We start from the raw sequence: 230,686 nt of genomic DNA, 5'->3' as shown, positions 1-230,686 counted from the left end.
TTGCTGGCTGATTGTACCGCCCGAATAGGCTTTCCAATCCCAGATTTTGTTGATAAACGCCTCACGACCATAATCGTGACGGGTTTTGCCCTCTTCAGCAGCGATTTTACGCTCCACCACCATTTGGGTCGCAATCCCTGCATGGTCAGTCCCCGCCTGCCAAAGGGTGTTGTTGCCCTCCATACGGTTGAAACGGATTAAGGTATCCATCAACGTCTGTTGGAAAGCATGCCCCATATGCAACGAACCGGTCACATTCGGCGGCGGAATGGCGATACAGTAGCTTGGTGCATTAATATCTTCGCTCGGCTTAAAATAGCCTTGCGATTCCCAGTGTTGGTAGAGAGCTTGCTCTACGGCGGAAGGATTAAAACGGTCTTCCATTTTGAATTTTTGGGTCATTTGGTTTTTCTCTTTTTAATTAAATAGATTATATTCTTCTGACGACTCTATGATTTGCTTTTCTAACAAAGATAGCTTTTGAGAAAGAGGATACTTATTTTCCTCTTCATCATAATTTGTTATAAATAATGTACTCTGCTCTTCTTGAATAAGTTCTAAATATTTCTTCATAATGCCATTAGCTTTACTACAGTTTTCATCCCAAAATATAACATCACATTCTTGGTTCCAATTTGTATTTTGGGATGAAAATGCTCCAGCACTCAGATTACTACTGCCGATAATTGCTAATGTGGGTTCATATTTCTTATTTTTTAATGTTTTTGCTACAAAAATTTTTGCATGTGATTTCTTATTTTTAAATTTAAAAAACTTAAATGTGCAACAGCAAGATAATCTATTATTTAAACTTTGACAGGTTAGCATATATTGTGTAGGCCAATTATTAGATGCATACAGTCCATAAATACTAATTTCTTTTTTATGGCAATTGCATTTATTTAATGATGACAATATCTCTTGGCTAGTACTAAATTTTCCTATGGTTTTATTTTTCTTATTTTTATATGGATGTTGAAAAAAAGCACTACATATTGTGTATTTATTAAATTCAGATGCTAAAGAATCTAAAATAACCTCCCGAAATATATTTGGTGATTTTTTATTTCTAAAAAATATTGCAACTTTTTTCATTTATCCCCCCGATGGTATTTGTCTCCGACCACAACTGTTCGAAGCCTTTAACTTGGTACCCAAACTGAGTCAACTTTGTTTGGGTCTCCACCACAAATTTCAACAATTTCCTTAATTAAAAGGCTCTCCAACTCGAGTGCTAATTTTAATTTTGTTATTTTAAACCCCGATGGCGCTCGTCTCTGACGAGTGCCTATTTATTTAAGCACCCGTCAGAGACGAGCGCTATCGTTTGGTATTTTACAAGCGGTCTGTTTTAAGAAGTTTTTTGCAAAATTTTTCTTAAATCCAACCGTTTTGTCACCCCACACGAGCCGTGTGGGGTTAGGCATAGCCGAGCCACTCTGTGGCTCTTTGTTCTTTTCTAGCTTCCAGCTCCGGAGGAGCTGGAATTATCAAGCCTAGTACGGCTCGTACTAGGTAATTTCAAACCCTAATTTCACCAATTCATCACAAAGCAGATTACACCAATTCGGTATTTTTTCTGAAATTTTTATCACTTTCTTATCTGCAATCTGCAAAATCAAATTCGGCTTTGTTTCTGAATTATCATAAATCAGAGTTTCATCATTGATAAAAATCGCCTCAATTAAATTTTCACGGCTGATGTGGTAACGTTTTCTAATCGTTTCTTCGTCAATAAAATGCCCGCCGGCTTTCACTCGTGCCTTTACCCGTTCAATGTTAATATCAGGGTCATCAACACCAATATAATTTAATCGAGTTCTGAAATTCCTTGCTTTGGCATTTTCCATTCGTTTCAGAATAGATTTACCCGAAAGTGTTGATTCCATTGAAAACGCAATCTGATTTGTTACGGCAAACTGAAATAGCTCAATTGCTTTTCTGCCTGCTTCAATATCAGCTAATCTTGGATTAGTCGGGTTAATCTGCATTGCGATGTTATCCGAATCAATCACAATTTCGACTTTATCTTGGTTGAAAGATCGCAGAGTAGATTTACCGGCTCCGTTTGTGCCACAGTAAAAAATCGCTAGATTATTGAGCATATTTGATCACTTTCTCTGTACCGTCTGGGTAATGCTGAATTAAATCCCCATTTTCACGGCGATAAGTTAGCACTTCGTGCTTTTTCTTTTCTTCAAACCACGCAGTAAAGAGAATATCCAGCTCTCGTTGTTTTTTGAGTAATTCTTCACGACTTGTCATTTTACTTCTCCCAAACCATATCCAAATGCGGTATCCCATCTTCCAAATACACCCCCGACACTGCTTTGAACCCAAAACTTTCATAAAACTCTTGCAGGTAACTTTGAGCTTGGGCGTGAATTGGTTGAGCGGGGAAATGCTCACGGCAGTAATCCATCGCTTTTTGCACTAACTCCCTTGCCAAACCTGCCCCACGATATTCTTTTACCACCAGCACTCTGCCAATATGTACACCGTCTTCGGCTGGAATTAAACGGCAGTAAGCGGTCAGATTTTTTGCATTTTTTGCAAAGAAATGCACCGCTTGTAGGTCTTTGTCGTCCACTTCTTGGTAAGGGCAATTTTGCTCAACCACAAACACGGCGGTGCGAGCCTTATAGATTTCAAATAGCTCAGCCGTAGTTAGTTGCTCAAAAGTGTTGGCTTGCCAGAGCATTAGGCGTTTTCCCCTACACATTTTCCGTAGAAAGCTGCCAGCCCATTTGGCGATATTGCTTGTAACGCTCGCGGGCAATTGCTTTTTCCGCCTCATCCACCGGCACGAAGTCGATCACTTGGTTGAAGCTCGCCACGAAATCGGGGATTTCTTGTTGTAGTGAAATCAACAAATCTCGGCGTTGGGCGTTGCGTTTGCCTTTCCACGAAATTTCAATCGGGGTTGGGTAAGTGGTGATTTCGCCCGATAAATTGTGCGGTACGAAGTCGTCCGGATTTCTTGCCCAGAGCAGTTCGTCAATATTTAGGGCTTGTTGTTCCGTTTCACAGGCAATCAGCACTCGCTTGCCCTCTCGCCAAGCGGAGGCGGCAAGTTCGCAAGCCTGCATTTCAGTGGCGGAAACGCCGTCTGAGTTGGCTTGGTTTAAGAGATAAAATTTCACCTGTTTCACAGAAATTCCCTAAATTATCAAAAAAATCTATTTAAACGGTGAATTTTAGCTGAAAATCGGGGAAATATAAAATCTAAGCGGCAGTTTTTGCAAAAAATATCGAAAAAACTACCGCTTGTATTTGTTTGAGTGGCGGAACTAATTCCATTTTGTCGCCTCTAAAGAGGCAATGCACTATTTCAGTGGTTGGAAATTGTGTAGAATATCTCTCCCATTTGGCTATTTTATAAGGAACTTACTATGGGTTTATTTGATTTTGTAGGCGACATCGGTCGCAAATTATTTAACAAAGAAGAAGATGCATCAAAAGCAGTCACCGAGCATTTAGCGGAAGACAATCCGGGCGTTGAAAATGTGAACGTAACGGTTGAAAACGGTGTAGCAAAAATTTCTGGCGTTGCAGCAACGGCAGCTGCGGTAGAAAAAGCGGTATTAATGGCGGGTAACGTAGCCGGCATTACCGAGGTGAACATTGATGAAGTGACTCTGCCAGACGATGTTCAGCTTGCAAGCGATGATGAGCTTTATGTTATCCAAAAAGGTGATACTTTATGGGAAATTGCAACCAAAGCTTACGGCAACGGTGCGAAATATAAAGCTATCGTTGAGGCGAATAAAGAAGTGATCAAGGATGAAAATAAAATTTTCCCTGGTCAAAAAATCCGTATTCCAAAAGGTTTATAATTTGGTAAATAAAAAAGAGCTAAACTTGAAAGGGTTTAGCTCTTTTGCTTTATACCGAGAATGGATATTGAATAGCAGGGTGGTATTCATAGCCTTCCACTTTAAAATCATCTAACGTTACCCAAGTTTCTAAATCTTCGAGTGATTTAATCTTAGGATTAATGATTAATTTAGGAGCATTTAACGGTTCACGTTTTAGCTGTACATCACGCATTAGCTCAAGTTGATCTTCATAAATATGGGCATTCACAATTTTATGATAGGCTTTACCTGCTTTATATCCGGTAATTTGAGCCATTAATGCTAGGAAAGTATAACATTGGATCATATTCCAGTTTAAGCCAAGAGGTACGTCTGCTGAACGCTGAGTACTATTAAGATAAAGTGTACCATCTAGCAATGAAAAATGGTGGCTATGCAAACAAGGGCGTAAACATCCCATATGAAATGCACCAGGGTGATAGAAAGTATAAATTTCGCCACGATTATCAACGCCTGTTTTCAAATCATCAACAATTTGGCGAAGTAAATCTACCGAGCCGCCATCAGGTTTTGGGAAATTACGCCCAACAGCCCCATAAACTAAGCCCATATCATCTTCGCCTTTACGGTAAGGATTCGCTAACCACGCGGCATTTTCATTAGCGTTAGCATCCCATGATTTAGTTCCCAGATTACGAAAATCAGCGGCATTATCATAGCCCCGAATATAGCCAAGAAGCTCTGCAATTGCCGCTTTCCAATAACTGCGACGAGTGGTAACTAATGGAAATTCTCCTTTCTCAACATCATAGATTAAATCTGCATTAATCACAGTAAGACAGCTCTTACCTGTACGTTCATTCGCTACCCATTTGCCTTCATTTACGATACGATGGCATAAATCTAAATACTGTTTCATATTGACCTCATAAAATTTTAAGTAATTTTGCCATTTATTCGGTAAAATAGCTAAAACTTTATGACAAACACAATTAAGGAGTTATAAATATGAAAAAAACAATTAAATCTATGTTAATGGTTACCATAGTGGCATTTTTAGCAGCTTGTTCATCAAATAAAGGTGGCTGGACACGCTTAAATGATTCAGAAGTAGATCAAAAATCGTATGCAATTGCTTATGGTGCAACCGCTCAAACCTATAAAGACAGAGTAAACGAAACGTATGATATCAATTCATTTATGAATGGCGTAAATGATTGGTACACTAAAAAAGTTGCTTTGCCCATTGAGCAGATTCGTGCAATAACAATAAATAGAATGTTAGATCATAATGTATATGCTTACTATAGTGGTGTACTTTATGCAGCGGATTTACAAGCTAACTTTAACCACTTAGATCCAAACTGTTGGAACTTAGTACAACCAACGAGCATGACACAAGGTATTCACGATGCAATGTTAGATTTGCAAAAAAATAAAGTACGTGGTGATGACTATATTAAAAACGGTGTTGAGCAAATTTTGCATCTTTGTGTAAAAACGATTGCAGAAGATGAAAATAAAGAGAAAGCTCACAGTAAGAAAAAGAAAAAATAATATTTAAGCTACAAGCGGTAAAATTTTCTAAAAATTTTACCGCTTTATTTATAACCGTATGAAATGTTTAATATTTATTCTATAAAACTTAAAAAATCATCGTTTTGCTTATTACATAGGCAAACACGCAAGAATTTAATATTTTCGGGAAAAAGAATTTGACATCTTTTTAAATTCTAGTAATATGTCGCCCACAGACACAGTGAGTGGTGAGATGGCCGAGCAGGCTGAAGGCGCTCCCCTGCTAAGGGAGTATAGGGTTAAAAAGCTCTATCGAGGGTTCGAATCCCTCTCTCACCGCCATTTACTTTATCACGCACCCGTAGCTCAGCTGGATAGAGTACTCGGCTACGAACCGAGCGGTCAGAGGTTCGAATCCTCTCGGGTGCGCCATTTTATTTATTACTCTAAAAATAAAATGGTTGCTGATAAACTAAATTCTCACAATCTTCAAATACGCACCCGTAGCTCAGCTGGATAGAGTACTCGGCTACGAACCGAGCGGTCAGAGGTTCGAATCCTCTCGGGTGCGCCATTTCTCAAAAATTCTACTTTCTAATCCTAAATCTTATATTCAATAAACTGTTATTTCATTAATGGGTAATTTCGGCTAGACTTACCACTTAATTGAATTAATGAGGATTTCAACTTGAAAGGATTAATTGCACGCCTTTTTATCGCAATAGCTCTATTACTTTGGGCATGGGATATGATTTTTCCTTGGCAAAAAATCATCCATTCTGAAGCAAATCACTATACCCAAATTCAACAAAGTAAAAATCTCAAAGTGGGAATGATTAACCATCCGCTCTCTTATTTTGTAGGAGCAGAAGGAAAAAGTGGCATAGAATATGATTTAGCGACTGCATTTGCACAGTATCTGAATGTAAACCTGGAAATTAAAACCTATGAAAGTAGTGAAAAATTATTTGAAGCGCTAAAAACGAATGAGGTTGATATTGCTGCTGCAGGGCTGATTTATCGCCCTGAGTTAAATGAGGTATTTCAAATAGGTCCATCGTATTATTCTGCATCATGGCAAGTTGCCTATAAAAAAGGAACGAGTAGACCATATAGACTCTCAGATTTGCAAGATCAAATCATAGTTCCTGCCGGCTCTGCTGTATTGCCGATATTAAGTCAACTTAAATTAGAAAATCCTGATTTAAAATGGCAAGTTTCGGATAAATTCACACAAGAAGAATTGTTACTGAAAGTCGCTCGAGGGGAGATTCCTTATACGGTTGCAATGTCAGTCGATATTTCATCTGCTCAGCATATTAACCCTAACTTAGCTGTTGGCTTTGATTTAACAGATGAAAGCCCTGTTTTATGGTATTTAGCGAACAGTTCTTACAGTGAATTACAATCGACTTTATTGGATTTCATGTCTGATGCCGTAGAGACAGGGATGATTTCTCGTATAGAGGAGAAATATTTCAACCATCTCGCAAAATTTGATTATGTGGATATTCAAAGTTACTTAAGAGCAATTCAAACCACATTACCGAAATATGAGCCCCTTTTCCGTGTCCATAAAGGCGATTTAGAGTGGCAAATGTTAGCGGCTATTGCTTATCAAGAGTCCCATTGGGATCCGAATGCAACCTCTCCAACAGGCGTGCGTGGCATTATGATGCTGACAAAAGATACCGCTGATAGAATGAAAATCTCAGATAGAACTAATCCAGCCCAAAGTATAAAGGCCGGTTCTGAATATTTGCATATGTTAATAAGGCAAATGCCAGAAACTATTCCACAGGAAGATAGAATTTGGTATAGCTTGGCAGCTTATAATATGGGCTTAGGACATTTACTAGACGTACGTCGATTAACGAAACAGCTGGGCGGCGATCCTGATAATTGGTTAGATGTGAAAAAGAATCTCCCACTACTTGCCGAAAAACGCTATTATACAAACCTGAAATATGGTTATGCTAGAGGCTATGAAGCATTGCAATACGTTGAAAATATCCGTCGTTATTATGGCAGTATCATCAATTATCAGCGAATTGAAGAGCAGAAAAAGCTTGAGCAAGAACAAAAAAATTTATCTGATAATCATATAAAACAGGAGGATAGGACTGATGAGAAAATTGAAGAAAAAGAAAACGTTACCAACGAGGAAGCTACGCCCACGCCAAATCAAACAAATTAAAGATAGAAAAAGGCTCATTGCTTCACGCAGAAAAGCGTTTATGCAAATGCAACAAGAAGTGTAATATACTTCCCTTTTGAGTTAAAGCTTGAAAGGGATTTTTTTATTTATAAAATTGATTAATAAGAAAATTGGTGGGCGATACCGGTCTCGAACCAGTGACCCCCTCCTTGTAAGGGAGGTGCTCTCCCAACTGAGCTAATCGCCCTTCAGATACGAACAATCATCGTAGTTTGAAGTTTATGATTTTAGTCTTAAGTGGTGGGCGATACCGGTCTCGAACCAGTGACCCCCTCCTTGTAAGGGAGGTGCTCTCCCAACTGAGCTAATCGCCCACTTGAGACTTAAAATCAAAGGGAATTTGAAAACAGAACACTTAAAGTTGAAGTGGTGGGCGATACCGGTCTCGAACCAGTGACCCCCTCCTTGTAAGGGAGGTGCTCTCCCAACTGAGCTAATCGCCCGTTTTCAAAATTAGATTGTCACAACAAACGGCACATCAAAAGTTGAAGTGGTGGGCGATACCGGTCTCGAACCAGTGACCCCCTCCTTGTAAGGGAGGTGCTCTCCCAACTGAGCTAATCGCCCGCTGTTGTGGAAGTGAATTATAGAGATTTTTACTCTTTCGTCAAACGCTTTTTGCTCTTTTTACCCTGTTTGCTGCTTTTTTACCCCAGAAAGCCAATTTTTTACTATTATTCCCCCTCAAGCGTAGTAAAATAGACAAGTTATTCCTTAAAAATAATGAATTAGGCACTATAAAATGAAAATTGAAACTCTTTTCCCATTAGATCCGAACGTGAAAGTTCGTACCCGTTTTGCACCAAGCCCGACAGGCTACCTACACGTTGGCGGTGCTCGTACTGCACTTTATTCTTGGTTATATGCAAAACACAATCAGGGCGAGTTTGTACTTCGTATTGAAGATACCGATTTAGAACGCTCTACCCCTGAAGCCACAGCGGCGATTCTTGAAGGTATGGAATGGTTGAATTTAGCGTGGGAGCACGGTCCGTATTTCCAAACCAAACGTTTTGAACGCTATAACCAAGTAATCGACCAAATGATCGAAGCCGGCACGGCTTACCGTTGTTACTGCTCAAAAGAGCGTTTGGAAGAGTTACGCAACAACCAAGAAGCGAATAAAGAAAAACCTCGCTATGACCGCCACTGTTTAGGCGAACATTCACACGCTGCGGATGCTCCACACGTTGTTCGTTTCAAAAATCCACAAGAAGGTTCGGTGATCTTCGATGATGCCGTGCGTGGTCGTATTGAAATCAGCAATAGCGAATTAGACGATTTGATTATCCGCCGTACCGATGGTTCGCCAACCTACAACTTCTGCGTGGTGGTGGACGACTGGGATATGGGCATTACTCACGTTGTGAGAGGCGAAGATCACATCAACAACACCCCTCGCCAAATCAATATCTTAAAAGCGTTAGGGGCTCCGGTGCCGACCTATGCTCACGTTTCAATGATCAACGGGGATGACGGTCAAAAACTATCCAAACGCCACGGTGCGGTGAGCGTAATGCAATATCGTGATGACGGCTATTTGCCGGAAGCTCTCGTAAACTATTTAGTGCGTCTAGGCTGGGGACACGGCGACCAAGAGATTTTCTCTCGTGAAGAGATGATTGAATTATTTGATATTCACTCAGTGAGCAAATCTGCCAGTGCGTTCAATACTGAAAAATTACAATGGTTAAATCATCACTATATCCGCTCATTAGAGCCAAGCTATGTGGCAAAACACCTTGAATGGCATATGCAAAATCAAGGGATTGATTACCAAAATGGTGTGGCGTTAGAAGAAATTATTCCTGTTTTAGGTGAACGAGCCAAAACGTTGAAAGAATTAGCGGCAAGTAGTCGTTATTTCTACGAAGAGTTTGAGGCTTATGATGAAAAAGCAGCTGCGAAAAACTTCAAAGCCGAAGCCGTTGCTCCACTTGCAAAATTATTGGAAAAATTAACCGCTTGTAACGAGTGGACGGTGGAAAATATCCACAATGCGATGAGTGACACTGCTGCCGAATTGGAAATCGGTATGGGTAAAGTGGGAATGCCATTCCGTTTAGCTGTCACAGGTTCCGGACAATCGCCATCAATGGATATCACCGCTAAATTAGTTGGCAAAGAAAGAACCTTAGCCCGTCTTGAAAAAGCAATTGCCTTTATTCAAGCAAATAGTTAGTTTTTAATCAATTAGTTTTATCATTATCTAAAGCCATTGACATATTAGGGTGAAAAGCATATTATTTCGCCCATATTAGGGGGTATAGCTCAGTTGGGAGAGCGCTTGCATGGCATGCAAGAGGTCATCGGTTCGATCCCGTTTACCTCCACCAATTTTCGGTCGCATCAACAGCAATGTTGATGCGATTTTTTATCAGTCTTTAAGTATTTGCTAAATTGAGCATTTCTTCAGCATTTGCTAATACCGTATCAGTAATTTTACTACCGCCTAATAACCGCGCTAATGCGTATATACGTTCATTTTGAGAGAGTAATGTCATATGCGTTTCAGTTTTATTATTCTCAATATATTTTTGGACATTGAAGTGGTGATTTCCATAACTTGCAACTTGTGGTAAGTGGGTCACGCATAGAACTTGACATTTTTGGCCTAATTCGCGTAATAATTTTCCTACTGTGGTTGCAGCCGAGCCACTAATGCCTACATCAACCTCATCAAAAATAATAGTTGGGGTAGAGAGTTTGTTTGCTGTTAAAACCTGTATCGCTAAAGAAATACGAGAGAGTTCGCCCCCCGATGCAATTTTAGCAAGTAGTTGGGCTTGTTGCCCTAGGTTACTTCGTAAGTTAAATTCAACAGAATCTGCCCCGTTCGGTGATAATTTTTCAATGTGATGTTCTACTTTAATAAAAAATTCGCCATTCTCCATCGCTAAATGTTTAATTTGTTTTGTAACTTGTTGAGCCAACTTATTAGCTGCTTCTGTTCGTTTTTGATAGATTTCTTCTGCTAATACTAAACATTGCTGATAAGCTTGTTTCTCATCTTGAATAAGTTGTTCTTCATTATCTTCAAAATCAAGGAGTTCCTGTAACTCGTTTTTCAGCTGTGTATGGTATCGCCATAATTCATTTGGTTGAATATGATGCTTACGAGCAAGGGAGATTGCTTGAGCAATACGATTATCTAACTCGTGTAATAATTCAGGATCTTGTTCTATTTTACTAGCTAGCTGAGCAATTTCAGAACTCGCTTCTTGCACCTGAATAAGAGCTTCATTAAGCATATCCAGCACGCTTTGGTAGTGGCTATTTAGTTCTACTAAATTTTCGGCGTTGCGTATTGCTTTATAAATAAGAGCGTTTGCGTTGATTTCATCATTGCTTAACAGATTCATCGTGTCATCTGAAAGTTCTGTTAGCTCTTCTGAAGAAGAAAGAACATTATATTTTTCTTCCATCTCTTTAAATTCATTTTCTTTAATCGCAAATTCATCTAACTCTTCAACTTGATATTGCAATAATTGTTTACGAGCTTCATTTTCTTGGCATTGCTGCTGGAAATTTTTTACTAGCTTGTTCAACTTCTTCCAAATACTATATTGTTTCGCCATTTTAGCTAATAGAGGCTGTATGGACGCATAATTATCTACAATCTCAAGTTGATATTCTTGTTTTAATAATAATTGAGGGGCGTGCTGGCCATTTAAATGAATAAGGTATTGCCCTAGCTCTCGCAGTTGCGAAACAGGCAATGCTCTATTATTAACAAATGCTTTTGAACGGCCATCAACATTAATTATACGGCGTAAGATACACTCTTGAGGATTATCTTCATCAAGTAGCTCATGTTCCTCTAGCCACAAATAAGCTGGGCTATTTGCTTGCATAATAAAGGTTGCACTGATATCTGCTTTATCTGTACCACTACGAATCATTCCACTTTCAGAGCGATAACCTAAACATAATCCTAAAGCATCAATAGCAATAGATTTACCTGCACCAGTTTCTCCTGTAATAACAGACATTCCCTCATTCAGTTCTAGAGCAAGATGGCGGACAATAGCAAAATTATTAATAGTAAGTTGAGTTAACATAAGAAGATTCCATACAAAAATTAACTGTATGGGTATATAGTACAACTGTTTTTTTGAACAGTAAATGGATTGGGGGTAAAAATCTATAAATTTATACAGTGATAAGCGGTTTATTTTCTGTAAAAGTTTGCAAATAAAAAAGCGAACTATAAAGTTCGCTTTTTTATTAATATTAGATAAAAATTTCTTGTTTTACTTGATAACCTTGAGGAACTTGTGATTTATCTTCAAAGGTAACAAGTTCCCACGCATTTTTATTAGCAAGAACAGCACGCAATAATTTGTTATTTACACCGTGGCCTGATTTATAAGCGCTAAATTCACCAAGAATATTATAGCCACACATAAATAAATCGCCAATTGAATCTAGCATTTTATGGCGAACGAGCTCATCTTTAAAACGTAGACCATCTTCATTTAAGATACGATAATCATCTAATACGATAGCATTATCTAAACTTCCACCTAAGGCTAAGCCAATAGATTGAAGGTATTCAACATCTTTCATAAATGTGAAGGTTCTCGCGCGACTTAACTGTTGAATAAAGTTCTCCGCAGAAAAATCCATTGCGTAGTTTCTTACGTTTTTTGAGATTAATGGATGTTCAAAATCAATAGTGAAATTTAATTTAAAACCATTATTATATGGCTTTAATTCAGCCCATTTATCGTCTTCTTCAACTCGTACAGTTTCTTTAATGCGAATAAATTTCTTTGGCGCGTCTTGCTCTTCAATGCCTGCATCTAATAATAAATAAATGAATGGGCTTGAGCTACCGTCCATAATTGGAATTTCTGGCGCATCTACTTCAACAATAACATTGTCTAAGCCTAATGCTGACATGGCTGCGCTTAGATGCTCTACAGTTGAGATACGTACGCCGTCATCATTTACCATACATGTACATAATTTTGTATCACGAATAGAGTCTGCCCTTGCAGGGAAATAAACGGCAGGCTCTAAATCGGTACGGGCATAAATAACCCCTGTATTGGCTGGGGCAGGGCGTAACGTTAGCGTTACTTTTTTACCACTATGCAAGCCAATACCTGTTACTTTTGCTGCTTGTTTTAATGTTCTTTGTTTAATCATAGTTTGTCCTTACTTTCCAGATTTTGGAAGTTATTGACTATTTCTCATAAAGCCTGGAATTGAACTTGGGTTAAAAATCTGGGCTGTATCCACCGATTGTGGCTTTGGTGCCGTAGGTTGTTGAGCTTGTGGCTGACCAAATTGGTTAGGTTGATTATAACCTGATGGTTGTGTAAAACCTGGTTGTTGTGCTACTTGCGGTTGTTGGGGTTGAGTAGCTTGTTGCTGATGCATTTGGTGTGCATAAACAGGTGGAGCTTTCGGCATGTGTAATGCTTCTTCTGGCTGCCCAATACCTGTTGCTACTAATGTAACACTTACTTTACCATCCATTTCTGGATAGTAATTACAACCAAATACAATTGCAGCATCTTCAGATGCAAAGCCATAAATTAAATCCATCATAGCATAAACTTCTTCTAATAAGAAATCTGTTCCTGCACTAATGTTAATCAACATACCATTCGCACCTGAAATATCGACATTTTCAAGTAATGGGCTTGAAATTGCATCATTCATTGCTTTTTCTGCTCGACCTTCACCTACCTCACCTTCGGCAAAACCAGTACCAATCATTGCATGGCCTTTACCTGACATAACCGTACGAACATCAGCGAAGTCCACGTTGATATCTGCACCAGTTGAACCGCCTGAGCTGGTAATCATGTTGGTGATACCAAGTACACAGTTGCTTAATACATCATTTGCAGCTGCGAAAGCATCTACTGCAGTTGTTTGCTTTCCTAATCCGCGTAATTTATCATTCGGAATGATAATTAGAGAATCCACATATTGAGACAGTTCCTTGATACCTTGATCGGCAAAACGCATACGACGCGGGCCTTCAAAACGGAAAGGTTTAGTTACAACACCAACTGTTAAAGAGCCTTGCTCTTTTGCGATTTGAGCTACTACAGGTGCTGCACCTGTACCTGTACCCCCACCCATACCAACAGCAATAAAAGTCATATTAGCGCCTTTTAATGCATTAGCAATAGCTTCACGATCTTCTTCAGCAGCCTGTTTACCTACCATTGGATCAGCACCTGCTCCTAAACCTTTAGTTGTAGCAGCACCAATTTGGATAGTTTGGCGTGTTGTTCTTTTTCTTAAAACTTGAGCATCAGTATTTACGTCAAAGAATTCAACCCCTTTGATATCATCAGCAGAACGTGACATTCTATCTACAGCATTACCACCGCCGCCGCCAACACCCACTACCTTAATGATAGCATCTTGCGTTTGTTCAATAATAGGTTCAAACATTTTTATCTCCCTGCGTGTTTATTTAACACTATTAAAATTTTGACTTGAAGAAGTTTATAATTTTCTTAGCACCAATGCCTATTGGTGCAAAGATATCTTCATTAGCCTCTGTACTATTGCCTTGTTCAGTATAGTTGTAGTGACTATATTGTAAAAGTCCTAGTGCTGTAGCATATTGTGGTTTATTCACGTAATCTGTTAAGCCAGTAATATTAAGAGGATAACCGACTCTAACTTGTGATCCAAAAATAGATTTTGCACATTCTACAATATCTTCAATCTGTGAACCACCACCTGTAATGACAATACCAGCAATTAGTTCTTGTTTTATCCCTTTTTGGAAGAGTTCATTGCGTAGTTGGGTAAGTTCATCTTCTACTACTTTTAATAAATCGTTATAACATTGAGATGTAACTGTTGCTACTTGAGCTCGGGTAAACGTTCTTGCAGGGCGTCCACCTAGCCCAGTTACCTCAATTTTTTTATCTGCATTGTGAGTGGGAGGGGAAATCGCACTTCCATAACTTACTTTAATGCTTTCCGCTTCTTGACGTGAGGTAGTAAACACACGAGCTAAATAATCAGTAATATTATTACCTGCAAACGGAATTACTTTACTATATCTTAGCGCACCATCAGTATAAACAAGCACATCCATCGTGCCGCCACCGATATCAATTAGGCAGACTCCCAACTCTTTCTCATCTTCTGTTAATACAGAATAGCTTGATGCTAGCCCTGAAAAAACAACTTGATCAACTTTTAATTTAGCTTGTTCAACAGCATTTTTTAAGTTTTTAAGCCAAGCTTGATGACAAGCGATTAGATGTGCTTGGACTTGTAAACGCATACCTGATAAGCCGATCGGATTTTTAGTCGCAGGTAATCTATCCACATTGTATTCTTGTGGAATCATATGCAAAGTTTCTAAGCCATCTTGTAATTTGATTGCTTTTGCCATATCAACGGCACTTTCAATGTTATCTTGCGTTACGATACCGCCGGATAAAGTAGATGTGCCTGATTCATTTAAACCAACAATATGTTGACCAGAAATAGCAAGAGTTACACCCATAATTTGACAGTCAGCAATAGACTCAGCTTGTTGGATAGCGCGTTGAATGGAATTAACAGCTGCATTAAGATCGATAATACCACCACGATCGACCCCTTTAGAAGGGCAAACGCCAGAGCCCATTACATTGATAACACCATCAGGTAATACTTCACCGACAACGGCAACTACTTTTGATGTACCAATATCTAGACCAACAATGATTTTTGATTCTACTGCTTTTGTCATACTATTATTTTATTTTTGTTAAAGTTAATTTTTTATGGGGCTAAATCCGACTGCTGCTCCGTGAGGATAACGCAAATCGACATAAGCTAATCTATGTCCATCAGGGACATTAATTTCAGGAAAAATTGACACGAAGCGATCGATTTTAGGTGTCCATTCACCTCTTCCTAAACGTAGCTCTACCTGATTTGAAAGTCGAATCGTCCACGATCCTCGATTATCCACTGAAACTGAACTCAGATCTAACTTTCGAGCATTAAGATCTGTACGGATTTTACTCCATGCCTCTAATACGTTTTTACCTTCAGTATCAGGCCCATAGAGTAATGGTAATCCTGATTTATCCATTCTATCTTGCGGCAAGCTAAACACAATGCCTTGTTCTGAAACAAAGTTGACATCATTCCAAATGGCAATAGGTTTGTGTTCTAGTAATGTAATACTTAACCTATCTGGATAAAGCTTACGAACGACCACATCTTTCACCCAAGGTATAGATAAAAGCTTATCTTTGACCTCTTGAATATCTTGCCCGAAATATCCTTTTAGAGCAGGTTCTCCAGATAAAGTTTCACGAATATCTGCATTCGTTGTAAATTGTGTTTTATGAGTCAGGGCATAGGCTCGAATCGGGGTTTTATCCCAACTTTCAAGTATGTTTTGCCAATTACTATATACACCAAATAGAAATAGTGTACATAATAGCACAATTAATGGCTTAATGAATACTAGCCATTTGCGTGAAGAAACCGAAGTTTTTGGGTTAATCACATTAAAACGCACGTTTGTGCTATTTTTTTTGCTGAAAATGCCCATTAAGCACTTAACTCCAACACTTTCTCTACAAGTTTTTCAAATGAAATACCAACTGTTGCTGCCGATTTGGGGAAAATACTGTGGCTTGTCATACCTGGGTTAGTATTTACTTCCACTAAACGGAATTTGCCATTACCATCTTCCATCACATCGACACGGCTCCAACCACGACAACCAACCACATTATAAGCAGCTTTCACTAATTGAGCCACTTCAGCTTGACGTTCATCATTCAACGCTGGCACAACATATTGCGTATTATCAGACACATATTTGGCATGGTAGTCATAAAATTCACCATCCGGGATCACTTGAACCGCAGGTAAAACTTGACCATCTAACACCGGTACAGAGTATTCATTACCCGCTAAAAATTCTTCTACTAATACTATAGAGTCAAATTTTAATGCTTCATGAATTGCAGGCTCTAGTTCTTCTTTGGTTTTTACTTTGAAAACCCCCACGCTTGAGCCTTCACAAGAAGGTTTCACAAATACAGGTAAGCCTAATTTTGCAATAATTTCATCAAAATCGACCGCTTGTCCACGTTGAACTACCACCATATCTGCTGTTGGTAAACCTACTGCATTCCATAATAATTTGGTGCGGAATTTATCTAGTGTTACCGCTGATGCCATCACGCCGCAGCCTGTATAAGGAATTCCCATTTGCTCTAATGCACCTTGTAGCACGCCGTTTTCGCCAATGCCACCGTGTAAAATATTAAATACACGTTGAATGCCTTTTTCTTTTAATTTTTCAATCGGGAATTCTTTGGTATCAATACCTTCAACATTATAGCCTAAACTTCTTAATGCTTCTGTTACTGCAGCACCTGAATTAAGTGAAACTTCACGTTCTTGCGAAACACCGCCAAATAATACCGCAATTTTTTCGTTTTTAATGCTCATTTTAAATCCTTACGCTTTCCAACTTTCTGCCAAACCACGCGAGATACGGCTTACACTACCAGCACCTTGTGCCAAGATTAAATCTCCGTCTTGAATAATTTGATCTAACACTTCGCCTAGCTGATCAGTATCTGAGACTAAAATCGGATCAACCTTACCTAAATTACGGATTGAACGAGCTAAAGCTTTACTATCCGCACCAACAATCGGCGATTCGCCAGCAGCATAAACATCTAATAAAATCAATGCGTCTACTTTAGAAAGCACTTGCACAAATTCATCAAATAAATCACGAGTACGCGAATAACGATGCGGTTGGAAAATCATCACAACACGTTTTCCTTCCCATCCTTGACGAGCCGCTTGAATAGTTACATCAACTTCTGTTGGATGATGACCGTAATCATCAACTAACATAATTTTGCCATTAGGGCGAATAAATGAACCAAGTTGATCAAAACGACGACCTGCTCCTTGGAAATCCGCAAGGGCGGCTAAAATTGCTTCATTTTCAATCCCTTCTTCTTTCGCAACAGCCAATGCCGCCGTTGCATTTAATGCATTATGTGTACCCGGTACATTGAGTAATACATCAATTCGCTCGCCTGATGGGCAAACAACGGTATAATGCCCCTGAAAGCCTGTTTGTTGGTAATCTTCAATACGATAATCCGCATTTTCACTAAAGCCATAAGTAATCACTTGGCGACCAACACGAGGAGCAATTTCCATTACAGTCGCATCGTCTGCGCACATTACCGCTAACCCGTAGAATGGTAAGTTACGCAGAAAACGCACATAAGTGTCTTTCATTTTTTCAAAATCACCACCGTATGTATCCATATGATCAGGCTCAATATTTGTTACCACTGATACCATTGGCTGCAAGTGTAAGAAAGAAGCATCACTTTCATCCGCCTCCGCAATTAAATAACGGCTTGCACCTAAATGAGCATTTTTTCCTGCTGATTTCACTAGACCACCATTTACAAAAGTCGGATCAAGTTTCGCTTCGGTATAGATCATTGAAATCATTGCTGTTGTAGTGGTTTTTCCGTGTGTGCCGGCAATCGCAATACCGTGTCTAAAGCGCATAATTTCTGCCAACATTTCTGCACGGCGAATAACAGGGATTCTAGCTTCACGAGCCGCAATAATTTCTGGGTTAGTTTCATCAATCGCAGTTGAAACGACTACAACGCTTGCCCCTGAAATATTTTCTGCTTGATGCCCAATGAACACTTTTGCTCCCGCTGCTGATAAACGTTGCGTTACAATACCATCTGCAATATCTGAGCCTGAAATTTGGTAGCCTTCGTTAAGCAATACTTCTGCAATGCCACTCATACCTGCACCACCAATCCCGATGAAGTGGATTTGGTTTACACGACGCATTTCTGGCACTAACTTTTTAACTTTATCTTGGAAATTTTTCATTTCTAATCCTAATATGCTCTGCAAGCGGTTGAATTTTTTCACTATTTTGCAAAAAAACGTAAAAATTTGACCGCTTGTCTTCAACTAATTTGCTTCTTGAATAATCACTTCAGCTACACGCTGTGCTGCAGTTGGTGTTGCTTTTGCTCTAGCTCGTATTGCCATATCTAATAATTTTTTGCGATCGGCAATAAGTGGCTGTAAGGCATTTAACAATGATTGGGGATTAAAATCTACCTGTTCAATAATCACTGCTGCTCCAGCTTCTGCCAAATAATTAGCGTTTAAAAATTGTTGCTTATCTTTATGCTGAAATGGCACGAAAATAGCGGGTAAACCAACGGCGGCAATTTCACAAACAGTTAAAGCTCCTGAACGGCAAATCACTAAATCTGCCCATTCATAGGCAGCTTTCATATCATCAATAAATTCTGAAGCGATACCATTACCTGTTTGTTGATAGACTTCCTCAATACCTACTAAATTGTTTTTACCGACTTGATGGCTGATAAACACATTATTACCCAACACTTTTGCAACCTCTGGCACTGTTTGGTTAATTACTCTTGCTCCTTGGCTGCCACCCATCACTAAAATATTAATGGGATAGCCACGTTCCTTAAAACGCTCGTTTGGCAAAGGTAAAGCGGATAAATCTTCACGAACCGGATTACCCACCACTTCCGCATCATTAAATGCCGTTGGAAAGGCTTGTAATACCTTGCGAGCAATTTTTGAAAGCCATACGTTAGTTAAACCTGCCACCGCATTTTGCTCGTGTAAAATAACAGGTACACCACATAATTTTGCCGCAATGCCACCTGGGCCAGAAACATAGCCACCCATTCCCAACACCGCATCTGGCTGGTAATTTTTAATGATTTTACGAGCTTGCATCACCGCTTTAAAGATCGCAAAAGGGGCTTTTAATAATGCACCTAATCCTTTGCCACGCAAGCCTGAAATTTCGATGAAATCAATTTCAATACCGTGTTTGGGTACAAGGTTTGCTTCCATTCTATCTTTCGTGCCGAGCCAGCGGATTTGCCAGCCTTGTTTTTGTAGCTCTCGCGCTACCGCTATTGCAGGAAAAACGTGTCCTCCCGTTCCACCTGCCATCACTAATAATTTTTTAGCCATTTTTAACTCTTCCTATAGGAATATGCAGTGTCCTATTTTACTTGATTTTTAACCCATTCGGGCATATAAAGCGGTTGTTTTGCAAATTTTAAGGTAAAATTAACCGCTTGTTTTATCATATGTTTTTGATTTTTGCGTGACCAATTCGTTCTGCTCGATTCTCGTAATCAATTCTTAGCAATACAGCAATTGCAATTGACATAATCACCAAGCTTGACCCCCCATAGCTCACCAGTGGAAAGGTTAGTCCTTTAGTTGGTAGTAAACCTGAGGCTACGCCTAGGTTTACAAAGCCCTGTAAGAAGATCCAGATGGCAATACCAAATGCCATATAGCCTTTAAAACGTTCTTCCAAAATAAGCGATTCCTTACTGATTTTTAATGCTCGAACTGTAAGCAGGACTAATAAGAGCACAATTCCCATAATGCCAAAGAAACCAAATTCTTCTCCCACTACCGCCATCACAAAGTCGGTATGAGCTTCTGGTAAATATTCAAGTTTTTGTACGGAATTACCTAGCCCTTGCCCCCAAAATTCTCCCTGCCCAAATGCCATTTGAGAGTTAGATAACTGGAAACCATCACCATAAGCATCTGCAAAGGGATCCATAAAGGATGTAACACGTTTTAAACGATATTCGGAAGTCAAAATCAGCACGGCAAATAATACCGCTCCCACTATGCCTAGGAACATAAATTGCATAATTTTCGCCCCCACAATGAAAAGCATTGAGAAGGTCAGAACGAATAATACAAAAGTACTTCCTAAGTCTGGCTGAAGAATGAGTAGGAAACCGAAAATGAATAAAATAACGGCTGGTCTCCAGAAACTTGCTTTTTCCTTACGAATTTCGTCATATTTTCGTACATAAAAACTCGCAAAATAGCAGATCACGGCTAGCTTTGCTAATTCAGCAGGCTGAAAGTTTAAAATACCTAAAGGGAGCCAACGTACTGCACCATTAACGGAACGCCCGAAAATTAATACTGCAATTAAAAAGCAGATAGAGACGAAAAATAATGCAAGGTTATACTTTTCCCATTTTTCTACGGGGATTTGCACAAAGATATAGCAGAAAATAATAGAGGCGATGATGTATAAACCATCTCTAACTGCAAAATAAAATGGATCGTCATTCAATCTCGTACTAACAGGTAGCGAGGCTGAGGTGACCATAATAAAACCGATAATAAGAAGCCCTGCAAATAACCAAATTAGGGTTCTATCATAGAGCGAATTAGAAGGCGTGAGTTTAACCCACTTATCCCATTCTGTTTTAAATTTCTCTAACATTATGCTACGTTTCCTTGTGCTAATGCGATAAAGACATCACCACGTTGTTCAAAATTCTTGAATTGATCTAAGCTCGCACACGCTGGGGAAAGCAGCACCATATCGCCTTTTTTCAGTTGTGGGCGAATAGCTTCAACCGCTTGCTGCATTGTTTCCACTAGCACGCTTTGCTCGCTTAAGGCTGCCAAGGCTTCGCCGTCTTGCCCGAAGCAGTAGCAGATAATATTCGGTTTGTTGATTAACGGTTTAAGTTCAGAAAAATCGGCTGCTTTGCCATCACCACCAAGCAATAAATAGAGTGTGCCGGCAACAGTTAAACCGTTTAATGCAGCCACTGTGCTACCCACGTTGGTGGCTTTGGAATCGTTCACCCAACGTACGCCATCATTGGTTGCTACCGCTTGGAAACGGTGTGGCAAACCGCCGTAAACTTGCAACGCTTTCACAATGCCCTCACGAGGCACATTCGCTGCTTCCGCCAAGGCCATTGCCGCCAACGCATTCATCTCATTGTGGCGACCGCTAATCAGCATTTGGTTGGTATTGATAATGGCAGTATCACCCGAATAAAGCACACCGTGACGCATTGTGTATTCCGCATTATGTTCTGCAAAACGTAGCAAATTTTTGACCGCTTGTTCCGGGTAAGTTTGGGCGTCTTCGCCGTTTACGATGATATGCTCGGCATTGTCATAAATGCGTAATTTCGCCGCACGGTAATCCGCAATGGAATCGTAGCGATCCATATGATCTTCGCTGATGTTTAAAATTGTTGCTGCTTTTGCTTTAAGTGAATAAGTTGTTTCCAGCTGGAAACTGGAAAGCTCAAGCACGAACAACTCATAGTCATCTGCTAATAAACTCAGCACCGGCACACCGATATTGCCGCCCATTCCCACTTTCAAACCGGCCTGTTTAGCCATTTCAGTTGTTAAAGTCGTTACCGTACTTTTACCGTTTGAGCCGGTAATCGCAATGATCGGGGCTTTCGCTTCACGGCAGAATAATTCCACATCGCCCACCACTTCCACACCAGTTGCAATCGCTTCTTGAATTTCAGACGTTGCCAACGCAAGCCCTGGGCTAATCACGATTAAATCGGAGTTGAGCAACCATTCACGGTTTAATCCGCCTGTGTGTAGTGGAATTTCTTTGGCTAATTTATCTGCCCCGGCAGGGTTGACTCGAGTGTCGATTACTTGGATATTAGCATTCTTTTTCTGAAAGAAATCCACACAAGATAAGCCTGTTGTACCTAAGCCGATGATGGTGACGGTTTTGTTTTGGTATTGGTTTTGCATAATTTTCTCTGACTAAACAGCATAAGGTGCGTAAAAGTACGCACCTTATTGATTAACGTAATTTGAGTGTGACTAAGCCGATTAATACGAGCATTAGCGTGATGATCCAGAAGCGGACGATCACTCGTGGCTCCGGCCAGCCTTTGAGTTCAAAGTGGTGGTGAATCGGTGCCATTCGGAAAATCCGCTTTTGGCGTAATTTGTATGAGCCGACTTGTAAAATCACCGACAAGGCTTCTACCACAAACACGCCGCCCATTACCACTAACAGTAATTCTTGACGAACCAACACCGCAATCACGCCCAAGGCTCCGCCTAATGAGAGTGAGCCGACATCGCCCATAAATACTTGGGCTGGGTAGGTGTTGTACCACAAGAAGCCTAAACCTGCCCCAACAATCGCCGTACAAAGAATTACCAACTCGCCGGCATTTGGAATAAACGGAATATGCAAATATTGTGCGAAATTGAAGTTACCCGTTGCCCAGGCGATCAAGGCAAAGGCAGAAGCAACCATAATGGTTGGCACGATTGCCAAGCCGTCTAAGCCGTCTGTTAAGTTTACTGCGTTACTGGTGCCCACAATCACGAAATATGCCAGCACAATGTAGAACAAGCCTAACTGCGGCATCACATCTTTGAAGAACGGCACAACAAGTTGAGTTGCGGCGGTATCTTTACCTACTGCATACATTCCGAACACGGCAACTAAAGCGATGACTGACAACCAGAAATATTTCCAGCGAGCGATTAAGCCGTCCGTATTTTTACGAGCGATTTTGCGATAATCGTCCACAAAACCGACCACTCCGTAACCGAACAGTACAAACAAAGTGAACCAAACATAAGGGTTGCGAAGATCCGCCCAAAGTAGCGTGCTCACTCCGATAGCAGCAAGGATCATCACACCGCCCATTGTTGGTGTGCCACGTTTTTTAAAGTGGCTTTCCGGCCCTTCATTACGCACTTCTTGACCGAATTTTAAGATCTGCAAACGGCGAATCACTTTCGGCCCAATCCAAAGCCCGATCCCCATTGCGGTTAATAACGCCATAATGGCACGGAATGTGATATAAGAAACCACATTAAATGCGGTGTTATATTGCACCAGTAGTTCTGCAAGCCAAACTAACATTGCTTAGTCCTTAAAATAAAAATTAAAAATTAACGTTAAATTGTTTACAAAGCTCGGAAATCACGGTTTCCATTTTTTGGCTACGAGAGCCTTTTGCTAATAATACAAGCGGTTGTTTTTCTTCGATTTTTTGCAAAATAATTGGAATTAAAAACGCAACCATTTGTTGTTTGTCGGTAAAATGATGTTCGGCATTTTGGCTGATGACCGCACTCTCTTTGCCGAAACTCACAATTAAATCTAGTCCTGCTTGTTTGGCGAAATCTGCCACTTCTTGATGGCAAGCAGCCGTTTCCTCGCCAAGCTCCGCCATATCGCCCACCGCAAAAATGCGGAACGCCGGATAATTTTGTAGCACGGAAATCGCCGATTTCATTGAATCCACATTCGCATTGTAGGTGTCATCAATCAGCAAGCAATTTTCGTTAATCTGCACTGGGAACAAACGCCCTTTCACCGCTGAACGCTGCTCAAGCCCGGCTTTCACTGCCTCTAAGTCCGCTCCAACCGACATCGCCAATGACGCTGCCGCCAAGGCATTACTCACATTATGTTTGCCTAAATATGGTAGTGAAATTTGAATATCGCCTTGTGGCGTGTGCATTGTGAAGCGTGAGCCGTTTAGCTGTAATTCCACATTTTCCGCCCAATAATCTGCGGTGGCATCGCTATCTGAAAAAACCAACATTTCGTGCGAGCCGATCTCTTGCAGCCATTCCGGGTAGTAAAACGCTCGATTAACAATCGCCTTGCCGCTGTCCTTCAACCCACGATAAATCTCGCCTTTCGCCTGAGCTACGCCCTCTAACGAGCCAAAGCCCTCCAGATGAGCCGCCGCCACATTGTTCACCAAACAGGCGTCGGGTTGAGCAATAGCTGTAGTATAAGCAATTTCACCGATATGGTTCGCCCCAAGCTCAATCACCGCATATTGATGTTTTTCGGTTAAACGAAGCAAGGTCATCGGCACACCTAAGTCATTGTTTAGATTACCAAAAGTATAAAGCACTTCATCTTCACAAGCGGTCATTTTTTGCAGGATTTTTGCCGTCATCTCTTTCACGGTGGTTTTGCCGGAAGAGCCCGTCATCGCCACTGTTTTCGGGTTCAGCTTCGCTTTTAACCATTTCGCCAATTCGCCTAGGGCTAAACGGCTGTCTGCCACCACAATCTGCGGCACATTTACATCACATTCACGCTCAACCACCACCGCCACACAACCTTGTGCAACCGCATTATTGAGATAATCGTGAGCATCAAAATTCGCCCCTTTTAATGCAAAAAACAAGCCATTTTCAACCGCTTGTCGGGTGTCCGTGCTGGTGGTTTCGATAATGGTGTCTCCACTGCCGATAAGTTTAGCGTTGAGAATGTCGGCGATTTGTTGGGTGGTTAGTTTTATCATTGTTTATCTTTGTATTTATTAAATTCTGTAAATGTATTAACGGCTTAATCAGCAAAACTTGAAATAGCACGGTAAAAATTAAATGCATAATTCATCCCATAAGTAATTACCATCATAATTGCAATGATATTAATCAAAAACAGGAAGATTACTACTTTGGCATTTCCTTCAACCCAAATATGTTTCAAAGAACCCCAGAAATCAAATACCTTTTGTTCTTTATTTTGTAGCTCATACAAGGCTTTTAATGCCTTTTTCGCAAAAATCGAAATATTTACCAAAATAGCGATACTGGCAATAAATAATGCTCCTAATGCAAAAATTAGAATGCCGAATTTTTCTGAATTCCAGTGACCATGTTGAAGTTCAGTTAAGCCGAATAATGCTAATGAAATAAATAAAACTGTTGGAGCAAGGTTACGTAAAAAAGATAGGTAATCCTCTCCAATCTTAAAAATAAAAGTAAAAAGTGTAATGTTATTTTTCATTTCATTCACTTAAATACTTTCTTGCTGTTTCCTGATCTGAAAAATGCAACTTCTCCGTGCCGATAATCTGATAATCCTCGTGGCCTTTACCTGCGATTAAAATCACATCACGATCTTTGGCTTGTGCAATAGCGGTTTTAATCGCCTCTTCACGGTTGTGGATAATTTGCTGCGGCTTAGCGAAACCTTTAACAATATCCGCCATAATTTTTTGGTTATCTTCAGTTCTTGGATTATCGTCTGTTGCGATCACTTTATTGGCTAATTGTTCAGCAATTTGTGCCATTAGTGGGCGTTTGCCTGAATCACGGTCGCCGCCGCAGCCGAAGATGCAGTAGAGTTCACCCTCGCAATGAAGTCGTGCGGCTTGTAACGCTTTTTCTAAGGCATCTGGTGTGTGGGCGTAGTCCACAATCACCATTGGTTTGTTTGGTGCAGTGATACATTCCATTCTGCCTGCCACGCCGACTAATTGCGGTGCGGTTTTAACTAATTCGTTGATTTCAACGCCTAATGCGAGTAAGCCTGCAAAGGCGGTGAGTAAGTTGCTGACGTTAAAGGCTCCGATTAAACGGCTGTTTAGCTCACCATTTCCCCAGCTCGATTCAAATTGAATTGTTGCCCCTTGTAAGGTGAAGCTCACGTTGGTGGCTTTCACGAAACGGTGCTGGCTGGCGAAATTAGGATTTGTGCTTACTGCAACCGCATTTGGCAATTTAGCTAACCATTCTGCCCCGATTTCATCATCAGTGTTAATCACTTGGGCTTGGGTATTGAGTTCGCTAAATAGGCGGAATTTTGCCTCGGCGTACTCTTCCATTGTGTTGTGATAGTCCAAATGATCACGGCTTAAATTGGTGAACATTGCTACATCAAACGCTAAGGCTTCAGCTCGGAATTGAGCTAAACCGTGCGAGCTGACTTCCATCGCACAAAAATCAGCTCCAAGTTCCACAAAATCGGCGAGGTTACGCTGAATTTCGATGGCAGATCCGGTGGTATTTACCGCTTCTTGTACTTTGCCGTATAAGCCGTTGCCGATAGTGCCCATCACCGCTGATTTACCGCCCAATAAATTTCGCCATTGGGCAAGTAATTGTGCCGTGGTCGTTTTGCCGTTTGTACCAGTAATGCCTGCCAACACTAATTTTTGTGACGGATTGCCGTAAAATTCGCCTGCGATTTCAGAGAGTAATTTTGGCAATGCGGGCACGCTCACCACCTTGCAACAAGCGGTGCGATCTAGGTTAAATTTTGCGAACTTCGGTTCGAGTTCAATTTCAGTTTGATCCGCCTCTGCTTCAGCTAAAACAAGGCTTGCCCCTTGTTCAATCGCTTTATCAATAAACTTTCTACCATCCACTTGATGGCCTTTTAACGCCACAAACAGATCGCCTTTTTGCACTTGGCGGCTGTCTAGTGTCATTTGATTGAGTTCGGTTAGTTCTTCAACCCAAGCGTCTAGCTCGGTGAGGAAAGGAAGTAAACGTTTCATTAGCTGACCTTAATTTAGTGTGCGTTCTAATTTGATTTCACGTACGGCGCTTTGGGTATCTTCCGTGAGGTTATCCGGCTTAATATTACGTTGTTTGAGAGCATAACCCATAATACGGGAGAAAAGAGGTGCTGATACAAAACCTCCATAGTAGTTGCCTGCTTTAGGCTCATTTACCAATACAACAAGCGCAAAACGAGGATCGCTCGCTGGAGCAAGACCTGCGGTGTAAGCGATATATTTTTCTACATATTTACCTTTTTCTAATTTGCGAGCCGTACCTGTTTTGATCGCAACTCGGTAGCCATCAACCGCTGCGCGTTGCCCACCTTCACCTTTTGCGGCAACGCTCTCCATCATATGAACAACTTCACGTGTTGTTTTTTCAGGTAAAACACGTTCGCCGATGACTGGTGGATCGACTTTTGTGATAGAAAGTGGACGATAGATTCCAAAGCTACCTAATGTTGCATAAGCACGAGCAAGTTGAAGTGGAGTGACATTCAAACCATAGCCATAAGAAAGCGTTGCTCGTTCAATATCAGACCAACGATTACGATCACCGTTCGAACCACGTTGTTCTCCCAGACCTAACCCTGTATCTTTGCCAAAACCGACTTTACTGTATGTGTCCACTAGCGCATTAGCAGGCATTCTGAGTGCTAATTTACTCACACCAATGTTACTGGATTTCTGTAAAATCCCTGTGATAGTCAAGCTATCTCTTGGGGCTACGTCTTTGATCGTATGCCCATTTACTACGATAGGCCTTGTACCAATCACTTCATCTTTATAAGTTACCTTGTTATGTAAAGCGGTTAATACTGTAAAGGGTTTTACAGTTGAACCTGGCTCAAAGGTATCGGTAATTGCACGATTACGCATTAATTCAGGTTTGAAGCTGTCTCGTTTATTCGGGTTAAATGATGGTGCATTTGCCATCGCTAAAATTTCACCTGTTTGAACATCAACTAATACAGCCGTAGCTGATTCTGCATTGTTTTCTTGAACTGCTTTTTTAATTTCTCCGTACACCATAGATTGCAATTCTTCATCAATGCTGAGCATTACATCCTGTGGATCGTATTGTTTTTCTGACTGAATATTTTCGACAATATTTCCTTTGGCATCTTTACGAATGATTTGCTTACCGTTTTTACCAACTAATAATGAGTTAAAACTGCGCTCTAAACCTTCTGAGCCATGCATATCGTCTTTATCTGTAAAACCGATAAGTTGAGAGGCCTCTTCCGCTAATGGATAAAAGCGACGAGATTCTGCTTTAATCACTAAAGCACTAATTTCAAGATCTTTGGCATATTCGCTAATAGCCTCAGATTGGTGGCGAGATAGATAGAGGAATCGCTGGCGGTTTTTACTGTAAAGTTCATCCATCACTTCATTGTAAGAACGACCAATTTCTTTACTAAGAGCCTGGAACTTTTGGCGTTCTAGTGCAGATTTTTCGCTGTCTAAACGAACGAAGACAGAATTAGGATTATTACGCACTTTTTCGATTAACGCGTTATAATCTAAGCCTGTTACTTGTGCCAGTTGAGTCCAATACCCCTCGCTTTTGGTATTTAAAATAGAACGAGGGTCAAAATCTACTTTCTCTTTTGATACATTTTTCTTCTCAATAAATTTATTAACATTAGCCTCAATTTTGCTTTTTGATGTTTCCATCTCAATCGCTAATGCTCGCCAACTTGCATTAGAACGACGTAATGTAGTATCAAAATATTCTCTTGGATCAAGTGTGAGAGAGTACATCGGTACACTCAGAGAAAGGAAGCGACCATTACGATCAAGGATTCGCCCACGAGTGAATTGTAATTCTTTTGTACGAAGTGAACGGTTATTTGCTTCTTTAATTAATCTTTCAGAATCAAAAAGCTGAATATAAGCGGTTTGTGCCAATAAGCCTGTTACCATTAAGATCATAAAAAACGCAACAACCCCAAAACGTCCAGGTAAAAAACTTGGTGATTTTTTACTCTCTGCTTTTTGAGGTTCTGATTTTGTTACTGGAATTTCTTGTTTACGTTTTAATTTAACTGACTTAACCATTTTCTATTCAACTAAAATAATTTCTTGTTCTTTTTTTATTGGCTCTAACCCAAACGATTTTGCGGCGGCATCCACTCTTGCTCGGCTGCTTCTACTATTTTCTTCCAATTGTAAATTCGTATATTGGCTTTCAAGTTTTTGATTCTCTTGAATCAATTGGCCTTGCTCACTTACGGATAAGCGAGTTTGGTGTGTAATCCAAATAGTTGCAACAGCTGAAATTACAATACCAATTAGCAGTAAAATAGCCACTTTATTATGGCTAAAAATATCATCAAGAATAATTTGGTGTAACGGATAACGTTCGTTTGACATACTAAATCCTATTTCTTAACGCTTTTCAGCTAGCGTTTTTCGGCAATCCGCAACACTGCACTGCGTGAGCGAGCATTTGCTTCAATCTCTGCTTCAGTTGGCATAATTGCTTTTCCAATGGTTTTAAGTGGAATATTTTTATTTAATTCAGCTTCCAAAATAGGTAAACCACGAGGCACGTCCATACCTTTACTGTGCTTACGCATAAACTGTTTAACCATTCTGTCTTCAAGTGAGTGGAAACTGATAATCGACAAACGCCCTTCTGGTGCTAATACCGTTAATGCGGAGTTGAGGGCTTTTTCCAATTCGTCTAATTCACTGTTAATAAAAATTCTAATTGCTTGGAAAGAGCGGGTTGCTGGATGCTTATGCTTATCTTTAAACGGCACTGCATTGCTAATGATTTGAGCAAGCTGTAATGTGCGAGAGATTTTTTCACTTGCAGATTTATTGTAAGAAACGACCGCTTGTGCAATGCGTTTTGCAAAGCGTTCTTCGCCAAATTCTTTGAGTACCCAAGCTAAATCTTCAACAGATACTTGAGCCAACCATTCTGAGGCGGATAATCCTTTGGTGGTGTCCATACGCATATCAAGCGGTCCATCACGCATAAAGCTAAAACCACGTTCTGCTTCATCAAGCTGCGGAGAAGAAACACCTAAATCAAGTAAAATGCCGTCAATTTTACCAACTAATCCCAGTTTTTCACAAATTTCAGGAATAGCAGAAAAAGCAGTATGTTCAATCTGAAAACGGGGATCATTAATGGTTTGAGCTTCTGCGATGGCACGAGGATCACGATCCGTTGCAATTAATCGCCCATTTTCGCCAAGTTTGGATAAAATTAAGCGAGAATGCCCACCACGCCCAAAAGTACCATCAATATAGATACCATTTGGCTTAACTGCTAAGCCATCAACGGCTTCGTGCAATAATACTGTAATGTGTTTTGGTGTTTCGCTCATCTTTCTTTCCAATTATTATAGCGAGAGGTTTTTTAAGGCATCGCAATCCAACATTTCTGCTGAAGCACCAAACGCAAGATCTTCTGCAATTTGGGCTTGCCATTGCTTATCTTGCCAGATTTCAAATTTGTTTAGTTGACCAACTAACATAATTTGTTGCTCTAATTGAGCGTGTTGACGAAGTGTTGGACTGATTAAAATACGACCTGCTGAATCCATTTCACATTCCGTCGCAAAGCCTTGCATTACACGCTGAATACGGCGTTGTACAGGATCGAAATTAGATAACGCCAGTAATTTTTGCTCAACAACTTCCCATTCGTGTAAAGGATAAAGCAGCAAACAAGGTTGGCGGATATCAACAGTACAAACCAAAATTCCGTGATGCTTTTCAATAAGCTCAGCACGGTAACGGGTCGGAATTGCGATCCGCCCTTTGCTATCAATGCTGATTGAACTTGCACCACGAAACATTTCGATTCTTCGCTCTACTTAAATAATATTACATTTAAGAAAAAGATCCACAAACCACCACTTTTTCCCACTTAATTGGAGGATTTTATCTATTAGTGATACATCTATCAAGGAGTTTTCATTTATTTACAAAATAAAAGACCTATCTTCTCTGATAGGTCTTTTAATATTTGCAAATTTTTGCTCAAATTTAACCGCTTGTTAACATTTTAGCAGCGATTTCACGAGAGAAACCAAACCATAAATTGCCCAATAAAATAGAATAGCCCCGAAAAATAACGTTGCGGTGTGAGGTAGCCAGTAATAAATACCCAGCACTTCTGCAGTACGGCATTCTAAACGTTGGTAATCATTGAGTTTAGTTAAATCGCTACAATCAAAGGGAATATAACTAAAAACGAAATAGCTAATTACCGCAATAACTAACGCAAATAAGATGCTACACAAAATCTGTTTTTTATAATCCATTTCTATTTCTTCCTTGACTTACTAGCAGTCGTTTTTGTCCGTTTTTTTGCAGATTTTGCTGTTTTTTTCTCTGTAGCTTTCTTTACGGTTTTTGGCTCTTTAAAAACAGGCTTCGCTGCTGCTTTTGCCTTTTTTCTTGCTGTTTTACCCGTCGTTTTATGCTCGGTTAGCAACTCAAAGTCAATTTTCTTTTCATCTAAATTCACGTCGATCACTTTTACTCGAACCGCATCGCCTAAGCGGTAAATAATGCCACTTTCGCCCACCAAACGTTGCCGGTCTGCATCATAATGGTAGTAGTCATTATCTAAAGTTGAAATATGAACCAAACCATCAATAAATAGCTCATTAAGTTTCACAAATAAGCCAAAGCCTGTTACGCTTGAAATGACACCATCAAACTCTTCGCCGATGTGGTCTTGCATAAACTCACATTTCAGCCAATCAGCTACATCACGGGTGGCTTCATCAGCACGGCGTTCAGTGGCTGAACATTTATCGCCAAACTCATCCATATCATCTAACTTGTAATGATAACCACCACCATCAGTATAATGACGTGTATTGCCCTTGCCTTTTTCGATTAAATATTTAATCGCACGGTGAAGCAATAAATCGGGGTAACGGCGAATTGGCGAGGTAAAGTGAGCATATTCAGTTAATGCCAAGCCAAAATGTCCAATGTTATCTGCTGCATAAATCGCTTGTTTTAAAGAACGGAGTAACATCGTTTGAATTAGCTCTTTATCAGCACGTTCGGCAATTTGATCTAACAACACACCATAATCTTTAGGTTGCGGATCAAGTCCAACGTCCCACGTTAAGCCGCATTCGCGCACAAAGGATTTAAAACTCAATAATTTTTCTTCACTTGGTTTATCGTGGATACGATAAAGTGCTGGTTCATTTGCTTTTTCTACAAAACGAGCCGCCGCAATGTTTGCCAAAATCATACACTCTTCAATTAATTTGTGTGCATCATTGCGGATAAGTGGTTCAATGCGTTCAATTCGTCCTTGTGGGTTGAAAATAAATTGATTTTCAATAGTTTCAAACTCAATTGCACCTCGTTTTTGGCGGGCTTTCATTAAAGTTTGGAACATCGCATAAAGTTCTTCAATGTGTGGTACTAATGGAGCGTAACGCTCACGCAAGGTTTCATCGCCTTCGAGCATTTTCCAAACTTTGGTATAAGTTAAACGAGAGTGTGAATTCATTACTGCTTCATAGAATTTGTAATCGACCAACTCCCCTTTATTGGAAACAGACATTTCCGCTACTAAGCAGAGGCGATCAACCTGCGGATTTAATGAACACAAGCCGTTTGAAAGTACTTCGGGTAGCATTGGAATCACCCGATTTGGGAAATAAACCGAGTTCCCCCTATTAAGTGCTTCCAAATCTAATGCTGTTTTCGGGCGAACATAATAACTCACATCAGCAATAGCTACCCATAAACGCCAGCCATTACCTTCTTTTTTTGCAAAAACGGCATCGTCAAAATCACGAGCATCTTCGCCGTCAATGGTAATGAGTGGCAAGTCTCTTAAATCAATACGCCCTTGCTTCGCTTCTTCTGGTACTTCTTCACTAGCAAATTGACGAATCTGTTTTTCTACACCTTCTGGCCAAATGTGCGGAATATCGTGATTGCGTAAGGCAATTTCGATTTCCATACCCGGAGCGAGATTGTCGCCTAAAATCTCGGTAATAAAACCCACCGGGCGGTTAAAGCTGGCTTTGCGTTCTTGCAACTCCACCACCACAACTTGCCCCATTCTTGCTCCCATTCGGTGTTCATCAGGGATTAAGATATCTTGATTGATACGACTATCGTCAGGCATAACGAAACCAATGCCACTTTCAAGGAAGAATCGCCCAACAATCTGCTTTTTACGGGCTTCCAGCACACGCACGATACGCACTTCTTTACGACCTCTTCTATCTGTGCCGTTCGGCTGTGCCAGTACAAAATCACCGTGCATTACTTTTACCATTTGAGCATTAGGAATAAACCAATCCTCATTTTTCGTCGTGAGTTTTTCGTGCCCTTCTACTTGTAGAAAACCATAGCCATCACGATGACCAATCACTGTCCCTTTCAATAAATCCATCTTTTCAGGCAAGGCATAACGTTTACCTTTGGTAAACACTAACTCGCCGTCATTTTCCATTGCCCGTAAACGGCGGCGAACACCCTCCATTCGTTCTTCATCATAAATGTGAAATGCTTCGAGCAACTCATCACGACTCATCGGTGCATTATGTTCACGAATAGTATTTAAAATAAACTCTCGGCTCGGCACAGGATTTTCATATTTTTCTAATTCTTGTTGATAATTTGGATCGACTATCATAGCTGCCTCCTTTTGTTTTAATCTGTTCTTATTCTAACTGACTTTTCTTTACAATTGTTAAAAATTGTTCATTTATCTTTTTATCGCTTTTTATTATATAATGCCATTTTTAACATAAACTAATGAGAAGAAAATATTATGACATACCCTGTATGCCCTGAATGCAAAGGCGAAAATACTTATCACGATTCTATTCAATTTGTTTGCCCTGATTGTGCCTACGAATGGAATGGTGAAGAGACCACTCAAGACGAAGATGTCTTAATTGTAAAAGACAGTAATGGTAATTTATTATCGGATGGTGATGATGTACTATTAATCAAAGATTTGAAATTAAAAGGATCATCAGAAGTCTTGAAAAAAGGCACTAAATTCAAAGGGATTCGTTTAGCAAAAGGTGATCACAATGTAGATTGTGGCAAAATTATGCTGAAATCTGAATTTTTGAAGAAAGCTTAATATAGCTTAGCTACAAGCGGTCAGGTTTTTGTTTAATTTTTCAAATTAAATTACGAGAGAAATATTATGTCTGTTAAGAAAATGTTATTTACACTGCCTATCATTTCATTATTCGCATTGAATGTAATGGCTGCGGAAAACAATAAAACCTCAAATACAAACAATAAAACAGCTGCTCAAAAAGTAACGGAAGATAAAAACTTAAAAGCATTTAACCAAAGTGTGAGAATTAATTTAATCCAGAGAGGAACAGCAAAACAAGATAACCAAGATGTTGCGGTATTAACTTACGAGGTCAATAATATTGGTAAAAATCACATTAAAAACTTAAATTGGTTATCTGCTTTTACCATTAATGATCAAATTTTCTTTGTACAAGAAGTACAAACTCAGCTAGATAAAGCTATCTCAGCCAAAAAGAAAGAAAATATTACCGTTGTTTTACCAATAGAAAAATTACCCGAAAATATAAGACCTGTGTTTAATTCACTTGAAACACCTATTGGTCATATTACGGTTGCGAAACAAATTGATTTTACCAACGGCCAAAAAATCATTGTGAAAAAACAATAAAATAAAACCCCATTTAAATTAACTTAAATGGGGTTATTTTTATCTTATTTCGATAAACATTTACTAAATTCATCCGCTAGAGATTGCACAAACTCAGGGTAAGCGGTCGCTTTTAACTCAATTTTTGCACCAAGTGGATCTAGCTGCCCCACATTCACTTTGGTTTCTTTCGCTAAAGTTTCAATCACTTTTGGTGTGAATTGTGGCTCAGCGAATAAACATTGAGCCTTGTGTTGGCTAATGCTTTTCTTGATTTTTGCCAGCGTTTTCGCTCCCGGTGCTACGGTTGGGTTGATGGTGAACGAGCCTAGTGAATTTAAATCGTATTCACGTTCAAAATAGCCGTAAGCATCATGGAAAGTGTAGTAGCCTTTAGATTTCACCGGCTCTAATTGCTTGGCAATTTCTGCTTTTTTAGCGGTTAAATTTTCTTTGAATTTTGCAAGATTTTCCGCAATTTTCGCTTTTTGCTCTGGTAATTGTTCGCTTAAACGGGCTGCGATTTGCTCGGCAGCAATTTCGCTCGCTTCGCTCGATAACCAAATGTGCCAATCTTCATCGTGGCTATGGCCGTGGTGATCATCGTGATCGTGGCTATGTCCTTTGTGTTCGTGCGAATGCTTGTGGTCGTGCTTATGATCATGGTCGTGATCATCTTCTTTTTTATCGCTCGCTTTTTCCACTAGAGCTTCAATCGCTTCCACATTCTCAAGGGTTAAAACTTTCTCTTTCGGCAATTTTTCGATGCTTTTTTCGAGGAAGCTTTCCAAGCCATCACCCACCCAAACCACTAATTGAGCTGATTGTAGCTGGCTCACATCAGACGGTTTTAAGCTGTAATCGTGTGGAGATGCACTCACCGGCAGCAACACTTTGGTTTCAGTTACGCCATCTGTAACCGCATTGGCAATAAAGCCCAACGGTTTAATACTGGTTAATACTTCCGCTTGAGCCACGCTCGCCCCTAACACCGCCAAACCAATTAACGTTCTTTTAAACATAAATTCCCCTCTATTTTCTAGGATTATTTGAATTTGGCTATTCTAGCAAAACTACATAAATTTTCTATAATTTTTTTATGGGTATTTTTCGCTGTTTTTTTTCTATATACTTGCAAAAAATTCAACAAAACAGACCGCTATGAAATATAAAAACCTACGAGAATTTTTAGATTTGCTCGAAGCTCAAGACGAATTAGTTCGCATTAAGCAAGAGATCGATCCTTATTTGGAAATGACCGAAATTGCCGACCGTACTTTGCGAAAAGGCGGCCCGGCATTGCTGTTTGAAAACCCGAAAGGCAGCGAAATTCCGGTGTTGTGTAATCTGTTCGGTACACCAAAACGAGTGGCGATGGGAATGGGGCAAGAAGATACCAAAGCCCTGCGAGAACTCGGTAAGTTGTTGGCGTTTCTCAAGGAACCTGAACCGCCAAAAGGCTTTAAAGATTTGATCGGGCAGTTGCCGCAATGGAAGCAAATTCTCAATATGCCGCCGAAAGTGCTGGGCAAAGCAGAGTGTCAGCAGGTCGTGATTTCAGGCGATGAAGTGGATCTCACCAAATTACCGATTATGCATTGCTGGAAAGGCGATGTTGCCCCGCTTGTCACTTGGGGGCTAACAATTACGCAAGGACCTTACAAAAAACGCCAAAATTTAGGCATTTACCGCCAACAACTTATCGGTAAAAACAAGCTGATTATGCGTTGGCTTTCGCATCGTGGCGGAGCCTTGGATTTTCAAGAGTGGAAAGCGGAAAACCCTGATAAACCGTTCCCGGTTTCGGTAGCGATTGGCGCCGACCCTGCAACCATTTTAGCTGCGGTCACGCCAATTCCTGACACGCTATCGGAATATGCGTTCGCAGGGCTGTTGCGTGGGCATAAAACGGAAGTGGTGAAATCCATTTCTAACGATTTGGAAGTGCCGGCAAGTGCGGAAATCGTGCTGGAGGGCTATATCGACCTGAATGAAACTGCTCTCGAGGGCCCGTACGGCGACCACACGGGCTACTACAACGAGCAGGAATATTTCCCAGTTTTCACCGTCACCCACATTACAATGCGAAAAGATGCGATTTATCATAGCACATACACCGGCAGACCGCCCGATGAACCAGCGGTGTTAGGCGAAGCGTTGAACGAAGTCTTTATTCCGATTTTGCAGAAACAATTTCCTGAAATAATGGATTTCTACCTGCCGCCAGAGGGCTGTTCTTATCGCCTTGCAGTGGTAACGATCAAAAAACAATACGCAGGACACGCCAAGCGAGTAATGATGGGAGTTTGGTCGTTCCTTCGTCAGTTTATGTACACCAAATTCGTGATTGTGTGCGATGACGATGTGAACGCTCGTGATTGGAAAGATGTGATTTGGGCGATCACCACCCGCTGCGACCCCGCTCGAGATACCACAATGATTGAAAACACGCCGATTGATTATCTCGATTTCGCCTCGCCAATTGCCGGACTTGGCTCAAAAATGGGGATTGACGCCACCAACAAATGGGCTGGCGAAACCAGCAGAGAGTGGGGTGTGCCAATTCAAAAAGATGAAAATGTGGTAAAACGCATTGATGAAATTTGGGACCAGCTTGGTCTATAATATTAATTAACCACAGAATTCCCTAATAAACGCAAATGGTTAAATTTATTATAAATTTTAAAAGCCTTGCTTTTAATGGATTTATATATTCTGTGGTTAATTTGTTTTCATAATACTTTAAAAGGAGAATTTATGCTGTTGGTTAATTTAATCTTTATAATCTTTTTTATTGTCCGCTTATATAGCCTTAGCATTTCAATTAGAAATGAAAAAAAATTAATTAGAGATGGGGCTGTGCAATATGGTAAAAAAAATTCAATTTTACTCTCAATCCTGCATGTTTTATTTTATTTTTCTGCAATTTTTGAGGCAAATTACTTTTTCTATACATGGGATTCTTTTAGCTCTTTAGGCTTTATAATAATGCTATTAGCTTATATTGCATTGTTCTGGGTAATCTCTCAGTTAAAAGAAATATGGACAGTAAAACTTTATATTTTGCCAAACCATAAAATCAATACCTCAATACTTTTTAGAACAATAAAACACCCCAACTATTTTTTAAATATTTTACCAGAGTTAATTGGTGTAGTCTTCCTTTGCCATGCTTGGAATACGTTAATTTACCTTTTTCCTCTTTATTTACTAGTATTGTGTATCCGAATTTATCAAGAAGAAAAAGTAATGAAACCTTTATTTAATCAACTAAATTAATAAAATTAGCCTAATTATTAATATTCATGAGAATAGGCAACTATGGGTTGTCTATTCTCTACACTTGGCTATAGCGATAACCTAATTAATCATCTTAGTTTATCATAAGATTTAGTGTAACATGCGATCGAAAGCCTCTCTTCAAAGAGATTAAAACTACAATAACATCATCCCTTAACACCAATAATTACCTTGCTTTTTTAGAGGGTAAAATGCGATAATGCTTCGTTACTTTTGCCTATGAAAAGCAACGGAAAATTTGCAAGTTTTTGGCAAAAAATAACCGCTTGCTGAAATGTTTAGTAAGCCACAAGTGATTGATTTTGCAGTTTCTTTGAGACAAGAAAAAGTAAACATAAGACAACTATCAGCACTTTTATCAGGAATTAAGACAGTCGTGAGATAGACATAAAAACACATTCCTGACAGATGGGTAAACAGCCCGTGTAAAATGAAACAATAATGAGAAAACACAATGAAAAGAATGTTAATTAATGCAACTCAAAAAGAAGAGTTGCGTGTTGCCCTTGTTGATGGGCAACGTTTATTCGACTTGGATATTGAAAGCCCGGGTCACGAACAGAAAAAATCCAATATCTACAAGGGTAAAATTACCCGTGTTGAACCAAGCCTTGAGGCAGCATTCGTTGATTACGGTGCAGAACGCCATGGCTTCCTACCTTTAAAAGAAATTTCCCGTGAATACTTCCCGTCAAACTATGTGTTTAACGGTCGTCCGAATATCAAGGATATTATCCAAGAAGGACAAGAAGTTATTGTTCAAGTCAGCAAAGAAGAGCGTGGTAATAAAGGTGCAGCCTTAACTACGTTTATTTCTCTTGCAGGTAGTTACTTAGTGTTAATGCCAAACAACCCACGTGCGGGTGGTATTTCTCGCCGTATTGAAGGCGATGAGCGTTTAGAGCTAAAAGAGGCTTTAGACTGCTTAGAAGTGCCTGAAGATGTTGGCTTAATTGTACGTACCGCAGGTGTGGGCAAATCTCCTGAAGAGTTGCAGTGGGACTTAAAAGTGCTGTTGCACCATTGGGAGGCGATTAAAAAAGCGGCGGAATCTCGCCCTGCTCCGTTCTTAATTCACCAAGAAAGTGATGTAATCGTACGAGCCATTCGTGATTATCTCCGCCGTGATATTGGCGAAATCTTAATCGACAACAAAAAAGTGTTCGAGAAAGCGAAAAACCATATCCGTTTGGTTCGCCCAGATTTCATCAACCGTGTGCGTTTATACGAAGGTGAAGTACCGCTATTCAGTCATTATCAAATCGAATCGCAAATCGAATCGGCATTCCAGCGTGAAGTTCGCTTGCCATCTGGCGGCTCGATTGTAATTGATGTTACCGAAGCCTTAACTGCTATCGACATCAACTCTTCACGCTCAACCCGTGGCGGCGATATCGAAGAAACCGCACTAAACACTAACTTAGAAGCAGCAGACGAAATCGCACGCCAGTTACGCCTGCGTGACTTGGGTGGTTTGATTGTGATCGACTTTATCGATATGACGCCGGTTCGCCACCAACGTGAAGTGGAAAACCGCATTCGTGAAGCCACACGCCAAGACCGTGCAAGAATTCAGTTCGCTCGCATCTCTCGTTTCGGTTTGTTAGAAATGAGTCGTCAGCGTTTAAGTCCATCATTAAGTGAGGCCTCATCTCACATCTGTCCTCGCTGCCAAGGCACAGGTAAAGTGCGTGATAATGAGTCTATTGCCCTTTCAATCTTACGTTTATTAGAAGAAGAGGCGATCAAAGAAAATACAGCACAGGTTCATACTATTGTGCCTGTACAAATTGCAACTTATCTATTAAACGAAAAACGTAAAGCGATTTCAAGCATTGAAAAACGCCACGATGTACAAATTGTAGTTGTGCCGTCTGAAAGTATGGAAACTCCACACTTTGCAGTATATCGCTTACGTGAAAACGAAATAACGCCGACTTTGAGCTACGATCTAACTAAACATTATGAAGCTCGTACAGAGGATGAACATTGCAATCATCAACATCACGAAGATGTGTTAGTTACTCGTAACGAGCCTGTGATTACCGTTGAATCTGTGTTGCAAAGTACAGAGTTGAATATTCAACCAGCACCAGTGCCAGTAAAACCATCTAAGCCATCGCTATTTAGTCGTCTAATTGCAACGATTAAAGGTTGGTTTACAGAAGAGAAAAAAGAAGAGAAAAAGCCTAAATCAAAATCGCGTAATCAGCGTGATCGTCGTCAGCGTCGTGAACGCCCTAGTCGAAATACCAAGGCGGAAAGTCAAGAACGTAAACAGCAACAAAGTCAAATAGCTTCACAAGAAGAAAAACCTATTCGCACAGAGAAAAAAGCTCGCCGTCCGGTAGTAGAAGAAATTTCAGGGGTAATAGAGGCCCAGGAAACTCGTACAACTCAGCGTGAAAATCAAACTGAACGTCGCCAGCGTCGTGATTTACGTAAGAAAGTTCGTATAGAAAGTGCAGATGTTGTTATGGAAAACAGTATCGTTTCAGAGCCTGTGGTAAAACAACCTGAAACGGTAAATGTGCAACATATTGCTAAAAATCAACCGCTTGTTTCACAAGAAACGGTTGAGCAAAATAGCACAGAGATACGTGAAAATAACCGCCAGCAGCGTCGTTTACCTCGCCATTTACGTGTGGGAAACCAGCGTCGTCGTGATAATCAACGTAATAATGTAGTTTCACCAATGCCTTTGACATCGGCAGTTGCTTCTCCTGAATTGGCAAGTGGAAAAGTATGGGTGCAATTCGCTACTTCGATTAAATCGGAAGAAAAACCACAATTCTTATCAGTTGATCAAATATTAGAGCAGCAAGAGTCTAAATTAACTGAGATTGAGAAAAAACCGATTGAGAAACAAGCTCAAACTCTGAGTCCATTAGGTGGTTTTATTACTCAACCGACTAATCGTGACTTAGTAAAGGAAAAGTTAGAAGAGCATTCTAAACCAAAAGAGGATAATCCAACTCTGGAAATCTCCAAGGTGGAAGAGCACATTGCTCCATTTGGTAGTGTGGTCGCTCAGCCTTCAGAGCGTGATCTTGTAAAAGAGAAAAATGAGCGTGTTGGTAAGTTCCAATCAAAAGCTACTGTAGCACCAGCAATTGTGGATGATAGGGCAAGAACAACGATTGAAGTTCCCGTATCAACTTATGAAAGTAACTATACATTTAATGGTAGATTAGGGACCTTCTCTCGTGTAGAGCATACAACGTCAGAAATGACAGTTGCTAGTTCGCCTACTGAATCATTGGGTATTGCTCATGTATCTGAGTGGCAAGGTTCTAAATACTATTTCTATGGAAAAGGATTTGGTGGTTATACGAGTGCAGTGAGTCAGGTTCAATCTGCATCCAGACCGACAAATGTATAAGTAATCATCAATGCCTATTAGTTTTGACTTTTTGACTAGTAGGCATTTTTTTAATTAATTCTGAACTTTTTAACTTTTATTATGACTCATTAAATACATCCATGTGGGATGTATTTAATTTGAGGATCTTAGAATGAAAAAATCATTATTATCTTTATTAGTATTAGCTACAACTATGACTCTAGCAGCTTGTGATCAAGTAACAAAAACAACTGCAGAGAAATCCGCTGAAGCAAAAGTAGAAGTAGCTGAGAAAGCTGCGGAAGTAAAAGCAGTCGCAGAAGCAAAAACTGAGGAAGTAAAAGCAGCAGCTCAGGAAGCTGCAAAAGCAACTGCAGATAAAGTTGAAGAGGCGAAAGATGTAGTAGTTGAAAAGGCTAAAGAAGCTAAAGAAGCAACTGAAGCTAAAGTTGAAGAGCTAAAAGAGGCAGCAAAAGATGCAGCTAAATATTCTGTAGAGAAAACTGAAGCGGCAAAAAATGCAGTAATTGAAAAAGCAGAAGAAGCTAAAGAAGCTACCAAAGCTAAGTCAGAAGAGTTAAAAGATGCAGCTCAAGCAGCTGCAGATAAAGCAGAATCTGCGAAAAATACAGTAGTTGAAAAAGCTGCTGAATTAAAAGAAGCGACAGAAGCGAAGGCTGAAGAAGTTAAACAAGCTGTAGATAGCAAATAATTTAGTTTAAATTTAAAGCTCTGCGAATGCAGAGCTTTTTTATAAATAAAAATAAAGCCTAGATATTATCTAGACTTTATTTTATGAACTAAAAGAATTATTTTACTAAGTCTTTTAATGCTTTACCTGAAACAAATGCAGGTACTTTAGCCGCTGCAATTTTGATTTCTTCGCCGGTTTTTGGATTACGACCAGTACGTGCTTTACGCTCATTTACTTTAAATGTACCGAAGCCGATTAATTGAACAGGATCACCTGCTTTTAAGCTTGCAGAGATTGCATCAAGAGTTGCTTCTAGTGCTGCTTTAGCATCTTTCTTAGTTAAGTTTGCACCTGCTGCGATAGCATCGATTAACTCAGTTTTGTTCATAGTTTTATCCTCTAAGATAGTGTTTTGAATAAATGACGTAAAACGTCAGAAAAGTTATTGAAACCTTGGCATAGCTTAATTCAAACTGAAGATTTCTCAAAGTATTATTAAGCAATATTTTATAAATATCAATGCTATTGGTTAATATTTAATCCAATATTGCTAATCCCACTATTTCTGATTTCATCTTTTAACTCGAAAATGAGATCGAGATCACGTTTTTCACACTCGTTGAGTAAACGATAAATTTGCCATTGCACATCTAACTCATCTTGAATGTCATCAGAATTTTTTAGCTCTTGTTCATTAAGTTCTTTATCTTGCTGCATTTCTAAATAGCTTGCAACAGTACCTAATGAAATTTGGCTGATGCGAATAGCTTGCTCAAGCGTTGAGCCTGCAATAATACTATGAAGTAATTCAGATAGAGCCTCACAAGCTTCCTGTGCAGGTAAGACACCAAAAAATTCATATTCGTTCACATTTGGGATAATTTCTTCTAATTTCTCCAACTGGTTGTCGAAGTTAATTTTTACCCCTTTTACGGTTAAATATTCCCATACTAAATTTAAAATATTTTGGAATACTTTGGCTTTTTCAGATTGTTCAGTTACTTCACAAAAAAGTTTATAATTAGGATACATTCTCTCACATAGGCAGGCCATAAAGGTGACGTGCTGCCAAGGTTCAAATCGTTCCATTCTTTTATGAATTGGGTTTCTCATTTTATTTCCTATATATGCAAGCGGTCATTTTAGGATAAATTTTTCCACTTTTTTAACTGCTTTTTCGAGTTATTTATGATACTGCTTCGAGTAGTTATGAATTGCATCGACAAATACTTTCGGACTTTCTACCGGTACGTCTAAGTGTATACCATGTCCTAGGTTAAAGACGTGTCCGCTGCCATTGCCAAAACCGGCAAGAATATTTTTCACTTCTTGCTCAATGCGTTCAGGTGTTGCATAAAGTACACTAGGATCCATATTGCCTTGAAGGGAAACCTTATCGCCAACACGTTTACGGGCATCGGCAATATCGACTGTCCAGTCTAATCCAATGGCATCGCAACCTGTTTCAGCAATGGCTTCTAACCATAAGCCACCACCTTTGGTAAAGAGAGTAACTGGCACTTTACGACCTTCATTTTCACGGATTAGCCCATCAACAATTTTGTGCATATAGCGTAAAGAGAACTCTTTATAATCGTTGTGTGCCAATACGCCACCCCAAGTATCGAAAACCATTACTGATTGTGCCCCTGCTTTGATTTGTGCATTTAAATATAAAATCACGCTATCGGCTAATTTATCGAGTAATTTGTGCAGAATTTGTGGATCAGCGTAAAGCATTTTTTTGATTTTGGTGAACGCTTTGCTTGAACCGCCTTCTACCATATAGGTTGCTAGAGTCCAAGGGCTGCCGGAAAAGCCGATTAACGGCACTTCGCCTTTTAATTCACGGCGAATGGTGCGAACGGCGTTCATCACATATTGTAATTCGCCTTCAGGATCTGGAATAGGTAGATTATTCACATCAGCAAGTGATTGCACAGGGCGAGCAAATTTCGGACCTTCGCCCGCACCAAAACTCAAATCTAAGCCCATTGCATCTGGAATAGTGAGGATATCTGAGAAAAGAATTGCAGCATCTAATTCATAGCGACGTAAAGGTTGTAAAGTAACTTCACAAGCTAAGTCGGCATTACGGCAGAGTGACATAAAATCACCAGCCTCGGCACGAGTAGCTTTATACTCAGGTAAATAACGCCCAGCTTGACGCATCATCCAAACAGGGGTCATATCCACAGGTTCACGCAAAAGAGCTTTTAAATAGCGATCATTTTTAAGTTCAGACATCGGTTTTTCCTTTGATTATGAAGCGGTCGTTTTTATTGAAAAATTTGCAAAATATAGATGAAATTTGACCGCTTGTATTAATGTAATTGTGGCTTTTCTTCTGTTTTAGGTACGCCTAAAGCAAAATGGCTATGTAAGAATAAGGCTAACACTCGTAAATATTCCAACACTTCTTCGCCGGCTTCTAGCAATTCTTCGTTGTTATCGTCTTCATTGTACCCTAATTTGGCGATTTCATCTAAATCATCAATTGCCTCGCCCACCTCATCGGTTTCTTGTTGTAATTTGGGCTGTGCAACGCCTAAACCCAGCAAGAAGCTGTTTGTCCATTCAGAAATACCATCAGCAAGGGCAAAACCATCTTCTTCATTTTCGGGTAGCCATAGACTAAATAGCGTATTTGCTTGAGAGAAACTTTCGGTGAGCTGTTGATAAAATTCAGTCAGTTGCTTTAATGGTTCAACTGAAAATGCATGTCCGTTATTGGTAAATTGGTAGGTTAAGGTTTTCCACGAATCATCTTGAATGCCGCCTGCAATCAATCCGCATAAGAAACCGTGAAATTCCGCGGGGGTATCTTCAATTTGTAATTGAGTAATAAGTTGTTTAAATTCTTGGGAATTTGTCATAGCCATAATTGCATTATTGTGATTTTGCTAAAGAATGGCATAATATAGCAAAAATTTTGCGATTAAGTGAGGATTTCGTATTTATGTCTGCAAATAATATCGAACTACAGATTTTTGGTCAGGTGTTACGCTTGCAATGTCCTGTTGGACAACAAGAAAATTTATTGGCATCAGCACAGCGTTTGGAAGAGCGTGTAGCGGTATTGAAAGAGCAGTCTGGCATTATTCAACTTGAAAAAGTACTTGCTATTGTTGCACTGAATTTAAATTATGAATTAGAGCAAGCTCAACGCCAAAATGCAGAAAATAAAAATGTATTAGTCGCCTGTATTGAGCAGTTAGATAATTCGTTAGGTAAATTGCAATCAAGTAGTTGATTTTTAAGCTAAGTGATTAGGAATAGAGCTAAGAAACTGAAAATTTACAATTTATCTGATTAAAGACTAGGAAAAATCATTAAATTCCGTTACTATAAATCTTGCCTGGGGTGTGCGTTATTAGTTACGTCCCTGAGCCGATAATTTGAAACTTTGAGTTGAACATCTAACCGCCGGTGAGCAAGCTTACTTTAAGTAAGAAGCCTAAAGGTGATTAAGTTTGACTCCCTTGAACCGACTGGTTCAAGGACCATTACTGGTAGCGGCATCTCGGGTACTTATATGAAAAATTCCATTAATTATTGTAGCCATTCCCGTGAACAATTACGACAATTAATGCGGGCTAAACGTTTAGGTTTAACTACATTACAACAGGCACAAGCTGCTTACTCACTTATTCCACAAGCAATTCCTTTAATTGAATCTTATCAGGCCTCACATATTGCTTTTTATTTGCCTTTTAACGGTGAAATTTCTCCACTGCCTTTAATGAATATTTTACTTGAGCAAGGAAAAAAAATCTATTTGCCTATTCTCCACCCTTTTACAAGCGGTCAATTATTGTTTGTAAATTACAATTGCAAAACTATTCTAAAATTTAACCGCTTGGGCATTCAAGAGCCTGTGCCGGATGTTAGAAATATCATTCCCTTACAAGAACTAGAGATGATTTTTACACCATTAGTTGCGTGCGATAAAGCAGGAAATCGGTTAGGAATGGGAGGTGGTTTTTATGATAGAACACTTGCTCAAGCTCCTCATATTATAAGTGTGGGGTTGGCTCATGAGTGCCAGCAAGTAGAACAATTACCGATAGAGCGTTGGGATATGCCGTTAAATCATATTATTTTGGGAGCATCAAGATGATAGAAAAAAAAGAAAAGGAATCTGCAGGAAACCAAAGCCTAATTCGTGGCTTAACGCTTTTGGAACTATTGGCAAAATTTCCTAATGGTTGCCCGTTAGCTCACTTAGCTGAGCTTTCAAGCTTGAATAAAAGTACGGTGCATCGTTTATTGCAAGGCTTACAGCAAGAAGGCTATGTTCGCCCGGCTCCAACAGCAGGCAGTTATCGTTTAACTACGAAATGTTTAGCGATTGGGCAAAGGGCTTTAAGCTCAATTAATATCCTACACATTGCAGCACCACATTTAGAAGCATTGAACTTAAAATTAGGCGAGACGGTTAATTTTGCGATGCGAGAGAAAGATCACGCAATCCTCATTAATAAATTAGAGGCAACCACAGGCTTAATGCGAACTAGAGCTTATATCGGGCAGCAGATGCAACTATATTGTTCTGGTATGGGTAAACTTTTCTTAGCCTATGATTCCGAAGATTATATTCCCCAATATTGGCAAGCGAAATCCTCTGTAATTCAACAGCTTACCATCAATACCATTACCACGATTGAGGGAATGAAAAAAGAGCTGGAAACCATTCGTGAGCTCGGTTTTGCGATGGATGCAGAAGAAAATGAGCTGGGTGTTTCTTGTATTGCTTGCCCGATTTTTGATCATCAACAGAAGGTCCATTATGCGGTTTCCGTCTCGCTTTCAACGGCTCGTTTAAATCAGCTAGGGCAAGAAAATTTACTACCTGCTATTCAAGAAACGGCAGAAAAAATTTCAGCCGAGCTAGGTGGGCGATAATTTTGTATTGCCATTTTGATTATTTCAGGTAATCTTGCACCCTTTAAAAATTATATTTTATAAAATTAAAATTTTGAGGTTCATTCATAATGTTTGGTTTTGACCCAACAACAATAATGTTTGTTGTTTATATTTTGGGTATGATTGCAATTGGATTTATTGCTTATCGTGTAACAAATAATCTTTCAGACTATATTTTAGGTGGTCGCCGTTTAGGTAGTTTTGTAACAGCATTATCCGCAGGTGCTTCAGATATGTCGGGCTGGTTGCTGATGGGATTGCCCGGTGCAGTCTATGCAGGCGGTTTAATTGAAGCTTGGATTGCAATCGGTTTAACTATCGGTGCTTATCTAAACTGGAAATTAGTAGCAGGCAGATTACGTTCTCACACCGAACATAGCGGCGATGCTTTAACCTTACCCGAATACTTCCACAACCGCTTTGGTGATAAAACGAAATTAATTAAGATTTTATCAGCGGTCATTTTTTTACTCTTTTTTGCAATTTACTGTGCATCAGGCGTAGTAGCCGGTGCGAGAGTATTTGAAAACCTATTTGGCTTACCTTACCACCAAGCAATTTGGTATGGGGCGGTGGCAACCATTCTTTACACCTTTATTGGTGGCTTTTTAGCGGTAAGCTGGACGGATACCATCCAAGCCTCATTAATGGTTTTTGCCTTAATTCTAACGCCTCTGTTTGTAATGTATAACTTAGGTGGTTTTGATGAAATGCAAGCTTTAATCGATCGTGCAGGCGAAATGGCACAAAAAGATTATAACGATATTTTTACCGGCACGAGTATTTTAGCCGTGATTAGCCTAATGGCGTGGGGGCTTGGCTATTTTGGTCAGCCACATATCGTGGTGCGTTTTATGGCAGCGGAAAGTGTGAAATCGCTTGAAAATGCACGCCGTATTAGTATGACATGGATGGTTATTTGCTTGGTAGGAGCGATTGGCATTGGCTATTTCGGTATGGCTTATTTCTTCGGTAATCCGGAACAAGCAAAGAATGTGAGCCAAAACCCGGAACAAATTTTTATTGAATTAGCAAAATTACTATTTAACCCTTGGGTTGCCGGTATTTTATTATCAGCCATTCTTGCTGCTGTAATGAGCACGCTTTCCGCTCAATTACTGATTTGTTCAAGTGCGATTACCGAAGATTTATATAAAGGCATTTTACGCCCGAAAGCGACAGACAAAGAATTAGTGTGGTTAAGCCGTTTAATGGTACTTGCGGTGGCTGCTCTTGCAATTTATATCGCTCAAGATCCGGACAGCAAAGTATTCGGTTTAGTCAGAAATGCATGGGCGGGCTTCGGTTCAGCGTTCGGACCTGTGGTATTACTTTCTCTTTTCTGGAAGCGTATGAACGGTTTTGGGGCAATTGCAGGAATGTTGACAGGAGCGTTAATCGTCCATTTCTGGACAGATATTACACTTAAATTTGCCTTACCTGAAATTTATTCGATGATACCGGGCTTTATTGCTGCAACCGTGATGATTATTGTGGTATCGCTGTTTACGCCAGCACCTAGCAGGGAAGTTCAAGAAACCTTTGAACGTGCAAATAAAGCGTATTTAGATGAAGTAAAATAGCATAAAATAAAAGTGGCTTAGGGAGATCCTTAAGCCACTTTTTTGTAAAAGTTTTATTAAAAACAACCGCTTGTAACATTATGACAAATCTTCTCCTTGCGATTATTTATCTCTGTTTTATCAGTTTAGGCTTGCCTGATGCTATTTTAGGCTCAGCTTGGCCTTCAATGCATCAAGAGCTTGTTGTGCCGCTTTCTTATGCGGGCGTGGTTTCAATGATTATGTCGATTGGGACTATTACCTCAAGCCTGATGTCGGATAAGCTCACCTACCATCTCGGCACAGGCAAAGTGATGGTAATCAGTGTTGCTTTAACTGCTCTCGCATTATGGGGTTTTTCGATAAGTGATTCTTTCTGGGTTTTGTGCCTATGGGCAATTCCTTACGGCTTAGGAGCTGGGGCAGTTGATGCAGCGTTGAATAATTATGTAGCAGTTCATTACGCCAGCCGACATATGAGCTGGCTGCATTGTATGTGGGGCGTAGGAGCATCTATTGGTCCGCATATTTTAGGTATTGCACTCTTGCAAGGTCGAGGCTGGGAAGGTGGCTATTACACGATTTCTCTATTACAAATCGGGCTAACGGTTATCTTATTTTGTTCTCTACCTTTTTGGAAATCTCGCAAGAAAACCGCTGCGGAAATGAATGAAGCCGCAAAACCGGTCAGCCTAAAAGAAGCAATTAAACTACCGGGTGTGAAGTACGGCATTTTAGCCTTTATCGGCTACTGTGGTGTAGAACAAACTGCCGGGCTTTGGGCGAGTAGCTATTTTGTGATGGTAAAAGAGGTTGGCTTAGAACAAGCTGCTGCCTTTGGCAGTATCTTTTTTATCGGCATTACTGTTGGGCGAGGCATTAGCGGCTTTCTCACGTTAAAATTAAATAATCATCAAATGATTAAACTGGGTTTTGGTTTAATTCTGATCGGTATTGCAATGCTTTGTTTACCTTTTGGAAAATATGTAACCCTTGTCAGCTTAATTATTATCGGGCTAGGTTGTGCCCCTATTTTCCCGTGTTTAATCCATTCCACACCTGAATTTTTCGGGGAAGATAAATCTCAGGCAGTAATCGGTATTCAAATGGCAAGTGCCTACGTGGGTGTGCTTTTACTACCACCGCTGTTTGGTTTGATCGCAAACGCTATTTCCATTCAATTATTACCGTTTTATCTGTTAGTAATGCTGACTCTTTTGGTTTATGCCTACCGCAATTTGCGACGAAAAACGGCAAAATAGCCAACACAAGCGGTCGAATTTTGAGATTTTTTTGCACATTTATCGACTATTACCTATTGTTACTATAGTTTAAGTAAATTAAATCTATTGATCCTACTCAAAATATTAGTGGATGTTTTGGCTCATAATAAAATCTCCTGTACCTATTATTGATTATTAAGGGGTTTATTATGAAGAAATATCTATTTTCAGGGCTTGCTTTAGCTGCTATCGGATATTTTGGGTTAGTGGGATACGCAACGTATTTTGATAAAGCGAATTCAGAAAAATTAATGGCGACAACTGCGGCAGAATTACCGCAATCGCATAAATCGGTATTAGGTGTAATGTATAAAAATGGCTGTCAATATTGCCATTCACAGAATGCTGAACTGCCGGGCTACGCGAAATTCCCTATTGCAAATCAAATTATTGCGAGTGATATTGAAACCGGAAATCGTTTTTTCCGTTTAGATCAGATGATTGAAGGAATGAAAGATCCAAGTAAATTATCTGAGGCAGATTTAGCGAAACTTGAGCAAGTTATTCGTAACGATGAGATGCCTGCGGCGAAATATATCCATATTCACTGGGGATCTCGCCCTGATGAAGCAGAACAGAAAGTGATTTTAGATTGGATCGAAGAGCAACGTAAAACACATTTCTTACCAGAAGGGGGGGAAGGCGTAAATGCGAAAAACCTTGTGCAACCTATTCCAAACAGCTTACCAACCAACCCTAAAAAAGTGGCATTGGGTAAAGATCTTTACTTAGATGGTCGTTTATCGGCAGATGGTTCTATCAGTTGCCACTCTTGCCACTTACTAGCACAAGCCGGCGTAGATAATTTACCGGTAGCGGAAGGGATTCACGGACTAAAAGGTGGCATTAATGCTCCAACCGTATTTAATGCCGCATTAAACAAATGGCAATTCTGGGACGGGCGTGCGAAAACGCTTGCCGATCAAGCAAGCGGTCCACCAACCAATCCTGTCGAAATGGGATCGAAGAGCTGGGACGAAATTGTAGCGAAATTTGATAAAGATGAAGAGTTCAAAAAACGTTTCTTTGAAGTTTATCCACAGATTTCCGAAGCAAATCTAACTGATGCAATCGGTGAATTTGAGAAAACCTTATTAACTCCAAATAGTGCGTTCGATAAGTTCTTAAAAGGTGATGAAAATGCCTTAACGGCGGAGCAAAAACGAGGCTACGAACATTTCAAAAATGCAAAATGTGATACTTGCCACACCGGTAGCTTAATGGGCGGGCAATCCTTTGAATATATGGGCTTGTATGGCGATTACTTTAAAGATCGTGGCACGGCAATGACTGATGCGGATCAAGGTCGTTATGCTCATACTAAAGATCCGCACGATATGCACCGTTTCAAAGTACCAACTTTGCGTAATGTTGCTTTGACCGCACCTTATATGCACGATGCCGGTGCAAAAGACTTAAAAGAAGCGGTGCGTATTATGGGCAAATATCAAAGCAATAAAAACTTCACGGATACAGAGTTAAACGAAATTGTCTCATTCCTTGAGTCTTTAACCGGGGAATACGAAGGTAAGTTACTCACTAATGAAAAAATGAAGTAATTATTGCAAACTGACAAGCGGTAATATTTTGCAAATTTTTTACCAAATATTACCGCTTGTAACCTATTCAAAATGCTCTAAACCATACTGATACAACGCATTTTTCTTATAACCAAAAGTTTCTGCCACAATCGCTGCCGCTTTTTTCAGTGGCAATTCTTGGCAGAGGAGTTCAAGCAGTTTGATTGCTTGGCTGGAAAATTCTTCCTCAAGATTTTGCTGTTTTCCTTCAACAATCAGCACAATCTCGCCTTTAATGCGGTTGCTGTCTTCATTTAGCCATTCAATTAAATTGCCGAGTTGCTCGCCGTGAATGGTTTCCCACGTTTTAGTAATTTCACGAGCCATCACCACATAACGCTCTTCGCCAAAGACCTGCTTCATATCTGCCAAGGTGTCTAAAATGCGATGGGTGGATTCATAAAAAATCAACGTGCGAGGCTCATTTTCTAATTCCGCTAATTTATCGCAACGAGCCTTTGTTTTAGCAGGTAAGAACCCTTCAAAACAGAAACGGTCTGATGCTATGCCGGAGGCACAAAGTGCGGTTACAGCGGCACAAGCCCCCGGCACCGGTACCACTTTTAACCCTGCTTGGCGGCAGTGGCGAACGAGGTGGAAACCGGGGTCGCTAATTAGTGGTGTGCCGGCATCTGAAATTAAGGCGATATTTTCGCCTTTTGCTAATTTTTCCACTAAAACGACCGCTTTCTGCTGTTCATTGTGGTCGTGCAGGGCAAAAAACGGCTTTTTGATGCCGTAATGACTAAGCAGTAAGCCACTGTGGCGAGTGTCTTCTGCGGCAATTAAATCAACTGTAGCGAAAGTGTCTAATGCCCGCTGAGTAATATCGCCCAGATTACCGATTGGCGTGGCAACAATATAGAGCGTTCCGTAGTCAGGATTGATCTCTGTTGAATTTTGTCTGTTTTTCATTTGCTTTTAGCTCATTTGATAAGTAAGATTTCATCATTAAATTTAGCACATTATATTCTATCGAGGAAAATACAATGGCAACTATTTTAAACCAAACAATGAAAAAGGCATTTGTGCCAACTGCAATTGCATTATTCATTTCTGCCTGTACATCGGTAAACCCAATCACCGAATCCATCAAAGATGAGGCTTATTCAAGCTCAGAGTTCTATATCAATAAAGCCGATCAAACTAAAGCTAAAGAAGATAAAATTTCATACCAGCTTCTCGCTGTGCGTAAATTAATTGATGAAAACAAAGAATATGAAGCACAAAATACCTTTAGTGAAATTCAAGTAGCTGAAATGAATGAAGTACAGAAATTAGAGTATGCGTTAGTTTCTGCACAGCTTGCGGCTTTACAAGGTAAAAATGAAATAGCGATTAGCCAATTAAAAGCGGTTCAACCATCTTTATTAAGTCCTGCACAGCGTTTACGTTATATTCAAACGCAAGCTCGTATTGCAGCAAATCAGAATGACGCAATTGGTATTGTACGTGCGAGATCACAATTAAACGGCTATTTCCGAATGAACCGCGAACGTCAAGAGAATAATGATATTATTTGGCAAACCTTGCGTGATGCTAATCGTGGTATGCTTGAAAGAACCGTGCCTGAAGCTGGCGAAATGGAGCTTGCGGGTTGGTTGGCGTTAATTAATATTTATAACCAAAATGTAACTACGCCTGCTCAAATGCCACAGGCAATTAATAATTGGAAAAACCAATATCCAAACCACAGCGCGGTTACGGTTATGCCAAGTGAATTGCAAGGGGTAAATAACTTCCAGCAAACACAATTAAATAGCGTTGCATTGTTATTACCGCTCAGTGGCGATGCTCAAATTTTAGGTGATATTATTCAGCGCGGTTTTAATGATGCGAAAGCAGATGACCCGACAGCAGTTCAGACGTTTGATACAGGCTCATCTGATGTAAATTCATTAATTACCCAAGCAAAACAACAAGGGGCAAATATTATTGTTGGACCGTTGCTGAAATCTCGGGTAGATGAAATGCTATTGAGCCCAGAAATTCAAAATATTAACGTGTTAGCACTAAATGCAACGGAAAACGCACGCAATATTGCTCAAGTCTGTTACTACGGCTTATCGCCGGAGTCTGAAGCTCAAGCAGGGGCGGAAAAAATGTACCGTGATGGTCATCGAGTGGCTATCGTTGCAGCCCCACAAGATGATTTTGGTAATCGCTCAGCAGAAGCTTTTGCAAAACGTTGGCGTCAGCTAAGTGGCACTGATGCTGATGTGCGTTATTACAACCAACCGCTTGATTCTGTTGCATCTATTCAAAATGCAGGCGTAACTAAAGCCGGTTTGTATGTATTAGGCGGTGCAGAACAAGTGGTAGAAATTAAACAAGCTATTGATAGTTCTAATTTAAAAGAACGCTTAGCCATTTATACTTCATCGCGCAGTAACTCGCCAAATAATGGCATTGATTTCTATACGGCAATGGAAGGTGTAAAATTTAGTGAAGTGCCGTTATTGGCAGATACTACTTCAAATGAATACCAAAAAGCAGAAAATTTAGCCAATAGTGATTTCTCAATGATGCGTTTATATGCAATGGGAGCTGATGCGTGGTCGCTTGCTACGAAGTTTAACGAGTTCCGTCATATTCCGGGCTATAAAATTTCAGGTTTAACCGGAGAATTGAAAGCCGGACAAAATTGTAATATTGAACGTAGTTTATCTTGGTTGCAATATCAAAATGGGGCTATTCAACAGGCTTATTAATAAACGAGAACAAGGCTCTTTTTATGAACAAAAAGCCCGAGTGTTTTTAGAACAGCAAGGGCTTCGTTTTGTTGCCGCTAACCAACATTTTAAAGGCGGAGAGCTGGATTTGATTATGCAAGACGGACAAACGATTGTTTTTGTCGAAGTTCGTCAGCGTAAAAGTGATCGTTATGGTTCGGCAGTTGAAAGCATTGATTACCGAAAACAACAAAAATGGCAAAATGCGGCGAATATGTGGCTACTCAAACAACATCAAAGTTTAGAAACTGCAAATTGCCGCTTTGATGTGGTTGCTTTTGATGGAAGCCAATCCCCATTATGGATTCCTAACTTTTTAGGTTAGATTAAGATGTTAAATAAAATCCAGGATAGATTTACCGAAAGTATACAAACCCAAATTTCTGCAGCAGAATTATTGCCGACTAAATTGAGTGAAGCAGCAAACCGCATTGTGGCGTGTTTATTGCGTGGCGATAAAGTGATTGTGTGCGGGCACGGGCGTTCTTACGGCAATGCGGCTCTGCTGGTTAGCCACTTAATTCATCGCTATGAGCTGGCAAGACCGAGCTTTTCTGCGGTGCAATTACAAATTAACGGCATATTAGCCGGCGTTTTTGCACAAGATAATGAGCTAGATTCAATTTATAAAAAACAATTACAAGCGGTTGCAAAAGAGGGTGATCTCTTCATTGTTTTTTCGCCTGTGGGAAATGAAGAGTGTATATTGCAAGCCATTCATACGGCTAAAAATCAACATTTAGATTTAGATATTATTGCTTTAACAGGAAGTAATAATGACCACACACTCGGGTTATTAGATGAAAGTGATATTGAAATTTCAGCTCCCTCAACCAATGAGTTGAGAGTGATTGAAAGCCATCATTTTTATACTAATTTACTCTGTGAACTTATCGACCATTTACTTTTCTCGTAAGGAGAGATTATGACGTATTTAGCAAAAAAACTGCTTAAAGCAGGTTTACTCACTTTAGGCTTCCTGTCTTTACAAGGCTGTATTACCACCGCAGTAGTAACTTCAGCAGCAGTGGCAACCAAAGTGGCTACTGACCCACGCTCAACAGGCACACAGGTTGATGATGAAATTTTAGAAGAAAAAGTGGCTTACAACATCAATAAAGACGAACAAATTAAACAAGAAGCCCGCATTAATGTAGTGGCTTACAACGGTAAGGTGTTATTAATTGGTCAAGCACCAAGTATGGATGTAGTGGAAAATGCTAAAAACCTCGCCGCAGGAGCAGAAGGGGTAACGGAAATTTATAACGAAATCCGACAAGGCGAAAAAATCGGCTTTGGACAGATTACACAAGATAGCTGGATTACCACTCAAGTTAAATCTAAGCTATTAGTGAATGGCGAAGTAAAAGCAACAGAAGTAAAAGTGGTTACCGAAAACAGCGAAGTCTTCCTAATGGGAAAAGTGAGCCAAGCTCAGGCCGATGCAGCAGCAGAAGCGGCTCGCAACGTGAGTGGTGTAACAAAAGTTGTTAAAGTATTTAGCTATGCACAATAATTGATAAGGCGAACCTAAGGGTTCGCCTTATTTCGTTGATTTGCAAATTTTTAGGGAAATTTGACCGCTTGTTTTACTAATAGAATAGGAATAAACAATATGAAAAAGACAACATTATTTAAATTAAGTGCATTAAGTCTTGCATTAGCAGGGCAATATGCTCACGCAGATGTAGTTAATCATACTTGCACGGTAAGTTCAGATTGTTATTACTCAACATTACATTCTGGTATTACGACAGCTGATGGTAAGACTAACACCGAATATTATTGGTATCTTAATTCTACTAAATTAGGTAAGCACAATGATGATCTAGAGGCTTCGGTTACTCCTCAGCACTACCAAAATATCCCTTCACCTGATGATGATATTCGTGGTTCTAATTCTTTAATTGGGATTGGTAATTCTGATAGAGATGCTTTCTCCCTTGCTGAAATAGAGTACAAAAGAAAAGCTAGTCTATATATTCCATCAGGCACGACAGCAACTGTTGCTAATAGTGGTTATCACAATGCTAATGTTGTATCTATTAGAAATGCGAATGCTAAGATTGATTCAGGTGTTAGATTACAAGCAGGAGAATCAGAAGATGAAAAAACGCTACTGATAGCTATTGATGTATCTGGTGAAAGCAATGTAACAACTTCTGCAGATGTGATATTAAAGAGTAGAGACTCTGTCGGTATTTGGGGAAGTGATAGTTCAACGGTAACAGCTAAAAATCATAAAATTGAATTATCGCCTGAATCATCGGGGGTTTTAGCTCGTGATAGTGCAAGGGTAGTATTAGAAAATGTAAATATCACTGGCTCTAAAGCATTACAATATGCGTTAGAAACAAGGGAATCGGGAAGTTCCATTGAGTTTAATCGGGGTTCTATTGATTTAACGAATGATATTCTAACTATGGCTGCTAGTTTAGGTACAGGAAAAATAGACATTAATCATAGTAGTTTAAATGCAAATTATGCTGTAATTTCTGACGCATATTGGTACGAAGACGATGATTATATTGCTAGTCATGGGGTAATAAATATCAACCATAGTAATGTGACTGGTAGAGAATTATTTGTGGCTGTGAATACCGATGAAGATACAGAGCCGCTTTCTCGTGATCATTCTACCACCGTGAATGTGGAGAGCAGTAAGATCTCAGGTAGAGTTGCGAATATTAGAGATGCTTCGGATGAAAACGACGACAACGAATTAGATATTCACATTGATACGAAAGCTAATACTAATGTTGATCTTACAATGAAAAACAGCCAATGGACGGTAAATGGCGATAGCCATTTAAATGGGCTTGCAATGGCAAATTCCACAACCTCATTGCAAAAAACAGGTAATCAATTTCAAACTTTAACGATTACGGATTATTTGATCGGCAACGGCCATTTCGATCTAAACACCGATCTTGCTAACCAAAAATCCGATAAAATTGTGGTAAAAGGCGATGATAGCGGTAATTTCACATTGGGAATTAAAGATAGCGGAAATGAGCCAAATGCTGCGAATGGTAAAGTTACTTTAGTTGAAACGCAAACGGGTCAAGCTCAATTTAGTTTGAAAGATCGTGATTATGTTGATGCGGGAGCATATCGTTACCGTCTAAACAAAGAGGGAACAAATTGGGTATTGGCAAACCGCCAAGCTGAATCTGTTAAAGATAACTCAGTTCAGCCTACGCCTCCTGCTAAGCCTGTAACACCAGCACCTACTGAACCAACTCAGCCAGTTGTTCAGCTAAAACCTGTCACTTCAACTCCACCAGTTGTTGTTCAACCAACACAACCTCAACCAATACAGCCTAGCCAGCCTGCTTCTCCTGGGTTGAAAGCTTTAAGTGAGAAAACAAACGCTCTTGTCTCTCTCCGCCAAGCTCAAGGCGTATTGCTTAGCCAAAATTTACAAGGTATTCATCAACGTTTAGGCGAATTGAAAACTGATAAAGTTAGCAATGTGTGGGTAAAAAATAACAATAGCCGTAGTGAAGCCAAAGCCCAAAATGTAGCGGTAGATAGCCGATCTTCAGGTTTTGAAATGGATTCTCACAGCTTGCAAATTGGGGCGGATCGTGCCATTAATGACAATCTTCGTTTAGGTGGATTTGTCGGTGCAAGCCGTGCTGATGTGGATTTTAATAGTGAATATGGCAAAGGCAAGTTACGCTCACAAGCGGTCGGTTTATATGCAACTTTTGCAAATGAACAAGGCTGGTATCTGGATAACATCGCCAAATATGAACGTTTAACCACAAAATTTGTTGATGAGAAACGTAAATATAATGCGTTTAGTCTTTCCAGCGAAATCGGCAAACGTTTTGCGCTGAGCAACGATTGGAGCGTTACACCACAAGCTCAGCTTGCCTACCATACCATTAACGGCAAAGCTGATGAGAGCCGTTTAAATCTATTTACTGCTCGTGCAGGTGTGCGTGTAGCAAAAGACGTTGCGCTGAATAGTGGTTGGAATCTACAAACTTATGCGGAAGTGAATGCGATTGCGGAAAAAGCAAATAATGCGAAAGTGCGAGTGAATCAATATCAATTTGATGTGGCAGAAAATAAAGGCAGAGTACAAAGTGCATTAGGTTTAACCGCAGGCAACAGTAACCACCGCTTAGGCTTAGAGGCTTCGGTTACTTCGGGTAGCAAATTTAAACAACCACTTAGCGTATTAGCGAATTATCGTTATCAGTGGTAATAATTTGCAAAAAATCGGGTAAATTCTACCGCTTGTAAAAACGTAGGGGCAAATTGCAATTTGCCCCTATTTTCATCTTATCGGCAGAAATGATAAATCAACTTCGTTAATAGCTCTTTTGTCGGTTCAATATATTTGGTTTCTAAAAATTCATCAGGCTGATGGGCTTGTTCAATCGAGCCCGGCCCTAGCACAAGCGTTGGGCAGAGTTGCTGAATAAATGGAGCTTCGGTGCAGTAATTTACCGCATCGCATTTTTCGCCTAATAGCTTTTCAACTACTTGTACAATTTGAGCAGAGTGTTCGCATTCATAGCCGGGAATGCCGTCGTGAATTGGGCGGATTTCAATTAAATCGCCATATTGTTCAAGCATTGGTTTTAAGTATTCATCAACCATTGCGTATAAATCGGCTAACGGCATATTTGGCAATGGTCGCATATCAAACTGTAGTTCGCAGCAAGCACAAATGCGGTTAATCGCATCGCCGCCGTGAATGTTGCCGAAATTCATTGTCGGGTGCGTGACTTGGAACAGCGGATTATGATATTTTTCTTTCAGGTCATCACGCATTTTCATCAAATAACCGATAGATTCGTGCATTAGCTCAATGGCATTAATGCCTTTGCTAGGATCGCTTGAGTGTCCGCTTCTGCCTGTAATTCTGACCGATTCTCCCATATGCCCTTTGTGAGCTCGAATCGGTTTAAGCGAAGTTGGCTCGCCGATAATCGCACAATCCGGGCGAATGTGGGTATGCTGTGCGAAGGTTTTTGCCCCAAGCATCGTGGTTTCTTCATCGGCTGTGGCTAAAATGTGAATCGGCTTTTTGATTTGCGATAAGTCAATTTGGCTGACTACGTCCACTACGAAAGCAAAAAAGCCTTTCATATCTGCTGTGCCTAAGCCGTAAAGTTTGCCGTTTTGTTCGGTAAGTTTAAATGGGTTGAATGTCCATTTACCATCATCAAATGGCACTGTGTCGGTGTGTCCTGCTAGCAATAATCCGCCCTCGCCCTCCCCATAGGTGGCAAGCAAATTGTATTTATTGCGGCTGCCTTCAACTGCTAAAATTTCGGTTTTAAAGCCAAAGTCTGCCAGCCAAGTAGCGAGCAATTCAATTAATGCACGGTTCGATAAATCGTTTTCTGCCACCAAGCTGGAAATCGTTGGTAGTTCAATAAGTTGTGCATAGCGAGCAGTAAAAGGAATGTTGTGTTTCATAGCGTATCCTGTTTTTATTCTATATGTTGTGTTAATGAGGGAATCTTTCTTAATCGTTTAATAATGGCAAAACCAGCTAAAATTTCCCACATCATAATAGTGTAAATGCCTGCTCGTTCAATTAACGGGCTGAAAATAGTCGGTAAGAACATTGTAATTAAAATACAAACTGCCCCGATAATGCCTGCCGTAATGCTAAAACGTTTGAAAAAACGCATTGTTGGGTGGTAAATATCTAGCCCTGCGATAATCAAAGTTAAGTTACCAATTAAAAAAGTGATGCTTGCCCCTAGATTGTAAATACCAAATTCGCTGCGTGAGGTGGGTTGAATACCCGAAATTAACGAGCACCCAATTGCAAAACCGAGTGCTAAAACTAAGCCGATAACACGCAGCTTATTGTGGGTAATGTGGGTAATGCCGATTGCATAAATAAAGAAAAAAACGACCGCTTGTAGCACAAACATTGAACGCATTACGATTGAAAGCGGCGAGAGTTCGGTAATCTTTCCATCAATCATTGTGCCAGCAGATACAAGTAATTCTAAGGTACTGTGGTGGAAATAGGTGGTAAGTGATCTTTCACTGAATAAAATTGTAAAATGTTCTGCCACTAAATAGAATAGCCCGCTAAAGCTAGAGAAAATAGCGGTAATAAAAACTAAAAATGCACAGCTTTTGCGAAAGCAAGGGTGCATTAAAAAAGGGTAAAATCTCACCCCAAATGAACCGCTTGTAAAGTAGTTTTCCACCGCTTTTGAAATTGCGATTAATTTTTGTACGAAGTTTTTAATCCACTCTGTTTTCATAACAACCTTTCATTAACGAGTTGCGTGGGTTAATGTATGGGTTCGCACATCGAACACGTCCATTCCACCGCTAAGAGCGGCTTGCACGCCTAAATCGGCATCTTCAAAGACTAAGCAACGATGAGCAGGCACACCCAGTTTTTCAGCACATTTTAAAAATGTTTCAGGATCTGGCTTATGGTTGCTCACATCATCAGAATCCACAATTACCGAAACATAATGGCGTAAATTAAATTTTTCGTCTAATAAATTTACCATTGCTCGATGTGAGCCTGTGCCGATTGCCATTGGTTTTTTGCCGAAATTGGCTTTTATGATGTCAAAGGCAGGCAGTAACGTGGCATTTTCAGGAATTAATTCCATACCAAGTTGGCGTTTTAATTTAACCACTTCATCGAAATAATGCTCGGGCATATTAGCACGCTTCATTGTTTCTCGAGCAATAACAAAGGTGGTTGAACCGCTGAGTTCAAACATTGCCTCTGAAGTTAAAGGATAGTCTAATAACTCGCCTACTTGCTCCCACGCTTTGGCGTGGCTTGGCATTGTGTCAATTAATGTGCCGTCCATATCAAAAATGAGGGCATCATATTGGTCGATAATAGCTTGATCTAACATTGCTTTCCTTAAATTCTGGCTTTAAGTCCACCAAATTCTTCAATCATTTTGGCAGTAAAGGTTTTTAGTTCTTCCGTCATCAGTAAGAAATCGGCATCAAAACGCTGGGCGACATCTTCTTTAAGAATATCATCATTTTTCTCACGCACTTCATCAGCAAATTTAAGGCGAGAAAGCGTGGCGTCTTCATTGAGAACGCAAGAAAAATGGGCTTCCCACTCAATTGCAAGTTTTGTGATAAATTTGCCCGCTTGTAAATGCTGGGCGATTTCCTCTGTTTCCAAATATTGGCGTTTGCAGCGGATAACGCTGTCGGTATCGAAGGATTTCAGCTCGGCTTCTTCCAGTAAGTTCAACCAACTTGGGGTGTGCCCTTTTGCAATCCAGTTTGTCATTACTTCTTCAGGCGGTAGTGTGAATGAAATCGGCACAACAGGTAATGAGCCAAGTGTCTTACGCAGTAAGGCGAGCGTATCTTCCGCTCGTTTGCTTGAGGCTGCATCAACATAAACTAATTGATTGTCTAAATCCAACCAAATAGCGGTAAATTGATGTTTACTAAAGGCACGGGGTAAAAGGTTCGATACCACCTGATCTTTTACCGCTTGCTTCTCGGTTTTCTTGAGCTTGCGAGCCTCTTTTTCTTCCAGTTCTGCAATGCGTTGCTCGGTTTCGGCTTTAACAACATTAGCAGGCAGTAATTTATCTTCTCTGTGTGAAACCAGCAAAAATTGATTACCTTGTGAAAAATGAAGTAAATCAGAGCCTTTCAACGGGCTAGACCAGCCGAATTTACTCATATCAAATTGAGTGCAAGGCGTGAATTTTGTCTCTTGCTGTAAATCATCAAGGCTTTTGCTATCAAGCGAAAGCTCGCTGGTTAATTTATAAATCATCACATTTTTGAAGAAAACCATTTTTGACTGTCCTTTTAGAGAAATCTTTTAAGGTGTAGAATAGGGTATTTTAACAGAGCCAACCCCAACACAGTAGAGAATTTGCAAATGAACAGTAAAAAACTTGCCTTTATTGGCACAGGCAATATGGCATTCGCCATTATTCAAGGTTTATTGAGAAGCGGTTATCACGCTTCTCAAATCATTGCGTGTAATAAAAGCAATATTGCTCGGAGAGAGGCATTACAAGCGGTCGGAATTTCCACACATTTTGCAAATCGTGAAGCGGTAGAACAAGCGGAAGTGGTGGTGTTAGCGGTTAAACCTCAGGTAATGGCGGAGGTTTGTGCAGAATTTGCGGACGTTGATTTTTCAAATAAATGGGTCATTTCTGTTGCCGCAGGGATTTCGGTGAAACGTTTGGAAGAATTGCTTCCAACAGCGAAAAATATTATCCGCACAATGCCAAATACGCCTTCATTGATTGGTGAAGGAATGACGGGGCTATTTGCAAAAAAATCGGTAAATTCGACCGCTTGTGAATTTGCTGAGAACTTAATGAGTGCGGTAGGGAAATGTTATTGGGTGGAAACTGAGGGTAAAATCAACCGCATTATTGCCATTACCGGCTCAAGTCCTGCTTATTTTTTCCGTTTTATGGAAGCAATGCAACAAAGTGCGATGCAAATGGGCTTTAGCGAGCAAGATGCAAGATTGCTTGTGCAATCTGCTGCACTTGGAGCGGCAAAATTAGTAGAGGCAAATCCAACAGTTCCCCTTTCAACCCTGCGAGAAAATGTAACATCCAAAGGTGGTACAACAGCTAAAGCCCTTGAGGTATTCGAGCAAGCCAATATTGCCGATACGGTAGATAAAGCAATGTGGGCGGCAATTTACCGTGCTGAGGAAATGGAGAAGTCATTATGATAGCGGTTTCGCCGTTTAAATGGGCGGCATTTAACTATTTCGGTTTCTTTTGTGCCTATGGAGTAATACTGCCATTTTTACCTGTTTGGCTAAAGCATCACGGCTATTCCACTGAAATTATCGGCTTACTGGCTGCCGTAGGCTACCTGTTTCGCTTTGGCGGCAGTATGTTGGCTTCGCAGCGAGTAAAAGCGGTAAATCAGCTTATTCCAACCGCAAGAACCTTAACGTGGCTAAATATTGCAGTTGCCGTTGTGCTGGCATTTTCTGGCGATTCTATTTGGTTGGTCTTTCCTGTCTTAATGCTGTTTCAAATGTTTAATTCAGGGGCGATGCCGATTGCAGATAGTATAGCTTCCATTTGGCAACAACAAGTCGGTTTGGATTACGGTAAAGCCAGACTTTTTGGCTCAATCGCGTTTGTGGTTGGTTCACTTTGCGGAGGTTATTTTATCGGGCTACTAGGCGAGGAGGTTGTAGTTTGGGTTATTATCGGCTTTTTAGTCTTGTTTGGGATAGGGCAATTTGCTACCCCTACCATTGGTTTTGAAGAAAAAAATGTAGCCACAAGCAACTCGAATGTGACCTACTTAGCGTTATTAAAAGAACCTACCACGTTGCGAATGTTAATTGCGGTGTCATTAATTTCTGCTTCCCACGCAACTTACTACACTTACAGCACTATTCATTGGTCAAATGCAGGCATTTCAACGCAAATTACCAGTTTGTTTTGGGGATTGGCGGTAGTGTCGGAAATTTTATTCTTTTTGGTCTCTAAACAGTTGTTTAAGTCGTGGAAAATTAGCCATTTGATGATTTTATCAGCGGTATTTGCCTTTATCCGTTGGGGAATTATGGGGAGTAGCACCGAGATTACATTAATGATTTTTGCACAAATGTTACACTCAGTTACCTTTGGTGCTTCTCATATTGCAATGATTCGTTATATTTCAATGCAATCGGCAGAAAATATTACGAAGTTGCAAGGCTTATATTTCGGTTTGGCAAGCTGTGCGTTTATGGCGGTATTTACCTTTGTAGCGGGGATGATCTATCAATATTCGCCAAGTTTAACCTTCTGGTTAATGGCAGCTTTTGTTGTACCGGCGATGTTTATTGTACCGAAAAAATTTGAGGTACAGATTTTGAAATAAGCATAAAAATGCCGACATTAAGTCGGCATTTCATTGAAATCGTATTAATTAGATTTTTTTCACGTTTACTGCTGATGCACCACGTTCTGAATCTTGAATTTCAAATTGAACTTTTGCACCATCTTCTAATGTACGGTAACCACCGTTTGCTTCGATTGCAGAGAAGTGAACGAACACATCTTTGCCACCTTGATCTGGGGTGATAAAACCAAAACCTTTAGTTGCGTTGAACCATTTCACTGTACCAGTAACTGCTGACATAGGATTTTCCTTATAAATAAAAAAAGTGATAAAAGATAGCTAAACGGGATATTACAGGCGTATCTATCAATCACTTACCCAATTATTTGGTTGGGGGAAAATAACTAACAAGATTCAACTACTAACTAACACTCGAACAGCTTTTACCATTAGAGCATTTATTCATTTTTTAAGCAAACGATTTTTTTATGTTTTATGAACAATTCAATAAAAAAATAGTCTATCACGAATATACAATTTATATGGACGAAGCCTTATAAATCAAATATAGTATCCAGTTAGATTTTAACTGAGCAAATTCTCGAATTTTTATTTTAACGGAACTTATTATGTCGGAACAACAAGTAGAACAAACTCACAATAAAACAAACCCAAGCACAAAGGAAGTGATTGCCTATTTAGCGGAAAAATTTCCACTTTGTTTCTCTGTTGATGGAGAGGTAAAACCACTAAAAGTGGGGCTTTTCCAAGAATTAGCAGAAGCATTAAAAGATGATGAAAAAGTAAGTAAAACCTTATTGCGTCAAGTATTGCGTAGTTATACAAACTCTTGGCGTTATTTAGCAGCAAGCCAAGCGAATGTCGCTCGTGTTGGATTACAAGGTGAAGAAGCTGGTCTCGTAACAGAAGAGGAATCAGCACACGCAGCAGAAACCTTAGCAGCAGCCAAAGCCGTTGTGGCAGAACGCAAAGCTCAAGAGCGTAAAGCACAACGTAAAGAATTCTTTAAACAAAAGGCTCGCGAAGAAAATGCAAAAAAACGAGCCGATTCTAAAGCAAAAAAAGCAGCAGATAATTTACCAAAAGCATCAGAAGAAAAATTAGCGGCTTTAGCAAGTAAATTTGGTCGTAAATAGTTTTTCTACCCAGTTTACCCTTACAAGCGGTTAGATTAGCGTAAATTTTTGCGTATTTATGACCGCTTGAATATTTGGAAAAGAAGATGAAACTAACAAAATTAAACAAAATATTTGCAATCACTTTAGGTTTATGGGTAAGCAATGTTTTTGCCGTTCAGCCTGATATTAAAGCAGATGCAATTGTTATTCCAAAACCAAGTGAACAGCATAGTTTATCAACCAAGCGTGTTACAGCCCGCCTCACTCAATCTCATTATCATAAATTCCAATTGAATGATGAGTTTGCATTGAAAATTTTTAACCGTTATGTGGATTGGCTTGACCCATCGCATAATACTTTCTTGCAATCTGATATTGATGAAATGCGTAGCAAATATGCATCAACATTAGATGATGATTTATATACTGGCAAGCTAGATGCTGCATTTGCAATGTATGAGTTGATGTCGAAACGCCGCTATGAACGTTATAGCTATGCGTTGTCTCTATTAGATAAAGAGCCGGATTTAAAAGGCAGCGATAAAATTGAGATAGACCGTGAAAAAGCCGCATTCCCAACAAGTGTGGAAGAAGCAAACACACTTTGGGAACAGCGTGTTAAAAACGATATTATCAATTTATATCTAAAAGATAAAAAGTGGCCTGAGATCAAGAAAACTTTAACTAAACGTTATAATTTTGCGATTAAACGTCTAACTCAAGTAAAGGCAGATGATATTTTACAAACTTACTTGAATTCATTTTCTCGTGAGATTGACCCGCATACTAGCTATTTATCGCCTCGTGCAGCAAAAGCTTTCCAAGAAAGTATGAATTTGTCATTAGAAGGGATTGGTGCAACGCTAACTCAAGAAGATGATGTAACTAGTATTAAATCTTTAGTGCCGGGAGCACCGGCTGCCAAAAGTAAGAAAGTAGTTGTTGGTGATAAAATTATTGGTGTCGGTCAAGGTGAGAAAGGCGAAATTGAAGATGTTATCGGCTGGCGTTTAGATGATGTGGTTGATAAGATTAAAGGTAAAAAAGGCACAAAAGTTCGTCTAGAGATTGAGCCGGAAAAAGGCGGAAAAACGAAAATCATCACACTTGTGCGTGATAAAGTGCGTATTGAAGACAGTGCGGCTAAATTAACGGTTGAGAAAGTTGATGGAAAAAGTGTTGGTGTAATCAAAATTCCAACCTTCTACATTGGTTTAACTGAAGATGTGCGTAAATTATTAGCGGATATGAGTAAGCAGAATGTAGAAGGCTTAATCATTGATTTGCGTGAGAATGGTGGTGGTTCATTAACGGAAGTGATTGAATTAACAGGTTTATTTATTAAAGGTGGGCCTGTAGTTCAAGTACAAGATGCGTTTAATCGTATCAAAGTACACGAAGATCCTGAATCAAAAATCGTTTATGACGGTAAAATTATGGTAATGATTAATCGCCATAGTGCATCGGCTTCCGAGATTTTTGCAGCTGCAATGCAGGACTATAACCGTGCGATTATTGTTGGTCAGCAAACCTTTGGTAAAGGTACAGTGCAGCAAAGCCGTTCGTTGAATTTTGTGTATGATTTAGATAAAGAGCCATTAGGTTTTATTCAATATACAATTCAAAAATTCTATCGTATTAATGGTGGTAGTACTCAGCTGAAAGGAGTTGATGCGGATATTAAATTCCCTGAAATCATTAATGCGGAAAAAACTGGCGAAAGTTTTGAAGACAACGCTCTGCCTTGGGATAAAGTGCCTGCAGCGACATATCAAGAAGCGGGTAATGCACGCAATGCAGTTTCAGAGTTAAAAACGAAACACGAAGAGCGTATTGCGAAACATCCGGAGTTCATCGTATTAAATGAAAATATCGCTATTCGTAAAGAGCGTGATGAGCGTAAATTCTTATCGTTAAATTTAGAAGAGCGTTTGAAAGAAGAGAAAACCGATGATGTAAAACGCTTGAAAGATATTAATGCCCGTTTCGCAAGAGAAGGTAAAAAAGCATTGAAAAGCATTGATGATTTACCAAAAGATTATGAAGCACCTGACTTTTTCTTAAAAGAAACTGTACAAATGGTAGTAGATTGGTCGAATATTGGTAAAAAACCATAAATGTGTTTATAATATACACAAATATTGCCGCTTAGATTACTAAGCGGTCTATTTTTTGAAAAAATTTGCAAATGATATTAAGAGGAAGAGTGGGTGAAAACCTTTAAATTATTACCTATTATGATGGCTTTTTCAGGTTTAGCTTTAGCTGAAACGGCAACAGTTACTCAGGCTACAGCTGCACCTGTTGTGCAAGATACAATTTTACCGCAGTTAAGTTTTGCAGCCCAACAAGCTCGTGCCGCAGAATTGGTAAAACAGGCAGATTATGCGTTAGCTCAAGAACAAATTCGCCAAGAGCAAGCAAGAAAATTTGCAGAGGCAGAAGCGAGAGTGAATCAAGAAATTGGTAATAATGCCCTATTACTAAACCAAGCGACAACAAAAGTTTATTTAGACAATGAATTTGCCACAATGTGGAATGATAAAGCCGCAGAAAAAGCTTTTTTAAAAGAATATGCTTTATTTGCTGCAAGTGGTGTATCGTCTAAATCTGCTAAAGCATTGCAACAAATCTTAAATCAGCCAGAAGGTTTAGGTAGAGATATTTTATTAACAGACGGTTTTTTAGATTATTTGTATTACAACAAAAATGTGTTTAAAAATGCAAATAACTGGTTATATAACTTAGGCAGTTATGCACCTAAAGCTCCTTCTTCAGAGCAAATTACTAAATGGACTGATGCGGTAAAAGATGGAGCTTCAGGTCAGTTTGTAACTAATCTTGTGCCAAGAAATCATTTATACCGTGATACAGCTGAAAGAGTATTAGCAATGGCGGGTGGCTCATCTTCAGCAAAATCTAAAAGAGGTAAAGTAGCGGCTGGAGAAGTAGCAAATAACGGCGGTTCTTTCTATAAATTAGCCTTAAATGCTCAACGCTTGCGTATTATTCCAAGTTTCAATAATGGTATTTTTGTGAATATTCCAAGCTACCAATTATATTATTTCCGTGATGGGGCATTGGCTTTACAATCTAGAGTAATAGTTGGACGAGCAGATCGTAAAACGCCTGTAATGTATAGCAAATTAAGTAATGTTGTGGTAAATCCGCCTTGGAACGTACCAACAAGCATTATGACTAAAGATATTGTGCCAAAACTTGCTCGTGATTCAGGCTATGCAGATCGCGCTAGCTTTGAAATTTTGGATGGTAGTGGCAATAAAATTAATCCGCGTAGCGTGAACTGGTCTCAGTATTTAAATGCCAAAAGTACACCATACCGTATTCGCCAGAAAGCAGGTGATGATAGTGCATTAGGTCGTTATAAATTTAATATGCCAAGCTCAGATGCAATTTATTTACATGATACACCAAATAGAGGTCTATTTGGTAAGACAGATCGAGCATTAAGTTCAGGTTGCGTACGTGTCGAAAAGGCAGATGACTTAGCGACTATTCTTCTTAAAGAGGCTGGTTGGGGTGTAGATAAAAAGAATCAAGTTTTAGGTAGTAAAAAAACCACTTCTGCACAAATTCGTTCAGATAACCCTGTTTACTTATATTATGTAACCGCTTGGGTTGAAGGTGGAAAAGTACAGACTTTACCTGATATTTACAGTCTTGATGCGAAGATTCCGCAATATTCAATCAGTTGGGGAAAACTGAAAAGTTTGATTTAACTCAATCAATAAGGATAAATTCCAAGAAGATCTCGTATCTTCTTGGAACTTTTTTTTAATTCAGATTACTAACCGTATTCTATGATTAAAAATTATACTATGGATTTATAGAAATTCGTTTATCAAACAAAGCGATTTTCTCTAAATTATTAGCTAACCTATGAGGGAAAAATGAAACAAATTGATGTTCAACGCCGTAAGTGGTTATCACTTGGTGGACTTGTTTTAGGGGCTAGCCTTCTGCCGGGTCAAGTAATGGCAGCACTTTCTACTCCAGCCCCTGTAGCATTACGTTTTCGTAATATTAATACAGGCGATACCTACACGGCGAAATTTGGTGTAGGTGGATTAAATAAAAAAGATCTCGGCCAGTTAAATTATTTGATGCGAGATCGTCATATCAATCAAGTTAAAGCGATAGATCCAAAACTCTTCGTTAAACTTAATCAATTACAACGTCGTTTAGGTTTCCACAATGCGGAAATTTTAGTTTTAAGCGGTTATCGCTCAGCACAAACAAATGCAAGAATGCGTCGTAGAAGCCGTGGTGTAGCAAGCCATAGCTATCATATTTTAGGAAAAGCGGTAGATTTCCAAATTGCGGGTGTGCCTTTACATAAAGTAAAACAAGCAGCAGAGAGTCTAAATAACGGTGGGGTTGGTTACTATCCTCGTAGTAATTTTGTTCACGTTGATACCGGTCCTGTTCGTACTTGGAGAGGCTAACAAGCGGTCATATTTTATGTTTAATTTGCAAATTATTCCTGTTAGCCCATTTCAGCAAAATTGTACTGTTATTTGGGATAACGATAAAAACGCTGCCATTATTGATGCCGGTGATGATGCAGATCGTATAATTCAATTTGTTGAATCTCAAAATTTAAACGTGCAAAAATTGCTGATCACTCACGCACATTTAGATCATATTATGGCGATTGAAGCTGTTAGAAATCATTTTAACGTTGATGTATTTGGCTCTCAGCTTGCCGATAAACCATTATTTGAACGTTTGCCTGAAATGTGCCAACAATTTGGCTTACCAGCGGTAGAGGGATTTTATCCGGATCACTGGCTAGAAGAAGGCGATGTGGTTGAAGTGGGGGCATTGAAGTATCATATTCGCCACTTGCCAGGGCACGCACCGGGTCATATTGGTTTCTTTGATTTTGAGAATAAAATCGCTTTTAGTGGTGATATTTTATTTCAAGACAGTATCGGAAGAACCGATCTTTATATGGGAAATTATGATCAACTTTTAGAAACCATTCGTACTAAAATGTTTGATTTAGATGACGATTTCATCATTGTTCCCGGACACGGTCCTCACACCACCATTGGGCGGGAAAAACAGAGTAATCCGTTTTTGAAGTCGTAGAGATAAAAATGCAGAGTTTTCACTCTGCTTTTTTACTATCTGGTATCTCGCAAATAAAGCCGGTAATTATGGCTTTCTTCAGTAGGTTTAATTAATGCCACTGTCTGTTTTTGCTTTGGCTGTAGCCATAACGGTTGCCAGCCTGAACTTTCTGAAATACCATTTGGTGATTGGGTTACACCATCTTTATCGTACCAAAATAGCTTGTAAATCACATTGAGCGGAAAATCTGTTAAGTTAGTGGCACTAAAGGTTTTGCCATTGGTATTGAGTTCCACTTTTTGTGAAATATCTTCCTCAATATTGACAATAGGTTTTGAACCTGTTGGCAAGTAGCTTACAGGCTTGCTTGAACAAGCGGTTAAAAAAAGCGAAAAAATTGTAAAAGTAAAATAAGATAAACGCATATTACTTCGCAACCAATGGACCTAATTTTTGCCCTCCAAGTAAGTGCATATGAATATGGAACACTTCTTGCCCTGCGTTTTTATTACAATTCATAATTAAACGATAGCCATCTTCGGCAATGCCTTCTTCTTTAGCAATTTGAGCCGTAGCGGTAAATAAGCGCCCCAATGCTAATTCATCTTCAGTGGTAACGTGATTAACGGTTGGAATAAATTTATTCGGAATAATCAGAATATGGGTTGCTGCTTGTGGGGAAATATCACGAAATGCCGTAACAAGCTCGTCTTGATAGACAATATTAGCAGGAATTTCTTTGTTGATGATTTTGGTAAAAATAGTTTCTTGGTATTCTGTCGTCATAAAATGTTCCTTCTAGTCAATTAAGCCTAATACCTTTTTTACTGGAGCAAAACTTTTTCGATGATAAGGTGTTGCCCCAAATTCAATTAACTTTTCAAAATGCAATTTAGTTGGGTAGCCTTTGTGCTTGGCAAAACCATATTGCGGAAACTGTTTATCTAATTCGTCCATTTCTTGATCGCGTGCAACTTTTGCGATAATCGAAGCGGCACTAATTTCAGCCACTAAACTATCGCCTTTAACTACTGCTTGTGTCGGCACGGAGAATTGTGGTGGGCGATTGCCATCAACTAAGATAAAATCAGGCTGAATATGTAATCCGGCTACTGCACGCTGCATTGCAAGCATTGTAGCGTGGAGAATATTTAATTCATCAATTTCAGCCGGTTCAGCTCGACCAAGCGACCAACTCAAGGCTTTAGCTTTGATTTCTTCTGCCAATGCTAAGCGTTTCTTTTCCGATAGCTTTTTAGAATCCATTAACCCTTCAATCGGATTATTAGGATCTAAAATCACCGCTGCGGTTACAACTGCACCGACTAACGGACCTCGTCCAACTTCATCAACACCTGCAATCAATTTAGCATTTGGATAGATAAATTCGTTCATTATACGTCTTCTTTTCTAAAATGGCGTTGGCTTTTGGTTTCGGTCAGGCTTTCAATTAAGCGGTGGTAATTTTCAAACCGAATTGCAGAAATTTTACCATTTTCAACCGCTTGTCTTAACTCACAGCCCGGGTCGTTTTTATGTTTGCAATCACGGAATTTGCAAGTACCTAACACTGATTGAAATTCACGATAACCAAGTGTAATTTGTTCTGGCTCTAAATGCCATAATCCAAATTCACGAATACCCGGAGAGTCAATTAATTGACCACCTTGTGGTAAATGGTATAAACGTGAAGCGGTAGTAGTGTGTTGCCCCAAACCTGAATTATCACTTACAGATCCTGTGAGTGCATTGACTTCCGGCAGAAGCTGGTTAATAAGGCTCGATTTCCCTACACCCGATTGACCAACGAAAATGGATGTCCCTTTTGCAAGATATTGATGCAAAGCGTGCATATTCTCGCCGGTATCGGCGGATAGGCAAAGTGTTTTATAACCAATATCTTCGTAAATTTTTAACTGTTCTTCAACCGCTTTTCGCTCGATTTGATCAAGTAAATCAATTTTGTTTAGCACAATAAGAGCGGGAATATTCGCTGTTTCACAAATCACCAAATAGCGATCGATAATATTGAGCGAAAGTGTAGGCACAACTGCGGAAACAATGATGATTTGATCGATATTTGATGCCATTACTTTAATGCCGTCATAATAATCGGGGCGGGTAAGCTCATTTTTACGAGGGAATACGGCTTCAATTACACCACTGATACCTTGTAATTGCTCATTGCCTTTACGCCAAGAAACACTATCACCTACCACTACGTTTTTTAATGTGCGACGGATATTACAACGGAAAATTTCACCTGCTTCAGTTTCGACATCAGCGTGTTTAACGTGGCGAGTTACTACAACACCTTGCTGCATTCCGCCCAGCATATCATCTTGCCATTCAACTTCTTTTTTATTGATGCGTTTATGATGATTTGATTGGATTCTACGTTGTTGGTTATGTGTTAATCTTGGTTTACTCAAAGGAATGCTCTGCTATCAAATAAGAATAATGCGTAGAATACTATAAAACCTATTTTTATAACAGATGAAAGTGAAAGAATAAAAGAGTATAAAAGCTAGAATAAATATAACGAATAATATAGAATACTCTCTAGTTTTTATATTCTTGCATATAGAAAAAAACCGCCCAAAGTGGGCGGTTATAAACCAATACGGTTCAAAATATACAGGAAGTGAAACGAGTAACTTTCGTTACTCTAGTCTAGTTTCCTAGACCAATATGCAAACACAACATCATACTTAAAAATTTAGGAATAGAAATGAATTCTACAACTATCCATCTAAGTATGGGCGTTATTCTATCTGTTTTTGCTTTTGGTTATCAAACGAAATTTTTTAATTTAAGCTATCAGAAAAAATAATGGGATCATTGATCTCAAATTTGAAGTTGAAATACTATGAACAAAAAACTCCCTCCACTCAATGCTCTAAAAGCATTTGAATCTGCTGCTCGTCATTTGAATTTTACTAAAGCAGCAGAAGATCTCTTTGTTACTCAAGCTGCGGTTAGCCATCAGATTAAGTTATTAGAAGACTTTTTAGGCATTTCATTATTTCACCGACGTAACCGTTTATTAGAGCTAACTGAATTAGGAGCGCAATATTTCTATGAGGTGCAGCCACTTTTAGAGCAAATAGCATTAGCTACTGATAAAGTAAGGCAACAGAGTAGTCGCCAGATTTTAACCATTAGAGTTCCCCAAACGTTTGGAATGCACTGGCTTGTACCTCGTTTAGCAGATTTCCACGAAAAGTATCCAGAAGTAGAGGTGCGTATTAAAGGGGTAGATCAGGACGAGGGACTATTAGGTAAAGAAACAGATGTTGCAATTTACTATGGGAAGGGAGATTGGCAAGATCTTGAGTCTATCCGATTAACAGAGTCTCGTATTGTTATTTTAGCCTCACCAGAATACTTATCTAAAAATCGAGTTTATTCAGCAGAAGATTTGGTAGGTAAAACGCTGTTACATTCTTCCACCTATAATAAGTGGAAAAGAATGGTAGAGCACCTAAATATTGAAGATAAAGTCGATGCGGAAACAGGTTCGATTTTTAGCCATACTTTTATGGTTTTACAAGCAGCAATGCACCAACAAGGTATTGCTATTTCAAACCAAATTTTAGCCCAGCATGAAATTGATAAAGGAACATTGATTGAACCTTTTCCAACTACGTTGTTTGATGAGAAATCGTTCTATGTGGTGTATCCGCCTCAATCGGTACAAGTGCCGAAAGTGAAATGCTTTGTGGAGTGGATTCAGCAAAAGATGAAAGAGCGCTGTGCTTAAACATGGCTTGCAAGCGGTGAGATTTTGAAGTTTTTTGTAAAAAAGAACGAAAATTAGACCGCTTGTTTTATAAAAGGAGAAATATGAAGTACCAATGGATTTTGTTTGATGCCGATGAAACCTTGTTTTCATTTAATTCGTATTTGGGGCTTAAATCAATGCTGGCCCGCTATCAAATTGATTTTAGTGAGCAGGATTACGAAGCTTTCCAAGCAGTGAATAAACCGCTTTGGGTGGCATATCAAAATAATGAAATTACCGCCCAAGACATTCAAACACGCCGTTTTGCGAAATTATCTGCCTTAACTGGTGTTGAACCACTGAAATTAAACCAAGAGCTAATGGCTGAAATGGCGTGGGTGAGCAAGCCGTTAGACGGGGTGATTGAGATGTTGAATGCTCTCCATGGCAAGGTCAAAATGGGGATTATCACCAATGGTTTTACCGAGCTTCAGCAAAAGCGGTTAGACAATACAGGCACTTCATACTTTTTTGAGATTGTGGTAGTTTCCGAACAAATAGGTGCAGCTAAGCCAGATAGACAGGTTTTTGATTACGCTTTTGCGTTAATGGATGAATTTGATAGAACCAAAGTATTAATGGTGGGTGATACTTTAGCATCTGATATTTTAGGTGGAAATAATGCAGGCATTGATACCTGTTGGATAAATTGGCATAAGCTAGAAAATGATACAGGCATTAATCCAACCTATGAAGTGAATACTATTAGCCAAATCATTGAGATTGTCGAGGGAACACAAGAATGAAACTACAGCAGCTACGTTATATTGTGGAGATAGTAAACCAAAATTTGAATATTACTGAAGCCGCAGAAGTGCTTTATACATCCCAACCGGGCATTAGTAAGCAGGTTCGCTTATTAGAAAGTGAGCTGGGGATTAATATTTTTGAACGTAATGGTAAGCACGTTAAAGGATTAACACCTGCGGGCGAGAAAATCGTAGCAATTGCCCGTGAGTTATTAGTTAAAGCTCAGAGTATTAAATCTGTAGCAGAGGAACAAACTCGCCCGAATAAAGGAGTGTTAAGAATTGCGACCACTAATACTCAAGCTCGCTATATGTTGCCTGAAGTCATTGAAAAGTTCAAAGCTCGTTATCCGGAAGTGAGTTTGCATTTGCATCAAGGTTCGCCAAACCAAATTTATGATGCGTTAATGGCAGGCGAGGTGGATTTGGCGATTACTACTGAGGCTCAATACCTGTTTGAAGAGGCGATTTTGTTGCCGTGCTACTGGTGGAATCGTTCAGTTATTGTTAAACCGGATCACCCATTGGCAACTTTTGTGAACCAAAGCCGAGATTTAACTGTCGAAGAACTAGGTAAATATGATTTGATCACCTACACCTTTGGGTTTACGGGGCAGTCAGATTTAGATCACGCATTCAATAAAGAAGGAATTTTGCCAAATATTGTGTTTACCGCAACCGATGCAGATGTGATTAAAACTTATGTCCGTTTAGGTTTAGGGGTGGGAATTATGGCAGCAATGGCACATACTGAAGCAGATAAAGATTTAGTCGCAATCAATGCAAGCCATTTATTTCAGCCAAGTATGACTCAAATCGCATTTAAACGAGGGACATTCCTTCGTAATTATATGTATGATTTTATTAATTATTTTTCGCCACATTTAACACGAGTGCAAGTGGAGAAAGCCGAACAATTACGAGATAACAATGCAATCTCAAGATTGTTTGAACGTGTATCTTTAGAGGAGAAGTAGATGAAAATTTGGCAGAAACTTACAACTGTTATTATTGCAACTTCAGGGTTAATTTCAACCGCTTACGCAGACAATTACAATATTAAATATAGCTCAAATTACTTAATGCCAGCCTACATTAACTTCAATAATGGCGGAGGAAAATACAATATTCAAGCTAAAATTAATGTACCTTTGTACAATATTGTATTTATTGCAAAAGGAACGGAAAAAAACGGGCAGTTTAATATGTTAAGCTACCGAGATACACGTAACGGTAAAACTTACGCAATGGCAGAAATTGATTCTAAAACAGTAAAATACGGTAAAGTAAAAGAGCCTTTAAAAGAAGAGGCTTTAACAATGCCAACTTATGATTTGTTTACAACTGCATTTCAGTTAAGCTATCATGATAAATTACCAACGAGTTTCCAAACTACTAACGGTAAAAAACTCTATCCAACGCCAAATGTGCAGCTACGCAAATCACAAAAAGAGGTAAGATCGGGTGGAAAAACGTACCAGGAAATTACTTATCGCTTCAGAACTAGCGATAAAAAAGACATTACGGTTAAAAAATATGAGGGAGAAAAATTCCCACGTTATATTTCCTATAATCGAGATGGCGACAATTATGAGCTAACCTTCGATAGCTTTGTGAAGTAAAAGTAAATATTAGCAAGCGGTCTATTTTGCAAAAAATTTTACAAAATAGACCGCTTGTTATTGTATATTGGAAGTTTTCAAAATATTCCTAAATCTATTAATTAGACCGCTTGCAGATTTTAGATTAGCAAAAAAATTTGATTTCATGTAAACTACTATCCCGTCCTAATAGTTTCTTTTTAGTAAAAGTAAACTTGTACTCTTAATTTCCAACCAAACTAATCAGCAAAAAAGGCAATAACAATGGCAACGAATTATATTTTCGTAACGGGCGGTGTTGTATCTTCTTTAGGGAAAGGTATTGCGGCTGCTTCTCTTGCATCTATTCTTGAAGCTCGCGGTTTAAATGTCACCATTATGAAGCTTGATCCTTATATCAACGTGGATCCGGGTACAATGAGCCCAACTCAGCACGGCGAAGTGTTTGTGACCCAAGACGGTGCGGAAACCGACTTAGACTTAGGTCACTATGAGCGTTTTATCCGCTCAAAAATGAGCAAAGCGAATAACTTTACCAGCGGTAAAATTTACTCTGAAGTGCTGCGTAAAGAACGCCGTGGCGACTATTTGGGTGCAACCATTCAGGTGATTCCACACATCACCAATGAAATTAAAGAGCGTGTGATTGAAGGCGGTAAAGGCCGTGATGTGGCGATTGTTGAAGTCGGCGGCACAGTAGGTGATATTGAATCGCTACCATTCTTAGAAGCACTTCGTCAATTAGCGGTAGATGTAGGTCGTGAAAAAACCTTATTTATGCACTTAACCTTAGTGCCTTATATTCCGACTGCCGGTGAAGTAAAAACTAAGCCAACCCAACACTCAGTAAAAGAGTTACTGTCTATCGGTATTCAGCCGGATGTGTTGATCTGCCGTTCAGATCGTGCCATTCCGGAAAATGAGAAGAAAAAAATCGCATTATTCTGTAACGTGCCGGAACGTGCAGTTATCTCATTAAAAGATGTGGATTCGATTTACCGTATTCCTGAATTATTGAAATCACAAGGTTTAGATACCTTTGTGTGTGACCGTTTCCGTTTAGATTGCAAAGAAGCCGATTTATCCGAGTGGGAGCAAGTGTTATACCGCCAAGCAAACCCAACCGGTGAAGTGACTATTGGTATGGTAGGGAAATATGTGGAATTACCTGATGCGTATAAATCAGTGAATGAAGCATTAAAACACGCAGGCTTAACTAACCGCTTAACAGTCAATATTAAATACATCGACTCGCAAGATATTGAAACCAAAGGCACCGAGCTTTTAGCTGGTTTAGACGGCATCTTAGTGCCGGGTGGCTTTGGCTATCGTGGTGTTGAAGGTAAAATCCGCACTGCACAATATGCTCGTGAGAACAATATTCCATACTTAGGCATCTGTTTAGGGATGCAAATTGCTTTAATTGAATACGCTCGTAACGTGGCAGGCTTAACGCAAGCGAACTCATCTGAGTTTGACAAAGATTGTCCGCAGCCGGTGATCGGTTTAATTACCGAATGGCAAGATGCGGACGGCAATGTGGAAACTCGTAGTGATGAGTCCGATTTAGGCGGCACAATGCGTTTAGGGGCTCAACAATGTCACTTAATCGAAGGCTCAAAAGCGCGTGAATTATACGGAGCGGAAACCATTGAAGAGCGTCATCGCCACCGTTATGAAGTCAACAACAAATTGCTTCCACAAATTGAAGCGGCAGGCTTGAAAGTCACTGGCTTATCGGCAGACCGCAAATTAGTGGAAATCATTGAAGTTCCAAATCATCCTTGGTTCGTAGCAGCTCAATTCCACCCGGAATTTACCTCTACACCAAGAGATGGTCACCCACTCTTTGCTGGTTTCGTTAAAGCAGCAAAAGAACACCAAGATAGCCGCAAGGCTTAATTGGTGTAACAAGCGGTTAAATTTGCCAATTTTTTTGCAAATTTGACCGCTTGCTACAATCTATCATTCGTTAATTCAAACAGAGAGTTGAAACAAAAATGACAAATCAAACGATCAGCACGCCGAAACAGGCGTTCGTTGGCTTGCAAATGCTATTCGTGGCGTTTGGAGCTTTGGTGTTAATGCCGCTTATTACCGGCTTAGATCCTAACACTGCACTTCTTACCGCCGGCATTGGCACCCTTCTTTTCCAAATCTGCACCAAAGGGCAAGTCCCGATTTTCCTTGCTTCCTCTTTTGCATTTATCGCCCCCATTCAATATGGCGTGCAGCAATGGGGCGTAGCGGTCACCATGGGCGGCTTGGTATTTACCGGCTTTGTCTATTTCTTCTTGAGTGCCTTGGTGAAATTCAAAGGGGCAGCGATTTTGGAGAAATTATTTCCGCCTGTTGTTGTGGGGCCTGTGATTATCATAATCGGTTTGGGATTGGCTCCCACCGCTGTAGATATGGCGTTAGCAAAAGGCACAGAAATTCCACAAAACACGGCGTTGTTAATCTCAATGGCGACCTTAGTCACCACCTTGGTTGTGGCAGTATTTGCGAAAGGCTTGATGAAATTAGTACCGATTATGTTCGGAATTGTGGTCGGCTACCTCCTTTCACTGTTCTATGGCATTGTGGATTTCAGCAAAGTGAGCGAAGCAGCGTGGTTTAGTTTGCCGAAATTGACTACACCTGAATTTAAACTTGAGGCGATTCTTTATTTGTTACCAATCGCTCTTGCTCCTGCAGTGGAGCACGTCGGTGGTATTATGGCGATTAGTTCAGTGACTGGCAAAGATTTTATGGCCAAACCGGGCTTACACCGTACCTTGTTGGGTGATGGTGTCGCCACTTCAGCTGCATCACTGTTAGGTGGTCCACCAAATACCACTTATGCGGAAGTAACAGGGGCAGTAATGCTCACCAAAAACTTCAACCCGAGAATAATGACGTGGGCAGCTGGTTGGGCGATTGCGATTTCGTTCTGCGGCAAAGTGGGAGCGTTCTTGCAAACCATTCCGGGCGTGGTGATGGGCGGCATTATGATGTTGGTGTTTGGTTCCATTGCCGCGGTGGGAATGAGTACACTTATTCGTGCCAAAGTGGATATGGGGCAGGCTCGCAACTTGTGTATCGTTTCTGTGGTAATGACTTTCGGTATCGGTGGAATGTTCATTAACGTGGGAGAATTCTCACTTAAAGGCATCAGTCTTTGTGCGATTGCGGCAATCATTATGAATTTGGTGTTGCCAAAAGAGAAACCAGAGTAAGAAAATTCATAAAAATAAGGGAGGGCTAATGCCCCCCAATTTTTTATCTGATTAATAGTAAGAATGCTCGCCGTGTTGATGCTCAGTGATGTCTTTCACACCTACTAATTCTTCAGGGAACTGAGCTAAAAGCTGTTTTTCAATCCCTTCTTTTAACGTCACATCAACCATTGAACAGCCGTTACAACCACCACCAAACTGCAGAATTGCATATTTATCTTCGGTGACTTCAATCAGCGTCACTTTGCCGCCGTGGCTGGCTAATTGAGGATTGATCTGTGTTTGAATGACGTAATCTAAACGCTCAATAAATGGTGCATCATCAGCCACTTTACGCATTTTGGCATTCGGAGCTTTGAGTGTTAGTTGTGAACCCATTGGATCGGTTACATAGTCAATTTCTGCTTCATCTAAAAACGGTAAACTTACATCATCAACAAAGGCAGAAAAGCGATTAAAAGTAAACTCGGTATCGGTTTCTTCTATTGCATTTGGCGGGCAGTAAGATACGCCACATTCTGCATTTGGTGTTCCAGGATTGACTACAAAAATACGAATATTTGTACCTTCTTCTTGTTGCTCTAAAAGTCTTACAAAATGGGCTTGTGCCACATCTGAAATTGAAATATGAATTGTTTGTTCTTCCATTTTCTCTTGTCCTGTAATCAAAAAATATTCTACAAAATTTATCAACTATTTTACGCTTGAATTTTAAAATTGCCTAGCTAAAAATAGCCACCTATTTTTAGCTAGGCAATTTTGTTGATAGCTTAAATGTTAACATTGCAAATTAAGAAGAAAATTTGATCGCTTGTATCAAAAGATGTACCTATTCATAGGTATTGTTTGATTTTGCTCACTAAAAATATTGATTTACTTCAAATTTTGGAAAAGGAAAAAGCAAAAATTCAGGGGTTTTTCTAGCCATAAGGGGGCGTTTTTAGGTAGAATAGACGATTATATTTTTAGTTAATCTTTTGTTAAAAGATAGCGAAAGATTATGAACCAAATTTGAGAACTTAATGTGGCTTTGAAAATAAGTGGGAGAATCATCATTTATTTTTAAATAAAGCTGCGGCTCAATAGAAGCGATTGCGTTATTTCGCAATCATATTTTTAACCCAAAAGAAAAGTAGTGCAAACAATATGATTACAATCAAACAAGGCTTAGATCTTCCGATTTCGGGAAAACCTGAGCAAGTAATCCATAACGGAAATACCGTTACTGAAGTTGCTGTGCTTGGTGAAGAATATGTGGGTATGCGTCCTTCAATGAAGGTACGTGAAGGTGATGTAGTGAAAAAAGGTCAAGTTCTTTTTGAAGATAAAAAGAATCCTGGCGTTATCTTTACTGCTCCTGCAAGCGGAACAGTTACGGCAATTAACCGTGGTGAGAAGCGTGTTCTTCAATCAGTAGTAATTAAAGTTGAGGGTGATGAGCAAATTACCTTTGCGCGTTATGATGCTAGTCAATTAGCGTCATTAACTTCAGAGCAAGTAAAACAAAATTTAGTTGAATCGGGATTATGGACTGCTTTCCGTACTCGTCCGTTCAGTAAAGTGCCCGCATTAGATGCAAATCCTTCGTCAATTTTTGTGAATGCAATGGATACTAATCCACTTGCTGCAAACCCTGAAGTGATTATTGCTGAACACCAACAAACCTTCTTTGATGGTTTAACGGTACTAAGCCGTCTATTTGAAGGCAAAAAAACCATACATCTTTGTGGTGGTGCTGATTCTAATATTTTAAATGCGGCACAAAGCCGTCAAATCCAAAATGTGGAGACCAACCGTTTCAAAGGTCCACATCCGGCTGGTCTTGTTGGTACGCATATTCATTTTATTGATTCAGTTGGTGCAACCAAACAAGTTTGGTATTTAAACTACCAAGATGTGATTGCTATCGGCAAATTATTCACCACTGGTGAATTGTTTACAGATCGTGTTGTTGCGTTAGCTGGTCCGCAGGTAAAAAGCCCTCGTTTAGTGCGTACTCGCTTAGGTGCAAATCTTTCACAATTAACAGCAAATGAGTTAAATTCAGGTGAAAACCGTGTGATTTCAGGATCTGTTTTAAGCGGGGCAACCGCAATTGGTCCTCATGATTATTTAGGTCGTTATGCATTACAAGTGTCAGTGTTATTAGAGGGGCGTGAAAAAGCATTCTTCGGTATGATTGCGCCTTATTCAGATAAATATTCTATTACGCGTACAACCTTAGGCCATTTTGCGAAGAAATTATTTAACTTTACAACAGCCGTTCATGGTAGTGAGCGTGCAATGGTACCAACGGGTGCTTATGAGCGTGTAATGCCATTGGATATTATTCCAACAATATTACTACGAGATTTAGCTGCTGGAGATACAGACTCCGCTCAGGCTCTAGGTTGCTTAGAGTTAGATGAAGAAGATTTAGCGTTATGTACTTTTGTGTGTTCTGGTAAAAATAACTGGGGGCCATTATTACGTCAGGCGTTAGATAAGATCGAGAAGGATGGTTAAAAATGGGTTTAAGAAATCTTTTTGAAAAAATGGAACCCGCTTTCCATAAAGGTGGAAAGTATGAAAAATGGTACACGCTATTTGAAGCGGCTTATACCATTTTCTATACGCCAGGCACGGTAACCCGTAAAGATGCTCACGTGCGTGATGCTATCGACTCTAAACGTATGATGTTAATTGTATGGTTAGCGTTATTCCCTGCGATGTTCTACGGTATGTACAATGTAGGGCACCAAGGTATTTTAGCTGCATTAAATTTAGGTACATTAAGTGATTTAATTGCGAATGACTGGCACTACAGTTTTGCTAACAACTTAGGTTCTGTAGCGGAGGCAGGCTGGGGAACTAAAATGTTACTAGGTGCAACGTACTTCCTTCCAATCTACTTAACGGTATTTGCTGTGGGTGGTTTCTGGGAAGTTGTATTTGCAATGGTACGTAAGCACGAAATTAATGAAGGTTTTTTCGTAACTTCTATCTTACTTGCGTTAATTGTTCCACCAACATTGCCACTTTGGCAAGCTGCTCTTGCAACTACCTTTGGTGTTGTAGTGGCAAAAGAAGTATTTGGTGGTGTAGGTAAAAACTTTATGAACCCAGCATTAGCGGGCCGTGCTTTCCTATTCTTTGCGTACCCAGCACAAATTTCGGGTGATGCAGTATGGATAGCAGCTGACGGCTTCTCTGGAGCAACAGCACTCTCACAGTGGGCTGTAGGTGGAGAAGGTGCATTAAAACACGTTGCAACAGGTGAAACGATCACCTGGATGGATGCATTCTTAGGTAATATCCCAGGTTCAATCGGTGAAACTTCAACTTTAATGTTAATTATTGGTGCGGCAATTATTGTATTTGCACGTATTGCATCTTGGAGAATCATTGCTGGTGTAATGATTGGTATGGCTGCAACCGCAACATTATTTAATGTAATCGGTTCGGAAACTAATACGATGTTCTCTATGCCTTGGCATTGGCATTTAGTATTGGGTGGTTTTGCTCTAGGTATGTTCTTTATGGCAACTGACCCAGTATCAGCAGCCTTCACAAACAAAGGTAAATGGGCATATGGTATCTTAATCGGCTTTATGTGTGTATTAATCCGTGTGGTAAACCCAGCATACCCAGAAGGTATGATGTTAGCTATCTTATTTGCTAACTTATTTGCCCCAATCTTTGACTACTTAGTAGTTCAAGGTAATATCAAACGCAGATTAGCGAGGGTATCAAACAATGGCTAAATTTAATAAAGATAGCGTTGGCGGTACACTAACCGTTGTAGTTTTATTAAGTTTAATTTGTTCTCTTATCGTAGCAGGTGCTGCGGTGTTGTTAAAACCAACACAAGATATGCAAAAACAACTTGATAAACAGAAAAATATTTTACAAGCGGCTGGTTTATTGGAGCCAAATACTAATGTACCTGTAACTTACGAAAAGTTTATCGAACCAAAAGTAGTTGATTTAGCTACAGGTGAGTATGTTGAAGGAATGAAAGATTTTGATGCTCGTGCAGCAGCAAAAGATCCTAAAGAAAACGTTACTATTGCTCCTGAAGATGACAAAGCCAATATTAAAGTGCGTGCTAAATATGCTGAAGTTTATTTAGTGAAAGATGAAACGGGTAAAGTTACTCAGGTAGTATTACCAATGCACGGTAATGGTTTATGGTCAATGATGTATGGCTTTGTAGCAGTTCAACCTGATGCAAATACTATTAATGGTATTACTTATTACGAGCAAGGTGAAACAGCGGGTCTTGGTGGTGAAATTGCTAACCCTAACTGGCAGAAAAACTTTGTAGGTAAGAAGTTATATAACGACAACAATGATGTTGCTTTAACTATTTCTAAAGGTGCATCTGCTAATAAAGAGCATGGCATTGATGGCTTATCTGGTGCAACATTAACTTCAAATGGTGTTGATGGTTCTTTCAAATACTGGTTCGGTAAGAGCGGGTTTGGCCCATATTTAGCGAAATTTAAAGCAGAAGTAGGAGCTAACTAATGGCAAGTAACAACCTTAAAAAGTTATTGTTATCTCCAATTGCAGATAACAACCCAATTGCATTACAGATCTTAGGTATCTGTTCTGCATTAGCGGTAACTACTCAGCTACAAACAGCAGTAGTAATGGCAATTGCAGTAAGTTTAGTTACTGCTTTTTCAAGTATGTTCATTTCAATGATTCGCAACTATATTCCAAATAGTATCCGTATTATTGTACAAATGGCAATCATTGCATCACTTGTAATCTTAGTTGACCAAGTATTACGTGCCTATGCATACGATCTTTCAAAACAATTGTCTGTATTCGTAGGTCTTATCATTACGAACTGTATCGTAATGGGACGAGCAGAAGCATTTGCAATGAAATCTGGCCCAGTTGAGAGTTTTGTAGATGGTATTGGTAACGGCTTAGGCTACGGTGCAATCTTAATTATCGTTGCATTTTTACGTGAGCTTATTGGTTCAGGTAAACTATTCGGTGTAACTATTATGCAAACTGTTCAAGATGGTGGTTGGTATCAAGCAAATGGTTTGTTCTTATTAGCACCAAGTGCGTTCTTTATTATCGGATTTGTAATCTGGGCGATTAGAACGTGGAAACCTGAGCAAGTGGAGAAATAAAGATGGAACATCTTATTAGTATCTTTGTTAAGTCTGTATTTATTGAAAATATGGCACTTTCTTTCTTCCTTGGTATGTGTACATTCCTTGCGGTGTCTAAGAAAGTTTCAACAGCATTTGGTTTAGGTATTGCAGTAATCGTGGTATTAGGTATTGCGGTACCAGCGAATCAATTAGTTTATACTCACATTTTAAAAGACGGTGCATTAGTTGAAGGTGTAGATTTAACATTCTTAAACTTCATTACCTTCATCGGTGTGATTGCGGCACTTGTTCAAATTCTTGAAATGATTTTAGACAAGTTCTTTCCAGCATTATATAGTGCATTAGGTATCTTCTTACCACTTATCACAGTAAACTGTGCAATCTTCGGTGGTGTATCATTTATGGTACAACGCGAATACAACTTTGTAGAATCTGTGGTTTATGGTGTAGGTGCAGGCACAGGCTGGATGCTAGCAATTGTTGCACTTGCCGGTTTAACAGAGAAAATGAAATATTCTGATGTTCCAGCGGGTCTTCGTGGTTTAGGTATCACCTTTATTACCGTTGGCTTAATGGCATTAGGCTTTATGTCATTCTCAGGCATTCAATTATAAGGAGCATATCGTGGATAGTAATTTTATTTTCGGTATTATCGCATTTACTGCTCTTGTTCTAGTGCTTGCGGTGATTATCCTATTCGCTAAATCTAAATTAGTGGATTCTGGCGACATTACCATTTCAATTAACAATGACCCGGAAAAAGGCATCACCTTACCGGCTGGCGGAAAATTACTTGGTGCTTTAGCGAGTAAAGGGATTTTCGTTTCCTCAGCTTGTGGTGGCGGTGGCTCTTGTGGTCAATGTAAAGTACAAGTGAAATCGGGCGGTGGCGAAATTCTACCAACTGAGTTATCTCACATCTCGAAGAAAGAAGCGAAAGAAGGCTGGCGTTTAGCGTGCCAAGTTAACGTGAAATCTTCAATGGATGTTGAATTACCTGAAGAAATCTTCGGCGTGAAAAAATGGCAGTGTACTGTTATTTCTAACGACAACAAAGCAACTTTCATCAAAGAACTTAAATTGGCGATTCCTGAAGGCGAAGAAGTGCCATTCCGTGCCGGTGGTTATATCCAAATTGAAGCGGAACCGCATACAGTGCATTACAAAGACTTCGATATTCCAAAAGAATACCACGAAGACTGGGATAAATTCGACTTATGGCGTTACACTTCAAAAGTGGATGAGCATATTATCCGTGCTTACTCAATGGCTTCATACCCGGAAGAGAAAGGCATTATTATGCTGAACGTACGTATTGCAACGCCTCCGCCACGCAACCCAGATGTACCGCCGGGTCAAATGTCATCTTACATTTGGTCATTAAAAGCGGGCGATAAAGTAACTATCTCTGGTCCATTCGGTGAATTCTTCGCGAAAGATACCGATGCGGAAATGGTGTTTATCGGTGGTGGTGCAGGTATGGCTCCAATGCGTTCGCACATCTTCGACCAATTAAAACGTTTAAAATCTAAACGTAAAATGTCATTCTGGTACGGTGCTCGTTCAGAACGTGAAATGTTCTATGTTGAAGATTTTGATATGCTTCAAGCAGAAAATGAAAACTTCAAATGGTATGTAGCACTTTCTGACCCATTACCGGGCGACCGTGAAGACTACTTCCGTGGTTTCATTCACAACGTACTTTATGAGAACTACCTGAAAAATCACGAAGCACCTGAAGACTGCGAATACTATATGTGTGGTCCACCGGTGATGAACGCAGCGGTAATCGGTATGCTGAAGAGCTTAGGTGTAGAAGATGAAAACATCTTATTAGATGACTTCGGTGGCTAATAACTTCTAGCTTTAACAAACAACAAGCGGTCGATTTTGCAAAATTTTTTGTAAAATTGACCGCTTGATTTAGTTTATATAATTAAGTATCTGCGTTAGGTATTTAATCACATGAATTATAGGGACGAATTGCATTCGTCCTAAATAGATAAATGAGCGAATGTAATTCGCACCTATAGGAGAAAAAATGAAAATCAAATTTTTCGCTTTTGCTATTTTCTCGCTGTTCTTAAACGCCTGTGAAAAAGCCCCAGAACAAATTACCTTGCAAGGTAAAACAATGGGAACGACTTATACTGTCAAATATATTGATAATGGCGAAGTGAAAAATTTAGCTAATCCCGAAAAAGTCAAAAGTGAGCTAGACAGATTATTAGTAGAAGTGAACAACCAAATGTCCACTTATCAGCAAGATTCTGAAATCAGCCGTTTCAACCAGCTAAAAGAAGCTAATCAAGCGGTCGAAATTTCGCAAGATTTTGCAAAAGTGGTTCAAGAAGCGATTCGCTTGAACAAAATTACAGAAGGTGCATTAGATGTTACTGTTGGACCTCTAGTGAATTTATGGGGATTTGGGCCTGATAAGCGCTTAAACAAAGTGCCTTCTGATGAACAGATTAAAGAACGTTCTAGCTATGTAGGAATTGATAAAATTAGTCTCAAAATGGAAGGTAAGCCAATACTTACTAAAACTATGCCTAATCTCTATTTAGATTTATCCTCTATTGCAAAAGGTTTTGGGGTTGATAAACTGGCAGAACATCTTGAAAAGATAGGTGTGAGCAACTACTTAGTGGAAATTGGCGGTGAATTACGTGGCAAAGGAAAAAATTTACAAGGTTTAGATTGGCGAATTGCGATTGAACAACCTATAATGGAACAAGCACAATCTGTACAAATTACTGTGCCTTTACATAATTTAGGGATGGCAACATCGGGCAATTATCGTAATTATTTTGAAGATGAAAACGGCAACCGCCTTTCACATATTATTGACCCACAAAAATTAAGCCCGGTGAGCCACAACTTAGCTTCAATTACCGTACTCGCCCCAACAACGATGACGGCAGACGGATTATCAACAGGCTTATTTGTATTGGGTGCAGAAAAAGCATTAGCCCTTGCAGAGCGTGAAAAATTAGCGATATTTTTAATTGTTAAAAGCGGCGACAAGTTTGAAACACAAATGTCGAGCGAATTTAAAAAATTAACTCAATCACAATAGTTGGAGTGGAAAATGGAAACTGTATTATTAACTTTTGGCTTTTTCGTGGCGGTGATTTTCGCCATGTCGATTGGCTTTATCGTCAAAGGCAAAACCATTAAAGGTAGCTGCGGCGGCATTACCGCATTAGGAATGAAAAAAATGTGCGACTGCGAAGAGCCTTGCGATAACCTTAAATCTAAAATCGCAGACGGCACAGCAGATCCTGAAGAAGTCGCTCGTTTTAACAAAGAACCGCAATTTTACGAAGTGAAGTAACTTTTAACTTCTTTATTACTATTATTCATCTATAAGCGGTATGATTTGCAAAGTTTTTTGCAAATTTCACCGCTTGTTGCTTTTCTAACCAACCAATGTGCTTCGCCTTAACCGAAGTTACGGGAGAATTATGACAACTCAATTAACCTCAAAAACCTACGACATCCACTTCCCCAAACTCAGCCCCGAACAGCTTGCCGAAAATGCGAAGAAAAAAGTGATTATCGGAATGTCGGGTGGGGTGGATTCCTCCGTTTCTGCTTTTATTCTTCAACAACAAGGCTATCAAGTGGAAGGCTTGTTTATGAAGAACTGGGAGGAAGATGACGACACCGATTACTGCACCGCTGCTGCTGATTTGGCAGACGCTCAAGCGGTTGCGGATAAGCTCGGAATGAAGCTGCACAAAATCAACTTTGCGGCGGAATATTGGGACAACGTGTTTGAATATTTCCTTGCGGAATATAAAGCAGGACGTACACCAAACCCTGATATTTTGTGCAACAAAGAGATTAAATTTAAAGCCTTTTTAGAATATGCGGCGGAAGATCTTGGGGCGAATTATATCGCCACAGGGCATTATGTTCGCCGTAGCGGTGATGATAATGACGCCAAATTACTGCGTGGTTTAGACGAAAACAAAGATCAAAGCTATTTCTTATATGCCATCACCAAAAAGCAAGTAGGGCAAAGCCTGTTCCCGGTTGGCGAAATTGAAAAACCGATCGTGCGTGCGATTGCCGAAGATTTAGGCTTAGCAACGGCGAAGAAAAAAGATTCGACAGGGATCTGTTTTATCGGCGAGCGTAAATTCAAAGATTTCTTGGCTCGCTTCCTGCCGACACAACCGGGTGAAATCCGCACGGTGGACGGCAAGTTGGTCGGTCGCCACGATGGGTTGATGTACCACACTCTCGGTCAGCGTAAAGGTTTAGGCATCGGCGGTGTGAAAGGCTTGAGCGAAGATCCGTTTTATGTGGTGGAAAAGGATTTGATCAACAACGTGCTGGTGGTCGCTCAAGGGCACGATAATTCCGCTTTACTTTCCAGTGGTTTAATTGCGAAGCAACTGGCTTGGGTCGATATGCAGCCGCTGCGTGAAAATCTCCGTTGCACGGTGAAAACTCGCTATCGCCAAGCGGATATTCCGTGTGAAATCCAAGTGATCGATGATGAAACCATTCGAGTCATCTTTGACGAACCGCAAATTGCGGTTACCCCGGGGCAATCAGCGGTGTTCTACTTAGGCGAAGTCTGCTTAGGTGGCGGTATTATCGAACAGCAATTAAAATAATTGTAAATAAATATTGAAATATTATGCATAATTATGCAGAATAAGCACAAATTTAAGGCGGTAAAACGCCTTTTTCATTTTCATCGCAGATAAAGGATACAACTATGGCTCTTTGGGGTGGACGTTTCACACAACAAGCAGACGCAAAATTCAAATATTTCAACGACTCGCTACGTTTTGACTATCGCCTTGCGATTCAAGATATTGAAGGCTCAATCGGCTGGGCAAAAGCGATTCAAAGTGTGGGCATTTTAACCGAATCGGAATTAGAACAGCTTATCGTCGCTCTTAAAGAAGTGCGTGCAGAAGTGGAGCCGAATCTCGCCATCATTTTAAAAGACGATGCAGAAGATATTCACAGCTGGGTGGAATCTAAACTAATCGAAAAAGTGGGCGATCTCGGTAAAAAATTGCACACCGGCCGTAGCCGTAACGACCAAGTGGCGGTGGATATTAAAATGTGGTGCAAAGTACAAGCGGTTGCATTACAAGAGCGTATCCGAGCGTTACAAGAGCGTTTAGTCTCTGTTGCTGAAGAAAATCAGAATTCAGTTATGCCGGGCTACACCCACTTGCAACGAGCTCAACCGGTCACATTCGCCCATTGGTGTATGGCGTATTACGAAATGCTCGAACGTGATTTCAGCCGTTTAAGCGATGCGAATAAACGTATGGGAACTTGCCCGCTCGGTTCAGGAGCGTTGGCTGGCACGGCGTATGGCATTGATCGTGATTTGTTGGCTCGCAATCTTGGTTTTGATGAAGCAACTCGCAACAGTTTAGACAGCGTGTCAGACCGTGATCATATTTTGGAATTGCTCTCAACCGCTTCTATCAGTATGGTGCATTTATCTCGCTTTGCCGAAGACTTGATTATTTTCAACAGCGGTGAATCGGGCTTTCTTGAAATGTCGGATCGTGTGACTTCAGGTTCTTCACTAATGCCACAGAAGAAAAACCCAGACGCTTGCGAGCTAATTCGTGGTAAATCAGGGCGTGTATTTGGTGCACTAACCGGGCTTTTAACCACGTTAAAAGGCTTGCCGCTGGCTTACAACAAAGATATGCAAGAAGACAAAGAGGGCATTTTCGATGCGTTAGAAACCTGGCAGGCGTGTTTAGAAATTGCAGAATTAGTGCTGGTAGATATTCAGGTAAATACGGAACGCACTCGTGAAGCGGCTCAACAAGGCTATGCGAATGCAACTGAATTAGCGGATTACTTAGTAGCAAAAGGTGTGCCATTCCGTGAAGCTCACCACATTGTGGGCGAAGCAGTAGTGTATGCGATCAGCAAAAAAGAGCCGCTTGAAGCCTTAAGTATTGCAGAATTCCAACAATTCCACCCAACCATTGGTGATGATGTTTACCCGATCCTTTCATTAGAATCTTGCTTAGATAAACGTTGTGCCAAAGGCGGGGTAAATCCACAACGTGTGGCTGAAGCGATTGCGGCAGCGAAAGCGAATTTAGCTTCTTAATTATTTCCCCGTAATACAAGCGGTCATATTTCTCCCAAACTTTGCAAAAAATTCGGGAAATATGACCGCTTGCTCATTAAATTTTCAAGATTTTTGCCTGTTCCGATTGCAAAATGGTCTTTACCTCTTTAAACTTCCGAGTAATTTTCTGTATTTTTATTTCTACCATTTTTGAAAGAGTTTTGTATGACCGAATCAGTTCATTCTACCCAAGAGCAGCCTCAAACCGGGCTGAGTTTAGGACAACAATTAAAAGCTGCACGTGAGGCACTAAACCTCTCTATTGCTGATGTAGTGGAAAAAACCAATTTAAAGAAATCCCACATTGAATCGATTGAAAATGATATTTTTATTTTAAAAAATGTCGCACCCACTTTCGTGCGTGGCTACGTACGTAATTATGTGAAGTTTTTACGCTTACCGGAATCGTTAGTTTCTTCTGTGAATTATGGCGAAGTAACTATTCCAAAAGAGATTACAAAAGTTTCGCCTGTAAAACCATCATCCAATTCACAGGGGAAAGCATTGAAATATTTAACCATATTTGTGCTTTTAGCAGCATTAGGTATGACGCTTTTATGGTGGTGGCAGGGTTATCAGAAAGATCAGGAAAACCGTGAACAGCTTGTTAATTCAGCTCCTGTAGCTGAAATAACAAATTCCGTACCTGTTGAGTCTAGTAATCAAGTTTCTGTGCCTGTTCAACAACCAATTCAAGTGCAAGAGCCTCAAGCTCAACCACAGCCTGAAACGGCTACAGTTGTAGAGCTAAGCCAACAGGAAAATACACCAACACAGACAGTTGAACCACCAAAACCTGAAGCAGAAGTAACAGCTGAGCCAGTTAATGTATTGCAACAAACTCAGACAGCAACAGAAGCTGAAGCCACAACCGAGCAACCGACAGCAGTAGGTAATGATGAATTACGCATTGAAATTACTGGTTCGCAAAGCTGGATCACTGTGCGTGGAGCGAAAAATAAGCGTTTGGCGGAAAAATTGTATAACAACGGTGAAACACTCACCTTTAATGACAATGAGCAATATCGCTTAACCATTGGGGCTCCGGCGAATGTGAAGCTCTATTACAAAGGTCAGGAAGTACCGCTGAAAATTGACGGTCGTGTTGCTCGCATCCGCCTGCCATTACAATAATCGCAATTGATAAAACGCCGTAGAGCTAATGGGAAACCTTATCTTTACGAGCGTTTTCTCCTTTTTTATCACTTTTAACATTAGTTGAGACTATGATACATCAATCACCAATTAAACGCCGTGTATCGAAAAAAATCTATGTGGGTAACGTGCCGGTGGGGGGCGATGCTCCGATTTCGGTACAATCAATGACGAACACTCGCACCACCGATGTGGAAGCGACTGTCGCCCAAATCAAAGCATTAGAACGTGTTGGGGCTGATATTGTGCGTGTTTCTGTGCCGACAATGGACGCTGCCGAAGCCTTCAAAGCGATCAAACAGCAAGTGAAAGTGCCATTGGTTGCCGATATTCACTTTGACTACCGTATTGCACTGAAAGTGGCGGAATATGGAGTGGATTGCTTGCGGATCAATCCTGGCAATATCGGCAATGAAGAGCGGATCCGTGCTGTGGTGGATTGTGCTAGAGATAAAAATATCCCGATCCGCATCGGCGTAAATGCTGGCTCGCTTGAGCGAGATCTGCAAGAAAAATATGGTGAGCCTACGCCGGAAGCCTTGCTAGAATCGGCATTACGCCACGTTGATCATTTGGATCGTCTTAACTTTGACCAATTCAAAGTCAGCGTGAAAGCATCAGACGTGTTCCTAGCGGTCGAATCTTACCGACTTCTTGCAAAACAGATCGAACAGCCGTTGCATTTAGGCATTACCGAAGCAGGCGGAGCAAGAGCCGGCTCGGTGAAATCTGCGGTCGGTTTGGGGTTGTTATTAGCAGAGGGGATTGGCGATACTTTGCGTGTTTCTTTGGCGGCAGACCCTGTTGAAGAAATTAAAGTAGGTTTCGATATTTTGAAATCACTGAGAATTCGCTCCCGCGGCATTAACTTTATCGCTTGCCCGACTTGCTCACGCCAAGAAATTGACGTGATTGCAACGGTAAATGAGCTGGAACAACGCTTAGAAGATATTATTACGCCAATGGATGTGTCGATTATCGGTTGCGTAGTGAACGGCCCGGGCGAAGCGTTAGTCTCAGATTTGGGCGTCACCGGCAGCAACAAAATGAGTGGTTTCTACTTAGACGGCGTTCGCCAAAAAGAGCGTTTCGATAACGCCAAATTAATCGACCAACTCGAAGCAAAAATCCGTGCGAGAGTCGCACAACAACAAAATCGTATCGATATTGAACAAATAGGATAAAAAAACGTGGCAAAAACAATTCAAGCAATTCGTGGAATGAATGACTGCTCACCGAGCGAATCTCCGTTGTGGCAATGGGTAGAAGGCAAGGTACGCAACGTATTGGCAAACTATGGCTATTCAGAAGTACGTATGCCGATTGTGGAAAGCACGCCGTTATTCGCCCGAGCTATCGGCGAAGTGACCGATGTGGTCTCTAAAGAGATGTACACATTTTGGGATAACGATGAGCAATTAACCCTCCGCCCAGAAGGCACGGCTGGCTGCGTGCGTGCGGCGATTGAGCGTGGCTGGATCTACAACAACGAACAGCGCCTTTGGTATATGGGCCCGATGTTCCGCCACGAGCGTCCACAAAAAGGGCGTTACCGCCAATTCCACCAAGCCGGTGTGGAAGTTTTCGGGATTCCAAACCCGGAAATCGATGCGGAATTAATTCTATTAACCGCTCGTCTTTGGAAAGAGCTGGGTATTGACCAACACGTTTCGCTGCAACTTAACTCTATCGGCTCGTTAGAAGCTCGTGCGAATTACCGCTCTGCATTGGTAAAATTTTTAGAAAATCACACCGCTTTAATGAGCGAAGAAGAGAAAGAGCGTTTGGTGAAAAATCCGCTGCGTATTTTGGATACCAAAAACGAAGTGTTACAAGAGGTGTTAAATGACGCTCCGAAGTTGCTCGATTATTTAGACGATGACAGCCATGAGCATTTTGCTCAATTATGTAGCTTGCTTGATGCAATGGGCATTCGCTATGAAGTGAACCCGAAATTAGTACGTGGCTTGGATTACTACAACAAAACCGTATTTGAATGGGTAACTTCTGCGTTAGGTTCACAAGGTACGGTTTGCGGCGGCGGTCGTTATGACGGCTTAGTAGAGCAACTTGGCGGACACTCTACTCAAGGAGTTGGCTTCGCAATGGGCTTGGAGCGTTTAGTGTTACTCGTGCAAGAGGTAAACAAAGAGATCGATTTGCCGAAAGCGGTGGATCTGTATATCGTCTTCTCGGGCGAAGGTTCAACCGTTAATGCGTTCCAAATTGCGGAACAAATCCGCAGCGAACTACCGCAACTGCGTGTGATGACCCACTGCTCAGGCGGCAAATTCCAAAAGCAATTTAAACGTGCCGACAAAGTAGAAGCCCAGCTGGCGTTAGTGATCGGCGAAAGCGAAGTCGCAAACAAGCAAATTGTGATTAAAGATTTACGCTCAGGTGCAGAGCAGATCACCATTGCACAAGCGGATCTGATTTCAGAATTAGCGAAACGATTCTAGGAGAAAAAATGAGTAACGAATATTTAAATAAAACGGAAGAACAGCAGTTTGAAGATGCGAAAAACTGGTTCAAAGAGAACGGCACGCCGATTTTGGTAGCCATTATTTTAGCTTGTGCGGCGAGCTTTGGTTGGAACTTCTGGAAAAATCATCAACTTGAAACCGCACAAAAAACCTCAGCGGCATACCAAAGCGTAATGGAAAGCTATTTGCAAAATCCAAGCAAAAATCAACCGCTTATCGAGAAGTTTATTGAGGATAACAAAGGTTCAAGCTATGCGACCTTTGCTCAGTTAGAAACTGCAAAACAAGCGGTCGAAAATGGTGATTTTTCTGCAGCCAAAACCACATTACAAGCGGTAATTGCGAATAACGCAGATCTCACTTTGCAAAATGTTGCTCGTTTTCGTTTGGCTCAAATTGACTACCAGCTTAAATCTTACGATGAAGCCTTGGCGAGTCTTGCTCAAATTCAAGATAAAGCGTGGGAACTGCGCAAGCAAATCCTAACAGGTGATATTCTTGCGGCAAAAGGCGATATTCCAGCAGCGAAAGTCGCTTATGAGCAAGCCAAAGCAAATGTTACTCCTCAAGAACAAACTTTGATTGATGTGCGTTTGAATAATTTATAAAAATAAAGCCCTGTAAATACAGGGCTTTATCTTATCTTCAGTTATAACCGCATCGGCATAATCACATATTCCGCCGAACTATTGTCGCAATCTTCAATTAAGCAGCTTGAGCTGGAATCGACGAGGCTGAAGCGTACTCGTTGGCATTTTAGCGTATTGAGAACATCTAGCACGTAGCTGACATTAAAGCCAACTTCCATTTCCGGACTGTCGTAGGCAACATCAATAATTTCTTCTGCTTCTTCTTGCTCCGGGTTATTGGCGGTAATTTTAAGTAGGTTATTGCTTAGCGTTAAACGCACGCCTCTGAATTTCTCGTTTGAAAGAATAGCCGCTCGCATTAACGCACGTTTTAGCGTTTCGGTATCTGCTTCTAAAATACGGTCTGCATTACGAGGTAGCACACGGCGATAGTCTGGGAATCTACCGTCAATCAATTTAGAGGTAAACACAATACCGTTCATTGTAATGCGGATGTTATTCGAGCCGATCTCTAAACGCACTGCTTCATTGTTTGCAGATACAAGGCGTGAAAGTTCAAGCACTGCTTTACGTGGCACGATAACCGAATGGGTTAAAAGCTCTTGGTTTAATACCATTGTACAAACCGCTAAACGGTGTCCGTCTGTGGCAACAGTGCGTAATAAATTACCTTCGGTTTCAAACTTCATACCGTTTAAGAAATAACGTGCATCTTGGTTTGCCATTGAGAATTGTGTTGCATCAATGAGACGGGCAAGCGTTGATTGCTCAATGGAAAAATCCACCTCAGGCTTCCAATCCATTAAATTAGGGTAATCGCTGGCGGGTAAAGTGGCTAAGCTAAATTTACTACGCCCTGCTTTGATGATCGCTTTATCTTCCTCAAACTCAACTGAGATCACGCTATCGTCTGGTAAACTTTTGCTGATGTCTAAGAATTTTTTCGCCGGAATGGTAAATTTTCCTGCAAAATCGACCGCTTGTAGTAGTTGAGCTTGGGTGGTTAACTCAACTTCTAAATCGGTTCCTGTAAGAGATAAACGATCGCCTTCAATTTCTAATAAAATATTATTAATAACAGGCAAGGTCGGGCGACTGCTTAATACGCCACATACCTGCTGTAAAGGCTTGAGTAATTGGTCTCTAGTAATCGTAATTTGCATATAATCATTCCTTTCTTCTTAACAATTTAAGATGATAATTTACGCGTTAAATTTATATAGTCCTCTTGAATACCGCTTTCGGTATCACGCAATTCATTAATGGTTTTGCAGGCGTGTAGCACTGTGGTGTGATCTCGTCCGCCAAACTCTCTACCAATTTCTGGTAAACTGTGGTTAGTTAGCTCTTTTGCCAATGCCATTGACATTTGGCGAGGACGAGCAATGCTTCTTGCACGGCTTTTTGATTTAATATCAGCTACTTTAATGCCGTAATATTCCGCCACAATTCGCTGAATATTTTCAATGGTAATCAAGTAGTCGAATGAGGCGAATAGATCTTGTAAGGTTTCACGTACCGCATCAACGGTAATTGGGCGGAGTGTGAGTTTTTGCCACGCAATTACACGGTTTAATGCCCCCTCTAATTCTCGCACATTGGTACGGAGTTTCTGTCCCATTAAATATGCCGCATCTTCTTGCAAATCAGCTCCTCGCTCTAAAGCTTTTTGGCGGAGAATTGCCACACGGGTTTCTAATTCAGGTGGCTCAATTGTTGCACTAATACCACCACTTAAGCGAGATTTAATTGCTGTATCAATTTTATCAATATTCTTTGGCAGAACATCAGAAGTTAGAATAATTTGCTTTCGCTGCTCAAATAGTGCATTGAGTAGATGTAAAAATTCTTCTTGTACTTTTGGTTTATTGGTGAGAAATTGGATATCGTCAATCATCAATACATCAAGTGAGCGGTAGAATTTTTTGATTTTTTCCGCATCATTATTTGAGCTGTTAATAGCTGTAATAATATCACGGTAAAACCGCTCAAGGTGGATATAAAGCACACGAACAGTTGGATTGCGTTTCACTAATTCATTACCGATTGCGTGCAATAAGTGTGTTTTTCCTAAACCTGTGCTGGCATAGAATGAGAGCGGGTTACAGTGACTTTCGCCTAAATTATCTACCACTTGTTGAGCAACTAATTTCGCCAGTTGGTTGGAACGACCTTGTACAAAATTATCAAATGTTTGATGCGGATTTAGTCCTGTTTTAAAGCCAGTATTAGAGAATTCTGAAGGCTCATTTTTTGAGCTAATTTGTGGTTTTGATTGCTCGGTAGGCTTAATTCCAACCTTTAAATTCACAACTAAATTATCGTTTTTAGATAAAAAACGAGCTAATTCAGTAATTTCCGCTAAAAATTTATCTTTAACCCAATTTTCAACAAATTGGTTTTGAGCATAAAGTGTGAGCTCCCCATTATCAGAACTGGCTTGCAGAGGGCGTATCCAAGTGCTGTAGTCGGTTGGCGATACTTTCGTTTGTAAGTGATTAAGGCAATCAGACCAAAGGGAAGACACAATTTGCTCCAAAATTATTGTTATTAAAGGTGGTAATGATACCCGAAAAAGAGGGAGAAATCTTGCAAATTTTTATCAAAATTTTGATAGGTTTGGTGTTAGTTTAAAGAAGGTTTTTATTAGATAACAAGCGGTCACAAAAAAGCATCGTTTTTTTGAACATTGGCTTTGCCAACGGCAGAGAAATTGTGAATGATTTTTTGCTGAAAATTTGCAAATTTCCAATAAAAAATGACCGCTTATTATTAAATGATAATACGAAATCTAGTCTTAAATATCAGTATCTTCTGGCAAGAACCCGCCACTTTGATGAGCCCAAAGTCTTGCATAAACACCGTTGTGGGCAAGTAGTTCTTCATGTGTGCCTTGCTCAACAATTTCGCCTTTGTCTAGCACGATTAATCTATCCATTGCCATAATGGTAGAAAGGCGGTGAGCAATTGCCACCACGGTTTTGCCTTCCATCAGTTTGGTTAGGTTCTCTTGAATCGCTACTTCTACCTCAGAGTCTAATGCGCTGGTCGCTTCATCTAATAGTAGAATTGGAGCATCTTTAAGCATTACACGGGCAATTGCTATACGCTGACGTTGTCCGCCTGAAAGTTTTACACCACGTTCGCCAACGTGTGCATCAAAACCTGTTCTGCCTTTAGCATCTTGCAGGTTTGGAATGAATTCACTCGCAGCTGCTTGTTTTACTGCTTCGATCATCTCTTCCTCTGTAGCCGTTGGGCGACCATACATTAAGTTTTCACGCACAGAACGGTGGAGTAGTGAGGTATCTTGCGTTACCAAGCCGATTTGTGAGCGGAGACTTTCTTGCGTGATGTCTCGTATATTCTGCCCATCAATCATAATTGAGCCGCCTTGAATATCGTAAAAACGCAATAGCAAGTTGGTAAGTGTTGATTTGCCTGCACCACTACGACCGACTAAGCCCACTTTTTCACCCGGTTTGATGGTTAAATCAAAATCTTTCAGTAATGGTTTTTTTACATCGTAGGCAAAATCTACGTTTTCAAATTTAATTTCGCCTTTGGTTACGTTTAACGGTTGGGCATTCTCTTTATCAACCACATTGTGCGGTTTGGAAAGGGTAATCATACCATCTTGTACCGTGCCTAAATTTTCAAATAGACGGGCAAATTCCCACATAATCCATTGTGATAATCCTTTGATTCTTAATGCTAATGCAGTTGAGGTGGCAATTGCCCCCGCTGTTACTATGCTTGAGCCCCAAAGCCATAAACCAATACCTGCGGTGGAGATAATTAACGCTATAGAGGTTAGGTTGGTTACGATTTCTATCACGGTAACTAAACGCATCTGTTTATGTACAGTAACCATAAACTCTTCCATTGATTCTTTCGCATAAGCAGATTCTCGGTTACCGTGAGAGAATAATTTAACGGTTGCGATGTTCGAGTAAGCATCTGTAATTCGACCGGTCATAAGGCTTCGAGCATCAGATTGTTCTTGGGCAGCTTGAGCCAGTTTAGGAACGAAATAGATAATAGTTATAGCAAGTGAAATAACCCATAAAATAAACGGCACAAATAGCCAACTATCAAGTTGCAATAAAATTACACTTGAGGTGGTAAAATAGACCAATACATAAACTAGCATATCGGCACAGGTCATAATCACATCACGCACGGAAAGAGCCGTTTGCATCACTTTGGCAGATACACGCCCTGCAAATTCATCTTGGTAAAAGCCTAGACTTTGCCCTAGCATTAAGCGGTGGAAGTTCCAACGCAAACGCATTGGAAAAACGCCTTGTAAAGATTGGAAACGAATACTACTGGCGAGATAAACGAATACAACGGCAAGTATGGCAATAAAAAACATACCTACAATTGTCCAACCTTTTTCTGCCCAGAGTTCAGCCGGTGTGTATTTGTTTATCCAATCGACTAAATCGCCCATAAATTGAAACAGGATAGCTTCAATAACGCCAACTGCTGCCACAAAGATTGTTAGAATTAGAATATAAATTCGCATCCCTTTTGTAGCATCAAAAATAAAAGGAATTAAACCTGATTTTGGTGTTTTCGGCATTTCATTTGGGTAGGTTTCCACCCTTGCCTCAAACCATCTAAAGAGTTTTTCAAACATAAATTAATGATTTCCGAATATAAAAAGTAGGGGCAAATTGCAATTTGCCCCGAAGAATGACGATTTTGGAAAAATCTAAATTATGGATTTAATAATTTCTCGTCTAATGCTAAATCTTCATTACGGTTAATGCCGATGCCAGCACTTAACACATCACGGGCAATTTTGTGAGCTTCTTCTAATGAATGCTCTTTGTAAGATCCGCATTGGTATTCATTAAGTTCTGGAATGGCAGATACCTCTGGGATTTTATTTAACGCATCTTCCATAGAAGCTGTCCACGCATCTGCCACTTCTTGTGCAGATGGTGTGCCGATGAGCGACATATAAAAACCTGTGCGACAACCCATTGGCGAAATATCAATGATTTCTACTGTTTCACTGTTTAGGTGATCACGCATAAAGCCTGCAAAAAGGTGTTCCATCGTATGAATACCACGCGCAGGAAGAATATCAATATTCGGACGACAAAAACGTAAATCGAATACAGTAATCGTATCGCCTTTTGGCGTTGTCATTGTTTTTGCCACACGCACTGCTGGGGCGTTCATTTTAGTATGATCTACTTTAAAACTATCTAATAAAGGCATTTTTTTACTCCATCATATTATTCTGCAATTCCTTGCTCCCACGCTGGGGCATCTTCAGGAAGTTTGCGTTGTAAGAAAAATCTTCTATTGGCTTGAGCTTGAGGTTTTACCACTTTTGTATAAGGAGTAGAGAACTCAATACCGCCATTTAATAATTGCGACATTGTGCCTGAGTTCATACTTACACCTTGTAGGTTGATATCCATTGTATAGCCTGAAGCCTGCCAGAACTGAGTATTAGTTCTGACTAAGTGTTTATATTTATTATTAATTTTAAGATGAATTAACACTCTGTCATTCAGTTCGCTTAAACTTAAGTGGCTCACAATACCGACTTGCATTCCACGATAAAGCACAGGGGCTTCTGGCTGAATACCGTTGGCGTTGGTAGTTTCCACAATAATTGGGAAGCCGTTTGCATAAGTAGTTTTTACCGTATCGGTTTGTGATAACTCAAAATAGTTTTGGGCTTTGCCAGAACCTGCATCAACGGTAATATAGTTTTGCAATGCAGCATCTAAGTTTTTAAAACCAGCCGTGCTAATTTCAGGCGAAATCACACTAAATTTTGTCCCAGCTTTCGCAATAGATGGATAATATTTGCCTTGAATGTAAGCGGTCGCTTTTATCTGTTTTTTTGCATTTTGCAATTCTAGCTTTTCAATTTTACCGACCGTTAAGCCCATATATTTAATATCCATACCTTCGCTAAGTTTGCTGCCATCTTTGGCAATAAGAGTAATATAAGTATTACCTGAAGTTGCTCTTTCTTTTGTGGTATAAAGGGTTTTATTGCCTTTTGAACCGCCGTTATCAAAGCTAATTGCCCCTTTTAAGGTTCGCATTAACGGTGCGGTAGTGATGTTTACGCCTTTTAATGAAACATCAACATTGGTTGCAGGTTCAATCCAGAAACGGCTTGTATTAGTTAATAAGTGGTGATAATTAGGTTGAATAAAGAGCTCAACATCAAAGCGATTTTGCTTAGGTGTTACTCTTAAAACTTCGCCAACTTGAAAGTCTCGATAGAGTACGACGGAACCTTCGCTAATACCTGATAATGACTCGGCAGAAAGCGTAACAGTCGCTTTCTTACTTAATGTAGAGACGCCAGATTTCGCGCTTTCTACATCTTTATATAGCGGATACTGCTTTTTAGGAGCCCCTTCGCTCTTACCGTTAATTAGGCGAACACCGCCTTTTAACCAATCAGACGGAGAGCCTGCGTGTATTCGTAAGCCATCTAAACCGACGGACATATCCAGATTGGAAATGGCAACAAATTTACTGTTACCACCAATTAAATTACGATAAGACGGGTAAATAATGGCATCAAAACGGATATTATCTAAATCTAATGATCGCTTAACAATTTCGCCAATTTGTACATCGCTATAGTAAATGCCTTGATTTACATCAACCCCATAGGCTTGCGGGGCAGTGAGACTGAAATTTAATAGATTAGGTAAGTTTAATAGGTAATCTGCTTCATTTTGTACAATAAACTCAGATTGAGGTTCTCCTTCGCCAGGTTGAACATCAAAATAAATACCACGCAGAAGCTCACCAACTTTAGACAGTTGCTCGGTATTTAGTGAGAGTTTCGGTTCTTTCAACAAAATTCTAGTTTGTGAACGGAGCAAATTCTCGTAACCTGGGTCAATTAATAAAATCCCATCAATTAATTTATCTTGCTCTAAATTTTGCTTTGGTAAGTCGTTATCAACTACTTCAGGTAATTTTAGCTGAGAAAGTGTTCCAATTTGTGTGCGTTGATAAAAAACAGAGGTTTCATTTACTTTCAAATTAGGCGAAAGGGGTACTTTAACCTGGATTTCAATACCACGTTTTGCTGATTTTAAATCAGGATACAACTCAAATTTTTGCCCTTGCTCGGCTACTTCCATATTATCAGGCGAATCGAACGCAACAGCTCCTTGCACTACAGAGGCAAGACTTTCTATATTAACTTTTATGCCTTGTAAATTAAGATCTGCACTAATGCCGCTAATATTCCAAAATCGACTCTCTTTTTTGACTAAATTGGCATATTTTTTCTGAATAATGACATCAATTTCAATTTTTTTCTGATCTTTGGTAAAACGATAATCAGCGATATTGCCTACAGCTACCTTGCGGTAATAAACGCTTGCTCCAACGTTAATTGATCCGATGTCATCAGAAACTAAATGAATGAGTAAATCACCATCGCTTACTGGGACGGCAGGTGGATCTTCTTCTGCAATAAATTCATCAGCAGACTCTCCCTCACCAGGTAAGAGTGTAATATAGTTACCCGAAACAATTGCATCTAACCCAGAAACCCCAGCTAATGAGGCGGTAGGTTGAACTAGCCAGAATTTAGTATCTTGGCGTAATAAGCTTCTCGCCTCAGAATTGATTTCAGCTAAAACTTCAACTTCTCTTAAATTATCAACAAAGTAAACACGTTTTACTCGCCCGATTTCTAAGCCTTGATAACGAACGATCGTTTTTCCTGCAACAATACCATCGCCTTTAGCAAATCGGATCGAGATTGTTTCGCCTTGTTCTTTTAATATTTGGAAAAAAAGTAAAGCCCCAATAATAAAAGCAACAATTGGCAAGAGCCAAAAAGGCGATATTTTGCGAGGTTGCCTAATTTGGGCATCCACTACAGGTTGTGTCTGTTCTTCCATCATAATATTAATTAGCGAAACCTATATAGAACAATACCGAAGACCCTAAAAAAGGGGCTTCGGTAATAGATAATTAAGTTAAATAAGCGATCTTATTTTTTCTCATCACAATTGGTTAAATTGCTACATTTACCGTAGAGATATAAACTGTGGTTAGTTAGTTCCATTCCGTGCTTTTCACTGATTTCACGTTGGCGGCGTTCCATATCCGGATCTTTAAATTCAAATACTTTACCGCAATCCATACAGATGATGTGATCGTGTTCGTGGTTCATATTTAATTCAAATACCGCTTTGTTTGCATCGAAATTATGGCGAGTTAAAATGCCCGCTTCTTCAAATTGGTTTAATACACGGTAAACAGTTGCCAAACCAATATCTGAACCTTTTTCTAACAGAATCTTATAAATATCTTCCGCTGCAAAATGTTGCATTTCATCACGAATGTCTTGCATTAATGCAAGAATGGTTAAACGAGGCTCGGTAACTTTTAAACCCACCTCTTTTAAACGTTTAATATTTGCTTCAGACATATCTGCCACCTAATTATCTTTACTTAAAACCTTATGCAAGTTGGTCTAAACACATTTCTTCTTTTAACTGTGCACACCATTTATTAACACGCTCAGTGGTTAATTCCGGTTGTCTATCTTCATCAATGCAAAGACCGACAAAAGTTGCATCATCAACTAAAGCTTGTGAAACTTCAAAGTTATAACCTTCAGTTGGCCAATGCCCAACAATTACCGCACCATTTGGTTCAACAATATCACGTACAGTGCCCATTGCATCACAGAAATATTCTGCGTAATCTTCTTGATCGCCACAGCCAAAAATGGCTACCACTTTACCGTTAAAATCAATTTCCTTTAATGTTGGCATAAAATCGTCCCAGTCGGCTTGAGATTCGCCGTAATACCAAGTTGGAATACCAAACATTAGAAAATCGTATGCCTCAATATCTTCTTTCGTACTTTTAGCAATATCACGAATATCAATTAATTCAGCACCTAAATTTTTCTGAATCATTTTAGAAATATTTTCTGTATTGCCGGTATCACTACCGTAAAATAAACCTACAACTGCCATTACTACTACCTATTTTTGATATAATTATTTAGAATTATTTCAATCAACTGCCCGCGTGAAACACCTTGTTCGGCTGCCTGTTCCTCTAAAAGTTTGACTAAATCCGAATGCAATTTGAGTTCAACTCGTTTTAAGCCCGACGATTTATCTCGTTTTAGCTGATTACGTTTATTGATTCGAATTTGTTGTTCTCTATTAAGAGGGTTAGTGCGAGGACGCCCAACTTTTGGTACAGTCGCAAACAGATCTAATGTGATACAATCTGAATCTTGTTTTGCCATTTCTTTACATATCGGGCTTTTTGACTTCCATTCACTTTCCATTTTAATGAGAATGAGAAGCTACTTTCCAAAGTATGAACTATATCAAAAATCCAAACATTTGAAAAGTAAATCAGTCGGAAAACAAGCGGTGTTTTTTTGTTAAAAATTTACAATTAACTCGTTGTAGGTATGATATTGCCGTTGCTATTCAGAATAGCGAAGGAAGGTAAATTGCACTATAATTTCTGCAACGAAAATGATGAGAAAGGAGAATATGTGTCAACTATCCATTTAGCCATTGCCAGCAATTTTGCCCTTGCGGAGAAATTGTTGGAGGCGTTAGAACATAAAAATATCGCCATTGAGAAAATTTCAGCGGTGGAATTAGAGCCGTTTGGTGAAGAGCAGAATTTACGTTTCGGGCCGAAAGCGGTGGAGCAATTTGCGTTAGACGAAGTGGACTGGGCGGAGTTTAGCCACGTTTTCTTCGCTGGTAAAATGGCTCAAGCGGAATTGCTGGCGGAAGCCGTGAAAGCCGGTTGTGTGATTTTGGATTTATACGGTATTACTGCGTTAATCGGCGATGTGCCGGTGATTGTGCCAAGCGTGAATGATGAAAATGTCGCCAATCTGCGTGAGCGAAATATTGTTGCATTAGCAAATCCGCAAGTGTCGCAACTGGCGTTAGCGTTAAAACCTTTGCTGGCTCAGCCGTTAAACCAAGTATTCGTGACTTCACTTTTACCGTCTGCTTATTTTGGCGATGAAAAAGTGAAAGAGCTGGCAGGGCAAACCGCACGCTTGCTCAACGGTATTCCGTTTGATGAAAATTCCGAGCGAATTGCCTTTGATGTGGTGCTGGCGAATGTGCAGGGCGAAGAGAAAAATTTACCGTTCTCCAAAGCCTTTGAGTTACAACTTGCAAAAGTGTTACCAAATTTGACCGCTTGTACCACCTTCCACGCCGTGCAAGTGCCGGTGTTTTATGGCGTGTCGCAAATGGTGTCGGTGCAGTCTGAATATCAATTAGATGCCGAGCAGTTAAGTGAAGCGTGGAAAGCGGCAAATTGGATCAATTTCAACGAAGAAACCGTGATCACGGCAGTGAAAAATGGCGAAAATGAAGAAGAAAATGCGTTAGAAATCAGTCAGTTACTGGCGAAATCGGAACAGGAAATCCAGTTCTGGACAGTCGCAGACGAGCAACGTTTCAGCCTTGCGTTTTTAGCGGTGGAATTATTGGAGCTGGTTTTAGAGTATTAACGCTTGCTAAACGCCTCGTTTCGTGGTAAAAATCGTCAACGCCCGAGCAATGAAAAATTGCTTGGGCGTTCTTATTTCTCTCAATTTCATTAAGTTCCGAAGGTCTTATGTTAGAAAAATTATTTCAGCTTAAAGCGAAAGGCAGTAATGCAAAAACCGAAATCGTAGCGGGCATTACCACCTTTTTCACAATGGTTTATATCGTGTTCGTTAACCCGTCGATTCTTGGCGTGGCAGGAATGGACACTCAAGTGGTTTTCGTCACCACCTGTTTAATTGCCGCATTCGGCACCATCGCAATGGGCTTGTTCAGTAACTTGCCAATCGCACTTGCTCCGGCAATGGGCTTGAACGCTTTCTTTGCTTTCGTCGTGGTGCAAAAACTCGGCTACTCGTGGCAAGTGGGTATGGGTGCGATTTTCTTGGGCTCGGTGGGTTTATTCCTGTTAACCGTGTTGCAAGTTCGCTACTGGTTTATGTCAGCGATTCCGCTCGGTTTACGTGTGGGTATCGGGGCTGGCATCGGTTTATTCATTGCGTTAATCGGCTTTAAAAATATGGGCTTAGTGGTAGCAAACCCGGCAACCTTAGTCGCATTAGGCAATTTGCACGACCCGAAAGTGTTAATGGGCATTTTAGGTTTCTTCATCATCGTAATGCTAGCGGCAAAAGGCGTTCACTCGGGCGTATTGGTGTCGATTGTGGTAGTCACCGGACTAGCATTAATTTTTGACCCAGACGTAAAATTCAGCGGTGTTATCTCAATGCCGCCAAGTTTAGATGCGGTTGTGGGGCAAGTGGATATCGCCGGGGCGTTTGACGTTGCCTTGCTCGGTATTATTTTCTCCTTTATGTTGGTGAACTTGTTCGACTCATCAGGCACGTTAATTGCTGTGACCACCAAAGCCGGTTTTGCGGACGAACAAGGTCGCTTCCCGAAAATGAAACAAGCATTATTGGTAGATAGCACCGCTGCAATGGCAGGGACTTATATGGGAACTTCCGCCATTTCAACCTACATCGAAAGTGGTTCTGGCGTCTCCGTTGGCGGCAGAACCGGTTTAACAGCAGTTGTCGTGGGCGTATTGTTCCTCTTAACGATTTTCTTCTCGCCATTAGCAGGCTTAGTGCCGGCGTATGCAACCGCAGGGGCATTGGTGTTCGTGGGAATTTTAATGGCGTCTAGCCTTATTGAAGTAAAATGGGACGACTTAACCGAAGCAACCCCGGCGTTTATCACTACGGTAATGATGCCATTTACCTACTCCATCACGGAAGGGATCGCATTCGGCTTTATCACCTACTGCGTAATGAAAGCCTTTACCGGTCGTTGGAAAGAGATCAATCCATCAGTGCTGGTGGTTTCATTACTCTTTATGATTAAATTTATTTGGGCAGATGCTCACTAATTGGTTTCCCTCTCATTCGTGAGAGGGATTTTTTCATTATCTATGTGTTTCGTGTATTCCGAGGTAAAAATGTCAAATTCAGTTCAAAAATTCTTATTTATCATCAACTCCGCTCCATACGGCAATGAAACGTTCTTCAGTGGTTTACGCCTCGCGTTGCAGCTGCAAGATCAGCACAACGCCAAGGTGGAAATCAAACTGTTTTTAATGTCAGATGCTGTTACTGCAGGGCTGGCGAAACAAAATCCGGCGGAGGGGTATCATCTTCAACAGATGTTGGAAATTCTCACCGCTCAAGGGGCGACGGTGAAGCTTTGCAAAACCTGCACCAACGCCCGAGGCATTACCGAATTGCCGCTGGCGGAAGGGGTGGAGATTGGCACATTGAGCGAATTGGCAGATTGGACGATAGACGCAGACAAGGTACTCAATTTCTAATGCAAAAATTTGATGTAGTGATTATCGGAGCCGGAGCGGCAGGGCTATTTTGTGCTGCCCAACTCGGGCAAGCCGGCAAAAAAGTGGTGGTGCTCGATAGCGGCAAAAAAATCGGACGCAAGATTTTAATGTCTGGCGGAGGCTTTTGTAATTTCACCAATTTGGAGGTGGGGGCGAACAACTACCTCAGCCAAAACCGCCATTTTGTAAAATCGGCACTCTCACGCTATACGCAGTGTGATTTCATTTCACTCGTGGAGGCTCACGGTATTAGCTATCACGAAAAGGAACTCGGGCAGCTTTTCTGCGATGAAAGTTCGCAACAGATTGTCGATTTGCTCCAAGCGGAATGCGAAAAAGGCAAGGTGGAAATTTTCCTGCGACAAGCGGTCATTTCTGTTGAGAAATTTGCAAATTTTTTCCAAATTTCGACCGCTAGTGAGCAATTCCAAACTGAAAATCTGGTGATCGCCACCGGTGGTTTATCAATGCCGGCACTTGGGGCAAGCCCTTTTGGCTACCAAATTGCCGAACAGTTCGGTATTCCGGTAATTCCGCCCCGAGCCAGCCTTGTACCGTTCACTTGGAAAGAGAGCGACAAACACTTTGCCGAACTCTCGGGCATTGCTATTCCGATTACGGTCTCTGCCAACGGCAAAAGTTTTAGCAATCAAATGCTGTTTACCCACCGAGGTTTGTCCGGCCCGGCGATTTTGCAGATCTCAAACTATTGGGAACTGGGTGAAACGGTAGAAATTGATTTGCTGCCATTAGCATCAATTGTTGAAATTTTGAATGAACTTCGCCAATTTTCGCCGAAATTGCAGCTAAAAACTGTATTGGCTCGCCATTTTCCGAAAAAATTGGTCGATATCTGGTTAGAGCAAAAATTACTGGCAGATAAGGTGATTGCCGATCTCAGCAAAAAAGATCTCGCCTTTTTGGAACAATTTATCCACCATTGGCCATTCTTACCAAATGGCACGGAGGGCTACCGCACCGCAGAGGTGACCAAAGGCGGAGTGGACACCGACTATATTTCCTCCAAAACAATGGAAGCGAAAAATGTAGAGGGGCTCTATTTTATCGGCGAAGTGCTGGACGTAACCGGCTGGCTCGGCGGTTACAACTTCCAATGGGCGTGGTCATCGGCTTTTGCGTGTGCGGAAGGGATTGTGGAGAAAGGCTAAAAAAATAAGGCGAACTAATGTTCGCCTTATTTTTTGTTTGGTTTTACCGATTATCTCGCACGGAAAATAATGCGTGCTTTGCTTAAATCGTATGGAGTCATTTCAACGGTAACTTTATCGCCGGTTAAAATGCGGATATAGTTTTTACGCATTTTACCTGAAATGTGAGCGGTAACGATGTGACCGTTTTCTAATTCCACACGGAACATTGTATTTGGTAAGGTTTCTAAAATTGTACCTTGCATTTCAATGCTATCTTCTTTAGCCATTTATTCCTCTTTAAATTTTAATTTTTTACTATACCATTCGGCGAAAAACGGCGGATATTATACGCCTATTCGCTCAAATTACAATCGTTTATCTCATTGAGCGTAAACTATTTACGCTTGTTCCAGCGGCGGCGAGAATGAAAACGCTGTGTCTGTGTTTTCATTTCGCCTAAAATAGGTTTAGGGGCAATATGAATATGATGAATTTTACGGCGGAAGTAATAATGAACACTGCTTGCTAATAATATACCTGTTAGTAATAAGATAATCATTTCACCATAAAGTTGTTTAAATTGCTGCTCAACCCTTGCTTTGGTTGTTTGCCCATATTCTGCATCAAAGGTTACACGCAAGAAACCAACTAAGGTCTGCTGCGAAAATATAGGTTCAACAATTTGTTGTGTTTTTTCGGTTTGTTCAGCTAATAATGTTTTTAGCTCTTTTGCATTTTGACTTTGTGCAAGTAAAACCCCTTTTGGTGAGTAAATATTTGCATCAATAATAAAATCTTCTTTTGTAAAACTATCTAATGAATCAACTAGCTCATCAGTTTTTGCATTTTTAACTAATAAAAATGAAAAAATATTCGCTTGCTGGCGAACCAATAGGTGCGAAAGATTTGACACTTGGTTAATGCTTGCTAATTGTGAGCCAAATTTAAATTGATTTATACCCATTAAAATAACTGCCACAATACCGAAACAGAGTAGAGTAATTGTTGCTAGTAAAAGCGTTTTAGTTATTTTTTCACGCGTAATATACATTTAATTCCCCTCAAAATGATGCGTGATTGTAGCACGGTTTTCTGTTAGATTAATGTAGTAAATTTAAACAGCATAAAATAAGACTATGACAAACACCATTTTTATCTATTCCAAAACCTTAACGGACAACGAAATCCAGCAATTCTCCAGCCAAGCAAAAGCCGAACTGCTCAAACAAGCGGTCTATTTAGGCTATAAAATTGCATTTTTTTCCACAAATTCCACCGCTTGCGAGCTGCGTGAAACCGCTCAACAAATCAAAGCGGATATTAGCGACCTTAACATCACACCAAGCCTCAACCAAGCTGGTTTATTGTTGATGGATATGGACTCCACGGCGATTAAAATTGAATGTATTGATGAGATCGCCAAACTAGCCGGCACGGGCGACATTGTATCTGCGATTACAGCGAGTGCGATGCGTGGTGAGTTGGATTTCGAGCAGAGTTTGCGTAAACGAGTCGGCACGCTGGAAAACGCCCCTGAAAGCATTTTGCAAAAAGTGCGGGAAAATCTACCGCTTATGGACGGCTTCGAGGAAATGGTAGCCACCTTAAAATCACACGGCTGGAAATTAGCCATTGCCTCGGGCGGTTTTGATTATTTCGCCGATTATTTGAAAGAAAAATATGGCTTGGATTTTGCCGTATCAAATCAGCTCGAAATTCTGGACGGCAAACTCACCGGCAAGGTGCTGGGCAAAGTGGTGGACGCTAAACATAAAGCCGATACCCTACAACAGTTGGCGAACAAATTTAATATTCCGCAAAATCAATGGGTTGCAGTCGGCGATGGGGCGAACGATTTACCAATGCTAAAAACCGCCAGCCTAGGCGTTGCCCTGCACGCCAAACCAAAAGTGCAAGAACAGGCGGATTTTGTGGTAAACTTTGCGGACTTAACCGCACTTTGCGTGTTATTGAATGCTAAACATTTATTTCAAAACTAATTTGAGAGGAACGAAAAATGCCATCATTTGATATTGTATCTGAAATCACAATGCACGAAGTGCGTAATGCGGTGGAAAATGCCAACCGTGTACTCAGCACTCGCTACGACTTCCGTAGCGTGGAAGCGGTTATTGAGCTCAACGAAAAAAATGAAAGCATTAAGCTCACCACCGAATCTGATTTCCAATTAGAACAGTTGATCGAAATTTTAATCGGCTCGTGCGTAAAACGTGGCATTGAGCATAACTCGCTTGATATCCCAAGCGAAAGCGAACACCACGGCAAGCTCTACTCAAAAGAGATCAAACTCAAACAAGGCATTGAGTCTGATATGGCGAAAAAAATCACCAAGCTGATTAAAGATTCCAAAATCAAAGTACAGGCTCAAATTCAAGGCGAGCAAGTGCGTGTAACCGGCAAATCTCGTGATGATTTACAAGCTGCAATCCAGCTTGTAAAAGGGGCAGAATTAGGACAACCGTTCCAATTCAACAATTTCCGTGATTAATCGAATACAAGCGGTGGTTTTTGGTAAAAAATTTACAAAATTCGACCGCTTGTAAGTTGAGAGGGGAAAAATGATGAGTGAACAAACCGAAAAGAAAAGCTGGTTTAAACAAGCCCTTGAAAAATACGATAAATTTTGTGATGAATTAGGTGTAAATCAAGGTGCTTGTCGAGGCTGTGTGCCGGTAGTGAAATTTGACCCTGAACCTGAAAAAGAGCAAAAAGCCGAAAAGAAAGAGTAACAATACGCCCATAAAATGGGCGTATTGCGATTCTCTATTTAATCAGCATAGTAATGGCTATATTTCTCTTTTACTCCGCCTTGATTTGCACAAGGATTTTGCATATCTGTTGAATAAATCCCGTTAAAGCAAAGTGCCGTTGCATTTTTCGGCTTTTGCATATTCTGATTTGTAGTCGTCGTGTTATTTTCTAATTTTGATTCACTAATATGAATATTCTTTTGTTGTGCATAATCTAATTTATTATCGCCACTTACGACTTTCACAGGCTTATTAGATGAACAAGCGATAATAGAAAATGCCATTAAACTAATAATAATCTTGTGTTTTAACATAATCATTTCCTTCTGATAATAATAAAATTAGATAAAAAAAGGGCTGACAGAGCAGCCCCTATAATGCTAATTAAGCATCTTTATTGAATTTTTGACCTAATTCGATCTCTTCATTTAAAATTGGAATTAAATCTTCTACTTGTTTTTTCTCAAAATCACTTAATTTGCCAATTGGTAGCACTTCTTTTAAGCCTTCTGCGCCTAAGCGAATTGGGTAAGCAAAGAATGCTGGTGAGGTTTCTCCGTTGGTATTATCAACATAAGCGTAGCGAATAACGTCTTCACCAATTAATCCCCTTACTAAGCCAAGTGCAAATTCCGCTCCTGCCTGTGCCATTGATAAAGTTGCTGAACCGCCACCTGCTTTCGCTTCAACAACTTCCGTACCTGCATTTTGGATGCGGTGCGTTAATTGCTCAATTTGCTCTTGAGTGAATTCAAGTTTTAAGCCATTTACGGTTGCTTGTGAAAGTAATGGAAGAATAGTTGTGCCTGAATGCCCGCCAATAACAGGTACTCTCACATATTTCACATTCACATTTTTAGCTTCAGCTACAAAGGTGTGAGCACGAATTACATCTAATGTGGTTACACCAAAGAGTTTGTTTTTATCGTAAACACCGGCTTTTTTCAGTACTTCTGCCGCGATTGGAATAATTGTATTAACCGGGTTAGTGATAATTGCGATACACGCTTTCGGGCAAACTTTTGCTGCTTTTTCCACTAAGTTATGTACGATAGTTGCGTTGACATTGAATAAATCAGCACGTGTCATACCCGGCTTACGAGCAACACCAGCAGAAATCACAACCACATCAGCATCTTTAAGTGCATCAGTCGGATCTTCACCAGCAAAACCTGTTACTTTAACATCCGTTGGAATATGGCTTAAATCAACCGCAATGCCGGGTGTAACAGGGGAAATATCATAAAGAGATAATTCAGATTTAGCAGGTAAATTGAGTTTTAATAATAATGCGAGAGATTGACCAATGCCACCTGCTGCACCTAAAAGAGCGACTTTTTTACACATAAATTTCTCCTAATAAGTTATGGAAGTTTAGATTAATTTAGTGTAAGGCAAATTTTTTTATGATTCAAACAGCAAATCTCATTTTTGAGACATAGAGCAAATTTTTTATTGGATTTTCTCTTGCTTTATTGATTTATTTGCATAAATAAGCAAGAATGATGAATAATTTTAGCTTTTTTATGAATAAGAGAATGAATGTGGATAAGATAGATAATTTATCAGAAGCGTTTAAATCACTACTGCGAGAAGAAAAATTCAGCTCACAAAGTGAAATTGTAGCCGCATTACAAGAAATGGGATTTGAGAACATTAACCAATCAAAAGTTTCTCGAATGTTGTCTAAATTTGGGGCGGTTAGAACACGTAACACCAAAATGGAAATGGTCTATCAGCTCCCTGTAGAATTAAGTGTGCCAACAACATCAAGTCCACTTAAAAATTTAGTAGTTGATATTGACTACAATGAAGCATTAATTGTAGTGAAAACCAGCCCGGGAGCAGCTCAACTTATTGCTCGCTTACTGGATTCAATGGGAAAAGCTGAAGGCATTTTAGGTACAATTGCAGGCGATGACACCATTTTTATTACCCCTGTCCGTCAGGTTTTAGTCGAAGATTTAATTAAAAATATCACGGAGCTATTTGAAACATCATTGTAGCTAGATGGTAGATAACTAAATTGTAAATAATTAAGGCAGTAGCGTGGCAAGTTTGCCATTTCTTTATAAGGAGATAACGTATGAATATTCTTATTACGGGTGGTACGGGCTTTATTGGCACTGAGTTAATTAAAAAGTTAAAATCTGAAAATCATCACTTTACACTTTTAGTAAGAGATAAAGGAAAGAAAAGTGATGATAAGCAGATCACATATTGCTATTCACTCGATGAGTTTTCCGATTTGAACGACTTTGATGCGGTTATTAATCTTGCCGGTGAGCCCATTTTTGATAAGCGTTGGACGGAGCAACAAAAGCGTAAACTCATTGAAAGCCGAGTTAAAATTACCAATAAGCTCAGCGAATTAATTAATGCGAGTGTTAATCCTCCGCATACTTTTCTCTCAGGTTCGGCAATCGGAATTTATGGCGATTTACCGAAATCTGCAAATTTTTATACAGAATCGACCGCTTGTTATCAAGATTGCTTCACTAATCACCTTTGCCAACAATGGGAGAGGGCAGCTCTCGAAGCTGAAAGCGATAAAACCAGAGTTTGTTTAATCCGTACAGGGACGGTCTTTTCGCCGGAAGGTGGGGCATTAAAGAAAATTTTACCGATTTATAAATGCGGATTAGGCGGAAAGCTCGGTTCAGGAAAGCAATATTGGGCGTGGATTAGCCGCCGAGATCACGTACAAGCGGTCATTTTTTTACTAAAAAATGCAAATTGTTCGGGTGTTTACAATTTTGTTGCACCAAATCCCGTAAGAAATGAGGAATTTAATCGTATTCTAGCGAATGCCGTTAATCGCCCCGCTTTCTTTACTGCGCCTGAATTTGCGTTGAAATTAGGCTTAGGTGAACGAGCTTGCTTAGTATTAGATAACCAACAACTCATTCCAGAAAAACTCCTCGCAGCCGGTTTTGAATTCCAAGATCCCATTTTAACGGAGAACATTTTCTTAAACCCATAATTTAGGCTATAATGCTGTATAAAAGCACAGATTAAAAGGTGATTATGGATTTTTCATTATTATTAGATGGTTTAAATGACAAGCAGCGAGAAGCTGTTGCTGCACCAATCGGCAATTATTTGGTTCTGGCGGGAGCCGGTTCGGGCAAAACAAGGGTTTTAACTCACCGCATTGCGTGGTTAATTGGCGTGGAAAATATACCGGAATCAAACATTCTCGCCGTAACTTTTACCAATAAAGCCGCCGCAGAAATGCGGCACCGTATTGAGCATACCCTTTCCCAATCAGGAGATAACCGCCTGTTTGGTATGTGGGTAGGCACTTTTCATAGTATTGCTAATCGTTTATTACGCTCCCATTATTTAGATGCCGATTTACCGCAAGATTTTCAAATTATGGATACCGAGGATCAGCAGCGTTTACTTAAACGCTTGTTGAAATTACACAATATTGATGAAAAACATTTCCCGCCGAAACACGTAGCTTGGTATATCAATGCTCAAAAAGATAAGGGTAATCGGGCGAAAGATATTGATCACCATAACGATCCAAATGAGAAAAAGTTGGTTGAGATTTACCAAATCTATCAAGAGGCTTGCGACCGAGCAGGTCTTTTGGATTTTGCCGAGCTACTTATTCGTGCCTATGAATTATTTAAGCATAAACCTGCTATTTTACAGCGTTACCAGCAACGTTTTCAGCAGATTTTGATTGATGAGTTCCAAGACACCAACAATATTCAGTACGATCTCATTCGTTTATTGGCAGGAAATGTCGGTAAAGTGATGATCGTGGGCGATGATGACCAATCTATTTACGGTTGGCGTGGGGCGCAGGTGGAAAATATCCAACGTTTCCTCAATGATTACGACAACGCTCAAACCATTCGTTTGGAACAAAATTACCGCTCTACAGGTAATATTTTAAGTTGTGCTAACGAATTAATTGCCAATAATGATAACCGATTAGGCAAAAATTTATGGACAGATAGTGGTGATGGCGAACCCGTAGATATTTACTGTGCCTTCAATGAGTTGGACGAAGCCCGCTTTGTCGCTTCGCAAATCAAACAATGGAAAGAGGACGAGGGCGATCTTGCCGAATGTGCGGTGCTTTACCGTAGCAACAGCCAGTCCCGTGTGATTGAGGAAGCCTTAATTCAAGCCAATATTCCGTACCGCATTTACGGCGGAATGCGATTCTTTGAACGCCAAGAGATCAAAGACGCATTGGCGTATCTGCGTTTGATTGCCAACCGCCAAGACGATGCTGCATTTGAGCGTGTCATTAATACTCCAACCAGAGGCATTGGTGATAGAACCTTAGATACGCTTCGCCAAATTACCCGTAATCGCCAAATTACGTTATGGCAAGCTATTCAAGTGGCAGTGCAGGAAGAACAACTTTCAGGCAGAGCAGCCTCTTCATTACTCCGCTTTGTTGAGTTGATTAATGCCTTAGATCAAGAAACCGAGCAGATGTCTTTAGCCGAACAAACCGATTATGTGATTAAAAAATCGGGCTTGTATGAAATGTATAAGCAAGAAAAAGGCGAGAAAGGCGAAGTTCGTATTGAAAACTTAGAAGAGTTAGTTACCGCTACCAAACAATTCGTAAAACCTGACGAAGCAGAAGATTTAACGGATTTAACCGCCTTTTTAACTCACGCATCACTTGAAGCCGGTGAAGCTCAAGCCTCTCAACACGAAGATTATGTGGAGCTAATGACATTACACTCAGCGAAAGGCTTAGAATTCCCACGTGTATTTATGGTGGGTGTGGAAGAAGGGATTTTCCCAAGTGGAATGAGTTTTGATGAAGGCAGATTGCAAGAAGAGCGTCGCTTGGCATACGTTGGCATTACTCGTGCGAAGAAGAAACTCACCATTAGCTATGCGGAATCTCGCCGTTTATACGGCAAAGAAGAGCGCCATGTTCCTTCTCGCTTTATTGCAGAGCTACCCGAAGAGCATATCCGTGAGGTGCGTTTAAGAGGCTCAATCAACCGTGCGGCGAGCTTTAATCAATCTTCCTCATTTGCAAAAAATCCGCAAAAAACGACCGCTTCTATTTTGAATGATGATAGTTGGAAAATGGGACAAAAAGTCAATCATACTAAATTTGGGCAAGGTACGATTATCAATGTGGAAGGTTCAGGCGAAGCAACCCGTTTACAAGTGGCTTTTGTCGGTAATGGCATTAAATGGTTGATTGCGAAAATGGCGAATTTAGAGAAGATTTAAATTATTAATATGTCTGGCTGACTACAGGGAGAATATTTTCTCCCTTTATATATTAAGGTAAGCAAATAGGAAATAATTCTTTGCAAATGGTATTTCAATATAAATAGACGAAAAAATACTAGAAATTATTTAATAGAACATATGGCTGGGGTACTAGGATTCGAACCTAGGAATGCCGAGATCAAAACCCGGTGCCTTACCGCTTGGCGATACCCCAAAATAAAAAAACTAACTTACGTTAGCTTAAATAGATTTGAAAATTTGAAATTAGATGGCTGGGGTACTAGGATTCGAACCTAGGAATGCCGAGATCAAAACCCGGTGCCTTACCGCTTGGCGATACCCCAACACTAATTTTTGCTAATCGATAAATGGTGCGGGACGAGGGACTTGAACCCACACACCTCGCGGCGCCAGAACCTAAATCTGGTGCGTCTACCAATTTCGCCAGTCCCGCAATGGTGGCTACAGCGAGATTCGAACTTGCGACCCCAACATTATGAGTGTTGTGCTCTAACCAGCTGAGCTATGTAGCCATTTGCGTTCACCATATCGGTTAACGGAGTGCATTATGCTGATTTTAGAGCGCTCCGTCAAATACTTTTTTCAAAAAAAATGTTTTTTGAGTTTGATTGTATAGATGTTCGTCGTTTTGATGGAAATATAGCATTTTCTGTTTATAAAATAATAGTTGGTTTATTATTTTACAGATTGCATTTCTTGTTTTAACTGTGTAAGAACAGGCTCAATATTAGGAAATTTATTTTCCCACAAAGCAAAAGCAAAAGCAGCTTGCCCAACTAACATTCCTAAACCATCTTGATATTCTATGGAACCACAATCTCTTGCATAATTGAGAAATGGCGTTTGCATATTAACGGCATATTGCATATCGTAAATTTTGGCTGAAGCCATTAAAGATACTGGTAGTTCAACATATTTTCCCTGCAAGCCTAGAGAAGTTGCATTAATGATTAAATCAAACTGTCGTCCGGCTAGATCCTCTAAACAAGCGGTCTGAATCTTGCCAAATCTTGCAAATTTTTCCGCTAAAATGACCGCTTTATCTACAGTACGATTATAAATCGTAATCTCTAACCCTGCCTGAAGTAATGGTAACAATACGCCTTTGGTTGCTCCGCCTGCCCCCAAAATTAAGGTCTTTTGCCCCGCTTTTAGCCAACCAAGCCGATCTAAATCAACCGCTAAACCTTTACCGTCGGTATTATCGGCATATAAACGGCCATCATCTAATCGCTTTAAAGTGTTACAAGCCTCTGCTAATAAGCAACTTTCACTATATTCATCAGCAACAGTAAATGCTCGTTCTTTAAAGGGAGCAGTGATATTACAACCCTTAGCACCTGAATTGAAAAACTCCGCTAATTGTTGCTCAAAGGCAATTTCATCACCTAATTTCGCGATATATTCAATCTCTCGTTGAGTCTGCAAGCCAAAAAGTTGATGAATGCGAGGTGATTTACTTTGTGCAATCGGATTGCCCCAAACAGCGTATTGGTTCATTAGTTATCCTTGTCTAAAAATCTGTTGGCTGAAAATATCTCGAATTTCAGAAGGGTTTTCTCTGCTTAACGTTTTTGCATTTAATACAGGAAAATCATCTCCAAATTGAACCCGTACTTCTTCTGAATTTCGACAAGGTGGCTCACCTGTTAAATTAGCACTGGTTGAAGTGAGAGCAAAACCTGTTGCCTCACAGAGTGCTACTACAGCTGGTACTTTACATAAACGCACGGCAATGGAATCAAATTTACCTGTGAGGTAACTCGGCACACTTTTTTTTACGGGCACGACCCAAGTAATAGCTTGCTCGCCAATTTGGTTTAGCTGTTGCCAAGCCTGTTCTGTCATTCGATTTTCATCAATATAAGAGAGAAGATATTTCAAATCGGAAGCCAGTAAAATTAAGCCTTTTTCTTTAGGACGTTGTTTTAATTCGAGTAATTTCCTCACCGCTTTTTCACTTTGTGGATTACAGCCTAAGCCAAAAACAGCCTCAGTTGGGTAAGCTACCACTCCTTCTTGTTTTAATTGATTAACTATGTCTAAGAAATTATCCATTCGGTTCTACTTCTGTTTGATATAGGATTTGGTGCTGACAACTTTTATTTGCACAAATAGTGTATTGTTTACCCTTTATTTTTTTGATGGTAGCGAGTTCACAGCCACATTTTTCACACTGTTGTTTAATTGGCTGAGTTGGTAAGGTAAATTTACAGCCAGGGAAACCGCTACAACCATAAAATGTTTTACCTAAACGCCCTTTTCTAGTAATCAGTTTATTCTGTTTGCACTCAGGGCAATCAAACTCTTCTTCTACTTCAGCTTCTTCGTGAACAATAAAATGGCATTCTGGATAGTTACTGCACCCAATAAAAATACCATAACTACCTTGTTTTAGTTGAAGATAGTGCCCACATTCAGGACAGCATTCTTCTAACTTTTTAATGATATGATTTTCGTGGTGTAATGGCTTTATATAATCGCACTTGGGATATGTTGAACAGCCCAAAAATAAGCCTTTCTTCCCTTGTTTAAGTTGCAAGGATGAATGGCATTGTGGGCATAACTCAACTTGCTTAGTGGATTTAAATAGTACCATAGCGTTAATAATTAAATCAGTTCAAAATGAATTACAAAAAAGGAGTTGTCATTCGGATAAATCTCTCGAATGACTTTTTTCAATTCAGCTAAGCTCATATTCTCTTGTTGAGCGTGTTGTTCACTTAACTCATCATATTGAATTGGTGTTACAGAAAGCACTTTGATATTAGCAAAAAAGCGATCTGTTTCGTTGGTAAAAACGGCTAATTCTTGGTTAGGTTGAAAGTAAGATTCTGATTTATCTCGAATGGTAATAGTTTTTCTACTGCTTACAATATCTGATTCAAATCGGCTAAAAAAGGTTATTTTCTCTTTATTCATATTCATCACTACTATAATCTAAATCCATTAAATGACTAAAATGATCGTTGTAAAAACCGCGACTGATCATAAACCGCCACATTTTTTGTTTAGCTTTCAGATCCCACACAAGCGGCCGTTTTTTCTCAAAAATTTGTTCTGCTAATTTAAACCAATCGGTCTCCGCATTTTCAAGTTCTTGATTAATAAGCCAATCTTTAATACCCTTGAGTTTTAATTCTTGCTTTAAACGACGAGGACCTATGCCTTGCATTGAACGATAACGGATTAGCGTTGAACAAAATCGCTCATCACTTTGCCAGTTATTTGATTGAGCTTTTTCTATCGCTTCATCAATTTCTTCGGCTTTATACTCTTTCTGTTCGAGTTTTTGTCGAAGCTCTTTCTCGCTATAGTCACGTTTTGAAAGTAAATATAGCAGATAATTAGTTGCTGTGTATTTATTTGTTTTGGTTGTCGCAATAGTTTTCATAAATTGAAATAAAAATGCGATTTTCACATTAAGCGAAAATCGCATAAATTAAGTTAATTATAACTCTTCTTCATTAAACTCTTCATTGTCATCTGAGTCCTTAGAATCTGGTGTAGATGCTAAGTTCGGGTTAGCGATGAGTAAGTTTCTAATATCCTGCTCAATTTTATCAGCAATTTCAGGATGTTCTTTTAACCATTTAATTGCGTTGTTTTTACCCTGACCGATTTTTTCGCCCTCGTAAGAGAACCAAGCCCCAGCTTTATTAATGAAGCCATGTGCTTCTGCAAGAATTAACAATTCATTCATACGGGCGATTCCTTCACCGTACATAATATCAAATTGAACTTCCCGGAATGGCGGTGCAACTTTGTTTTTTACTACTTTTACTTTGGTTTCACTACCAATAACTTCATCACCATCTTTTACTACCCCTGAACGGCGGATATCTAAACGCACAGAAGCATAGAATTTCAAGGCATTACCACCCGTTGTGGTTTCTGGGTTACCGAACATTACACCAATCTTCATACGAATTTGGTTAATAAAGATAACCAAGCAGTTAGTTGATTTAATATTCGCAGTTAATTTACGTAATGCTTGCGACATTAAACGTGCTTGTAAGCCCATATGAGAATCTCCCATATCGCCTTCAATTTCAGCTTTTGGTGTAAGTGCTGCTACAGAGTCCACGATGATCACATCAACCGCGCCAGAACGCACTAATGCATCGCAAATTTCTAATGCTTGTTCACCATTATCTGGCTGTGAAATTAATAAACCGTCTGTATCTACACCTAGTTTACGTGCATAAGTTGGATCAAGTGCGTGTTCTGCGTCAATAAATGCGCAAGTTTTACCGTTTTTTTGAGCTTGAGCAACAACAGATAAAGTTAAGGTTGTTTTACCTGAAGATTCTGGACCATAGATTTCAACAATACGCCCCATTGGTAAACCGCCAATACCTAATGCAGAATCTAGCCCTAAAGAACCTGTTGAAACAGCCTCAATATCTAATGCTTGTGTATCGCCCAATTTCATAATTGAGCCTTTACCGAACTGTTTCTCAATTTGAGCTAATGCAGCTGCCAGTGCCTTCTCTTTTTGTTCTGGATCAATTTGCTTAACAGGGGCATTTTTCTGACCTTTTTTCTCTGCCATATTTTATCCTTTGTCAATTTTGGTAAATGCTTATTGTGTAAAATAACTGTATATTATTATAGTATTTACTTATCCAGTTGCAAGTGTTTTTTTATGATTTTCGATCGAGATCACAAAAATAAATGGCGGAACACGGCAACGCCCGATTTTCATCGAACGGATTTAATGCGTTAATCAACATTATTTTTTCATATTCTGCCAAATCTTGCCTGTAAATTTCGGCTAAAACCACTTTTCCTTGCTCAAGAAGCCTCGAAAGTTGCGTACCTTTAAGTAAATAATCTTGCGGGCTGTACCAAATGCCTTGTTTTAAAAACAATAAATTGCCGATGGAGCAGTCGCTTACCTTGCCATTATTGAGAATGATCACTTCCTCATTTTGCAAAATATTCAGCAAATCAAACCGCTTGCGATCGCTAAATTTGAGGTGATAATCCCAATTTTCCACTTCCACGCAACGAAAACGGCAAATTGATTTTAGCTGATAAGCAAAAAATTTCAGCTCATAATTTTCGGCATTATAATCAATGCGACAACGTACTTTTCCTTGTTGAAATTCGTTTGGAATTTCTAATATTTCAGCCAGCGAAAAAGCAGGATTTTGCCCGAAATACTCTTGCACCGCCAGCTCAAAACGCTGTTGATGATAAGCCAAATTTTGAGCTTGCCCGTCCAAGATTAAAATGGTTTCAAACAGCGGAAATTGGCACATACACTTTCTCTAAAATTTCGTTATATTCCTGCTCCAGCACACTTTGTGAGGTAATACCACCGCCACTTCTAAACTGCATTCCGTTTTCTGTTTTTTCAACATAGCGAATGGCTACCGCACTTTCTAAACTGTCTCCGTCAAAATAGCCGAAAATGCCGGTGTAATAACCTCGTTCACCCCATTCAGCTTGCTGAATAATTTCAACCGTTTTCTCTTTTGGAGCCCCACTAATTGAACCTGCAGGCAATAATTTTGCTAAAATTGTGCCGATATTTTCCTGCCAGTTTTCAGCTAATTCGCCGCAGATCTCGGAACTTGTCTGCAAAATCGCCCCACGATGGGTTTGCACTTTTTCCACATAGCGATATTTGGTGACTTCAACATTTTTCGCCACTAACGCAAGATCGTTTCGGATCAGATCCACAATCGTATTATGCTCGGTAAACTCTTTTTCCGAAGCCATTAATTTCTTCTCCGCATTCTCTTCGTTTGCATTAATCGTCCCTTTCATCGGGTAGGAAAAAATGCGGTTCTGCTCAATTCGCACAAAGCATTCAGGAGAAAAGCAGACAAATTGATCTTGCAAGTAGCACTTATATTTTGCCTGAGAGCTGGCAAAAATCTCTGCCAGCGAATAGTTAGTTTGGATTTCTGTTGGATAAGTTAAATTGAGTAGGTAACTGTTGCCTGCTTGAATCTCTTTTTTTACTCGATCAAACCCTTTCTGATAATCTGCAAAAGTCATTGCTTTTGCTGAAAATTCAAAAGGTTTAGTTGTTTTTTCGAAGGGAGTTTCGATATTTGATTTGCAAAAAAAATCGAAAAAAAGACCACTTGCCGCAGCTTGTTCGAGCGGAAAAATCAAGGGCTTTTGTTGCTCAAAATCAATTAGGAAGAAAAAAGGGCGTTTTGTCTTGCCATATTGATTGGCATTGTCTATAAAATCTTGCATAAAACGGAAATGCTTAATACTGAAAAGCTCTGTTATAATGCAAAGCAAGAATTTTGAAAAGCATTTTTTTGAAAAAGGTTTTACCGATGAACGCATCCTTCAATATTGATGATATTTGGCTCTATGTTGCCCTTGCCGTCTGCGTGCTGATTGGCATTTATCTATTCTTTCTGCAATCCCGCTATCAGCGAGATGCGTTTGAATTAAGCCAAGATCTCAGCAAAATCACTGCAGATTTTAACCAAATTCAGCAAAAATATGAAAATTTAGCACAAGAGAAAAATCAGCTTGAGCAGTGGGCAATTCAGCAGCAGACTAAATTTGAAGCGGTGAGTGAGCGTTTGAGCGAGCGAGATGTGCAACTGCAACGCATTCAGCAAAAAATAGACGTTGCCGAGCAGCATGAAAATGAGCTGGAGCGTTATATTAACGAGCTGAAAGAGCGGGTGGGTTCATCACAAGCCAAAGCAGAAAGTTTGGAAGAGCAGCTGCAATTTAGCCAGAGTTCTCTGTCGCACAAAGAGCGTGAAAATCAATCGCTGTTTAGCCGTTTGAATGAGGTGCAAAATGAGCTGACGGAACTTCGCACTACCCTTTCGGAAAAACAGGCGAATTTTGAGGCGCAGCAACGTAATTTTATTGAAGTAAAACAACAGCTTAATGTGGAATTTCAACATCTCGCCCAACAAATTTTAGATGAGAAAAGCAAGCGATTTAGCGAGACTAATCAAAGCTCGCTGGAGGCGTTGCTCAAGCCGTTTAAAGAGCAAATTGAGGGTTTCCAAAAGCGGGTGAACGAGGTGCATAGTGAATCGCTCAAAGGTTCGGCGAATTTGGAAGCGGAAATTAAGCGGGTATTGCAAATCGGCGTGTCAATGTCGGAAGAGGCACAAAACCTCACGAATGCGTTAAAAGGTAATAATAAAGTTGCCGGAAACTGGGGCGAGGTGCAGTTGGAAAGTGCCTTGCAATCGGCAGGCTTACTGGCAGGCGAACATTATCAAGCTCAAGAGAGTTTTCGAGATGAAGAGGGAAGACGTTTTGCTCCGGATTTCGTGGTGCATCTGCCGGATCAAAAACACTTGATTATTGACAGCAAAGTGTCGCTGCTGGCGTATGATCAAGCGGTCAGATCAGAAGAAAATTTTGCAATTTCTCAAGCATTAGACGAGCATTGTCGCTCGCTTCGCTCCCATATTGAAAATTTGTCGAGGAAAAATTACAGTGCTTTGCTTGGCATTAAAAGCCCTGATTTTGTGTTGATGTTCGTGCCGATTGAGCCTGCTTATATCGAGGCGATGAAGCACGATCCACAACTGTTCAACTTTGGCTATGAACGCAACGTGATTTTGGTTTCGCACACCACGCTAATGCCGATTTTACGCACCGTAGCGAATTTATGGCGAATTGAGCGAGGCAATTCAGAAGCCCGTGAAATCAGCGAAAAAGCGGGCGAAATTTACAACCAAGTGTGTGCGGTGGCAGATCGTTTAGCCAAATTGGGGAATACGCTGAACACAGCGAATAATCAATATAATCAAGCCGTTACTTCACTTGTTGGGCGACAAGGTTTGCTAGGTAAAGTAGAGCGTTTTCAACATCTTTCCAGCAAAGCCAGCCAAATTGTGCCGCAGGTGGAATTGATTGAAAATGAGGTGGATACCATCAAATTGGAAATGGTTTCCAAGGAATTATTAGAAGAATAGGTCAAATCTCCCTTATCCCCTCTTTGTCTAAAGAGGGGAACTAGAACACCGAAATTAATAAATTCATCTGCCGTCATTAAGAATAAATAGTCAGATGAATGGAATATACCTTCTGAATGATCGCCCCTCTTTAGAAAAGAGGGGAGTGGGAGATTTGAAATAACAAAGAACTAACCAAATGCAAAAAAAACTATTAATCATCGACAACCACGACTCTTTTACTTTCAACTTGGTCGATTTACTTCGCAAAATCAATGTACCAGCGGAAGTGGAGTTGGTGGAAGATCTGAACTTAGACGAAGTGGAGAATTTCAGCCATATTCTGATCTCCCCTGGCCCAGATGTGCCGAGGGCTTACCCACAAACCTTTGCGATGCTGGAACGTTATCACCAAACCAAATCCATTCTCGGTGTCTGCTTGGGGCATCAAACGATTTGTGAATTTTTCGGCGGCACGCTTTACAATTTGGAGAATGTTCGCCACGGGCAGCAACGCACGCTGACCCAAATTGAGCCAAACCCGATGTTCAACGGCTTGCCGAAGCAGTTTCAAGTGGGGCTGTATCACTCTTGGGGGATTTTGCAAAATTCTCTCGAAAATACACCGCTTGTCGCCACTGCTATTTGCGAACAAAACGTGCTGATGGCATTTAAACACAAGAAGTTGCCGATTTTCGGTGTGCAGTTCCACCCGGAATCCTTTATCACCGAATACGGAAAAGAGATGCTGGAAAATTGGCTTGCGATTGAGCAAGATTTTTAACGGAAAATCGGCTATAATCCGCCAGTTTATTTCCTTTTAAAATCTAACAGTAGGGGTGAAAAATGTTTAGCCCTACACAAATATATTAAGAGATATTTTCAATGAAAGATTCCATTATCAATAAATTAGAAAGTTTAAGCGAACGCCACGAAGAGCTACAGGCGTTGCTAGGCGATGCTTCGGTGATTTCCGATCAAGACAAATTCCGTGCGTATTCCAAAGAATATTCCCAATTAGAGGAAGTGGTCGGCACCTTTAACCGCTGGAAAAAGCTCAATACCGACATCGAAGAAGCTCAATTACTGCTAGACGACCCCGATATGAAGGATATGGCCGCGGAAGAAATTGCCGAAAACAAAGCAGAAATTGAAAACCTTGAGCAGCATTTACAAATCTTGTTGTTACCAAAAGATCCAAACGATGAATACAACGCTTTCCTTGAAATTCGTGCGGGAACAGGCGGCGATGAAGCAGGGATTTTCGCTGGCGATTTATACCGTATGTACAGCCGTTATTGCGAAAGCAAACGCTGGAGAATTGAGGAAATGTCGGCGAACGAAAGCGAGCAGGGCGGATACAAAGAGATCATCGTTAAAATCAGCGGTGAAGGCGTTTACGGACAGCTTAAATTCGAGTCGGGCGGTCACCGTGTGCAACGTGTGCCGAAAACCGAATCGCAAGGGCGTATTCACACTTCAGCTTGTACCGTTGCGGTAATGCCGGAGCTGCCGGAAAGCGAAATGCCGGAAATCAATCCGTCTGATTTGCGTATCGACACCTACCGTTCATCGGGTGCAGGCGGTCAGCACGTTAATACTACCGACTCTGCGGTGCGGATTACCCATATTCCAACCGGCATTGTGGTGGAGTGCCAAGACGAACGTTCGCAACACAAAAACAAAGCGAAAGCCTTAGCAGTGCTTGCCTCTCGTATCGTACAAGTTGAACAAGAACGCCAAGCGGCAGAACAGGCAGACACTCGCCGTAACCTACTCGGCTCGGGCGACCGTTCGGATAAAATCCGTACCTACAACTACCCACAAGGGCGTGTCACCGACCACCGTATCAACTTAACGGTTTACCGTTTAGATGAAGTGATGAACGGCAAAATTGATGAATTAATTCAGCCGATTATTACCGAATACCAAGCGGATCAGTTAGCGGCGTTGTCTGAGCAAAACTAATATTACAAGCGGTCAATTTTTGCATAGTTTTTGTAAAATTTGACCGCTTGTGGACTAAATAAAGAGGAATTTCAATATGAAAAAAATATTACTAATCACTGTAACTGCTTTACTCACTGCTTGTAATAGCTTTATTAACTCAGGTTCAACAGTAAAAAACGAAGTTATTACGCCAACTACCGAGCATTTTGTTGGAGAGTGGGAATGTGCTATGAATGGTGTTGCTGCAACTACCAATAAAGTGAAATTAGGAAAAAATGGTAAAGCGAACTATCTTGGTAATGTCACGCTCCCTGCTGAAAAACCGTTATTTAATTATGCCCTAGAGCGTTCAGGTAGCTGGAAATTTGCAGATAGCACTCTAACTTATAGCTTTACTCAGAGTAAGGTTTCTCGTGCTCATTCTGATGAAGTTCAAGCTAATTTACAAGCAAATCAAGAGCTACAAAGTTTAGAGCAGCAATATTTTGATGCATTAAACCAACAAACAAAAAAAGCAGGCAAGGCCAAAGTAAACCTTGCCGTAAGTAACTTTACTACCAAAGCATTTAGCATTGAACAGAAAGTTGCTGAAGCGGTACGTTCTGGGAATTGTGTAAGGGTTTTATAATTTACTATTCTAAATTGGGAATATATCAATATGTGCCCCAAAACTTATGCTGAATGGCTTATTTTTGCTGAACAAACATTGCTCGAGAATGCTGAAAATAACCCTTTTTTAGATGCCAAATTCGATGCGAATTTGCTCCTACAAGCAGTTACAAAACGCACCAAATCAGCAATTTTTGCGTTTAGCGAAACTATCTTAACCGAAAGTGAGTTAAAACAACTTGCCGAAAAATTAGCAAGACGGGCAAATGGCGAGCCAATGGCATATATTTTAGGCGAGAAAGAGTTTTGGTCATTACCGTTAAAAGTTTCTACTGCAACGCTTATTCCCCGCCCAGATACGGAACGATTAGTTGAGTTGACGTTAGATTTTGCTCACAAGCGGTTAGAAAATCAGAAAAATTTGCAAATTTTGGATTTAGGCACAGGCACAGGGGCGATTGCGTTAGCAATGGCGAGTGAGTTAGGCGATAAAGCTGATATTATCGGGGTAGATTTTCAACATAATGCTGTTCAACTAGCGGAAGAAAATCGCCAAAATCTTGGCTTTGATAATGTCCGATTTTTACAGAGTGATTGGTTTTCTGCGATTAAAAATCAGCAGTTTGACTTGATTTTGTCGAACCCACCCTATATTGATGAAGATGATGAAAATTTAACAGTTGGCGATGTGCGTTTTGAACCTTTAACCGCGTTAGTTGCCGATAACAATGGGTTGAGCGATTTGCAAAAAATTATTGAAAATGCACCGCTTTACTTAAAGCCACAAGGGGCATTAATGCTAGAGCATGGCTGGCAGCAAGGCGAGCAGGTCAGAAATTTATTTGATTTGAGCTTGTGGGAAGCTATCGCAACCGCTCGAGATTATGGCGGTAATGACAGAGTAACCCAAGCAATCCTAAAGTAAAGGCAGGAAATGGACGATATTATTGAAGAATTATTGAAAGGGTTGGCAGAACCGAAAATTAAGATAAGCGATACCGAGTTGAAAAAATTTCTCTATCGTGAAATCTTACGGCTCACCACGCTAATTGATGATACTGTAAATGAGCAACAAGTATTTGGGCAGATGTCTGCATTAACTAAAAAAGCTCGCTACAACGTCAATGGTGAAAGCGATAAAGAGCGAATTAATCAATTACTCCATTTAGTTTATAAAGAGTGGGGTTTTCATTGTTACTATGAAGACTATTTCCACACGGAAAATTTATTGCTCAATCAAGTTATCAAAAAACGGCGTGGAATGCCGGTTTCATTAGGAGCAGTGGTGCTTTATTTATCGGCTGTGTTAGATTTACCACTTTACCCTGTAAACTTTCCAACACAATTAGTGTTAAGAGCAGAAATAAAACAGCCAAACGGCGCAACTAAAGTACGCTTTATTAACCCGTGGAATGGCGAATTTATCGGCATTGAAATGCTCAATAAATGGCTTGAAGGCGAAATGGGATTCGGGGTGGAAGTAACGCCTGATCTATTAAGACGAGCTGAGCCACAAGAACTGCTTGAGCGAATCGAAACCGTATTTAAGATGGCTCTCACCCGTGAAGGAAAGTATGAAGAAACCTTGCGTTTGATTGAATACCGCTTAGCAATGAGCCCGAAAGATCCGTATGAAATTCGTGATCGTGGAATGGTGTTAGCTAGTATGGATTGCTACCAAGCAGCGTTGGAAGATATTAATTATTTCATCGACCAATGTCCTGAAGACCCTTCCGCTGAAATTCTAAAAATGGAAGTCAAAGGCTTAGAACAAAAAAGCCAAGTAAGTTTGGTGCATTAAGTATTAAACAAGAATTTATAAAACAAGGAAATCCCTATGACAGATAAAATCGTAAAAGTTGGTAATATTGAAGTGGCGAATAATAAGCCATTTACGCTCTTTGGTGGTATGAACGTGCTGGAAAGCCGTGATATGGCACTTAGAGTGTGTGAGCAATATGTTGAAGTGACGAACAAACTCAAGGTGCCGTATGTGTTCAAAGCCTCGTTTGACAAGGCGAACCGTTCTTCGATCCACTCTTACCGTGGGCCGGGAATGGAAGAGGGTTTGAAAATTTTCCAAGAGTTAAAACAGACTTTTGGGGTGAGCATCATCACTGACGTGCACGAAATTTATCAGTGTAAGCCGGTAGCGGAAGTGGTGGATGTGATCCAGCTCCCTGCATTTTTGGCTCGTCAAACCGATTTAGTAGAAGCAATGGCTCGCACCGGTGCGGTAATTAATGTGAAAAAACCGCAATTTTTAAGTCCGGGGCAGATGGGTAACATTGTGGAAAAAATTGCAGAATGTGGGAACGAGAACGTGATTTTATGCGACCGTGGCACAAACTTCGGCTACGATAATTTAGTGGTGGATATGCTCGGTTTCGGCATTATGAAAAAAGTGTCGAAAGGCTGCCCGGTGATTTTTGACGTAACCCACTCGCTACAATGTCGTGACCCATTCGGTGCGGCTTCAGGTGGTCGCCGCTCACAAGTGACGGAACTTGCTCGTTCGGGTATGGCAGTTGGCTTGGCAGGGCTTTTCTTGGAAGCTCACCCGGATCCAAATTCAGCAAAATGTGATGGCCCGTCAGCCTTACCACTTTCAACATTAGAAGCCTTCGTTTCACAAATGAAAGCGATTGATGATTTAGTCAAATCCTTTGCGGAAATTGATACATCAAACTAACCAAATCGGGGCGAATGTTATTCGCCCCACATTTATTTTTACCGATTATTTTTACTCATTATTTGTACCAATAAGCGAATGAATTTAACCCCTTTTTTTATTGCTTTTCGCTATTTTAGATCGAAAAGTGCCGACCGTTTCGGACGGCTCGTTACTAATCTTGCCAGCCTTGGCATTGTGCTAGGTGTGATGGCGTTGGTGATTGTGCTTTCGATTATGAACGGTTTGGAAAATATGCAGAAAACCAATCTGCTTTCCACCCTCCCACACGCTATTATTGCCCCACAAGAGGGCAATTTTGCCAATGAGGAAAAGCTTTCTTTGCCCGAATTTGCGAAACAAGCGGTCAAAATTAACCGAGCGAATGTCATTATTCAAAGCTCAGACGGTATTAATGCCGGGCAGCTGATTGGCGTGGAAGATGCCACGGATGATCCGCTGATTACCGATGAAGATATTGAGCAACTTCTCCCGAAAGGTGAATTTAAGGTGATGGTCGGCTCTCGTTTAGCGAATAAACTGAATTTGGCGGTAGGGGAAAAGCTCCGCTTGATGATCACCGAAAATAGCCAATACACCCCAATGGGACGAGTGCCGGTGCAGCGTTTATTTGAAATTTCAGGCATTTATCACTCCAACCGTGAGGCGAGCGAATTTACCCTGTTTGCGAATTTAGCTGATGTTGGGCGGTTGTTGAGAATTAGCGAAGAGCAGGTACAAGGCGTACGGTTATATCTGCAAGATCCGTTCCAAGTGACCGAACTTCCGCAACATTTCAGCGAAGAAAACTATAAAATCAGCGATTGGCGTGAGCAAAAAGGGGAATTTTTCCAAGCGGTTAAAATGGAAAAAAATATGATGGGCTTGCTGATTAGTCTGATTATTGTGGTGGCGATTTCCAATATTGTGACCTCGCTCAGCCTAATGGTGGTGGATAAACAGGGCGAAATTGCGATTTTGCAAACCCAAGGCTTAACCAAAAAGCAAGTGATGCAGATTTTTGTATTCCAAGGGGCGATTGTAGGCGTGATTGGCTCGCTGATTGGCGGTGTGCTTGGCATTTTAATAGCCAGCAATTTGGATCAGATTATTCTCTTGATCAACCCAGCTATTCATCTGCCAAGCCTGATTTTAGGCTCGCAAATTGCAGTGATCGTTGCGGTCTCAATTTTGCTTTCGCTGTTTTGCACCCTTTACCCAGCCTACCGAGCTTCAAAAATCGAACCGGCTCAGGCATTAAGATATGAATAATCGAATTTACAAATTTCTCATAAAATATGACCGCTTGTAAGCGATAAAACGGATAAATTTAATGAAGATAATACAGAAAATTCAAGAGAAACATTATGCTGATTATGTTTCTCTAATTAGTAGTCAGCTGGGAGAGGGTTATTTTACAGAGGCAGATTTTGTCAAATTAGATGCTGATCCTATGTCACTTGGTTTTGAGGCAACGGATAATAATGGTGAAGTATTAGGCATCATTACAGCAATGACTTTGCCTCATAATGAGGCGGTGGCATTATTAAAAATCTCACCAGAAAACCTACCTGAATATGCTAAAAATGCGAAAGAAATCGGTATTTTTAAAACAATAGCGGTCAGTCAGAAAGCGAAAGGAAAGGGCATTGGCTTAGCTTTAACCAAACAGCTTCTTGAAAGTTTTAAGCAGCAGAATATTTCTGTGATTGCTTGTGTTGCTTGGAAATATGGAGAAACAGAAAATATTAAAGGTGTAATGAAAGCGTTTGATTTTAAATGCTTTCAAGAAATTCCGGATTATTGGGTTGGGGATATTAATTTAATTTGTCCTGCTTGCAAAGTTCCTCCGTGCCATTGCCAAGCCAATATCTACTTTAAGCAAATTTAGTGGGTGAGTAAAAATGACAGAATTACTTCGCTGTGAAAATATCAGCAAATTTTACGAGGAAGGCGAACAGCAAGTTCAGGTACTAAAAGAGGTTTCGTTTTCAATGAATGCGGGCGAGCTGGTGGCGATTGTCGGCAGTTCGGGGTCGGGCAAAAGTACCTTGTTGCACACGCTTGGCGGTTTAGATCAGCCAACTTCCGGCGAGGTTTGGGTTCGAGGGCAGTCATTGCAGCAACTAAGCTCAGATAAATTAGCCTTATTGCGTAACCAAAACTTGGGCTTTGTTTATCAGTTTCATCACCTAATGGCGGACTTTTCAGCGTTAGAAAATGTGATGATGCCGATGTTAATAGGCAAACAGAACAAAACTGAAGCTGCAAATCGAGCGGAAAAAATGTTACAAGCGGTCGGATTATCACACAGAATTACACATCGTCCGTCTGCATTGTCTGGTGGGGAACGTCAGCGTGTGGCGATTGCTCGTGCTTTGGTGAATAATCCTGCCTTAGTGCTTGCCGATGAGCCGACCGGAAACCTAGACCAAAAAACAACAGAAAGCATTTTTGAGCTAATCCAACAGCTCAACCAAGAACAGAATATTGCGTTTTTGTTGGTTACGCACGATTTAAACCTTGCGAATAAACTTTCACGCAGTCTTGTAATGCGAGATGGAGTGTTAAGTGAGGGAACGCTATGAGTACGCCGTTTTTTGTAAGCTGGCGTTACCAACGGGGCAAGAAGAAAAACCGACTGGTTTCGCTGATTTCGTGGTTTTCAAGCATCGGCATTGCCCTTGGCGTGGCGGTGCTGATTATCGGGCTAAGTGCAATGAACGGTTTTGAGCGAGAGCTAAACAGCCGTGTACTTTCCGTTGTGCCGCATGCAGAGTTGGTATCTTACAACGGTAATCAGAGCTTGCCGATTCACAATATTAAAAAGTTGGAAGAATTGGTAAAAAAATCGGAAAAAGTGACCGCTAGTTCGCCTTTTGTGAGCTTCACCGCCTTAATTGAAAACGGCTCACAGCTTAAAATTGCTCAGGTGCGGGGCATTGAGCCGCAGAAGCAAGATCAAGTCAGTAAGCTTAGCCAATTTATCCTGAATGAACAGTGGCAAGCTTTCCAACAGCAAGCCAAAGCGGATGAAGATGGGCTGATTTTAGGGGCTGGCATTGCGAAAGCCCTCGAAGTTGAGGCTGGCGATGAGGTAACATTGCTGATTCCCCAACCAACAGAAGACGGCAAATTAGCCCAGCCATTGCGTTTTAATATGCCGGTGACAGGTGTGTTGCGTTTGGAGGGGCAGTTGGATCACAGCTATGCTCTTATTCCGCTGAATAAGGCTCAGGAGCTGATGGAATATCAGCCAAACCAAGTGTCAGGTTTGGAAATCAGCCTTGCGAACCCCTTTGATGTGCGAGTGTTGGCAATGCCGCAGCTTAACGGTTATCCGCAGCCGCTTTACTTGAATACTTGGGTGGAAAAATTCGGCTATATGTACAACGATATTCAGCTTATTCGTACGGTAATGTACATTGCAATGGTACTGGTGATTGGCGTGGCGTGCTTTAATATTATTTCTACGCTGATTATGGCGGTGAAAGATAAACAGGGCGATATTGCCATTTTGCGAACTTTGGGGGCAAATAATGCCTTTATTCGCCGCATTTTCCTGTGGTATGGCTTGTTTTCCGGAATGAAAGGGGCAGTATTTGGGATTATTTTAGGTGTAATTTTATCGCTAAATTTGACCGCTATCATCAAAGCAATCGAGGGCTTTTTCGGCGTAAAATTGCTGTCTGACGGTGTCTATTTTGTCGATTTCCTACCGAGTGAACTGCATTGGCAAGATGTTGGCTATGTGCTGCTTGCCACTATTATTTTAAGCTTATTTGCCAGCCTTTATCCGGCTAACCGAGCAGCAAAATTAGAGCCGGCAAAAGTGCTGAGTGGGCATTAAATTTCTGTCTCCTATCCAAACAAAAACGGCTAAATATTCACTATTTAGCCGTTTTCTTTATCTTATTCTTCGCCTAATAATTTCAGCTCACGAGATTTGATTTGGTTTTTCAAGATGTCGATTAAATCAGAAACCAAGTAAGTGCCTAAATCAGCCCCTTTGCGGGTACGCACTGATACTTTGCCTTCTGCGATCTCTTTATCGCCGCAAACCAGCATATACGGGACACGGCGTAGGGTGTGTTCACGCACTTTGAAGCCGACTTTTTCGTTGCGGAGATCCGCTTTCACACGAATACCAGCATCAGAAAGCTGTTTCACCACTTGTTGCACATATTCCGCTTGGCTGTCGGTGATGTTCATTACTACTGCTTGTGTTGGTGCAAGCCACGTTGGGAAGAAACCGGCGTACTCTTCGGTGATGATACCGATGAAACGCTCAATTGAGCCAAGAATCGCACGGTGAATCATTACCGGCGTGCGGCGACAGTTGTCTTCCGCAACATAAGAAGCTTCTAAGCGACCCGGTAGAGCGAAGTCTAACTGCACCGTACCACATTGCCATTCACGACCTAAACAGTCACGCAACGCAAATTCGATTTTCGGGCCGTAGAATGCCCCTTCGCCCTCTTGGATTTGATATTCCAAGCCGTTGTTGCGAAGTGCGTTCGCCAAGCCTTCTTCCGCTCTGTCCCACATTGCATCGTCACCGATACGGTTTTCAGGGCGAGTTGAAAGTTTTACCGCAATGTTGGTAAAACCGAAAGTACTGTAGATGTCATACACCATTTTGATACAGCTGGTTACTTCAGACTCGATTTGATCTTCGGTACAGAAAATATGGGCATCATCTTGGGTAAAGCCACGCACACGCATTAAACCGTGTAAAGAACCAGATGGCTCATTACGGTGGCAAGAACCAAATTCCGCCATACGAATCGGTAAATCACGGTAAGATTTCAAGCCTTGGTTGAAGATTTGAACGTGACCTGGGCAGTTCATCGGTTTGATCGCATATTCACGGTTTTCAGATTGGGTTGTGAACATTAAATCCGCGTAGTTTTGCCAGTGACCGGTTTTCTCCCAAAGCACACGATCCATCATAAATGGACCTTTCACCTCTTGGTAATCGTACTCTTTTAATTTAGTACGCACGAAGGTTTCGAGTTCACGGAAAATCGTCCAGCCATCATTGTGCCAGAACACCATACCCGGTGCTTCTTCTTGCATATGGTATAAATCTAACGCTTTACCGATACGGCGGTGGTCACGTTTTGCCGCTTCTTCTAAACGTTGTAAGTATTCGGCAAGCTGTTTTTTGTCCGCCCAAGCGGTACCGTAAATACGTTGTAGCATTTTATTTTTGCTATCGCCACGCCAGTAAGCCCCAGCCACTTTTTGCAGTTTGAAATGTTGGCAGAAACGCATATTTGGCACGTGCGGGCCACGGCACATATCAATATATTCTTCGTGATGATACAACGCCGGTGTTGCAGTGCGTCCGATGTTTTCATCTAAGATTGCCATTTTGTACGGCTCGCCACGGCTTTCAAAGGTATCACGAGCTTCTTGCCAGCTCACCGGGCGTTTTACCACGTCATAGTTGGTTTTCGCCAACTCTAACATTCGTTTTTCAAGGGCGTCTAAATCTTCTTGGGTTAATGAACGATCTAAATCTACGTCATAGTAGAAACCGTTTTCGATGGTCGGACCGATGGCCATTTTGACATCGGGGAATAATTGTTTGATTGCGTGACCTAATAAGTGAGCCGTTGAGTGGCGAATGATCTCTAAACCATCTTCATCTTTGGCAGTGATGATTTCAAGAGTGCTGTCTTGGCTGATGATGTCGCACGCATCACGGCGTTCGCCGTTTACACGCCCTGCAATGGTTGCTTTTGCTAAACCTGCCCCGATAGATTGGGCAACTTCCATTACAGAAACAGGGTTGTCAAATGAACGTTGTGAACCGTCCGGTAAAGTAATAATTGGCATAATAAATCCTTACAGTGGTAATCCATACGAGAGATTACTTGTTGAGTGAGAATGAAAAAACCGCTTACAAGCGGTCTTTTTTGATTAAAATTTTGCAATTTGCTTATTATTTCCCTTACAAATGGGGAATAAAAGCACGGAAATTTTAGCATAAAACAACGGAAAATTAAACCTTACTGTTTTCGCTATTGGTTAAGCTATCTTCAGATTTTTTCTCATCAAGTTCACTATTTTCATTTTCGGTTTGTTGCTCTTCTTCCAGCGTTTCAAGCTGAGCTTGGTATTCTTGCACCACCCCTTCATCAAATGGAATAAGCTCTTCCTCCACTAATTCAATTTCTTCAATTGGGCTTGCAGTGGCAATAGGGGTAGCATATTGCATTTCCGCACGCTCTGCTTTCGGAATTGGTTTAGTTCTAATAGCACAAATGAATAAAATAAGTGAAAACAAACCAAATAGTGCATAAAAACCATATTCAGCGGAAATACTCATCGCCAAACCGATAAGCGGTGGGGCAACTAATGCCCCTAAACCATAGCAAAATAGCAAGCCTCTGCTTACCTCAACGGTGTTCATATTATTCGGCAATTCATCGTTAGCCCGGGCGATACTCAACGCATATAAACTAAATAGGCTACAGCCAAATAAAAAGGCAATGATGTATTGTATCCAAGCGGTCAAATTTTCTTGAAAAATTGCAAATAGCCCAATAAGTGCAGTAAGAGTACCGACCACCGCACAAGCTAAAATAGCGTTACGTCTGCCAATGCGGTTTGAGAGCATCGCCATCGGCATTTGGCTGATAAAACCGCCGATCATCGAGATCATCAAATAAAGCGAAATTTCGCTTAGTGAAAAGCTAAATTTCAGTAGGAACACCGAGACCATTGTGAAAAAGCCATTGACCAACATTCCGCTAATAAAACTGGTAGCTAAGGCTAATGGCGAAATCGAAAATAGTTTAGGAATGCTAATACGTTCACGAGCTGGAATATCAGGCTGAACCATTTTAGTTAAAGCGATGGGGATCATCGACATCACTACTAAAATGGTCGATAAGGTAAAAATGTTTCGGCTGTTAAGCTCTAAACTTAATAAACTCACCCCCAAAATAAAAGCTAGGTAGAAAATAATATTATAGGTAGCAAGCACTTTGCCTCTGGTATCAACATTCGTTTTTTCGCTTAACCAACTTTCCACTAAAAGCAACAAACTATAATGACAGAAGCCCAAAATGATGCGTAAGACGCCCCAGATCCATAAATTATCGACCATCATATGGCTGAGAGCAGCAATCGCGAAAACAGCACAGAATACACTAAATGAGCGGATATGCCCGACACTCGAAACAATACGGTGAGCAAAAATGGTGCTTAATGCAGCTCCAATAAAGAAAGCCGCATTGAGTAAACCGATGATAATATCCGTTACCCCCATTTCGGCAAGTTTAATTCCTGCTGAGTTTAGAAATAAACCATAGCCGAAAAACAGAAAAAAGATACCTGAATAAAGGGAGTAAAATTTAGTGCTATTCAATGAATTCTCCTTAATCGGTTTACTATTATTAAAAACATTGTACCGACTTAATCACTTTTAAGCAAAAATAGGATAATCAGTTGAATAGAAAAGGCTTTGCATTAAGCAAAGCCTTAGAAAGATTAGAGTTTAGAGAAGAATTTGTAGCTTGGGCTAACTAAGATGCTTGCGAGAAGAGCCTTAAGCACGCCACCTAAAATAAATGGATATAAACCAGCCTGTAATACTGTGCCTTCCGGTACAAAGAAATAAAGTTGTGCTAAACCGAAAGCAAAAGTAATCACACTTGCAATTAATGCAACAAATAAGCTCTTCCAAAAAGAATTTAATACGCCTTTATCGCTATAATAGCCTAAGAAATAGGCAGTTGGGATATAACCTAATAAGTATCCCCCTGTCGGACCAAAGAAGTGATGGAAACCTGAAGCACCACTGGCAAAAACAGGTAATCCAATAGCTCCTTCAAAGAGATAAAGTAATACTGCTGCCGTTGCTGCTTTACGCCCCATTGCAAAACCAACAACCGTTAAAGCAAGTGTTTGCCCTGTAATTGGTACTGGGTACATTGGTACAGAAATTTGAGCAAAAATTGCAAGTAAGGTTGCACCGATAAAGGTTTTCAACCAAAATGTTGTTGTACTATTGGCTTCTAGCCAACGTTTAGTTTGAGTTAATTGAGTGGTGAACATACTTTTCTCCTTAAATATAGTAAAAATGTTCGCAGCAGATTATATAAGAATACATCTTTTGGGGTAAATGCAAATTTAAAATGGTAAAACCAGCTTATATTTATTGTGATGAAGGTAGCAGTGAAATTAGTGTTCAGTCATTGTTATTAGCGGTAGAGCAGCATTTACAACGCCCAGCTTGCCCTATAAATGCTGAACAAATTATTCAAGGCAAATTATCCGATGGCTGCTTATTTGTAATGCCCGGTGGGGCAGATTTGCCTTACTGCAAAAAATTAAACGGAGAAGGCAACCGTAAAATTCGCCATTTTGTTAAACAAGGCGGAGCTTATCTCGGTATCTGTGCCGGAGCTTATTATGGTTGTGCTGAATTGGATTTTATAGGACTTGGCTATAGTGTAAAAGGTAGCCGAGAACTTTCGTTATTTAATGGTGTTGCAAAAGGTAGCTTACCTAAGTTTACGAATGGAAAGCTCTACGATGAAGGGAGCTAGAGTAAAGCGATGATCGAGATAACACTTGCAGAAGGTGAAAAAACGATGTTTTATTATCACGGCGGTTGCTGCTTTGAGCCAACACCTAAAGCAGTTTTCTGCCCATTAGCTTACTATCCAGATGGATCATTCACGATGGTAGAAGGATATTTAGGGCAGGGATATTATCTGCTCTCCGGTGTGCATTTTGAATTACAAGCGGTCATTTATCAGCAAAGAATTGTAAATTGTTGCGAAGATCGTGAGGCAAAAGCAAAAGAAGAGACAATTTGTACCTATTTTGATAAAAACTACGGCTTGCAGGTTTGGCAACACCTACAAAAAAGATTAAATCAGGTGTGAGAAAATAATCTTTCACTATTCTGCCAAATGGTTTCAGCGATAATTTTGGGTTGCTCATTTCGCAATTCACATAAGCTATTAAAACTCATAATAAGCCGCTCCGGTCGATTAGGTTGTCCTTGAAAACCGAAAACAGGCATATCAGGAGAATCAGTTTCCAACAATAAACTTTCTAGCGGTAATTTTCGGACTGCTTCACGGGTTTTGTTCGCTCGTTGATAAGTAATTGTGCCGCCCACGCCAATTTTATAGCCGAGATCAACAAAACGTTTTGCTTGTTCATAACTCCCAGCAAATCCGTGAATCACGCCGGTTTGAGAAAGCTGTGCTTTTTTTAAAAACACAAATAACTGATCGTGGCTTTTACGTGAATGAAGATTAACTGGCAAATGGAATTTTTTAGCAAGGGCAAGCTGTGCCTCTAAAAACTCACACTGTTTTTTCCATAGTTCAGGAGAAGAAACTTCGATCACGGCTTTTTCTAAGCCTATTTCACCAATTGCAGTACAGAGTGGAGCTTTTTGACTGAGTTGATTTTCTAATAAATCTAAATCAGCAAGTTGATGCTCTTGAATATAAAGTGGGTGAAGCCCTAAGCCATAAACAATATTTTCCGGTTTTTCATTCGCACAAGCGGTTACTTTTTCAAAATTTTTTGCAAAAACAGAAACTACTAAGATTTTTTCCACTTGATGTTTTTGAGCATTTTCCACTAGTGTAGAAACACTTAAATTAAGGCTTTCTGAAAGGTAATCAAGATGAGTGTGAGTATCAAAAAATCGCATAGTCAACGTCGTATAACCAATAAAAATGGGGACTTATTGTCCCCATTTTTGCATTTTTAATCAAGTTTAGCTGGTTGCTAACTCATCTTCGTCACGCACATTATATGGTTTAAGTAATGTGAAGAAGCAGATGATACATACTACTGTAATCGCTAAACCGATGTACACCGATAATTGGTAATCTAAGCCGAAGCCGATTTTGTTGTAAGCTAAGTAAGTTGCACACACGGTTGTGATAAACCACGCCGGGATTGAACATACCCAGTGGAATTTGTTGTAGCGATATAAGTAGCCTGCTGCTGTCCATAACATTACCATTGCTGTCATTTGGTTTGCCCAAGTGAAGTAACGCCATAACACGCTGAAGTCTAATTTCGATACAATAAAGCCAAGAACAAACAGTGGAATTGCAATGTATAAACGTTTTACTAATGCACGTTGTTCGATACCAAAGATTTCCGCTAATTGTAAACGTGCTGCACGGAATGCGGTATCACCTGAAGTAATTGGTAATACCACCACACCTAATACCGCGAAGATACCACCAATAAAGCCTAAGAAGTGTAATGAGCTATCATATACCACTTTAGACGGTGAACCTGCAGCAATGGCATCTTGTAATGCTTGTGGGTTTTCATAGAATGCAAGACCAACCATACACCATACTAATGCAATTACACCCTCAGTAATCATCGCACCGTAGAAAATGAAGCGACCTTCGCTTTCATTTTGTGCACAACGTGCCATTAATGGTGTTTGTGTTGCGTGGAAGCCTGATAATGCACCGCAAGAAATCGTTAAGAATAGTAATGGCCAAATTGGAACATCACCTTTCACTTGGAAGTTTTGGGTGAATTTTTCCCACGTTAAACCTTGACCATCCGCATTTACGGTACGGAAGAAGTCAATTGGATCTGTTGCACTTAAATGAGCACTCACTAAGCCATACACCATACCCACAGACATAAAGAGCAATAATGCACCAAAGAATGGATAGATGCGGCCGATGATTTTATCCACAGGTAATAAGGTTGCAAGAATATAGTAACCAAAAATAATCAAGGTCCAAACAGAGATAACAGTTGCTTTATCCATTCCCCAAACAGTAATACCACCTGCTGCAACAGCTTCTTTTACCGCTTCAACATCACCTAATTCCATTGCACCTTGGGTTGCACCTGCAACGTCCATTGTAATGGTTGCTAATAATTGAGCCGGACTGGCAACGAACACCACACCTACTAATAAAAGTAGAACCAATGCCATTACGTTAATAAATAATTTAACCGGACGACCTAAAAACTTACCTGCAAGGTTTGGCATTGTTGCACCACCATTACGGATACTCAACATACCACAGAAATAGTCGTGCACTGCACCAGCAAAAATACATCCGATAACAATCCATAACATTGCAACCGGCCCGTATAACGCACCTAAAATAGGGCCAAAGATAGGACCCGTGCCTGCAATATTTAATAATTGAATAAGCCAAATTTTTGTTTTTGACATTGGCATATAGTCAACACCATCTCTCATTGAGTTAGCCGGTGTTAATTTATTTGGATTAATCACGAAGATTTTTTCGATGATTTTTCCATAGGTAAAATAGCCAAGAATAAGTATGGCTACGCAGAAAAAGAACCACAACATAATAGAAATCCTATAATCTATAAATGAATGAAGAAAGATTTTTAGTATAAATACTAAAAAATCGTGTCATTGTAAGTAGGAGTATGAGTAAAGTAAAATAAATTGTGAGATTTGTGTGAAATATTTTGTTAGAAATGTGAACTATGTCAAAAATCCCCTGTTTAGAGGGGATCTTCTATATGATTAAGAATAGAATTTTTGGATTTTTGCTTCAATACCCTTTGCATCTAAACCGAGATCGGCATAAGCTTCAGGTTGGGTAGATTGAGGCACGAAGAAATCAGGAATACCAAGCATTACAAGCGGTTTAATTTTGCCGATATTTTGCAAATATTCATTTACAAAACTCCCTGCTCCACCTTGAATAGCATTTTCTTCAAGGGTAACAAAAAGCTCGTGTGAATCCGCCATTTTTTGGAGTAAATCTTCATCAAGTGGCTTAACAAAACGCATATCAACAAGCGTATAATCGTGTTTTTCTGCCACAATTTTGGCTTCGTCTAATAATGCTCCGAAGTTTAAAATTGCAACTTTTTTGCCTTCACGTATTACCCTCGCTTTACCCAATCCTAATGCTTGCATTGGTTGCAACGCTACACCTTTTGCATTCCCTCTAGGGTAACGAATAGCAGTTGGCGTATTCATTGTATAAGCGGTATAAAGCATTTGACGCATTTCGTTTTCATCGCTTGGTGCCATAATTGTCATATTTGGAATACAACGCATAAAGCTTAAATCAAATGCACCTTGATGGGTTTGACCATCTGCTCCAACAATACCAGCTCGGTCAATGGCAAAAATGACAGGCAAGTTTTGAATTGCCACATCGTGAATAAGCTGATCGTAAGCTCGTTGTAAGAAACTTGAATAAATAGCAACAACAGGCTTATATCCTGCAATTGCCAAGCCTGCACCAAAGGTAACAGCGTGTTGTTCAGCAATTGCTACATCAAAATACTGTTCCGGGAAACGTCTGGAAAATTCAACCATACCCGAACCTTCACGCATTGCAGGAGTAATACCGATAATTTTCGGATCACGCTCTGCCATCTCACATAGCCAATCGCCAAAAATATTGGAATAGGTTGGTGGTGCTTTTGATTTAGGTAGCTCATTAATTGTTGGATCAAATTTAGGCACACCGTGATAGCCGATCGGATCGTTTTCCGCAGGCTCATAACCCTTACCTTTTTTAGTGCGAACATGTAGGAATTGAGGTCCTTTCAGCTCACGCATATTGCTTAAGGTTTTCACCAATTCATCAATATTATGACCGTCAATCGGGCCGATATAGTTAAAACCTAATTCTTCAAATAAAGTACTTTCTGGCGAAAAAATAACGCCTTTCATATGCTCTTCACTTTTCTTCATAAAGTTTTTGATAGTTGGTACTTTATCAAGAATTTTTTTACTGCCATCACGCATAGATGTGTAAAGCGAGCTAGAGAAGATGCGGGCAAGGTGGTTATTTAATGCTCCTACATTTTCTGAAATCGACATTTCGTTATCGTTTAAAATAACCAACATATCGGTATGTAATGCACCTGCGTGATTTAATGCTTCAAACGCCATACCTGCGGTAATTGCTCCATCGCCAATCACACAAACAGTTTTACGTCCAGCATCTTCTTTTTCAGCCGCAACCGCAATGCCTAAACCTGCACTAATGGAAGTCGAAGAATGCCCAACACTTAATACATCATAAGGGCTTTCCTCACGCCAAGGAAAAGGGTGAATTCCATCTTTCTGGCGAATGGTGTGCATTTGCTCACGGCGACCTGTCAAGATTTTATGTGGATAAGCCTGATGCCCAACGTCCCAAATCAGCTGGTCAAATGGGGTTTGATAAACATAATGCAAAGCAACCGTGAGTTCTACTACACCTAAACCAGAGGCTAAATGGCCACTTGTTTGGCTCACAGACTCCAGTAAATAGGATCTCAATTCATCAACCACCTCTTGTAGTTTGTCTGTAGGGAGCAAACGCAAGTCTTCAGGAGAATTGATTTCATTTAACAGAGGATACTTCTTTTCCATCATATTTATTCCCACAATTTATTCGCAAAATGAGCAAATGATGTTGTTACAAAATTAAGCTTTTAGTTCTTCAGTTAAAGTTGGCTGAATACTATTTAAAATCTCTTTCACCACACGACCGTTACCCACCACTAAGTTGCCCGATTTTAAGTAATCTGTTCCACCAACAAAGTTGGTCACAATCGCACCAGCTTCACGAGCGATTAATTCGCCTGCTGCACAATCCCAAGGTTTTAAGCCGATTTCAAAGAAACCGTCCACACGACCAGCTGCAACATAAGCTAAATCTAACGCTGCTGAACCGGTACGGCGGAAATCTGCCACGCCATTGTTCATCAAGCCTTCAAGCATATTTAAGTGAGCTTCACGGTGTCTGAGCACTTTGAATGGGAAACCGGTTGCTAAGATTGTGCCTTTTAAATCACGGCGTTCAGCATCAATACGCAGGCGAAATTCGTTTAATTTCGCCCCTTCACCACGCACAGCAGTGAAAAGCTCGTTACGGATAGGATCGTAAACCACCCCTACGGTTGTGCGGCCATTTTCTCGAATAGCAATTGAAACAGAGAAATGCGGTAAGCGTTTTACGAAGTTGGTTGTGCCATCTAATGGATCAATCACCCACTGCACATTTTCATTGCTACCGTTTAATACGCCAGACTCTTCTGTTACGATTGAGTGATCAGGGTACGATTTACGGATCACCTCAATAATCGCCGCTTCTGCCGCTTTATCAATTTCGGTTACATAATCATTTGTATTTTTTTGTGAAACTTGAGTATCTTGAGGCGATTGCTCATAGCCTTTGGCAATAATATTGCCTGCTTTTCGTGCAGCACGAATAGCAATGTTTAACATTGGGTTCATATTTCCACCAGATTTTAAAGAACATAAAAAGATAGGCGATTATAGAGAATATTGCGAGAAAAAGATAGACAAGCGGTCGATTTTGCAGATTTTTTTGCAAAAGTGACCGCTTGGGGAAAATGGGGAAGAATATGAAAGTATTACTTCACTTCAAAATACGCCATTTTATCTTTATAAAACGAACCCAAATAATAAGTTTTCCCCATTGGCAACAAGGTAGAAACACCACTAAATTCCGCCGTATATTTGCCCTTAAACAAAGGCTGAACCGCCAAATTATCAGGATTGATTTGGGTAATGTGAAAATCTTTTAAACACTCAAAAGTCATCACTTCGCCACAAGTTGCCGTCTGCGAACCTGCGCTAATAAGTTTATCGCCTGCCCAATGTAAATTGTCAAATACGCCATAATTAAGCGTGGTTGTTGTAACCGCTTTGACAGGATTGCTGTTTGTCAATTTGCTTAACCCACGCATATGGGCGACATAGATGAATTTGCCGTCAGCGGACAATTCAATGCCGTTATTGCCATTCAATTCTGAACCTTGCAATTTTTCAAAATGACCGACTTTGGGCGAATAACGATAAACCGCTCCAGTTTTTCGCCCAGCAAACATATCATCAAGCGTATGCTCTGGGTGCATCATCACGGTTACATAAATCGCCCCATCCGCTCCTACCACCACACCATTGCCCGCCAGATATTTGCCCGTGTCGTCTTTGGGCATTGGCACATTGCCAAGCCAAGTGAGCGTGGGCGTGCCGTGCGTGTTAATTTCAAAAATTTCAATGGTTTCACGGCTGATTTTCTCGCCCACGCCATTGTGATTGACGGCATACAGGCGGTAATTTTTGCCCACTTTTTTGATGTGAATGCCGTGAATTTGCATTTCGTCCGCATCAGGCTGTTCGGTGCTGGTGGCAAATTCGGCAATGGCTTTGCCTTTTGGGGCAATCAGGCGAGTGGCGGTTTTGGTGGTGCTGTCAATCAAATGCAGACCGCTGTTATTCGCCATTCCACTGGCGATAATCCATTTGGTATCAGGAATTTGTACCAAATCTTCGGGGCTTTGAACGCCTTTGATGTAGCTTAATTGTGGGGCTTGTTTGGCGGTGTCAAAATTGGCTGTTTGTACTGATTGGGCTTGCGGTTGAATGGCTTGGTTGATTGGGGGACACGCCACGCCAAGTGTGGTAAGAGTTAGGGCAATGACGGTAGTGGTGAATTTTTTCATAAAATTTCTCTTTAAAAGTAATGGAATGGGGGTATTTTATCTTATTGAAATTAAAGATGAATACATTAAAATGGAAATGTACTTTCCAAAAATGAAAATCTTATGAATTTAAATACTTTGCCCCTATTCACCCACATTATCCAAACAGGCTCGCTCTCCAAAACGGCTGACAAATTGGGCGTGCCGATTGCCACCATCAGCCGTCAAATTACCGAACTTGAAAAATCGCTTGGCGTACAACTGTTTGACCGCCAAAAAACAGGCGTAAAACCCACGCTGGCAGGGCAACAATTTTATGAACAAATTGCGTTAAGCGTGGATAATCTCACCCAAATCACCCAAAACTTTACCGCCGATGATAGCGATATTAGCGGAAAACTCCGCATTTCCACCACGCAGGGAATGGACGAGATTTGGGCGTGGATAGATGAATTTTGTGAGATTTATCCAAAAGTTAGCGTGTATTTGCAAGTTACTGACCGCATTTTGGATTTGGTGGAAGACAGCATCGATGTCGCCTTTCGGGTGGGCGAGTTGCACACCGACAGCGTGGTCGCCAAAAAAGTGATGACAATCCGTGCCAAATGGCTTGCCCACCGCAAACTTTTGGACAAATTCGGCACGCCCCAAACTTTGGCGGAATTGGCGAAATTTCCATTGGTGGGTTATGCTAAGCCTGAGCAAAAATATTTGACCATTCCCAATGGCAAAAAATCTCTGGAACTGCCCTACGCCTTTGCCAGCAATGATGTGTATGCCATTGAAAATGCGATTAAAAATGGGCGGTGCATTGGAATGCTGTATGACAAAACCGCCAATCGCTTAATTACCGAAAATGGGCTGGTGGAAATTTTATCGCACACGCAAATGCCTGAATATTCGCTGCATTTATTGTATGTCAAACACCGTTATCAATCGGCGGTGGTAAGGAAGTTTTTGGAGTTTGTGGAGACGAAAATCAGGAAAGATTGAGAGTATAAAAAATACCGCCTAAATTTTCACTTAGGCGGTATTTGGTTCTGTTTTTTATAAATCAAATTTGTTTACGACTTTAACGTGCAAGCGACATTCCACATTGCCACGCACCGCATTGGAGTATGGGCAAACTTCGTGGGCTTTTTCAATCAGTTTTTTCGCCTCTTCTAAACTCAGTCCTTCCACCGTGATCGTGATATCAAGATCAAGGCTAAATGCACCGCCCTCTTTCTGTCCGATACCTACGCCAACAGTGGTGGAAGATTTGGTCGGTTTAATGCCAAGTGTTGGGGCAACGTGGTTCATTGCACTGTCAAAACACGCCGCATAGCCCATTGCGAAAAGTTGTTCGGGGTTGGTGCCGACTTTGCCGCTTTCGTTTTGGAAGCCGACTAAATCAAAACCGATTGAGCCATCATCTACACGAGTATGTCCATCACGTCCGCCTGTTGCCGTTGCTGAGGTATGGTAAAAAATTTTCATTGAGTTACTCCTAATTATTACAAAAAATCACAAATTCACCGTGGAACACGGAAACAGTTTTTCCATCGCAAACTAATTCACATTGCACTTTCATTTTGCCTTTGCCGCTTTTTTTGAGCATAGCCAAGCAATTTTCCATTTCTTTATTTTCCAACTTACCGCAAATTGCCGACACTTGGCTTTTCGCTGGGGCAAGATAGCGAATGTTGCTTTGACGAATAACGATATTGCCGTTAGCATTCGGAAAATTCAAATACACCGTTAGCCAAGCACAAGCTGTTGCTAAAAGCGATTGGCTGCCGCCAAACATTGTGCCGTGGTGATTACGATTTTTATCAAAATCGCAACTGACTTTTACGCAATCGCTATCCGCTTGCTCTAACGTTAACCCTAAACTTTCGCAAGCAGGAATCTGTTGATTAAGCCAATGTTGTAGTGTGGAAATCTGGTTTGTATGGTTCATTTAATTAAAACTGCATTGTTTGGAATACGTGCATTATGCGGATTTTCCGCCTTGCTGTCTTGCCCAATTTTCTATAAAATTTGCCTAATTTTCTAAAACATTAAAAACAATGCAACATTCTCAGGATATTATTCATTCTCTTTTTACGCTTGCCCCGAAAAATGAGATTTGGCTAACGCCGATTAAGGGGCTAACTATTCACGCCGCAGATCAAGCCTTGGCATTTAGTGGCTATGTGCAAGAGCCGAGTTTGTGTGTGGTGCTGTTGGGGGAGCGACAAATTTGTACTAATGGGCAGTGCCAGATATTTGCTCGTCAAGAGATGATGTTCTGTCCGGTGAATTTGCCGATTGTCACGCAAAGTATTTCCGCCAGCAAAAACCAGCCTTATCTTGCCCTTTCATTGCAGTTGGATTTTGAGTTGATTTCGCAAGTTATCGGGCAACTTCCTCCACAAAAGATCAGCGAAGCCACCGCATCTCGCCATAAATGGGTATTAGAAAATGAGATAGAAGAGTGTCTTATTCGGCTGATTAACTTGCTTAATTTTCCAGAGCGAATCGAATTTCTTGCTCCACTGATATTACGAGAATTGTATTTCTACTTATTGCAATCGGAACAAGGCGATTACCTACGTTCGTTGCTGTCAAAAGAGGGTAATATCGCCAAAATTGCCCAAGCAACCGAGATTTTGACTCAGCAATTTGCCGAGCCTTTGAATATGACGGAGCTAGCACAACAAGTGGGAATGAGTGTGGCAGGATTTTACGCCCATTTTAAAAATGTCACGGCAATGACGCCGTTACAATATCAAAAATCGCTACGCTTGAATGTTGCCCGAGAAAAATTGCAATCCGGTTTGAATGTCAGTGAAACCGCTTACCAAATCGGTTATGAAAGCCCAAGCCAATTCAGCCGAGAATACAAACGACAGTTCGGGGAAAATCCGAGTTCAAGAGGGAAGTAAGCGGTCAGATTTCTGCAAATTTTTGCAAATAAAACACCGCTTGTCGTGCTATACTTCGCTCAATTTTTAAGAGAGAAATTGCTATGAATACCAAATTTAACAAAGCCCCACGTTTCAAAACCGTGGAGGAGAAAAAATTCCAAGAGCGTCCGTCATTCAAATCGCAAGAGAGAAAACCACGTCAAGAGAGCGAGCGTAAACCTGAACGCCGTAGTTTTCGTGAAGAGAGAACATTTGAAAAGCCACAAAACATCTACCCAAGCGAGGGCAGAAAAGCGAATGGTGAGGGGAGTGTACAGATTTGGGTGAAAGGCGGAAATACCGCTTCAAACGAGAAAAAAACCAGTCCGCTTTCGCCTCGAGCACCGGAAAAAATTAAGAAAAACCGCTTAGAGGAAATGAAAGTGTATGGCGAAAATGCGTGTATCACATTATTCCAACAACGTCCTGAATCTATTGTGCGTTTATGGGCAACGGTTGAAGGTGCGAAGAAATTAGGCGATGTAATGAGCTATTTAGCCGAAAATAAAAAGGCATATCACGTTATCGATCGTGAAGAAATGGAGCGTGTCACCGGCACGGAACACCACGGCGATATGTGCTTGCTCGTGAAAAAATCGCCGTCATTTGTGCTGGAAGGCTACTTGCAAGTGCCGAAAAAACAAGATTGCTTAGTGTTATTAGATGGCGTGAATAATGCCCAAAATGTGGGCGGTATTGTGCGAACTTGTGCGTTTTACGGCGTGAAAGGCGTGATTGTGGAAAGTGGCGATACGCTCAACTCCAGTGCTGCAGCCCGTGTGGCAGAAGGCGGTTTGGAATTTGTGCGTGCGTTGGAAACAAAGAACAAGCAGATTGCGTTGGTGCAACTTCGCCAAGCCGGTTACCAAATCGTGCATCTGACTCGCAGCAAAAAAGCTGCTTCATTAATTAAAACCCAGCTCGCAGAAAGAGTGGTGTTTGTATTGAGCGAAGTACCGTCAAACGAGATTGCTTATACGGAAGATACCACCATTCAGCTTTCATTTAGCAATCCGTTAAATAGTGGTTTAAATGTGGCAGTTAATACAGGTATTCTGCTGAACCAATGGTATCAAACCCATATTCTCTAACTTAGTAGGAATCAAAAATGAACCCACAAAAACCGTTTGAAGTTATTGCTATTGTTGGTACACCTCGCCACGATGCTGCTTTTGAAACACATCTCGCAGTCTATAACTGGTTAAAAGATCGAGATTACAGCATTTTAGTGGAAAAAGAGGTCGCTACCCAGTTACAGCTTGCAGAAAGTTATTGTCTGGATGAAATCGGGCAACGAGCTGAACTTGTAATTGTAATTGGTGGCGATGGCAATATGCTAGGCATTGCCCGCGCCTTAGCCAAATATCGTGTACCGCTTATCGGCATCAATCGTGGTAATTTAGGTTTTTTAACCGATATTGCCCCTCAAACGGCTTTTGAGCAGCTTTATAGCTGCTTAGTGAAAAATGAATATGTTATTGAAGAGCGTTTCTTGCTTGAAGCCTATATTGAACGTAACGGTAAAATCATTTCATTAAATAATGCCTTAAATGAAATTGTGGTTCACCCAACGCAAGTCGCTCGAATTATTGAATTTGAAGTTTATATTGACGGTAAATTTGCCTTTTCGCAACGAGCAGACGGCTTAATTGTAGCAACCCCAACAGGCTCAACCGCTTACTCGCTTTCTGCCGGTGGTCCAATTCTCACCCCGAATATGAATGCTATCGCCCTGGTACCAATGCACCCACATACACTCTCTTCTCGGCCGCTTGTTATTGACGGAGATAGCCAAATTTCACTTCGTTTCGCTAAATATAATACGCCCGATTTGGAGGTGATTTGCGACGGACAGGAAAAAATGAGCTTTAGCCCGGAAGATCGTGTATTAGTCAGAAAAAGCCCTGATAAATTGCAACTACTGCATTTAAAAGATTATAACTACTTTACTGTACTAGGTTCAAAATTAGGCTGGGCGAGTAAGCTGTTTTAGCAGGTATCTACGAAAAAATTAATATTAGCTTCTGCTATTACTATTTCGCTCTCTACTTTTTTGAACCCGTTTCGTGCACTATATCAAAGGATAAAATAGAGTTGTTACTAAAGTCTGAATATTATTGTATTGCTAATATTCAATTGATTTTTATATAGAGAATAGGCGGGTATTATCCCGCCCATTTTGTTTAATTACTCATCTTCCGTAAAGCGTTTCGCTTTATAAGTTGGGTTCATTAGATTTTCAACAGAAAGAATATCATCTAATTGTTCTTCTGTGAGTAAACCACGTTCAAGCACCACTTCACGCACGCTTCTGCCTGTGGTTGCACAGATTTTACCCACAATGTCGCCGTTGTGGTGTCCGATAAATGGGTTTAGGTAGGTTACAATACCAATTGAGCTAAACACATAGTTTTGGCAGATTTCACGGTTGGCTGTAATGCCATCAATGCATTTATCACGCAAGTTCACACAGGCATTAGCAAGAATATCAATAGATTCAAACATTGCTTGACCGATCACCGGCTCCATTACGTTTAATTGTAATTGACCGGCTTCAGCGGCAAAGGTCACAGTGGTATCGTTACCAATTACTTTGAAGCAAACTTGGTTTACTACTTCTGGCACAACAGGATTTACTTTTGCCGGCATAATAGACGAGCCAGCTTGAAGTTCCGGTAAGTTGATTTCATTTAAGCCTGCACGCGGGCCTGATGAAAGTAAACGTAAGTCGTTACATACTTTAGAGAGTTTCACCGCTGTGCGTTTTAATGCACCGTGTACCATTACATAAGCACCGCAGTCTGAGGTGGCTTCAATTAGGTTTTCAGAAAGTACGCAAGGAAGTTCAGTAACTTCTGATAAATATTTCACAACAAGCTCAGAGTAGCCCTCAGGTGTATTTAAGCCTGTGCCGATGGCAGTTGCCCCTAAGTTTACTTCAAGCAGTAATTCTGCTGTACGTTTTAGGTTGCGTACTTCTTCATCTAATAATACGGCGAATGCCTTAAATTCTTGACCGAGTGTCATCGGTACGGCGTCTTGTAGCTGAGTACGTCCCATTTTTAAAACGTCAGCAAACTCGTCACCTTTATTTTCAAAAGCAGTTTTTAGGTAGGTAATTTTATCAATTAATTTGATAATACTGTTATAAACCGCAATGCGGAAACCTGTTGGGTAAGCATCGTTAGTTGATTGGCTGGCATTAACGTGATCCATTGGGTTGATGATATCGTATTTACCTTTTTCTTCGCCTAAAATTTCAAGGGCTAGGTTGGCAATCACTTCATTAGTGTTCATATTTACCGATGTACCAGCTCCACCTTGATAAACATCTGATGGGAATTGGTCTAAACATCTGCCTTTTACTAACACTTCATCACAGGCTTGAACAATGGCATTTGCCACTTTTTTCGGAATTGCACCTAATTCCCCATTTGCTAATGCAGTTGCTTTTTTAACCATTACCATACCACGCACAAATTCAGGTACGTCAGAAATGGTTACATTTGAAATATTAAAATTCTCTATCGCTCTTAATGTGTGGATACCCCAGTAAGCTTCATTCGGAACTTCTCTTTCGCCTAATAAATCGTGTTCAATTCGTACATTTGTCATATTCATCTCCTTAATAGGTTTGTTAGGTTTTGTTAAATCATACCTATTTTAAGGGATAAAAAGTGTGATCTACATCAAATTTCCGAACAGCGAACTAGGATATAAATTGTGCTTTCAGATTAGAAAAACTAATGATGAATTAGTGTAATGACAAGGCTAAATAAAAGTAAGGCAAGCCAATTAGCCACGCAAAAGTGGAGAACACAACGGCTACGTGAAAATACCAATGTTGGGTTTTATGGCGGAAATATTTCATTCCTAAATAAGTACCGATTGCTCCACCTAAAAAACAGAAGGAGAGCAGCGTCGCTTCGGGAATTCTCCACGCTTTTTGGATCGCTTTTTGTTTGTCTCTATACATCAAATAAAAAGCCGCCAAATTCATAATCAAAAAATAGATGAGCCAAAATAGCTTCATTTGCATTCCTTATTAAAAATTTAACCGCTTGCAGTTGCCCACAAGCGGTCTAAAAAAGCGATTAATTTGCAAATTAGTTGATTTCAACTTGCTCAGAGCCAGTGCCTAAGTCTTCGATTTTGCCGATAACCCACGCATTTTCGCCAGCTTCTTTTAACACTCTTAATGCTTTTTCCACATCAGCAGCAGGTAGAGCAATCACCATACCCACGCCACAGTTGAAGGTGCGGTACATTTCATAACGGCTGATATTGCCTTTTTCTTGCAACCATTTGAACGCTGCCGGCCATTGCCAACTGGATTCGTCGATCACTGCTTTCGCTGATTCTGGCAATACGCGAGGGATATTTTCCCAGAAGCCGCCACCGGTTAAGTGGGCGATGGAGTGAACTTCAACTTCTTCCACTAATTTTAAGATCGATTTCACATAAATTTTGGTTGGAGCTAATAAATGCTCGCTTAATGGCTTGCCTTCAAGCTCGTCTGTCGCAGGGTTCGCTCCGCTGACTTCAATCACTTTACGGATTAACGAATAGCCGTTTGAGTGTGGGCCGCTTGAACCTAACGCAATTAGCACATCGCCGGTTTTCACTGCAGAACCGTCAATGATTTTCGATTTTTCCACCACGCCTACGCAGAAGCCGGCTAAGTCATAATCACCCTCGTGGTACATTCCCGGCATTTCAGCGGTTTCACCGCCCACTAATGCACAGCCCGAAATCACGCAGCCATCTGCGATGCCTTTTACTACGTCTGCTGCCACATCAACTTCTAATTTTCCGGTAGCGTAGTAGTCTAAGAAGAAGAGTGGCTCAGCACCTTGTACCACTAAGTCGTTCACGCACATTGCAACTAAATCTTGCCCGATGGTGTCGTGTTTTTTCAGATCAATGGCAAGGCGTAATTTTGTGCCTACGCCGTCTGTGCCGGAAACTAAAATCGGCTCTTTGTATTTAGTCGGTAACGCACATAATGCTCCAAAGCCGCCTAATCCTCCCATGACTTCAGGGCGGCGAGTACGTTTAACATCAGCTTTGATTCGCTCTACTAATTCATTCCCTGCGTGAATATCCACGCCCGCATCTTTGTAACTAAGTTGTGTGCTGCTCACTTTAACCTCAACTGAAACGTTAATAAAAAACAGCGGTATTATAGCATAAGCAAACGTTTGCGGAATGCTAATTTTAAAAGAAATCTTATGAATAAGGGGCAAATGGTAATTTGCCCCTACAAGCGGTTAATTTTCGCTGATTTTTTTCGCCAACATTGTCGCAAAACGCAGTTGAATGCGGTTGCCAAATTCATCGGTTTTGTGCAGATGGCCTAAATCTTCGTTATATTTTACCAACTCCCAACCTTTGTAATAATTTGCCAGTTCGCCTTCGGCAAAGGTGAAAGAGAACGGCATTGGGCAAGGGTAATCTTCGGTGCTCATCGCACAAACAATCAGATTGTAACCACCGACTTTGGTATTTTTCTGCATATTGTCGATAATCGCAGGAATGCTGCCACGGTTTAAGAACATCATTACCACCGTGGAAACAATCAGATCGTATTCGCCATTTTGATTGCCGATGGTTGCTTCGTTAATATCGTAAATGCCGGCAGTAATATTTTTAGCTTGCTCTTTCTCAATCATATAGTTGAGAAAATCAACGCTCTCTTGGTTGTGATCCACCGCCGTTACATCAAAGCCTAATAAGTTAAGATAGAGGGAGTTACGTCCTCGTCCGCAGCCTAAATCGAGGGCTTTTCCGCCTTTGATGTAATTAACCGCATTCAACACTTCGGAATGGGTTGCTGTGAGGTTATATTTTTTCGCAAAATAGTCTTCAGGCTTGCAGTAGAAGGAAAGTTGGCACTCTAAATCATCAGATAAAGCTTCCACCTTGTGCCATAATTGTGGTTCAACCATTGGGCGTTGGCGATTGACATCAAAAATATCTTCTTTAACCACATCGCCTTCTTCGGTTAATTCATAGTATTTGAGCGAGCCTTTTAAAATAGTGAGTTTTGCCCAAGTGCCGACTTTGGTGTTGTGCTTTTCTTGGAACATTTGTGGTAAGGTTTCTTTTGTCCACACTGGCATTTGTTTATAGCAAATTAAGTTTTCCATTGCGTTTTCCTTTGTGATTAACATAAACGCTGAAATTTTATCACTGTGTAAATGTTAGACAACAAAAATCCGACTAAAAAAGTCGGATTTGATCAAATTTAGGTGAAATATATTTGAGTTAATCGATATTCACGTTTCTAAATTGACGAGCAAAATAGACTAAACCGTGGTTTGGCTTAACATTAATTTGTTCCAGTTCGACTAAAAAGAGAGTATGAGTACCGATAGCGTGTGTGTCGGCAATCTTGCCTTGTAATGAAGAAACCGCTGAACGCAACACGGGGAGTTCGTCAATGCCGCTATCCCAAATATCCCAGCTAAAACGTTCTTCCATTGTGCTTTCGAGAATGGCGGCAAAATGCTTGGCGATGTCTTCTTGTTCGTGACTTAATACATTAATACATACTTTGCCGTTTTGTTTGATAATATCGTGAACGTGACTATTTTTATTCACGCAAAAAAGCACCGTTGGTGGGGCATCGGTTACTGAACTTACTGAAGAAACCGTAAGCCCAGCCTTACCCGCCATGCCATTGGTGGTAACAATGCTGACCGCTGATGATAAGTGTGCCATTGCTTCACGAAATTGCAGTGAGGCATTAATAGGTTGAGAGGTATCGATGTTCGACATATTTTTCCTTATTATTCTTTCCAAACAACGTGATATTCACGATTTTCTTCCTCGTGTGAAATTAAGAAACGGGCGAATACGTCGTCCATTTCATCTTGCTCGTTCACTAAACCAACCCAAACCTCCGCAAATGCTTCTGGATCGATTAATGTGCCGATTTCTTGATCCCAATCATCACGGGTTTCGACCATTTCAACCGCTCCACGCTCTTCAAATTGGAGATTGAATAGTAAAATATCGGCAGGATCTAAATTCTCGCCTGCCATTTCTAAGAAAATATCGTAAGCAATATCAATTGCTTCATCAGGTGTTAATTTTTTCATATTCTTAATTCTAATTGTATTGTTATAAAAATGTTATGTAGAATAAGTTGTATTTTATATCTTTTAGTTATAAAAAACAAAAGTCTATATTTGAATTAGACGACTTACCACTATTCCCGCTGTTTTCTCTTTTAAAATCTGCCAACCTTCAGGCAAACTGAGTGGGGCGTGGTTTTTCTCGGTTTCCACATATAAAATGGCATTTTCTGCCAGCCAATGATTTTCAGCTAATAAGGTTAGCACTTGCGGAACAAGGTTTTGATGAAAAGGTGGATCGATAAACACAATATCAAATGGCTCGCCGCTATTTTTGTTTGACAGATATTGCAAAGTATCGGTTTGAACAACAGTACCATTTTCCGTTTTTAAAGTTTGCAGATTTTTCTTCAACAAATTAGCCGCATTTGCAAATTTTTCCAAAAAAACGACCGCTTGTGCTTGGCGAGAAAGAGCCTCGAAACCAAGCGCCCCACTACCTGCAAAGCAATCCAAACAACGTGCGTGAGCAATATCGTGCATTAACCAGTTAAACAGAGTTTCTTTTACTCGATCTGTGGTGGGGCGTAGTCCTTCTGCATTCAATACAGGTAATTTTCTACCTCGCCAAAGCCCAGCAATAATACGCACTTCACCCATTTGTTGGCTAGATTGCAGAGAATTTCGATTTTTTTTCATACTCACTAAAGGAAAATAAAGGATTTTTTGATAAACTATGTAAGTTTAGTCTATTTTCAGTATAAATGAGAGAAAAATATGTCAGAGAAGAAAAAAGGTTTTTGGTCTTGGCTTGGATTTGGTAAGAAAGATGAAGCAAAACAGGGAGAGATTCAGCAAGAGGTTATTCAACCAGAAGAACCTGTAATTATTGAGCCAGAAGCCGAGAAATCATTTTCTGAGAAATTAGATGATCTGGAAGATAGAATCGAAGAAAAGGCAGATCAGCTAGAAGATTATGTTGAGGAAAAACAAGATCAGCTCGAACAGAAATTTGAGCAAAAAGTTGAAGATTTCAAAGAATTTGTTGAAGAAAAAGTTGAGGATGTAAAAGAGTTCTTTGACGATGTTGAAGATAAAATTGAACAGACATTTGACGAAGAAAAAGGCGAACAAACGGTCGAAAATCTGCAAAATATTGCAACTGAGCAGCTAGATCTCAACGAACAAGAGCAAGTTACTTACCAAGTAGAAGAAGCTCAAGCAGAAGAAGCAGTAACTGAGGGAGTTGTTGCAGAATTAGTGAATGATGTTCAAACTGAGCAACCTCAAGCTGTTTTAGTTGCAGATATTGTAGAACCAACTATTACAGAACAAGAGATTTTAGATGTTCAAGAAATAGTTGAAGAGCCTGTTATTCAAGACGAATATCAAGAAAAACCAAATCAAGGAGGTTTTTTTAGTCGTTTAATTCAGGGCTTAATTAAAACCAAGCAAAACATTGGTTCGGGTTTCCGTAATTTCTTTAGTGGCAAGAAAATTGATGATGAATTATTTGAAGAGCTAGAAGAACAGTTGCTTGTGGCGGATTTAGGTATGCCGACCACGCAAAAAATCATCAATAATTTAACCCAACATGCGACCAAACAGCAATTAAAAGATGCGGATTTGCTCTATCAACAGCTCAAAATTGAGCTAGGCGAAGTGCTAAAACCGGTTGCTCAACCTTTGATGATTGAGCCGAAAAAACCGTATGTAATTTTAATGGTTGGCGTGAATGGTGTAGGTAAAACCACAACTATCGGAAAACTTGCCCGTAAATTCCAAAATGAAGGGAAATCGGTGATGTTAGCAGCAGGGGATACTTTCCGTGCAGCAGCAGTAGAGCAGCTTCAGGTGTGGGGGGAGCGAAATAACATTCCTGTTGTGGCACAAAGTACGGGCTCAGATTCTGCATCAGTTATTTTTGATGCAATGCAATCTGCTGCAGCAAAAGGGATTGATGTGTTAATTGCAGACACCGCAGGCAGATTACAAAATAAAAACAACTTAATGGACGAGTTGAAAAAAATCGTGCGTGTAATGAAAAAATATGATGAAACAGCACCGCACGAAATTATGCTTACCCTTGATGCAGGCACAGGACAGAATGCGATTAGCCAAGCAAAATTATTTAATGAAGCGGTGGGCTTAACAGGCATTACATTAACTAAATTAGACGGTACGGCAAAAGGCGGTGTGATTTTTGCGATTGCGGATCAGTTCAATATTCCTATCCGCTTTATTGGGGTAGGTGAGAAGATTGAAGATTTACGTCCGTTTAATGCAGAAGAATTTATCGAAGCCTTATTTAGCCACGAGGACGAACACAATGATTAAATTTAGCAATGTAAACAAGGTTTACAAAGGCGGTAAACCTGCTTTACAAGGCATTGATTTTCACTTACCAGCAGGTGGAATGGCGTATATTACCGGACATTCCGGAGCAGGGAAAAGTACGCTGTTAAAATTAATTATGGGCATTGAGCGTGCCAATGGCGGACAAATTTTGTTTAACGGGCACGACATTACCCGTCTTTCTCATCACGAATTACCGTTTTTACGCCGCCAAATCGGAATGGTGCATCAAGACTATCGTTTATTAACCGATAGAACGATTTTAGATAATGTTGCCCTTCCATTAATTATTTTAGGTATGAACCAAGCCATTGTAGAACGTGAAGCTCGCATTGCTCTTGAGCGTGTAGGGCTTGCGGATAAAGCAAATTATCTTCCATTGCACCTTTCTGGTGGCGAACAGCAACGTGTGGATATCGCGAGAGCGATTGTACATCGTCCAACACTTTTATTGGCTGATGAACCAACAGGGAATTTAGATGAAAAACTCTCGTTTGAAATTTTCCGATTATTTGAGGAATTTAACCAAGCAGGCACAACGGTGCTGATTGCTACGCACGATACTAATATCATATCAAAACGTCCAAAACCGTGTTTGGTATTAGAGCAAGGGCATCTTAAATTTTAAGGGAATATTATGATTCGTTCATTTAACAAGTTAGGTGCTCAAACCAGCTACTCTTTACGAGCGGTTTGGCAAGATTTAATGAAACGCAAGTTAGGTACATTTTTAACCATATTAGTGATTGCGGTTTCACTCACGATTCCAACGGTAAGTTATTTACTATGGAAAAATACGCACACTGCAGCAACGCAGTTTTATCCGGAGCCACAGCTTACAGTTTATCTGCACAAAAACTTGGCTGAACACGATGTGAATACGGTGGTTGATCGTATTCGAGCTTATGAAGCGGATAAAATTGATTCATTTAATTATATTTCTCGCCAGCAGAGTTTAGAAGAGTTCCGTTCTTGGACAGGCTTTGGAGAAGCATTAGATATTTTAGATGAAAATCCATTGCCAGCGGTGGTTACCTTAAAACCTAAGGCAAATTTCAATAATGCTGATGCAATGGTTGAGCTACGCAATGGTTTACAACAAATCAAAGGTGTACAGGAAGTCCGTTTAGATAATGGCTGGTTAGAAAAACTAACTGCCTTAACTTGGCTTATTGCACGAATTGCGATTGTTTGTACATTATTGATGTTATTAGCCGTCTTTTTAGTGATTGGAAACAGTGTAAGAACTGATGTGGCGAACAGCAAAGCTGCAATTGAAGTTCAGCAAATTCTAGGTGCAACCGATCACTTTATTGCTCGCCCATTCCTTTATACTGGAATGATTTACGGCTTTTTCGGTAGTTTATTAGCGGTATTATTTAGTGCGGTAACTATTAGTTACTTTACGGGGATTGTGAAATATGTAACCGATATGTTCACCGTTCAATTTGAATTGAAGAGCCTAAATTTTAGCGAAGCCTTTTTCTTAATTGTACTTTGTGTCTTTATCGGCTGGTTGTCGGCAAAAGTGGCAACGATGAGAAATATTTTTAGAATTGGCAGTAGAGGCTAGATAGTACAAGCGGTTATTTTTTAGAAATAAATTGCAAATAAAAACCAGATCAAGTGATCTGGTTTTTATTTTAAGGCTATTATTGCTGTGGAGCTGGAGCTGGAGCTGGAGCTGGAGCTGGAGCTGGAGCTGGAGCTGGAGCTGGAGCTGGAGCTGGAGCTGGAGCTGGAGCTGGAGCTGGAGCTGGAGCTGGCTCAGGAGCATATTTATCTTTTAGTACATTTTCTAACTTTTGCCCTTCTTCTGCTAACTGGTTTAGTTTAGCTTGTAATTCTCCAAATGCTTTATGTGCCTCAGGTGTTGGATTCTTCTCCATATTTGCACCTTCAACAATCATTTGAGTACCTAAACTAAGTACTTCTAATGTTTTCTCTTTTAATGCTTTTACTTCGCTGTCTTGAATATTCAGTGTTTCTGCACTTGCTTTTATACTATCAAGTTGAGTCAATAATGCCTTATTAACAGTTTCTTGCATTAATGCAGAATCGGCTTTTTGTTTATCAGTTAAGCTATCTGCTGCAGATTGAATAGTATCATTAAGTGCTTTTTCTTGAGCATCTTGCCACTCACGGAATGTTTTGTAATCTCTAGCACCTGTATCAACAGGTTTTGCTTCTTCTTTTTTTACTTCAGCAATTTGTACTTGCTCTGATTTTTGCTCAGTTGTTTGGGGTGCAGGCTTTTCACAAGCGGTTAAAAATACTGTTAATAATGCAGATAAGCTAATTTTAGAAAAAGTATTCATAATTATCCTTAAGTCTGTAAAAAAGCTAGAGCAAAACACTCTAGCTTACATTAATTGGGCTAAATTATTTAGCTGCAAATCTTTGTTGTAAAGCAACGTTTAATTGTTGTAACTCATTACCTGCGTTAATTAAAGTTTGTGTTTTTTGCTGTAATGCTTGTTTAGCTGCTTCATCGTTTGGATTAGATAATGCTTTTACTTGCTCTGAAATTACTTCGTTTGAAAGCGTAAGTACAGATTTAGTTTTTTCTTTGAATTCTTTAAGCTGAGTATCAGATACTTCAACGGCATCTAAACTTTTTACTGTATCTTCTACTTTTTTGCTAAAAGCACTTAAGCCATCTTGCATTTGTTTAGCATCTTGAGTTGCTAATTTTTGTTGTAATTCAGCTTGTGCTGCTGCCATGGAAGCTTCTTGCTCTGCATTCCAAGCTACTAATTTTTGGTAGTCTGCTTTTGCTGCTTCAGTTGGCGCTGCAACTTCCGTCATTTCAGCTGGTTTTGCTGCTGTAGTTGCTGCTTGTGTTTCAGTTGTTGCTGCCGGTGCAGTTTCAGCTGTTTTTTGAGCTGGTTTTTCACAAGCGGCTAAGAATAAAGCGACTAAAGCGGTTGCACTAATTTTTGTAAATTTGTTCATTAAAATGATTCCTTAAAGAATATGAAAGTAAAACCCCAGAGGCTAAATAGGGGCGCTCATTGTACCAATAAATAGACAAGCGATCACGGTATTAGTTCATAAAATCAAAAATCTTTACGCTATTTAAAATTTATTTACATTTATAAATAGATAGCCTGCTGAATCAGTAACTTTTTAACAAAAGGAAGTTGGTTAGTCATACTTAGTCCAACACCTCTTATTAATTTTTTAATTGGGTTATTGCCGTTAAACAGCTCTTTTAGCCCTTCCATAGTTGCTAATAATTTCATTGCTTCAGCTTTGCGAGTACGCTCAAATTGGCGTAAGTGGCGGTATTCACCAATATCTTCTTCGTTAATGAAATGTTTTTTGATTTCATCTGCCAATTTTTTAGCATCCGCAAAGCCCAAGTTGACCCCAAGTCCTGCGAGCGGGTGAATAGTGTGAGCAGCATCACCAATCAATGCAATACGAGATTGAGCAAAATTACGAGCAAAACGAGCGGTAAGCGGGTAAATTTCACGCAAACTTTGTACTTCACATAAGCCAAGTCGGTTATCAAATGCGATGCTCAATGTTTTATTGAATTCTTGTTCACTGCAATTTTTTAATGTTTCTGCTTTCTCAGGGGCAAGTGACCAAACAATAGAGGAGAGATTCTTATCTGCCATTGGCAAAAAGGCTAGAATACTGTCTTCGGCAAAAATTTGGCGAGCTGTGTTACCGTGTTTTTCTGTGGTTTTAACATTGCAAACTAAAGCGGTATGTTGATAGTCTTTACTTGTGAGTGGAATTTTAGTTTGATTACGTACCCAAGAATTTGCCCCATCAGCACCCACCACTAATTTAGCAGAGATCATTTCTCCATTGTCTAACGTTAAAAATGCACCATTTTCACTAATGCCTAAAGTTTGAGGTGTTGCAGAAATATATTCAACATTTGATTGCCGTAATACTTGTTGCCAAAGTGTATGCTGAATAACGGCATTTTCAAGAATAAACCCCAGTTGTGGTAAGCCTAATTGCTTAATTTCCGCATCATTATTATCGAAATGGATATTAGCAAAACTATCTTTTTCCCACACAAACATTTCGTTATAAGGGGATAATCGATACTCCGGAATCTGTTGGAATGCACCAATTTGTTCGAGAATTTGTTGACTGCTGGCATTGATGGCACTTACACGGTGGTAAGTAGCAGTTGGATCAAACTTAGGTGTGTTTCTTTCAATAATTTTAATTTGGCAGTGGGTATCTTTTAGTAGTCCTGCAAGTGCAAGTCCAACCATGCCACCACCAATAATAGCAATATCTGTAGATTTCATAACTGATTTTTGTGAATTTTTACAAGCGGGCAAATTTTCTCTAAAAATTGCAATTTATGGAAGAAATTTAACCGCTTGTAACCCAACTAATTAGACGATTTCTTATGGTGTTTTTCCAAGCTTTTATGACGAATTTGTATATTTTTGCCTTTTGCTTGAAAATATTTTGCTAACTGTTCAGCAATAAAGACTGAGCGGTGTTTTCCTCCTGTGCAGCCAATTGCAATAGTGAGATAGCTACGGTTATTTTTCTCTAACATTGGTAGCCACATTTCTAAGTAGTTGCGTGTTTGGTAGATAAAATTATGCACATCAGTCTGGCGTTCTAAAAACTCAATGACAGGTTGTTCTAAACCTGTCATTGGGCGTAATTCTGGGTTCCAATGTGGATTTGGTAGGAAACGTACATCAAATACATAATCAGCATCGGCAGGTAAGCCATATTTAAAGCCAAATGATTCAAAAATAATTTTTAGCTCTTTATCACTTGAACCTTGTAAGAGCTGACGTAGGTTCTCAGCTAACTCGTGTGAAGATAAATTACTGGTATCAATAATATAATCCGCATTTTGAATGAGGGGATCTAGTAAATTTTGTTCAAGATCGATAGCTCTTTCTAATGATAGAGCGTTTTGTGTTGAAAGTGGGTGAATACGGCGAGAATCACTATAACGGCGAATTAAAGTATTTCGATCGCAATCTAGGAAAATCAGCTTGCTATTTAATGGCGCAAGTTGAGAGAGAAGATCCTCAATAGCATTTGGATTATTGGGTAGATTGCGGATATCTAAGCTGATAACTGCAGAACGATTTTCCTGCGTGAGATAGTAAGTGAATGTTGGAATTAACGCTAAAGGGATATTATCAACACAGTAATAGCCTACATCTTCTAATGCCCTTAATGCTACTGATTTCCCAGCGCCAGAATGACCGCTAATAATGATTAATTCCATAGTCGCCTCAATATTATTCTTCATCTTTTTTTGTATGGTTGTCGGCATACATCAAAATTTGCCAAATATCTTCCACAGAATTAGCTGCTCGGAGCTGTTTTAGTAATGATTTATCAGTAAGCTGCTGAGCAATTTGTGGCAAACAATTTTTATATTGCTTACAGCTGTTTTCTGGGAACATAATGGCATAGATTAAATCAACTTCTTTATTATCCTGAGCCTCGTAGTCAATAGCCTCTTCTAATTGTAAGAAAACAGCAATAGGTTTATCAAGCTCTATTGATTCACAAGCTGGTAATTTTGCGTGAGGAAGCGCTATTCCTTGATTCAACCCTGTAGTGCCAAGTTTTTCTCTCTTAAATAAATTAGAGAAGCACTCAACAGGACAGATATTACTATTCTCCTCGTTTGATAGTTGAGGATGAGCCTGATTAATTGATTTAGCAATCACTTTCCCGATTAATTCCAATACTCGTTTTTTGCTTGAAACCAGCACACCTTGTTGGATGTTTTCAGGGCTTAAAAATTCAGTTAATTTTGTCATAATTTTTCATCTAAAGATGAAATCCCCTAAAAAGGGTTAAAGTTTGAATTGATCACCAAGATAAACACGCTTTACATCCGGGTTTTCAAGCACTTGCTGTGGTGTTCCATTAGCAATCATCTCGCCACTTCCTACAATATAAGCACGTTCACAAACATCTAAGGTTTCACGCACGTTGTGATCGGTAATCAACACGCCTAAGCCACGTTCTTTTAAATTCACGATGATTTTTTTAATATCAATCACGGAAATCGGGTCAACTCCTGCAAAGGGTTCATCTAACAAAATAAATTTTGGATTTGCCGCTAAGGCTCGGGCGATTTCTACACGGCGGCGTTCACCACCTGAAAGCGATTGTCCTAGGCTATTGCGAATATGTTCAATGTGAAATTCAGCAATAAGTTCCTCAGCACGAGCTTTACGTTGTTCATTATTAATATCTTTACGCACTTGTAATACAGACATTAAATTATCATATACGCTTAAACGGCGGAAAATAGAAGCTTCTTGCGGTAGATAGCCAATACCTTGTTTGGCACGGTCGTGCATTGGCAGGGTGCTAATATCTTCATCATCAATACGAATTGTGCCGTGATCATGGCGAACCAAACCAACAACCATATAGAAAGTAGTTGTTTTTCCCGCACCATTTGGGCCAAGCAAGCCAACAATTTCGCCTGATTTTACATTCAGGCTCACATCTTTTACAACTTGGCGTTGTTTATAACTTTTCGCTAAATGTTCTGCATAAAGTACAGACATAGATTAACCCTATTTTTTCTTGTTATTTTGAAGTTCGTTTGGAATTAATACCGTTTTCACGCGTGATTTACCGCCACTTGTTGCTTTAAGTTGCTGTTTTTTCACGTCATAGGTGATTTTACTTGCCTTAATAAAACTACCTTGCTGTTTTAATTCAGCATTGCCGATTAAGGTTAAAAATTCCGAGTTTAAGTCGTAATGCACACTGTTGCCTTTACCATTTACAGGCTTACCATTATCCAATGTTTGTTGGAAAGTAACAGGTGAGCCAGTAGCATCAATCGTCTCTTTTTTCCCTTCTTGACGAGTGATTTTTACATTCGCCGCAGTCACTTTAATAGAACCTTGCGTAATCACGACATTATCGCTAAAAGTAACGATATTATTAGTCATATCTAAAGATTGGCTACCTGAATCAATATTAATAGGTTGATCGGTATCTCCTTTTAACGCATAAGCTGAAAAGCTGCTACCTAGTAATATTGTTACTAAAATAGATTTAAACATTAATTTCATTATTATTCCTTATTCAAAAGCAAATTATTCTTTTGTTTCTTTAATGATGGTTGGTTCAATATAAGATTTTACGTCTTTTTGCAAGGTTGCCACTTGCTGTTTTAAGTTACCTTTTAAGCCAACCCCTGTTGTTGTAAAACCAGAACCTATTGATTTGACCGCACTTTCGGTAAAAATATCCTGCGTGTTTAAATCAACCGTTAAAGTATCTGTAGTGATTTGTTGTAAACGTGAAGCAGGTTCTAACGCATCAAGTTTTATATTACCTTTTAAATTTAAGATTTTTTCTTTGGTAATTTCAGCGTAATCAGCACTCACTTTCCACTGTTTTTGAGTTGATTCTTTAGCAAAAAGCTCAATAAAAGGTTTAAAAAACTCGGTTCGCTCGGTGGATTCGTAACGTTTGATTTCCGTAGCCTGAGCGAAATATTGTGGATTACCTTTCAAATCATAAACTGTGGTGGACATTTTACTCCCCACATATTCGGGTTGTCCTTCTTTTTTTATGAGCTGATCCAACCCTAAATTATCTTTTTCTTGCAAACTGTAATACCAGCCGCCAAGCAATGCGACAATCAGCAGTAAAATAAGCGTTAAACGTGTATTCATAATCTAAAAATAGTCTAAAAACAGTGGGCAATTGTAGCACAAATTTGAAAAGGGATATAGTAGAGTGTAAAAATGCAAAAAAGTAAGAAAAAACAACCGCTTGTAATCGATTTACAAGCGGTCAAAAAAGTAAAATTTTTTGTAAATTACTTGAAGGTTGCCCAAACAGGAGAGTGATCAGACGGTTTTTCCATTGCTCGAATTTCTAAATCAATGCCTGTTTCCACACAGCGTTCGGCAAGTGATTTTGAAGCGAGAATTAAATCAATACGCAAGCCACGATTATCGTCAAAGCCTTTAGAACGATAATCAAACCATGAGAATTTATCGTTTACTTCTGGGTTAGCAATGCGGAAAGTATCCACTAAGCCGTAGTTATGTAAACGTGCTAACCATTCACGTTCTTCGGGTAAGAAAGAACATTTGCCATCACGAAGCCAACGTTTGCGATTTGGCTCGCCAATGCCGATGTCTAAATCGGTCGGGCTGATATTCATATCGCCCATAATGATGATTGGATTTTCCGGCTTTAACTCAGTTTCCAAGTAGTGTTGCAAATCGGCATAGAATTTCTGTTTTGCCGGGAATTTAATTTCGTGGCTACGGTTTTCGCCTTGCGGAAAATAGCCGTTTAGTACAGTTAAAACGCCAAAATCAGTTTCAATATCTGCCATAATCATTCGTTTTTGGGCATCTAGCATATCAGCTGGGAAACCTTTACGTACCGCAAGCGGTTCTTTTTTCGTTAATAAGGCAACACCATAATGCCCTTTTTGCCCGTGATGAAAAACGTGATAACCCAAATGATTGACTAAATCGTAAGGGAAATCTTCATCAGACACTTTGATTTCTTGTAAGCCCAATACATCGGGTTGGTGTTTTTCGATAATTGCTTCAAGCTGATGAGGTCTTGCACGCAAGCCATTGATATTAAAAGAGATAAATTTCATTGAGTATCCTAAGATTTTGCAAAAAATAGATGAAAATAGACCGCTTGCCATTTCTGCAAGCGGTCTGATTTTGCTAACACTTTGCGTATTATAACTTAAAGTGTCATCGCTGCAATCCAACCGAACACTAATAATGGAATATTAAAGTGGATAAAGGTTGGCACAACAGAATCCCAAATGTGGTCGTGTTTGCCGTCAGCATTCAAGCCTGATGTTGGACCAAGTGTTGAGTCAGAGGCCGGGGAACCTGCATCGCCTAATGCAGCTGCTACGCCTACAATCGCCATTGTGGCAAGTGGTGAGAAGCCAAAAGAAACGCATAGTGGCACGTAAATTGAGGTTATTATCGGCACAGTTGAGAATGATGAGCCGATGCCCATTGTGATGAATAAGCCAACTACGAGCATTAATAATGCAGCCATCTCTTTTGATGAGATAACATCACGCAGGCTTTCCACTAATGCAGGTACGCCACCGGTAGAATTTACCACGCCGGCAAAGCCCGAGGCTGCAATCATTACAAAACCAATCATTGCCATTAAGCGTAAACCGGCTTGGAAAACGTCATTGCTTTCTTTTAATTTGAATACGCCGCCTAAGGCAAAAATCACTAAACCGACTAAACCGCCGATAATGGTCGAATTTGTTGCTAATTGCACGGAACAGGTTGTGATAATTGCTAAAATACTAATACCAATATGGAAAGGTTTAACTCTTGCAACACGAGTTTCAATATCATCAACAGTTGGCTCAGGTGTATTTTCCGCATACACGCGAGGTTTACGGTATGATACAAAGAATGCAAAAAGTAATCCTGCGATCATACCTGATACAGGAATCAGCATTGCTTTTGTCATCTCAGCAGTAGTTGCCACTAATTGAAATTGCTCGCCTGCTTGATTAATGTTTTTTACTAAAATGCTCTCAATAAAAATTTGCCCGAAACCTGCAGGAATTAACATATAAGTGGCAGTTAAACCAAATGTTAAAGCACAAGCAACCGCTCGGCGGTCAATCTTTAATTTATTCATCACGCTTAATAGTGGTGGAATTAATATTGGAATGAAGGCAATATGAATCGGAATTAAGTTTTGTGAAGACATTGCAAAAGCAACTAACACAAATAGCACAATATATTTAAACCACGTTACGGAACGACCTGATGGGCTGTGTCCGAATGATTTAATCACTTTGTAGGCTAATAAATCGGTTACACCTGATTTTGAGAGAGCTACTGCAAAAGCACCGAGAACTGCGTAGTTCATTGCTGTTTCTGCTCCGCCACCTAAACCACCAGTGAAATTTTTAATTGTTTTTTCTAAAGCATCAGCAAAGCTGACACCTTCCATACTTAAATTACCAATTAATCCGCAAGTCAGTGCTGAGATAATTAATGCAATAACTACATTAATTCTCAGTAAGCTCAACACTAACAATACAATAATCGATATAAACACTTCGTTTGATAGCATTGTATTTACCTCTATTTTTAAATGTTAATATGAAAAATATTCAAGATGATACAAAAAAGACCCCCTCGAAAGAAGACTTCCGAGGGGGTTGAAATCGTGATATTAGCTTATGCACTTATCGGCTTCACTTGCTCGGAAGTTATCTTCCAAGCATACCAAAACGCCCGAAAGATTATTCAGGGAAATGGCGATGATGGTGAAGTTTGATAAGGTTCATAATATTCTCCAAAATTGAATGGCTAGAAATATAGCGTAGCCAAAGGTGAAAAGCAAACGGTTTTTTAATTTATTTGTATTAGCCAGATTGGCGTTTTATTTTTTGTGACATAGATCGCATTTTTACTTTTTTAGATTTGCTAAAATTCATATACCATTTTTGAGGTATTGGTGTTAAGAGAGGCTGTAATGAGTGAGATTGCGCTGACTGTCAGTTTATTATCTTTAGTGGCAGTGCTGGGGTTATGGATTGGTCATATCAAAATTAGAGGTGTTGGTTTAGGTATTGGTGGGGTGTTATTTGGAGGATTATTCATTTCTCATTTTATGACGCAATTTGGTATTAAACTTGATGCTCATACTCTCCATTTTATTCAAGAATTCGGTTTGATTCTGTTTGTTTACTCAATAGGGATCCAAGTCGGCCCAGGATTCTTTGCATCTCTTAAACATTCAGGTTTAAAGCTCAATGGATTTGCGGTTTTAATTGTATTACTTAGTGGTGTTCTTGTTGTTCTTATTCATAAATTGTTCGATGTTCCATTACCTGTGATTTTAGGTATTTTCTCGGGGGCAGTGACTAACACGCCTTCTCTTGGGGCAGGGCAGCAAGTGCTTGCTGAACTTAGTGGTGAAAGTATCACTGAAATTATGGGTATGAGCTATGCTATTGCTTATCCGTTCGGTATTATTGGTATTTTGCTTGCAATGTGGTTAATTCGTATTGTTTTAAAAATTAATATAGATAAAGAAGCAGATGAGTTTAATCGTTCTCAAAGTCAAGGAAGAGATAAACTTAGTAGCTTAAATGTACGTTTAACTAATCCAAACATAAATGGGCTAACACTTAATCAACTTCCTGATTTTGATTTACATGAAGTCTCTTATTCTCGTTTAAAAAGGGGAGATGAACTTTCTATTCCTCGAGTACATACGGTATTACAAGTAGGTGATATCCTACACTTGGTAGGAGAAGATACAGCTTTACGTAAAATGCAGATTATTTTGGGTGAAGAAGTTGATGTATCTGTTTCTACAAAAGGTACGATTTATCGTTCCGAACGAGCAGTGGTTACCAACGAAAAAGTATTTGGTAAACAAATTCGCCAATTAATGCTGAAAGGCAAATATGATGTAGTCATTTCACGCCTCAACCGTGCCGGAGTAGAGTTAGTCCCAACAGGCGATATGACACTGCAATTTGGTGATGTGTTGAATTTAGTCGGTCGCCAAGCTGATATTGAAATGGTAATGACGATTATCGGTAATGCGCAATCCAAATTACAACAAGTTCAAATGTTGCCGATTTTTATCGGGATTGGATTAGGGGTGCTACTTGGTTCTGTCCCAATTTATTTACCTGGCTTCCCTGTTGCATTAAAACTGGGCTTAGCAGGTGGACCGCTTGTGGTTGCCCTCATTTTGGCAAGAATTGGCAGCATTCGTAAACTCTACTGGTTTATGCCACCGAGTGCGAACCTTGCCTTACGTGAAATTGGGATTGTACTCTTTCTTGCTGTTGTTGGTTTAAAATCCGGTGGGAGATTCCTTGAAACGTTACTCAGCAGTGAGGGGATGGAATGGATTCTCTTTGGTGCAATCATCACCTTCTTCCCACTTATGATTACAGGATTGATTGCTAGAATTTACGCTAAAATGAATTACCTAAGTCTTTGTGGATTACTCGCCGGTTCAATGACTGATCCTCCAGCTCTTGCTTTTGCTAACGAAATCAAAGAAGGCAACGGAGCGGCGGCTCTTTCTTATGCTACTGTTTACCCACTTGTAATGTTTCTACGCATAATGTTGCCGCAAGTGCTAGCGATAATGCTTTGGGTTGCAGGGTAGTATTCTTTTTAATATTTGAAAGGGGTAAAAGAATAAGTTCTTTTACCCCTTTTTCTGTTTATTGTGTATTTGTTATTTTTCTTTACGGATTTTGTTCACTTCCCTCAATAAAGCTTGGATTGCGGTATCAGCAAAAATATCTTCAATATTTACGGTCAAGCGACGTCGCCAGTTGGCATATTGAGTACTAGTTCCCGGAATATTAACAGGTTCGGTCATCCCCAGCCAGTCTTCAGGCTGGAAGCCGAATAATCCGCTGCTTACATTAGCGACATAGGTTTGCAAACGGTGAATAAATGGCGTATTTACTGGTGAATTAAGTTGCTCGCTAATTTCAGGTTCTATCGCCACATTATTCTCTTGTAAGCGTTGTAATATTTTGACTTTGGCATTGACTCGGTCTTGTTTGAGAATGGTCAAAATATCCGCATTTGGATACACACCGAATTTTTCGCCTAATTCAAAATCATATCCACGCCAATAACCATTGATCGTTGGTAAATCGTGAGTACTTAATGTTGTCATAGCTTGGTAAGGATAATGTTGCAAGTCGCGACTTTTTCCTTGTTCATTAAATTCAAAATAGAAGATTTTGTAAGACAGAATTCCTGCATTTTTGAGTTTGCTGACAATTTCTTTTGGCACAGTGCCTAAATCTTCACCGATAATCAGGCATTGATGGCGTTGGCTTTCAAGTGCCAAAATAGCAATTAAATCATCAACCGGATAACGGATATAAGCACCATTCACTGCACTGTCGCCTTTTGGAATCCACCATAATCGTAATAAAGACATAATATGGTCAAGGCGTAATGCCCCGCAATGCTTCATATTAGCCCTGACCAACTCAATAAACGGGCGATAGGCTTGTTGTTTTAACACGTGTGGATTCATTGGGGTTAAGCCCCAGTTTTGTCCTTGTGGACCTAATACATCAGGTGGAGCACCGACAGATACATTTAAACAATAAAGTTGTTTGTCATTCCACGTTTCTGCTCCGTTGGGGCTGACGCCAACGGCAAGATCGCGATACATACCAATGTTCATATTTTGCTGACGGCAAATTGCATCACATTCTGCCAATTGCTGATCGGCAATGAATTGTAACCAAAGGTAAAATTCCACGTCTGCTTTATGTGTTTCTCTAAATTGTTGTACAGCGGCAGAATGGTAATCTTGGTACTCATTCACCCAGAAATTCCAGCCCCATTGGTCTGCAAATTGCGTAGATAAATATTGATGAAGAGCATCAAATGTAGCTTGAACTTGTAGACTTTCACCACCTTTTTGTACAAATTCAGTAAAGGCTGAGTCGGAACAAGCGGTCATATTTTGCTGGAATTTTGCAAAAGCAAAGCGTAGCCCTTTTAATTTTAATGGAATGATTTGATCGTAATTTAACCAGTCTTGATTGCGTAATTGAGATAACTGTTGCTGGATTTCAGCGGAATGAAACCAAGTTTGAGCTTCATCGCTTTGTTGAAATTCGACCAACTGATTGACATCAATGTAAGCAATATTCAGCCATCGGCGAGAGGATGGGCTGTATGGGCTTGCAGAATTTGGGTTTGCTGGAAAAAGCGAGTGAATCGGATTCAAGCCAATAAAATCTGCTTGGTAAGGTGCAATTTGTTGGATGAAGTTTTTTAAATCGCCAAAATCACCGATTCCCCAGTTGTTGGCTGATTTTAAGGTGTAGAGTTGTAGAAATGTTCCCCATAATTTTTTTTGTTCAAGCACGGCTTGAGGTTGGTAGCAACGCTCCGGAGCGATAATAATAGTGCAATTAAAGGTTTTATCTACCGTGTTTAGTTGTAATTGGTGATAACCTAAAGGTAAGTCTTGAGGTAATGTAATTCCCCGGGCTTTAATTTTGCCGGAAATAACTTGGCTTGAGTTTTCTAATTGTAGTTGCCAATTGCCGGTTAATGGATTTTTTTTATCAGCTAAATGAAAACGTAAAAAGCAAGGCTTGTGCTGATAAAAAATTTGAACAGCAGGAATTGGCGTAGTGTTTACTTGAATATTGCCGTTAAACGTTTTAAATAATGTGTATTTTATTTTTTCGGATGCTGATTTTTTTACACCACGTTCATCGAAAAAATAAGGCATAATGCCTGCACGATGATATTGTTTGGTAGTTATTTTCATCATTTTTCTCCACATATTAAATATATGAAATACAACAGAAAATTGGCGACTTCCTGTTGAGAAGAAGTCGCCCGAAGTTATTATCTATTCAACCAAATACGTTGTTGATAATCTTGAATTGAGCGGTCTGAGCTAAACGTACCTAAACGGGCTGTATTTAAAATCGCACTACGTAGCCAAGCTTCTTGATCTAAATAGGCTATACCAATTTTCTCTTGTGTTTGGCGGTAGCTATCAAAATCGGCAAAGACTAGGAACGGATCGCGTTCTAGCAAGCTGTCTAACATTAGTTTGAATGTTTCTTTATTACCGTTAGAAGCTTTCCCCTTGGCTAAGAAATCAACCGCATTTTTCAGAATCAGATCTTGATTGTAATAGGTTTTAGGTTGATAACCTTTTGCTAACAGTTCCTGCACGCTTTCTACGGTATGTCCAAAGATAAAGACATTTTCCTCACCCACCATCTCGGCAATTTCCACATTAGCACCATCTAGCGTACCTAATGTTAATGCACCGTTAAGTGCCAATTTCATATTACCTGTACCAGAGGCTTCTTTTCCTGCCATTGATATCTGTTCTGAAACATCGGCTGCGGGAATAATTTTTTCCGCAAGGCTGACTCGATAATCCGGTAGGAATACCACTTGTAGTTTATCATTCACTTGTTTATCGTTGTTGATAATGTCTGCTACATTATTAATTGCGTGAATAATATTTTTTGCTAAATAATAACCCGGTGCCGCTTTGCCTGAGAATAGGAATACACGTGGTGTGTAATCTTGGTTTGGGTTAGCTCTTAGCGACTGATAGGTCGCAATAATATTTAATAAATTTAAATGTTGGCGTTTATATTCGTGGAAACGCTTGATTTGTACATCAAAAATCGCACTTGGATTGACATTTAATCCTAATGTTTTATGGATTTCATTTGCTAGAACCACTTTATTGTTACGTTTAATACGTTGATATTCTTCACGGAAGCCGGTGTCATCAACATATTTTTCAACGCCTTTTAATAATTCCAGATCGTGTGTCCAATCTTGTTTTAAGGTGCGATCCAATAAATCACTTAATTGTGGGTTTGCTTGTCTAATCCAACGACGAGGTGTGATGCCGTTAGTAACATTACAGAATTTTGTTGGGAACAATCGGTGATATTTCGGGAATAAGTCGGTTACTAATAGATCCGAGTGAATTTCCGCAACACCGTTTACACGGAAACAAGTAACAACGCAAAGGTTCGCCATACGCACACGGTAGTCAAATAGTACGGCTAATTTTTCCCAAATTTTGGCATCATCGCCAAATTCCGCCCGTACTTGGTCGTGGAAAATATTGTTAATTTTTTCCACAATTTGATAATGGCGAGGTAATAATTGCTTAAATAGGCGTTGATCCCATTGCTCAAGAGCTTCAGGTAATAAGGTGTGGTTTGTGTAAGCAAAGGTATTTGAGCAAATATCCCAAGCTTGCTCCCAAGTGAATTGGTGATCATCTAACAGTACACGCATTAATTCAGGTATAGCGAGTGTTGGGTGGGTATCATTCAATTGGATTACTTGGCGTTTAGCCAAATCTTTTAACGAATAACCTTCGCTGAGGTGGCGATCTAAAATATCTGCCACAGAGCAGGCACAATGGAAGTATTGTTGCATTAAGCGTAATTTTTGCCCTGCTTTATGGTTATCATTTGGGTAAAGTACTTGCGTAAGTGCGGCTGCATTGACAATCGTTTTATCTGCAGTTAAGAATTTGCCGTCATTAAAAGCATCAAAATCAAAAGATTGATCGCTATCTGCCTGCCATAAACGCAGCGGTTGAATGATGTTATTTTTGTAACCTACAATTGGCAAATCAAATGCTTTGCCTTGAATTGTTAATTTAGGTTGCCATTCATATTGATCGGCTTGAATTTTTTTGATTTTTCCACCAAACCCGATATGACGGGTTTTAGATGGATTAAAACGATGCCAAGGGTAGCTATCGCGAGCCCAAGTATCCGGAGCTTCTTTTTGCATTCCCTCTTTGAAACTTTGTTTGAATAAACCGTATTGATAGTGAAGCCCATAGCCAGTCGCATTTTGCCCAACAGTTGCCATTGAGTCTAAAAAACAGGCAGCAAGGCGACCTAATCCGCCATTTCCTAACGCAGGATCACGCTCTTGCTCTAAAACATCTACTAATTCAACTTGGTATTGTTTAAGATAGTCACGAATTTGTTCGTAATACCCTAAGTTCATTAAATTATTGCCGGTTAAACGACCGATTAAAAATTCCATTGAGAGATAGTTTACGTGGCGTGATTCTGTCGGCTTAGTTGCAGGCTGACTATAAATAAGTTCAAGGGAACCTTCTGCAACGACTTGATACCATTGCTGTAAGGTGAAGTGTTTTGGATCTGCTACATCAAAGTAGCGACAGTATTTTTCTACAATAGAATTAAATGTCATAGGAAACCCCCAGTTAAAGATGAATACTACTATTATGTAAAATCCGAATAAAATCAAATCATCCTTATAAGCACCTTGTATGGTATGATTATTAGGAAGTAGTTAGAGCATAAATGGAGGATATATCATCCCCATTTTGTTATGAGAGAAAATAGAATTTATTATGTTAATACCATCAAAACTTGTTTGTTCTTTTCGATTACAAAATAGCATCCCAAGAAAACGTTTAATCCAAGAATTAGACAAATCTTGCAGTTATCCGGTTGTATTAATAAATGCACCAGCCGGTTATGGCAAAACTACCCTGGTTTCTCAATGGATTGAAAATAAAAAGAATATCGGCTGGTATGCGTTAGATGAGGGCGATAATAATCCGGATCGTTTTGCTGCTTATTTTAGTGCTGCATTGCATTCTGCAATTAATGAAGAAATAGATGTATTGTTAGAGGAAAATCGCAAAGCTAATTTATTAGCTTTATTTAATCAATTATTGATTAAAGCGGCGGCGTTTTCAGAACATTTTTATCTTGCTATTGATGATTATCATATTATTGAAAATGATGAAATCCATGAAGCATTAAAATATTGGATTAAGCATCAGCCGTCTAATATGACGCTTATCTTGATTTCTCGTTCTATTCCGCCGTTAAGTATTGCCAGTTTAAGAGTGCAAGAACAATTATTGGAAATTGATATTAACCAACTTATGTTTGATCACCAAGAAAGTACTGCGTTTTTTCAAGCAAGATTAGGTTCAGAGTTAAATCAGCAAGATGTTATCGCACTTTGTAACGAAGTTGAAGGATGGCCAACGGCTCTTCAATTAATTAGCCTTTTTGCGAAAAATAAATCACATACACTACAAGTACCGTTGCAAGATATTGCCAAACGCTTAGCCAAATCAAATCATTTTCATATCAACGAATATTTAGCTGATGAAGTGCTCAATAAAGTAGATGAAGAAACCAGGTTGTTTATTTTACGTTGTTCTGTTTTGCATTCGATGAATGAATCTTTAGTACAGGCTGTGACGGGAGAGCAAAACAGTCGTATTAAATTAGAGTCTCTTGAAAAACAAGGCTTATTTTTACAACAAATGGTAAACAGTAAATGGCAGAACAGTGATGATAGTTGGTGGAAATTCCATCCGCTTTTTGCTTCCTTTTTGAATTTATGTTGCCAAAATGAGTTGTATGCTGAACTGTCACAACTGCATCAAAAGGCAGCGAATGCGTGGTTACAATTAGGCTATGTAACAGAAGCCTTGCATCACGCAATGCAATTGTCTGATACTGAATTATTACTTAATATTTTAGAAGAGAACGCTTGGACAGTATTCCATCAAGGTGAGTTGAAATTATTGGAAGAGAGTTTAAATTGTTTAGATTATGCACATTTAACCGAGCATACTAATTTGGTTTTACTCAAAGCTTGGCTGGTGCAAAGCCAGCACCGACATAGTGAAGTAGGTGGTATTTTAGCAGATTTTTCTCGAGCCTTGACGGAAAATAAGATTGAGTTAAGTAAAACTGCCAATGCGGAATTCAATGTGCTACGGGCTCAGGTTGCTATCAATTCCGGTGATGAAAATACTGCACTTCAATTAGCCTCAGAGGCGTTAAATGATCTCTCGGAAAATGCCTATTACGCTCATATTGTTGCCACCTCAATTATTGGTGAGGCTCATCATTGTCACGGTAATTTGGCAGAAGCGTTAGTAATGTTGCAAAAAGCAGAGCGTATGGCACATCAACACCATACTTACCACAATATTTTATGGTCGCAGCTTCAACAATCTGAAATTTTGCTTGCTCAAGGTTTTTCACAAGCTGCCTATGAAATGTTAGATAAAGCAAGCAACTTTGTAAAAGAAAACCACTTACAAAAAGTGCCGATGTATGAATTCTTATTACGTTCTAAGGGAAAAATTTTATGGGAATGGTATAACTTGGATAAAGCTGAGTCGATGGCAGTTGCCGGAATGAATGCCTTATCTAAATTTGAAGACAAGTTACAATGCTTAACCTTACTCACTAAAATTTCATTAGCTCGTGGCAATCTGGATAACACTGCCCGTTTATTAGGTGAAGTTGAACAGCTAGAGCACTCTCACTCTTATCACCACGACTGGATTGCGAATGCCGATCAAGTAAGAATGTTTTATTGGCAGATGACAAATGACATTCAGTCTGCTCGTAATTGGTTGATTCAAAATCCATCTCCAATTTCAGATAAAAACCATTTTACCCAAATTCAATGGCGTAATATTGCACGGGCTCAAATCTTGCTTGAAGAATATACTGAAGCGAAAGTAATTTTAGATAATTTAATTGAAACTGCTGAAAAATTTTCTCTGATCAGTGATTTAAATCGTGCATTAATTGTTCGTAACAGGCTTTATTTTTTACAAGGCGAGAAAGAATTAGCTCAGCAAGACTTAATTCAGGCACTAAAACTGACACGGCAAACAAACTTTATCAGTGCTTTTGTGATTGAAGGAGATGTGATGGCACAGCAGATTCGCCATTTATTGCAATTCAATGTATTAGATGAATTGGTATTACATAAAGCGCAATTTATTTTACGCAACATCAATCAATTTTATCGCCAAAAATTTGCACACTTTGATGAAAACTTTGTGAATCAGTTACTGAAAAATCCGAAAGTACCGGAGCTATTAAAAATTAGTCCATTAACACAGCGGGAATGGCAGGTGTTGGGCTTGATTTATTCAGGGTATAGCAATGAACAAATTTCAGATGAATTGCAAGTAGCAGCAACCACAATTAAAACCCATATTCGAAATCTGTATCAGAAGATCGGTGTCACTAATCGTAATGAAGCGATCAGCTATACGAAAGAGCTGCTTATGTTGATGGGGTATAATTGATCTCAGCCTCACAGGGGAACAAGCGGTCTGTTTTTTGTGATTTTTTGCAATATCGTCCACATTTCCCTAATCGGCTTCGACTCTTCCCCTAACGGGGAAGATTAATTTCCTACCCAAATCGCCATAACTTTATCCTCATTCAGTACGTGGCTAACCGATTCACCTTCCGAAAATGTGGAAGAAACATCAATTTTAGCCAATCTTTTATCCCAACTCGGGTAGCTTCAAATTTAAAGATTGACGACCGCAGTATCAATTTGACAAGCGGTCGTTTTTTGAGAATTTTTTGCAAACTAGCCTTTCACACCGCCGGCAGTTAAGCCACCGATTAGCCAGCGTTGTGCCAATAAGAATACGAGTGTAATCGGAATCGCAGATAAGACCGCTGCGGCTGCAAAATCACCCCATAAGTAATTTTGCGGATAGAGATATTGTTGCATACCAACGGCTAGGGTGTAGCTGTTTACATCACGTAATAAGAGTGAGGCAACCGGTACCTCTGTAATAGCAGCAATGAATGAAAGAATGAATACTACCGCTAAAATTGGTACGGAAAGCGGTAATAAGATTAATCGGAACGCTTGCCACGGAGTTGCACCGTCAAGAGATGCTGCTTCTTCCAGCGAGCCGTCAATGGTTTCAAAGTAGCCTTTTATTGTCCAAACGTGTAAGGCAATTCCGCCTAAATAAGCAAAAATTACGCCGCCGTGTGTGTTTAAGCCAAGAAACGGTACATACTGCCCAAGACGATCAAACAACGCATATAAGGCAACTAAGGAAAGCACTGCCGGGAACATTTGGAATATTAGCATACCTTGTAGAATAATTTTTTTGCCTTTAAATTTCATTCGGGCAAATGCATAAGCACAGGTTGTTGATAAGGTTACAATACCGATAGAGGTAATTGTTGCCACTTTGATAGAGTTCCATAACCAGCGTAGCACCGGGAACGGTGGAGGTGTTACCGTGCCGTCAGAATGTGTTACGTCAAAGCCTAATGCAGCCTGCCAATGCTCCCACGAAATTTGGCTTGGAATAATATCACCGATAGCAAGATTTCCCGGTCGTAATGAGATACCAATAACCATCAATAAAGGGAAAATAATTAAGGCAAGGAAACAAATTAAAAAGAAATGGGTTGCCCATACACGATAACGCACAGATTTAGATTGAACAATTGCCATATATAACTCCCGAAGTTAGTTGGGGTCAGGGATTGTTAAATCCCTACCACTTTTATAATTCCATTTTGGTTGCTTTGATATTTAAGAGTGCTAAGCCACCGACTAATAAGAAAATAATGGCCGCGATAGCGGCTGCTAAGCCAAAATCTTGTGTACCACTTCCTTCAAAGGCAATACGGTAAGTATAGCTGACTAATAAATCGGTATAACCGGCAGGGGTGGTAGTTCCAATCATATCCGGGCGACCATTTGTTAATAATTGAATTAATACAAAGTTGTTAAAGTTAAATGCAAATGAAGCAATCATTAACGGAGTAAGCGGTTTTAACAGTAATGGGAACGTGATTTTGCTGAAATTTTGCCAAGTGGAGGCTCCATCCATTGCGGAGGCTTCATATAAATCAGATGGAATAGCTTTGAGTAATCCCATACATAAAATCATCATATAAGGATAACCTAGCCAGGTATTCACAATCAGAATCATCACTTTAGCAAGTAGCGGATCGTTAAACCATTCAGGGCTGATGCCGAACAGTTGGTTTAAAATCATATTGATTTCACCAAAACTTTGGTTGAATAACCCTTTAAAAATCAGAATAGAAATAAACGATGGCACCGCATAAGGTAAAATCAATAAGACACGATATATCGCTTTACCTTTTAATGCCTCCCATTGTACTAGGCAGGCAAGTACCATACCGAGAATAACGGTAAAGACTACGGTTAATAAAGAGAAGATCACCGTCCAAATAAATATTTGTATAAAAGGTTTTTGAATACCTTCATCGGTAAAAATTTTAATGAAGTTATTAAAGCCAGATGTAACGGTATAACCAGGCTCAAGCGTTTCACTTTGCCAATTACCGTTTTCATCAATAGCTTGGAAGAAGCCGGTTTCGTCATTAGCTTGATAAATTTTGCCGGTTTCGTTATTTAATAATGTTTTTTTATCTTCATCAAAGTGATAGCGCTGTTTTTGTTCTGAAAATTGGCGTAATGAACTCATTGTCAGTTCACTATTATTTGGTAGCACAACTTTCATTGACTGAAGTGCAGCCCGATTTTGCGTAATCACTTTAAGAGGAGCAACATCTCCATTTGGTATACTTTGCTCAGTAACAACCACATTCGTTCCGGTAGTTAATGAAACAGGATCTGATACAAAAATTTGCTCTGTTGTCGGGTTGGTTAAGGCAATTCGGTATTGATTATCTGCTTGCGGATAAAGCGTGAATTGATATTTATCTCCGGCGAAATAACGTTGTTCTGTCAAAACAGATACGGCTCGTTCGAAGGATAATTGATTAGAACCACTATAGTTGGTAAACGCAATTGCAATAGTTGCAACCAGCGGAAACAAAATGAAAATTGCCATTCCGGTAATACCCGGGTAAACATAACGCCAAGCATAGGCATTTTTATTGGTAAAAATATAGACACCGGAGGTCAGAATAATCAGTGTTAAAATAGCAAAAAGATATTCACCTTGTGAGTACATTAATACAACAAGATAGAAGTCAAGGAGCAAGACTAATCCGGCTAAGAGATATTTGAGCCAATGGGTGGGTTTGGATTGAGTTTGAGTTAGCATAACAGCACCTCGAATTTTTACTGCATATTTACTGTACTTAGGGTGAATTTAAAAATAGAGTGGGTTATATAACCCACCCTGAATGATGAATAATTATTGTTGTTTTTGAATGCGTGAATGTGCATCATCTAATGCTTCTTTCACTGATTGGCGACCGGTTACTGCATTATTGATAGCAGATTTTTCGGCATACCAGAAAGAAGACATTTGCGGGATATTTGGCATAATTTCGCCGTTTTTCGCATTTGCCATTGTTGCTGCGATACGAGGATCAGCAGCTAATTTTTCTTGGTAAGATTTTAACGCCACTGCACCTAAAGGTTTATCTTTATTGACTGCGTCTAAACCGTCATCGGTGAGTAAGTAATTCTCTAAGAATTCTTTAGCTAAATCTTTGTTTGGGCTTGAGCTATTTACACCAGCACTTAATACCCCTACGAATGGTTTAGAGGCTTGACCGTTTAATGTCGGCAGTAAAGTTACACCATATTTAATACCGCTTTTATCAATATTGCCCCAAGACCAAGGACCATTGATGGTTAATGCACTTTGTCCTTTATTAAAGGATGCTTCAGCAACAGCGTAGTCCATATCGGCACTAATATGTTTATTTTTCACCATATCCACTACAAACTGTAATGCTTTTACTGCACCTTCATTATTCACACCAATGTCTTTCGGATCGTATTTGCCGTTAGCAAATTTAAATGCGTATGCTCCGTTTGAAGCTGCAATTGGCCAAGTGAAATATGGTTCGGATAAGTTCCACATAATTGCATTTTTGCCGTCTTTTTTGAGTTTTTTATCTAACTCAATAATTTCTTCCCAAGATTTAGGAGCCTCTTTAACTAAATCTTTATTATAAATTAACGAAATAGCTTCAATCGCAACCGGATAACCGATAATTTTGCTATTGTAGGTTTCTGCATCCCAAGCAAAATCGACAAATTTATCTTTAAATTCTTTGCTTACGTTCACTTCAGCCAATAAACCTGATTGTGCATAGCCACCGAAACGGTCGTGAGCCCAGAACATAATATCCGGACCATCACCAGTTGAGGCAACCTGTGCAAATTTTTCTTCAAGTTTATCCGGATGTTCGACTAAAACTTGAACACCGGTATCTTTCTCAAATTTCTTACCGACTTCAGCAACTCCGTTATAACCTTTATCACCGTTAATCCAAATAACGAGTTTACCTTCCATCATTTTTGCCATTACTGTTCCGGAAAGAACTAAAGTAGCAAGAGTAGCTAAGGTGAATTTGGCACATTTGTTTTTCATAAAAAACTCCTTGAAGTTAAATAAAAGAAACGGATATAAACAACCCATTTATTAAATTATGGCAAATTATGGGCTATAGAATCTATTTGAGATCACCCTTTGCTCTACGCCCCCTAGACTAAAAGTATGATCTAAGTAACATTTTTCATCATTTTGTGATCTAATTCACAAAAACAGGCGTTAAAAATGAGAGCTTGATCACAAAATTTATTAAATTTCTTTAAATGGGCGTTCTTTACGTAATTAAGGCTCTAACCCTAAAAAAAAGTATTCTAGGATGATTTCTTCTTTAGATAAAAAGGCGACCATTCAGCCTAAATTCAAACCATAAGCAAAAGCAAAAAAGAGGTTTAATTATGGCGAATGTATCATTGCGTAATGTGGGAAAATCCTATGGTGATGTTCATATTTCTAAAGATATTAATTTAGAAATTAACGAAGGAGAGTTCGTTGTTTTCGTTGGTCCGTCAGGTTGTGGTAAATCCACGCTATTACGAATGATAGCAGGTTTAGAAGATATTACGACAGGAGAACTCTATATCGGTGGAAAGCTGATGAATGAAATAGAGCCTTCAAAACGTGGTATCGGTATGGTGTTTCAATCTTACGCTCTCTATCCACATTTAGACGTTGCTGAGAATATGTCTTTTGGATTAAAGCTGGCAGGTGTGAGTAAAGCAGAACGGGAGCAGCGAGTTAATCAAGTTGCCGAAATTTTACAACTTGCTCACTTACTAGACCGCAAGCCTAAAGCTCTTTCCGGTGGGCAGCGTCAACGGGTTGCTATTGGTAGAACGTTAGTTTCCCAACCGGAAGTATTTTTACTCGATGAACCACTTTCCAATCTTGATGCAGCATTGCGTGTACAAATGCGGGTAGAAATTTCCAAATTACATAAAAAATTAAACCGCACTATGATTTACGTTACCCACGATCAAGTTGAAGCAATGACATTAGCGGACAAAATCGTGGTACTGAATGCCGGCGGTATCGCTCAAGTAGGCAAGCCGTTAGAACTTTATCATTATCCAGCAAACCGCTTTGTAGCAGGGTTTATCGGCTCACCTAAAATGAACTTTTTACCGGTAAAGGTTATTGCTGTAGAGGCGGAGCGAGTAAAAATAGAATTACCTGATGCAAATCACCATAATTTTTGGATTCCTGTTTCTGGAGAAGGAGTAAATGTTGGAGATAACCTATCTTTAGGTATTCGCCCGGAGCATTTACTTCCTTCGGATCAAACTCAAGTAACCTTACACGGTATTGTGCAAGTAGTGGAATTGCTTGGAAATGAAACACAAATCCACCTAGAGATCCCTGAAATCAAACAACCAACCTTAATTTATCGTCAAAATGATGTGGTATTAGTTAATGAAGGCGACGATATGAATATAGGCATTTTGCCGGAACGCTGCCATTTATTTAAGGAAGATGGTACAGCTTGCAAACGTTTGTTTGCTGAAAAAGGGGTATAACAATTTCAGCTTATTACTGATTTTAGGAGATATTTTCAATCTGCTAATAAATTAATACTTAACCTAAGTAAAATCAAATCTTTAAGAGAGGTTCTATTATGAAAAAAACAGTCTTAGCAGTTGCAATCAGCGGTGCAATGTTCGCAGCCAGTGCATCAGCGGTCGATTTTCACGGTTACGCTCGTTCAGGTATCGGTTGGACATCCGGCGGTGGTGAACAATCTGCATTTACTGTTAATGGTGGTGGTTCAAAATACCGTTTAGGTAACGAATCTGATACCTATGCAGAATTGAAATTAGGTCAGGAATTATTCAAAAGTGGTGAGAAATCCATCTATTTTGATACCAACCTTGCTTATGGCGGTACGCTTCACAACAACGACTGGACAGAAACCAGCCCGGCATTACGTGAATTAAATGTACAATTCAAAAACTTTTCGGATAGCTTACCGGGTGCAACCTTATGGGCTGGTAAACGTTTTTACCAACGCCACGATGTTCATATGAACGACTTCTATTACTGGGATATTTCAGGTCCAGGTGCGGGGATTGAAAATGTTGATTTAGGCTTCGGAAAACTCTCTTTAGCGGTAACTCGTGATACAGAGAAAGACGGTGCGTTCTCTTATTACTATGACTATGCTAAAAAAGCGTATGTAAATAACCGCGATGCGAAAAAAGATGTATATAACGACATTTTTGATGTTCGCTTAGCAGGTATTGAACTTTGGAAAGACGGCTCATTAGAGCTAGGCTTTGATTATGGCAATGCTCATACTAAAGATGGTACTAAACTCAATAATGAGAAAGCAACCAAAAACGGTTATATGGTAACAGCGGAATACACTCAAGGTAACTTCTTTGGTGGTTTCAATAAATTTACTGCACAATATGCAACCGACTCTATGACTTCTTGGAATAATGGGCACGCACAGGGTTCGAAAGCAGATAATAAAGGCAATATGCTTCGTTTAATCAACCAAGGGGTTGTACAAGCGAGTGATAAAGTTGAAGTAATGTATGCCCTAATTTACGAAAAAACAAAACTAGATAATAAACAAGGTAAAACTTGGTACTCTGCCGGTATTCGCCCAATGTACAAATGGAACGATACAATGAGCACATTATTAGAAGTTGGTTATGATCGCATTAAAGATCAATCAACAGGCAAGAAAAATGATTTAGTGAAATATACTATTGCACAACAGTGGCAAGCAGGTAACAGTATTTGGGCTCGTCCTGCAATTCGTGTGTTTGGTACCTACGCACATTGGAATGATAAATTCAACACTAAAGCTCGTACTGATGCTGGTTACAAAGCCAAAGATGGCGAGTTTATCACTGGCGTTCAATTTGAAGCTTGGTGGTAATCATCAAACAATTATGTGGGTAGGGAGTTAACCTACCCACAATTTAATCACATTATCATTTTTCACAATTTTTAGAGGTTAATATGAAAAAAACACTTCTTTCAACAGCAATATTATTCGCCCATCTTTTTGTGGCATCTCCGAGTATGGCAAATAATTTGGCAGTTAAACCTATTCATATTAACTCGTCTGAATTAGCTCAAATTCAATGGCAAGATGTACCATTCTCGCAAACTGTAAAAACAGAATTAAGTGAACAGAATAAACAAGCATTTACCGCTTCGTTTGCCGGTATTGCCAGTCCAGTTGCTGCCTATCGTATTCCTGCAAATCAAGGGACATTGGAAATTGAAATTGAAAGTCCAGTTATGGACAAAAATGTTTTTGTACCAACTGCTGTAGTATTAGATAGCCACTTTAATGTGGCAGCCACATACTCTTCTTCTGAATTTAAATTATTAGAAGAACGAGGGCTAAAAGGCAGTCGTTTAGGGATAGAACTTAATTTAACGCCGGCAATGAATCAAGAGTATATTTACTTACTTATTTATACTACGCAGCAAGATTTAGCTAAAACTACAATGATGCCACATCCGGCAAAAACTTATGCAAAAGCAACAGGTAAACAACCACCGGCAATTAACGATATTGAAGTGGCACATAGTTTAAAAGGGCAAATTCACATTAATGTTTCCGGCTCAAATGGTACAAAATTTATCGGTTTACCGACTGAAATTTTCAACTCAAATAAAGCAGCAACTCCGGTAGGTAAAACGGCTACACAAACGCCATTAAAAGAAAATCCGGCGGCGGTAAAAACAGCAGTTGATAAAGATACGGAAGCCTATTTTAATCAGGCGGTAATGAAAGCGATTAAAGCGAAAGATATTAACAGAGCGATGAATTTAGTTAATGAGGCGGAAAAATTAGGCCTCACTTCGCCACGCCAAATTTTCCTAAAAAATGTAAGTTCAAATTAATTCACTCATTGTTTTTTTCATAGACATTTCCTTGTCATCGAATAGATGGTTCTTCTCCATCAACACCCTATCAGGATAATCTGATAGGGTGCTTTTTTAGGGAAACTTTGCAAAGTTTCCTGAAAATTTGACCGCTTGAAGCTTAGTTTACTGCTTTAAATTGAATCACGCCTGCATCGGTAAAATTATTGTCATCATCTTCATCTAAGAAAGTTTTTGGTTCGATTTTGATGTTATCAAAAGCCGTGTCGCCCTCCACACCATCGATCATTTGACCGTGTTTAATCCCTTTGAAATCAAATAAATTCGGGTCACATAAGTGTGATGGCACAATATCTTGCAAGGCACTGAACATTGTTTCCAAACGCCCCGGATATTGGCGATCCCAAGTGTTCAGCATCTCTTTTACCACTTGGCGTTGTAAATTCGGTTGCGAGCCGCAGAGGTTGCACGGAATAATCGGGAACTGCTTCGCTTCGGCATATTTGATGATGTCTTTCTCTTTACAATAAGCGAGCGGACGAATCACGATTTGCTTGCCGTCATCGGAAATCAGTTTCGGAGGCATACTTTTCATTTTGCCGCCGTAGAACATATTTAAGAAAAGGGTCGCCAGCATATCATCACGGTGGTGTCCGAGTGCGATTTTGGTTGCCCCAAGTTCGGTGGCGGTGCGGTATAAAATCCCACGGCGTAAGCGAGAGCAGAGCGAGCAGGTGGTTTTGCCCTCCGGGATTTTCTCTTTCACGATGCCGTAAGTGTTTTCTTCCACAATTTTATATTCCACGCCGATGCTTTCTAAATAGCGAGGCAGCACTTCTTCAGGGAAGCCTGGTTGCTTTTGGTCTAAATTCACCGCAACCACGCTGAAATTCACCGGGGCACTTTGTTGGAGATTCAATAAAATATCTAATAGCGTATAGCTATCTTTTCCGCCCGAAAGGCAAACCATCACACGGTCGCCCTCTTCAATCATACCGAAATCGGCAATCGCATTGCCCACGTTGCGGCGTAAACGTTTTTGTAACTTATTGAAATTATAAGTGATTTTTTTCTCAGCTTTTTGTTGAATATCGTCTGTCATAATGTTTTGGGTAGCCTGATAAATAAGCAGCGTATAGTAAAGATTTCACTACATTTTGCAAGTTAATTATTGAGTGTGAGGGTGGCAATATAATTGCAACTCACATCATTGTTTAGCCAGAATTTTTCGGTTAATGGATTGAAATGGTAGCCTTTCATCTCTTGGCAGCGAAGATCGGCTTGATCGCACCACGCCAACAGCTCCGCTGGTTTAATAAATTTTTCAAATTCGTGCGTGCCTTTCGGGAGCATTTTCAGCACATATTCCGCCCCAATAATCACGAGCATATAGGCTTTAAAGGTGCGGTTGATGGTGGAGAAAAACAGCACGCCGTTTGGTTTTAGCAGGGCTTTGCAACTTTGAATAATGGAAAGCGGATCAGGCACGTGCTCAAGCATTTCCATACAGGTAATCACATCGAATTTTTCTGCATTACAAGCGGTCATTTTTTCCAAAAAATCTTCAATCGTGGTTTGTTGGTAATCGATCTCTAAACAGCTCTGTTTGGCGTGTTGCTTGGCAATTTCTAACGGTTCGGTTGTCATATCAATGCCGGTGACGATGGCCCCTTGTTTTGCCATCGCCTCACTTAAAATACCGCCGCCGCAGCCGACATCGAGCACTTTTTTGCCGAATAAACCGTTCGATTTGTCTAAAATGTAGGCTAAACGCAGCGGGTTAAGCAGATGAATCGGCTTGAAACTGCCGTTCGGATCCCACCAAGTTTGAGCCATTTTTTCAAATTTTGTAATTTCTTGTTGATCAACATTTTGCATAAGCTGTTCCTATGGTAAATTTGGGCGTTACTATACCCGATTTAGTTTAAAAGGAAAATCAGAATGACCAGAATTAACCTTGTGCCACCGGCGGAATTGTGCGATCAACATCTGCTTGCCGAACACCGAGAACTGACCCGAATTCCGAATGCAGTGGCGAAAGGGAAATTTAGCCTCAAAGGGCAGCCGACAGATTATAAATTGGGCGAGGGACATGTCCGATTTTTCTTCAACAAACTCACTTTTTTGAAAAAACGTTACGATGCTTTGCACGAAGAATGCCTAGCAAGGGGCTTTAACGTGCAGTATTTTTGGGCGGAGGATCTGCCTCAAGATCCGAGTTTATGGCTGGATTACGAACCGACAGAAACCGCTCTTGCCGTCAACCGAGAGCGAATTGAAATCAGAATGCCAGCAAAACCGCGTTTTACGGAAAGAAAATAACCGCTTGCACGCCCTTTTTATTGCTTTTTATGCTATAATCTCACCAATTTTTCGCCTTGTTTAAGGCTCTTTTACTACTAAAAATTAGGAAATTTCAATGAGCGAATTAGCCAAAGATATTATTCCCGTAAGTATTGAGGACGAATTAAAAACCTCTTACCTTGACTACGCAATGTCGGTGATTGTTGGGCGTGCATTGCCTGATGTGCGTGACGGCTTAAAACCGGTTCACCGCCGTGTGCTTTTCTCAATGGATCAAAACAGCAACACTTATAACAAACCACACGTGAAATCAGCCCGTGTGGTGGGGGATGTGATCGGTAAATACCACCCGCATGGTGATTCTGCGGTGTACGACACCATTGTGCGTATGGCTCAGCCGTTCTCACTTCGTTATATGTTAGTGGACGGTCAAGGTAACTTCGGTTCTATCGATGGCGATGCTCCGGCGGCAATGCGTTATACCGAAGTGCGTATGCAGAAAATTACGCAGGAATTGCTCACCGATTTAGACAAAGAAACAGTAGATTTCTCGCCAAACTATGACGGCAAAGAGATGATTCCTGATGTGTTGCCAACCAAAATTCCAGCCTTGTTAGTGAACGGTTCATCGGGGATTGCGGTGGGTATGGCAACCAATATTCCGCCTCACAATTTAGGCGAAGTGTTAGACGGCTGCTTGGCATACATTGAAAATGAAAATATCAGCGTGGAAGAGCTAATGGCTCACATTCCCGGCCCGGATTTCCCTACAGGGGCGATTATTAACGGTCGTAAAGGGATCGAAGAAGCCTACCGTACCGGTCGTGGCAAGGTGTATGTGCGTGCGAAAGCGAGCGTAGAAACCACCGACAAAGGGCGTGAGCAGATTGTGGTGACTGAACTTCCATACCAAGTCAATAAAGCGAAATTGATCGAAAAAATCGCCGATTTGGTGAAAGAGAAGAAAATCGAAGGCATCAGCAAAATCGATGACTATTCCGACAAAAAAGGGATCTCGATTGTTATTGAAGTCAAACGTGATGCAGTGGGCGAAGTGGTGTTAAATCACCTCTATTCTTTAACCCAAATGCAAGTGACCTTCGGTATCAATATGGTGGCGTTGGACAACGGTCAGCCAAAAGTGTTGAACCTCCGCCAAATCATTGAAGCCTTCGTGAAACACCGCCGTGAAGTGGTGACTCGCCGTACCATTTTTGAACTACGCAAAGCCCGTGAGCGTGCCCATATTTTAGAGGGCTTGGCGATTGCGTTAGCGAATATCGACCCTGTTATCGAATTAATCCGTGCCTCCAAAACCGCTGAAGAAGCCCGTGAAGGCTTGCTTGCTCGCCCTTGGGCATTAGGCAACGTAGCCCCAATGTTGGAGGCTGCTGGAGTGGGTGCTTCTCGCCCGGAAGATTTGCCTGAAAACTTAGGTGTGCGTGATGGCGAATACTATTTATCTGAAGCCCAAGCTCGTGCGATTTTAGAGTTACGCTTACATCGCTTAACCGGCTTAGAACACGAAAAAATCGTTGAAGAGTACAAAGAATTATTAACCGAAATCGGCGAATTATTACGCATTTTAAACAGTGCAGATCGCTTGATGGAAGTGATCCGTGAAGAGTTGGAGTTAGTGAAAGCGACCTTTAACGATGAACGCCGCACCGAAATTACTGCAGCCTCAGGCGACATCAACATTGAAGATTTAATCGCTCAAGAAGATGTGGTGGTAACGCTTTCTCACGCAGGCTATGTGAAATATCAGCCACTTTCAGACTACGAAGCCCAACGCCGTGGCGGTAAAGGGAAGTCGGCAACCAAGATGAAAGAAGATGATTTCATCGAAAAATTATTGGTGGCGAATACCCACGACACCATTCTCTGCTTCTCAAGCCGTGGTCGCTTATATCAATTAAAAGTGTACCAATTACCGCAAGCCAGCCGTGGGGCAAGAGGCACGCCGATTGTGAATATTCTGCCGTTGGTGAAAGAAGAGAACGAGCGTATTACCGCAATCCTGCCGATTCCAAATGGCGAATTTAGTGCCGATAAATTTATCTTTATGGCAACTGCAAGCGGTGTGGTGAAAAAAGTTTCGCTAGATGCGTTTAGCAATGTCAGATCAAGCGGTCTAATTGCGTTAAAACTTCGCGAAGGCGATGAGTTAATCGGCGTGGACATCACAGACGGCGAGAGCGAAATTATGCTCTTCTCAGCACAAGGTCGAGTGGTTCGCTTCGCAGAAAAAGCGGTGCGTGCAATGGGACGTACCGCAACAGGGGTGCGTGGTATTAAACTTGCAACGACTGAAATTTCAGCAGAAGAGATCGAAGAAGCTGAAATTATCGAAATTGAAAACGAAGAGGCGGAAGATACTTCAAGCGTGAGCCTAGACACTGACCGTGTAGTTTCTCTTGTGATTCCTCGCACCGCAGGCGATATTCTCACTGTCACCCAAAACGGCTACGGAAAACGTACGGTGATTAGCGAATATCCGGTGAAATCCCGTGCGACTAAGGGCGTGGTTTCAATCAAAGTGAACGAACGCAACGGCAAGGTGGTTGCGGCAGTTCAGGTGGAAGAAACCGACCAAATTATGCTGATTACCGATGCCGGCACGCTAGTTCGCACTCGAGTGGCGGAAGTGAGCCTAGTCGGACGAAATACCCAAGGCGTTCGCATTATCCGCACCGCAGAAGACGAACAGGTTGTAAGCCTAGAGCGAGTTTGCGAGCCTGAAGAAGATGATGAAAACATCGAAACGGTTGAAAACGCAGATATTGTAGAAACTTCAACAGAAGAATAATCTTAACCTACACAAGCGGTCGTTTTTTCAGAGAATTTTGCAATTTGCAAAAAATAAGGAAAATTCGACCGCTTTTAGATCATAAAGTTAGAAAACACTATGGCATTACTCAATTTATCCAACGCCTACTTAGGTTTTGGCGATCATCCTTTATTAGATCATACCGAATTACACATTGAGCCGAACGAGCGGGTTTGTTTAGTTGGGCGAAACGGAGCGGGCAAATCGACTTTAATGAAAGTGCTTGCCGGAGAAGTTCAGCTTGATGACGGAAAGCTAATTTTTGAGAAAGATATTGTGGTTACCCGTTTAGAGCAAGACCCACCACGCCATATTCAAGATACGGTATTTGATTATGTTGCAGAAGGAATCGCCCATTTAAGCGAACTTTTAAAGCAATATCACCACATTTCGCAACAAATGCTGACAGATTACAGTGATGAATTGTTGGCGAAGTTATCCCATATTCAAGCTCAATTAGAGCATAACAACGGCTGGCAGTTTGAAAATCGGATTCAAGACACCTTGAAATTATTGGAGCTTGATCCTGAAAAACGACTGTGCGAACTCTCGGGCGGTTGGGTTCGCCGTGCGGCACTTGCTCGTGCCTTAGTAGCAGATCCGGATATTCTCTTATTAGACGAGCCAACTAACCATTTGGATGTGGAAGCGATCACGTGGCTTGAAGATTTATTGCTCAATTTTAAAGGCTCGATCATCTTTATTTCCCACGACAGGTCGTTTATCCGCAAAATGGCGACCCGTATTGTGGATTTAGACCGCGGTAAGTTGGTCTCTTACCCGAGCAATTACGATAAATATTTGGAAGAAAAAGCCGAAGATTTGCGGGTTGAAGCTCTACAAAATGAGTTGTTTGACAAAAAACTCGCCCAAGAAGAAGTTTGGATTCGTCAAGGCATTAAAGCCCGCCGTACCCGTAATGAAGGGCGTGTGCGTGCCTTAAAAGCCCTGCAGGAAGAACGCCGCAATCGCCGAGAGGTACAAGGCACGGCAAAAATTCAGCTCGACCAAACCGCACGTTCGGGCAAGATTGTGTTTGAGCTTGAAAATGCAAGCTATGAAATTGAGGGTAAAAATTTACTGCAAAACTTCACGGCAACCATTCAACGTGGCGATAAAATTGCATTGGTCGGTCCGAATGGTTGTGGTAAAACAACGTTCATCAAATTACTGTTAGGAGAATTGCAGCCCACTTCAGGCACAATCCGTTGTGGTACAAAATTGGAAGTTGCCTATTTCGACCAATACCGTGCCGAATTGGATTTAGAAAAAACCGTAATGGATAACGTAGCGGACGGTAAGCAAGATGTGGAAGTAAACGGGGTAAAACGCCACGTTCTTGGCTATTTGCAAGATTTCTTGTTCCCTCCAAAACGGGCAATGACCCCTGTAAAAGCATTATCAGGCGGGGAACGTAACCGCTTGTTACTCGCCAAATTATTGCTGAAACCGAATAACTTATTAATTCTGGACGAACCGACCAATGATTTAGATGTGGAAACTTTAGAATTATTAGAAGAGATGTTGTCTGATTATCAAGGCACGTTGCTTGTGGTAAGCCACGACCGTCAATTTATTGATAACACAGTGGAAGAGTGCTACTTCTTTGAAGGCAATGGGGTGCTGAATAAATATATCGGTGGCTATTTTGATGCCAAACAGCAGCAAGATAACTACCACGCCACCCGCACTGCCAATTTGCAAAATTCTGCTAAAAAAGAACCGCTTTTAGCAAATGAACCGAAGCAAGAAAAACCAAAAGCAGAGGCGAAAAAGGTCAAACTTTCTTATAAAGACCAACGTGAGTTAGAAGAACTACCGGCAAAAATGGAAGCCTTAGAAGCGGAAATCGAAGCCCTGCAAGCGGAAGTTAATAGTGCGGATTTCTTCACCAAAGATCAGGCTTACACCAACGAAAAACTGCAAAAACTGGCAGACACCGAAGCTGCCTTAGAGCAAGCCTTTGAGCGTTGGGAAGAGCTGGAAAATATTAAAAACGGAAATATCTAACGTAGGGGCGAATTATTATTCGCCCTTTGGCTAAAATGATTGGGCGAAAAATTTTTCGCCTCTACAGATGTAACATAAAATGACAGAAAGACTAGACAACTACGAACAACGCTTTGGCGGCATTGGTCGCCTTTACACACCGGAAGGGCTGGAAAAGCTCCGCCATTCGCATATTTGCGTGATTGGCATTGGCGGAGTGGGTTCTTGGTCGGTGGAGGCGTTGGCACGTTCAGGCATTGGCAAGATTACGATGATTGATATGGACGATATTTGTGTAACGAATATTAATCGTCAGATCCATGCAATGAGCGGCACAGTGGCTCAGTTGAAAACTGAGGCGATGAAAGCACGTATTCAGCTAATTAACCCTGAATGTGCGGTGGAGATTATTGATGATTTTATCACGCCTGAAAATATCCCTGACTATCTCAATCGTGGCTACGATTATGTGATTGATGCGATTGATTCGGTGAAAACCAAAGCGGCACTGATTGCTTATTGCAAGCGTCATAAAATTAAGCTGATTACCACGGGCGGAGCCGGCGGGCAGACCGATCCAACCCAAATTCAAATTACTGATTTGAGTAAAACCATTCAAGATCCGCTCGCTTCTAAAGTGCGTTCCTTATTGCGTAAGGAATACAATTTCAGCCAAAACACGAAGCGGAAATTTGGGGTAGATTGCGTATTTTCCACCCAGCCGTTGATTTTCCCAAAAATGGGCGAGGGCTGCGAAGTTTCCGCCACAATGAATTGTGCCAATGGCTTTGGAGCAGTGACGATGGTCACGGCAACATTCGGCTTTTTTGCGGTAAGCCGTGTAATTGATAAACTATTGAAGTAATAAGCGGTCACAAAAAGCGGAGCTTTTTGAACGTTGTCTAGCCAACGGCGGCGAAGCCGTGAACAATCCTTACAAGGATTGTGAATAAAAAAGTGTAATTTTTTGCAAATGAAAGGAGTAAGAATGGCAGTACACAGAATTAATCCGAAAGGCAGTATGGAACAGCTTTCTCATTTGGAAATGAAGCTATTAGCCAAAAATACACAGGGCAATTTATATCAAATTTATCGTAACTGCTCGTTAGCGGTGCTAAATTCAGGCGTGCATACTGATGACAGCCGTGCTTTGTTAAATCAATATCCTGATTTTGAAATCCGATTATTAACCCGAGAGAAAGGGGTATCGCTGGAGTTGCATAATCCACCCGCAACCGCTTTTGTTGATGGTAAGATGATTTTAAATATTCAGTACCATCTTTTTGCGGTATTAAGAGATATTGTGTTTGTAAATGCACTGAAAAATGCAATTCCACCGCTTGAAAATACATCAGCTGAAACGATAACCACAAATACGGTGTTTTCTATTTTGCGTAATGCGAAAGCAATAGAGATGAACACTGACCCGAATTTAGTAGTTTGCTGGGGTGGTCATTCTATTAATGACATTGAATACCAATATTGCCGAGCGGTGGGGCAGGAGTTTGGCTTGCGTGAGTTGAATATTGTAACAGGTTGTGGAGCGGGCGTGATGGAAGCTCCAATGAAAGGTGTTACCATCGGGCACGCTAATCAGCGTTATAAAAACGGGCGTTTTATTGGTATTACTGAGCCGTCAATTATCGCTTCTGAACCGCCAAATCCGATTGTAAATGAATTGGTAATTATGCCGGATATTGAAAAACGCTTGGAAGCATTTGTTCGTTTAGGGCACGCTATTGTTGTGTTTCCGGGTGGACCGGGTACATTAGAAGAGTTGCTTTATATCATCGGTATTAAATTAAATCCGGTCAATAATGCTCAAAAATTACCGCTTATCCTAACAGCACCGAAAGAATCTGCCGATTATTTTTATGCCATTGATAAGTTTATTGGCGATACATTAGGCGAAGAGGCTCGTAGCCTATATGAAATTATTATTGATGACCCTGTTTTGGTTGCTCGTAAAGTGAAACAATCAATGGTGGAAGTAAAAAACAGCCGTTATGAAAGTGGCGATGCTTATAATTTCAACTGGTCATTAAAAATTGAAGAAGATTTTATTACGCCATTTATTCCAGCCCACGAAAGTATGGCAAATCTGAATTTAAGCTTGGAACAGCCCAAAGAGCAGTTAGCAGCGAATTTAAGACGAGCATTTTCAGGCATTGTGGCAGGTAATATTAAGCCTGAAACCTCCGATTTGATTGAACAATATGGCGTGTTTAAATTAAGGGGTGATCGCAAATTGATGGATCATATGGATAGATTACTCGAAAGTTTTGTGGTTCAGCACCGAATGAAAATCCCAACGGGAGAGGCTTATCAACCTTGCTATGAAATTGTAAAAGAATAGTAATAAGGGGGCGGTATGTATCTAAAACATATTGAAATCAGTGGCTTTCGGGGAATTAATCATTTATCGCTACAATTACGCCCAAATATGGTGCTAATTGGTGAAAATGCGTGGGGGAAATCGAGCCTGATTGATGCCTTAAGCCTTATCTTTAACTTAGAACATAAGTTGTATCAGTTCCAGTTTAAAGATTTCCATATTCAATATACCGATACGCCAAGCCAAGTGCGAGACATCACGCTTGTTTTCACTTTTTGTGAAGAAATTGCCGATGACTCACTGCTTCAACTTTCTCCAGCATTATCGATTTGTTCATTTTATTTGGAGAACAAGCGATGCATTTCCTTGAAAGTAACAGGAAAATGGCTAGCTGAGCAGATTAGCACGGAATATCAATTCGTCGATCAAGACTTAAAACCGATTCAAATTGAGCAAGCGGAAAAATGGATTAAGCAGTTTATTTATCATCATCCTGTTTTCCGCTTTCGTGATGCACGGCTAAACAAGCGAGTGCATAATGAGCTATTACTTAATCGTGATAACCAGTCCGACACCGATTTGCAGCGTGAATTAAATGCACTTTCCTCCTTGCTGAAATACTATTTTCTAACCAGCCAAAGCCGCCACCTAATGAAAAATAGTATGCAAGATACGACATTATGGTGGGAAAAAGTGAAATCGCTCTGCCTGCGTTTAAAACAAAATGAAGAGTTGGTGGAGCAGATTCAACAGCATATTTTATATCTTTTTCTCTTTAAGCCTAAAGCTACGGTTATTGAAAAACCGATTATCTTATTTGAAGATTTTAATGCGTTTTTACATCCTCGAATGGTAGCGATTTTCTGGGAACTGCTCAGCTTTCTCCCTAGCCAACGTATTACCACAACAAATTCTATTGAATTACTTTCACAAGCGCCGTTACGAGAAATTTGCCGTTTAGTGCGTTATGACTCTCACACCCAAGCCTATTGGTTGGAACGCCAAAGTATCGGCAGAGAAGATCTGCGTAAATTAACCTTCCATATCCATCACAACAGAGGGTTAGCCTTATTTGCAAAAGCGTGGATCTTAGTCGAAGGGGAAACCGAGGTTTGGATTTTAGAAGAGCTAGCAAAATTATTAGATATCAATTTAGAAATGGAAGGCATCAAAATTGTGGAATTTGCCCAATGTGGTTTACGCCCTCTTATTAAATATGCCAGAGCAATGGGCATTGAATGGTATGTGCTAACTGATGGCGATGATGCAGGTAAACGCTATGCCGAAACTGTTAAAAGTTTAGATGAAGATTTCGCTCAACGCTTAACGGCATTACCGCAAAAAGACATTGAACATTTCTTCTATAAGGCAGGTTTACGGAATGTATTTGTTCGCCTTGCAAATTGGCGTTCTCAGGAAAAATACCCGATTTCATATATTATCAAGCGAGCCATTCAAAAAAGCTCTAAGCCTGATTTAGCCATAGCCTTAGCGAATGAGATGCGAAATAGAGGCGAACATAGTGTCCCGACCCTATTTACAAAATTATTCGCCGATGTGTTGGCATTGGTGAGAAAATAACAAACAACAAGCGGTTGCAAAAATGATGCTTTTTACAACCGCTTGTGTGCCATTATTCAAACTATTTCAGCTCTCTTGCCCCTTGGTTATCCACTTTACAGATGTGGATAACCCCTTCGTTGTTTTGTAGATACTCTTTTTCCAAATAGTTTACTAATCGTTGGGCGTGTTCCAAATCAGGGGCGATGGCGAACATCGTTGGACCGGAGCCTGAAATGCCAACCGCTAATGCCCCTAAATCTTTACAGCCTTGTCGAACGGTTGGGAAGTTAGGGAGCAAATCTTCACGATACGGCTCGGCAATTAGGTCTTTCATCATTGTTGCTGCCAAAATATCTTGGTGAGTATGACAAGCGTGAACGAAAGAGCCTAAATAGCGGGCTTGCTGAATCATATCTTGGCGAGTGTAGCTCTTTGGTAAAATTGCACGGGCTTCAGCAGTGGAGACTTCCACGCCCGGATACGCTAATACCCAGTACCATTCATCAAAGAATGGCAACGGTTGGCAAATATTACCAAGCGATTGGGTCATTAGCTGTAAACCGCCTAAATAACAAGGGGCAACGTTATCGTAGTGGATTGAGCCTGAAATTCTACCCTCCAGTTCGCCCATCATTTCCAACAATTCCATTTTTGAAAATGGTTCATCGTGGAATTTGTTGAGAGCCACTAATGCTGCCACAATCGAACAAGCACTCGAGCCAAGCCCTGAGCCAATCGGCATATTTTTTTCAAGTGTTAAACGTAAATTTTTTACGTTGCCACCACGCAGTTTTAAGCGTTCGCTGAAAAGCACATAAGCTTGATAAACGATATTTTTTTGCGGCTCTTTCGGTAACTTTCTGACGAAATAGCCGGCACTTTCTAATTCAAAGAGCTGATCACAATCTTCGATTTGGACGACATCGCCGAGCAATGAGCCGTCAATCGGGGAAATTGCTGCTCCTAAAGAGTCAAAACCGACACTGATATTGGCACTGGATGCCGGTGCATAAATGCGTAAAACCATTAGTTTGCTCCTCCGTGTAGAGTGCGAAGAATATCGGCAAAAATACCGGCTGCTGTTACGCTATTGCCTGCTCCGTAGCCTCGTAAGAGGAGTGGGATTGGGCTGTAATAGCGAGTTAAGAAGGCTAGGGCATTTTCACCGTCTTTCACTTTGTAAAGTGGGTGGTTTTCATCAACGGCTTCAATCGCCACACGGCATTTATTGCCGGTAATTGAGCCTACATAACGTAACACTTTGCCTTCGGCTTTAGCTGCTTGCACACGTTTATCAAATTCTTCATCTAATGATGGCAGAACAGCTAAGAACTCATCACGGCTCATTCCTTCTGAGAACCCTTTTGGCAATACACCTTCAATTTCAATATCGTCAAATTCAAGCGGTAAGCCGGTTTCACGAGCAAGAATTAACAATTTACGAGCGACATCCGCACCGGATAAATCATCACGAGGATCAGGCTCAGTAAAGCCTTTTTCTTTTGCAATTAAAGTCGCTTGAGAGAGAGTTGAACCTTCTTCCAATTTGCCGAAAATAAAGGAAAGTGAGCCTGATAAAATCCCTTCAAATTTTTCCACTTCATCGCCTGCTGCCAAAAGGTTTTGTAGGTTTTCAATCACCGGTAAACCTGCACCCACATTGGTTTCATATAAGAATTTATGTTGGCTTTGACGTGCATTTTCACGCATTTCCAAGTAATAATCATAGCCAGAGGTGTTGGCTTTTTTATTTGGTGTAACCACGTGGAAACCCTCTTTTAATGCACGAGCATAAAGATTCGCCACAGATTGAGCCGAAGTACAATCCACAAATACAGGGTTGACAACGTGGTGGAATTTGATGAATGAAAGTAACACATCAAAATCAGATGGCTGGATTGCTTTTTCTAAATCTTCTTTCCAATTATCTAAATTTAAGCCGTTTTCGTTAAGCAACATTTTATCCGAATTGGCTAGGGCACAAATTCGGATCTCAATGTCCTTCTTTGCCAAAAACTCCTTTTGCTGTTTAACTTGCTCGATAAGTTCGCTGCCCACACCGCCTACGCCGACTAAAAACATATCCACAATACGCTTGCTGTTAAACAAGGAATTGTGCGTCGCTTTTACCGCTTCAATCGCTTTGTTGAGCGGCACAACCGCTGAAATAGAACGCTCTGATGAACCTTGTGCAATCGCCACAATGCTGATATTCGCTTGAGCAAGAGCAGAGAAGAAACGAGCCGCAATACCTTTAGCAGTACGCATACCGTCACCCACCACGGAAACAATAGATAAATCTTTGATAATATCAATCGGGTCAAGCAAGTTCTCAGACAATTCTTGGGCAAATTCAGCGTTTAATGCGGCTAAGGCTTTCTCTGCCGATTTTGCTGGCACGCAGAAGCTGATGCTGTATTCAGAAGAAGATTGGGTAATTAAAATCACCGAAATCCCTGCTTTTGACATTGTGGAGAACACACGAGCTGCCATTCCCACCATACCTTGCATACCCGAACCTGATACGTTGAACATTGCCACGTTATCTAGGTTTGTGATGCCTTTTACTTTTAATCCATCGTCCGCTACATTGCCGTCAATTAATGTGCCTTTGCCTTCCGGATTGCCGGTGTTTTTGATTAAGCACGGAATATTTAACGGCACTAAAGGTCCGATGGTGCGAGGATGAATCACTTTCGCCCCGAAGTAAGAAAGCTCCATTGCCTCTTGGTAGCTCATTGATTCTAAACAAATGGCATCAGGCACAAGGCGAGGGTCGCAGGTGTAAACACCGTCCACGTCTGTCCAAATCTCGCACACGTCCGCTTTTAAGCAAGCCGCCAAGCACGCTGCAGAGTAGTCTGAGCCGTTACGCCCCAACAGCACTAATTCGCCTTTTTCATTACCTGCGGTAAAACCTGCCATTAATACTACATTTTTCTTTGGAATGGAGCCGGCATCCACACGTTTCGTAGATTCGGCAATATCTACCGAAGATTCCAAATAGTTGCCGTGAGCCAATAATTTCTCAACAGGATTAATGCGTGTGACTTCATAGCCTTTCGCCTCAAACCACGCTTGCATCATTGCAATAGAGAGTTTTTCACCACGGCTATGCACGGTTGCCCCGATGTTATCCGGGCAGAATTTATCTTTAGCAGCCTGTTCGGCAATACGGAGAATGTCGGCAAGCTCAGCTTGGATAAAAGCGTGCAGACCGTCACGGTCAAAATTGGGGTTAGCTTGATGTAAGCCATTGATAATATTATTGAAAATCGCATTTGCGTCATCAAGGTGGGCTTGGAAATTTTCCCCAGTTTGGGCTTTATCCACAATCGCTACAAGATGATTAGTGATTTTCGCTGGGGCGGAAAGTACGCCTGCCGCTTGATCGGCTAAATGGGCTTTTTCGATGATGTCTGCCGCTTGCATAAAGCGTTCTGCGTTGGCAAGCGAAGTGCCTCCAAATTTTAGAACTCGCATAATTTCTCCTGATTTATTTGTAAATTTTTATATAAAAAAACCCGCTTGTAGCGGGTTTCTTAGATTCTGTTTTTTAGCAACACGCACCCGCATTATGTGATTGCATAATGGTAATGGTGGTCATAATAATGGTTGCTAAATTAAACATTAGTCTGTTTCTCAAAAACAATAAATTAAGTGAGAGAATGTGGCAAACCTTTTCTTTTGTCAATCTTTTTTTGTGGGAAATTGTGCTTTTTATCGTATTCTATGTTTACCTATTGCATTAATTGTGATTAATCTGAAGATTAAATCATAGATTTCTTGTTTTAGATCAAAAAAATGCTAAACTTAGTAACGAGTGATTAACCTTTATATGAGGACAATAAAATGGCATACACATTACCAGAACTAGGCTACGCATACGATGCATTAGAGCCACATTTCGATGCAAAAACAATGGAAATCCACCATTCTAAGCATCACCAAGCATACATCAACAACGCAAATGCTGCGTTAGAAGCTCACTCAGAGTTATTAGATTTATGTCCGGGAAAATTAATCCAAGATTTAAACCAAGTGCCTGCTGAAAAACGTGTTGCAGTACGCAACAACGTGGGCGGTCACGTAAACCACACCTTATTCTGGAAAGGTTTAAAAACCGGCACAACTTTACAAGGTGCATTAAAGGACGCTATCGTGCGTGATTTCGGTTCTGTAGAAGCATTCCAAGCAGAATTTGAAAAAGCAGCAACCACCCGTTTCGGTTCAGGCTGGGCGTGGTTAGTGGTTGAAAACGACAAATTAGCCGTAGTTTCAACAGCAAACCAAGATAACCCATTAATGGGCAAAGAAGTGGCTGGCGTATCAGGCTACCCAATTTTAGGTTTAGACGTGTGGGAACACGCTTACTACTTAAACTACCAAAACCGCCGTCCAGACTTCATCAAAGCATTCTGGAACGTGGTAAACTGGGACGAAGCAGGCCGCCGTTTTGAAGAGAAAGTGGCTACTTGCGGTTGTGCGAAATAATTTAATTCGCTGGAAATAATATTTAAGCGGTCAAATTTTGCAGATTTTTTGCAGAATTTGACCGCTTGTTGTTTTATTGATATTCAAAAATCACACGAGGAGTGAGCTTGGTAATCAGCTCATAGCTAATCACGCCGATGTGTTTCGCCACATCTTCAATCAGTAATTTTTCTCCCCAAAAAATCACTTTATCGCCCACTTTATCTTGGCTGTCAGCCCCTAAATCAACTGTGAGCATATCCATTGACACACGCCCGACAATCGGCACAATTCTACCGTTTACCAAAACAGGCGTGCCTTCAGGGGCGTTGCGAGGGTAGCCATCGCCGTAGCCCATTGCGATTACGCCGAGTTTAGTGTCTTTCGGGCTGATCCAAGCTCCGCCATAGCCGACTGGCTCGCCGACTTTATGGGTGCGAACCGCAATCAGCGAGGACGAAAGCGTCATCACGGGTTTGAAGCCTAAATCGGTAATCGGTGTGTAGTGAGGGGAGATGCCGTGCATAATAATGCCAGGACGAACCCAGTCGTAGTGAGCTTGCTTCCAATACAGAATGCCGCTTGAGGCGGAAATGCTACGGTCGTGTTGGGCATATTTTGCGGTGGCTTGTTCAAATACGGCGATTTGTTTTTCGGTGTAGCCGCAATCCGGTTCATCGGCTCGGCTGAAATGGCTGACAAAGCTGATAGAATTAACCAGTGAGCAATTTTTCAATCGTTCCACAAACAGATCCACCTGCTCGGGGTGAACGCCTAAGCGGTGCATTCCGGTGTCGATTTTTAGCCAAATATTAATTGGGAAATAGATTTTCGCTTTGCGTTTCCAAAAGCCTTTTTTCTGCTCTTCTTCCCACTCTTGATTGACTTGTTCTAATAATTCCAACTGTTCAATATTATGAATTACCGTATCGAATTTACGCGAAAGGATTTTAAGCAACTCTTCACGATCAAAAAAACCTTCCACCAGTACAATTTTGCCGGTATAGCCGGTTTCTTGAATTTCCAACGCTTCACGCAAGCGGGCAACACCAAAGCCATCGACTAAATCTGTCAGTGTGGCAGCAGCAGGCAGTAAACCTTGTCCATAAGCATTAGCTTTAATCATTGCTAATAATTTTTGCTGTGGGGCGAAGGATTTAATCAGCTGAATATTATGGCGGAGGGCTTGGCTATCAATGGTAGCTGTTGCTGGTTTCATACTTCATCTCAGACTAAAATAATAAATGCGTTAAATTATACGCTGAAAATGAAAAATCCCTTAGAAAATAATGTAAAAAAGATTAGTATTAGTAAACTAATACGAGAAATTTTATATGCTAAATTTATTATTTGAACTGAAAAAAGAGAAGGTGATCTCTGATTTAAACTACCAATTTGCGGTGTTTATTGAGAGCAAACAAAGCAGATATGATTACTCTCAGGCACAAAAAGATCTAGCTGTGTTTCTTGCTGCATTGATGTCTTATCAAGTTGGGTTAGGGCATACGGCGTTACGTTTAAATTCACTAGAACCTTTCAATCTTTTTGAATTAAGAGCAAAACCGCAATGCCAACATTTACTCGAATCTATTTTGCAAAAAATTGGCAAAATCTCACCGCTTGAATGGCAAGATGTATTGAAAGATCACATTGCTTTTAGCCATTCGCCTGAAAAAATTGCCCCAATGCTATTCCAAAATGGTTTGCTTTATTTTTATCGCTATTGGCAGGCGGAGCATAATATTGCGGCTTATTTACAACAAGCGGTCACAAAAAGCATGCTTTTTGAACGTTGGCTTTGCCAACGGCAGCGAAGCTGTGAACAATCCTTACAAAGAATTGTGAATAATTTTTCAGAAAAGTTTACCAATACAGAGCTAAATAAAAACATCCTTGCTCAGCTATTTAGTGAAACTTCAAACTCTCAACAAGAAATCGATTGGCAAAAAGTAGCAGTGGCAACAGCACTGGAGAAGCCTTTTAGTCTGATTTCTGGTGGGCCGGGAACGGGCAAAACAACTACCGTTGTGAAGTTATTGCTCGGGCTTCAACTAAAACAGAAAGAACAAAATCAACCATTTTTACAAATTGCTTTAGCAGCACCAACGGGAAAGGCTGCAGCGAGAATGAAAGAGTCGATTGAAGGAAAATTAGAGGAAGAAAAGCAGCTTTCTCCTGAGTTAATCAAAGTAATTCCAACAGAAGCGATGACAATCCACCGCTTGCTTGGGGCAAGACCTTTAACTGATGAAACAAAATATAATGTGAAAAATCCGTTTCATTATGATTTAGTGGTGCTAGATGAAGCCTCAATGATTGACCTCTCAATGATGGAAAAAATTGTGCAAGCATTAAAACCATCTGCACGTTTGATTATGTTGGGGGATAAAGATCAGCTTGCTTCTGTAGAAGCAGGTTCTATTATGGGTGAGTTAGGTTCATTCTTAGAATACGGCTATAGCCAAGCTCATTGTGATTATTTAAAAGAGGTTACAGGCTATCAAATTGAGGCTGGCAATGCGTTAGCGATTTGTGATTCGCTCGCTCATTTGAAACATAGTTATCGCTTCGGCGAGAAGGCTTGGATCGGCGAGCTAGCTAATGCAGTTAATGAGCAAAACATTAATCACTCTTGGGAGATCTTCACTAAATACCAAGAGAGTGGAAAATTAGAGAATAGAATTTATCCTGAAGCGAAGGAGATGAGGAATAAATTAAATTGGATCGAAAAAAGTATACAAATGGTGGTAGATAAAGCTGTAGAGCTTTATCAGGACTATTTGCAAGCAGTACAACAAAGAGAAGAAAATCCACTAATTGTGAGTGTGAAAGAGATTTTTGTTAAATTCCAAAAGGTACGTTTTCTTTCAGCATTACGTGTGAGTGAATTGGGCGTTGAAAAATTAAATGTGGCCATTGCAGAAGGTTTGCGTAAAGCTGGCTTAGTGAAATTTAACCATAGCCGAGATCGCTATATTGGCAAGCCGATTCTTATAACCGAAAATATGCCAACGAATAAAGTAGCAAGTGGCGACATTGGGATTATTCTACCTGATGAAAATGGAGAAATGAGGGGGTATTTTGATTCCCAACAAGCAGACGGACAATATCATAGTTTGCCACTAAGCAGAATTTCAAATTATGAAGCAGCTTATATTATGACGGTGCATAAATCGCAAGGTTCAGAATTTGAGCATACGGTTTTGGTTTTACCACTAGTGATTTCGCCTGTTTTAACGAAAGAGTTAATTTACACAGCGATTACTCGAGCTAAAGATAAATTTACCCTATTTGGTAGCGAGAAAGTGTGGAAATATAGCGTAGGATCGAAAACTGAAAGACAAAGTGGGCTAAAAGAGCAATTAATTAACAAATTTCGATAGTAGAATAAACAAGTTGTAGCAAAAACATGCAAGCGGTCAAATTTTTTAATTTTTTTGCAAAAAGTGCTTGCGTTCATTTCAGATTTCTCTATAATGCACCCCACACAACGACGCACTGTTGTGAAGAGATTAAGTTTGATTCCGGTGCGTCGTTTTGTTTTGTTCTTTAACAATTTATCAGACAATCTGTGTGGGCACTTGTTGATTGACTTGATTTTAAAAATATTTTTAAAACTTGAAGTCTTAATAGGTGCTAACTAGAAATTCATTTAACTTTTTTAAGTTTTCTTATTAAAGTGTGATTTTATGTCAGCAGTATTGAGCGATTAAACTTTTTGAATTGAAGAGTTTGATCATGGCTCAGATTGAACGCTGGCGGCAGGCTTAACACATGCAAGTCGAACGGTAACAGGGAGAAGCTTGCTTCTTTGCTGACGAGTGGCGGACGGGTGAGTAATGCTTGGGAATCTGGCTTATGGAGGGGGATAACTACTGGAAACGGTAGCTAATACCGCGTAATGTCTTTGGACTAAAGGGTGGGACTTTCGGGCCACCTGCCATAAGATGAGCCCAAGTGGGATTAGCTAGTTGGTGAGGTAAAGGCTCACCAAGGCGACGATCTCTAGCTGGTCTGAGAGGATGACCAGCCACACTGGAACTGAGACACGGTCCAGACTCCTACGGGAGGCAGCAGTGGGGAATATTGCACAATGGGGGGAACCCTGATGCAGCCATGCCGCGTGAATGAAGAAGGCCTTCGGGTTGTAAAGTTCTTTCGGTAGCGAGGAAGGCAGACTTGTTAATAGCAAGTTTGATTGACGTTAACTACAGAAGAAGCACCGGCTAACTCCGTGCCAGCAGCCGCGGTAATACGGGGGGTGCAAGCGTTAATCGGAATAACTGGGCGTAAAGGGCACGCAGGCGGACTTTTAAGTGAGATGTGAAAGCCCCGGGCTTAACCTGGGAATTGCATTTCAGACTGGGAGTCTAGAGTACTTTAGGGAGGGGTAGAATTCCACGTGTAGCGGTGAAATGCGTAGAGATGTGGAGGAATACCGAAGGCGAAGGCAGCCCCTTGGGAATGTACTGACGCTCATGTGCGAAAGCGTGGGGAGCAAACAGGATTAGATACCCTGGTAGTCCACGCCGTAAACGCTGTCGATTTGGGGATTGGGCTTTAAGCTTGGTGCCCGTAGCTAACGTGATAAATCGACCGCCTGGGGAGTACGGCCGCAAGGTTAAAACTCAAATGAATTGACGGGGGCCCGCACAAGCGGTGGAGCATGTGGTTTAATTCGATGCAACGCGAAGAACCTTACCTACTCTTGACATCCAGAGAATCTTGTAGAGATACGAGAGTGCCTTCGGGAACTCTGAGACAGGTGCTGCATGGCTGTCGTCAGCTCGTGTTGTGAAATGTTGGGTTAAGTCCCGCAACGAGCGCAACCCTTATCCTTTGTTGCCAGCGATTAGGTCGGGAACTCAAAGGAGACTGCCGGTGATAAACCGGAGGAAGGTGGGGATGACGTCAAGTCATCATGGCCCTTACGAGTAGGGCTACACACGTGCTACAATGGCGTATACAGAGGGCAGCGACCCAGCGATGGTGAGCGAATCTCACAAAGTACGTCTAAGTCCGGATTGGAGTCTGCAACTCGACTCCATGAAGTCGGAATCGCTAGTAATCGCAAATCAGAATGTTGCGGTGAATACGTTCCCGGGCCTTGTACACACCGCCCGTCACACCATGGGAGTGGGTTGTACCAGAAGTAGATAGCTTAACCTTCGGGGGGGCGTTTACCACGGTATGATTCATGACTGGGGTGAAGTCGTAACAAGGTAACCGTAGGGGAACCTGCGGTTGGATCACCTCCTTACCAAAAATCAAGAAGCGAGAGCTTGAAATGACAGCAAGTGTTCACACAGATTGTTTGATAGAAAGTAGAATAACGGAAACATCCTTTTGGGTCTGTAGCTCAGGTGGTTAGAGCGCACCCCTGATAAGGGTGAGGTCGGTGGTTCAAGTCCACTCAGACCCACCACTCGATTGAGCAAGTGAGCGAAAGTGAACGAGCGAATGCTGAGTGAAAACTGAAAGGAAGGTTATGATGTACGGGGATATAGCTCAGCTGGGAGAGCGCCTGCCTTGCACGCAGGAGGTCAGCGGTTCGATCCCGCTTATCTCCACCAATCATCATACCTAAGATGACAAGCGGTTAAAAACAGTAACTTTTTTGCCATTTTAGGTATGATGATAGTCGAAAGATATCGTCTTTGTTCTTTAAAAATTTAGAAACAAGCTGAAAAACTGAGAGATTTTCGAAAGAAAGTCTGAGTAGTTAAAAAATCTTAGCTGAACAAAGGCAGCTAAGTGTTTAGTTGAATAATATCGCTTCAAATCAATTCGTTTGACTTGTTTAAATGAAAATATTTGAGGTTGTATAGTTAAGTGACTAAGCGCACAAGGTGGATGCCTTGGCAATCAGAGGCGATGAAGGACGTGCTAATCTGCGAAAAGCTTGGATGAGTCGATAAGAGGCGTTTAATCCAAGATGTCCGAATGGGGAAACCCAGTAGGTGAAGAACCTACTATCATTTACTGAATCCATAGGTAAATGAGGCAAACCGGGAGAACTGAAACATCTAAGTACCCCGAGGAAAAGAAATCAACCGAGATTTCGTTAGTAGCGGCGAGCGAACGCGAAAGAGCCAGTTAGTGATAGCGGATTTATTAGAGGAATGAGCTGGGAAGCTCAATCGTAGAGGGTGATAATCCCGTACTCGAAAATATTTCCGTGGTACTAGGCTAACAACAAGTAGGGCGGGACACGTGATATCCTGTTTGAAGATGGGGGGACCATCCTCCAAGGCTAAATACTCCTGATTGACCGATAGTGAACCAGTACTGTGAAGGAAAGGCGAAAAGAACCCCGGCGAGGGGAGTGAAATAGAACCTGAAACCTTGTGCGTACAAGCAGTGGGAGCAGATTTATTCTGTGACTGCGTACCTTTTGTATAATGGGTCAGCGACTTATATTTTGTAGCAAGGTTAACCGAATAGGGGAGCCGTAGGGAAACCGAGTCTTAACTGGGCGTGTAGTTGCAAGGTATAGACCCGAAACCCGGTGATCTAGCCATGGGCAGGTTGAAGATTGGGTAACACTAATTGGAGGACCGAACCGACTAATGTTGAAAAATTAGCGGATGACTTGTGGCTGGGGGTGAAAGGCCAATCAAACCGGGAGATAGCTGGTTCTCCCCGAAATCTATTTAGGTAGAGCCTTATGTGAATACCTTCGGGGGTAGAGCACTGTTTCGGCTAGGGGTCCATCCCGGATTACCAACCCGATGCAAACTGCGAATACCGAAGAGTAATGCATAGGAGACACACGGTGGGTGCTAACGTCCATCGTGGAGAGGGAAACAACCCAGACCGCCAGCTAAGGTCCCAAAGTACTAGTTAAGTGGGAAACGAAGTGGGAAGGCTTAGACAGCTAGGATGTTGGCTTAGAAGCAGCCATCATTTAAAGAAAGCGTAATAGCTCACTAGTCGAGTCGGCCTGCGCGGAAGATGTAACGGGGCTAAAACTAGTCACCGAAGCTGCGGCATCAGTGGTAACACTGTTGGGTAGGGGAGCGTTCTGTAAGCGGATGAAGGTGAGTCGAGAGGCTTGCTGGACGTATCAGAAGTGCGAATGCTGACATAAGTAACGATAAAACGAGTGAAAAACTCGTTCGCCGGAAGACCAAGGGTTCCTGTCCAACGTTAATCGGGGCAGGGTGAGTCGGCCCCTAAGGCGAGGCTGAAAAGCGTAGTCGATGGGAAACGGGTTAATATTCCCGTACTTGGTGTAATTGCGATGTGGGGACGGAGAAGGTTAGGTTATCAGGGTGTTGGATATCCCTGTTTAAGTTGGTAGGTGGAGTGTTTAGGCAAATCCGGACACTTATTAACACCGAGAGATGATGACGAGGCTCTACGGAGCTGAAGTAACCGATACCACGCTTCCAGGAAAAGCCACTAAGCTTCAGATTACACTAAACCGTACTATAAACCGACACAGGTGGTCAGGTAGAGAATACTCAGGCGCTTGAGAGAACTCGGGTGAAGGAACTAGGCAAAATAGCACCGTAACTTCGGGAGAAGGTGCGCCGGCGTAGATTGTAGTGACTTGCTCACGAAGGTTGAACCGGTCGAAGATACCAGCTGGCTGCAACTGTTTATTAAAAACACAGCACTCTGCAAACACGAAAGTGGACGTATAGGGTGTGATGCCTGCCCGGTGCTGGAAGGTTAATTGATGGTGTTATCGCAAGAGAAGCTCCTGATCGAAGCCCCAGTAAACGGCGGCCGTAACTATAACGGTCCTAAGGTAGCGAAATTCCTTGTCGGGTAAGTTCCGACCTGCACGAATGGCATAATGATGGCCAGGCTGTCTCCACCCGAGACTCAGTGAAATTGAAATCGCCGTGAAGATGCGGTGTACCCGCGGCTAGACGGAAAGACCCCGTGAACCTTTACTATAGCTTGACACTGAACATTGAATTTTGATGTGTAGGATAGGTGGGAGCCTTTGAAGATGACACGCCAGTGTTGTTGGAGGCGTCCTTGAAATACCACCCTTTAACGTTTGATGTTCTAACGAAGTACTCGGAACGAGTACTCGGACAGTGTCTGGTGGGTAGTTTGACTGGGGCGGTCTCCTCCCAAAGAGTAACGGAGGAGCACGAAGGTTTGCTAATGACGGTCGGACATCGTCAGGTTAGTGCAATGGTAGAAGCAAGCTTAACTGCGAGACAGACAAGTCGAGCAGGTGCGAAAGCAGGTCATAGTGATCCGGTGGTTCTGAATGGAAGGGCCATCGCTCAACGGATAAAAGGTACTCCGGGGATAACAGGCTGATACCGCCCAAGAGTTCATATCGACGGCGGTGTTTGGCACCTCGATGTCGGCTCATCACATCCTGGGGCTGAAGTAGGTCCCAAGGGTATGGCTGTTCGCCATTTAAAGTGGTACGCGAGCTGGGTTTAGAACGTCGTGAGACAGTTCGGTCCCTATCTGCCGTGGGCGTTGGAGAATTGGTTGGGGCTGCTCCTAGTACGAGAGGACCGGAGTGGACGCACCGCTGGTGTTTCGGTTGTGTCGCCAGACGCATTGCCGAGTAGCTATGTGCGGAAGAGATAAGTGCTGAAAGCATCTAAGCACGAAACTTGCCAAGAGATGAGTTCTCCCAGTCTATAAGACTGTAAGGGTTGTTGGAGACTACGACGTAGATAGGCGTGGTGTGTAAGCGTTGCGAGACGTTGAGCTAACACGTACTAATTGCCCGAGAGGCTTAACTATACAACGCTCAAGTGTTTTTATGAGAAAGAAGAAAACACAAGTGGAGAAACTAAACGCATAAAGAAAAAAATACACTCAGAATAATCAGCTTGTTTTTGAATTTTGACCCAATTATCCCGATGACCATAGTGCTGTGGTTCTACCTGATTCCATACCGAACTTAGAAGTAAAACGCAGTAACGTCGATGGTAGTGTGGTGATTCGCCATGTGAGAGTAGAGCATCATCGGGTTTTACTGAATAGATAGAAGAAAATAGATAACGAAGAATAGATACAGAAAGCGCCCCTAAGTAGAGATACTTAGGGGTTTTTGTTTTTTATTTTATCTTAGCATAGAAGGTTATTTTATAAAATAAGGTATGAAAATGACCGCTTGTAATTTAACTTGATACACAATGTAAGATTTTATAGCGAAGAAAAAGAAAAGGCATAATGTTTTCTCGTTATGCCTTGTGTTTTAATATTATCTCCATGCCTTGAATTGATTGATTAATCCATTCGTTGAGCTGTCGTGGCTGGTGATTTCTTCATTATTTTCCAACTCAGGTAAAATGCGGTTAGCAAGTTGTTTACCAAGCTCTACACCCCATTGGTCGAAGCTGTAGATGTTGAAGATGACACCTTGTACGAAAATTTTGTGTTCGTACATTGCAATTAATGCTCCTAAGCTGTACGGTGTGATTTTTTGTACTAAAATGGAGTTAGTCGGTTTGTTACCAGTGAAGACTTTAAATGGCACGATTTCAACCACTTCTTTCAGCGTTTTACCTGCATCTAAGAACTCTTTTTCCACGACTTCTTTCGATTTACCAAATGCCAAGGCTTCGGTTTGAGCAAAGAAGTTGGAGAGCAATTTGTTGTGGTGATCGCTTAACGGATTATGCGTTTGAGCCGGTGCGATGAAATCACAAGGGATTAATTTTGTACCCTGGTGAATTAGTTGGTAGAAAGCGTGCTGACCGTTTGTGCCCGGTTCGCCCCAAATAATCGGGCCGGTTTGGTGGGTAACCGGTTTGCCATCACGGCCGACAAATTTACCGTTAGATTCCATGTTACCTTGTTGGAAATAGGCAGCGAAGCGGTGCATATATTGGTCGTAAGGTAAAATTGCTTCACTTTCTGCACCTAAGAAATTGTTATTCCAAATACCGACTAAAGCTAATGTGGTTGGAATATTTTTCTCGATTGGGGTCACTAAGAAGTGGTTATCCATTGCGTGAGCACCGGCAAGCAGTTGCTCGAAGTTCTCAAAACCGATAGAAAGGGCGATAGATAAACCGATTGCCGACCATAATGAATAACGACCGCCTACCCAATCCCAGAACTCGAACATATTTGCGGTATCAATGCCGAATTTTTCCACTTCTTTTGCGTTAGTAGAAAGTGCTACGAAATGTTTCGCTACCGCAGATTCATCTTTAGCAAAATCTAATAACCATTTGCGAGCAGAAAGGGCATTCGTCATCGTTTCTTGCGTGGTGAAAGTTTTTGAGGCCACTAACACGAGTGTGGTTTCCGGATTGACTTTGCGTAACACTTCGGCAATGTGCGTGCCGTCCACGTTCGACACAAAGTGCATATTCAGATGATTTTTGTAAGGGCGTAACGCTTCAGTCACCATATAAGGTCCCAAATCTGAACCGCCGATGCCGATATTAATTACATCGGTAATCGCTTTGCCAGTATAGCCTTTCCATTCGCCTGAGATCACTCGCTCGCAGAACTCTTTCATTTTTGCTAGCACTGCATTCACTTCCGGCATTACATCTTTGCCATCAACAGCGATTGGCGTATTTGAGCGATTGCGAAGAGCCACGTGCAGAACTGCACGGTTTTCGGTACGGTTAATTTTTTTGCCCGAGAACATTGCATTTTTTGCCGATTCCAAACCGCATTCGTTCGCTAATTGACGAAGCAACGTTAAGGTTTTCTCGTTGATCGCATTTTTAGAAAAATCGACCAATAATTGATCTTCAAAACGAAGAGAATATTTATCAAAACGGCTGGCATCTTCGGCGAAAAGTTGAGGAATGGAGAGGTTATCTGCTTTATGTTGGCTTAAAGCATTCCAAGCAAAGGTTTGAACAGGATTGATTTTCTGCATTTTTATTTCCTTTTACAAATTTACAAATTGAAATCGGTTTAGGATTGAGCATCTTTAGCTAATTCATCAAGACGCTTTTCTAATTCGTTTAGTTTTTCACGGGTACGAAGCAACACTTGCGATTGCACATCAAACTCTTCACGAGTGACCACATCAAGGCGAGCAAGCTGAGCTTGTAGGATTTGTTTGAATTTTTCATCTAAATCGTTACCGACATTTTTTAAGCCTTGCGGCAGGGCATTGTGTAATTGTTGAGCGATAGCTTCAAGATTCTTTGGGGTAAGCATTGGTTCATTCCTTACAATAAAAACTTCCTCAATTCTAGTTAATTTTGGGTACAAGAGGAAGTAAATTATTTGATTTCTTGCGATAGTTAGAGCATTTAAGTTGCCTTTTTGTTAGAATGCTCGCCTTTCGCAAAATACAAGCTAAAAATTATTCACAATCCTTGTAAGGATTGTTCACAGCTTCGCTGCCGTTGGTAAAGCCGACGTTCAAAAAGCAATGCTTTTTGTGACCGCTTGTATTTATTATTCCGTGGTTCGTAAACCTCCCACGCAAAAAAACTAAGGATATAAAATGACATCTCAAACCTCAAAAGCCGTTGTGATTTTTTCCGGCGGTCAGGATTCGACAACCTGTTTATTCCAAGCCATTGCTGAATTTGGAAAAGAAAACGTGGAAGTCGTCACTTTTCAATATGGGCAACGCCATTCTATTGAGCTGGAAAAAGCAGCGTGGATCGCTAACGATCTCGGCGTAAAGCAGACTCTTATTGACACCTCGGTTATCAAAGCGATTACCACCAATGCTTTAATGAGCGACAATGCGGAAATCAAGCAAGAGGGCAGCACGCCGAATACCTTTGTCGATGGGCGAAATGCGTTATTTTTGCTCTATACTGCCATCTACGCCAAAGGGCAGGGTATTCAAACTATTTTTACTGGCGTATGTGAAACCGATTTCAGCGGTTATCCAGACTGCAGTGATGTGTTCGTGAAATCAATGAACGTCACGCTGAATTTAGCAATGGATTACAATTTCAATATTCGCACGCCGTTGATGTACCTCACCAAAAAGGAAACTTGGGCATTAGCGGATAAGCTCGGAGCCTTTGATTATATTCGAGAACATACCCACACCTGCTATTTGGGCATGGAGGGTGGCTGCCATACCTGCCCGAGTTGCGTGCTGCGTGAAAAGGGCTTGAATGAATATCTAGCGGAGCGAGGTCAAACCAATGTTTAAGATTGCCAAAGAATTTAGTTTTGATATGGCTCATATGCTTGATGGGCACGATGGCAAATGCCAAAATCTGCACGGGCATACTTACAAATTACAGGTCGAGGTGACAGGTGATTTGTACGAAAGCGGAGCGAAGCGAGGAATGGTGATGGATTATTCTGACCTGAAAGCCATCGTGAAATGCCATATTTTAGACCCGATGGATCACGCTTTCATTTACGATTTACATAATGCTCGTGAGAGCCAAGTGGCACAACTTTTAATCGACTTAAAATCGAAAGTTTATGGGATTCCAAGTCGCACCACCGCCGAAGAGATGGCGAAATATATGTTTGAAAAGCTGGAAAAGATGGGGCTACCGGTTAGCCTGATTCGCCTTTGGGAAACGCCAACCTCTTATTGTGAGTACAGCAAATAATGGCGGCGTTAATTTCTAATCCGACTTTTCCGATTGTGGAAATTTTTGAAAGCTTGCAAGGAGAAGGCTTTAATACCGGAATGCCGGCGATTTTTGTCCGCTTTGGCAAATGCAACCTCACTTGCCCTTGGTGCGATACCAATTACAATCAATTTGTGGCTTGGACATTGAGCGAGATTCTTGCCAAAGTCAAAAGTTATTCGGCAAAAAACGTGATTATTACAGGCGGAGAACCGACTATTCAGCCGAATTTATCCCTGTTGCTTGAACAGCTGAAACAAGCGGGCTATTTTTTGGTGATTGAAACCAATGGTTTAAAAGAGATTCCGCCACAAATTGATTATATCGCGACCAGCCCGAAGCGAATGTATCAGGAAAAATACCAGCGTCGCTGTATTGAATTTGCCAATGAAGTGCGAATTGTGGTGGACGGTGAAGTACAAGAGTTCTGCGAACAGCTAGAAACTCAAATTAAAGCTGATCATTACTACCTTTCCCCCTGCGAAGTGGACGGCAAGATGAATCTGCTGGAAACCATCACTCAGTTAGGGCTGCTGAATCAAAGAGCGAATAAACCCAAATGGCAACTGAGTATCCAAACCCACAAAATTGTGGGGATTGAGTAAGTAGAAGCTAGAGGATAATTTTCTATGTAAATTTAAAAGACTGAGCCAATATTATCCAGACTCAGTCTTTTTATTTCAGTTTTAAGCAGAAGATAACTTTATTTTTTCTCGCCAACCATTATTGCTTGCCAGCTCTCGCTTTTTGCTTCACCGATTAAGTATTTTTGGTCTCCAGCCCCTTTTGCAGAATCAATAAATTTAATATCCATTACAGCCTTCTCCATACCTTGACTGTAGTTCTGTTTACGTTCATTTAATATTACAGATATAACAGGGTTGTCTGCTGTTGGAGAAATTACTAAACTTTTTGTATCACCAGTGATTGTAAAGATAGGTTTTACGGAATTTTCATCACTTATATTACCGTTTGCCTTACCATCTTTGAATTCAATGTTTACATCTGCCAGTTTATTTAAACGTGCTTCAAACTCTTTTATACCTGCATTTGCACCATATACAACCCCTCCTTTTTTGTTATAAGTGGCTGTTAAGTCTTGAGATACTTTACTGTTAACACGATTTTCATCATAAATAACAAAATATTTACTGAATTTATCCGCTTCTTCTACAAGAATATTACTTTGTGTATCGTGATAAACGCCATAAAACAGATCTCCGCTACGTCCTATTAGATAATCAGCATTTTGATCAGATGTTAGTTCTCCAGTAGGAATATCTGCCAATGGTAGTATGATCTGGTTCTTTTCTTCAATAATTGGTTTGCCACTAACGCGATCATATTTTGTTGGGCTATCAGGTTTATCAACTAAAATAAATTTATTGAGTGTAATAGTTTGTTTTTCTGCATCAAGCATTACTGTCCCAATGTTATCAAAAGATCCATCTATTTTCTTTTCAGGTATTGAAGAAGCAATTTGTGTTGTTGAATGAGCCACTTCTTGCTGATCCTGTATTCGAGAATTATTTTGACTTTGGGTATTATTTTCCTCCTGAGGAACATTCTGTGCCTGAGGAGCATTCTGTGCCTGAGGAGCATTTTGTACCTGAGGAGCATTCTGTGCCTGAGGAGCATTTTGTGCCTGAGGAGCATTTTGTGCCTGAGGAGTATTTTGTGCCTGAGGAGTATTTTGTGCCTGAGGAGTATTTTGTGCCTGAGGAGTATTTTGTGCCTGAGGAGCATTTTGTACCTGAGGAGCATTCTGTGCCTGAGGAGCATTTTGTGCCTGAGGAGCATTTTGTGCCTGAGGAGTATTTTGTGCCTGAGGAGTATTTTGTGCCTGAGGAGTATTTTGTGCCTGAGGAGCATTTTGTTCCTGAGAGGTATTTTTCTGCTTTTGGCCATTATTGTGTGTTTCTGGAACTAGCTTAGGCTGGCTCGGTGTTGAAGACGAACCTCCGCTACCGCTCCCTCCGCAAGCACTTAAAACTAAAGTTGCAGCAAATGTTAAAATTAATTTTTTATTGAATTTCATTCAGTTATTCCTTAAATATAAAAACGAAACTGCGAGGAGTCTATCACATTTTTTATATAAAATAAGAATGAGTGGTCTGAGGAGTGTTACGTAAACGTTTCCCTTATGAAAATTTTTTAATTGTGAAATATATACTACTAATTTTGTAGTGGTAATGTGTTTTGTTAGGAAATTGGAAATGAAAATATAGAAATAATTAAGAGATTAAGTTCTGGAAGTCTAGCTTACAGATCCTCTTTTGTTACTAAATCAATATTCAATAGTTTAGCGATACCTTGTGATTTACGTTTAATTTCTTGCCATTCCGATTGTGGATCGGACGCCTCTACAATGCCGGCTCCTGCATAAAGCGTAATTGAGTTTTGTGAAATTAAGGCAGAACGGAGTGTTACGCAAAATTCGGCTTCATCATTACCCATTACCCCCAAAGTGCCTGCGTACCAATGGCGGGTAAAGGGTTCATTTTCAGTGATAAATTGTTTTGCTTTTGGACGAGGCAGCCCTGCTACCGCAGCAGTTGGGTGAATACGGTTTAAGCAATCACTATCAGTAATATTTTGTTTTAGCCTTGCTTGAATTTGGCGGCGTAAGTGTTGCACATTGTGTAGCCGCTTGATCTTTGCTTCAGATACATCAAACTCAGCCACACAATCTGCCAGATTATTTTCAATATCATCAACCACTAATTGATTTTCGTGGATATTTTTCGGGTCGCTTAATAACCATTGTGCATTTAATTCTGTTTGCGTTTCACTTGGTGTAACCGCTGCTGTGCCGGCGAGAGCTTCAGTAAAAAGTTGCTTGTCTTTGCGGTGATATAAACGCTCTGGGGTTGAGCCAATGAAGGCGATTTCTTTACTTTCAGCCCAGAGGAAATGGTAGCAACCTTGATTGATTTGACGACTTTGTGCAATCAAATCATAGCTGCAAATCGGTTTTTCAAAATGCAGACGGATGGCGTTTGCCAATACCACTTTTTGGAATTTGCCTTGTCCAATAGCACAAATCGCTTTGTTGATATTGCTTTCCCATTGCTCAAAACTGCTGGTTGCTGCAACGGATTGCAACGGATTATCGGACAAGCTCAATTCTTCAATATGCTCAAAATTTGCAATAAATTGTGCAAAAACAACCGCTTGTTGCTCCATATTATCGCTATCGAAATAGAAACAAGCGGTCAAATTTTGCTGATTTTTTACCAATGAGAATTGAGGCAAAATAAACTGAGTGTAACCTTCAAATTGTAATCCGCCGATTAGAGGCAAATTATGTTGTTGAATAAAGGCTTGTGCGGTTTCAAGGGTATGAAATTGACGAATTGCTCCCACAGTTGCAATTGTCTCATCTTTATCACGATATTGTAGAAAAAAGTGTGGATAGTGCTGATTTTGGGCTTTTAACCAACCAAGTAGCGATAAATCAGTTTCAAATAACGACACGGAGGCTTGAATGGTCACCAAACCTTCCCCTTTTCCCATATTTGAATAACTTTTTATAAGTTCTTGTTTTAATAGGTTAAAAATAGACATCTGCAAAAAAATGAAAAAATTATACCGCTTATTTTTAGCTGATTTTAAAAAAGGTCATTATTTTAACGCATTTCCTCTTTTTTTTCCTCCCAAATTAGAGTAATGTTTGTAAATTCATTCCAAAATATCGATTTTTTAAACAATGATATAAGCAAATAGCAGATTAATTATATAGGAAGTCAGCAATGGAACTTTTTCCCAAATCAGATAAATTAGCACAGGTTCGTTATGATATACGCGGACCAATTCATAAAGAAGCTCTCCGTTTAGAAGAAGAAGGGCATAAAATTTTAAAATTAAATATCGGTAATCCTGCTCCATTTGGATTTGAAGCTCCAGATGAAATTTTAGTTGACGTCATTCGTAACTTGCCAAAAGCACAAGGCTATTGCGATTCAAAAGGTTTATATTCAGCTCGTAAGGCGATTGTGCAATATTACCAATCAAAAGGTATGCGCGGAATGGACGTGAACGATGTTTATATTGGTAACGGTGTTTCTGAGCTGATTACGATGTCGATGCAGGCATTACTCAACGATGGTGATGAAATTTTAATTCCTATGCCTGATTATCCGTTATGGACGGCAGCCTCAACTTTGGCTGGTGGCAAAGCGGTGCATTATCTGTGCGATGAAGAAAATGAATGGTTTCCAGATATTGAAGATATTAAATCGAAAATCACGCCACGTACAAAAGGGATTTTAGTAATTAACCCAAATAACCCAACAGGTGCAGTGTATAGTCGACAAATCCTACTTGAAATTGCGGAGTTGGCTCGTCAGCATAATTTAATTATTTTTGCTGACGAGATTTACGAAAAAATTATTTACGATGGTGCGGTGCATCATCATATTGCAGCTCTAGCACCTGATTTATTAACCGTTACTTACAATGGTTTGTCTAAGGCTTATCGTGTGGCAGGCTTTCGCCAAGGTTGGATGGTATTAAGTGGACCAAAACATCAAGCCAAAGGTTTTATTGAAGGCTTGGATATGCTTTCGTCAATGCGTTTATGTGCGAATACGCCAATGCAGCACGCTATTCAAACCGCATTAGGCGGTTATCAAAGTATCAATGAATTTGTGTTACCGGGAGGTCGCTTACTTGAGCAACGTAACAAAATGCACGAATTGTTAGTGCAAATTCCGGGCATTAGCTGCGTGAAAGCGAAAGGGGCGTTGTATATGTTCCCGAAAATTGACACTGAAATGTACGGCATTAAAGATGACCAAAAATTCATCTATGATTTGTTACAACAAGAAAAAGTATTGTTAGTACAAGGAACCGGCTTTAACTGGCATAAGTCGGATCACTTCCGTGTCGTAACATTACCTTATGCACATCAAATTGAAGAAGCAATTGGTCGCCTTGCAAATTTCTTAAAAACCTATCGTCAAGATTAGGTTGAATCAGCCTTCCCCTCTTTTATCTGAAGAGGGGATTTTATTTCTATAAATTCATATTATTTCGTATGTTTTTGAATAGCCCAGTTAACTTCATTTAGATGAATGATTACTCTTCTTTAGAAAAGAGGAGCGAGGGAGATTTGAAAAACTAGCAACAACTAATTTCTTATCACTATGTTAAAAGGCATTCTTTTATCGCTTTCAGCCTCTATTTTATTCGGCTGTATGTACTATTTAGCGATCTTTCTAAAACCGTTGGCAGGTGTGAGCATTTTCGGCATTCGTATGCTGGTTACGATTCCTTTTCTTTTCCTCGCCCTTTTTCTTTTTAAAAAGCAAAACGAATTTCTTGAGTTTCTAAAAAGACTTAAGCGAGAGCCTCATTTATTACTGGTTATTTTAATCACGGCATCTATTGTTGGTGGGCAGATGTGGCTGTTTTTATGGGCTCCCAATAGTGGCAAGGCTATTGAAGTTTCAATGGGCTATTTATTGATGCCGATTATTATGGTGGCATTTGGAAAAGTGGTTTATAAAGAAATGCTTTCATTTAATAAATGGCTGGCGATTATTGTGGCTTTTGTAGGCGTTACCAGTAATATTCTGCTCGCAGGTAAAATTTCTATTGAAAGCTTATTTGTTTGCACAGGTTATCCAATTTATTTTTACCTCCGCCGCAAATTTGGTTTAAGCCATTTAAATAGCTTTATGATGGAAATTTTATATTTACTTCCTGTTGCTCTATATTTTATCAGCCAGCTTGATATGCAATATGTAGAAACACAAAATCCAAATATTTACTATTTTATTGCGTTACTCGGATTAATTAGTGGCACGGCCTTAATTAGCTACACCCTAGCCAGCACGATTCTACCTTTTTATTTACTCGGGTTATTGGGCTATGTAGAGCCATTGTTAATGCTGGTGGTTTCATTTTTAATTGGTGAAAGATTAGAGAGTGAATCTTATATCTTGATGGCTTGTTTGCTGATTTCGATTTTATTTTTGGTGTTAGATGGTATCATTGCTTTGCGGCAACAGTACAAAAAGCGAAAGCTACTATCTAGTTTAAGTGATGAATGATGAGTGATATTGTAAATTATTGGGGATTTTTAACCGCTTGTATTCTGCTTAACCTCACACCAGGTTCAGATACTATCTATATTTTAACTCGAACGATTGCAGAGGGGAAAAAAGCAGGCTTAATGTCTTCACTCGGCATTCTAGTAGGCATTTTATGCCATATTCTTGCTGTTTCACTTGGGCTTGCTGGCATTGTGGCACATTCGCCGACTTTATTTAATTTTCTGAAATATGCTGGGGCGATTTATCTTTGTTATCTCGGTGCTAAAATGTGGCAAGAACCATTGGTACTAGAAAAAATTATCTTAGATAAACTTCCGCTGTGGAGTATATTTCGTCAAGGCTTGATTACCAATTTATTAAACCCGAAAGTGTTACTCTTTTTCTTGGCGTTATTGCCACAATTTGTTTCCCATAATTTAGAAAATACCTTTATACCTTTTATGTTACTAGGGCTGACGTTTTTGTCCACCAGCATTATTTGGGTAAGCATTTTAGTATTAGCTGCTGCACCTGTTGGAGATTTTTTACGGCATAATCAAAAGGTTGGGGGTCGGTTAAATAAAATTTGTGGTTCGATTTTTATCGGACTTGCAATCAAAATTGGTTTAGAAAAGTGAGATTAATCAAAGTGGCACTGAATGTGCCGTTACATCGTTATTTTGACTACTTACTGCCCGACGAACTCAATGTTTGCAAGGGTAGCCGAGTAGTTGTGCCTTTTGGTCGCCAAACCAAAATTGGTATTGCGGTTGATTTTCCGCAAGAGAGTGATGTTCCCTCTGATAAGCTCAAGCCGATTACAGCTGTTCTGGATTTAGAGTCAATTTTTGACGATGAAATGTGGCAACTTTTAACGTGGGCAGCTCGCTACTATCACGCTCCTGTGGGCGAAGTGCTAAACAGTGCTTTACCAGTGAAACTTCGCAATGGCGATTCTACAGAACGCTCCCAGCCTGATTATTTCGTGGTAACGGAACAAGGACGGAAATCCTTAATTATCGGAGAAAATAAAAAAGCTAAAAAACAAGTTGAGCTTTTAACCGAGCTTGCTGTATTTACAAAATTTTTTGAAAAACCGACCGCTTGTAGCCCTTCTGCTTGGAAAGGCTTATTAGAAAAAGGTTATGTTGAGAAAATTGACGTGCCTTTTGTCGCACAATCGTGGCAACAATCGCTTGGTGAGTTGCCGTTAGTAAATGTGCAAAATCGCCTTACGTTGAATAAACAGCAAACTTTAGTGGTTAGCCGTTTAAATGTACAAAATGATTTTGCTACTTTTTTGTTGAATGGGGTAACTGGTTCGGGCAAAACCGAAGTTTATCTACAATTCATCGAAACTGTGCTAAAACGCAAACAACAGGTGCTGGTACTTGTGCCTGAAATTGGGCTAACACCACAAACGGTACAACGTTTTAAAGCACGCTTTAATGTGGAAATTGATGTTTTACATTCCAATATGAATGAAACTGAGCGTTTAAATGCGTGGCTGCGAGCTAAAAATGGCGAAAGTGCGATTGTGATCGGCACACGCTCTGCTCTGTTCACTCAGTTCCACAATTTAGGAGTGATTATTTTAGACGAGGAGCACGACAGTTCGTTTAAACAGCAAGAAGGCTGGCGGTATCACGCTCGAGATTTGGCGGTGCTGCGAGCGAAAAATGCAGATATTCCCATTATACTAGGTTCAGCAACTCCAAGCCTTGAAAGCCTGCAAAATGTGCAAAACGGCAAATTTGTGGAACTTGCTTTAACTGTCCGAGCCGGAAATGCTCAACTTGCTCACCAGCAAATTATCGATCTCAAAACCCAGCGGATTACCTCTGGTTTATCTGAGCGTCTGCTCTCAATGATGAAAAAACATTTGGGGCAAGGCAGTCAAGTGATGTTGTTTTTAAATCGCAGAGGCTTTGCTCCGGTCTTGCTTTGTCACGAATGCGGTTGGATTTGCGAATGCGAGGCGTGCAATAAGCCGTTCACTTACCACCAAAAACAGCGAGTGCTACGTTGCCACCATTGTGCTACGCAGAAAGTGATTCCTCGTCAGTGCGGACATTGTGGCTCAACCAATCTCATCACAACCGGCGTGGGAACAGAGCAGCTCGAACAGGTGCTGAACGAGCAATTCCCAAACTACCAAGTTACTCGAATTGACCGAGATTCCACCGCTCGCAAAGGCACGCTCGAAAATCATTTGGCGGATATCCGAGAGGGGAAAAGCCAAATTCTAATCGGTACGCAAATGTTGGCGAAAGGGCATCATTTTCCGAATGTGACTCTGGTTGCGATTGTGAATGTGGATTCCGCCCTGTTTTCGGTGGATTTCCGAGCGGAAGAACGGTTGGCTCAACTCTATTCGCAAGTGGCAGGACGTGCTGGGCGTGCGGAGAAAAAAGGCGAAGTGGTGTTGCAAACTCATTACCCTGATCACCCATTGCTCAAAACTTTGTTAGAACAAGGCTACGCCGAATTTGCGAACGAAGCCCTCAAAATGCGAAAACTAATGATGCTACCGCCATTCTCTTCGCAAGCTCTGTTTCGGGCAACCGGCAAAGATAACGCCCAAACCTTGGCGGTGCTAGAAAAGTTAAATGGTTATTTTCAACAAAAAATCCAGCAACTCAATTTGCAAAATGTCCAGCTTTTACCACCGCTTGCTGCCCCAATGGCAAAAAAAGCAGGGCATTACCGCTGGCTGTTGCTTATTCAACACCCGGCACGCAATGCCCTACAACAGCTGTTAGATTGTTTTGATCAGGATAGAGAAAGTTTGGAGATCCCGGCGAATATTAAACTTAGTTTGGATATCGATCCGCAAGAAATCAGCTAAACAAGCGGTCATTTTCTCCCTCTTTTTGCAAAAAATAAGGCAGGTTGAACCTGCCTTATAATGTTATTTACTTTCCTTCCAATACCCAATCCACTCTTTTAATGCCAGCATATTGCTGTTCATCGCTCCGGCTTGCGGAACAAAGTGCATAAAGTTGAGCTTGTAATGATCAGGTGTATCACCCGAGCCGACACTTGCCGGTAGCACATCAAAACCTTGTTGTTTGAACAGCATTTCTGCTCGTTTCATATGCCATTGGTTGGTGACAAGAACAATTTTATTGATGTTCTCTTTTTCCAAAATTTCACGACTAAAAATGGCATTTTCTTTAGTGGTTTTGGCTTTGTTTTCGAGCCATTTGGTGTCAATGTTGAAGAACATTTTAAATTCATCTGCCATAATTTTAGCTTCAGAAGTGCCATTAGGGCTGCTGCCGGTGGCTAAAATCGGCAAGCCTGTCTTTTTATGTAAGTAAGCAGCATAACGCATTCTTTCCAGTGGAATACCTGGAATCGCGAGTTTTCCAAATAGTTCTTGGCTATCCCGTAAGCCGCCACCTAGTACTACAATCGCTTGGGCGGTTTTGTATTTTTCAATAGTAGGCTCTTCGCCTTCAAGTAAGGAATCGCCCAATTTTTGTGAGGTGTAAGGAATACTGAAAATATATAAAATTGTAATGCCAAGCAATGCAAAAAAATAAGCGGAGTATTTATAGCCGATTGCAAAGAGAATTAATGCTAACAACCATAATAGAATAATATTAAATGGCGGTAGGATCATTGCGGTGATAAGTTTAACCAGTTCAAACATAAAATGATTTATTGTAAAGATGGATGAGTTATAAGGATTTATTTTCCTAGATTATCAACGAATTGTCTATTTTTCTAAATTAAAAAGTATTAAAATATTTCATTTGGAGAGTTATGCTTTGAGATAGTAGTATGCAACAGCAATTAAAAAGAGAAAAATTGATTTTAATTGGTGCAGGTGGCTATGCGAAATCAGTGTTGGATTCGCTTGATGTTGAACAATATGAATTCTGCGGGTTTATAGATAATTTTAAACCAGAAGGAAGTAGCCATTTAGGTTATCCTGTACTGTCATCAACAGTGCAAGATTTTAAAAATCAAGAGAATTATAGTTATTTCGTTAGTATCGGTGATAATACTCGCCGATTAGAAAAATTTTTAAAATTGCAGCAGCTAGGCTGCAAAATCATTAATGTAGTGGATAAAACAGCGTTAGTGTCAAAGAACTCAAGCCTTGGTATTGGGGTGTTTGTGGGCAAAATGGCGATTGTAAACAGCGGTGTAACAGTGGGCGATAACGTAATTATCAACACTAAATCATTGGTGGAACACGGTTGTTTTATCGGCAATCACTGCAATATTTCCACCAACACGACACTAAACGGCGATGTGATTGTCGAAGATTATGCTTTTGTAGGCAGTTCCTCTGTGATCAACGGTCAATTAAGAATTGGTGAAAGTGCATTGGTGGGTTCCGGTGCGGTTGTGATTAGAAATGTGGAGCCTCGCACGGTGGTGGCCGGGGTTCCGGCAAAATATATTAAGGATATAAAATAATGGCAAATGTATTTATTGTGGCAGAAATCGGTTGTAACCATAACGGTGATCCGGCGTTAGCCCAAAAAATGGTGGATGTCGCGAAAGAGTGTGGTGTGGATGCGGTGAAATTCCAGACCTTCAAAGCGGATAAATTAATCTCAAAATACGCTCCAAAAGCGGAGTATCAAAAAGTCACCACCGGCACGGCGGATTCTCAATTAGAGATGACCCGCAAATTAGAGCTGCCTTATGATGAATTTGTGAAGCTGGAAGCCTACGCTCGTTCATTAGGCTTGGAAGTGTTTTCCACTCCATTTGATTTTGAATCCATCGACTTCTTAGCCAACCAGCAGCAAAAGGTGTGGAAAATTCCATCGGGCGAATTAACCAATTTGCCATATTTGGAAAAAATCGCACGCTTGCCGATTGCTGGCAAAACCATTGTGATTTCCACCGGAATGGCAACGATCGAAGAAACCAAAGCCTCACTGAAAGTGTTGGAAGACAACGGCGTGGCGAAAAAAGATATTACTATTTTGCACTGCAACACCGAATATCCAACGCCATACGAAGATGTGAACCTCAACGCCTTCCACCAACTCAAACAAGAGTTTGGCGAATATAGCTTAGGTTTTTCCGACCATTCGGCAGGCTATTTCGCAGGTTTAGCAGCAGTGCCTTATGGCATTACCTTTATCGAAAAACATTTCACGCTGGATAAAAATTTTGAAGGGCCGGATCACAAAGCGTCTGTTACTCCAGATGAATTGAAATTGCTCTGCGAAGGCATTCGTGCGGTGGAAAAATCCCTCGGTTCGTCTGAAAAATTGGTGACTAATTCGGAGGCGAAAAATAAAATTGTGGCACGCAAATCGATTATTGCGGCTCGCCCAATTAAGAAAGGCGAAATTTTCACGGTGGAGAATATCACCACCAAACGCCCGGGCAATGGTATTAGCCCAATGTTCTGGTACGAAGTGCTAGGAAAAGCAGCCGAACAAGATTTTGAAGAAGATCAATTAATTCAAGATTCTCGCTTCGAAAATCAATTATAATATGCAATCTGAGGTTCCAAGCCTCAGGTTTTCTCTATACAAGCGGTCAAAATGATGAAAAAAATTGCAATTATTACAGCTCGAGCCGGCTCAAAAGGGCTGCCGAATAAAAACGTGTTGTTAGCGGACGGCAAGCCGTTAATGGCGTACTCCATTGAAGCGGCGATTGAATCGAAACAGTTTGACAAAATTATTGTCAGCACCGATTCGCAGGAATATATCGATTTGCTCTCGCACTATCCGATTGAATTTATCAAGCGTGCCGAGCATTTGGCGAGCGACAAAGCCAGCTCGTTCGTGGTGATTGAAGATGTGCTGAATCAATACAAATCGGTGGATTTCGACTATTTCGTCTTGCTCCAGCCGACCTCGCCATTACGCAGTGCCGAACATATTCGTGAAGCGTGCGAGAAATTTGAGCGTAATTTTGAGCAGTTTGATTTCTTGGTGTCGGTGTCTGATGCCCATAAGCCGACAACGCTTACCCGTGTGATTGAAGAAGATGAAAGCTTAAAACACTTCCAACTGGATTATTCCAATTATGCTCGCCAGCTTTATCGCCCTGAATATTCGCCAAATGGTGCAATTTTCTCGGCAAAACCGATCGCTTACCTTGAGCAAAAACATTTCTATGGGGCGAAATGTTTGGCATATTTTATGGATAAAGATGTCTCTATTGATATTGATGATCGCCAAGATTTTGAATATTTCTACTTTATTCTGCAGCAACGCAACAAAGAGAAAGTGCTGCTTGAAACTATTAAACGCTCGATTTTAATGAAAAAACAGAACTTCCGTGAAGTGAAAGAGATTGCGTTAATCGGGCATTCAATTATCGAATATTGGGATATTGAACATTTAAACGGTAAAGCAGTCAATAACTTAGGTATTGCCGGCATTTCTACCAAAGAATATAGCGAACTGATTTTAGACAAAGGCTTGATTTCCGCCTTGCCGAAAGATGTAGTGTTGATGTTCGGCACAAACGATTTGGTGCGTAACGCATGGAGCGATGAGAAAATTCTTGCTGACATCAACCGTTTAATTGCTCAATTAAAAGCAATCCGTTCTGATATTCAGATTTCATTCTTGGAAATCACCCCAACCGTATTCCGAGTGGATCGCAATAACAACGATATTCGCCTGTTAAATCAATATCTGAAAGCGAATTTAGCGGTGAAATGGATTGAACTAGATAAAGCCTTTAGCGACAAATATGGCAAGCTCGATTTAGCTTACAGCAATGACGGTTTGCACTTAAATGCAAAAGGTTATGAAAAATTGACCGCTATTTTGGAAAAAGAATTAAATTAAATGAAACATATTGCTTATATCACTGGCTCTCGTGCCGAATATGGAATTGTCAAACGCCTGTTGAAAAAATTGGAGCAAGACCCAGAGCTGAAATTCTCGCTTGTGGTCACCGCAATGCACCTTGCACCGCAGTATGGCAATACGGTAAATATCATTGAGCAAGATGGTTTTGATATTGCCGCTCGCATTCCGCTTACTCTCAACAGTGAAAATAACCAAACTATCATTCACTCAATGGCGGAATGCTTAGACAAATTTGGTGAGCATTTCCAACAAGTGAAATATGATGCGGTGATTGTGCTAGGCGACCGCTACGAAATGTTAGCGGTGGCAACAGCAGCTGGAATGCACAACATTCCGCTTATTCATTTGCACGGTGGTGAGCAAACTTTAGGTAATTATGATGAATTTATCCGCCACTGCATCACTAAAATGTCGAAATTGCATTTAACTTCAACCGAAGCTTATCGCCAGCGTGTGATTCAAATGGGCGAACTGCCGGAAAATGTGGTGAATACCGGTTCACTTGGGGCAGAAAACAGCTTGGGTTTGGCATTACCAAGTCGTGCGGAATTGGTGGAAAAATTATCCATTCCAAATAGCCCTTATTTCTTGGTGGTGTTCCACCCGGAAACCTTGACGAATGTGTCGGTGCTTGAACAAATTGATGCGTTATTAAATGCCTTTGAGCAGTTTAAAGATCAATACCAATTTGTCTTTATCGGCTCAAATTCGGACACCAATTCCGAGCAGATTTACCAACGCTTTAAAAACTACACCGATGCTAATCAGTTTGCGTTTTTCACCTCCGTTAAACCGGAAGAATATTTGGCGTTAATTCAATATTCCCAAGGCTTAATTGGTAACAGCTCATCAGGCTTGATTGAAGCCCCAAGTTGTGGAGTCGGCACGCTGAATATTGGCAATCGCCAACAAGGGAGAGTGCGTGGCGAATCAGTGATTGATGTGGAAAGCGATGAAAAATCCATTATCGAGGGCATCAAAAAATTGATTTCTGCCGAGTTCCAAAATCGATTACCTGCAATGAAAAATCCATATTTTCAAGACAATGCAATGGAAAAGGCTTACAATGCCATCAAAAAATTCTTGTCGGACAGCAAAAACAGTCAGCCGAAAGGGTTTTATGATGCAAGCTTCTAACAAGCGGTCGAAAATGGACAAAATTTTGCAACTATGAAAGCAGTTAAAGACAGCGTTATTTACTTAATTGGGGAATTGGCTTCTAAGTCAATTCCTTTCTTGCTATTACCCTATTTTTCCCGAAAATTGGGCGTAGAGGGTTATGGTGAGCTTTCCTATTACCAAACTTTCTCCGCATTATTTGTGATTTTTATCGGACTCAGCCAAGATGGGGCAATCGCTCGCTACTTCTATTTTTATGGTAAGCGTTCTCTGAATTTAGTGCTGAAGACCGGCTATCTCTACACTGTAGTGATGGGCTCGCTAATTTTACTCGGTTGTTGGATTTTCAAGGCCGAAATGATTGCCTATGTGGCTATCGGGGCGATTTTTCAATCTTTCTTAAACGTGCAATTAAGTGTTCGCCAGTGCCAAAAACAGGCGATTTCTTACACTGCAATTCAGCTGATGTCAGCAATATTTTCCGCCATTATTACCGTGGCGATGATGGAATATTTTGATTCTGAGTTGGTCGAAAAACGGATTTTAGCGATTTTAGTGAGCAATGCCTTGGTCTTTTTCATCGCTTATCTGCTCTATGCTAAAAAGACAAAAACTAAAAAATTTAGCCTTGCTCGCCATAAAACCGCATTGCTTTATTTGCTTGGCTTCGGCGTACCGTTGATTTTGCACCATTCCAGTATTTTCATAAAAGGGCAGTTAGACCGTGTGTTTATCTACCATAAATTCAGTGAAGCGGATCTTGGTTTATATGCAATGGGGGCTCAAATTGCGATGATTTTGGCAATCGTGATTCATGCCTTAAATAAAGCGACTTTGCCCTATTTTTACGAAGCCCTGAAACAGAAAAAAATTAACGTGAGCCACATTCATAAATGGGCGTTTTATGCCTTATTTAGTGTACCAATCCCAGCTCTCATTATGTGGCTAATTCCGGAAAGTGTGGTGGTTTGGATTTTAGGTAATCAATTCGCTGGCATAAAATATTACATTATTCTGTTTTTAATTTCGACAATGCTGGTTGTGCCTTACTTGATTTTAGTGAATTATTTATTCTTTTACGGAAAAAATAAACTGATTTCATTCTGCTCGATTTTATCCACAATCTTTTATTTAGTGGCATTATTTGCCTTAACATTGACCAAAATAGAATATATTCCTTTTGCGAGCATTATTGGAGCTGTGTCAATTATTCCAATTCTCTATGTAATGACCGCAAAAGTAGGAAAAACCGTATGAATTTAATTATTTGTTGTACGCCTTTGCAAGTGTTGATTGCTGAAAAAATTATTGAAATGCACCCGAATGAGGAATTTTTCGGGGTGATGTTTTTCACAGTCAAAAATGCAAAATTTGATTATTACCAAGAGCGTTTAGCGAAAAAATGTAGTCAATTTTTTGCAATGCAGCAAAATATTGAACGGATTCAATTATTAAAAGAGATTATCTACTTAAAGCGGAAATTTGGTAGTAGGCAATTTGATAAGGTTTTTTTGGCTAATATTAATGAGTTGGAAATTCAATTTGTATTAAGTGCAATTAAGTTTAATACACTTAATACTTTTGATGACGGCACGGCGAATATTGTCAAACAAAGTATTTTTTATCAAGCAGAAGAGCAGGGGCTGAACCGCAAAATCATTAATACTCTGTTAGGAAATAAATATAGTTTAGAGAAACTGAAAACGCTTTCTAAAGCTCATTATACACTATATAAAGATTTCCCGAATATTATTGAAAACACCATTTATGTGGATTTAATGATAGGAAAAAATATTACAGAAGCTAAAAGCCAAAGTGACGAAGTAGTCAATATTTTGTTAGGGCAGCCGGTTTTTGAGCGTGAAGATGATAAAAATATTGCCTTGGCTGAAAAAGTGATTGAGCGATTTAATATCCAGCGTTATCTGCCTCACCCTAGAGAAAAATATCAGTTAAAAAATGTAGAATATATTCATACAAATTTGATTTTTGAGGATTATATTTTTCAAGAGTTTAGCAATAAAAAATGTCGGGTTTACACCTATTTTAGTAGTGCTGTTATCAATATTCTAAATAAAAGCCCAAATATTGAAGTGATCTCATTAAGAGTAAATGTGGATAATCCGGCCTATCTTGCTAGCTATGATTTACTAGAAAAGCTAGGTGTAAATATTATTGATATTAGAGAATAAAATGAAAAAATATTTAATTTCATTAGAGAAAGATGTACAAAGACGTGAACTTTTCTTTTCTCAATCAAATACGGCAGATTTTGAAGTATTTAATGCCATTAATACGATGAGTAGTGATTGGGCGGTTTTAAATACCCGTTTTGATTTGGCAAAATTTGAGCAGCATTATGGGCGAAAAACGACTAAAGGCGAAGTCGGCTGTACATTAAGCCATTTAGCGATTTATCAAAAAATTGCTCAAGATAATTCTATTTCAAATGAAGATTACTGTCTTGTTTGCGAAGACGATGCTTTATTTGCAGCTGATTTTCAACAAAATTTAGATAGCTTATTAGCTCAAGATTTAAAAGCCGATATTATTTTAGTTGGGCAATCCAAAATCCCAAGTTTTGATAATATGGAATTAGAAATTAATTACCCGACAACCTTTGGCTTTTTACAAAAACAAGTCGAGAATAGTCAGTATAAATATGCTTATCCATATCGTAATTATTTTGCCGGCACAGTTGCATATTTAATTAAAAAATCGACTGCTTATCAGTTTTTAACACAGGCGAAAATGGATCGCCCTTACTGGTTGGCTGATGATTTTATTTTATTCGGCAATCAGTTTAAATTCGATATATTAATTGTTCGTCCATTAATGGCGATTGAAAATCCCACTTTAATCAGTAATTTAGAAGACTTACGAGGTTCGCTTAATAATAATTTATTCAAAAAAGTGATGAAATATCCTCTGAAAAAATTATTAGCAATTAAACGTAATCTTTCTTCAAATTTATAATAGGTGTGTAATGTCTGCACTGTTTAATCTATTTTATATTTATGACCCTTGGTTCTTCCACTTTTTGCGAATGGCATTTGTGGTTGGGTTATTGGCGTGTGCTTATTTAGCAATCCAAGTTATCAGAGGGAAATCTAACGGGATTATTATTCCGAAAGATAGTCTGATTGCGATTTTTGCATTAATTGGTTTTAGCGTTATTCCGTTATTAATTAACGGGACAAAGGAAATCGGTGTATTGGCAATGTATGTCAAAATGCTGATTTTATTTCTTTTCGGTATTGCGGTTTATAATATTTTCTATCGCAAGGAAAATGGTCGATCTTTGTTTGTACGAGATCTTAAAATAGGCATTAGCATTCAATGGATTTGTGGCGTAGCAGCATTATTAGGTGTGCCGTTGATGGTGGATTTTCTGTTATCCAGTAATGCAATGATGCCTCGCTTTTTCGGCTCAGAGCAAGAGTATCGTTTATACAATATTACCTCATCAGCTTTTTTCCAATTAAGTATTTTTTATTTAATGCTGCTGCATTTTTTATTGGCTTATAATAAAAAAACAGACTCAGTCAATGAGTGGTTTTTATTTTTGATTTTATGTGTTGGTTTGATTTCAGGTAGAACCTTTTTGCTTATTTCAGTAATCAGTATTGCAATTTATTTTAAATGGAAATATATCTTGCCATTAATTGCTTTTACTGCATTAATTCTATTTTTAGCGATTGTATTTCCGGAAAATCGTTATGTAGAGCACGCATTAGAACCTGTAATTAATTTATTATCCGGCACAGGAAAGGTAAGTTCTTCCACTGATAATTTAGTAAAAAACCATTTATTTATTCCAACCCTTAGTCAGTTTATTTCTGGGGACGGATTATATTACACTGAAAAAGGCGGTTATTATGGCGGCTCTGATTCCGGCTATATTCGCCAGGTGTTATACGGTGGTTTATCCTATATGTTCGTCTGTTTTGCATTTACTGCTTATTTTGTGCGAAAAGTGGCGATAAATTGGTTTGATGGTAGTTGGATTTTCACGCTT

At 40.4% G+C, this 230,686-nt stretch carries 211 protein-coding genes, 14 tRNA genes, 3 rRNA genes, 1 other RNA gene, 1 riboswitch and 1 other annotated feature (2 of these 231 running past the window's edge); of the genes, 116 read left to right on the top strand and 113 right to left on the bottom strand.

Going from position 1 to position 230,686, the window contains the following annotated elements; genetic code table 11:
- From A6B40_RS04745 to A6B40_RS04720, 6 genes are all read right to left on the bottom strand, one after another.
- A protein-coding gene (locus A6B40_RS04745) for a valine--tRNA ligase (protein ID WP_176671722.1) crosses the window boundary here: on the bottom strand, window positions 1–402 show its beginning. The gene continues 2,463 nt to the left of window position 1, outside the view; 402 of the gene's 2,865 nt are visible here — the first part of the coding sequence; it begins with the start codon at window positions 400–402; the stop codon falls past the left edge of the window.
- A gap of 15 nt (window positions 403–417) precedes the next feature.
- Complete coding sequence (locus A6B40_RS04740; RefSeq protein ID WP_176671721.1) at window positions 418–1,095, bottom strand: NgoFVII family restriction endonuclease; 678 nt, start codon at window positions 1,093–1,095, stop codon at window positions 418–420.
- A gap of 416 nt (window positions 1,096–1,511) precedes the next feature.
- Window positions 1,512–2,105, bottom strand: coding sequence for a zeta toxin family protein (locus A6B40_RS04735; protein WP_176671720.1), 594 nt, complete (start codon window positions 2,103–2,105; stop codon window positions 1,512–1,514).
- Window positions 2,095–2,265, bottom strand: a complete 171-nt coding sequence (locus tag A6B40_RS04730) for a hypothetical protein (protein WP_167325175.1) — start codon at window positions 2,263–2,265, stop codon at window positions 2,095–2,097. Before A6B40_RS04730 ends, A6B40_RS04735 begins: the two co-directional genes overlap by 11 nt.
- A gap of 1 nt (window position 2,266) precedes the next feature.
- On the bottom strand, window positions 2,267–2,701 hold the full coding sequence (locus A6B40_RS04725) for a GNAT family N-acetyltransferase (protein ID WP_176671719.1): 435 nt from the start codon (window positions 2,699–2,701) through the stop codon (window positions 2,267–2,269).
- A 13-nt stretch (window positions 2,702–2,714) separates the two neighbouring features.
- On the bottom strand, window positions 2,715–3,152 hold the full coding sequence (locus A6B40_RS04720; RefSeq protein WP_176671718.1) for a DNA polymerase III subunit chi: 438 nt from the start codon (window positions 3,150–3,152) through the stop codon (window positions 2,715–2,717).
- A gap of 240 nt (window positions 3,153–3,392) precedes the next feature.
- On the opposite strand from A6B40_RS04720, the gene lysM reads away from it, so the two are divergent.
- Window positions 3,393–3,836, top strand: a complete 444-nt coding sequence (lysM, locus tag A6B40_RS04715) for a peptidoglycan-binding protein LysM (protein ID WP_025248188.1) — start codon at window positions 3,393–3,395, stop codon at window positions 3,834–3,836.
- Between the two features lie 49 nt (window positions 3,837–3,885).
- Here the strand turns inward: lysM and A6B40_RS04710 are convergent, their stop codons facing one another.
- Window positions 3,886–4,737, bottom strand: a complete 852-nt coding sequence (locus A6B40_RS04710; protein WP_176671717.1) for a thymidylate synthase — start codon at window positions 4,735–4,737, stop codon at window positions 3,886–3,888.
- An 89-nt stretch (window positions 4,738–4,826) separates the two neighbouring features.
- Between A6B40_RS04710 and A6B40_RS04705 the strand changes: the two genes are divergently transcribed.
- The 5 genes from A6B40_RS04705 (at window position 4,827) to mltF (ending at window position 7,533) form a co-directional block, all read left to right on the top strand.
- Entirely contained in the window at window positions 4,827–5,375 is a 549-nt protein-coding gene (locus tag A6B40_RS04705) for a hypothetical protein (RefSeq protein ID WP_025217971.1), read from the top strand.
- 208 nt (window positions 5,376–5,583) lie between these two features.
- Window positions 5,584–5,678: transfer RNA gene (locus tag A6B40_RS04700), tRNA-Ser, on the top strand.
- Between the two features lie 13 nt (window positions 5,679–5,691).
- Window positions 5,692–5,768: transfer RNA gene (locus A6B40_RS04695), tRNA-Arg, on the top strand.
- 65 nt (window positions 5,769–5,833) lie between these two features.
- Window positions 5,834–5,910: transfer RNA gene (locus A6B40_RS04690), tRNA-Arg, on the top strand.
- A 114-nt stretch (window positions 5,911–6,024) separates the two neighbouring features.
- A complete protein-coding gene (mltF, locus tag A6B40_RS04685) occupies window positions 6,025–7,533 on the top strand; it encodes a membrane-bound lytic murein transglycosylase MltF (RefSeq protein WP_176671716.1) in 1,509 nt (502 codons plus the stop codon).
- 132 nt (window positions 7,534–7,665) lie between these two features.
- Here mltF and A6B40_RS04680 read toward each other — a convergent pair.
- The 4 genes from A6B40_RS04680 to A6B40_RS04665 form a co-directional block, all read right to left on the bottom strand.
- Window positions 7,666–7,741, bottom strand: a tRNA-Val gene (locus tag A6B40_RS04680).
- A gap of 51 nt (window positions 7,742–7,792) precedes the next feature.
- A tRNA-Val gene (locus A6B40_RS04675) sits at window positions 7,793–7,868 on the bottom strand.
- Between the two features lie 53 nt (window positions 7,869–7,921).
- Window positions 7,922–7,997, bottom strand: a tRNA-Val gene (locus A6B40_RS04670).
- Window positions 7,998–8,045: 48 nt separating this feature from the next.
- Window positions 8,046–8,121, bottom strand: a tRNA-Val gene (locus A6B40_RS04665).
- Window positions 8,122–8,296: 175 nt separating this feature from the next.
- Here A6B40_RS04665 and gltX point away from each other — a divergent pair.
- Window positions 8,297–9,736, top strand: a complete 1,440-nt coding sequence (gltX, locus tag A6B40_RS04660; protein WP_176671715.1) for a glutamate--tRNA ligase — start codon at window positions 8,297–8,299, stop codon at window positions 9,734–9,736.
- Window positions 9,737–9,814: 78 nt separating this feature from the next.
- Window positions 9,815–9,890 (top strand) — tRNA-Ala (locus A6B40_RS04655).
- A 48-nt stretch (window positions 9,891–9,938) separates the two neighbouring features.
- Here A6B40_RS04655 and recN read toward each other — a convergent pair.
- The 20 genes from recN to rnr all read right to left on the bottom strand — a co-directional run bounded on the left by recN (window position 9,939) and on the right by rnr (window position 33,351).
- On the bottom strand, window positions 9,939–11,615 hold the full coding sequence (gene recN, locus A6B40_RS04650; RefSeq protein ID WP_176671714.1) for a DNA repair protein RecN: 1,677 nt from the start codon (window positions 11,613–11,615) through the stop codon (window positions 9,939–9,941).
- Between the two features lie 172 nt (window positions 11,616–11,787).
- Window positions 11,788–12,708, bottom strand: coding sequence for a UDP-3-O-acyl-N-acetylglucosamine deacetylase (gene lpxC / locus A6B40_RS04645; RefSeq protein WP_176671713.1), 921 nt, complete (start codon window positions 12,706–12,708; stop codon window positions 11,788–11,790).
- Between the two features lie 30 nt (window positions 12,709–12,738).
- Window positions 12,739–13,974 (bottom strand): cell division protein FtsZ, encoded by a 1,236-nt coding sequence (gene ftsZ, locus A6B40_RS04640; RefSeq protein ID WP_025217966.1) that lies wholly within the window; start codon window positions 13,972–13,974, stop codon window positions 12,739–12,741.
- Between the two features lie 31 nt (window positions 13,975–14,005).
- Window positions 14,006–15,277: a cell division protein FtsA gene (gene ftsA / locus A6B40_RS04635; protein ID WP_176671712.1), complete on the bottom strand. Its 1,272-nt coding sequence runs from the start codon at window positions 15,275–15,277 to the stop codon at window positions 14,006–14,008.
- Window positions 15,278–15,301: 24 nt separating this feature from the next.
- On the bottom strand, window positions 15,302–16,093 hold the full coding sequence (locus A6B40_RS04630; protein ID WP_025217964.1) for a cell division protein FtsQ/DivIB: 792 nt from the start codon (window positions 16,091–16,093) through the stop codon (window positions 15,302–15,304).
- On the bottom strand, window positions 16,093–17,004 hold the full coding sequence (locus A6B40_RS04625; protein WP_138317383.1) for a D-alanine--D-alanine ligase: 912 nt from the start codon (window positions 17,002–17,004) through the stop codon (window positions 16,093–16,095). Before A6B40_RS04625 ends, A6B40_RS04630 begins: the two co-directional genes overlap by 1 nt.
- A gap of 9 nt (window positions 17,005–17,013) precedes the next feature.
- Window positions 17,014–18,441, bottom strand: a complete 1,428-nt coding sequence (gene murC / locus A6B40_RS04620; protein WP_025217962.1) for a UDP-N-acetylmuramate--L-alanine ligase — start codon at window positions 18,439–18,441, stop codon at window positions 17,014–17,016.
- An 84-nt stretch (window positions 18,442–18,525) separates the two neighbouring features.
- The gene (gene murG, locus A6B40_RS04615) at window positions 18,526–19,581 is read right to left on the bottom strand and encodes an undecaprenyldiphospho-muramoylpentapeptide beta-N-acetylglucosaminyltransferase (protein ID WP_176671711.1); all 1,056 of its coding nucleotides are present in this window, start codon (window positions 19,579–19,581) and stop codon (window positions 18,526–18,528) included.
- A 115-nt stretch (window positions 19,582–19,696) separates the two neighbouring features.
- On the bottom strand, window positions 19,697–20,875 hold the full coding sequence (ftsW, locus tag A6B40_RS04610) for a putative lipid II flippase FtsW (protein WP_176671710.1): 1,179 nt from the start codon (window positions 20,873–20,875) through the stop codon (window positions 19,697–19,699).
- Window positions 20,875–22,176: a UDP-N-acetylmuramoyl-L-alanine--D-glutamate ligase gene (murD, locus tag A6B40_RS04605; RefSeq protein ID WP_176671709.1), complete on the bottom strand. Its 1,302-nt coding sequence runs from the start codon at window positions 22,174–22,176 to the stop codon at window positions 20,875–20,877. The genes ftsW and murD overlap by 1 nt, the downstream gene beginning before the upstream one ends.
- Before the next feature lie 52 nt (window positions 22,177–22,228).
- The gene (mraY, locus tag A6B40_RS04600) at window positions 22,229–23,311 is read right to left on the bottom strand and encodes a phospho-N-acetylmuramoyl-pentapeptide-transferase (protein ID WP_025217958.1); all 1,083 of its coding nucleotides are present in this window, start codon (window positions 23,309–23,311) and stop codon (window positions 22,229–22,231) included.
- A 22-nt stretch (window positions 23,312–23,333) separates the two neighbouring features.
- A complete protein-coding gene (gene murF, locus A6B40_RS04595; protein ID WP_176671708.1) occupies window positions 23,334–24,716 on the bottom strand; it encodes a UDP-N-acetylmuramoyl-tripeptide--D-alanyl-D-alanine ligase in 1,383 nt (460 codons plus the stop codon).
- A gap of 44 nt (window positions 24,717–24,760) precedes the next feature.
- Window positions 24,761–25,204 (bottom strand): hypothetical protein, encoded by a 444-nt coding sequence (locus A6B40_RS04590; RefSeq protein WP_176671707.1) that lies wholly within the window; start codon window positions 25,202–25,204, stop codon window positions 24,761–24,763.
- A gap of 1 nt (window position 25,205) precedes the next feature.
- Window positions 25,206–26,699 carry a UDP-N-acetylmuramoyl-L-alanyl-D-glutamate--2,6-diaminopimelate ligase gene (murE, locus tag A6B40_RS04585; RefSeq protein WP_176671706.1) on the bottom strand — a complete coding sequence of 498 codons (1,494 nt, stop codon included), beginning with the start codon at window positions 26,697–26,699 and terminating at the stop codon, window positions 25,206–25,208.
- 9 nt (window positions 26,700–26,708) lie between these two features.
- Entirely contained in the window at window positions 26,709–28,769 is a 2,061-nt protein-coding gene (locus A6B40_RS04580) for a penicillin-binding transpeptidase domain-containing protein (protein ID WP_176671705.1), read from the bottom strand.
- A gap of 3 nt (window positions 28,770–28,772) precedes the next feature.
- The gene (gene ftsL / locus A6B40_RS04575; RefSeq protein ID WP_025217953.1) at window positions 28,773–29,084 is read right to left on the bottom strand and encodes a cell division protein FtsL; all 312 of its coding nucleotides are present in this window, start codon (window positions 29,082–29,084) and stop codon (window positions 28,773–28,775) included.
- Between the two features lie 29 nt (window positions 29,085–29,113).
- The gene (gene rsmH, locus A6B40_RS04570) at window positions 29,114–30,052 is read right to left on the bottom strand and encodes a 16S rRNA (cytosine(1402)-N(4))-methyltransferase RsmH (protein WP_025342208.1); all 939 of its coding nucleotides are present in this window, start codon (window positions 30,050–30,052) and stop codon (window positions 29,114–29,116) included.
- A 15-nt stretch (window positions 30,053–30,067) separates the two neighbouring features.
- The gene (gene mraZ, locus A6B40_RS04565) at window positions 30,068–30,526 is read right to left on the bottom strand and encodes a division/cell wall cluster transcriptional repressor MraZ (RefSeq protein ID WP_025217951.1); all 459 of its coding nucleotides are present in this window, start codon (window positions 30,524–30,526) and stop codon (window positions 30,068–30,070) included.
- Between the two features lie 201 nt (window positions 30,527–30,727).
- Window positions 30,728–30,994 carry a hypothetical protein gene (locus A6B40_RS04560; protein ID WP_112110097.1) on the bottom strand — a complete coding sequence of 89 codons (267 nt, stop codon included), beginning with the start codon at window positions 30,992–30,994 and terminating at the stop codon, window positions 30,728–30,730.
- Window positions 30,995–30,996: 2 nt separating this feature from the next.
- Window positions 30,997–33,351 (bottom strand): ribonuclease R, encoded by a 2,355-nt coding sequence (rnr, locus tag A6B40_RS04555; protein ID WP_176671704.1) that lies wholly within the window; start codon window positions 33,349–33,351, stop codon window positions 30,997–30,999.
- Window positions 33,352–33,489: 138 nt separating this feature from the next.
- Between rnr and A6B40_RS04550 the strand changes: the two genes are divergently transcribed.
- Complete coding sequence (locus A6B40_RS04550; protein WP_176671703.1) at window positions 33,490–33,810, top strand: zinc ribbon domain-containing protein YjdM; 321 nt, start codon at window positions 33,490–33,492, stop codon at window positions 33,808–33,810.
- A 66-nt stretch (window positions 33,811–33,876) separates the two neighbouring features.
- Window positions 33,877–34,383 carry a hypothetical protein gene (locus A6B40_RS04545; protein WP_025217947.1) on the top strand — a complete coding sequence of 169 codons (507 nt, stop codon included), beginning with the start codon at window positions 33,877–33,879 and terminating at the stop codon, window positions 34,381–34,383.
- 44 nt (window positions 34,384–34,427) lie between these two features.
- Here the strand turns inward: A6B40_RS04545 and znuA are convergent, their stop codons facing one another.
- Window positions 34,428–35,384 (bottom strand): zinc ABC transporter substrate-binding protein ZnuA, encoded by a 957-nt coding sequence (gene znuA / locus A6B40_RS04540; RefSeq protein ID WP_176671702.1) that lies wholly within the window; start codon window positions 35,382–35,384, stop codon window positions 34,428–34,430.
- Window positions 35,385–35,523: 139 nt separating this feature from the next.
- Here znuA and ubiD point away from each other — a divergent pair, with 139 nt between their 5' ends.
- The 4 genes from ubiD to A6B40_RS04520 all read left to right on the top strand — a co-directional run bounded on the left by ubiD (window position 35,524) and on the right by A6B40_RS04520 (window position 41,717).
- Window positions 35,524–36,987 carry a 4-hydroxy-3-polyprenylbenzoate decarboxylase gene (gene ubiD, locus A6B40_RS04535; protein WP_176671701.1) on the top strand — a complete coding sequence of 488 codons (1,464 nt, stop codon included), beginning with the start codon at window positions 35,524–35,526 and terminating at the stop codon, window positions 36,985–36,987.
- 132 nt (window positions 36,988–37,119) lie between these two features.
- Window positions 37,120–37,641 (top strand): isoprenylcysteine carboxyl methyltransferase family protein, encoded by a 522-nt coding sequence (locus tag A6B40_RS04530; protein ID WP_025217944.1) that lies wholly within the window; start codon window positions 37,120–37,122, stop codon window positions 37,639–37,641.
- A gap of 475 nt (window positions 37,642–38,116) precedes the next feature.
- Window positions 38,117–41,044 (top strand): ribonuclease E, encoded by a 2,928-nt coding sequence (gene rne / locus A6B40_RS04525; RefSeq protein ID WP_176671700.1) that lies wholly within the window; start codon window positions 38,117–38,119, stop codon window positions 41,042–41,044.
- Window positions 41,045–41,177: 133 nt separating this feature from the next.
- Window positions 41,178–41,717 (top strand): hypothetical protein, encoded by a 540-nt coding sequence (locus tag A6B40_RS04520; protein ID WP_176671699.1) that lies wholly within the window; start codon window positions 41,178–41,180, stop codon window positions 41,715–41,717.
- A 97-nt stretch (window positions 41,718–41,814) separates the two neighbouring features.
- Here A6B40_RS04520 and A6B40_RS04515 read toward each other — a convergent pair whose 3' ends face one another.
- From A6B40_RS04515 to A6B40_RS04500, 4 genes are all read right to left on the bottom strand, one after another.
- Window positions 41,815–42,087, bottom strand: a complete 273-nt coding sequence (locus tag A6B40_RS04515; protein ID WP_025235351.1) for an HU family DNA-binding protein — start codon at window positions 42,085–42,087, stop codon at window positions 41,815–41,817.
- A gap of 134 nt (window positions 42,088–42,221) precedes the next feature.
- Complete coding sequence (locus A6B40_RS04510) at window positions 42,222–42,812, bottom strand: YjaG family protein (RefSeq protein WP_025217940.1); 591 nt, start codon at window positions 42,810–42,812, stop codon at window positions 42,222–42,224.
- Between the two features lie 69 nt (window positions 42,813–42,881).
- Window positions 42,882–43,946 carry a uroporphyrinogen decarboxylase gene (gene hemE / locus A6B40_RS04505; protein WP_025248172.1) on the bottom strand — a complete coding sequence of 355 codons (1,065 nt, stop codon included), beginning with the start codon at window positions 43,944–43,946 and terminating at the stop codon, window positions 42,882–42,884.
- Window positions 43,947–44,023: 77 nt separating this feature from the next.
- Window positions 44,024–44,581, bottom strand: a complete 558-nt coding sequence (locus tag A6B40_RS04500; protein ID WP_112110091.1) for a UPF0149 family protein — start codon at window positions 44,579–44,581, stop codon at window positions 44,024–44,026.
- Between the two features lie 77 nt (window positions 44,582–44,658).
- On the opposite strand from A6B40_RS04500, the gene A6B40_RS04495 reads away from it, so the two are divergent.
- The 7 genes from A6B40_RS04495 (at window position 44,659) to A6B40_RS04465 (ending at window position 51,029) form a co-directional block, all read left to right on the top strand.
- A complete protein-coding gene (locus A6B40_RS04495; RefSeq protein WP_025217937.1) occupies window positions 44,659–44,952 on the top strand; it encodes a cell division protein ZapA in 294 nt (97 codons plus the stop codon).
- A gap of 99 nt (window positions 44,953–45,051) precedes the next feature.
- Window positions 45,052–45,233, top strand: a non-coding RNA gene (gene ssrS / locus A6B40_RS04490) — 6S RNA.
- Between the two features lies 1 nt (window position 45,234).
- Entirely contained in the window at window positions 45,235–45,819 is a 585-nt protein-coding gene (locus tag A6B40_RS04485; protein ID WP_176671698.1) for a 5-formyltetrahydrofolate cyclo-ligase, read from the top strand.
- Window positions 45,816–46,604 (top strand): IclR family transcriptional regulator, encoded by a 789-nt coding sequence (locus tag A6B40_RS04480; RefSeq protein ID WP_025217935.1) that lies wholly within the window; start codon window positions 45,816–45,818, stop codon window positions 46,602–46,604. Before A6B40_RS04485 ends, A6B40_RS04480 begins: the two co-directional genes overlap by 4 nt.
- Before the next feature lie 89 nt (window positions 46,605–46,693).
- Window positions 46,694–48,208: a sodium/proline symporter PutP gene (putP, locus tag A6B40_RS04475; RefSeq protein WP_176671697.1), complete on the top strand. Its 1,515-nt coding sequence runs from the start codon at window positions 46,694–46,696 to the stop codon at window positions 48,206–48,208.
- Between the two features lie 80 nt (window positions 48,209–48,288).
- Window positions 48,289–49,449 (top strand): MFS transporter, encoded by a 1,161-nt coding sequence (locus A6B40_RS04470; RefSeq protein ID WP_176671696.1) that lies wholly within the window; start codon window positions 48,289–48,291, stop codon window positions 49,447–49,449.
- A gap of 170 nt (window positions 49,450–49,619) precedes the next feature.
- Window positions 49,620–51,029, top strand: coding sequence for a cytochrome-c peroxidase (locus tag A6B40_RS04465; RefSeq protein WP_176671695.1), 1,410 nt, complete (start codon window positions 49,620–49,622; stop codon window positions 51,027–51,029).
- A 63-nt stretch (window positions 51,030–51,092) separates the two neighbouring features.
- On the opposite strand, the gene rsmI is transcribed toward A6B40_RS04465, so the two are convergent.
- Entirely contained in the window at window positions 51,093–51,965 is an 873-nt protein-coding gene (gene rsmI / locus A6B40_RS04460) for a 16S rRNA (cytidine(1402)-2'-O)-methyltransferase (RefSeq protein WP_176671694.1), read from the bottom strand.
- 74 nt (window positions 51,966–52,039) lie between these two features.
- Between rsmI and A6B40_RS04455 the strand changes: the two genes are divergently transcribed.
- The 5 genes from A6B40_RS04455 (at window position 52,040) to A6B40_RS04435 (ending at window position 58,001) form a co-directional block, all read left to right on the top strand.
- Window positions 52,040–53,761, top strand: coding sequence for a penicillin-binding protein activator (locus A6B40_RS04455; RefSeq protein ID WP_176671693.1), 1,722 nt, complete (start codon window positions 52,040–52,042; stop codon window positions 53,759–53,761).
- Window positions 53,736–54,107 carry a YraN family protein gene (locus tag A6B40_RS04450; RefSeq protein ID WP_176671692.1) on the top strand — a complete coding sequence of 124 codons (372 nt, stop codon included), beginning with the start codon at window positions 53,736–53,738 and terminating at the stop codon, window positions 54,105–54,107. Before A6B40_RS04455 ends, A6B40_RS04450 begins: the two co-directional genes overlap by 26 nt.
- Before the next feature lie 6 nt (window positions 54,108–54,113).
- The gene (locus tag A6B40_RS04445) at window positions 54,114–54,698 is read left to right on the top strand and encodes a D-sedoheptulose-7-phosphate isomerase (RefSeq protein ID WP_176671691.1); all 585 of its coding nucleotides are present in this window, start codon (window positions 54,114–54,116) and stop codon (window positions 54,696–54,698) included.
- Window positions 54,699–54,707: 9 nt separating this feature from the next.
- Complete coding sequence (dolP, locus tag A6B40_RS04440) at window positions 54,708–55,298, top strand: division/outer membrane stress-associated lipid-binding lipoprotein (RefSeq protein WP_176671690.1); 591 nt, start codon at window positions 54,708–54,710, stop codon at window positions 55,296–55,298.
- 99 nt (window positions 55,299–55,397) lie between these two features.
- Complete coding sequence (locus A6B40_RS04435; protein WP_176671689.1) at window positions 55,398–58,001, top strand: autotransporter outer membrane beta-barrel domain-containing protein; 2,604 nt, start codon at window positions 55,398–55,400, stop codon at window positions 57,999–58,001.
- 77 nt (window positions 58,002–58,078) lie between these two features.
- On the opposite strand, the gene argE is transcribed toward A6B40_RS04435, so the two are convergent.
- Genes argE through rdgC form a run of 4 tightly spaced genes read right to left on the bottom strand, consistent with a single transcriptional unit; the run spans window position 58,079 to window position 61,568 of the window.
- Window positions 58,079–59,224 (bottom strand): acetylornithine deacetylase, encoded by a 1,146-nt coding sequence (gene argE, locus A6B40_RS04430; protein ID WP_176671688.1) that lies wholly within the window; start codon window positions 59,222–59,224, stop codon window positions 58,079–58,081.
- A 14-nt stretch (window positions 59,225–59,238) separates the two neighbouring features.
- Window positions 59,239–60,033, bottom strand: coding sequence for a DUF998 domain-containing protein (locus A6B40_RS04425; protein WP_176671687.1), 795 nt, complete (start codon window positions 60,031–60,033; stop codon window positions 59,239–59,241).
- Between the two features lie 12 nt (window positions 60,034–60,045).
- The gene (locus tag A6B40_RS04420; protein ID WP_176671686.1) at window positions 60,046–60,651 is read right to left on the bottom strand and encodes a beta-phosphoglucomutase family hydrolase; all 606 of its coding nucleotides are present in this window, start codon (window positions 60,649–60,651) and stop codon (window positions 60,046–60,048) included.
- Between the two features lie 8 nt (window positions 60,652–60,659).
- Window positions 60,660–61,568, bottom strand: a complete 909-nt coding sequence (gene rdgC, locus A6B40_RS04415) for a recombination-associated protein RdgC (RefSeq protein WP_176671685.1) — start codon at window positions 61,566–61,568, stop codon at window positions 60,660–60,662.
- 87 nt (window positions 61,569–61,655) lie between these two features.
- Here rdgC and proC point away from each other — a divergent pair, with 87 nt between their 5' ends.
- Both proC and A6B40_RS04405 read left to right on the top strand, forming a co-directional pair.
- On the top strand, window positions 61,656–62,474 hold the full coding sequence (proC, locus tag A6B40_RS04410) for a pyrroline-5-carboxylate reductase (protein WP_176671684.1): 819 nt from the start codon (window positions 61,656–61,658) through the stop codon (window positions 62,472–62,474).
- Window positions 62,471–63,628, top strand: a complete 1,158-nt coding sequence (locus A6B40_RS04405) for a 3-phenylpropionate MFS transporter (RefSeq protein ID WP_176671683.1) — start codon at window positions 62,471–62,473, stop codon at window positions 63,626–63,628. The genes proC and A6B40_RS04405 overlap by 4 nt, the downstream gene beginning before the upstream one ends.
- A gap of 48 nt (window positions 63,629–63,676) precedes the next feature.
- Here the strand turns inward: A6B40_RS04405 and A6B40_RS04400 are convergent, their stop codons facing one another.
- Window positions 63,677–63,889, bottom strand: a complete 213-nt coding sequence (locus A6B40_RS04400) for a cold-shock protein (RefSeq protein WP_025217919.1) — start codon at window positions 63,887–63,889, stop codon at window positions 63,677–63,679.
- 329 nt (window positions 63,890–64,218) lie between these two features.
- Between A6B40_RS04400 and proQ the strand changes: the two genes are divergently transcribed.
- The 5 genes from proQ to A6B40_RS04375 all read left to right on the top strand — a co-directional run bounded on the left by proQ (window position 64,219) and on the right by A6B40_RS04375 (window position 69,843).
- Complete coding sequence (proQ, locus tag A6B40_RS04395) at window positions 64,219–64,746, top strand: RNA chaperone ProQ (protein WP_025342229.1); 528 nt, start codon at window positions 64,219–64,221, stop codon at window positions 64,744–64,746.
- Window positions 64,747–64,832: 86 nt separating this feature from the next.
- Window positions 64,833–66,845, top strand: coding sequence for a carboxy terminal-processing peptidase (gene prc, locus A6B40_RS04390; RefSeq protein ID WP_176671682.1), 2,013 nt, complete (start codon window positions 64,833–64,835; stop codon window positions 66,843–66,845).
- 93 nt (window positions 66,846–66,938) lie between these two features.
- Window positions 66,939–68,468 (top strand): L,D-transpeptidase family protein, encoded by a 1,530-nt coding sequence (locus tag A6B40_RS04385; protein WP_472850271.1) that lies wholly within the window; start codon window positions 66,939–66,941, stop codon window positions 68,466–68,468.
- Window positions 68,469–68,639: 171 nt separating this feature from the next.
- Window positions 68,640–69,194 carry a peptidoglycan L,D-endopeptidase MepK gene (gene mepK, locus A6B40_RS04380; RefSeq protein ID WP_025217915.1) on the top strand — a complete coding sequence of 185 codons (555 nt, stop codon included), beginning with the start codon at window positions 68,640–68,642 and terminating at the stop codon, window positions 69,192–69,194.
- Between the two features lie 16 nt (window positions 69,195–69,210).
- Window positions 69,211–69,843 (top strand): MBL fold metallo-hydrolase, encoded by a 633-nt coding sequence (locus A6B40_RS04375; RefSeq protein WP_176671681.1) that lies wholly within the window; start codon window positions 69,211–69,213, stop codon window positions 69,841–69,843.
- A 35-nt stretch (window positions 69,844–69,878) separates the two neighbouring features.
- Here the strand turns inward: A6B40_RS04375 and A6B40_RS04370 are convergent, their stop codons facing one another.
- The 4 genes from A6B40_RS04370 to rsgA are packed head-to-tail and all read right to left on the bottom strand — an operon-like array spanning window position 69,879 to window position 72,257.
- Window positions 69,879–70,250 (bottom strand): YcfL family putative periplasmic lipoprotein, encoded by a 372-nt coding sequence (locus A6B40_RS04370; protein WP_176671680.1) that lies wholly within the window; start codon window positions 70,248–70,250, stop codon window positions 69,879–69,881.
- Window position 70,251: 1 nt separating this feature from the next.
- A complete protein-coding gene (locus tag A6B40_RS04365; RefSeq protein ID WP_176671679.1) occupies window positions 70,252–70,611 on the bottom strand; it encodes an HIT domain-containing protein in 360 nt (119 codons plus the stop codon).
- Window positions 70,612–70,623: 12 nt separating this feature from the next.
- Window positions 70,624–71,223, bottom strand: coding sequence for a ribonuclease HII (rnhB, locus tag A6B40_RS04360; protein ID WP_176672319.1), 600 nt, complete (start codon window positions 71,221–71,223; stop codon window positions 70,624–70,626).
- Window positions 71,220–72,257, bottom strand: a complete 1,038-nt coding sequence (gene rsgA, locus A6B40_RS04355) for a small ribosomal subunit biogenesis GTPase RsgA (RefSeq protein ID WP_176671678.1) — start codon at window positions 72,255–72,257, stop codon at window positions 71,220–71,222. The genes rnhB and rsgA overlap by 4 nt, the downstream gene beginning before the upstream one ends.
- 437 nt (window positions 72,258–72,694) lie before the next feature.
- Between rsgA and A6B40_RS04350 the strand changes: the two genes are divergently transcribed.
- The 6 genes from A6B40_RS04350 to A6B40_RS04325 all read left to right on the top strand — a co-directional run bounded on the left by A6B40_RS04350 (window position 72,695) and on the right by A6B40_RS04325 (window position 79,177).
- The gene (locus A6B40_RS04350; protein WP_025217909.1) at window positions 72,695–73,588 is read left to right on the top strand and encodes a transcriptional regulator GcvA; all 894 of its coding nucleotides are present in this window, start codon (window positions 72,695–72,697) and stop codon (window positions 73,586–73,588) included.
- Window positions 73,589–73,671: 83 nt separating this feature from the next.
- Window positions 73,672–74,355 (top strand): pyrimidine 5'-nucleotidase, encoded by a 684-nt coding sequence (yjjG, locus tag A6B40_RS04345; RefSeq protein WP_025217908.1) that lies wholly within the window; start codon window positions 73,672–73,674, stop codon window positions 74,353–74,355.
- On the top strand, window positions 74,352–75,335 hold the full coding sequence (gene cysB, locus A6B40_RS04340; RefSeq protein ID WP_176671677.1) for an HTH-type transcriptional regulator CysB: 984 nt from the start codon (window positions 74,352–74,354) through the stop codon (window positions 75,333–75,335). Before yjjG ends, cysB begins: the two co-directional genes overlap by 4 nt.
- On the top strand, window positions 75,336–75,980 hold the full coding sequence (locus A6B40_RS04335) for a hypothetical protein (protein WP_176671676.1): 645 nt from the start codon (window positions 75,336–75,338) through the stop codon (window positions 75,978–75,980).
- A 243-nt stretch (window positions 75,981–76,223) separates the two neighbouring features.
- Entirely contained in the window at window positions 76,224–77,861 is a 1,638-nt protein-coding gene (gene pyrG / locus A6B40_RS04330; RefSeq protein WP_176671675.1) for a glutamine hydrolyzing CTP synthase, read from the top strand.
- A gap of 98 nt (window positions 77,862–77,959) precedes the next feature.
- Window positions 77,960–79,177, top strand: coding sequence for a uracil-xanthine permease family protein (locus A6B40_RS04325; protein WP_176671674.1), 1,218 nt, complete (start codon window positions 77,960–77,962; stop codon window positions 79,175–79,177).
- A 51-nt stretch (window positions 79,178–79,228) separates the two neighbouring features.
- Here A6B40_RS04325 and nfuA read toward each other — a convergent pair whose 3' ends face one another.
- Window positions 79,229–79,825: a Fe-S biogenesis protein NfuA gene (gene nfuA, locus A6B40_RS04320; protein ID WP_025217903.1), complete on the bottom strand. Its 597-nt coding sequence runs from the start codon at window positions 79,823–79,825 to the stop codon at window positions 79,229–79,231.
- A gap of 498 nt (window positions 79,826–80,323) precedes the next feature.
- Here nfuA and A6B40_RS04315 point away from each other — a divergent pair, with 498 nt between their 5' ends.
- From A6B40_RS04315 to A6B40_RS04250, 14 genes are all read left to right on the top strand, one after another.
- The gene (locus A6B40_RS04315; RefSeq protein ID WP_176671673.1) at window positions 80,324–81,682 is read left to right on the top strand and encodes a Na(+)-translocating NADH-quinone reductase subunit A; all 1,359 of its coding nucleotides are present in this window, start codon (window positions 80,324–80,326) and stop codon (window positions 81,680–81,682) included.
- A 2-nt stretch (window positions 81,683–81,684) separates the two neighbouring features.
- Window positions 81,685–82,920 carry an NADH:ubiquinone reductase (Na(+)-transporting) subunit B gene (locus A6B40_RS04310; RefSeq protein WP_176671672.1) on the top strand — a complete coding sequence of 412 codons (1,236 nt, stop codon included), beginning with the start codon at window positions 81,685–81,687 and terminating at the stop codon, window positions 82,918–82,920.
- On the top strand, window positions 82,913–83,686 hold the full coding sequence (locus A6B40_RS04305; RefSeq protein WP_025217900.1) for a Na(+)-translocating NADH-quinone reductase subunit C: 774 nt from the start codon (window positions 82,913–82,915) through the stop codon (window positions 83,684–83,686). Before A6B40_RS04310 ends, A6B40_RS04305 begins: the two co-directional genes overlap by 8 nt.
- Window positions 83,686–84,309, top strand: a complete 624-nt coding sequence (locus tag A6B40_RS04300; RefSeq protein WP_025217899.1) for an NADH:ubiquinone reductase (Na(+)-transporting) subunit D — start codon at window positions 83,686–83,688, stop codon at window positions 84,307–84,309. Before A6B40_RS04305 ends, A6B40_RS04300 begins: the two co-directional genes overlap by 1 nt.
- Window positions 84,310–84,311: 2 nt before the next feature.
- Window positions 84,312–84,908 carry an NADH:ubiquinone reductase (Na(+)-transporting) subunit E gene (gene nqrE, locus A6B40_RS04295; RefSeq protein WP_025248146.1) on the top strand — a complete coding sequence of 199 codons (597 nt, stop codon included), beginning with the start codon at window positions 84,312–84,314 and terminating at the stop codon, window positions 84,906–84,908.
- 10 nt (window positions 84,909–84,918) lie between these two features.
- On the top strand, window positions 84,919–86,148 hold the full coding sequence (gene nqrF, locus A6B40_RS04290) for an NADH:ubiquinone reductase (Na(+)-transporting) subunit F (RefSeq protein WP_025217897.1): 1,230 nt from the start codon (window positions 84,919–84,921) through the stop codon (window positions 86,146–86,148).
- Window positions 86,149–86,335: 187 nt separating this feature from the next.
- Window positions 86,336–87,373, top strand: coding sequence for an FAD:protein FMN transferase (locus A6B40_RS04285; RefSeq protein ID WP_025342238.1), 1,038 nt, complete (start codon window positions 86,336–86,338; stop codon window positions 87,371–87,373).
- A 12-nt stretch (window positions 87,374–87,385) separates the two neighbouring features.
- Window positions 87,386–87,631: a (Na+)-NQR maturation NqrM gene (gene nqrM / locus A6B40_RS04280; RefSeq protein WP_006250397.1), complete on the top strand. Its 246-nt coding sequence runs from the start codon at window positions 87,386–87,388 to the stop codon at window positions 87,629–87,631.
- 130 nt (window positions 87,632–87,761) lie between these two features.
- Entirely contained in the window at window positions 87,762–88,925 is a 1,164-nt protein-coding gene (gene mnmA / locus A6B40_RS04275; RefSeq protein WP_176671671.1) for a tRNA 2-thiouridine(34) synthase MnmA, read from the top strand.
- A gap of 104 nt (window positions 88,926–89,029) precedes the next feature.
- Window positions 89,030–90,406, top strand: coding sequence for an argininosuccinate lyase (gene argH, locus A6B40_RS04270; protein ID WP_176671670.1), 1,377 nt, complete (start codon window positions 89,030–89,032; stop codon window positions 90,404–90,406).
- A 186-nt stretch (window positions 90,407–90,592) separates the two neighbouring features.
- Window positions 90,593–91,561, top strand: a complete 969-nt coding sequence (locus tag A6B40_RS04265; protein WP_176671669.1) for a RodZ domain-containing protein — start codon at window positions 90,593–90,595, stop codon at window positions 91,559–91,561.
- 92 nt (window positions 91,562–91,653) lie between these two features.
- Complete coding sequence (gene ispG, locus A6B40_RS04260; RefSeq protein WP_025217892.1) at window positions 91,654–92,766, top strand: flavodoxin-dependent (E)-4-hydroxy-3-methylbut-2-enyl-diphosphate synthase; 1,113 nt, start codon at window positions 91,654–91,656, stop codon at window positions 92,764–92,766.
- 6 nt (window positions 92,767–92,772) lie between these two features.
- The gene (gene hisS, locus A6B40_RS04255) at window positions 92,773–94,044 is read left to right on the top strand and encodes a histidine--tRNA ligase (RefSeq protein WP_176671668.1); all 1,272 of its coding nucleotides are present in this window, start codon (window positions 92,773–92,775) and stop codon (window positions 94,042–94,044) included.
- Window positions 94,045–94,052: 8 nt separating this feature from the next.
- Window positions 94,053–94,676: a YfgM family protein gene (locus A6B40_RS04250; RefSeq protein WP_176671667.1), complete on the top strand. Its 624-nt coding sequence runs from the start codon at window positions 94,053–94,055 to the stop codon at window positions 94,674–94,676.
- A gap of 41 nt (window positions 94,677–94,717) precedes the next feature.
- On the opposite strand, the gene dnaN is transcribed toward A6B40_RS04250, so the two are convergent.
- The 8 genes from dnaN to ybfE all read right to left on the bottom strand — a co-directional run bounded on the left by dnaN (window position 94,718) and on the right by ybfE (window position 103,941).
- The gene (gene dnaN / locus A6B40_RS04245; protein ID WP_025248139.1) at window positions 94,718–95,821 is read right to left on the bottom strand and encodes a DNA polymerase III subunit beta; all 1,104 of its coding nucleotides are present in this window, start codon (window positions 95,819–95,821) and stop codon (window positions 94,718–94,720) included.
- A 26-nt stretch (window positions 95,822–95,847) separates the two neighbouring features.
- Window positions 95,848–97,197, bottom strand: coding sequence for a chromosomal replication initiator protein DnaA (gene dnaA, locus A6B40_RS04240; RefSeq protein WP_025248138.1), 1,350 nt, complete (start codon window positions 97,195–97,197; stop codon window positions 95,848–95,850).
- 258 nt (window positions 97,198–97,455) lie between these two features.
- Window positions 97,456–99,303: an ABC transporter ATP-binding protein gene (locus A6B40_RS04235; protein ID WP_176671666.1), complete on the bottom strand. Its 1,848-nt coding sequence runs from the start codon at window positions 99,301–99,303 to the stop codon at window positions 97,456–97,458.
- An 80-nt stretch (window positions 99,304–99,383) separates the two neighbouring features.
- Window positions 99,384–99,893 (bottom strand): S-ribosylhomocysteine lyase, encoded by a 510-nt coding sequence (gene luxS, locus A6B40_RS04230; protein ID WP_176671665.1) that lies wholly within the window; start codon window positions 99,891–99,893, stop codon window positions 99,384–99,386.
- A 17-nt stretch (window positions 99,894–99,910) separates the two neighbouring features.
- The gene (locus A6B40_RS04225; RefSeq protein WP_418887717.1) at window positions 99,911–102,571 is read right to left on the bottom strand and encodes a PqiB family protein; all 2,661 of its coding nucleotides are present in this window, start codon (window positions 102,569–102,571) and stop codon (window positions 99,911–99,913) included.
- A gap of 92 nt (window positions 102,572–102,663) precedes the next feature.
- Window positions 102,664–103,104, bottom strand: coding sequence for a ferric iron uptake transcriptional regulator (gene fur, locus A6B40_RS04220; RefSeq protein ID WP_006250413.1), 441 nt, complete (start codon window positions 103,102–103,104; stop codon window positions 102,664–102,666).
- A 31-nt stretch (window positions 103,105–103,135) separates the two neighbouring features.
- Window positions 103,136–103,660 carry a flavodoxin FldA gene (gene fldA, locus A6B40_RS04215; RefSeq protein ID WP_176671663.1) on the bottom strand — a complete coding sequence of 175 codons (525 nt, stop codon included), beginning with the start codon at window positions 103,658–103,660 and terminating at the stop codon, window positions 103,136–103,138.
- Window positions 103,661–103,665: 5 nt separating this feature from the next.
- A complete protein-coding gene (gene ybfE / locus A6B40_RS04210; protein ID WP_025217883.1) occupies window positions 103,666–103,941 on the bottom strand; it encodes a LexA regulated protein in 276 nt (91 codons plus the stop codon).
- A gap of 258 nt (window positions 103,942–104,199) precedes the next feature.
- Here ybfE and A6B40_RS04205 point away from each other — a divergent pair, with 258 nt between their 5' ends.
- From A6B40_RS04205 to A6B40_RS04190, 4 genes are all read left to right on the top strand, one after another.
- A complete protein-coding gene (locus A6B40_RS04205; RefSeq protein WP_176671662.1) occupies window positions 104,200–105,186 on the top strand; it encodes an oxidoreductase in 987 nt (328 codons plus the stop codon).
- Between the two features lie 107 nt (window positions 105,187–105,293).
- Window positions 105,294–106,595: an NCS2 family permease gene (locus tag A6B40_RS04200; RefSeq protein ID WP_025217881.1), complete on the top strand. Its 1,302-nt coding sequence runs from the start codon at window positions 105,294–105,296 to the stop codon at window positions 106,593–106,595.
- A gap of 69 nt (window positions 106,596–106,664) precedes the next feature.
- The gene (locus A6B40_RS04195) at window positions 106,665–107,033 is read left to right on the top strand and encodes a DsrE/DsrF/TusD sulfur relay family protein (protein WP_176671661.1); all 369 of its coding nucleotides are present in this window, start codon (window positions 106,665–106,667) and stop codon (window positions 107,031–107,033) included.
- Complete coding sequence (locus tag A6B40_RS04190) at window positions 107,033–108,223, top strand: BaiN/RdsA family NAD(P)/FAD-dependent oxidoreductase (protein WP_176671660.1); 1,191 nt, start codon at window positions 107,033–107,035, stop codon at window positions 108,221–108,223. Before A6B40_RS04195 ends, A6B40_RS04190 begins: the two co-directional genes overlap by 1 nt.
- A gap of 50 nt (window positions 108,224–108,273) precedes the next feature.
- Here A6B40_RS04190 and infA read toward each other — a convergent pair whose 3' ends face one another.
- Window positions 108,274–108,492: a translation initiation factor IF-1 gene (infA, locus tag A6B40_RS04185; RefSeq protein ID WP_025248131.1), complete on the bottom strand. Its 219-nt coding sequence runs from the start codon at window positions 108,490–108,492 to the stop codon at window positions 108,274–108,276.
- Between the two features lie 107 nt (window positions 108,493–108,599).
- Window positions 108,600–109,256: a YtjB family periplasmic protein gene (locus tag A6B40_RS04180; RefSeq protein WP_176671659.1), complete on the bottom strand. Its 657-nt coding sequence runs from the start codon at window positions 109,254–109,256 to the stop codon at window positions 108,600–108,602.
- Window positions 109,257–109,341: 85 nt separating this feature from the next.
- On the opposite strand from A6B40_RS04180, the gene serB reads away from it, so the two are divergent.
- The 3 genes from serB to A6B40_RS04165 all read left to right on the top strand — a co-directional run bounded on the left by serB (window position 109,342) and on the right by A6B40_RS04165 (window position 110,955).
- Window positions 109,342–110,205, top strand: a complete 864-nt coding sequence (serB, locus tag A6B40_RS04175; RefSeq protein WP_176671658.1) for a phosphoserine phosphatase SerB — start codon at window positions 109,342–109,344, stop codon at window positions 110,203–110,205.
- Window positions 110,206–110,222: 17 nt separating this feature from the next.
- Complete coding sequence (locus A6B40_RS04170) at window positions 110,223–110,714, top strand: YajQ family cyclic di-GMP-binding protein (protein ID WP_176671657.1); 492 nt, start codon at window positions 110,223–110,225, stop codon at window positions 110,712–110,714.
- A 70-nt stretch (window positions 110,715–110,784) separates the two neighbouring features.
- Window positions 110,785–110,955, top strand: a complete 171-nt coding sequence (locus A6B40_RS04165; protein WP_176671656.1) for a DUF5363 domain-containing protein — start codon at window positions 110,785–110,787, stop codon at window positions 110,953–110,955.
- Window positions 110,956–110,993: 38 nt separating this feature from the next.
- Here A6B40_RS04165 and A6B40_RS04160 read toward each other — a convergent pair whose 3' ends face one another.
- Both A6B40_RS04160 and mdh read right to left on the bottom strand, forming a co-directional pair.
- A complete protein-coding gene (locus A6B40_RS04160) occupies window positions 110,994–111,290 on the bottom strand; it encodes a hypothetical protein (RefSeq protein ID WP_176671655.1) in 297 nt (98 codons plus the stop codon).
- 70 nt (window positions 111,291–111,360) lie between these two features.
- Window positions 111,361–112,323, bottom strand: coding sequence for a malate dehydrogenase (gene mdh, locus A6B40_RS04155; RefSeq protein WP_176671654.1), 963 nt, complete (start codon window positions 112,321–112,323; stop codon window positions 111,361–111,363).
- A 197-nt stretch (window positions 112,324–112,520) separates the two neighbouring features.
- Between mdh and argR the strand changes: the two genes are divergently transcribed.
- The 3 genes from argR (at window position 112,521) to uvrD (ending at window position 116,202) form a co-directional block, all read left to right on the top strand.
- A complete protein-coding gene (gene argR / locus A6B40_RS04150; protein WP_112111374.1) occupies window positions 112,521–112,982 on the top strand; it encodes a transcriptional regulator ArgR in 462 nt (153 codons plus the stop codon).
- Between the two features lie 80 nt (window positions 112,983–113,062).
- Window positions 113,063–113,959: a TIGR01777 family oxidoreductase gene (locus A6B40_RS04145; RefSeq protein WP_112111318.1), complete on the top strand. Its 897-nt coding sequence runs from the start codon at window positions 113,063–113,065 to the stop codon at window positions 113,957–113,959.
- Between the two features lie 44 nt (window positions 113,960–114,003).
- Window positions 114,004–116,202 carry a DNA helicase II gene (gene uvrD / locus A6B40_RS04140; RefSeq protein WP_176671653.1) on the top strand — a complete coding sequence of 733 codons (2,199 nt, stop codon included), beginning with the start codon at window positions 114,004–114,006 and terminating at the stop codon, window positions 116,200–116,202.
- Between the two features lie 142 nt (window positions 116,203–116,344).
- On the opposite strand, the gene A6B40_RS04135 is transcribed toward uvrD, so the two are convergent.
- The 12 genes from A6B40_RS04135 to A6B40_RS04080 all read right to left on the bottom strand — a co-directional run bounded on the left by A6B40_RS04135 (window position 116,345) and on the right by A6B40_RS04080 (window position 122,445).
- Window positions 116,345–116,419 (bottom strand) — tRNA-Gln (locus tag A6B40_RS04135).
- A gap of 55 nt (window positions 116,420–116,474) precedes the next feature.
- A tRNA-Gln gene (locus A6B40_RS04130) sits at window positions 116,475–116,549 on the bottom strand.
- Between the two features lie 25 nt (window positions 116,550–116,574).
- Window positions 116,575–116,659 (bottom strand) — tRNA-Leu (locus A6B40_RS04125).
- Between the two features lie 2 nt (window positions 116,660–116,661).
- Window positions 116,662–116,738, bottom strand: a tRNA-Met gene (locus tag A6B40_RS04120).
- Between the two features lie 163 nt (window positions 116,739–116,901).
- On the bottom strand, window positions 116,902–117,726 hold the full coding sequence (gene aroE, locus A6B40_RS04115) for a shikimate dehydrogenase (RefSeq protein WP_112111316.1): 825 nt from the start codon (window positions 117,724–117,726) through the stop codon (window positions 116,902–116,904).
- Window positions 117,727–117,729: 3 nt separating this feature from the next.
- The gene (gene tsaC, locus A6B40_RS04110) at window positions 117,730–118,284 is read right to left on the bottom strand and encodes an L-threonylcarbamoyladenylate synthase type 1 TsaC (RefSeq protein ID WP_176671652.1); all 555 of its coding nucleotides are present in this window, start codon (window positions 118,282–118,284) and stop codon (window positions 117,730–117,732) included.
- Window positions 118,277–118,825 carry a DNA topoisomerase family protein gene (locus tag A6B40_RS04105; protein WP_025342261.1) on the bottom strand — a complete coding sequence of 183 codons (549 nt, stop codon included), beginning with the start codon at window positions 118,823–118,825 and terminating at the stop codon, window positions 118,277–118,279. The genes tsaC and A6B40_RS04105 overlap by 8 nt, the downstream gene beginning before the upstream one ends.
- An 11-nt stretch (window positions 118,826–118,836) precedes the next feature.
- Window positions 118,837–119,148, bottom strand: a complete 312-nt coding sequence (gene yqfB / locus A6B40_RS04100; RefSeq protein WP_176671651.1) for a N(4)-acetylcytidine aminohydrolase — start codon at window positions 119,146–119,148, stop codon at window positions 118,837–118,839.
- On the bottom strand, window positions 119,141–119,620 hold the full coding sequence (gene recX / locus A6B40_RS04095) for a recombination regulator RecX (protein WP_176671650.1): 480 nt from the start codon (window positions 119,618–119,620) through the stop codon (window positions 119,141–119,143). The genes yqfB and recX overlap by 8 nt, the downstream gene beginning before the upstream one ends.
- Before the next feature lie 57 nt (window positions 119,621–119,677).
- Window positions 119,678–120,781, bottom strand: coding sequence for a recombinase RecA (recA, locus tag A6B40_RS04090; RefSeq protein WP_025217864.1), 1,104 nt, complete (start codon window positions 120,779–120,781; stop codon window positions 119,678–119,680).
- A 91-nt stretch (window positions 120,782–120,872) separates the two neighbouring features.
- Entirely contained in the window at window positions 120,873–121,493 is a 621-nt protein-coding gene (locus tag A6B40_RS04085; RefSeq protein ID WP_176671649.1) for an aminotransferase class IV family protein, read from the bottom strand.
- Window positions 121,471–122,445, bottom strand: coding sequence for an aminodeoxychorismate synthase component I (locus A6B40_RS04080; protein ID WP_176671648.1), 975 nt, complete (start codon window positions 122,443–122,445; stop codon window positions 121,471–121,473). Before A6B40_RS04080 ends, A6B40_RS04085 begins: the two co-directional genes overlap by 23 nt.
- An 86-nt stretch (window positions 122,446–122,531) precedes the next feature.
- Between A6B40_RS04080 and A6B40_RS04075 the strand changes: the two genes are divergently transcribed.
- The 11 genes from A6B40_RS04075 (at window position 122,532) to lolE (ending at window position 133,210) form a co-directional block, all read left to right on the top strand.
- Window positions 122,532–124,151 carry a DNA recombination protein RmuC gene (locus tag A6B40_RS04075; RefSeq protein ID WP_176671647.1) on the top strand — a complete coding sequence of 540 codons (1,620 nt, stop codon included), beginning with the start codon at window positions 122,532–122,534 and terminating at the stop codon, window positions 124,149–124,151.
- A gap of 178 nt (window positions 124,152–124,329) precedes the next feature.
- Complete coding sequence (locus tag A6B40_RS04070; protein WP_176671646.1) at window positions 124,330–124,914, top strand: anthranilate synthase component II; 585 nt, start codon at window positions 124,330–124,332, stop codon at window positions 124,912–124,914.
- Between the two features lie 101 nt (window positions 124,915–125,015).
- On the top strand, window positions 125,016–126,098 hold the full coding sequence (gene prfA, locus A6B40_RS04065; RefSeq protein ID WP_025217859.1) for a peptide chain release factor 1: 1,083 nt from the start codon (window positions 125,016–125,018) through the stop codon (window positions 126,096–126,098).
- 76 nt (window positions 126,099–126,174) lie between these two features.
- The gene (locus A6B40_RS04060; protein ID WP_176671645.1) at window positions 126,175–126,708 is read left to right on the top strand and encodes a hypothetical protein; all 534 of its coding nucleotides are present in this window, start codon (window positions 126,175–126,177) and stop codon (window positions 126,706–126,708) included.
- 30 nt (window positions 126,709–126,738) lie between these two features.
- The gene (gene prmC, locus A6B40_RS04055) at window positions 126,739–127,614 is read left to right on the top strand and encodes a peptide chain release factor N(5)-glutamine methyltransferase (RefSeq protein WP_176671644.1); all 876 of its coding nucleotides are present in this window, start codon (window positions 126,739–126,741) and stop codon (window positions 127,612–127,614) included.
- A 9-nt stretch (window positions 127,615–127,623) separates the two neighbouring features.
- The gene (locus A6B40_RS04050) at window positions 127,624–128,490 is read left to right on the top strand and encodes a SirB1 family protein (RefSeq protein WP_176671643.1); all 867 of its coding nucleotides are present in this window, start codon (window positions 127,624–127,626) and stop codon (window positions 128,488–128,490) included.
- A 36-nt stretch (window positions 128,491–128,526) separates the two neighbouring features.
- Window positions 128,527–129,381 (top strand): 3-deoxy-8-phosphooctulonate synthase, encoded by an 855-nt coding sequence (kdsA, locus tag A6B40_RS04045; protein ID WP_176671642.1) that lies wholly within the window; start codon window positions 128,527–128,529, stop codon window positions 129,379–129,381.
- Between the two features lie 78 nt (window positions 129,382–129,459).
- Window positions 129,460–130,632: a lipoprotein-releasing ABC transporter permease subunit gene (locus A6B40_RS04040; protein ID WP_176671641.1), complete on the top strand. Its 1,173-nt coding sequence runs from the start codon at window positions 129,460–129,462 to the stop codon at window positions 130,630–130,632.
- A 61-nt stretch (window positions 130,633–130,693) separates the two neighbouring features.
- The gene (locus A6B40_RS04035; RefSeq protein ID WP_112111306.1) at window positions 130,694–131,251 is read left to right on the top strand and encodes a GNAT family N-acetyltransferase; all 558 of its coding nucleotides are present in this window, start codon (window positions 130,694–130,696) and stop codon (window positions 131,249–131,251) included.
- A gap of 13 nt (window positions 131,252–131,264) precedes the next feature.
- Complete coding sequence (lolD, locus tag A6B40_RS04030) at window positions 131,265–131,948, top strand: lipoprotein-releasing ABC transporter ATP-binding protein LolD (protein ID WP_176671640.1); 684 nt, start codon at window positions 131,265–131,267, stop codon at window positions 131,946–131,948.
- Window positions 131,945–133,210: a lipoprotein-releasing ABC transporter permease subunit LolE gene (gene lolE / locus A6B40_RS04025; RefSeq protein ID WP_176671639.1), complete on the top strand. Its 1,266-nt coding sequence runs from the start codon at window positions 131,945–131,947 to the stop codon at window positions 133,208–133,210. The genes lolD and lolE overlap by 4 nt, the downstream gene beginning before the upstream one ends.
- A gap of 62 nt (window positions 133,211–133,272) precedes the next feature.
- On the opposite strand, the gene thrS is transcribed toward lolE, so the two are convergent.
- The 3 genes from thrS to A6B40_RS04010 form a co-directional block, all read right to left on the bottom strand.
- The gene (gene thrS, locus A6B40_RS04020) at window positions 133,273–135,204 is read right to left on the bottom strand and encodes a threonine--tRNA ligase (RefSeq protein WP_176671638.1); all 1,932 of its coding nucleotides are present in this window, start codon (window positions 135,202–135,204) and stop codon (window positions 133,273–133,275) included.
- Window positions 135,205–135,370: 166 nt separating this feature from the next.
- The gene (locus tag A6B40_RS04015) at window positions 135,371–136,741 is read right to left on the bottom strand and encodes an MFS transporter (RefSeq protein ID WP_176671637.1); all 1,371 of its coding nucleotides are present in this window, start codon (window positions 136,739–136,741) and stop codon (window positions 135,371–135,373) included.
- Window positions 136,742–136,863: 122 nt separating this feature from the next.
- Window positions 136,864–137,430, bottom strand: coding sequence for a biotin transporter BioY (locus tag A6B40_RS04010; RefSeq protein ID WP_025342277.1), 567 nt, complete (start codon window positions 137,428–137,430; stop codon window positions 136,864–136,866).
- 80 nt (window positions 137,431–137,510) lie between these two features.
- Here A6B40_RS04010 and A6B40_RS10145 point away from each other — a divergent pair, with 80 nt between their 5' ends.
- Together A6B40_RS10145 and A6B40_RS10140 are read left to right on the top strand one after the other, a co-directional pair.
- Window positions 137,511–137,924, top strand: a complete 414-nt coding sequence (locus tag A6B40_RS10145; RefSeq protein WP_236966877.1) for a BPL-N domain-containing protein — start codon at window positions 137,511–137,513, stop codon at window positions 137,922–137,924.
- Window positions 137,925–137,933: 9 nt separating this feature from the next.
- Window positions 137,934–138,266, top strand: a complete 333-nt coding sequence (locus tag A6B40_RS10140; protein WP_236966876.1) for a hypothetical protein — start codon at window positions 137,934–137,936, stop codon at window positions 138,264–138,266.
- Here the strand turns inward: A6B40_RS10140 and A6B40_RS04000 are convergent.
- The 5 genes from A6B40_RS04000 to A6B40_RS03980 all read right to left on the bottom strand — a co-directional run bounded on the left by A6B40_RS04000 (window position 138,257) and on the right by A6B40_RS03980 (window position 144,843).
- Window positions 138,257–139,051, bottom strand: coding sequence for a TatD family hydrolase (locus A6B40_RS04000; protein ID WP_176671636.1), 795 nt, complete (start codon window positions 139,049–139,051; stop codon window positions 138,257–138,259). The two genes, A6B40_RS10140 and A6B40_RS04000, sit on opposite strands and share 10 nt — an antisense overlap.
- A 66-nt stretch (window positions 139,052–139,117) precedes the next feature.
- Complete coding sequence (locus A6B40_RS03995) at window positions 139,118–140,704, bottom strand: carbon starvation CstA family protein (protein WP_025342280.1); 1,587 nt, start codon at window positions 140,702–140,704, stop codon at window positions 139,118–139,120.
- A 183-nt stretch (window positions 140,705–140,887) separates the two neighbouring features.
- The gene (gene dxs, locus A6B40_RS03990) at window positions 140,888–142,741 is read right to left on the bottom strand and encodes a 1-deoxy-D-xylulose-5-phosphate synthase (protein ID WP_176672318.1); all 1,854 of its coding nucleotides are present in this window, start codon (window positions 142,739–142,741) and stop codon (window positions 140,888–140,890) included.
- A 54-nt stretch (window positions 142,742–142,795) separates the two neighbouring features.
- Window positions 142,796–143,608: an inositol-1-monophosphatase gene (gene suhB, locus A6B40_RS03985; protein ID WP_176671635.1), complete on the bottom strand. Its 813-nt coding sequence runs from the start codon at window positions 143,606–143,608 to the stop codon at window positions 142,796–142,798.
- A 140-nt stretch (window positions 143,609–143,748) separates the two neighbouring features.
- A complete protein-coding gene (locus tag A6B40_RS03980) occupies window positions 143,749–144,843 on the bottom strand; it encodes an SMP-30/gluconolactonase/LRE family protein (RefSeq protein WP_176671634.1) in 1,095 nt (364 codons plus the stop codon).
- A 102-nt stretch (window positions 144,844–144,945) separates the two neighbouring features.
- Here A6B40_RS03980 and A6B40_RS03975 point away from each other — a divergent pair, with 102 nt between their 5' ends.
- Window positions 144,946–145,815 carry a LysR family transcriptional regulator gene (locus tag A6B40_RS03975; RefSeq protein ID WP_176671633.1) on the top strand — a complete coding sequence of 290 codons (870 nt, stop codon included), beginning with the start codon at window positions 144,946–144,948 and terminating at the stop codon, window positions 145,813–145,815.
- A 54-nt stretch (window positions 145,816–145,869) separates the two neighbouring features.
- Here the strand turns inward: A6B40_RS03975 and A6B40_RS03970 are convergent, their stop codons facing one another.
- Window positions 145,870–146,301 carry an organic hydroperoxide resistance protein gene (locus tag A6B40_RS03970; RefSeq protein WP_176671632.1) on the bottom strand — a complete coding sequence of 144 codons (432 nt, stop codon included), beginning with the start codon at window positions 146,299–146,301 and terminating at the stop codon, window positions 145,870–145,872.
- A 10-nt stretch (window positions 146,302–146,311) separates the two neighbouring features.
- Window positions 146,312–146,764, bottom strand: coding sequence for a YiiD C-terminal domain-containing protein (locus A6B40_RS03965; RefSeq protein ID WP_176671631.1), 453 nt, complete (start codon window positions 146,762–146,764; stop codon window positions 146,312–146,314).
- A 109-nt stretch (window positions 146,765–146,873) separates the two neighbouring features.
- Here A6B40_RS03965 and A6B40_RS03960 point away from each other — a divergent pair, with 109 nt between their 5' ends.
- The 3 genes from A6B40_RS03960 to A6B40_RS03950 all read left to right on the top strand — a co-directional run bounded on the left by A6B40_RS03960 (window position 146,874) and on the right by A6B40_RS03950 (window position 149,745).
- Complete coding sequence (locus A6B40_RS03960; RefSeq protein WP_176671630.1) at window positions 146,874–147,731, top strand: AraC family transcriptional regulator; 858 nt, start codon at window positions 146,874–146,876, stop codon at window positions 147,729–147,731.
- An 83-nt stretch (window positions 147,732–147,814) separates the two neighbouring features.
- Complete coding sequence (locus tag A6B40_RS03955; protein WP_176671629.1) at window positions 147,815–148,843, top strand: TrmH family RNA methyltransferase; 1,029 nt, start codon at window positions 147,815–147,817, stop codon at window positions 148,841–148,843.
- 17 nt (window positions 148,844–148,860) lie between these two features.
- On the top strand, window positions 148,861–149,745 hold the full coding sequence (locus tag A6B40_RS03950) for an NAD(+) kinase (RefSeq protein WP_025217837.1): 885 nt from the start codon (window positions 148,861–148,863) through the stop codon (window positions 149,743–149,745).
- A 194-nt stretch (window positions 149,746–149,939) separates the two neighbouring features.
- Here A6B40_RS03950 and aspA read toward each other — a convergent pair whose 3' ends face one another.
- The 7 genes from aspA to rsmD all read right to left on the bottom strand — a co-directional run bounded on the left by aspA (window position 149,940) and on the right by rsmD (window position 155,530).
- Window positions 149,940–151,367, bottom strand: a complete 1,428-nt coding sequence (gene aspA, locus A6B40_RS03945; RefSeq protein ID WP_025217836.1) for an aspartate ammonia-lyase — start codon at window positions 151,365–151,367, stop codon at window positions 149,940–149,942.
- Window positions 151,368–151,506: 139 nt separating this feature from the next.
- Window positions 151,507–151,785 (bottom strand): DUF1294 domain-containing protein, encoded by a 279-nt coding sequence (locus A6B40_RS03940; RefSeq protein ID WP_176671628.1) that lies wholly within the window; start codon window positions 151,783–151,785, stop codon window positions 151,507–151,509.
- 73 nt (window positions 151,786–151,858) lie between these two features.
- A complete protein-coding gene (purM, locus tag A6B40_RS03935) occupies window positions 151,859–152,896 on the bottom strand; it encodes a phosphoribosylformylglycinamidine cyclo-ligase (protein WP_025342289.1) in 1,038 nt (345 codons plus the stop codon).
- 126 nt (window positions 152,897–153,022) lie between these two features.
- Window positions 153,023–153,901, bottom strand: coding sequence for an SAM-dependent methyltransferase TehB (gene tehB / locus A6B40_RS03930; RefSeq protein WP_176671627.1), 879 nt, complete (start codon window positions 153,899–153,901; stop codon window positions 153,023–153,025).
- 118 nt (window positions 153,902–154,019) lie between these two features.
- Window positions 154,020–154,532, bottom strand: a complete 513-nt coding sequence (hpaC, locus tag A6B40_RS03925) for a 4-hydroxyphenylacetate 3-monooxygenase, reductase component (RefSeq protein ID WP_112111290.1) — start codon at window positions 154,530–154,532, stop codon at window positions 154,020–154,022.
- 11 nt (window positions 154,533–154,543) lie between these two features.
- Window positions 154,544–154,855, bottom strand: coding sequence for an HI1450 family dsDNA-mimic protein (locus A6B40_RS03920; RefSeq protein ID WP_025217831.1), 312 nt, complete (start codon window positions 154,853–154,855; stop codon window positions 154,544–154,546).
- An 84-nt stretch (window positions 154,856–154,939) separates the two neighbouring features.
- Entirely contained in the window at window positions 154,940–155,530 is a 591-nt protein-coding gene (gene rsmD / locus A6B40_RS03915) for a 16S rRNA (guanine(966)-N(2))-methyltransferase RsmD (RefSeq protein WP_025248090.1), read from the bottom strand.
- A 78-nt stretch (window positions 155,531–155,608) separates the two neighbouring features.
- Here rsmD and ftsY point away from each other — a divergent pair, with 78 nt between their 5' ends.
- The 3 genes from ftsY to ftsX are packed head-to-tail and all read left to right on the top strand — an operon-like array spanning window position 155,609 to window position 158,759.
- Window positions 155,609–157,168 carry a signal recognition particle-docking protein FtsY gene (gene ftsY, locus A6B40_RS03910; protein ID WP_176671626.1) on the top strand — a complete coding sequence of 520 codons (1,560 nt, stop codon included), beginning with the start codon at window positions 155,609–155,611 and terminating at the stop codon, window positions 157,166–157,168.
- Entirely contained in the window at window positions 157,161–157,814 is a 654-nt protein-coding gene (gene ftsE, locus A6B40_RS03905; RefSeq protein WP_025248088.1) for a cell division ATP-binding protein FtsE, read from the top strand. The genes ftsY and ftsE overlap by 8 nt, the downstream gene beginning before the upstream one ends.
- A gap of 9 nt (window positions 157,815–157,823) precedes the next feature.
- Window positions 157,824–158,759 carry a permease-like cell division protein FtsX gene (ftsX, locus tag A6B40_RS03900; RefSeq protein WP_138317456.1) on the top strand — a complete coding sequence of 312 codons (936 nt, stop codon included), beginning with the start codon at window positions 157,824–157,826 and terminating at the stop codon, window positions 158,757–158,759.
- 79 nt (window positions 158,760–158,838) lie between these two features.
- Here ftsX and A6B40_RS03895 read toward each other — a convergent pair whose 3' ends face one another.
- From A6B40_RS03895 to A6B40_RS03850, 10 genes are all read right to left on the bottom strand, one after another.
- Window positions 158,839–159,504, bottom strand: a complete 666-nt coding sequence (locus A6B40_RS03895; protein ID WP_176671625.1) for a lipoprotein Hlp — start codon at window positions 159,502–159,504, stop codon at window positions 158,839–158,841.
- 64 nt (window positions 159,505–159,568) lie between these two features.
- Entirely contained in the window at window positions 159,569–160,141 is a 573-nt protein-coding gene (locus tag A6B40_RS03890) for a hypothetical protein (protein ID WP_025217825.1), read from the bottom strand.
- A 140-nt stretch (window positions 160,142–160,281) separates the two neighbouring features.
- Window positions 160,282–161,466, bottom strand: a complete 1,185-nt coding sequence (locus A6B40_RS03885; RefSeq protein ID WP_176671624.1) for an FAD-dependent monooxygenase — start codon at window positions 161,464–161,466, stop codon at window positions 160,282–160,284.
- An 86-nt stretch (window positions 161,467–161,552) separates the two neighbouring features.
- Window positions 161,553–162,419, bottom strand: a complete 867-nt coding sequence (gene rapZ / locus A6B40_RS03880; RefSeq protein ID WP_025217823.1) for an RNase adapter RapZ — start codon at window positions 162,417–162,419, stop codon at window positions 161,553–161,555.
- A 13-nt stretch (window positions 162,420–162,432) separates the two neighbouring features.
- Entirely contained in the window at window positions 162,433–162,963 is a 531-nt protein-coding gene (locus A6B40_RS03875) for a PTS sugar transporter subunit IIA (protein WP_025248083.1), read from the bottom strand.
- Window positions 162,964–162,999: 36 nt separating this feature from the next.
- Window positions 163,000–163,725 carry an LPS export ABC transporter ATP-binding protein gene (gene lptB / locus A6B40_RS03870; RefSeq protein WP_025217821.1) on the bottom strand — a complete coding sequence of 242 codons (726 nt, stop codon included), beginning with the start codon at window positions 163,723–163,725 and terminating at the stop codon, window positions 163,000–163,002.
- A 9-nt stretch (window positions 163,726–163,734) separates the two neighbouring features.
- Complete coding sequence (gene lptA / locus A6B40_RS03865; RefSeq protein WP_025217820.1) at window positions 163,735–164,241, bottom strand: lipopolysaccharide transport periplasmic protein LptA; 507 nt, start codon at window positions 164,239–164,241, stop codon at window positions 163,735–163,737.
- A gap of 24 nt (window positions 164,242–164,265) precedes the next feature.
- Complete coding sequence (gene lptC / locus A6B40_RS03860) at window positions 164,266–164,850, bottom strand: LPS export ABC transporter periplasmic protein LptC (protein ID WP_025248082.1); 585 nt, start codon at window positions 164,848–164,850, stop codon at window positions 164,266–164,268.
- 146 nt (window positions 164,851–164,996) lie between these two features.
- Window positions 164,997–165,800: an exodeoxyribonuclease III gene (gene xthA, locus A6B40_RS03855; RefSeq protein ID WP_025342297.1), complete on the bottom strand. Its 804-nt coding sequence runs from the start codon at window positions 165,798–165,800 to the stop codon at window positions 164,997–164,999.
- Between the two features lie 95 nt (window positions 165,801–165,895).
- Window positions 165,896–167,272, bottom strand: a complete 1,377-nt coding sequence (locus tag A6B40_RS03850) for a Na+/H+ antiporter family protein (protein ID WP_025342298.1) — start codon at window positions 167,270–167,272, stop codon at window positions 165,896–165,898.
- 53 nt (window positions 167,273–167,325) lie between these two features.
- Window positions 167,326–167,469 (bottom strand) — a sequence feature (His leader region).
- Window positions 167,470–167,677: 208 nt separating this feature from the next.
- Here A6B40_RS03850 and A6B40_RS03845 point away from each other — a divergent pair.
- On the top strand, window positions 167,678–169,336 hold the full coding sequence (locus A6B40_RS03845) for a putative transporter (protein ID WP_025217816.1): 1,659 nt from the start codon (window positions 167,678–167,680) through the stop codon (window positions 169,334–169,336).
- A 72-nt stretch (window positions 169,337–169,408) separates the two neighbouring features.
- Here the strand turns inward: A6B40_RS03845 and malQ are convergent, their stop codons facing one another.
- On the bottom strand, window positions 169,409–171,487 hold the full coding sequence (gene malQ / locus A6B40_RS03840; RefSeq protein WP_176672317.1) for a 4-alpha-glucanotransferase: 2,079 nt from the start codon (window positions 171,485–171,487) through the stop codon (window positions 169,409–169,411).
- Window positions 171,488–171,567: 80 nt separating this feature from the next.
- Window positions 171,568–173,937 (bottom strand): maltodextrin phosphorylase, encoded by a 2,370-nt coding sequence (malP, locus tag A6B40_RS03835; protein ID WP_176671623.1) that lies wholly within the window; start codon window positions 173,935–173,937, stop codon window positions 171,568–171,570.
- A gap of 163 nt (window positions 173,938–174,100) precedes the next feature.
- On the opposite strand from malP, the gene malT reads away from it, so the two are divergent.
- Window positions 174,101–176,827 (top strand): HTH-type transcriptional regulator MalT, encoded by a 2,727-nt coding sequence (malT, locus tag A6B40_RS03830; RefSeq protein WP_025217813.1) that lies wholly within the window; start codon window positions 174,101–174,103, stop codon window positions 176,825–176,827.
- A 293-nt stretch (window positions 176,828–177,120) separates the two neighbouring features.
- Here the strand turns inward: malT and malG are convergent, their stop codons facing one another.
- The 3 genes from malG to malE form a co-directional block, all read right to left on the bottom strand.
- The gene (malG, locus tag A6B40_RS03825) at window positions 177,121–178,011 is read right to left on the bottom strand and encodes a maltose ABC transporter permease MalG (protein ID WP_176671622.1); all 891 of its coding nucleotides are present in this window, start codon (window positions 178,009–178,011) and stop codon (window positions 177,121–177,123) included.
- Window positions 178,012–178,063: 52 nt separating this feature from the next.
- Window positions 178,064–179,602 carry a maltose ABC transporter permease MalF gene (gene malF, locus A6B40_RS03820; RefSeq protein WP_176671621.1) on the bottom strand — a complete coding sequence of 513 codons (1,539 nt, stop codon included), beginning with the start codon at window positions 179,600–179,602 and terminating at the stop codon, window positions 178,064–178,066.
- Window positions 179,603–179,695: 93 nt separating this feature from the next.
- Window positions 179,696–180,886 carry a maltose/maltodextrin ABC transporter substrate-binding protein MalE gene (gene malE / locus A6B40_RS03815; protein ID WP_176671620.1) on the bottom strand — a complete coding sequence of 397 codons (1,191 nt, stop codon included), beginning with the start codon at window positions 180,884–180,886 and terminating at the stop codon, window positions 179,696–179,698.
- 356 nt (window positions 180,887–181,242) lie between these two features.
- Here malE and malK point away from each other — a divergent pair, with 356 nt between their 5' ends.
- From malK to malM, 3 genes are all read left to right on the top strand, one after another.
- Complete coding sequence (gene malK, locus A6B40_RS03810) at window positions 181,243–182,361, top strand: maltose/maltodextrin ABC transporter ATP-binding protein MalK (protein ID WP_025342304.1); 1,119 nt, start codon at window positions 181,243–181,245, stop codon at window positions 182,359–182,361.
- Window positions 182,362–182,459: 98 nt separating this feature from the next.
- Window positions 182,460–183,731 (top strand): maltoporin, encoded by a 1,272-nt coding sequence (locus A6B40_RS03805; RefSeq protein WP_138317466.1) that lies wholly within the window; start codon window positions 182,460–182,462, stop codon window positions 183,729–183,731.
- Window positions 183,732–183,814: 83 nt separating this feature from the next.
- Window positions 183,815–184,711 carry a maltose operon protein MalM gene (gene malM / locus A6B40_RS03800; RefSeq protein ID WP_025248074.1) on the top strand — a complete coding sequence of 299 codons (897 nt, stop codon included), beginning with the start codon at window positions 183,815–183,817 and terminating at the stop codon, window positions 184,709–184,711.
- Window positions 184,712–184,853: 142 nt separating this feature from the next.
- On the opposite strand, the gene ttcA is transcribed toward malM, so the two are convergent.
- Complete coding sequence (gene ttcA, locus A6B40_RS03795; protein WP_025217806.1) at window positions 184,854–185,795, bottom strand: tRNA 2-thiocytidine(32) synthetase TtcA; 942 nt, start codon at window positions 185,793–185,795, stop codon at window positions 184,854–184,856.
- 62 nt (window positions 185,796–185,857) lie between these two features.
- Entirely contained in the window at window positions 185,858–186,571 is a 714-nt protein-coding gene (gene ubiG / locus A6B40_RS03790) for a bifunctional 2-polyprenyl-6-hydroxyphenol methylase/3-demethylubiquinol 3-O-methyltransferase UbiG (RefSeq protein WP_176671619.1), read from the bottom strand.
- A gap of 63 nt (window positions 186,572–186,634) precedes the next feature.
- Here ubiG and A6B40_RS03785 point away from each other — a divergent pair, with 63 nt between their 5' ends.
- The 6 genes from A6B40_RS03785 to A6B40_RS03760 all read left to right on the top strand — a co-directional run bounded on the left by A6B40_RS03785 (window position 186,635) and on the right by A6B40_RS03760 (window position 195,732).
- Entirely contained in the window at window positions 186,635–187,015 is a 381-nt protein-coding gene (locus A6B40_RS03785) for a pyrimidine dimer DNA glycosylase/endonuclease V (protein ID WP_176671618.1), read from the top strand.
- A gap of 97 nt (window positions 187,016–187,112) precedes the next feature.
- A complete protein-coding gene (gyrA, locus tag A6B40_RS03780) occupies window positions 187,113–189,806 on the top strand; it encodes a DNA topoisomerase (ATP-hydrolyzing) subunit A (protein WP_176671617.1) in 2,694 nt (897 codons plus the stop codon).
- 99 nt (window positions 189,807–189,905) lie between these two features.
- Complete coding sequence (locus A6B40_RS03775; RefSeq protein WP_176671616.1) at window positions 189,906–191,837, top strand: ABC transporter ATP-binding protein; 1,932 nt, start codon at window positions 189,906–189,908, stop codon at window positions 191,835–191,837.
- 79 nt (window positions 191,838–191,916) lie between these two features.
- Window positions 191,917–192,681, top strand: a complete 765-nt coding sequence (gene tcdA / locus A6B40_RS03770; RefSeq protein WP_176671615.1) for a tRNA cyclic N6-threonylcarbamoyladenosine(37) synthase TcdA — start codon at window positions 191,917–191,919, stop codon at window positions 192,679–192,681.
- Window positions 192,682–192,804: 123 nt separating this feature from the next.
- A complete protein-coding gene (ppnN, locus tag A6B40_RS03765; protein ID WP_176671614.1) occupies window positions 192,805–194,172 on the top strand; it encodes a nucleotide 5'-monophosphate nucleosidase PpnN in 1,368 nt (455 codons plus the stop codon).
- A 15-nt stretch (window positions 194,173–194,187) separates the two neighbouring features.
- Entirely contained in the window at window positions 194,188–195,732 is a 1,545-nt protein-coding gene (locus tag A6B40_RS03760) for a DUF2813 domain-containing protein (protein ID WP_176671613.1), read from the top strand.
- Between the two features lie 61 nt (window positions 195,733–195,793).
- Here A6B40_RS03760 and thrB read toward each other — a convergent pair whose 3' ends face one another.
- Window positions 195,794–196,741, bottom strand: coding sequence for a homoserine kinase (thrB, locus tag A6B40_RS03755; protein WP_112111270.1), 948 nt, complete (start codon window positions 196,739–196,741; stop codon window positions 195,794–195,796).
- Complete coding sequence (thrA, locus tag A6B40_RS03750; protein ID WP_176671612.1) at window positions 196,741–199,197, bottom strand: bifunctional aspartate kinase/homoserine dehydrogenase I; 2,457 nt, start codon at window positions 199,195–199,197, stop codon at window positions 196,741–196,743. The genes thrB and thrA overlap by 1 nt, the downstream gene beginning before the upstream one ends.
- 369 nt (window positions 199,198–199,566) lie before the next feature.
- Here thrA and sodA point away from each other — a divergent pair, with 369 nt between their 5' ends.
- Window positions 199,567–200,208 carry a superoxide dismutase [Mn] gene (gene sodA / locus A6B40_RS03745; RefSeq protein ID WP_025248063.1) on the top strand — a complete coding sequence of 214 codons (642 nt, stop codon included), beginning with the start codon at window positions 199,567–199,569 and terminating at the stop codon, window positions 200,206–200,208.
- A 73-nt stretch (window positions 200,209–200,281) separates the two neighbouring features.
- On the opposite strand, the gene alr is transcribed toward sodA, so the two are convergent.
- A complete protein-coding gene (gene alr / locus A6B40_RS03740) occupies window positions 200,282–201,406 on the bottom strand; it encodes an alanine racemase (RefSeq protein ID WP_176671611.1) in 1,125 nt (374 codons plus the stop codon).
- Between the two features lie 115 nt (window positions 201,407–201,521).
- Between alr and recD the strand changes: the two genes are divergently transcribed.
- The 6 genes from recD to rrf all read left to right on the top strand — a co-directional run bounded on the left by recD (window position 201,522) and on the right by rrf (window position 209,145).
- Complete coding sequence (gene recD / locus A6B40_RS03735) at window positions 201,522–203,570, top strand: exodeoxyribonuclease V subunit alpha (protein WP_176671610.1); 2,049 nt, start codon at window positions 201,522–201,524, stop codon at window positions 203,568–203,570.
- A 337-nt stretch (window positions 203,571–203,907) separates the two neighbouring features.
- Window positions 203,908–205,447, top strand: a 16S ribosomal RNA gene (locus A6B40_RS03730).
- A gap of 88 nt (window positions 205,448–205,535) precedes the next feature.
- Window positions 205,536–205,612, top strand: a tRNA-Ile gene (locus A6B40_RS03725).
- A gap of 72 nt (window positions 205,613–205,684) precedes the next feature.
- Window positions 205,685–205,760, top strand: a tRNA-Ala gene (locus tag A6B40_RS03720).
- A 253-nt stretch (window positions 205,761–206,013) separates the two neighbouring features.
- Window positions 206,014–208,914: ribosomal RNA gene (locus tag A6B40_RS03715) — 23S ribosomal RNA — on the top strand.
- Window positions 208,915–209,029: 115 nt separating this feature from the next.
- Window positions 209,030–209,145: ribosomal RNA gene (gene rrf, locus A6B40_RS03710) — 5S ribosomal RNA — on the top strand.
- The 16S, 23S and 5S rRNA genes sit together here with 2 tRNA genes alongside, the layout of an rRNA operon.
- A 232-nt stretch (window positions 209,146–209,377) precedes the next feature.
- Here the strand turns inward: rrf and pgi are convergent.
- Window positions 209,378–211,018, bottom strand: coding sequence for a glucose-6-phosphate isomerase (gene pgi / locus A6B40_RS03705; RefSeq protein ID WP_176671609.1), 1,641 nt, complete (start codon window positions 211,016–211,018; stop codon window positions 209,378–209,380).
- Between the two features lie 38 nt (window positions 211,019–211,056).
- The gene (gene ubiK, locus A6B40_RS03700) at window positions 211,057–211,305 is read right to left on the bottom strand and encodes a ubiquinone biosynthesis accessory factor UbiK (RefSeq protein ID WP_025248059.1); all 249 of its coding nucleotides are present in this window, start codon (window positions 211,303–211,305) and stop codon (window positions 211,057–211,059) included.
- 244 nt (window positions 211,306–211,549) lie between these two features.
- A riboswitch (PreQ1 riboswitch) is annotated at window positions 211,550–211,594 on the top strand.
- Window positions 211,595–211,597: 3 nt separating this feature from the next.
- On the opposite strand from ubiK, the gene queC reads away from it, so the two are divergent.
- Genes queC through A6B40_RS03685 form a run of 3 tightly spaced genes read left to right on the top strand, consistent with a single transcriptional unit; the run spans window position 211,598 to window position 213,307 of the window.
- Window positions 211,598–212,266 (top strand): 7-cyano-7-deazaguanine synthase QueC, encoded by a 669-nt coding sequence (queC, locus tag A6B40_RS03695; protein ID WP_112111264.1) that lies wholly within the window; start codon window positions 211,598–211,600, stop codon window positions 212,264–212,266.
- A complete protein-coding gene (gene queD / locus A6B40_RS03690; RefSeq protein ID WP_112111263.1) occupies window positions 212,259–212,681 on the top strand; it encodes a 6-carboxytetrahydropterin synthase QueD in 423 nt (140 codons plus the stop codon). Before queC ends, queD begins: the two co-directional genes overlap by 8 nt.
- A complete protein-coding gene (locus A6B40_RS03685) occupies window positions 212,681–213,307 on the top strand; it encodes a 7-carboxy-7-deazaguanine synthase QueE (RefSeq protein WP_112111262.1) in 627 nt (208 codons plus the stop codon). Before queD ends, A6B40_RS03685 begins: the two co-directional genes overlap by 1 nt.
- 98 nt (window positions 213,308–213,405) lie before the next feature.
- Here A6B40_RS03685 and A6B40_RS10135 read toward each other — a convergent pair whose 3' ends face one another.
- Both A6B40_RS10135 and A6B40_RS03675 read right to left on the bottom strand, forming a co-directional pair.
- Entirely contained in the window at window positions 213,406–214,740 is a 1,335-nt protein-coding gene (locus A6B40_RS10135; protein ID WP_236966875.1) for a hypothetical protein, read from the bottom strand.
- Between the two features lie 224 nt (window positions 214,741–214,964).
- Entirely contained in the window at window positions 214,965–216,269 is a 1,305-nt protein-coding gene (locus tag A6B40_RS03675; protein WP_176671608.1) for an isochorismate synthase, read from the bottom strand.
- A gap of 185 nt (window positions 216,270–216,454) precedes the next feature.
- Between A6B40_RS03675 and A6B40_RS03670 the strand changes: the two genes are divergently transcribed.
- From A6B40_RS03670 to priA, 4 genes are all read left to right on the top strand, one after another.
- The gene (locus tag A6B40_RS03670; protein ID WP_112111259.1) at window positions 216,455–217,672 is read left to right on the top strand and encodes a pyridoxal phosphate-dependent aminotransferase; all 1,218 of its coding nucleotides are present in this window, start codon (window positions 216,455–216,457) and stop codon (window positions 217,670–217,672) included.
- Between the two features lie 177 nt (window positions 217,673–217,849).
- Window positions 217,850–218,758 carry an EamA family transporter RarD gene (rarD, locus tag A6B40_RS03665; protein WP_176671607.1) on the top strand — a complete coding sequence of 303 codons (909 nt, stop codon included), beginning with the start codon at window positions 217,850–217,852 and terminating at the stop codon, window positions 218,756–218,758.
- A complete protein-coding gene (locus tag A6B40_RS03660; protein ID WP_176672316.1) occupies window positions 218,758–219,378 on the top strand; it encodes a LysE family translocator in 621 nt (206 codons plus the stop codon). The genes rarD and A6B40_RS03660 overlap by 1 nt, the downstream gene beginning before the upstream one ends.
- Window positions 219,375–221,588 carry a primosomal protein N' gene (priA, locus tag A6B40_RS03655; protein WP_472850269.1) on the top strand — a complete coding sequence of 738 codons (2,214 nt, stop codon included), beginning with the start codon at window positions 219,375–219,377 and terminating at the stop codon, window positions 221,586–221,588. Before A6B40_RS03660 ends, priA begins: the two co-directional genes overlap by 4 nt.
- Window positions 221,589–221,651: 63 nt before the next feature.
- On the opposite strand, the gene A6B40_RS03650 is transcribed toward priA, so the two are convergent.
- Window positions 221,652–222,398 carry a YdcF family protein gene (locus tag A6B40_RS03650; RefSeq protein ID WP_176671606.1) on the bottom strand — a complete coding sequence of 249 codons (747 nt, stop codon included), beginning with the start codon at window positions 222,396–222,398 and terminating at the stop codon, window positions 221,652–221,654.
- A 131-nt stretch (window positions 222,399–222,529) separates the two neighbouring features.
- Between A6B40_RS03650 and A6B40_RS03645 the strand changes: the two genes are divergently transcribed.
- The 8 genes in view from A6B40_RS03645 to A6B40_RS03610 are tightly spaced (at most 54 nt apart) and all read left to right on the top strand, a layout consistent with a single transcriptional unit that may run on beyond the window.
- On the top strand, window positions 222,530–223,174 hold the full coding sequence (locus tag A6B40_RS03645; protein ID WP_025248049.1) for an acetyltransferase: 645 nt from the start codon (window positions 222,530–222,532) through the stop codon (window positions 223,172–223,174).
- Window positions 223,174–224,211 (top strand): N-acetylneuraminate synthase, encoded by a 1,038-nt coding sequence (neuB, locus tag A6B40_RS03640; protein ID WP_176671605.1) that lies wholly within the window; start codon window positions 223,174–223,176, stop codon window positions 224,209–224,211. Before A6B40_RS03645 ends, neuB begins: the two co-directional genes overlap by 1 nt.
- Window positions 224,212–224,265: 54 nt before the next feature.
- Complete coding sequence (locus A6B40_RS03635; protein ID WP_176672314.1) at window positions 224,266–225,525, top strand: cytidylyltransferase domain-containing protein; 1,260 nt, start codon at window positions 224,266–224,268, stop codon at window positions 225,523–225,525.
- The gene (gene neuC, locus A6B40_RS03630) at window positions 225,526–226,686 is read left to right on the top strand and encodes a UDP-N-acetylglucosamine 2-epimerase (RefSeq protein ID WP_176671604.1); all 1,161 of its coding nucleotides are present in this window, start codon (window positions 225,526–225,528) and stop codon (window positions 226,684–226,686) included.
- A gap of 33 nt (window positions 226,687–226,719) precedes the next feature.
- Entirely contained in the window at window positions 226,720–227,925 is a 1,206-nt protein-coding gene (locus tag A6B40_RS03625) for an oligosaccharide flippase family protein (protein WP_176671603.1), read from the top strand.
- Entirely contained in the window at window positions 227,922–228,860 is a 939-nt protein-coding gene (locus tag A6B40_RS03620; protein ID WP_176671602.1) for a glycosyltransferase family 52, read from the top strand. Before A6B40_RS03625 ends, A6B40_RS03620 begins: the two co-directional genes overlap by 4 nt.
- A gap of 1 nt (window position 228,861) precedes the next feature.
- Window positions 228,862–229,644, top strand: coding sequence for a glycosyltransferase family 25 protein (locus A6B40_RS03615; protein ID WP_176671601.1), 783 nt, complete (start codon window positions 228,862–228,864; stop codon window positions 229,642–229,644).
- A gap of 10 nt (window positions 229,645–229,654) precedes the next feature.
- Window positions 229,655–230,686 carry the 5' portion of a hypothetical protein gene (locus tag A6B40_RS03610; RefSeq protein ID WP_176671600.1) on the top strand. 156 nt of this gene lie beyond the right edge of the window, so only the first 1,032 of its 1,188 coding nucleotides appear in the window; it begins with the start codon at window positions 229,655–229,657; its stop codon lies off the right edge, out of view.

Source organism: Mannheimia varigena, from assembly GCF_013377235.1.
GTDB classification, from domain to species: domain Bacteria; phylum Pseudomonadota; class Gammaproteobacteria; order Enterobacterales; family Pasteurellaceae; genus Mannheimia; species Mannheimia varigena.
Note: the sequence above shows the minus strand (reverse complement) of the source record. Positions and strands in the feature narration are given on the sequence as shown.

What these genes read in the sequence shown, in the direction of transcription:
- A6B40_RS04740 (WP_176671721.1), bottom strand. Translation starts at nt 1,095, where the DNA reads ATGAAAAAAGTTGCAATATTTTTTAGAAATAAAAAATCACCAAATATA.
- A6B40_RS04735 (WP_176671720.1), bottom strand. Translation starts at nt 2,105, where the DNA reads ATGCTCAATAATCTAGCGATTTTTTACTGTGGCACAAACGGAGCCGGT.
- A6B40_RS04730 (WP_167325175.1), bottom strand. Translation starts at nt 2,265, where the DNA reads ATGACAAGTCGTGAAGAATTACTCAAAAAACAACGAGAGCTGGATATT.
- A6B40_RS04725 (WP_176671719.1), bottom strand. Translation starts at nt 2,701, where the DNA reads ATGCTCTGGCAAGCCAACACTTTTGAGCAACTAACTACGGCTGAGCTA.
- lysM (WP_025248188.1), top strand. Translation starts at nt 3,393, where the DNA reads ATGGGTTTATTTGATTTTGTAGGCGACATCGGTCGCAAATTATTTAAC.
- A6B40_RS04710 (WP_176671717.1), bottom strand. Translation starts at nt 4,737, where the DNA reads ATGAAACAGTATTTAGATTTATGCCATCGTATCGTAAATGAAGGCAAA.
- A6B40_RS04705 (WP_025217971.1), top strand. Translation starts at nt 4,827, where the DNA reads ATGAAAAAAACAATTAAATCTATGTTAATGGTTACCATAGTGGCATTT.
- gltX (WP_176671715.1), top strand. Translation starts at nt 8,297, where the DNA reads ATGAAAATTGAAACTCTTTTCCCATTAGATCCGAACGTGAAAGTTCGT.
- recN (WP_176671714.1), bottom strand. Translation starts at nt 11,615, where the DNA reads ATGTTAACTCAACTTACTATTAATAATTTTGCTATTGTCCGCCATCTT.
- lpxC (WP_176671713.1), bottom strand. Translation starts at nt 12,708, where the DNA reads ATGATTAAACAAAGAACATTAAAACAAGCAGCAAAAGTAACAGGTATT.
- ftsZ (WP_025217966.1), bottom strand. Translation starts at nt 13,974, where the DNA reads ATGTTTGAACCTATTATTGAACAAACGCAAGATGCTATCATTAAGGTA.
- ftsA (WP_176671712.1), bottom strand. Translation starts at nt 15,277, where the DNA reads ATGACAAAAGCAGTAGAATCAAAAATCATTGTTGGTCTAGATATTGGT.
- A6B40_RS04630 (WP_025217964.1), bottom strand. Translation starts at nt 16,093, where the DNA reads ATGGGCATTTTCAGCAAAAAAAATAGCACAAACGTGCGTTTTAATGTG.
- A6B40_RS04625 (WP_138317383.1), bottom strand. Translation starts at nt 17,004, where the DNA reads ATGAGCATTAAAAACGAAAAAATTGCGGTATTATTTGGCGGTGTTTCG.
- murC (WP_025217962.1), bottom strand. Translation starts at nt 18,441, where the DNA reads ATGAAAAATTTCCAAGATAAAGTTAAAAAGTTAGTGCCAGAAATGCGT.
- murG (WP_176671711.1), bottom strand. Translation starts at nt 19,581, where the DNA reads ATGGCTAAAAAATTATTAGTGATGGCAGGTGGAACGGGAGGACACGTT.
- ftsW (WP_176671710.1), bottom strand. Translation starts at nt 20,875, where the DNA reads ATGTTAGAGAAATTTAAAACAGAATGGGATAAGTGGGTTAAACTCACG.
- murD (WP_176671709.1), bottom strand. Translation starts at nt 22,176, where the DNA reads ATGCAAAACCAATACCAAAACAAAACCGTCACCATCATCGGCTTAGGT.
- mraY (WP_025217958.1), bottom strand. Translation starts at nt 23,311, where the DNA reads ATGTTAGTTTGGCTTGCAGAACTACTGGTGCAATATAACACCGCATTT.
- murF (WP_176671708.1), bottom strand. Translation starts at nt 24,716, where the DNA reads ATGATAAAACTAACCACCCAACAAATCGCCGACATTCTCAACGCTAAA.
- A6B40_RS04590 (WP_176671707.1), bottom strand. Translation starts at nt 25,204, where the DNA reads ATGAAAAATAACATTACACTTTTTACTTTTATTTTTAAGATTGGAGAG.
- murE (WP_176671706.1), bottom strand. Translation starts at nt 26,699, where the DNA reads ATGAAACGTTTACTTCCTTTCCTCACCGAGCTAGACGCTTGGGTTGAA.
- A6B40_RS04580 (WP_176671705.1), bottom strand. Translation starts at nt 28,769, where the DNA reads ATGGTTAAGTCAGTTAAATTAAAACGTAAACAAGAAATTCCAGTAACA.
- ftsL (WP_025217953.1), bottom strand. Translation starts at nt 29,084, where the DNA reads ATGTCAAACGAACGTTATCCGTTACACCAAATTATTCTTGATGATATT.
- rsmH (WP_025342208.1), bottom strand. Translation starts at nt 30,052, where the DNA reads ATGAGCGAAACACCAAAACACATTACAGTATTATTGCACGAAGCCGTT.
- mraZ (WP_025217951.1), bottom strand. Translation starts at nt 30,526, where the DNA reads ATGTTTCGTGGTGCAAGTTCAATCAGCATTGATAGCAAAGGGCGGATC.
- A6B40_RS04560 (WP_112110097.1), bottom strand. Translation starts at nt 30,994, where the DNA reads ATGGATTATAAAAAACAGATTTTGTGTAGCATCTTATTTGCGTTAGTT.
- rnr (WP_176671704.1), bottom strand. Translation starts at nt 33,351, where the DNA reads ATGATAGTCGATCCAAATTATCAACAAGAATTAGAAAAATATGAAAAT.
- A6B40_RS04550 (WP_176671703.1), top strand. Translation starts at nt 33,490, where the DNA reads ATGACATACCCTGTATGCCCTGAATGCAAAGGCGAAAATACTTATCAC.
- A6B40_RS04545 (WP_025217947.1), top strand. Translation starts at nt 33,877, where the DNA reads ATGTCTGTTAAGAAAATGTTATTTACACTGCCTATCATTTCATTATTC.
- znuA (WP_176671702.1), bottom strand. Translation starts at nt 35,384, where the DNA reads ATGTTTAAAAGAACGTTAATTGGTTTGGCGGTGTTAGGGGCGAGCGTG.
- ubiD (WP_176671701.1), top strand. Translation starts at nt 35,524, where the DNA reads ATGAAATATAAAAACCTACGAGAATTTTTAGATTTGCTCGAAGCTCAA.
- A6B40_RS04530 (WP_025217944.1), top strand. Translation starts at nt 37,120, where the DNA reads ATGCTGTTGGTTAATTTAATCTTTATAATCTTTTTTATTGTCCGCTTA.
- rne (WP_176671700.1), top strand. Translation starts at nt 38,117, where the DNA reads ATGAAAAGAATGTTAATTAATGCAACTCAAAAAGAAGAGTTGCGTGTT.
- A6B40_RS04520 (WP_176671699.1), top strand. Translation starts at nt 41,178, where the DNA reads ATGAAAAAATCATTATTATCTTTATTAGTATTAGCTACAACTATGACT.
- A6B40_RS04515 (WP_025235351.1), bottom strand. Translation starts at nt 42,087, where the DNA reads ATGAACAAAACTGAGTTAATCGATGCTATCGCAGCAGGTGCAAACTTA.
- A6B40_RS04510 (WP_025217940.1), bottom strand. Translation starts at nt 42,812, where the DNA reads ATGAGAAACCCAATTCATAAAAGAATGGAACGATTTGAACCTTGGCAG.
- hemE (WP_025248172.1), bottom strand. Translation starts at nt 43,946, where the DNA reads ATGTCTGAACTTAAAAATGATCGCTATTTAAAAGCTCTTTTGCGTGAA.
- A6B40_RS04500 (WP_112110091.1), bottom strand. Translation starts at nt 44,581, where the DNA reads ATGGCTATGACAAATTCCCAAGAATTTAAACAACTTATTACTCAATTA.
- A6B40_RS04495 (WP_025217937.1), top strand. Translation starts at nt 44,659, where the DNA reads ATGTCTGCAAATAATATCGAACTACAGATTTTTGGTCAGGTGTTACGC.
- A6B40_RS04485 (WP_176671698.1), top strand. Translation starts at nt 45,235, where the DNA reads ATGAAAAATTCCATTAATTATTGTAGCCATTCCCGTGAACAATTACGA.
- A6B40_RS04480 (WP_025217935.1), top strand. Translation starts at nt 45,816, where the DNA reads ATGATAGAAAAAAAAGAAAAGGAATCTGCAGGAAACCAAAGCCTAATT.
- putP (WP_176671697.1), top strand. Translation starts at nt 46,694, where the DNA reads ATGTTTGGTTTTGACCCAACAACAATAATGTTTGTTGTTTATATTTTG.
- A6B40_RS04470 (WP_176671696.1), top strand. Translation starts at nt 48,289, where the DNA reads ATGACAAATCTTCTCCTTGCGATTATTTATCTCTGTTTTATCAGTTTA.
- A6B40_RS04465 (WP_176671695.1), top strand. Translation starts at nt 49,620, where the DNA reads ATGAAGAAATATCTATTTTCAGGGCTTGCTTTAGCTGCTATCGGATAT.
- rsmI (WP_176671694.1), bottom strand. Translation starts at nt 51,965, where the DNA reads ATGAAAAACAGACAAAATTCAACAGAGATCAATCCTGACTACGGAACG.
- A6B40_RS04455 (WP_176671693.1), top strand. Translation starts at nt 52,040, where the DNA reads ATGGCAACTATTTTAAACCAAACAATGAAAAAGGCATTTGTGCCAACT.
- A6B40_RS04450 (WP_176671692.1), top strand. Translation starts at nt 53,736, where the DNA reads ATGGGGCTATTCAACAGGCTTATTAATAAACGAGAACAAGGCTCTTTT.
- A6B40_RS04445 (WP_176671691.1), top strand. Translation starts at nt 54,114, where the DNA reads ATGTTAAATAAAATCCAGGATAGATTTACCGAAAGTATACAAACCCAA.
- dolP (WP_176671690.1), top strand. Translation starts at nt 54,708, where the DNA reads ATGACGTATTTAGCAAAAAAACTGCTTAAAGCAGGTTTACTCACTTTA.
- A6B40_RS04435 (WP_176671689.1), top strand. Translation starts at nt 55,398, where the DNA reads ATGAAAAAGACAACATTATTTAAATTAAGTGCATTAAGTCTTGCATTA.
- argE (WP_176671688.1), bottom strand. Translation starts at nt 59,224, where the DNA reads ATGAAACACAACATTCCTTTTACTGCTCGCTATGCACAACTTATTGAA.
- A6B40_RS04425 (WP_176671687.1), bottom strand. Translation starts at nt 60,033, where the DNA reads ATGAAAACAGAGTGGATTAAAAACTTCGTACAAAAATTAATCGCAATT.
- A6B40_RS04420 (WP_176671686.1), bottom strand. Translation starts at nt 60,651, where the DNA reads ATGTTAGATCAAGCTATTATCGACCAATATGATGCCCTCATTTTTGAT.
- rdgC (WP_176671685.1), bottom strand. Translation starts at nt 61,568, where the DNA reads ATGGTTTTCTTCAAAAATGTGATGATTTATAAATTAACCAGCGAGCTT.
- proC (WP_176671684.1), top strand. Translation starts at nt 61,656, where the DNA reads ATGAACAGTAAAAAACTTGCCTTTATTGGCACAGGCAATATGGCATTC.
- A6B40_RS04405 (WP_176671683.1), top strand. Translation starts at nt 62,471, where the DNA reads ATGATAGCGGTTTCGCCGTTTAAATGGGCGGCATTTAACTATTTCGGT.
- A6B40_RS04400 (WP_025217919.1), bottom strand. Translation starts at nt 63,889, where the DNA reads ATGTCAGCAGTTACTGGTACAGTGAAATGGTTCAACGCAACTAAAGGT.
- proQ (WP_025342229.1), top strand. Translation starts at nt 64,219, where the DNA reads ATGTCGGAACAACAAGTAGAACAAACTCACAATAAAACAAACCCAAGC.
- prc (WP_176671682.1), top strand. Translation starts at nt 64,833, where the DNA reads ATGAAACTAACAAAATTAAACAAAATATTTGCAATCACTTTAGGTTTA.
- mepK (WP_025217915.1), top strand. Translation starts at nt 68,640, where the DNA reads ATGAAACAAATTGATGTTCAACGCCGTAAGTGGTTATCACTTGGTGGA.
- A6B40_RS04375 (WP_176671681.1), top strand. Translation starts at nt 69,211, where the DNA reads ATGTTTAATTTGCAAATTATTCCTGTTAGCCCATTTCAGCAAAATTGT.
- A6B40_RS04370 (WP_176671680.1), bottom strand. Translation starts at nt 70,250, where the DNA reads ATGCGTTTATCTTATTTTACTTTTACAATTTTTTCGCTTTTTTTAACC.
- A6B40_RS04365 (WP_176671679.1), bottom strand. Translation starts at nt 70,611, where the DNA reads ATGACGACAGAATACCAAGAAACTATTTTTACCAAAATCATCAACAAA.
- A6B40_RS04350 (WP_025217909.1), top strand. Translation starts at nt 72,695, where the DNA reads ATGAACAAAAAACTCCCTCCACTCAATGCTCTAAAAGCATTTGAATCT.
- yjjG (WP_025217908.1), top strand. Translation starts at nt 73,672, where the DNA reads ATGAAGTACCAATGGATTTTGTTTGATGCCGATGAAACCTTGTTTTCA.
- cysB (WP_176671677.1), top strand. Translation starts at nt 74,352, where the DNA reads ATGAAACTACAGCAGCTACGTTATATTGTGGAGATAGTAAACCAAAAT.
- A6B40_RS04335 (WP_176671676.1), top strand. Translation starts at nt 75,336, where the DNA reads ATGAAAATTTGGCAGAAACTTACAACTGTTATTATTGCAACTTCAGGG.
- pyrG (WP_176671675.1), top strand. Translation starts at nt 76,224, where the DNA reads ATGGCAACGAATTATATTTTCGTAACGGGCGGTGTTGTATCTTCTTTA.
- A6B40_RS04325 (WP_176671674.1), top strand. Translation starts at nt 77,960, where the DNA reads ATGACAAATCAAACGATCAGCACGCCGAAACAGGCGTTCGTTGGCTTG.
- nfuA (WP_025217903.1), bottom strand. Translation starts at nt 79,825, where the DNA reads ATGGAAGAACAAACAATTCATATTTCAATTTCAGATGTGGCACAAGCC.
- A6B40_RS04315 (WP_176671673.1), top strand. Translation starts at nt 80,324, where the DNA reads ATGATTACAATCAAACAAGGCTTAGATCTTCCGATTTCGGGAAAACCT.
- A6B40_RS04310 (WP_176671672.1), top strand. Translation starts at nt 81,685, where the DNA reads ATGGGTTTAAGAAATCTTTTTGAAAAAATGGAACCCGCTTTCCATAAA.
- A6B40_RS04305 (WP_025217900.1), top strand. Translation starts at nt 82,913, where the DNA reads ATGGCTAAATTTAATAAAGATAGCGTTGGCGGTACACTAACCGTTGTA.
- A6B40_RS04300 (WP_025217899.1), top strand. Translation starts at nt 83,686, where the DNA reads ATGGCAAGTAACAACCTTAAAAAGTTATTGTTATCTCCAATTGCAGAT.
- nqrE (WP_025248146.1), top strand. Translation starts at nt 84,312, where the DNA reads ATGGAACATCTTATTAGTATCTTTGTTAAGTCTGTATTTATTGAAAAT.
- A6B40_RS04285 (WP_025342238.1), top strand. Translation starts at nt 86,336, where the DNA reads ATGAAAATCAAATTTTTCGCTTTTGCTATTTTCTCGCTGTTCTTAAAC.
- nqrM (WP_006250397.1), top strand. Translation starts at nt 87,386, where the DNA reads ATGGAAACTGTATTATTAACTTTTGGCTTTTTCGTGGCGGTGATTTTC.
- mnmA (WP_176671671.1), top strand. Translation starts at nt 87,762, where the DNA reads ATGACAACTCAATTAACCTCAAAAACCTACGACATCCACTTCCCCAAA.
- argH (WP_176671670.1), top strand. Translation starts at nt 89,030, where the DNA reads ATGGCTCTTTGGGGTGGACGTTTCACACAACAAGCAGACGCAAAATTC.
- A6B40_RS04265 (WP_176671669.1), top strand. Translation starts at nt 90,593, where the DNA reads ATGACCGAATCAGTTCATTCTACCCAAGAGCAGCCTCAAACCGGGCTG.
- ispG (WP_025217892.1), top strand. Translation starts at nt 91,654, where the DNA reads ATGATACATCAATCACCAATTAAACGCCGTGTATCGAAAAAAATCTAT.
- A6B40_RS04250 (WP_176671667.1), top strand. Translation starts at nt 94,053, where the DNA reads ATGAGTAACGAATATTTAAATAAAACGGAAGAACAGCAGTTTGAAGAT.
- dnaN (WP_025248139.1), bottom strand. Translation starts at nt 95,821, where the DNA reads ATGCAAATTACGATTACTAGAGACCAATTACTCAAGCCTTTACAGCAG.
- A6B40_RS04235 (WP_176671666.1), bottom strand. Translation starts at nt 99,303, where the DNA reads ATGTTTGAAAAACTCTTTAGATGGTTTGAGGCAAGGGTGGAAACCTAC.
- luxS (WP_176671665.1), bottom strand. Translation starts at nt 99,893, where the DNA reads ATGCCTTTATTAGATAGTTTTAAAGTAGATCATACTAAAATGAACGCC.
- A6B40_RS04225 (WP_418887717.1), bottom strand. Translation starts at nt 102,571, where the DNA reads ATGGAAGAACAGACACAACCTGTAGTGGATGCCCAAATTAGGCAACCT.
- fur (WP_006250413.1), bottom strand. Translation starts at nt 103,104, where the DNA reads ATGTCTGAAGCAAATATTAAACGTTTAAAAGAGGTGGGTTTAAAAGTT.
- fldA (WP_176671663.1), bottom strand. Translation starts at nt 103,660, where the DNA reads ATGGCAGTTGTAGGTTTATTTTACGGTAGTGATACCGGCAATACAGAA.
- ybfE (WP_025217883.1), bottom strand. Translation starts at nt 103,941, where the DNA reads ATGGCAAAACAAGATTCAGATTGTATCACATTAGATCTGTTTGCGACT.
- A6B40_RS04200 (WP_025217881.1), top strand. Translation starts at nt 105,294, where the DNA reads ATGTTAGAAAAATTATTTCAGCTTAAAGCGAAAGGCAGTAATGCAAAA.
- A6B40_RS04195 (WP_176671661.1), top strand. Translation starts at nt 106,665, where the DNA reads ATGTCAAATTCAGTTCAAAAATTCTTATTTATCATCAACTCCGCTCCA.
- A6B40_RS04190 (WP_176671660.1), top strand. Translation starts at nt 107,033, where the DNA reads ATGCAAAAATTTGATGTAGTGATTATCGGAGCCGGAGCGGCAGGGCTA.
- infA (WP_025248131.1), bottom strand. Translation starts at nt 108,492, where the DNA reads ATGGCTAAAGAAGATAGCATTGAAATGCAAGGTACAATTTTAGAAACC.
- A6B40_RS04180 (WP_176671659.1), bottom strand. Translation starts at nt 109,256, where the DNA reads ATGTATATTACGCGTGAAAAAATAACTAAAACGCTTTTACTAGCAACA.
- serB (WP_176671658.1), top strand. Translation starts at nt 109,342, where the DNA reads ATGACAAACACCATTTTTATCTATTCCAAAACCTTAACGGACAACGAA.
- A6B40_RS04170 (WP_176671657.1), top strand. Translation starts at nt 110,223, where the DNA reads ATGCCATCATTTGATATTGTATCTGAAATCACAATGCACGAAGTGCGT.
- A6B40_RS04165 (WP_176671656.1), top strand. Translation starts at nt 110,785, where the DNA reads ATGATGAGTGAACAAACCGAAAAGAAAAGCTGGTTTAAACAAGCCCTT.
- A6B40_RS04160 (WP_176671655.1), bottom strand. Translation starts at nt 111,290, where the DNA reads ATGTTAAAACACAAGATTATTATTAGTTTAATGGCATTTTCTATTATC.
- mdh (WP_176671654.1), bottom strand. Translation starts at nt 112,323, where the DNA reads ATGTGTAAAAAAGTCGCTCTTTTAGGTGCAGCAGGTGGCATTGGTCAA.
- A6B40_RS04145 (WP_112111318.1), top strand. Translation starts at nt 113,063, where the DNA reads ATGAATATTCTTATTACGGGTGGTACGGGCTTTATTGGCACTGAGTTA.
- uvrD (WP_176671653.1), top strand. Translation starts at nt 114,004, where the DNA reads ATGGATTTTTCATTATTATTAGATGGTTTAAATGACAAGCAGCGAGAA.
- aroE (WP_112111316.1), bottom strand. Translation starts at nt 117,726, where the DNA reads ATGAACCAATACGCTGTTTGGGGCAATCCGATTGCACAAAGTAAATCA.
- tsaC (WP_176671652.1), bottom strand. Translation starts at nt 118,284, where the DNA reads ATGGATAATTTCTTAGACATAGTTAATCAATTAAAACAAGAAGGAGTG.
- A6B40_RS04105 (WP_025342261.1), bottom strand. Translation starts at nt 118,825, where the DNA reads ATGGTACTATTTAAATCCACTAAGCAAGTTGAGTTATGCCCACAATGC.
- yqfB (WP_176671651.1), bottom strand. Translation starts at nt 119,148, where the DNA reads ATGAATAAAGAGAAAATAACCTTTTTTAGCCGATTTGAATCAGATATT.
- recX (WP_176671650.1), bottom strand. Translation starts at nt 119,620, where the DNA reads ATGAAAACTATTGCGACAACCAAAACAAATAAATACACAGCAACTAAT.
- recA (WP_025217864.1), bottom strand. Translation starts at nt 120,781, where the DNA reads ATGGCAGAGAAAAAAGGTCAGAAAAATGCCCCTGTTAAGCAAATTGAT.
- A6B40_RS04085 (WP_176671649.1), bottom strand. Translation starts at nt 121,493, where the DNA reads ATGTGCCAATTTCCGCTGTTTGAAACCATTTTAATCTTGGACGGGCAA.
- A6B40_RS04080 (WP_176671648.1), bottom strand. Translation starts at nt 122,445, where the DNA reads ATGCAAGATTTTATAGACAATGCCAATCAATATGGCAAGACAAAACGC.
- A6B40_RS04075 (WP_176671647.1), top strand. Translation starts at nt 122,532, where the DNA reads ATGAACGCATCCTTCAATATTGATGATATTTGGCTCTATGTTGCCCTT.
- A6B40_RS04070 (WP_176671646.1), top strand. Translation starts at nt 124,330, where the DNA reads ATGCAAAAAAAACTATTAATCATCGACAACCACGACTCTTTTACTTTC.
- prfA (WP_025217859.1), top strand. Translation starts at nt 125,016, where the DNA reads ATGAAAGATTCCATTATCAATAAATTAGAAAGTTTAAGCGAACGCCAC.
- A6B40_RS04060 (WP_176671645.1), top strand. Translation starts at nt 126,175, where the DNA reads ATGAAAAAAATATTACTAATCACTGTAACTGCTTTACTCACTGCTTGT.
- prmC (WP_176671644.1), top strand. Translation starts at nt 126,739, where the DNA reads ATGTGCCCCAAAACTTATGCTGAATGGCTTATTTTTGCTGAACAAACA.
- A6B40_RS04050 (WP_176671643.1), top strand. Translation starts at nt 127,624, where the DNA reads ATGGACGATATTATTGAAGAATTATTGAAAGGGTTGGCAGAACCGAAA.
- kdsA (WP_176671642.1), top strand. Translation starts at nt 128,527, where the DNA reads ATGACAGATAAAATCGTAAAAGTTGGTAATATTGAAGTGGCGAATAAT.
- A6B40_RS04040 (WP_176671641.1), top strand. Translation starts at nt 129,460, where the DNA reads ATGAATTTAACCCCTTTTTTTATTGCTTTTCGCTATTTTAGATCGAAA.
- A6B40_RS04035 (WP_112111306.1), top strand. Translation starts at nt 130,694, where the DNA reads ATGAAGATAATACAGAAAATTCAAGAGAAACATTATGCTGATTATGTT.
- lolD (WP_176671640.1), top strand. Translation starts at nt 131,265, where the DNA reads ATGACAGAATTACTTCGCTGTGAAAATATCAGCAAATTTTACGAGGAA.
- lolE (WP_176671639.1), top strand. Translation starts at nt 131,945, where the DNA reads ATGAGTACGCCGTTTTTTGTAAGCTGGCGTTACCAACGGGGCAAGAAG.
- thrS (WP_176671638.1), bottom strand. Translation starts at nt 135,204, where the DNA reads ATGCCAATTATTACTTTACCGGACGGTTCACAACGTTCATTTGACAAC.
- A6B40_RS04010 (WP_025342277.1), bottom strand. Translation starts at nt 137,430, where the DNA reads ATGTTCACCACTCAATTAACTCAAACTAAACGTTGGCTAGAAGCCAAT.
- A6B40_RS10145 (WP_236966877.1), top strand. Translation starts at nt 137,511, where the DNA reads ATGGTAAAACCAGCTTATATTTATTGTGATGAAGGTAGCAGTGAAATT.
- A6B40_RS10140 (WP_236966876.1), top strand. Translation starts at nt 137,934, where the DNA reads ATGATCGAGATAACACTTGCAGAAGGTGAAAAAACGATGTTTTATTAT.
- A6B40_RS04000 (WP_176671636.1), bottom strand. Translation starts at nt 139,051, where the DNA reads ATGCGATTTTTTGATACTCACACTCATCTTGATTACCTTTCAGAAAGC.
- A6B40_RS03995 (WP_025342280.1), bottom strand. Translation starts at nt 140,704, where the DNA reads ATGTTGTGGTTCTTTTTCTGCGTAGCCATACTTATTCTTGGCTATTTT.
- dxs (WP_176672318.1), bottom strand. Translation starts at nt 142,741, where the DNA reads ATGGAAAAGAAGTATCCTCTGTTAAATGAAATCAATTCTCCTGAAGAC.
- suhB (WP_176671635.1), bottom strand. Translation starts at nt 143,608, where the DNA reads ATGAACCCAATGTTAAACATTGCTATTCGTGCTGCACGAAAAGCAGGC.
- A6B40_RS03980 (WP_176671634.1), bottom strand. Translation starts at nt 144,843, where the DNA reads ATGAAAAAATTCACCACTACCGTCATTGCCCTAACTCTTACCACACTT.
- A6B40_RS03975 (WP_176671633.1), top strand. Translation starts at nt 144,946, where the DNA reads ATGAATTTAAATACTTTGCCCCTATTCACCCACATTATCCAAACAGGC.
- A6B40_RS03970 (WP_176671632.1), bottom strand. Translation starts at nt 146,301, where the DNA reads ATGAAAATTTTTTACCATACCTCAGCAACGGCAACAGGCGGACGTGAT.
- A6B40_RS03965 (WP_176671631.1), bottom strand. Translation starts at nt 146,764, where the DNA reads ATGAACCATACAAACCAGATTTCCACACTACAACATTGGCTTAATCAA.
- A6B40_RS03960 (WP_176671630.1), top strand. Translation starts at nt 146,874, where the DNA reads ATGCAACATTCTCAGGATATTATTCATTCTCTTTTTACGCTTGCCCCG.
- A6B40_RS03955 (WP_176671629.1), top strand. Translation starts at nt 147,815, where the DNA reads ATGAATACCAAATTTAACAAAGCCCCACGTTTCAAAACCGTGGAGGAG.
- A6B40_RS03950 (WP_025217837.1), top strand. Translation starts at nt 148,861, where the DNA reads ATGAACCCACAAAAACCGTTTGAAGTTATTGCTATTGTTGGTACACCT.
- aspA (WP_025217836.1), bottom strand. Translation starts at nt 151,367, where the DNA reads ATGACAAATGTACGAATTGAACACGATTTATTAGGCGAAAGAGAAGTT.
- A6B40_RS03940 (WP_176671628.1), bottom strand. Translation starts at nt 151,785, where the DNA reads ATGAAGCTATTTTGGCTCATCTATTTTTTGATTATGAATTTGGCGGCT.
- tehB (WP_176671627.1), bottom strand. Translation starts at nt 153,901, where the DNA reads ATGGAAAACTTAATTTGCTATAAACAAATGCCAGTGTGGACAAAAGAA.
- hpaC (WP_112111290.1), bottom strand. Translation starts at nt 154,532, where the DNA reads ATGTCGAACATCGATACCTCTCAACCTATTAATGCCTCACTGCAATTT.
- A6B40_RS03920 (WP_025217831.1), bottom strand. Translation starts at nt 154,855, where the DNA reads ATGAAAAAATTAACACCTGATGAAGCAATTGATATTGCTTACGATATT.
- rsmD (WP_025248090.1), bottom strand. Translation starts at nt 155,530, where the DNA reads ATGAAAAAAAATCGAAATTCTCTGCAATCTAGCCAACAAATGGGTGAA.
- ftsY (WP_176671626.1), top strand. Translation starts at nt 155,609, where the DNA reads ATGTCAGAGAAGAAAAAAGGTTTTTGGTCTTGGCTTGGATTTGGTAAG.
- ftsE (WP_025248088.1), top strand. Translation starts at nt 157,161, where the DNA reads ATGATTAAATTTAGCAATGTAAACAAGGTTTACAAAGGCGGTAAACCT.
- ftsX (WP_138317456.1), top strand. Translation starts at nt 157,824, where the DNA reads ATGATTCGTTCATTTAACAAGTTAGGTGCTCAAACCAGCTACTCTTTA.
- A6B40_RS03895 (WP_176671625.1), bottom strand. Translation starts at nt 159,504, where the DNA reads ATGAATACTTTTTCTAAAATTAGCTTATCTGCATTATTAACAGTATTT.
- A6B40_RS03890 (WP_025217825.1), bottom strand. Translation starts at nt 160,141, where the DNA reads ATGAACAAATTTACAAAAATTAGTGCAACCGCTTTAGTCGCTTTATTC.
- A6B40_RS03885 (WP_176671624.1), bottom strand. Translation starts at nt 161,466, where the DNA reads ATGAAATCTACAGATATTGCTATTATTGGTGGTGGCATGGTTGGACTT.
- rapZ (WP_025217823.1), bottom strand. Translation starts at nt 162,419, where the DNA reads ATGGAATTAATCATTATTAGCGGTCATTCTGGCGCTGGGAAATCAGTA.
- A6B40_RS03875 (WP_025248083.1), bottom strand. Translation starts at nt 162,963, where the DNA reads ATGACAAAATTAACTGAATTTTTAAGCCCTGAAAACATCCAACAAGGT.
- lptB (WP_025217821.1), bottom strand. Translation starts at nt 163,725, where the DNA reads ATGTCTGTACTTTATGCAGAACATTTAGCGAAAAGTTATAAACAACGC.
- lptA (WP_025217820.1), bottom strand. Translation starts at nt 164,241, where the DNA reads ATGAAATTAATGTTTAAATCTATTTTAGTAACAATATTACTAGGTAGC.
- lptC (WP_025248082.1), bottom strand. Translation starts at nt 164,850, where the DNA reads ATGAATACACGTTTAACGCTTATTTTACTGCTGATTGTCGCATTGCTT.
- xthA (WP_025342297.1), bottom strand. Translation starts at nt 165,800, where the DNA reads ATGAAATTTATCTCTTTTAATATCAATGGCTTGCGTGCAAGACCTCAT.
- A6B40_RS03850 (WP_025342298.1), bottom strand. Translation starts at nt 167,272, where the DNA reads ATGCTATCAAACGAAGTGTTTATATCGATTATTGTATTGTTAGTGTTG.
- A6B40_RS03845 (WP_025217816.1), top strand. Translation starts at nt 167,678, where the DNA reads ATGAGTGAGATTGCGCTGACTGTCAGTTTATTATCTTTAGTGGCAGTG.
- malQ (WP_176672317.1), bottom strand. Translation starts at nt 171,487, where the DNA reads ATGAAAATAACTACCAAACAATATCATCGTGCAGGCATTATGCCTTAT.
- malP (WP_176671623.1), bottom strand. Translation starts at nt 173,937, where the DNA reads ATGACATTTAATTCTATTGTAGAAAAATACTGTCGCTACTTTGATGTA.
- malT (WP_025217813.1), top strand. Translation starts at nt 174,101, where the DNA reads ATGTTAATACCATCAAAACTTGTTTGTTCTTTTCGATTACAAAATAGC.
- malG (WP_176671622.1), bottom strand. Translation starts at nt 178,011, where the DNA reads ATGGCAATTGTTCAATCTAAATCTGTGCGTTATCGTGTATGGGCAACC.
- malF (WP_176671621.1), bottom strand. Translation starts at nt 179,602, where the DNA reads ATGCTAACTCAAACTCAATCCAAACCCACCCATTGGCTCAAATATCTC.
- malE (WP_176671620.1), bottom strand. Translation starts at nt 180,886, where the DNA reads ATGAAAAACAAATGTGCCAAATTCACCTTAGCTACTCTTGCTACTTTA.
- malK (WP_025342304.1), top strand. Translation starts at nt 181,243, where the DNA reads ATGGCGAATGTATCATTGCGTAATGTGGGAAAATCCTATGGTGATGTT.
- A6B40_RS03805 (WP_138317466.1), top strand. Translation starts at nt 182,460, where the DNA reads ATGAAAAAAACAGTCTTAGCAGTTGCAATCAGCGGTGCAATGTTCGCA.
- malM (WP_025248074.1), top strand. Translation starts at nt 183,815, where the DNA reads ATGAAAAAAACACTTCTTTCAACAGCAATATTATTCGCCCATCTTTTT.
- ttcA (WP_025217806.1), bottom strand. Translation starts at nt 185,795, where the DNA reads ATGACAGACGATATTCAACAAAAAGCTGAGAAAAAAATCACTTATAAT.
- ubiG (WP_176671619.1), bottom strand. Translation starts at nt 186,571, where the DNA reads ATGCAAAATGTTGATCAACAAGAAATTACAAAATTTGAAAAAATGGCT.
- A6B40_RS03785 (WP_176671618.1), top strand. Translation starts at nt 186,635, where the DNA reads ATGACCAGAATTAACCTTGTGCCACCGGCGGAATTGTGCGATCAACAT.
- gyrA (WP_176671617.1), top strand. Translation starts at nt 187,113, where the DNA reads ATGAGCGAATTAGCCAAAGATATTATTCCCGTAAGTATTGAGGACGAA.
- A6B40_RS03775 (WP_176671616.1), top strand. Translation starts at nt 189,906, where the DNA reads ATGGCATTACTCAATTTATCCAACGCCTACTTAGGTTTTGGCGATCAT.
- tcdA (WP_176671615.1), top strand. Translation starts at nt 191,917, where the DNA reads ATGACAGAAAGACTAGACAACTACGAACAACGCTTTGGCGGCATTGGT.
- ppnN (WP_176671614.1), top strand. Translation starts at nt 192,805, where the DNA reads ATGGCAGTACACAGAATTAATCCGAAAGGCAGTATGGAACAGCTTTCT.
- A6B40_RS03760 (WP_176671613.1), top strand. Translation starts at nt 194,188, where the DNA reads ATGTATCTAAAACATATTGAAATCAGTGGCTTTCGGGGAATTAATCAT.
- thrB (WP_112111270.1), bottom strand. Translation starts at nt 196,741, where the DNA reads ATGGTTTTACGCATTTATGCACCGGCATCCAGTGCCAATATCAGTGTC.
- thrA (WP_176671612.1), bottom strand. Translation starts at nt 199,197, where the DNA reads ATGCGAGTTCTAAAATTTGGAGGCACTTCGCTTGCCAACGCAGAACGC.
- sodA (WP_025248063.1), top strand. Translation starts at nt 199,567, where the DNA reads ATGGCATACACATTACCAGAACTAGGCTACGCATACGATGCATTAGAG.
- alr (WP_176671611.1), bottom strand. Translation starts at nt 201,406, where the DNA reads ATGAAACCAGCAACAGCTACCATTGATAGCCAAGCCCTCCGCCATAAT.
- recD (WP_176671610.1), top strand. Translation starts at nt 201,522, where the DNA reads ATGCTAAATTTATTATTTGAACTGAAAAAAGAGAAGGTGATCTCTGAT.
- pgi (WP_176671609.1), bottom strand. Translation starts at nt 211,018, where the DNA reads ATGCAGAAAATCAATCCTGTTCAAACCTTTGCTTGGAATGCTTTAAGC.
- ubiK (WP_025248059.1), bottom strand. Translation starts at nt 211,305, where the DNA reads ATGCTTACCCCAAAGAATCTTGAAGCTATCGCTCAACAATTACACAAT.
- queC (WP_112111264.1), top strand. Translation starts at nt 211,598, where the DNA reads ATGACATCTCAAACCTCAAAAGCCGTTGTGATTTTTTCCGGCGGTCAG.
- queD (WP_112111263.1), top strand. Translation starts at nt 212,259, where the DNA reads ATGTTTAAGATTGCCAAAGAATTTAGTTTTGATATGGCTCATATGCTT.
- A6B40_RS03685 (WP_112111262.1), top strand. Translation starts at nt 212,681, where the DNA reads ATGGCGGCGTTAATTTCTAATCCGACTTTTCCGATTGTGGAAATTTTT.
- A6B40_RS10135 (WP_236966875.1), bottom strand. Translation starts at nt 214,740, where the DNA reads ATGAAATTCAATAAAAAATTAATTTTAACATTTGCTGCAACTTTAGTT.
- A6B40_RS03675 (WP_176671608.1), bottom strand. Translation starts at nt 216,269, where the DNA reads ATGTCTATTTTTAACCTATTAAAACAAGAACTTATAAAAAGTTATTCA.
- A6B40_RS03670 (WP_112111259.1), top strand. Translation starts at nt 216,455, where the DNA reads ATGGAACTTTTTCCCAAATCAGATAAATTAGCACAGGTTCGTTATGAT.
- rarD (WP_176671607.1), top strand. Translation starts at nt 217,850, where the DNA reads ATGTTAAAAGGCATTCTTTTATCGCTTTCAGCCTCTATTTTATTCGGC.
- A6B40_RS03660 (WP_176672316.1), top strand. Translation starts at nt 218,758, where the DNA reads ATGAGTGATATTGTAAATTATTGGGGATTTTTAACCGCTTGTATTCTG.
- A6B40_RS03650 (WP_176671606.1), bottom strand. Translation starts at nt 222,398, where the DNA reads ATGTTTGAACTGGTTAAACTTATCACCGCAATGATCCTACCGCCATTT.
- A6B40_RS03645 (WP_025248049.1), top strand. Translation starts at nt 222,530, where the DNA reads ATGCAACAGCAATTAAAAAGAGAAAAATTGATTTTAATTGGTGCAGGT.
- neuB (WP_176671605.1), top strand. Translation starts at nt 223,174, where the DNA reads ATGGCAAATGTATTTATTGTGGCAGAAATCGGTTGTAACCATAACGGT.
- A6B40_RS03635 (WP_176672314.1), top strand. Translation starts at nt 224,266, where the DNA reads ATGAAAAAAATTGCAATTATTACAGCTCGAGCCGGCTCAAAAGGGCTG.
- neuC (WP_176671604.1), top strand. Translation starts at nt 225,526, where the DNA reads ATGAAACATATTGCTTATATCACTGGCTCTCGTGCCGAATATGGAATT.
- A6B40_RS03625 (WP_176671603.1), top strand. Translation starts at nt 226,720, where the DNA reads ATGAAAGCAGTTAAAGACAGCGTTATTTACTTAATTGGGGAATTGGCT.
- A6B40_RS03620 (WP_176671602.1), top strand. Translation starts at nt 227,922, where the DNA reads ATGAATTTAATTATTTGTTGTACGCCTTTGCAAGTGTTGATTGCTGAA.
- A6B40_RS03615 (WP_176671601.1), top strand. Translation starts at nt 228,862, where the DNA reads ATGAAAAAATATTTAATTTCATTAGAGAAAGATGTACAAAGACGTGAA.